Annotated in this window: 214 protein-coding genes and 16 pseudogenes (1 of these 230 cut by a window edge); 92 read left to right on the top strand and 138 right to left on the bottom strand. The window is 59.6% G+C overall.

The genetic code is table 11. The features are described 5' to 3' along the window. From P0D84_RS37670 to P0D84_RS37690, 5 genes are all read left to right on the top strand, one after another. Positions 1-367 (top strand): response regulator (locus tag P0D84_RS37670; RefSeq protein WP_408346458.1); only part of this gene is annotated, 367 nt, incomplete at its 5' end. Then, entirely contained in the window at positions 367-2,262 is a 1,896-nt protein-coding gene (locus P0D84_RS37675) for a hybrid sensor histidine kinase/response regulator (RefSeq protein WP_408346461.1), read from the top strand. The genes P0D84_RS37670 and P0D84_RS37675, both read left to right, overlap by 1 nt. A gap of 511 nt (positions 2,263-2,773) precedes the next feature. Further along, on the top strand, positions 2,774-3,013 hold the full coding sequence (locus P0D84_RS37680) for a hypothetical protein (RefSeq protein ID WP_408346463.1): 240 nt from the start codon (positions 2,774-2,776) through the stop codon (positions 3,011-3,013). After that, positions 3,010-3,306, top strand: coding sequence for an MAPEG family protein (locus P0D84_RS37685; RefSeq protein ID WP_408346465.1), 297 nt, complete (start codon positions 3,010-3,012; stop codon positions 3,304-3,306). Before P0D84_RS37680 ends, P0D84_RS37685 begins: the two co-directional genes overlap by 4 nt. A gap of 679 nt (positions 3,307-3,985) precedes the next feature. Then, positions 3,986-4,570, top strand: coding sequence for a hypothetical protein (locus tag P0D84_RS37690; protein WP_408346468.1), 585 nt, complete (start codon positions 3,986-3,988; stop codon positions 4,568-4,570). 398 nt (positions 4,571-4,968) lie between these two features. Here P0D84_RS37690 and P0D84_RS37695 read toward each other — a convergent pair whose 3' ends face one another. The 4 genes from P0D84_RS37695 to P0D84_RS37710 form a co-directional block, all read right to left on the bottom strand. Beyond that, positions 4,969-5,229 carry a hypothetical protein gene (locus P0D84_RS37695; RefSeq protein ID WP_408346471.1) on the bottom strand — a complete coding sequence of 87 codons (261 nt, stop codon included), beginning with the start codon at positions 5,227-5,229 and terminating at the stop codon, positions 4,969-4,971. A gap of 652 nt (positions 5,230-5,881) precedes the next feature. Next, positions 5,882-7,207, bottom strand: a complete 1,326-nt coding sequence (locus P0D84_RS37700; protein ID WP_408346474.1) for an MFS transporter — start codon at positions 7,205-7,207, stop codon at positions 5,882-5,884. 75 nt (positions 7,208-7,282) lie between these two features. Then, positions 7,283-8,161, bottom strand: a complete 879-nt coding sequence (locus P0D84_RS37705; RefSeq protein WP_408346477.1) for a sugar phosphate isomerase/epimerase family protein — start codon at positions 8,159-8,161, stop codon at positions 7,283-7,285. Positions 8,162-8,221: 60 nt separating this feature from the next. Further along, entirely contained in the window at positions 8,222-9,109 is an 888-nt protein-coding gene (locus tag P0D84_RS37710) for a phytanoyl-CoA dioxygenase family protein (RefSeq protein WP_408346482.1), read from the bottom strand. A gap of 264 nt (positions 9,110-9,373) precedes the next feature. Between P0D84_RS37710 and P0D84_RS37715 the strand changes: the two genes are divergently transcribed. Further along, entirely contained in the window at positions 9,374-10,348 is a 975-nt protein-coding gene (locus P0D84_RS37715; RefSeq protein WP_408346484.1) for a LacI family DNA-binding transcriptional regulator, read from the top strand. Positions 10,349-11,102: 754 nt separating this feature from the next. Here the strand turns inward: P0D84_RS37715 and P0D84_RS37720 are convergent. The 3 genes from P0D84_RS37720 to P0D84_RS37730 form a co-directional block, all read right to left on the bottom strand. Then, positions 11,103-12,308 (bottom strand): hypothetical protein, encoded by a 1,206-nt coding sequence (locus P0D84_RS37720; protein ID WP_408346486.1) that lies wholly within the window; start codon positions 12,306-12,308, stop codon positions 11,103-11,105. A 23-nt stretch (positions 12,309-12,331) separates the two neighbouring features. Then, complete coding sequence (locus tag P0D84_RS37725) at positions 12,332-14,461, bottom strand: alpha-galactosidase D (RefSeq protein ID WP_408346489.1); 2,130 nt, start codon at positions 14,459-14,461, stop codon at positions 12,332-12,334. An 88-nt stretch (positions 14,462-14,549) separates the two neighbouring features. Then, positions 14,550-16,979 (bottom strand): glycoside hydrolase family 95 protein, encoded by a 2,430-nt coding sequence (locus P0D84_RS37730; protein ID WP_408346492.1) that lies wholly within the window; start codon positions 16,977-16,979, stop codon positions 14,550-14,552. A 555-nt stretch (positions 16,980-17,534) separates the two neighbouring features. On the opposite strand from P0D84_RS37730, the pseudogene P0D84_RS37735 reads away from it, so the two are divergent. Beyond that, positions 17,535-17,698 (top strand): annotated as a pseudogene (locus P0D84_RS37735) (FmdB family zinc ribbon protein). Positions 17,699-17,766: 68 nt separating this feature from the next. Here the strand turns inward: P0D84_RS37735 and P0D84_RS37740 are convergent. Together P0D84_RS37740 and P0D84_RS37745 are read right to left on the bottom strand one after the other, a co-directional pair. Further along, positions 17,767-18,285, bottom strand: a complete 519-nt coding sequence (locus P0D84_RS37740) for an ABC transporter permease (protein WP_408346495.1) — start codon at positions 18,283-18,285, stop codon at positions 17,767-17,769. 329 nt (positions 18,286-18,614) lie between these two features. After that, on the bottom strand, positions 18,615-21,983 hold the full coding sequence (locus P0D84_RS37745; RefSeq protein WP_408346498.1) for a diguanylate cyclase domain-containing protein: 3,369 nt from the start codon (positions 21,981-21,983) through the stop codon (positions 18,615-18,617). Between the two features lie 434 nt (positions 21,984-22,417). On the opposite strand from P0D84_RS37745, the pseudogene P0D84_RS37750 reads away from it, so the two are divergent. The 7 genes and pseudogenes from P0D84_RS37750 to P0D84_RS37780 all read left to right on the top strand — a co-directional run bounded on the left by P0D84_RS37750 (position 22,418) and on the right by P0D84_RS37780 (position 31,759). Further along, a pseudogene (locus tag P0D84_RS37750) lies at positions 22,418-23,454 on the top strand (IS110 family RNA-guided transposase). A gap of 433 nt (positions 23,455-23,887) precedes the next feature. Next, positions 23,888-24,037 carry a hypothetical protein gene (locus P0D84_RS37755; RefSeq protein WP_408346500.1) on the top strand — a complete coding sequence of 50 codons (150 nt, stop codon included), beginning with the start codon at positions 23,888-23,890 and terminating at the stop codon, positions 24,035-24,037. After that, positions 24,038-24,631 carry a transposase gene (locus P0D84_RS37760; protein WP_408346503.1) on the top strand — a complete coding sequence of 198 codons (594 nt, stop codon included), beginning with the start codon at positions 24,038-24,040 and terminating at the stop codon, positions 24,629-24,631. Between the two features lie 686 nt (positions 24,632-25,317). Then, positions 25,318-26,157: a SagB/ThcOx family dehydrogenase gene (locus tag P0D84_RS37765; RefSeq protein ID WP_408346505.1), complete on the top strand. Its 840-nt coding sequence runs from the start codon at positions 25,318-25,320 to the stop codon at positions 26,155-26,157. A 368-nt stretch (positions 26,158-26,525) separates the two neighbouring features. Next, entirely contained in the window at positions 26,526-29,285 is a 2,760-nt protein-coding gene (locus tag P0D84_RS37770) for a UPF0182 family membrane protein (protein WP_408346507.1), read from the top strand. Between the two features lie 55 nt (positions 29,286-29,340). Beyond that, entirely contained in the window at positions 29,341-30,483 is a 1,143-nt protein-coding gene (locus P0D84_RS37775; RefSeq protein WP_408346509.1) for an IS110 family RNA-guided transposase, read from the top strand. A gap of 463 nt (positions 30,484-30,946) precedes the next feature. Beyond that, on the top strand, positions 30,947-31,759 hold the full coding sequence (locus P0D84_RS37780; protein ID WP_408349644.1) for an IS5 family transposase: 813 nt from the start codon (positions 30,947-30,949) through the stop codon (positions 31,757-31,759). A 331-nt stretch (positions 31,760-32,090) separates the two neighbouring features. Here the strand turns inward: P0D84_RS37780 and P0D84_RS37785 are convergent. From P0D84_RS37785 to P0D84_RS37800, 4 genes and pseudogenes are all read right to left on the bottom strand, one after another. Next, positions 32,091-32,567: pseudogene (locus P0D84_RS37785) on the bottom strand (IS110 family RNA-guided transposase); the annotation flags it as partial. An 80-nt stretch (positions 32,568-32,647) separates the two neighbouring features. Further along, entirely contained in the window at positions 32,648-32,869 is a 222-nt protein-coding gene (locus P0D84_RS37790) for a hypothetical protein (protein ID WP_408346512.1), read from the bottom strand. Continuing rightward, entirely contained in the window at positions 32,866-33,633 is a 768-nt protein-coding gene (gene istB / locus P0D84_RS37795) for an IS21-like element helper ATPase IstB (RefSeq protein ID WP_187620143.1), read from the bottom strand. The genes P0D84_RS37790 and istB overlap by 4 nt, the downstream gene beginning before the upstream one ends. Further along, a complete protein-coding gene (locus tag P0D84_RS37800; protein ID WP_408346515.1) occupies positions 33,620-34,456 on the bottom strand; it encodes a Mu transposase domain-containing protein in 837 nt (278 codons plus the stop codon). The genes istB and P0D84_RS37800 overlap by 14 nt, the downstream gene beginning before the upstream one ends. Before the next feature lie 23 nt (positions 34,457-34,479). Between P0D84_RS37800 and P0D84_RS37805 the strand changes: the two genes are divergently transcribed. The 4 genes from P0D84_RS37805 (at position 34,480) to P0D84_RS37820 (ending at position 37,755) form a co-directional block, all read left to right on the top strand. Next, a complete protein-coding gene (locus P0D84_RS37805; RefSeq protein ID WP_408335302.1) occupies positions 34,480-34,779 on the top strand; it encodes a DUF5372 family protein in 300 nt (99 codons plus the stop codon). Positions 34,780-34,949: 170 nt separating this feature from the next. Then, positions 34,950-35,417, top strand: a complete 468-nt coding sequence (locus P0D84_RS37810; protein WP_408346517.1) for a helix-turn-helix domain-containing protein — start codon at positions 34,950-34,952, stop codon at positions 35,415-35,417. Between the two features lie 53 nt (positions 35,418-35,470). Further along, entirely contained in the window at positions 35,471-35,704 is a 234-nt protein-coding gene (locus tag P0D84_RS37815; RefSeq protein ID WP_408335305.1) for a hypothetical protein, read from the top strand. Beyond that, a complete protein-coding gene (locus P0D84_RS37820) occupies positions 35,701-37,755 on the top strand; it encodes a recombinase family protein (protein ID WP_408346520.1) in 2,055 nt (684 codons plus the stop codon). Before P0D84_RS37815 ends, P0D84_RS37820 begins: the two co-directional genes overlap by 4 nt. Positions 37,756-37,784: 29 nt before the next feature. Here P0D84_RS37820 and istA read toward each other — a convergent pair whose 3' ends face one another. From istA to P0D84_RS37855, 7 genes and pseudogenes are all read right to left on the bottom strand, one after another. Continuing rightward, positions 37,785-38,489, bottom strand: a complete 705-nt coding sequence (gene istA, locus P0D84_RS37825; RefSeq protein WP_459252226.1) for an IS21 family transposase — start codon at positions 38,487-38,489, stop codon at positions 37,785-37,787. 806 nt (positions 38,490-39,295) lie between these two features. Continuing rightward, positions 39,296-39,880: pseudogene (locus tag P0D84_RS37830) on the bottom strand (IS110 family RNA-guided transposase); the annotation flags it as partial. Positions 39,881-40,359: 479 nt separating this feature from the next. Then, positions 40,360-41,514, bottom strand: a complete 1,155-nt coding sequence (locus P0D84_RS37835) for an IS110 family RNA-guided transposase (RefSeq protein ID WP_408346523.1) — start codon at positions 41,512-41,514, stop codon at positions 40,360-40,362. Positions 41,515-41,975: 461 nt separating this feature from the next. Beyond that, positions 41,976-42,524, bottom strand: a complete 549-nt coding sequence (locus P0D84_RS37840) for a hypothetical protein (protein ID WP_408346525.1) — start codon at positions 42,522-42,524, stop codon at positions 41,976-41,978. A gap of 867 nt (positions 42,525-43,391) precedes the next feature. Further along, positions 43,392-43,859, bottom strand: a complete 468-nt coding sequence (locus tag P0D84_RS37845; RefSeq protein ID WP_408346527.1) for a universal stress protein — start codon at positions 43,857-43,859, stop codon at positions 43,392-43,394. A 635-nt stretch (positions 43,860-44,494) separates the two neighbouring features. Beyond that, positions 44,495-44,971 carry an RES family NAD+ phosphorylase gene (locus tag P0D84_RS37850; RefSeq protein WP_408349647.1) on the bottom strand — a complete coding sequence of 159 codons (477 nt, stop codon included), beginning with the start codon at positions 44,969-44,971 and terminating at the stop codon, positions 44,495-44,497. Beyond that, on the bottom strand, positions 44,971-45,411 hold the full coding sequence (locus P0D84_RS37855) for an Xre family toxin-antitoxin system antitoxin (RefSeq protein ID WP_201124142.1): 441 nt from the start codon (positions 45,409-45,411) through the stop codon (positions 44,971-44,973). The genes P0D84_RS37850 and P0D84_RS37855 overlap by 1 nt, the downstream gene beginning before the upstream one ends. Before the next feature lie 358 nt (positions 45,412-45,769). Between P0D84_RS37855 and P0D84_RS37860 the strand changes: the two genes are divergently transcribed. Together P0D84_RS37860 and P0D84_RS37865 are read left to right on the top strand one after the other, a co-directional pair. Beyond that, entirely contained in the window at positions 45,770-46,288 is a 519-nt protein-coding gene (locus P0D84_RS37860; RefSeq protein WP_408346531.1) for a hypothetical protein, read from the top strand. Then, the gene (locus P0D84_RS37865) at positions 46,270-46,698 is read left to right on the top strand and encodes a hypothetical protein (RefSeq protein ID WP_408346533.1); all 429 of its coding nucleotides are present in this window, start codon (positions 46,270-46,272) and stop codon (positions 46,696-46,698) included. Before P0D84_RS37860 ends, P0D84_RS37865 begins: the two co-directional genes overlap by 19 nt. A 363-nt stretch (positions 46,699-47,061) precedes the next feature. On the opposite strand, the gene P0D84_RS37870 is transcribed toward P0D84_RS37865, so the two are convergent. Next, a complete protein-coding gene (locus P0D84_RS37870; protein ID WP_408346535.1) occupies positions 47,062-47,226 on the bottom strand; it encodes an FmdB family zinc ribbon protein in 165 nt (54 codons plus the stop codon). 181 nt (positions 47,227-47,407) lie between these two features. Next, positions 47,408-49,639, bottom strand: coding sequence for a SulP family inorganic anion transporter (locus P0D84_RS37875; protein ID WP_408346538.1), 2,232 nt, complete (start codon positions 49,637-49,639; stop codon positions 47,408-47,410). Positions 49,640-50,116: 477 nt separating this feature from the next. Between P0D84_RS37875 and P0D84_RS37880 the strand changes: the two genes are divergently transcribed. The 4 genes and pseudogenes from P0D84_RS37880 to P0D84_RS37895 all read left to right on the top strand — a co-directional run bounded on the left by P0D84_RS37880 (position 50,117) and on the right by P0D84_RS37895 (position 54,886). Beyond that, positions 50,117-53,401, top strand: coding sequence for an adenylate/guanylate cyclase domain-containing protein (locus P0D84_RS37880; RefSeq protein WP_408346541.1), 3,285 nt, complete (start codon positions 50,117-50,119; stop codon positions 53,399-53,401). Between the two features lie 217 nt (positions 53,402-53,618). Beyond that, positions 53,619-53,837: pseudogene (locus P0D84_RS37885) on the top strand (IS6 family transposase); the annotation flags it as partial. A gap of 37 nt (positions 53,838-53,874) precedes the next feature. After that, positions 53,875-54,606 (top strand): IS6 family transposase, encoded by a 732-nt coding sequence (locus tag P0D84_RS37890; RefSeq protein ID WP_408346543.1) that lies wholly within the window; start codon positions 53,875-53,877, stop codon positions 54,604-54,606. 118 nt (positions 54,607-54,724) lie between these two features. Beyond that, a complete protein-coding gene (locus P0D84_RS37895) occupies positions 54,725-54,886 on the top strand; it encodes a hypothetical protein (protein WP_408346545.1) in 162 nt (53 codons plus the stop codon). Positions 54,887-55,131: 245 nt separating this feature from the next. Here the strand turns inward: P0D84_RS37895 and P0D84_RS37900 are convergent, their stop codons facing one another. The 19 genes from P0D84_RS37900 to P0D84_RS37990 form a co-directional block, all read right to left on the bottom strand. After that, positions 55,132-55,647: a hypothetical protein gene (locus tag P0D84_RS37900; RefSeq protein WP_408346547.1), complete on the bottom strand. Its 516-nt coding sequence runs from the start codon at positions 55,645-55,647 to the stop codon at positions 55,132-55,134. Positions 55,648-55,950: 303 nt separating this feature from the next. Further along, positions 55,951-56,388: a hypothetical protein gene (locus tag P0D84_RS37905; RefSeq protein WP_408346549.1), complete on the bottom strand. Its 438-nt coding sequence runs from the start codon at positions 56,386-56,388 to the stop codon at positions 55,951-55,953. Next, positions 56,351-56,593, bottom strand: coding sequence for a zinc ribbon domain-containing protein (locus P0D84_RS37910; RefSeq protein ID WP_408346551.1), 243 nt, complete (start codon positions 56,591-56,593; stop codon positions 56,351-56,353). Before P0D84_RS37910 ends, P0D84_RS37905 begins: the two co-directional genes overlap by 38 nt. Next, positions 56,571-57,008 (bottom strand): hypothetical protein, encoded by a 438-nt coding sequence (locus P0D84_RS37915; RefSeq protein WP_408346553.1) that lies wholly within the window; start codon positions 57,006-57,008, stop codon positions 56,571-56,573. The genes P0D84_RS37910 and P0D84_RS37915 overlap by 23 nt, the downstream gene beginning before the upstream one ends. A 14-nt stretch (positions 57,009-57,022) precedes the next feature. Continuing rightward, positions 57,023-57,235 (bottom strand): hypothetical protein, encoded by a 213-nt coding sequence (locus tag P0D84_RS37920; protein ID WP_408346555.1) that lies wholly within the window; start codon positions 57,233-57,235, stop codon positions 57,023-57,025. 27 nt (positions 57,236-57,262) lie between these two features. Continuing rightward, complete coding sequence (locus tag P0D84_RS37925; protein WP_408346557.1) at positions 57,263-58,735, bottom strand: hypothetical protein; 1,473 nt, start codon at positions 58,733-58,735, stop codon at positions 57,263-57,265. A 95-nt stretch (positions 58,736-58,830) separates the two neighbouring features. Then, complete coding sequence (locus tag P0D84_RS37930; RefSeq protein ID WP_408346559.1) at positions 58,831-59,064, bottom strand: hypothetical protein; 234 nt, start codon at positions 59,062-59,064, stop codon at positions 58,831-58,833. 19 nt (positions 59,065-59,083) lie between these two features. Next, positions 59,084-59,743, bottom strand: coding sequence for an AbiTii domain-containing protein (locus P0D84_RS37935; protein WP_408346561.1), 660 nt, complete (start codon positions 59,741-59,743; stop codon positions 59,084-59,086). A gap of 226 nt (positions 59,744-59,969) precedes the next feature. Beyond that, positions 59,970-60,353 (bottom strand): helix-turn-helix domain-containing protein, encoded by a 384-nt coding sequence (locus tag P0D84_RS37940; protein WP_408346563.1) that lies wholly within the window; start codon positions 60,351-60,353, stop codon positions 59,970-59,972. Positions 60,354-60,393: 40 nt separating this feature from the next. Then, a complete protein-coding gene (locus tag P0D84_RS37945) occupies positions 60,394-60,702 on the bottom strand; it encodes a hypothetical protein (protein WP_408346565.1) in 309 nt (102 codons plus the stop codon). A 10-nt stretch (positions 60,703-60,712) separates the two neighbouring features. Continuing rightward, positions 60,713-61,129, bottom strand: a complete 417-nt coding sequence (locus P0D84_RS37950; RefSeq protein WP_408346567.1) for a type II toxin-antitoxin system VapC family toxin — start codon at positions 61,127-61,129, stop codon at positions 60,713-60,715. After that, a complete protein-coding gene (locus tag P0D84_RS37955; RefSeq protein WP_408346569.1) occupies positions 61,116-61,352 on the bottom strand; it encodes a FitA-like ribbon-helix-helix domain-containing protein in 237 nt (78 codons plus the stop codon). Before P0D84_RS37955 ends, P0D84_RS37950 begins: the two co-directional genes overlap by 14 nt. Positions 61,353-61,490: 138 nt before the next feature. Beyond that, positions 61,491-61,997, bottom strand: a complete 507-nt coding sequence (locus P0D84_RS37960; protein WP_408346571.1) for a site-specific integrase — start codon at positions 61,995-61,997, stop codon at positions 61,491-61,493. A gap of 359 nt (positions 61,998-62,356) precedes the next feature. Next, positions 62,357-62,890, bottom strand: coding sequence for a hypothetical protein (locus P0D84_RS37965; protein ID WP_408346574.1), 534 nt, complete (start codon positions 62,888-62,890; stop codon positions 62,357-62,359). 100 nt (positions 62,891-62,990) lie between these two features. Further along, on the bottom strand, positions 62,991-63,464 hold the full coding sequence (locus P0D84_RS37970; protein WP_408346576.1) for a hypothetical protein: 474 nt from the start codon (positions 63,462-63,464) through the stop codon (positions 62,991-62,993). A gap of 56 nt (positions 63,465-63,520) precedes the next feature. Beyond that, positions 63,521-63,781: a hypothetical protein gene (locus P0D84_RS37975; protein WP_408346578.1), complete on the bottom strand. Its 261-nt coding sequence runs from the start codon at positions 63,779-63,781 to the stop codon at positions 63,521-63,523. 85 nt (positions 63,782-63,866) lie between these two features. Beyond that, positions 63,867-64,283 carry a hypothetical protein gene (locus P0D84_RS37980; RefSeq protein WP_408346581.1) on the bottom strand — a complete coding sequence of 139 codons (417 nt, stop codon included), beginning with the start codon at positions 64,281-64,283 and terminating at the stop codon, positions 63,867-63,869. A gap of 67 nt (positions 64,284-64,350) precedes the next feature. Further along, positions 64,351-65,820 (bottom strand): coiled-coil domain-containing protein, encoded by a 1,470-nt coding sequence (locus P0D84_RS37985; RefSeq protein ID WP_408346583.1) that lies wholly within the window; start codon positions 65,818-65,820, stop codon positions 64,351-64,353. A gap of 239 nt (positions 65,821-66,059) precedes the next feature. Next, positions 66,060-66,764 (bottom strand): IS6 family transposase, encoded by a 705-nt coding sequence (locus tag P0D84_RS37990; protein ID WP_408349651.1) that lies wholly within the window; start codon positions 66,762-66,764, stop codon positions 66,060-66,062. A 657-nt stretch (positions 66,765-67,421) separates the two neighbouring features. Here P0D84_RS37990 and P0D84_RS37995 point away from each other — a divergent pair. Beyond that, the gene (locus tag P0D84_RS37995; RefSeq protein ID WP_408346585.1) at positions 67,422-67,805 is read left to right on the top strand and encodes a YybH family protein; all 384 of its coding nucleotides are present in this window, start codon (positions 67,422-67,424) and stop codon (positions 67,803-67,805) included. A gap of 157 nt (positions 67,806-67,962) precedes the next feature. On the opposite strand, the gene P0D84_RS38000 is transcribed toward P0D84_RS37995, so the two are convergent. Further along, complete coding sequence (locus P0D84_RS38000) at positions 67,963-68,166, bottom strand: cold-shock protein (protein ID WP_408349654.1); 204 nt, start codon at positions 68,164-68,166, stop codon at positions 67,963-67,965. A 92-nt stretch (positions 68,167-68,258) separates the two neighbouring features. Between P0D84_RS38000 and P0D84_RS38005 the strand changes: the two genes are divergently transcribed. The 7 genes and pseudogenes from P0D84_RS38005 to P0D84_RS38035 all read left to right on the top strand — a co-directional run. Further along, on the top strand, positions 68,259-68,588 hold the full coding sequence (locus tag P0D84_RS38005; protein WP_408346587.1) for a transposase: 330 nt from the start codon (positions 68,259-68,261) through the stop codon (positions 68,586-68,588). 275 nt (positions 68,589-68,863) lie between these two features. Next, positions 68,864-69,154 (top strand): IS66 family insertion sequence element accessory protein TnpB, encoded by a 291-nt coding sequence (gene tnpB, locus P0D84_RS38010; protein ID WP_408349657.1) that lies wholly within the window; start codon positions 68,864-68,866, stop codon positions 69,152-69,154. A gap of 30 nt (positions 69,155-69,184) precedes the next feature. Next, positions 69,185-70,543 (top strand): annotated as a pseudogene (tnpC, locus tag P0D84_RS38015) (IS66 family transposase); the annotation flags it as partial. A 148-nt stretch (positions 70,544-70,691) separates the two neighbouring features. Beyond that, entirely contained in the window at positions 70,692-71,939 is a 1,248-nt protein-coding gene (locus tag P0D84_RS38020) for a tyrosine-type recombinase/integrase (RefSeq protein ID WP_408346591.1), read from the top strand. After that, positions 71,939-72,745, top strand: a complete 807-nt coding sequence (locus P0D84_RS38025; RefSeq protein ID WP_408346594.1) for a tyrosine-type recombinase/integrase — start codon at positions 71,939-71,941, stop codon at positions 72,743-72,745. Before P0D84_RS38020 ends, P0D84_RS38025 begins: the two co-directional genes overlap by 1 nt. Before the next feature lie 136 nt (positions 72,746-72,881). Further along, on the top strand, positions 72,882-73,877 hold the full coding sequence (locus P0D84_RS38030; RefSeq protein ID WP_408346597.1) for a tyrosine-type recombinase/integrase: 996 nt from the start codon (positions 72,882-72,884) through the stop codon (positions 73,875-73,877). 99 nt (positions 73,878-73,976) lie between these two features. Then, a pseudogene (locus P0D84_RS38035) lies at positions 73,977-74,207 on the top strand (transposase domain-containing protein); the annotation flags it as partial. Positions 74,208-74,894: 687 nt separating this feature from the next. Here P0D84_RS38035 and P0D84_RS38040 read toward each other — a convergent pair. Both P0D84_RS38040 and P0D84_RS38045 read right to left on the bottom strand, forming a co-directional pair. Continuing rightward, positions 74,895-76,223, bottom strand: coding sequence for a hybrid sensor histidine kinase/response regulator (locus P0D84_RS38040; protein ID WP_408346600.1), 1,329 nt, complete (start codon positions 76,221-76,223; stop codon positions 74,895-74,897). Further along, positions 76,144-76,602 (bottom strand): hypothetical protein, encoded by a 459-nt coding sequence (locus P0D84_RS38045; RefSeq protein WP_408346603.1) that lies wholly within the window; start codon positions 76,600-76,602, stop codon positions 76,144-76,146. Before P0D84_RS38045 ends, P0D84_RS38040 begins: the two co-directional genes overlap by 80 nt. Positions 76,603-77,451: 849 nt before the next feature. Here P0D84_RS38045 and P0D84_RS38050 point away from each other — a divergent pair. Then, entirely contained in the window at positions 77,452-78,597 is a 1,146-nt protein-coding gene (locus P0D84_RS38050) for an ISAs1 family transposase (protein ID WP_408331415.1), read from the top strand. Positions 78,598-78,625: 28 nt separating this feature from the next. Here the strand turns inward: P0D84_RS38050 and P0D84_RS38055 are convergent, their stop codons facing one another. From P0D84_RS38055 to P0D84_RS38065, 3 genes are all read right to left on the bottom strand, one after another. Continuing rightward, the gene (locus P0D84_RS38055; protein WP_408346605.1) at positions 78,626-79,120 is read right to left on the bottom strand and encodes a DUF421 domain-containing protein; all 495 of its coding nucleotides are present in this window, start codon (positions 79,118-79,120) and stop codon (positions 78,626-78,628) included. A 110-nt stretch (positions 79,121-79,230) separates the two neighbouring features. After that, on the bottom strand, positions 79,231-79,827 hold the full coding sequence (locus tag P0D84_RS38060) for a ParB-like protein (RefSeq protein ID WP_408349660.1): 597 nt from the start codon (positions 79,825-79,827) through the stop codon (positions 79,231-79,233). Between the two features lie 1,003 nt (positions 79,828-80,830). Continuing rightward, positions 80,831-81,550, bottom strand: a complete 720-nt coding sequence (locus P0D84_RS38065) for a YrzE family protein (protein WP_408346608.1) — start codon at positions 81,548-81,550, stop codon at positions 80,831-80,833. Positions 81,551-81,906: 356 nt separating this feature from the next. On the opposite strand from P0D84_RS38065, the gene P0D84_RS38070 reads away from it, so the two are divergent. The 3 genes from P0D84_RS38070 (at position 81,907) to P0D84_RS38080 (ending at position 84,927) form a co-directional block, all read left to right on the top strand. Then, positions 81,907-82,401: a YciE/YciF ferroxidase family protein gene (locus tag P0D84_RS38070; protein WP_408346611.1), complete on the top strand. Its 495-nt coding sequence runs from the start codon at positions 81,907-81,909 to the stop codon at positions 82,399-82,401. 26 nt (positions 82,402-82,427) lie between these two features. Continuing rightward, positions 82,428-83,768: an alkaline phosphatase family protein gene (locus tag P0D84_RS38075; protein WP_408346614.1), complete on the top strand. Its 1,341-nt coding sequence runs from the start codon at positions 82,428-82,430 to the stop codon at positions 83,766-83,768. A gap of 790 nt (positions 83,769-84,558) precedes the next feature. After that, positions 84,559-84,927, top strand: a complete 369-nt coding sequence (locus P0D84_RS38080) for a calcium-binding protein (RefSeq protein WP_408346617.1) — start codon at positions 84,559-84,561, stop codon at positions 84,925-84,927. A gap of 26 nt (positions 84,928-84,953) precedes the next feature. Here P0D84_RS38080 and P0D84_RS38085 read toward each other — a convergent pair whose 3' ends face one another. Beyond that, positions 84,954-86,465, bottom strand: coding sequence for an IS66 family transposase (locus P0D84_RS38085; protein WP_408346620.1), 1,512 nt, complete (start codon positions 86,463-86,465; stop codon positions 84,954-84,956). A 37-nt stretch (positions 86,466-86,502) separates the two neighbouring features. On the opposite strand from P0D84_RS38085, the pseudogene P0D84_RS38090 reads away from it, so the two are divergent. The 3 genes and pseudogenes from P0D84_RS38090 to P0D84_RS38100 all read left to right on the top strand — a co-directional run bounded on the left by P0D84_RS38090 (position 86,503) and on the right by P0D84_RS38100 (position 90,643). Continuing rightward, a pseudogene (locus P0D84_RS38090) lies at positions 86,503-87,234 on the top strand (IS6 family transposase). A 154-nt stretch (positions 87,235-87,388) separates the two neighbouring features. Continuing rightward, complete coding sequence (locus P0D84_RS38095; protein WP_408346623.1) at positions 87,389-88,438, top strand: Vgb family protein; 1,050 nt, start codon at positions 87,389-87,391, stop codon at positions 88,436-88,438. A gap of 834 nt (positions 88,439-89,272) precedes the next feature. Continuing rightward, on the top strand, positions 89,273-90,643 hold the full coding sequence (locus tag P0D84_RS38100) for an FAD-binding oxidoreductase (protein ID WP_408346626.1): 1,371 nt from the start codon (positions 89,273-89,275) through the stop codon (positions 90,641-90,643). Positions 90,644-91,360: 717 nt separating this feature from the next. Here the strand turns inward: P0D84_RS38100 and P0D84_RS38105 are convergent. From P0D84_RS38105 to P0D84_RS49100, 15 genes are all read right to left on the bottom strand, one after another. After that, entirely contained in the window at positions 91,361-91,684 is a 324-nt protein-coding gene (locus P0D84_RS38105) for a hypothetical protein (protein ID WP_408346629.1), read from the bottom strand. A gap of 40 nt (positions 91,685-91,724) precedes the next feature. After that, positions 91,725-91,976 carry a hypothetical protein gene (locus P0D84_RS38110; RefSeq protein WP_408346632.1) on the bottom strand — a complete coding sequence of 84 codons (252 nt, stop codon included), beginning with the start codon at positions 91,974-91,976 and terminating at the stop codon, positions 91,725-91,727. 18 nt (positions 91,977-91,994) lie between these two features. After that, a complete protein-coding gene (locus P0D84_RS38115) occupies positions 91,995-92,438 on the bottom strand; it encodes a hypothetical protein (RefSeq protein ID WP_408346635.1) in 444 nt (147 codons plus the stop codon). A 172-nt stretch (positions 92,439-92,610) separates the two neighbouring features. Then, entirely contained in the window at positions 92,611-93,315 is a 705-nt protein-coding gene (locus tag P0D84_RS38120) for a hypothetical protein (protein ID WP_408346638.1), read from the bottom strand. A 15-nt stretch (positions 93,316-93,330) separates the two neighbouring features. Then, positions 93,331-93,603: a hypothetical protein gene (locus P0D84_RS38125; RefSeq protein WP_408346641.1), complete on the bottom strand. Its 273-nt coding sequence runs from the start codon at positions 93,601-93,603 to the stop codon at positions 93,331-93,333. A gap of 391 nt (positions 93,604-93,994) precedes the next feature. Next, a complete protein-coding gene (locus P0D84_RS38130; protein WP_408346644.1) occupies positions 93,995-94,177 on the bottom strand; it encodes a hypothetical protein in 183 nt (60 codons plus the stop codon). Between the two features lie 102 nt (positions 94,178-94,279). Further along, positions 94,280-94,645 (bottom strand): type II toxin-antitoxin system VapC family toxin, encoded by a 366-nt coding sequence (locus tag P0D84_RS38135; RefSeq protein ID WP_408346647.1) that lies wholly within the window; start codon positions 94,643-94,645, stop codon positions 94,280-94,282. Next, positions 94,639-94,857 carry a ribbon-helix-helix protein, CopG family gene (locus P0D84_RS38140; protein ID WP_408346650.1) on the bottom strand — a complete coding sequence of 73 codons (219 nt, stop codon included), beginning with the start codon at positions 94,855-94,857 and terminating at the stop codon, positions 94,639-94,641. Before P0D84_RS38140 ends, P0D84_RS38135 begins: the two co-directional genes overlap by 7 nt. Before the next feature lie 814 nt (positions 94,858-95,671). Further along, on the bottom strand, positions 95,672-96,187 hold the full coding sequence (locus P0D84_RS38145) for a hypothetical protein (RefSeq protein ID WP_408346653.1): 516 nt from the start codon (positions 96,185-96,187) through the stop codon (positions 95,672-95,674). Between the two features lie 85 nt (positions 96,188-96,272). Continuing rightward, positions 96,273-96,689 (bottom strand): hypothetical protein, encoded by a 417-nt coding sequence (locus tag P0D84_RS38150; protein WP_408346581.1) that lies wholly within the window; start codon positions 96,687-96,689, stop codon positions 96,273-96,275. 67 nt (positions 96,690-96,756) lie between these two features. Beyond that, a complete protein-coding gene (locus P0D84_RS38155) occupies positions 96,757-99,078 on the bottom strand; it encodes a sbcc family protein (RefSeq protein WP_408346656.1) in 2,322 nt (773 codons plus the stop codon). After that, entirely contained in the window at positions 99,066-99,551 is a 486-nt protein-coding gene (locus tag P0D84_RS38160; RefSeq protein ID WP_408346659.1) for a hypothetical protein, read from the bottom strand. The genes P0D84_RS38155 and P0D84_RS38160 overlap by 13 nt, the downstream gene beginning before the upstream one ends. 268 nt (positions 99,552-99,819) lie before the next feature. Further along, the gene (locus tag P0D84_RS38165) at positions 99,820-101,199 is read right to left on the bottom strand and encodes a metallophosphoesterase family protein (RefSeq protein WP_408346662.1); all 1,380 of its coding nucleotides are present in this window, start codon (positions 101,197-101,199) and stop codon (positions 99,820-99,822) included. 217 nt (positions 101,200-101,416) lie between these two features. After that, on the bottom strand, positions 101,417-102,703 hold the full coding sequence (locus P0D84_RS38170) for a recombination directionality factor (RefSeq protein WP_408346665.1): 1,287 nt from the start codon (positions 102,701-102,703) through the stop codon (positions 101,417-101,419). Beyond that, positions 102,700-102,969, bottom strand: a complete 270-nt coding sequence (locus P0D84_RS49100; protein ID WP_459252227.1) for a DUF7696 family protein — start codon at positions 102,967-102,969, stop codon at positions 102,700-102,702. The genes P0D84_RS38170 and P0D84_RS49100 overlap by 4 nt, the downstream gene beginning before the upstream one ends. A gap of 652 nt (positions 102,970-103,621) precedes the next feature. Between P0D84_RS49100 and P0D84_RS38180 the strand changes: the two genes are divergently transcribed. From P0D84_RS38180 to P0D84_RS38195, 4 genes are all read left to right on the top strand, one after another. Then, positions 103,622-104,224, top strand: a complete 603-nt coding sequence (locus P0D84_RS38180; RefSeq protein WP_408346671.1) for a DUF1845 domain-containing protein — start codon at positions 103,622-103,624, stop codon at positions 104,222-104,224. 91 nt (positions 104,225-104,315) lie between these two features. Beyond that, positions 104,316-105,125 carry a hypothetical protein gene (locus tag P0D84_RS38185; RefSeq protein ID WP_408346675.1) on the top strand — a complete coding sequence of 270 codons (810 nt, stop codon included), beginning with the start codon at positions 104,316-104,318 and terminating at the stop codon, positions 105,123-105,125. Positions 105,126-105,138: 13 nt separating this feature from the next. Further along, on the top strand, positions 105,139-105,591 hold the full coding sequence (locus P0D84_RS38190) for a bactofilin family protein (RefSeq protein ID WP_408346678.1): 453 nt from the start codon (positions 105,139-105,141) through the stop codon (positions 105,589-105,591). Positions 105,592-105,626: 35 nt separating this feature from the next. Further along, on the top strand, positions 105,627-105,962 hold the full coding sequence (locus tag P0D84_RS38195; RefSeq protein WP_408346681.1) for a hypothetical protein: 336 nt from the start codon (positions 105,627-105,629) through the stop codon (positions 105,960-105,962). 222 nt (positions 105,963-106,184) lie between these two features. Here the strand turns inward: P0D84_RS38195 and P0D84_RS38200 are convergent, their stop codons facing one another. From P0D84_RS38200 to ku, 3 genes and pseudogenes are all read right to left on the bottom strand, one after another. Next, entirely contained in the window at positions 106,185-106,742 is a 558-nt protein-coding gene (locus P0D84_RS38200; RefSeq protein ID WP_408346684.1) for a hypothetical protein, read from the bottom strand. A gap of 150 nt (positions 106,743-106,892) precedes the next feature. Beyond that, a complete protein-coding gene (locus P0D84_RS38205; protein ID WP_408346687.1) occupies positions 106,893-107,723 on the bottom strand; it encodes a tetratricopeptide repeat protein in 831 nt (276 codons plus the stop codon). A gap of 5 nt (positions 107,724-107,728) precedes the next feature. Then, positions 107,729-108,627: pseudogene (gene ku / locus P0D84_RS38210) on the bottom strand (non-homologous end joining protein Ku). Here ku and P0D84_RS38215 point away from each other — a divergent pair. The 4 genes from P0D84_RS38215 to P0D84_RS38230 all read left to right on the top strand — a co-directional run bounded on the left by P0D84_RS38215 (position 108,521) and on the right by P0D84_RS38230 (position 112,343). After that, a complete protein-coding gene (locus P0D84_RS38215; protein ID WP_408346690.1) occupies positions 108,521-109,102 on the top strand; it encodes an ATP-dependent DNA ligase in 582 nt (193 codons plus the stop codon). The pseudogene ku and the gene P0D84_RS38215 overlap by 107 nt on opposite strands. Then, complete coding sequence (gene ligD / locus P0D84_RS38220) at positions 109,006-110,547, top strand: DNA ligase D (RefSeq protein ID WP_408346693.1); 1,542 nt, start codon at positions 109,006-109,008, stop codon at positions 110,545-110,547. The genes P0D84_RS38215 and ligD overlap by 97 nt, the downstream gene beginning before the upstream one ends. 705 nt (positions 110,548-111,252) lie before the next feature. Next, positions 111,253-111,957, top strand: coding sequence for a phosphatase PAP2 family protein (locus P0D84_RS38225; RefSeq protein WP_408346696.1), 705 nt, complete (start codon positions 111,253-111,255; stop codon positions 111,955-111,957). Positions 111,958-112,037: 80 nt separating this feature from the next. Further along, positions 112,038-112,343: a hypothetical protein gene (locus tag P0D84_RS38230; RefSeq protein ID WP_408346699.1), complete on the top strand. Its 306-nt coding sequence runs from the start codon at positions 112,038-112,040 to the stop codon at positions 112,341-112,343. Positions 112,344-112,448: 105 nt separating this feature from the next. Here P0D84_RS38230 and P0D84_RS38235 read toward each other — a convergent pair whose 3' ends face one another. The 20 genes from P0D84_RS38235 to P0D84_RS38330 form a co-directional block, all read right to left on the bottom strand. Further along, the gene (locus tag P0D84_RS38235) at positions 112,449-114,173 is read right to left on the bottom strand and encodes an ATP-dependent helicase (protein ID WP_408346702.1); all 1,725 of its coding nucleotides are present in this window, start codon (positions 114,171-114,173) and stop codon (positions 112,449-112,451) included. A 9-nt stretch (positions 114,174-114,182) separates the two neighbouring features. Then, on the bottom strand, positions 114,183-115,040 hold the full coding sequence (locus tag P0D84_RS38240) for an ATPase (protein WP_408346705.1): 858 nt from the start codon (positions 115,038-115,040) through the stop codon (positions 114,183-114,185). Between the two features lie 344 nt (positions 115,041-115,384). Then, the gene (locus P0D84_RS38245; protein ID WP_408346708.1) at positions 115,385-115,999 is read right to left on the bottom strand and encodes an IncC plasmid conjugative DNA transfer DtrJ family protein; all 615 of its coding nucleotides are present in this window, start codon (positions 115,997-115,999) and stop codon (positions 115,385-115,387) included. Between the two features lie 203 nt (positions 116,000-116,202). Continuing rightward, a complete protein-coding gene (locus tag P0D84_RS38250) occupies positions 116,203-116,721 on the bottom strand; it encodes a hypothetical protein (RefSeq protein WP_408346711.1) in 519 nt (172 codons plus the stop codon). Between the two features lie 10 nt (positions 116,722-116,731). Beyond that, a complete protein-coding gene (traD, locus tag P0D84_RS38255) occupies positions 116,732-118,603 on the bottom strand; it encodes a conjugative transfer system coupling protein TraD (protein ID WP_408346714.1) in 1,872 nt (623 codons plus the stop codon). Continuing rightward, positions 118,600-119,994: a TraI domain-containing protein gene (locus P0D84_RS38260; protein WP_408346717.1), complete on the bottom strand. Its 1,395-nt coding sequence runs from the start codon at positions 119,992-119,994 to the stop codon at positions 118,600-118,602. Before P0D84_RS38260 ends, traD begins: the two co-directional genes overlap by 4 nt. Continuing rightward, positions 119,994-121,004, bottom strand: a complete 1,011-nt coding sequence (locus tag P0D84_RS38265) for a type IV secretion system protein (protein ID WP_408346720.1) — start codon at positions 121,002-121,004, stop codon at positions 119,994-119,996. The genes P0D84_RS38260 and P0D84_RS38265 overlap by 1 nt, the downstream gene beginning before the upstream one ends. A gap of 3 nt (positions 121,005-121,007) precedes the next feature. Beyond that, positions 121,008-121,775: a type VI secretion protein gene (locus P0D84_RS38270; protein WP_408346723.1), complete on the bottom strand. Its 768-nt coding sequence runs from the start codon at positions 121,773-121,775 to the stop codon at positions 121,008-121,010. Between the two features lie 25 nt (positions 121,776-121,800). Next, the gene (locus P0D84_RS38275) at positions 121,801-124,263 is read right to left on the bottom strand and encodes a VirB4 family type IV secretion system protein (RefSeq protein ID WP_408346726.1); all 2,463 of its coding nucleotides are present in this window, start codon (positions 124,261-124,263) and stop codon (positions 121,801-121,803) included. Next, positions 124,257-124,565: a VirB3 family type IV secretion system protein gene (locus P0D84_RS38280; protein WP_408346729.1), complete on the bottom strand. Its 309-nt coding sequence runs from the start codon at positions 124,563-124,565 to the stop codon at positions 124,257-124,259. Before P0D84_RS38280 ends, P0D84_RS38275 begins: the two co-directional genes overlap by 7 nt. A 1-nt stretch (position 124,566) precedes the next feature. Beyond that, complete coding sequence (locus tag P0D84_RS38285) at positions 124,567-124,920, bottom strand: conjugal transfer protein TrbC (protein ID WP_408346732.1); 354 nt, start codon at positions 124,918-124,920, stop codon at positions 124,567-124,569. Positions 124,921-124,935: 15 nt separating this feature from the next. Next, positions 124,936-125,985, bottom strand: coding sequence for a TadA family conjugal transfer-associated ATPase (locus P0D84_RS38290; RefSeq protein ID WP_408346735.1), 1,050 nt, complete (start codon positions 125,983-125,985; stop codon positions 124,936-124,938). A gap of 324 nt (positions 125,986-126,309) precedes the next feature. Then, positions 126,310-127,584 carry a vWA domain-containing protein gene (locus P0D84_RS38295; RefSeq protein ID WP_408346738.1) on the bottom strand — a complete coding sequence of 425 codons (1,275 nt, stop codon included), beginning with the start codon at positions 127,582-127,584 and terminating at the stop codon, positions 126,310-126,312. Positions 127,585-127,595: 11 nt separating this feature from the next. Further along, entirely contained in the window at positions 127,596-128,510 is a 915-nt protein-coding gene (locus tag P0D84_RS38300; RefSeq protein WP_408346741.1) for a hypothetical protein, read from the bottom strand. Positions 128,511-128,621: 111 nt separating this feature from the next. Continuing rightward, positions 128,622-129,647, bottom strand: coding sequence for an ATP-binding protein (locus P0D84_RS38305; RefSeq protein ID WP_408346744.1), 1,026 nt, complete (start codon positions 129,645-129,647; stop codon positions 128,622-128,624). Between the two features lie 281 nt (positions 129,648-129,928). Next, positions 129,929-130,756 (bottom strand): hypothetical protein, encoded by an 828-nt coding sequence (locus P0D84_RS38310; RefSeq protein ID WP_408346747.1) that lies wholly within the window; start codon positions 130,754-130,756, stop codon positions 129,929-129,931. Between the two features lie 411 nt (positions 130,757-131,167). Then, entirely contained in the window at positions 131,168-131,554 is a 387-nt protein-coding gene (locus P0D84_RS38315; RefSeq protein ID WP_408346750.1) for a hypothetical protein, read from the bottom strand. 83 nt (positions 131,555-131,637) lie between these two features. After that, positions 131,638-132,099 carry an outer membrane lipoprotein gene (locus P0D84_RS38320; RefSeq protein ID WP_408346753.1) on the bottom strand — a complete coding sequence of 154 codons (462 nt, stop codon included), beginning with the start codon at positions 132,097-132,099 and terminating at the stop codon, positions 131,638-131,640. 105 nt (positions 132,100-132,204) lie between these two features. After that, positions 132,205-132,450, bottom strand: coding sequence for a hypothetical protein (locus P0D84_RS38325; protein WP_408346756.1), 246 nt, complete (start codon positions 132,448-132,450; stop codon positions 132,205-132,207). Positions 132,451-133,000: 550 nt separating this feature from the next. Next, a protein-coding gene (locus P0D84_RS38330; RefSeq protein WP_408349663.1) for an IS3 family transposase occupies positions 133,001-134,571 on the bottom strand; the annotation gives its coding sequence in 2 pieces (ribosomal slippage) (positions 133,001-134,091 and positions 134,091-134,571; 1,572 coding nt in all). A 549-nt stretch (positions 134,572-135,120) separates the two neighbouring features. Between P0D84_RS38330 and P0D84_RS38335 the strand changes: the two genes are divergently transcribed. The 11 genes from P0D84_RS38335 (at position 135,121) to P0D84_RS38385 (ending at position 147,922) form a co-directional block, all read left to right on the top strand. Next, on the top strand, positions 135,121-135,570 hold the full coding sequence (locus P0D84_RS38335) for a Fur family transcriptional regulator (RefSeq protein WP_408346759.1): 450 nt from the start codon (positions 135,121-135,123) through the stop codon (positions 135,568-135,570). A 253-nt stretch (positions 135,571-135,823) separates the two neighbouring features. After that, positions 135,824-138,172, top strand: a complete 2,349-nt coding sequence (locus P0D84_RS38340) for a TonB-dependent receptor (RefSeq protein ID WP_408346762.1) — start codon at positions 135,824-135,826, stop codon at positions 138,170-138,172. 46 nt (positions 138,173-138,218) lie between these two features. Then, entirely contained in the window at positions 138,219-138,944 is a 726-nt protein-coding gene (locus P0D84_RS38345; protein ID WP_408346765.1) for a MotA/TolQ/ExbB proton channel family protein, read from the top strand. After that, positions 138,941-139,339 (top strand): ExbD/TolR family protein, encoded by a 399-nt coding sequence (locus tag P0D84_RS38350; RefSeq protein ID WP_408346768.1) that lies wholly within the window; start codon positions 138,941-138,943, stop codon positions 139,337-139,339. Before P0D84_RS38345 ends, P0D84_RS38350 begins: the two co-directional genes overlap by 4 nt. Further along, the gene (locus tag P0D84_RS38355) at positions 139,332-140,069 is read left to right on the top strand and encodes an energy transducer TonB (protein WP_408346770.1); all 738 of its coding nucleotides are present in this window, start codon (positions 139,332-139,334) and stop codon (positions 140,067-140,069) included. Before P0D84_RS38350 ends, P0D84_RS38355 begins: the two co-directional genes overlap by 8 nt. Positions 140,070-140,438: 369 nt before the next feature. Continuing rightward, entirely contained in the window at positions 140,439-142,352 is a 1,914-nt protein-coding gene (gene hflK / locus P0D84_RS38360; RefSeq protein ID WP_408346773.1) for a protease modulator HflK, read from the top strand. 76 nt (positions 142,353-142,428) lie between these two features. After that, on the top strand, positions 142,429-143,493 hold the full coding sequence (gene hflC / locus P0D84_RS38365; RefSeq protein WP_408346776.1) for a protease modulator HflC: 1,065 nt from the start codon (positions 142,429-142,431) through the stop codon (positions 143,491-143,493). After that, positions 143,490-144,659, top strand: a complete 1,170-nt coding sequence (locus tag P0D84_RS38370) for an SPFH domain-containing protein (RefSeq protein WP_408346779.1) — start codon at positions 143,490-143,492, stop codon at positions 144,657-144,659. Before hflC ends, P0D84_RS38370 begins: the two co-directional genes overlap by 4 nt. Then, positions 144,656-146,662 carry a heavy metal translocating P-type ATPase gene (locus P0D84_RS38375; protein WP_408346782.1) on the top strand — a complete coding sequence of 669 codons (2,007 nt, stop codon included), beginning with the start codon at positions 144,656-144,658 and terminating at the stop codon, positions 146,660-146,662. The genes P0D84_RS38370 and P0D84_RS38375 overlap by 4 nt, the downstream gene beginning before the upstream one ends. Positions 146,663-147,013: 351 nt before the next feature. Beyond that, entirely contained in the window at positions 147,014-147,316 is a 303-nt protein-coding gene (locus P0D84_RS38380) for a hypothetical protein (protein WP_408346785.1), read from the top strand. Positions 147,317-147,523: 207 nt separating this feature from the next. Further along, on the top strand, positions 147,524-147,922 hold the full coding sequence (locus tag P0D84_RS38385) for a hypothetical protein (RefSeq protein ID WP_408346788.1): 399 nt from the start codon (positions 147,524-147,526) through the stop codon (positions 147,920-147,922). A 67-nt stretch (positions 147,923-147,989) separates the two neighbouring features. On the opposite strand, the gene P0D84_RS38390 is transcribed toward P0D84_RS38385, so the two are convergent. From P0D84_RS38390 to P0D84_RS38445, 12 genes and pseudogenes are all read right to left on the bottom strand, one after another. After that, on the bottom strand, positions 147,990-149,015 hold the full coding sequence (locus tag P0D84_RS38390; RefSeq protein WP_408346791.1) for a hypothetical protein: 1,026 nt from the start codon (positions 149,013-149,015) through the stop codon (positions 147,990-147,992). Positions 149,016-149,182: 167 nt separating this feature from the next. Then, positions 149,183-149,662: a hypothetical protein gene (locus P0D84_RS38395; RefSeq protein ID WP_408346794.1), complete on the bottom strand. Its 480-nt coding sequence runs from the start codon at positions 149,660-149,662 to the stop codon at positions 149,183-149,185. 105 nt (positions 149,663-149,767) lie between these two features. Next, positions 149,768-150,600: pseudogene (locus P0D84_RS38400) on the bottom strand (PRTRC system ThiF family protein). Then, entirely contained in the window at positions 150,597-151,250 is a 654-nt protein-coding gene (locus tag P0D84_RS38405) for a PRTRC system protein A (protein WP_408346797.1), read from the bottom strand. Before P0D84_RS38405 ends, P0D84_RS38400 begins: the two are co-directional and overlap by 4 nt. Continuing rightward, on the bottom strand, positions 151,247-151,972 hold the full coding sequence (locus P0D84_RS38410; protein WP_408346800.1) for a PRTRC system protein B: 726 nt from the start codon (positions 151,970-151,972) through the stop codon (positions 151,247-151,249). The genes P0D84_RS38405 and P0D84_RS38410 overlap by 4 nt, the downstream gene beginning before the upstream one ends. Before the next feature lie 31 nt (positions 151,973-152,003). Then, positions 152,004-153,143, bottom strand: coding sequence for a PRTRC system protein F (locus tag P0D84_RS38415; RefSeq protein WP_408346803.1), 1,140 nt, complete (start codon positions 153,141-153,143; stop codon positions 152,004-152,006). A 96-nt stretch (positions 153,144-153,239) separates the two neighbouring features. Further along, positions 153,240-153,479, bottom strand: coding sequence for a PRTRC system protein C (locus tag P0D84_RS38420; protein ID WP_408346806.1), 240 nt, complete (start codon positions 153,477-153,479; stop codon positions 153,240-153,242). Between the two features lie 12 nt (positions 153,480-153,491). Continuing rightward, a complete protein-coding gene (locus tag P0D84_RS38425) occupies positions 153,492-154,034 on the bottom strand; it encodes a PRTRC system protein E (RefSeq protein ID WP_408346809.1) in 543 nt (180 codons plus the stop codon). A gap of 32 nt (positions 154,035-154,066) precedes the next feature. After that, positions 154,067-155,731: a PRTRC system ParB family protein gene (locus tag P0D84_RS38430; RefSeq protein ID WP_408349666.1), complete on the bottom strand. Its 1,665-nt coding sequence runs from the start codon at positions 155,729-155,731 to the stop codon at positions 154,067-154,069. A gap of 230 nt (positions 155,732-155,961) precedes the next feature. After that, on the bottom strand, positions 155,962-156,945 hold the full coding sequence (locus P0D84_RS38435; protein ID WP_408346812.1) for an N-6 DNA methylase: 984 nt from the start codon (positions 156,943-156,945) through the stop codon (positions 155,962-155,964). Further along, positions 156,942-157,322, bottom strand: a complete 381-nt coding sequence (locus tag P0D84_RS38440) for a hypothetical protein (protein ID WP_408346815.1) — start codon at positions 157,320-157,322, stop codon at positions 156,942-156,944. Before P0D84_RS38440 ends, P0D84_RS38435 begins: the two co-directional genes overlap by 4 nt. Before the next feature lie 76 nt (positions 157,323-157,398). Continuing rightward, positions 157,399-157,848 (bottom strand): hypothetical protein, encoded by a 450-nt coding sequence (locus tag P0D84_RS38445; protein ID WP_408346818.1) that lies wholly within the window; start codon positions 157,846-157,848, stop codon positions 157,399-157,401. Between the two features lie 415 nt (positions 157,849-158,263). On the opposite strand from P0D84_RS38445, the gene P0D84_RS38450 reads away from it, so the two are divergent. The 4 genes from P0D84_RS38450 (at position 158,264) to P0D84_RS38465 (ending at position 160,001) form a co-directional block, all read left to right on the top strand. Beyond that, entirely contained in the window at positions 158,264-158,668 is a 405-nt protein-coding gene (locus tag P0D84_RS38450; protein WP_408346821.1) for a hypothetical protein, read from the top strand. A gap of 274 nt (positions 158,669-158,942) precedes the next feature. Next, positions 158,943-159,218 (top strand): hypothetical protein, encoded by a 276-nt coding sequence (locus P0D84_RS38455; protein ID WP_408346824.1) that lies wholly within the window; start codon positions 158,943-158,945, stop codon positions 159,216-159,218. 76 nt (positions 159,219-159,294) lie between these two features. Further along, on the top strand, positions 159,295-159,831 hold the full coding sequence (locus tag P0D84_RS38460; RefSeq protein ID WP_408346827.1) for a DUF1173 family protein: 537 nt from the start codon (positions 159,295-159,297) through the stop codon (positions 159,829-159,831). Further along, the gene (locus P0D84_RS38465; protein ID WP_408346830.1) at positions 159,828-160,001 is read left to right on the top strand and encodes a hypothetical protein; all 174 of its coding nucleotides are present in this window, start codon (positions 159,828-159,830) and stop codon (positions 159,999-160,001) included. Before P0D84_RS38460 ends, P0D84_RS38465 begins: the two co-directional genes overlap by 4 nt. On the opposite strand, the gene P0D84_RS38470 is transcribed toward P0D84_RS38465, so the two are convergent. Further along, positions 159,983-161,017, bottom strand: coding sequence for an IS630 family transposase (locus P0D84_RS38470; protein WP_408346833.1), 1,035 nt, complete (start codon positions 161,015-161,017; stop codon positions 159,983-159,985). The two genes, P0D84_RS38465 and P0D84_RS38470, sit on opposite strands and share 19 nt — an antisense overlap. Positions 161,018-161,204: 187 nt before the next feature. Here P0D84_RS38470 and P0D84_RS38475 point away from each other — a divergent pair, with 187 nt between their 5' ends. The 6 genes from P0D84_RS38475 (at position 161,205) to P0D84_RS38500 (ending at position 163,974) form a co-directional block, all read left to right on the top strand. Next, entirely contained in the window at positions 161,205-161,606 is a 402-nt protein-coding gene (locus P0D84_RS38475; protein WP_408346836.1) for a DUF1173 family protein, read from the top strand. Between the two features lie 63 nt (positions 161,607-161,669). Further along, on the top strand, positions 161,670-162,164 hold the full coding sequence (locus P0D84_RS38480) for a hypothetical protein (protein WP_408346839.1): 495 nt from the start codon (positions 161,670-161,672) through the stop codon (positions 162,162-162,164). A gap of 26 nt (positions 162,165-162,190) precedes the next feature. Then, positions 162,191-162,508, top strand: a complete 318-nt coding sequence (locus P0D84_RS38485; RefSeq protein WP_408346842.1) for a hypothetical protein — start codon at positions 162,191-162,193, stop codon at positions 162,506-162,508. A gap of 51 nt (positions 162,509-162,559) precedes the next feature. Then, entirely contained in the window at positions 162,560-162,973 is a 414-nt protein-coding gene (locus P0D84_RS38490) for a DUF7682 family zinc-binding protein (RefSeq protein WP_408346845.1), read from the top strand. Positions 162,974-163,081: 108 nt separating this feature from the next. Next, positions 163,082-163,756 carry a hypothetical protein gene (locus P0D84_RS38495; protein WP_408346848.1) on the top strand — a complete coding sequence of 225 codons (675 nt, stop codon included), beginning with the start codon at positions 163,082-163,084 and terminating at the stop codon, positions 163,754-163,756. 77 nt (positions 163,757-163,833) lie between these two features. Continuing rightward, positions 163,834-163,974 carry a hypothetical protein gene (locus P0D84_RS38500; RefSeq protein WP_408346851.1) on the top strand — a complete coding sequence of 47 codons (141 nt, stop codon included), beginning with the start codon at positions 163,834-163,836 and terminating at the stop codon, positions 163,972-163,974. A gap of 286 nt (positions 163,975-164,260) precedes the next feature. Here P0D84_RS38500 and P0D84_RS38505 read toward each other — a convergent pair whose 3' ends face one another. Next, positions 164,261-165,385, bottom strand: coding sequence for an integrase domain-containing protein (locus P0D84_RS38505; RefSeq protein WP_408346854.1), 1,125 nt, complete (start codon positions 165,383-165,385; stop codon positions 164,261-164,263). Between the two features lie 1,454 nt (positions 165,386-166,839). Here P0D84_RS38505 and P0D84_RS38510 point away from each other — a divergent pair. From P0D84_RS38510 to P0D84_RS38525, 4 genes are all read left to right on the top strand, one after another. Beyond that, positions 166,840-167,859 carry a PRTRC system protein D gene (locus P0D84_RS38510; RefSeq protein ID WP_408346857.1) on the top strand — a complete coding sequence of 340 codons (1,020 nt, stop codon included), beginning with the start codon at positions 166,840-166,842 and terminating at the stop codon, positions 167,857-167,859. An 8-nt stretch (positions 167,860-167,867) separates the two neighbouring features. After that, complete coding sequence (locus P0D84_RS38515; protein ID WP_408346861.1) at positions 167,868-168,254, top strand: hypothetical protein; 387 nt, start codon at positions 167,868-167,870, stop codon at positions 168,252-168,254. A gap of 103 nt (positions 168,255-168,357) precedes the next feature. After that, positions 168,358-168,510 (top strand): hypothetical protein, encoded by a 153-nt coding sequence (locus tag P0D84_RS38520; RefSeq protein ID WP_408346864.1) that lies wholly within the window; start codon positions 168,358-168,360, stop codon positions 168,508-168,510. Beyond that, positions 168,503-168,733, top strand: coding sequence for a hypothetical protein (locus tag P0D84_RS38525; RefSeq protein WP_408346867.1), 231 nt, complete (start codon positions 168,503-168,505; stop codon positions 168,731-168,733). Before P0D84_RS38520 ends, P0D84_RS38525 begins: the two co-directional genes overlap by 8 nt. 10 nt (positions 168,734-168,743) lie before the next feature. Here P0D84_RS38525 and P0D84_RS38530 read toward each other — a convergent pair whose 3' ends face one another. After that, on the bottom strand, positions 168,744-169,043 hold the full coding sequence (locus P0D84_RS38530; RefSeq protein WP_408346870.1) for a hypothetical protein: 300 nt from the start codon (positions 169,041-169,043) through the stop codon (positions 168,744-168,746). A 118-nt stretch (positions 169,044-169,161) separates the two neighbouring features. Then, complete coding sequence (locus tag P0D84_RS38535) at positions 169,162-170,250, bottom strand: DUF7146 domain-containing protein (RefSeq protein ID WP_408346873.1); 1,089 nt, start codon at positions 170,248-170,250, stop codon at positions 169,162-169,164. Positions 170,251-170,457: 207 nt separating this feature from the next. On the opposite strand from P0D84_RS38535, the pseudogene P0D84_RS38540 reads away from it, so the two are divergent. Then, positions 170,458-171,365 (top strand): annotated as a pseudogene (locus P0D84_RS38540) (IS3 family transposase); the annotation flags it as partial. A gap of 4 nt (positions 171,366-171,369) precedes the next feature. Here P0D84_RS38540 and P0D84_RS38545 read toward each other — a convergent pair. Continuing rightward, positions 171,370-172,740 (bottom strand): IS30 family transposase, encoded by a 1,371-nt coding sequence (locus P0D84_RS38545; RefSeq protein WP_408344547.1) that lies wholly within the window; start codon positions 172,738-172,740, stop codon positions 171,370-171,372. A 44-nt stretch (positions 172,741-172,784) separates the two neighbouring features. On the opposite strand from P0D84_RS38545, the pseudogene P0D84_RS38550 reads away from it, so the two are divergent. Then, positions 172,785-173,090: pseudogene (locus tag P0D84_RS38550) on the top strand (integrase core domain-containing protein); the annotation flags it as partial. A 166-nt stretch (positions 173,091-173,256) separates the two neighbouring features. On the opposite strand, the gene P0D84_RS38555 reads toward P0D84_RS38550, so the two are convergent. The 3 genes from P0D84_RS38555 to P0D84_RS38565 all read right to left on the bottom strand — a co-directional run bounded on the left by P0D84_RS38555 (position 173,257) and on the right by P0D84_RS38565 (position 174,939). Beyond that, entirely contained in the window at positions 173,257-173,928 is a 672-nt protein-coding gene (locus P0D84_RS38555; RefSeq protein WP_408349669.1) for a hypothetical protein, read from the bottom strand. Positions 173,929-174,083: 155 nt separating this feature from the next. Then, on the bottom strand, positions 174,084-174,515 hold the full coding sequence (locus P0D84_RS38560) for a hypothetical protein (protein WP_408346876.1): 432 nt from the start codon (positions 174,513-174,515) through the stop codon (positions 174,084-174,086). Positions 174,516-174,624: 109 nt separating this feature from the next. Then, the gene (locus tag P0D84_RS38565) at positions 174,625-174,939 is read right to left on the bottom strand and encodes an HMG-box domain-containing protein (protein ID WP_408346879.1); all 315 of its coding nucleotides are present in this window, start codon (positions 174,937-174,939) and stop codon (positions 174,625-174,627) included. 643 nt (positions 174,940-175,582) lie between these two features. Here P0D84_RS38565 and P0D84_RS38570 point away from each other — a divergent pair. From P0D84_RS38570 to P0D84_RS38595, 6 genes are all read left to right on the top strand, one after another. After that, positions 175,583-175,903 carry a nuclease-related domain-containing protein gene (locus tag P0D84_RS38570; RefSeq protein ID WP_408346882.1) on the top strand — a complete coding sequence of 107 codons (321 nt, stop codon included), beginning with the start codon at positions 175,583-175,585 and terminating at the stop codon, positions 175,901-175,903. 290 nt (positions 175,904-176,193) lie between these two features. Then, positions 176,194-177,501, top strand: coding sequence for a hypothetical protein (locus P0D84_RS38575; protein ID WP_408346885.1), 1,308 nt, complete (start codon positions 176,194-176,196; stop codon positions 177,499-177,501). A gap of 82 nt (positions 177,502-177,583) precedes the next feature. After that, positions 177,584-178,768, top strand: coding sequence for a FlhC family transcriptional regulator (locus P0D84_RS38580; protein WP_408346888.1), 1,185 nt, complete (start codon positions 177,584-177,586; stop codon positions 178,766-178,768). Between the two features lie 19 nt (positions 178,769-178,787). Further along, complete coding sequence (locus tag P0D84_RS38585) at positions 178,788-178,958, top strand: hypothetical protein (protein ID WP_408346891.1); 171 nt, start codon at positions 178,788-178,790, stop codon at positions 178,956-178,958. A gap of 1 nt (position 178,959) precedes the next feature. Then, positions 178,960-179,337, top strand: a complete 378-nt coding sequence (locus P0D84_RS38590) for a hypothetical protein (protein ID WP_408346894.1) — start codon at positions 178,960-178,962, stop codon at positions 179,335-179,337. 166 nt (positions 179,338-179,503) lie between these two features. Beyond that, positions 179,504-180,499, top strand: a complete 996-nt coding sequence (locus tag P0D84_RS38595) for a CAP domain-containing protein (protein WP_408346897.1) — start codon at positions 179,504-179,506, stop codon at positions 180,497-180,499. 668 nt (positions 180,500-181,167) lie between these two features. Here the strand turns inward: P0D84_RS38595 and P0D84_RS38600 are convergent. From P0D84_RS38600 to P0D84_RS38675, 16 genes and pseudogenes are all read right to left on the bottom strand, one after another. Then, positions 181,168-182,463: a hypothetical protein gene (locus tag P0D84_RS38600; protein ID WP_408346900.1), complete on the bottom strand. Its 1,296-nt coding sequence runs from the start codon at positions 182,461-182,463 to the stop codon at positions 181,168-181,170. A gap of 15 nt (positions 182,464-182,478) precedes the next feature. Beyond that, positions 182,479-183,069 (bottom strand): hypothetical protein, encoded by a 591-nt coding sequence (locus P0D84_RS38605; RefSeq protein WP_408346903.1) that lies wholly within the window; start codon positions 183,067-183,069, stop codon positions 182,479-182,481. A 60-nt stretch (positions 183,070-183,129) separates the two neighbouring features. Next, complete coding sequence (locus P0D84_RS38610; protein WP_408346906.1) at positions 183,130-184,248, bottom strand: type II secretion system F family protein; 1,119 nt, start codon at positions 184,246-184,248, stop codon at positions 183,130-183,132. Between the two features lie 15 nt (positions 184,249-184,263). Continuing rightward, positions 184,264-186,621 (bottom strand): GspE/PulE family protein, encoded by a 2,358-nt coding sequence (locus tag P0D84_RS38615; RefSeq protein ID WP_408346909.1) that lies wholly within the window; start codon positions 186,619-186,621, stop codon positions 184,264-184,266. Positions 186,622-186,625: 4 nt separating this feature from the next. Beyond that, on the bottom strand, positions 186,626-187,213 hold the full coding sequence (locus P0D84_RS38620; protein ID WP_408346912.1) for a hypothetical protein: 588 nt from the start codon (positions 187,211-187,213) through the stop codon (positions 186,626-186,628). Next, positions 187,200-188,552 (bottom strand): type IV pilus inner membrane component PilO, encoded by a 1,353-nt coding sequence (locus P0D84_RS38625; protein ID WP_408346915.1) that lies wholly within the window; start codon positions 188,550-188,552, stop codon positions 187,200-187,202. The genes P0D84_RS38620 and P0D84_RS38625 overlap by 14 nt, the downstream gene beginning before the upstream one ends. Beyond that, a complete protein-coding gene (locus P0D84_RS38630; RefSeq protein ID WP_408346918.1) occupies positions 188,489-190,093 on the bottom strand; it encodes a type II secretory pathway protein in 1,605 nt (534 codons plus the stop codon). Before P0D84_RS38630 ends, P0D84_RS38625 begins: the two co-directional genes overlap by 64 nt. A gap of 6 nt (positions 190,094-190,099) precedes the next feature. Continuing rightward, positions 190,100-190,708 (bottom strand): TcpQ domain-containing protein, encoded by a 609-nt coding sequence (locus tag P0D84_RS38635; RefSeq protein WP_408349672.1) that lies wholly within the window; start codon positions 190,706-190,708, stop codon positions 190,100-190,102. 15 nt (positions 190,709-190,723) lie between these two features. Beyond that, positions 190,724-191,152, bottom strand: a complete 429-nt coding sequence (locus P0D84_RS38640) for a lytic transglycosylase domain-containing protein (protein ID WP_408346921.1) — start codon at positions 191,150-191,152, stop codon at positions 190,724-190,726. Then, positions 191,149-192,399, bottom strand: a complete 1,251-nt coding sequence (locus P0D84_RS38645) for a TrbG/VirB9 family P-type conjugative transfer protein (protein ID WP_408346924.1) — start codon at positions 192,397-192,399, stop codon at positions 191,149-191,151. The genes P0D84_RS38640 and P0D84_RS38645 overlap by 4 nt, the downstream gene beginning before the upstream one ends. After that, positions 192,396-193,202 carry a transglycosylase SLT domain-containing protein gene (locus P0D84_RS38650; protein WP_408346927.1) on the bottom strand — a complete coding sequence of 269 codons (807 nt, stop codon included), beginning with the start codon at positions 193,200-193,202 and terminating at the stop codon, positions 192,396-192,398. The genes P0D84_RS38645 and P0D84_RS38650 overlap by 4 nt, the downstream gene beginning before the upstream one ends. Further along, positions 193,195-193,680 carry a TraB/TrbI/VirB10 family type IV secretion system protein gene (locus tag P0D84_RS38655; protein WP_408346930.1) on the bottom strand — a complete coding sequence of 162 codons (486 nt, stop codon included), beginning with the start codon at positions 193,678-193,680 and terminating at the stop codon, positions 193,195-193,197. The genes P0D84_RS38650 and P0D84_RS38655 overlap by 8 nt, the downstream gene beginning before the upstream one ends. 140 nt (positions 193,681-193,820) lie before the next feature. Beyond that, the gene (locus tag P0D84_RS38660; protein WP_408346933.1) at positions 193,821-194,372 is read right to left on the bottom strand and encodes a hypothetical protein; all 552 of its coding nucleotides are present in this window, start codon (positions 194,370-194,372) and stop codon (positions 193,821-193,823) included. Between the two features lie 83 nt (positions 194,373-194,455). After that, complete coding sequence (locus P0D84_RS38665; RefSeq protein ID WP_408346936.1) at positions 194,456-195,319, bottom strand: TrbG/VirB9 family P-type conjugative transfer protein; 864 nt, start codon at positions 195,317-195,319, stop codon at positions 194,456-194,458. Between the two features lie 5 nt (positions 195,320-195,324). Then, a complete protein-coding gene (locus tag P0D84_RS38670) occupies positions 195,325-196,035 on the bottom strand; it encodes a VirB8 family type IV secretion system protein (RefSeq protein ID WP_408346939.1) in 711 nt (236 codons plus the stop codon). An 842-nt stretch (positions 196,036-196,877) separates the two neighbouring features. Next, positions 196,878-197,021, bottom strand: a pseudogene (locus P0D84_RS38675) (type IV toxin-antitoxin system AbiEi family antitoxin); the annotation flags it as partial. Between the two features lie 1,736 nt (positions 197,022-198,757). On the opposite strand from P0D84_RS38675, the gene P0D84_RS38680 reads away from it, so the two are divergent. Continuing rightward, positions 198,758-200,146 (top strand): replication initiation protein, encoded by a 1,389-nt coding sequence (locus tag P0D84_RS38680; protein WP_408346942.1) that lies wholly within the window; start codon positions 198,758-198,760, stop codon positions 200,144-200,146. 505 nt (positions 200,147-200,651) lie between these two features. On the opposite strand, the pseudogene P0D84_RS38685 reads toward P0D84_RS38680, so the two are convergent. Next, positions 200,652-200,921, bottom strand: a pseudogene (locus P0D84_RS38685) (transposase); the annotation flags it as partial. A 47-nt stretch (positions 200,922-200,968) separates the two neighbouring features. Between P0D84_RS38685 and P0D84_RS38690 the strand changes: the two are divergent. After that, a complete protein-coding gene (locus P0D84_RS38690) occupies positions 200,969-202,339 on the top strand; it encodes an IS30 family transposase (RefSeq protein WP_408344547.1) in 1,371 nt (456 codons plus the stop codon). Positions 202,340-202,373: 34 nt separating this feature from the next. Here the strand turns inward: P0D84_RS38690 and P0D84_RS38695 are convergent. The 7 genes and pseudogenes from P0D84_RS38695 to P0D84_RS38725 form a co-directional block, all read right to left on the bottom strand. Beyond that, a pseudogene (locus tag P0D84_RS38695) lies at positions 202,374-202,559 on the bottom strand (DDE-type integrase/transposase/recombinase); the annotation flags it as partial. 83 nt (positions 202,560-202,642) lie between these two features. Continuing rightward, complete coding sequence (locus tag P0D84_RS38700; protein ID WP_408346945.1) at positions 202,643-203,455, bottom strand: group II intron maturase-specific domain-containing protein; 813 nt, start codon at positions 203,453-203,455, stop codon at positions 202,643-202,645. Positions 203,456-204,032: 577 nt separating this feature from the next. After that, positions 204,033-205,187 (bottom strand): annotated as a pseudogene (locus tag P0D84_RS38705) (recombinase family protein); the annotation flags it as partial. 312 nt (positions 205,188-205,499) lie between these two features. Further along, the gene (locus P0D84_RS38710) at positions 205,500-206,177 is read right to left on the bottom strand and encodes a reverse transcriptase domain-containing protein (RefSeq protein WP_459252228.1); all 678 of its coding nucleotides are present in this window, start codon (positions 206,175-206,177) and stop codon (positions 205,500-205,502) included. Positions 206,178-206,819: 642 nt separating this feature from the next. Beyond that, positions 206,820-207,251: an IS3 family transposase gene (locus tag P0D84_RS38715; protein WP_408346948.1), complete on the bottom strand. Its 432-nt coding sequence runs from the start codon at positions 207,249-207,251 to the stop codon at positions 206,820-206,822. Next, positions 207,248-207,562, bottom strand: coding sequence for a transposase (locus P0D84_RS38720; protein WP_408346951.1), 315 nt, complete (start codon positions 207,560-207,562; stop codon positions 207,248-207,250). Before P0D84_RS38720 ends, P0D84_RS38715 begins: the two co-directional genes overlap by 4 nt. Before the next feature lie 704 nt (positions 207,563-208,266). Further along, a protein-coding gene (locus tag P0D84_RS38725) for an IS3 family transposase (protein ID WP_408346954.1) occupies positions 208,267-209,402 on the bottom strand; the annotation gives its coding sequence in 2 pieces (ribosomal slippage) (positions 208,267-209,138 and positions 209,138-209,402; 1,137 coding nt in all). Positions 209,403-210,972: 1,570 nt separating this feature from the next. Here P0D84_RS38725 and parA point away from each other — a divergent pair. Both parA and P0D84_RS38735 read left to right on the top strand, forming a co-directional pair. Then, a complete protein-coding gene (parA, locus tag P0D84_RS38730) occupies positions 210,973-211,665 on the top strand; it encodes a ParA family partition ATPase (protein ID WP_408346957.1) in 693 nt (230 codons plus the stop codon). Next, positions 211,658-212,671 (top strand): ParB/RepB/Spo0J family partition protein, encoded by a 1,014-nt coding sequence (locus P0D84_RS38735; protein WP_408346960.1) that lies wholly within the window; start codon positions 211,658-211,660, stop codon positions 212,669-212,671. Before parA ends, P0D84_RS38735 begins: the two co-directional genes overlap by 8 nt. A 47-nt stretch (positions 212,672-212,718) precedes the next feature. On the opposite strand, the gene P0D84_RS38740 is transcribed toward P0D84_RS38735, so the two are convergent. After that, a complete protein-coding gene (locus P0D84_RS38740) occupies positions 212,719-213,108 on the bottom strand; it encodes a nucleotidyl transferase AbiEii/AbiGii toxin family protein (protein ID WP_408349675.1) in 390 nt (129 codons plus the stop codon). A 511-nt stretch (positions 213,109-213,619) separates the two neighbouring features. Between P0D84_RS38740 and P0D84_RS38745 the strand changes: the two genes are divergently transcribed. Together P0D84_RS38745 and P0D84_RS38750 are read left to right on the top strand one after the other, a co-directional pair. Further along, positions 213,620-214,471, top strand: coding sequence for a hypothetical protein (locus P0D84_RS38745; RefSeq protein ID WP_408346963.1), 852 nt, complete (start codon positions 213,620-213,622; stop codon positions 214,469-214,471). Between the two features lie 1,082 nt (positions 214,472-215,553). Continuing rightward, entirely contained in the window at positions 215,554-216,129 is a 576-nt protein-coding gene (locus P0D84_RS38750; protein ID WP_408346966.1) for an SIR2 family NAD-dependent protein deacylase, read from the top strand. A gap of 56 nt (positions 216,130-216,185) precedes the next feature. Here P0D84_RS38750 and P0D84_RS38755 read toward each other — a convergent pair whose 3' ends face one another. The 4 genes from P0D84_RS38755 to acnA are packed head-to-tail and all read right to left on the bottom strand — an operon-like array spanning position 216,186 to position 221,763. Beyond that, the gene (locus P0D84_RS38755) at positions 216,186-216,923 is read right to left on the bottom strand and encodes a transporter substrate-binding domain-containing protein (protein WP_408346969.1); all 738 of its coding nucleotides are present in this window, start codon (positions 216,921-216,923) and stop codon (positions 216,186-216,188) included. Then, positions 216,920-218,086 carry a 2-methylaconitate cis-trans isomerase PrpF gene (gene prpF, locus P0D84_RS38760; protein ID WP_408346972.1) on the bottom strand — a complete coding sequence of 389 codons (1,167 nt, stop codon included), beginning with the start codon at positions 218,084-218,086 and terminating at the stop codon, positions 216,920-216,922. The genes P0D84_RS38755 and prpF overlap by 4 nt, the downstream gene beginning before the upstream one ends. 3 nt (positions 218,087-218,089) lie before the next feature. Beyond that, positions 218,090-219,163, bottom strand: coding sequence for a lactonase family protein (locus tag P0D84_RS38765; protein WP_408346974.1), 1,074 nt, complete (start codon positions 219,161-219,163; stop codon positions 218,090-218,092). Positions 219,164-219,165: 2 nt separating this feature from the next. After that, positions 219,166-221,763: an aconitate hydratase AcnA gene (acnA, locus tag P0D84_RS38770; protein WP_408346977.1), complete on the bottom strand. Its 2,598-nt coding sequence runs from the start codon at positions 221,761-221,763 to the stop codon at positions 219,166-219,168. A gap of 207 nt (positions 221,764-221,970) precedes the next feature. On the opposite strand from acnA, the gene P0D84_RS38775 reads away from it, so the two are divergent. The 6 genes from P0D84_RS38775 (at position 221,971) to P0D84_RS38800 (ending at position 226,725) form a co-directional block, all read left to right on the top strand. After that, the gene (locus P0D84_RS38775) at positions 221,971-222,912 is read left to right on the top strand and encodes a GntR family transcriptional regulator (RefSeq protein ID WP_408346980.1); all 942 of its coding nucleotides are present in this window, start codon (positions 221,971-221,973) and stop codon (positions 222,910-222,912) included. Positions 222,913-223,040: 128 nt separating this feature from the next. Beyond that, the gene (locus tag P0D84_RS38780) at positions 223,041-224,333 is read left to right on the top strand and encodes an MFS transporter (RefSeq protein ID WP_408346983.1); all 1,293 of its coding nucleotides are present in this window, start codon (positions 223,041-223,043) and stop codon (positions 224,331-224,333) included. A 253-nt stretch (positions 224,334-224,586) separates the two neighbouring features. Next, positions 224,587-224,808 (top strand): hypothetical protein, encoded by a 222-nt coding sequence (locus P0D84_RS38785; RefSeq protein WP_408346986.1) that lies wholly within the window; start codon positions 224,587-224,589, stop codon positions 224,806-224,808. A 196-nt stretch (positions 224,809-225,004) separates the two neighbouring features. Further along, the gene (locus tag P0D84_RS38790; protein ID WP_408349651.1) at positions 225,005-225,709 is read left to right on the top strand and encodes an IS6 family transposase; all 705 of its coding nucleotides are present in this window, start codon (positions 225,005-225,007) and stop codon (positions 225,707-225,709) included. Positions 225,710-225,769: 60 nt separating this feature from the next. Further along, on the top strand, positions 225,770-226,051 hold the full coding sequence (locus P0D84_RS38795) for a hypothetical protein (protein ID WP_408346989.1): 282 nt from the start codon (positions 225,770-225,772) through the stop codon (positions 226,049-226,051). Positions 226,052-226,326: 275 nt separating this feature from the next. Further along, a complete protein-coding gene (locus P0D84_RS38800) occupies positions 226,327-226,725 on the top strand; it encodes a hypothetical protein (protein ID WP_408346992.1) in 399 nt (132 codons plus the stop codon). Positions 226,726-227,412: 687 nt separating this feature from the next. Here the strand turns inward: P0D84_RS38800 and P0D84_RS38805 are convergent. The 3 genes from P0D84_RS38805 to P0D84_RS38815 all read right to left on the bottom strand — a co-directional run. After that, positions 227,413-228,513, bottom strand: a complete 1,101-nt coding sequence (locus P0D84_RS38805; protein ID WP_408349678.1) for an IS5 family transposase — start codon at positions 228,511-228,513, stop codon at positions 227,413-227,415. A gap of 359 nt (positions 228,514-228,872) precedes the next feature. After that, the gene (locus P0D84_RS38810; RefSeq protein ID WP_408346995.1) at positions 228,873-229,061 is read right to left on the bottom strand and encodes a BPSL0761 family protein; all 189 of its coding nucleotides are present in this window, start codon (positions 229,059-229,061) and stop codon (positions 228,873-228,875) included. Between the two features lie 320 nt (positions 229,062-229,381). Beyond that, positions 229,382-230,686, bottom strand: the 3' portion of a protein-coding gene (locus tag P0D84_RS38815) for a sensor histidine kinase (protein ID WP_408346998.1). Its footprint extends 51 nt past the window's final position; the window shows 1,305 of its 1,356 coding nt (coding positions 52-1,356); its start codon lies beyond the right edge, outside the window; the stop codon is at positions 229,382-229,384.

Raw genomic sequence — 230,686 nt, forward strand, 5'->3', positions numbered from 1 at the left:
AAACGACGTAGTGGTCACCCGAGACGGAAAAGAGGCTCTGGATTACCTATATTGCAGGGGACAGTTTTCTGCGCGCTCGAGCGAAAATCCGGCGGTCTTGCTGCTCGACCTGAAACTTCCCAGGGTCGATGGTTTGCAAGTCCTGGAGAAAATTAAATCGGACGAGCACCTGAAGATAATACCGGTGGTGGTGTTGACATCGTCCCACGAGGAAAAAGACATGGTGAGAAGCTACAAGCTCGGGGTTAACGCATATGTAGTAAAGCCGGTCGATTTTCACGAGTTTATCAATGCCGTCAAGGAACTAGGCGTCTTCTGGGCACTCATCAATGAGCCGCCGCCGGGCAGTGTCAAAAAGGTACGCTAATGTCTCCGCTCCGCATTCTGTTGCTAGAGGATAATACGTATGACGCGGAGCTCATTCAAGAGCTCCTCGAAGAAGCTCATCGCGTCTGCCAGGTAGTCCGCGTCCAGTCTCGTGCGGAATTTCTGACGGCTCTAAAAACGGTTGAAATTGAACTGATTCTCGCTGATTATAAACTTCCTTCATTCGATGGTCTCTCGGCTTTAAAACTCGCGCTGACTGTCCGTCCAGAACTGCCGTTTATCTTTGTTTCCGGCACGCTTGGCGAAGAAGTGGCGATCGAAGCACTTAAGATTGGGGCGACGGATTATGTTCTGAAAACGCGACTATCAAGGCTAGTGCCTTCAGTTGAACGAGCATTGCGCGAAGCCCAGGAACGAGCCGAACGCAAGAAGGCGGAAGAGGCGCTACGCCGAAGCGAAATGTATCTGGCGGAGGCGCAGCGACTCAGCAACACGGGAAGTTTCGGCTGGAACGTTACGAGCGGGGAAATCTACTGGTCCGAAGAGACTTATCGAATATTCGCCTGCGACCCTGCGATAAAGCCCACCCTTCAGATGGTGATCGACCTAACTCATCCGGACGACCGAACGCGTTTGCGGAAAATCCTCGACCGCGCCTCGATCGAAAGGCGCGCCTTTACGGCCGAGCATCGCCTGGTGCTGACCGATGGTTCTGTTAAATACGTTCGGGCTGTGTCTCATGGCTTCATCGGCGAAAATCCGGATAGTTTCCTCTTCGTAGGAGCGGTAACGGATATCACGGAGCGCAAGTGCACTGAAGAAACCCTACGGGAGCAGGCTAATTTGCTTAATTTGACGCATGACGCTATTTTCGTTTATGACATGAACGGAGTTGTCACGTACTGGAATCGTGGCGCGGAGGCGTTGTACGGATGGTCGGCAGAGGAGGCCAAAGGCAAGCTTGTTCCCGAGTTGCTGGAGACGATCTTTCCAGTACCGGTTGAGCGAACCACAGCGGAGCTGAGCAGTAGCGACCACTCGGAAGGCGAGGTTGTGCGTACCAGGAAAGACGGAACACAGGTAACAGTGGCGAGCCGTTGGTCATTGCAACGAAATGTAAGGGGCATGCCGGTTGCCGCTTTGGAGTCGAGCAACGATATCACCCCTCGAAAACTTGCCGAAGTAGAGCGCGGGCGTTTGAGCCAGTTAGAGGCGGATCTCGCGCACATTAACCGCGTCAGTATGATGGGCGAACTGGCCGCTGCGCTGGCTCACGACATCAAGCAGCCGATGGCTGCCGCGGTCACGGGCGCGGGCGCGTGCATTAATTGGCTCTGTCGGGATGCACCCGATATCAAAGAAGCATGCGCCGCTGCCTCGGCAATGGGCGCGGAAGTCATGCGCGCCGCTGGCATCATTGACGGAATTGGCTCACTCTACAGGCGAAGCACACCAGAGCGGGAATTGGTGGACTTGAACGAAATCGTTCAGGAGATGGCGGTTTTGCTGCGGGATACCGCCGATCGGAAGTCCATTTCGATCCGAACGGAACTCGACACGGGGCTTCCGAAGACAACAGCACACCGTGTACAGCTCCAGCAGGTCTTGATGAACCTCATGCTCAACGGCATCGAGGCGATGCAACACACGGGTGGTGAACTGATCGTCTCATCGAAGAGGATCGAGCGTCGTCAGTTGTTGATCTCGGTGAGCGATTCGGGCATCGGGCTTCCTACCGATGAACCCGAGCGCATTTTCGAGGCATTTTTCACGACGAAACCGAAAGGCACCGGCATGGGACTGTCCATCAGTCGGCGGATCATCGAGTCGCATGACGGCCGGCTGTGCGCCAGTCCGAAAACAGGAGGGGGTGCGACGTTTCAGTTCACCCTGCCCGGCGAGGAGATGCGCCCAGAACGTGTCGTGCCGCTATAACCCAAGCCAGTGCAGAAGGCCAACACGCGATCCCGATGACGGACAAAGCGGGGGCGAGGTCGACGCCAACCTGCTGGACCTTCTCGCACATGCCGTTAAGGAGATTGAGTCACCTTTGAATTGGATCGAGGTCAAAGGCTCGCCAAGCTGCCGCTCAACCTCAGGACGCCGAAGGGCGGCTCGCCCCTGGTCAGCGGACGTTTGCGAACGGATTGTGAAGGGCCGTTCCTGGCCGGGTAGTGCCGGTTGCGAGCGCGCGGCAATGTGCATCCCAGCGTCGCGCAGGTCCACTCGGCGCGAGCCAGTGACACCTTCGTTTCCCACGAGTCCAATCGCGGCCCAGCAAGTCCCGCCTATCCTGCAATACGGCGGCGTGCTCGCAAATGCCGGATTAAACTCCCTCGGCTCGCAAAATGTACTGTGCCAGAGCGACGCAATACACTACGTCGCTCGAGGCGGCCGCGCAGACCGCGGCCAATGCCGCCGAACGAAATGCTCGAAGGAAAAATCCATGACCGACCCGGCCCGTCACGCCTCCGACTTTCGCCGGCAGCGCACCGTCGGCGTCGCGGGTATCGCGGTCGCCTCGCTGCTTGCTTCGGGGCTCTGGCTCGGCATCGAGCTTTTTATGTCGCCCCTTCCTGGCATGGACAGCCTCGGCGCGCGGATGCTGCTGACACTTAAATGCTGCTGTGCTGCGGTGCTGTTCTGCCTGGTGACGGGCGTCGAAGCCGTGGCGCACGACGATTGACCTCGCCGGCGTTCGATCCGCTGGCGGCCTTCGAGACACACCGGTTGCGCGTCAATCAACGATACCTACAGAACACGGTGGAGCAGATCATCGTGTTTGCGGCGTCGCTGTTCGGCCTGGCCGCCTATTGCCTCGACGGCTCGTCCATGCGCGCGATCGTGGCGACGACCGTGGCCTGGATCGCCGCGCGGGTGGCGTTCTGGCTCGGCTATCATCGCCGCGCAGCGCAGCGCTGCGCTGCGCGGGCTCGGGGCGCCGGACATGGCGATCAGTATGATCGTGCTGCTATGTGACGAGCCGGTTTGGGCGTGAGATCGCAGGGACGGTGGGAGCGATTGTGTCGCTCGCTGTATTTTTCGCGGTCGAGTGATGCTGTTTTGGCGGACGCGGCCGGTGAAAGAGGGTTGATTCAATAGGGTCCGTCGACCCGATCGTCTCGGCTCGACCCCGTTTCGGACGATGATAGGAAGGTCACGTCAACGGCAGCTTCCGGGGTGCAATGGCCGCGCCTGCATGCTGACCGACCTCTGAGGCCTGCTCGGGCATTCGCTACATCGCGAGAGCGCATTATTCGCACTGTGCGATTCTGGCTACGGCTGCTTTTTGTCCGAAATTTACTTGGTAGCCGCGAACATCGTGGATTACAGTATTCTTGCGATGCGACTTTCAAGCTCGGCTGACTCGCAAAGTCACAAATGCGCAGACTTTCGTGCAACCCGCTTCTGCACGTGTCTGCCGACACCGAGCGGAAAAATGACTGCTTGGTGAAGGGCATCGCCATTCATCATTTTGGCCCACGCAACATTTCTCAAGAGGCGGCCGTGCCGACGGCCCCACATTCTCTCATCGCTTGCTCCGCAAACGGCGGCTGCAGGGATTACTGCAGCCATCTTTTGTTTCATCTATTTGAGTCGGGGCGCCTGATCCACTCCGGCAATACGCCCTGCGTGATTCGGTGACAAGGAGAGGACCATGAAGATCAAGTATTTAAGCATTTGGTCAGCGACAGCCATTGCACTTCTCTCGCTCAGTGGCGTCGCACAGGCCGGTGACCACGACGGCCACGGCGGCCTTTGCTCGAACGCAACGCTAAAGGGACCGTTTAGTTTTATCGGTCACGGAGAGATACTTGGATTGAAAACTGACGATGGTGTGTTGCATCCGTACGCTGCCCCGTCGATCCTCGATGACGTCGCCCTAGTGACGTTTAACGGTATGGGCAAATTTGACCGCACCGACTTCGGCATGATCGGCGGGTTGCCGAAAGGGGGGAAGACGACATTCAATCCGACACAGGAAGGCACCTACACGGTGAACCCCGATTGCACCGGCACCATGAAAATCGTCTATCTGCCGGGCGGGACCGTGCCGGCCGGCGTCGAGACGGATCTGAACATCGTCGTCGCTGCCGACGGGACGCTCGTCGAATCCGTTGTCTACAGGGCGGTCACTGTGTCAGGCGAGAGCCTCGACCACACAATGTGTCCACCGCATTGCGAGCAAGGTGTGCAAGAAAGCTTTGAGGGGAAAAAGGTCCTGGTCTACGGCTTCCGTTAGTCGGGCTCCAGATGGGCTCACGCTTGCTAAGGCGCTCGCCATGAGTGGCGCCGAGCCCGACCTTGTGCCCAGGTTTTCGCCCTTTAATACCTGCGTCTTTTCGAGATGATCCTGTCACATTCCGATCCATCGCGGTATCGAGGCCACCGGTGCTCGTGATGCCGGCGAACCGGCGCAACGAACACGATCATGGTTGCCCAAGGAGACGGAGCGTCGACCACATGATCGCGAGCGTAATCCCGCTGTTCGGGGCGGAGCGGACGTTCGAACGTCAGCGTAAAGGTCTGATTGAGCGTCTCTGTCTGGCCGCACTGGCACATTTTCCGATCCGCGTTGCCCGCCCCAGAAAAGATCGTCAGAAGCCGCTCCCAGTCACTCCGCAGCAAGTCGCTGTCAGACTAGCGATAGTTAATAAAGTTGATGATGTCATTGAGGAACCACGGCAGAATCAATTGCGTATCGGGATAGCTGACACCGACGCTGAGCCTCGGTGGCATTGACGTGGAGTCACCGGGCGCCGCACCATCAGTAGCGTGCAGAATGTAGGTATCCGTGTCGGCCGGACTTGGCCAGGCGGTCTGATTATTCGCGGGCGACCGTATCGAGGAGCAGCCGGTGGTGAGCACGACGAAGGCCGCTGCGAAGCAAAAGGGCTTCATGATGGCGTGAACTCCAGCAACGTTACTTTGACAATAAGACCGATGACGAATTCATCCCGGTACATAGCTGAACTCTGCCGAACACAGGAGGCGCAGTCCGACCCTTTAGGGACGTCGTCTTCCATTGCAATTTTTGGCCGCCAAGGGCAACAAAGTGGCCATTCGATTGCTTGCGACTCCGAGGTCGATATGGACCTATGCGTCGGCGTCCAATAACAGCCGCGGCATTTGACGAGCCCATCTCACGTCAGGCCGCTGTCGCAACTGGCTCGGCTTCGCTGATGCGGTCCATGAACTCAACAAACCCTTCCGGCATCCGGCTCTTCCCGGCCAGAGCAAAGCGCAGCGCATGCACGGACCGCTCCCCGCGATTCGAACCCGCTCTGTCGCCCCCTTTGCGCCACTCGCCGGCGTACGCTAATCCGACGGCTTGCGGACTCAAAACCAGCCACTCAGTCCTACCTTATTCACCGCCTATGTCCAGCGCCAGGCCCTCCGGCGTGACACGTGCCCTGCATTATCACGGCCGCCCCTGGCGAACCGCGCGTCTTCGCGGGCGCGTTCAATTTGCTCGCAGACCGCCTGATGGCGTATCGCCGAAGCGCCTGAGAGGCGGCAGCACCTCGCATCCGATGCCGCCACCTCGCCTGCTTCATTGCGCGGCGAGCGCCTCCGTCGCCACGTCACGATGCGGCCGCGCGCAGAGAATCAGCACACCGCCGACCGCGCCGATACAGGCCAGCACCGAGAACGGAAACTGAAAGTCCGTTCCCTTGCCCGCGAGCATGCCGACCAGCGTCGGCCCGACGAAACCGCCGACGAGATTGCCGAACGCACCGATCAACGCAGTCGCGACGATCGCATCCGCCGCCGAAAGAAGCTCGGTCACGTAGGTGAAGATAATCGGCAGGAACATCTCCACGAAGAAGCCCATCGCGGTGAAGAGCGACATCTTCAGCATGAGCGATGTGGATGGCACATTGGCCGCCACGAAAAGCAGCACAGCGGCGATGATGATTGGCACGCCCGCATGAAGCCTCCGCTCCTGCCGGGCGTCGGAACTGCGCGTCGCGACCAGCATCCCGACGATGCACGCGGCCCATGGAAACGCCGACAAAATCCCGACTTCCACCTGCCCAAGATTCTGCGACGACGCCGCAATTGAAGTCGGCAGCCACAGCATGAAGCCATAGACCAGCAGGTTAATCATTGAGAAACCCGCGCCGAGGAACCACGTAGCCTTGAGCGAAAGCACGCGGCGAATCGTCGATTGTCCTTTGAGGTCCACGAAATCGGCTTGCTCATCCGCGAGCATGCGCACGAGGCCGGCTCTCTGATCTTCCGTGAGCCAGCGCGCGGCGGCGATGTTCTTCGGAATGGTGGCCCACCAGACCACGGCCCAAATCCACGCAGGCAGTCCTTCGATGATCATCATCGCGCGCCAGTCGTGATGCGCGAGCAGATAGCCCGAGATCGGCCCTGCCATCAGCGCGCCCAGCGGCGCGCTGATGGTCCACAGGCCGAACGCCTTGCCGCGCTCACGCCGGATGAACCATGACGCCGTGAGGCTCGACGCGGACGCCCACACTGGCCCTTCCGCGATGCCGAGCACGAGCCGCACCGCCAACAGCTCGTTGAAGTTGCGCACGAGTCCGGTCGCCATTGCGGCCCCACCCCAGCAGATCAGGCACACGAGCACCACGCGCCGCGCGCCGTATCTTGCCACCAGCCAGCCGCCCGCGAGAAACGTGATGACATAGCCCCAAAAAAAAATGCCGCCGACGAGGCCCGCATGCGCCGCATCGATGCCCAGATCGCGCCGGATCGATGGCAGCGCCAGCCCGATGTTGGTCCGGTCGAAGTACGAGATGGTGTACATGAGAAAGATCACGAGCGTGATCCGGAACCATCGGGCTTTACCCGACGACTCGACTCTTTCGAGGGCTGCATCGTTCATTGCTTGTCTCCTGTGTCTCATTTGATCGAGACTTCGTCGGGGGATTGTGTTCGGCTGCGGGCGTTCCTTTTGTTGATGCGTGACGTGCTATTCGATTCAGACGGAAGTTTCCTGATGCGCGCGCTCCTTCGCGTCGCGATCCTGCTTGTCGAGCCGTGTCCAGATATCCCTGACAAGGTCCTTCATCAACAGCGCTTCTTCCCATCGGTCCGAGAGTTCATAGCCGTTGCGATCGGTCATCGCATATTCCTTCGGGCCAAGTTCGCACAGGAAGGTGAGCACGCCATCGCGCGGCGCACGCTTGCGCCAGCTACGGAAGCCGTATTCCCACCAACCGAGGAACAGCTCGAGCCATTCACGGTGATGCGCGAAGCTGATCTGCACCTGGATCTGCTCGCGGCTCGCCACGCGCCCATGAAAGCCCCAGCTGTTGTCGATGATGCGGCGTATGAGCCGGTGATCCTCGTCGCTGACCGGCCACGCGAACTCGCGCCCGACCACGTAATGTGAGAGATCGCCGGTCAGACGCAGATCCGGAAAGCAGTCGAGCAGCCGGAGCGTGAAGAACAGATCCGTCGTCATCCGGTTGCGATGCGTTTCAATATGAACGGCCACGCCTGCATCGTGTGCGAGGCGCCGCCATCCTTCGATCAACGGAATGCATTCATCGACCGTATAGGGCCGCACATCGGGCTGAAGATTGATGTGGTCCGCGCCGAGATCCTGTACGTGCTCGATGATCGGCTTCAGGTCGTCGACGGTTTGCGGATAGCACTGCGCCTGCCACGTCAGGCCGTAATCCTTCAGCGTGCGCGTCACGCGGCTCGCGAAGGCGTAGTCGAAGAAACGCACGCCCGCGCCGTCGAAGCCCGCGTCGCGGATCATGCGCAGCTGTTCATCAAGCGGCCATTCCAGTCCGTCGGGACGGCGGCGCTCCATGGCCCATAGCGACTGATACACCTTGAACTGCTGCATTGAGTGTCCTCGACGACGGCGCGCGCCCGCATCGACGCGGGCGCGGGTCTTTTACTCGACTTACATCGCTACAGCCGTGGTGGCGAAGAAGCGGTTCTTGAGCGATGTCTGGTTCTCGTAGATCGAGCCCTGCTTCGGCGCGGGCGGCAGGGGCATCACCACCGGCACATGCTCCATGCGCGGCACGATGGTCGGCTCCCCGGCGATAATCCGCTCGTTGAATTCGTCGAGACTCTTTTCCTGACCGGGGCCGTTCAGCAGCGGCCACGCGTCGACGGCTGCAACTTCATACAGCAACAGGCGGCGTGGACGATTCGACGTGTTCTCCGCCGAGCCGTGAATGGCGCGAGCATGATGGATCGAGAACGAACCCGCCTTACCCGTGCAGGGCACGGCACGGCCGAAGTCCACATCACAAGTGGTCGGGTCCATCGCGCCGCAGAAATAGCCGTCGGTATGATGGCTGTAGACCTCGCCCTTGTGGCTACCCGGAATGATCAGCAGCGGCCCGTTTTCCAGTTCGCAGTCGTCGAGCATCACGCCGACGGCCAGCACGTCCTGATTCGTGTGCGGATAGAACGCCCAGTCCTGATGCCATTCCACCGGATCGCCGACATGCGCTTCCTTCAGGTTCAGCTTGGCGTTGCGCACGCGCAGATGCGGCCCGAGCAGACTGGTCAGCGCTGCGATCAGCTTCGGATGTCGGAGCGCTTCCATGAACACCGGATCGACCTTGATCGGATCCTTGATGCGCCGCACGCGCGGACGTTCCGCGGTGTGCGAGGGCGCGATATCAAACACGTCGTCGGATTTCATGAGCGAACGGGACCGCTCGACCAGGTCGTCGGTGACCTTGCGCATGCGCTGCACCAGTTCGTCGCCGAATACATCGGTGACGACCACGTAGCCGTCTGTGTCGTATTGCTTCACCTGCTCCTTCGTCAGCACTTTCGTCTCCTCGCAGAAATGAACCGATACCGATGGAAGCTTATGAGAGCGCTCCCATTTCGCGGCACCTACCTCATGGATCAGCATTCATCGGCGGATCTACCTGTCCGGTATGTGCGCGCTCCCATTCAAGGTATAGTGCTTCATCGGGGGTGTCAAGAAACGGGAAACCCTCATTCGCGGTCTTCTTTGACTACAGCCTCGCACATGAAGAACACGGAACGAACGGACGTTGTATCACGGGAGATACTCCCGCGGCCCACGATGGAAGACGTCGCGCGCGAGGCCAGAGTCGGGCGCATGACTGTATCGCGCGCGCTCAACCAGCCTGAACTCGTATCGCCCGAATCGCTCGCGGCGGTGCACGCGGCCATCGAAAGGCTCGGCTATGTGCAGAACCTCAATGCGGGCAGTCTCGCGTCGAACCGATCGCGGATCATCGGCGCGGTCATACCGACCATCGAGAATGCGTTCTTCTCCGAGACCATCAGCGGCCTGTCGCAGACGCTGGCTGGGAAGGGCTATCAGCTGCTGCTCGGCCAATGCCTTTACAACGCCGCCGAGGAAATGCGGCTGATCGATGCTTTCGTCGGCCGGAGAGTGGACGGCATCATGCTGATCCGCACTTCACGCCCGGCCGATCTGGAGAACCGCATCAGGCGATGCGGCATTCCTTTCGTCGAAGCGTGGGACACGTCGAACCAGCAGATCGATATGCTCGTCGGTCTCTCGCATCGTGACGCAGGCGCGGCGGCGGCGCGCCATCTCGCCGCGAAGGGCCGGCGTCGCCTGGGGTATCTCGGCAGCGATGAAGCCCGCTCGAACGCGCGTCTGCAAGGACTGCGCGCCGCTGCCAAACAGGCGGGCCTGCCGAAACCCGAAGCCGTGATACTCGACCGGCCATCCGGCATCACCGATGCCACCGCCATGCTCGACACGCTGCTCGCAACACGTCCCGATCTGGACGGCCTGTTCTGCTCCAGCGACATGCTCGCGGCCGGCGCGCTGTTCGACTTTCAGCGGCGCGGCATACGCGTGCCGGAAGATGTGTCCATCATGGGCTTCGCGGATCTTCCGATCGCGTCGGCCACGCATCCCGGCATCACGACGATCCGAGTGCCGTCGCTCGAGATAGGACGCACGGCGGGCGCGATGCTGCTCGAATATCTCGACGGCAAGCAGCCGGCCAATCCGCGCATCGATCTCGGTTTCTCCATCGTCGAACGCGGCAGCGCGTAGCGCGCGCAGCCGCCCGATCTCAGCCCCGCCACTACGGTGCATCGGCGGGCACCGCTCGGGTCAAGGGCGTGCCAGTTACCGCTTCCAGGCTACGGCAGCCCACCGAAAGTTCATTTGACGCGGTCGCATCACTGGCGGCTTATGGCCGATGCTGTTGAAAAGTCGCTGCTCTGCTTTTTCAAATCGCCGGTGAGAAAATCGACCTCTCAGATCGGCCTACAAACCGCTGGCGAACGCCAGCGACTTTTTCTCTCAACAGCATCGGCCGGGTGCCGCCTCATGCAATGGGCTTACACAGCCTGAACCTCGCAAGGCCGCGATCGGCAGCACGCGACCCACAACTGCCGTTCAGACTCCTGGCGCGGCAATGACAGCTTCCGGGGTACAACGGACGCTCGCCCGCCGAGTTGGTCGGCAAGTTGTCGGCCTTAGCCGTCATTCGAAGATCGGCCTTGTCCGGCGGCTACACTGCGCTTTCCGGACATTCGAAACTTGGCGGTGGCCAGCGGCCAGCCTTGTCGAATTCGGAAACGCGCTTACCACCCCCAACCGCTGTTCGACCAGGTTCGGAAGGGCGCGCTGTTTGCCGCCCCACAAGCCTTACTCATTCGCTGTCTTTGATGATCCGCTCAAGAGTCTTCAAATCAGGATTATGAGGCAGCTCTTCCAGCAGCACGCTGATCAGCCTGTCGTCTTATGGCTCGGCGCCGTGGCGTCATACCGCAGCGTCGAGTGGTGCGGAGTGATCCGTTCGTTAATTCGGCAGGCGCCTCGGAAGATCCGTGATGCGCGGCCCACAGAATCGGGAGTGCCCGAGGCACGATGCAAGCGCCTGCTCGCCGAACCATTTCTGCGTGTCCAGGTTGTAGTGCACGCTGCCGTCTCCACCGCCTAACGTGCCGCCCTGGAAAATACCGAAGCCGGGCGGCTGTCCATTCCAGTCCGGCGACTGCGACGCATCAACGAAACTGAAGATACGCGGATTCGCGTCGACGAAGCCGCCGAACACTTTCTGCATCGACAGAAGCGCGGCGGGATTATAAGGCGCGACCGCGTTGGTGACGTTGTCGTAAGCGGTCGACAACGGCTTCACGATCAGCACCGGGAAGGTTGAACCCACCGCAGCAAAGAAACTGCTGAAGAGGTGAGCGTAATTCTGCGGCGCACGTTGAATCGTCGGTGCGTTGCCGGCCGAATTCAGCGGTGCAGCTTCTGCCTCCCACTGGTTCCACTCCAGGCCGAGAATACGCGGCTTCTTGCCGGTCGCCAGAATCTGCTTCAGTCCCAGATACATCATGCGGCGCGCGAACGGTGCAAGTGCATACGTCGGCGTCTTGCTCGCATCGAGCATCGGTTGCCAGAGATTGACGCCATGCACCGTCCAGCCGCAGCAGCCGCTGAACGCATCGTCTGCGACGTCCACGCCCTGGCTGCCCCAGCCGATATGAATGATGTACAGATCGGGCAGCGGCTCGCCTGCATTAATCGCCGCCTGCCACGCATACGCGGCGAAATTGGCGGCATTTCCGCTGCCGCCGTAGTAGCCGAGATTCATGTCGGACGACGTGCTGTCCGACCAGTTCACCCACGACACGTGATCGATAGTGGAGATCGGCTGGGTAAATGGCGCACCCGGCCCGTCGGCGTTGCCGGTGATGTTCTCCCAGCCGTCGTTGCGGATGCCCCATACATTGGGTGCCGGCATCCCGCCGGTGCCCGCGCCTGCACCCGAGGCTCCCGTCAACGTCAGATCCGCGGGCAGGCCGTTAAGACCGGCACTGTTACTCTGCCCCATCACGAACAGGACCGCCACTTCGTCGTGCCGGAATCGCGATCCTTTCTCCCACGATTGCACCGCGGCAGCATTCGGTTGGGCCGTCGCGTCGGCGGCAACGGACACTTGCACCCCGCTCGCTGCCAATACGAACGGCAGCGCAATCCGCATCAAGAAGTTCTTCATGCCTGTCTCCATGGATCGCCGGTTCACTGTTTGACCGGCTGGCTGACGGCCTGGCCCAGGCCGTCGATATCGGGACCGTAGTTGCCGGAAATCACCGAGAGTTTGACGGTGTTGGCAGCACCGGCTTTCAGCGGGACCATGACCTGCACACTCGACAGGATCGGAAAGTCCCAGGTGCCTTCACCGGGAAACTGCACGGGAACCGGTGGGCCATTGTTGACGCTCACGCTCATGGTACGAGGCGAACCGCCACCGTCGTCCGCGCTGATATACACCACGGGGACCGCATACTCGCCATCTGCAGGCGCCACGATTCCGTTGAACTGGACGCTCGAATCCGAGTTCACAAAATTGCCGACCTTTTCGTGGCCACTGCATATGTTGCATGCCTGGACTGCCGCATCCTGAATGATGTTGGTAGAGTTTTCAGCTTCATAGGCGATGGGCGGCAATGCGGGTTGCGGAGCGGCGATCAGCGTCACCTTGCCGATCGACGGAGCGCGGTGGCCCTTGTCCGGAAGAACGAAAGTCAGCTTGTTGCTTCCCGGCACGAACGGCATGTACAGCGTGACGGTGCCCTGGCCCTGTCCGGTGGTAACGGGAAGCTGGATCGTGGTGAGTACGCTGTCGTTGAGAATCAGCGGCACCTTCAGCGAAGACGTTCCTTCGTTCCGGTACGTCACGTCGATGTACCCGCCCGAGGTTGCATTCACCGTATAGCGCGCCACGCCGTCTTCATGCGTGACCGGTTTAGCCGGCTGGATTTTCGATGCATCGTCCGCACCGGCGATGGTCAGCATGACGGAGCCGCCGGGCGGAACAGCGGGCACCGTGTACCCGGACGTGTGCGAACCAAGATCCTTTTGCGCCCAGATATCCCGCACGCTGGCCGATGCAGCGGGGTCCAGCCCGAGATCCTTCCAGTTCACCGTGATCGGAGCGGCCGACCCAGTCGTGTTGAGCAGAACTACCGCACGGCGACCTTGGCCGGCGAGCAGCTTGGCCCACACGCCCAGACCGTTTTGCGGCACCGCCACCCGGATCGCCTGAAGGCCACGCGGGTCCTGATCGACGGCGAGCACCTCCGGATTGGTCAGCGTCGCCATCGTTGCCGGGCTGACCGGCACCGTGAGATCGAGACCCAGGATAAGCGGCGCACCGGAAATGGCCCACAGGCTCATGTGCGTCTGATCCTGCGCGGCGGTCAAACCAAACCCGGCGAGCATCATGTCCGCATCGTTATAGACCCCCGTATGTTGGGCTTCCGGAAACAGATTGCCGTAGAAATTCTGGTTCACGATTCTGGAAAAATCAGGCGTGCTTTGATGACCCGGCGTGCCGGTGTCGTAAGTGATGTCCTCGGTCGTTCTCCACAGATCCGCGACTTGCCCCCAGTCATACGATCTGCCCGTCTTGTCGGCGTGAAAACTGTTCGGGTTGATGCTGTAGACGATCTGCCGATTCACGGCAGCACCCGCACTGTTCAGCGCATCGCGCATCTTCTGGAAACCGGCCACCTGATCGTCGACTGTGCCATCCGGCGAGCACCAGTCGTACTTAACGTAGTCGACGTCCCATGCCGCGAATGTATTGGCATCCTGAACTTCGTGCCCAAGACTGCCCATCGGATTGGTGTGTCCAGGGTACAGATTGTTACGCTGAGCACAGGTTTCGGCTGCGGGCACTTCGTATATGCCGAACTTCAGACCTCTGGCGTGAACGTAGTCGGCCAGCGCTTTGATGCCGCTGGGGAACTTCACGGGGTCGGCGACCAGGTTGCCTTGCGCATCGCGGGATGGCGCGAACCAGCAGTCGTCGACGTTGATATAGCTGTAGCCCGCTTTCATCAGCGGACCATCTTTCTTCAGGCCGTCGGAGATAACGTCCGCGGCCGTTTTCACCAGATCCTCGGTGATGTTGCAGCCGTACGCATTCCACGAGGCCCAACCCATAGGCGGTAGTGCAATCGACCCTTGGGCCGGGGTTTGCGATGGCGCACCTTGCGCGGAAACGTTTGCGGAGTTGGCCGCGGCCTGCATGACGCTCGCGGCGTCGGAGGAACCTTGCTGGTCGCCTCCGCAGCCGGACAAACCGAAAACCATCATGATGCTCGCGAAAAACAGATACACCTGTGTACGACCCAGGATCTTCATGATTTTCCTTTGCTGAAAAATGAAACTGGGACTTCCGGGTAAACTGCTGTGCGGCGTCTGTTTCGGGCTGCCCGGCCCTTTCGGGGGTTCAGGAAACCGGCTGCAGATTGCCGTCGAATCGTGCCGTTCCGTTTTCCCTTACCGACACGGCTCGCGCCACGTTGCCGTATTGCAGTGTCGTTTGCGTGCCGCCGACGCTGGTGAGCTTCACGGACGACAACGCGCCGCGGTTCCACTCGACGTCCACCGCAAACCCGCCCTTCGCCCGCACACCCGTGACATGCCCCGTGTTCCATTGCGACGGCAACGCGGGAAGCAGCGTGATGCGATCCATCCTGCTTTGCAGCAGCATTTCCAGTATTGCCGCCGGACCGCCGAAGTTCGCATCGATCTGGAATGCCGACGAGTTGCTCGACAGCGCATACGCGTCGAACATGTTGGCGAACGTGCCGCTCACGCCGTCATTACCCACCGAATAGCGCAGCAGCTTCGGGATCATCGAATAGCAGTTGGCGGCGTCGTGGAAATGCGCCCAGCAGGCGATGCGCCACGCGAGCCCCCACCCGAACGAGTCGAAGCCGCGTGCAAGCAGCAGTGCCTTCACGCCGGCCACGAGCTTGGGATCGCTGTCGAGCGTGATGCGCTCGCCTTCGAACCAGCCGATCAGCGGCGACAGATGCCGATGCCCCGTCTCGCCAACGATGCTGTCGTTCATCCATTCCTGTAGTTGCCCTGTCGTGGGACTTACCTTCGGCAGATAGAGCTGCGCCTTCATGCTCCCGATCGAGCGCGCAAAATCCGCGTCCTTGCCGAGCAGCTGGCTCGCCGTCAGGTAGTTCGTGAACAGATCCCACACGAGTTCCTGCGCGAAGGTGATCCCGAGCTGCTGATGCGGTCCCTGCTCCGGCGACCAGTCCTTGTCGTCGATGAGCAGACCCGTAGCGGGGTCTCTGATCAGACGCGCCTGCCAGAACTCGCATGCGGACTTCATTACCGGATAGATGCGGGCGAGATACGCCTTGTCCAGCGTATACTGGTAGTGATTCCACAGCGTGCGGCAATACCAGGCGCTCGCGGGCGGACTCCAATCCCAGCCGATGCAACCGTAGATGCCCGTCGAAATGGCGACCGTCCAGCCCGCGACGTTGCCGTTCGAATTGCTGTAGTTCACGTTGGCGGCGTCGTTGAAGTGATTCTTCGTCGACTGAACCCACGACGGCAACTGCCCGGTGACGTAATCGACGAACGGTTGCTGGCACTCCGGCAAACCGGCTCGATCGGCGAGCCAGTAGTTCATCTGGATGTTGATGTCAGTGTGGTAGTCGGCCATCCACGGCGGGTTGTTCGTAGTGCTCCACAAACCCTGCAGATTCGCCGGCATCGAACCGCGTGACGACGCTATCGTGAGATAGCGTCCAAACTGCACGTACATTGCTTCGAGCTCCGGGTCGGCCGCGTTGGGATTCACCTGACGCGCCAGCAACCGCTCCGGGATCGTCAGTGCCCGTTGCGCATCGCTCGACCTGCCGAGATTGATGTCCATGCGCCCGAAGAGCGAACGATAGTCGCGCACGTGACGCTGGAGCAGGTCGCGGTAACGCTGGGACGAGGCACCCTTCACGTCAGCGATCACTGCACCGCGCGGATTGATGCCCGTCAGATAGTTTTCGACGTAGCGCCCGTTGTAGTCGGTGCGCGCCGCGATGATGATCGTGAGCGCCGGACAGCCCTGGAGAGTGATCTGCGCATTGGCCGAGTCGAGCGAAGCGACGCCTGCATCTGGAACGACCAGCATGTAGGTCGCATACAGCTCGCCGCTGCCGCTGACCGCGCCCGAGAACGACAGCGCTTGATTCGATTCACCGATGGTTTGCGTCCCCTGGCCGTCGACCAGCGACACCGCGCCGTTATAGGTGCCGCCGTCGGACGTGAGCCGCACGACGATCACGTTGTCGGGGAAGCTGCTGAAGATCTCGCGCCGATAGGTTTTGCCGCCGGCACGATATTGCGTGCGTACGATCGAATTGCCGATGTCGAGCGAACGCTGGTAGTTCGTGGCGCCGGCGTGACCGGGCAGATCAATATAGAGCTTGCCGAGCGACAGGTAGGTACCCATCCCTGTCGTCGTGTAGGCCAGATCGACAACGTTCTTGCTGCCCGACCACAACGTGATTTCGTTCAGGTAGAGCACCTCACGTTCGCTCGCGCCGCCGGCCATCGCACCGAGTCGCCCGTTCCCGACCGGCAGGCCTTGAAACTGGATGTTGGACTCGACGGCAGGCGAGTCGTATTGGAACAGCAGTGCCTGATCGACGGACACGCGCGCCGAATCCGCCTGCGTCGAGGCGTTGGCTGAATCGAAAGAATCGAGAGTATTGGATGGAACTGAAGCGGGATCGCCGGTCGCGCCGGGCGAGGAAAGAGTTGCAGCGCCAACACGTGCTGCAACCGGGAGGATGACAGCAGCACTGCCTAACTTCAGCAGCTTGCGACGCTTTTGACTGGTGGGAATTTTCATCGTGTCTCCTGCTAGGAATTTATGCTGAATCCACCTATGAATATTTAGTTCAAATATGCACGCGTAAGGATTCGTCAGACATTAGGCTTTTCCCCTAGTACCGTGTTGCAAATGGTGGGATGACGATGTGGTGAATTGATGTTGCTGTGGGGTGTATATGGATCGGTATTTTTGTGAAATTTAGAAACCATAGTTTTTATGGCATACGAAACCGCGTGCGGAGAAAGCGGTCATTTCAGTAGGTCACGATACGTTCCTACGCAACCCACTCTCTGCTAGTTCCCAGCACACATCCCTGGTTCTCTTAATCGAATGAACTGCTGCTCCGCCGACCTACGTTTTGACAGCCGGTAACCCCCAAATCCGTCAGAGATGGGACTGAGTTATCGGTACAACCGGTTGCCGCGGGCGTACCTCGCGCATTGATGCGCGGGCGTTTCCTGCACTAGAATGGGCAGTGGGCAGTGGGCAGTGGGCAGTGGGCAAGTACGCTGCCGGGCATCGCTGGCAGTATCTGGCCAGCGCGACGTGCGGGATTCGCGTTAGAGGAATGCCATGCCGACTTACCAGTATCGTTGCGAGAAGTGCGGTGAGACGTTCGAGCATGCCGACATCTCGCTGAACACGAAACCGCTCATCCGAATCGTCCGAAGTGCGAAAACGAGAAGGTTCAGCACATACCCACGCCATTTGTCGCGAAAACGTCCAGAAAGAGCTGAAATCTGCCTGACCGAGCAAAAGCAAAATCCGGCCAGTTGCGGTCATCCAACGCCGTCGCTCCAATCGTTCACAATCGGCCGCTCAACTCGAAACCTACACCTCCCGCCTGCTGCGCCCATATAGCAGCAGCATCGCCGCGATCACCACGCCGTAGATGATCTGGCGCCCCGCCTCCGGCATCTGTGCGACCGAGAGGATCGACTGCAGCAGCGTGATGAGGATCGCGCCAGCCACGGTACCCAGGTACGAACCCCGGCCGCCCAGAATCGACGTGCCGCCGAGCACCACCCGCCGCGATCGCCGGCAACAGGTGAGCATCGCCCATCGACTGCGCCGCCTTCGACGCATAACCCGCGAGCAGCACGCCGCCGAACGCCGCGAACGCGCTGCACACGCGGAACGCGGCCACTGTCACGAGCCGCGTATTGATGCCGGAAAGATACGCCACGCGTTCAGTGTTGCCGATCGCGTACAGCGTGCGGCCGAAGGTCGTGCGCGATAGCAGGAACATCGTGGCGGCACCGATCAGCACCCACAGCGCAACGGCATTCGGCACGCCCGGTACCTCCAGCCCGCAGCGAGCCATCGCATCACGTGTGGCGCGGAATCCGGTGGCGACGATCCCCCCGTGTATGCGATCCGGTCAACTTGCCCTTGTTCCAAGGTACGCGCGAAACACTATTCGTAATAGTCGCTTCCATGACGATCTCCTTTCAAGGGAAGGGAGATTCAGTCTGCGCTAACGACAGGGGGCGATACCCGACCCATCGGAGCCATTCGGACTGAATCGATCTACGTCCGTTGTGGAGCTACAAACAGACCTTCAGCCGACGCGATCACGTGATCATGCCACGCGCAACTGAATCGTACATTTACGATGAAGCGGACTGGTAATGTGTTCGCGGCGGCAAAACATCATGTCACGAAGGAACATGACCGATTCCTCCCATTCTGCTTCGCGGTATACAGCGCCTGATCGGCGGCGCTCACCAACGCACCCGCATCCTCATCGGCAGCAATGACCTGAACTGCAAAGCCGATGCTAATCGTCAAATATCCGCTACTCGACGCGGCGTGCGGTATCTGCAGGCTCTCTACCCTCTCACAGAGCATACCGGCCCAATACGTTGCCTGCTCGTGTGTCATGCCAGTTGAAAGTAAGACAAACTCCTCCCCGCCGTAGCGGGCGATAAAGTCTGATGCGCGAAGAAAAGATTGGTCAAGGCTGGTAGCAATACGCTGTAAAGCGACGTCTCCGGCAGGATGCCCGTAAATGTCATTGAACAACTTGAAATGATCGACATCGACCATCATCAGCGTCAGTGCTTGCCGACTGCGGCGAGAAATCCTCGACTGGACGTCGAGTTGCGAGTCAAAAAAGCGTCTGTTGTAAATACCGGTCAGGCTATCTGTCACGGAGAGCCGCTCAAGATGGCTTCTCATTTCCTCAAGCGACTGGTTCTTGTCCCGCAATTGTTGCTGTATGAGCACCCGCGCCGTCACGTCCTTCTGAATACCGATAAAGTGTGTGACGGAACCTTGCACATCGTAGATGGGCGAGATACTCAGCTCGTTCCAGAACATCGAGCCGTCCTTGCGATAGTTACGCAACGTCGCCAGACAGTACTCGCCATCGTGTATTGCCTGTTGAACAGACTGCAACTCCGTCTGGTCTCGATCACCATTTTGCAAAAAACGACAATTACGGTGGATGATCTCCTCCGACGTGTATCCGGTCAAACGCTCAAATGCAGGGTTGACGAAAATCAACGGCTGATCGGCGTTGCTATTGTCCGAGATCGTTATGCCATCGCGCGAGTCGAGAACGGCCTGTTTCAATATCTCCAGATTCATATCAGCATCTCGGTCAGCAATTTTCAGGGCTGTGCCCGACCGTAGATTCACGACGGGAGAAATTCGAATGTCGACCGCATTGGTCTCCTGAAAATTCAACGGTACAACGGTATCAATTTCCGGGAAGGAAAATGGCGGCGCCAAAAGAAAGTTCCTGAAGAAATCACTGGCTTTTTCGGGTCGCCCCAGCAGGTATCCCTGGACCACTTCACAGCCCGCCGTCGCGAGTACAGCGAGTTGCGTTCGCCGCTCGACACCCTCAGCGACGACTGCCATATGTAATGTCCTGGCGAGTGCTATGACTCCCACCACCAGCGTCTTCGCACTTGCATTCTCGTCGATTCGATCAACGAGCGACTTATCCAGCTTTAGCGTGTCCGGCTGCAAATCGGTGAGGCAACTCAAGCTCGAGAAACCCGTACCAAAATCGTCAAGAGCGATGCGGAAGCCGAGCCGCTTTAGCTCATCCAGTACAGCTCTGCAGGAGTCTGCGGGTTCGACGAGAACCGATTCTGTTATTTCCAGCGTTATTTCACTGCTCAACACCCCGTATAACGCAGCGACCTCGGCAAATCGAGCGGGTAAGGTTGGGTCGTGCAACTGTTTCGCCGAGACATTGACCGATATTGGGACGAGCCGCCCGCAACTTTCGCGCCATTTTTCTATCTGGCTCACGCCCTTATCAAAGACCCACTGCCCAACTTCTCGAATCAGTCCCGTGTCTTCGAGCATCGGAATAAATATCGAGGGCGGTACCATCGCACGACCCGGTCGATTCCAGCGAATTAGCGCCTCGACACTGACCATCTCTTCTGTCGCAGTTCGGAAGAGCGGTTGATAATACAGCTCAAATTCCCCTCTCGTCATCGCATGGCGCAAATCCCGCTCCATTTCGAAGCCGGTTAACAAGGCGCTCTCGTTGATGCCGAATAGCCGAAAGGTGTCTCGACCACTCTTTTTTGCCGCGTACATCGCAATGTCTGCGCTGCTCATCAACGCTTCAGGTGTACGACCGTGCTCCGGGAATCTTGCTATCCCGGCCGATAGCGTGATTTCCATCGGGGCGTCTCCAAGGAGCTGGGAATGCGCGACAGACCCGCGAAGTTTTTCAAAGATTTCGGCGCAGTCTATCTGTGAATGATCACCGGGTATGACGATGGAAAATTCATCTCCGCCTTGCCGCGCCATAAACGTACCAGGCCAGAGCACATCGGCCATTGCGGCGGCAATACCTCGAAGAAGGCGGTCTGCCAGCACGGTGCCGGCTGTATCGTTCAGAACCTTGAAACGGTCAACATCTGCCACCGGCAGCGAAAACGGTAGCGTCTCCTCGCAACGAGAAGCCAGGTACTCTGTAAGAGCGTGCCGATTCGACATCCCTGTCAGGACGTCGACATTGGCGAGTCGATGCAGCTCAGCCATTCTGGTCCGCTCTTCAGTGATGTCAGCGCATACACTAATAACTCGCTTGCTCGAGCCAGGCATACCGACGGGCGATGAATTCACCCTCACCCAGCGGACAACGCCGCCATCCAGTAGAAGGGGAAATTCCGTCTCCGTAGGAATGTTGTCACGTGCCATTTTGCGCATGGCACATTTGAGTTCGTTCAGACCTTCGGAAGATACCCGGGACTGCCAAACCGTTACGTCGCTGTAAAGGGTCGCAACTGGTATCTGCCACATTCGCTCGAAACCCGAACTGACATGAAATATCTTCGAAAAATCAGTGCTCGTGGACCAGAACACCAGTGGCATGTAAATGTCGATGTCAGAGAGCAAGATTGCAGCCTCGTCCGCCTGGCCCAGCGCAAGTGTTTTATTTGTGACATCCCGCGAGCGGCAAAAGACGGCTTTTACCTTGTTGTCCTTATCTCTCAGTGGGTAAAACGCCGAGGCCCACCACTTTGGAATGCCATCGGCAGACGGCCGATACCCCGCGAAACATACTTGCCGTCCCGCCAGTGCGCCACCAAAGGCATTTCTGGAAACAATCGCATCGTCGCCGGTCCACACTTCAAGCCAATCAGATCCGGTAGATTGGCTCGTAAACTCTCGCTGACGGATCAATCCAATGCTACCCGCTGATTCCATGATCAGGCGGCCGTCCAGGTCAAGCAGTACCAGCATGTCTTCGCTCGTGGAGAGCAACGCCTCGGCCAATTGTTGGAGCGGCGCGAATCGCGCTCGCTTTGTGTGGCCCTCAAACACGCGTGCCACAACATACGTTAACGCCACAAAAATGGCAGAAATTACCGCAGCAGCAATACCATATACCGCAATCCGAATCTCGAACCACGTTCCAACTGCCGCCACAATCATCAGGGACGGTAACAACATACATACATTTTCAGAGGTGCGACTAAATTCACGGAATACACCCATATAACAGGAGATAAAGGATATTTTTTGCACTTTATATTTCCTTGCCATGTTCTCATGGCCGCCATGGACTCCTTACGTTTGTCGATTTTTCATTTTATTCATATGATATGAATCAAGGATACACGTGGTAGGAATAAAGTGAGATCAATCTTCAAGTACGCGCCGGAGCGTATCAGACCTGAAAAACGTGATTTGCTCGGCCCAGCGGAGTTTGCTGGCTAGATGCAGGGTGGTGGCGAATGCTACGCCGAGCAAACTCGCGGCCGTTGGATTCCACGGCGATGTATGCGCTTCAGACGAGGCAACGCGATAAGGCGTCCGCAGTGGCGCCGCGTGAATCACCCCCAATCATCCGGCGGCTCCGGCCGGCGAACGACCGCTGTCAAACCCAACTAATGGAATGGACGCCCCCACCCGAAACGGCATCGATGTGCCAAAGTGGAAGTGTCAAAGCAACCACCTGAACGAGGGAAGCGTCCACCATGAAGATTACGACAATTGGCATCGATCTGGCGAAAAGCGTTTTTGCCGTGCACGGCGTAAATGAGCATGGCCGAGCGGTCCTGAAGAAAGTGTTGAAACGCGATCAGGTTGCGATGTTCTTCGCCAATCTGCAGCCCTGTCTGATCGGAATGGAGGCCTGTGGGAGCGCTCATCATTGGGCGCGCAAGCTGAGGGGCTTTGGACACGACGTGCGCCTGATTGCGCCGCAGTTCGTCAAGCCCTACGGAAGACCAACAAGAACGACGCGGCTGATGCAGAGGCGATCTGCGAGGCGGTGGCGCGGCCCAACATGAGGTTCGTGCCGGTCAAGAACGTAGAGCAGCAAGCCGTGCTGGCACAGCACCGGGTGCGCCAGGGATTCATCAAGGCGCGCACCGCGCAAGCCAATCAGATCCGGGGGTTGCTCGCCGAGTTCGGGCTCATCATTCCGCAAGGCATTGCGAACATCGCCAGGCGAGTACGGGAGCTGCTCGAGGACGCCACCAATGAGCTACCGGGCTCGTTTCGCCTGCTCGTACAGCGATTGATGGAGCACTTGAAGGAGTTGGACCGCCAGGCCGGTGAAATCGAGGCTCAGATCGTCACGTGGCATCGGGACAACGAACTCAGCCGCAAGCTGGCGGAGGTTCCGGGCATTGGACCGATCACCGCCAGCGCTCTGGTGGCGACGGTGAGCGATGCGAAGAACTTCGACAATGCACGTCAATTGGCAGCGTGGATAGGCCTTGTACCGCGGCAGAACTCCAGCGGCGGCAAGAACGTGCTGCTCGGCATCAGCAAATGCGGGGATACCTATCTTCGAACACTGTTGATCCACGGTGCGCGCTCAGTGATTTGCGCCTTCCAGCGCAAGAAGGACAAGGTCGACGGCTGGCTGGGAGCACTCCTGGCGCGGAGAAATCCCAATGTGGCTGCCGTTGCGCTGGCCAACAAGAATGCGCGCATCGTGTGGGCACTGCTGGCTCACGACCGTGAGTTCCGGCCCGGCTACACGAGCGCCCCGGCGAGCGCGTAGCCGGGGCGGCCGCCCAAATCTGAAAACGGCAATCAAGCAAAGGAGAATCAAACCACCGATTGCTCAGGCGATCAAGCAGTGATGGCAAGACAGGTCAGACCGTGGTCGATCAAACCCGACGCAACCAACGCACGATTGCAGTGCGCCCAACTGATTGGGACTCGACCAGCGGATTCCATCAGGGACAGCCAGGCATGCGCCTGACATTGAAGTCCGGATGCATGGCTGCAATCGATGCCTTCAAACCATCACCAATGAGAGCTTGGCAAACCGGGGGCGTCCATGCATGGTTGCCAGTTTTTCGAGGCCGTCGAATTCGTCTGCGAGGCGCGCCAGGACGGGATTTCTGATCGGTGAAGCCAGATCGGTTAGAGTCCGGATTTCTGGACGCAGCGAATGACCGAAAACCCATGCTGGCAAGTCCACGCTGCCCTTGCACAAGATCTTCAACTACATCCTGCGAGTGCTGTACATGGGCTGTCAATGGAAGATGCTGCCGATCGAAAGGAATGCCAAAGGCCGCCTCGAAATCCACTACACGCGTATCTACCGGCTGATGCGGCGCTGGCAGGCCGACGGTTGAATGGATGCCATCTTTGCCGGCTCGGTGAGCAGGCTTCATGATGACCAGCTGCTCGATCTGACGGTCATTCATGGGGACGGCACCACGACGGCGGCGAAAAAAGGCGGCGACAATCTCGGCTACAGCGGTCACAAACATCTCAAGGGTGACAAGGTCGTGGCCTTCTGCGACCGGAACTGCAACATCATCGCGCCATTCATATGCGCGCCGGGCAATCGCAACGAATCGCCGCTGTTGCGCGACGCCTTGCCCGGACTCACCCGGATGGCCTACGCCATCGGCATGAACCTGCAGCGCTCGACCGTCAGTCTGGACGGCGTCTACGACTGCCGGGCCAACCGGAAGGCCATTTTCAACCGGGGCATGGTGCCCAACATTCCGGAAAATCCGCGCGGGCGTAAAACCCCGAAGCGGGGCCGCAAGCAGCGCTTTGATCCGGTTATCTTCGAGGAGCGCTTCAGGACCATTGAACGCGTCTTTGCCTGGGAGGACAAGTTTCGCCGTCTGTTGCTGCGCTTCGAACGCATCAGTGACGTGCACTACGCGTTCAAGACGCTAGCCTATACGATGATCAACCTGCGCCACTACTACTGAGCGTCATCGCAGGGCACGCAGCTCATGGATGGCGCATCGCGCCATGAACTGTCGCGCCACGTCAATTTGCATTACTGACTATATTATCCTCTTCGACAACGCGATAGCCGCCATTTTTCGCAACGATCCATCCTGCTTCGCAGGTTCGCGAATGTCGCTGGCATCCCGCGAGCCCCACAGCAGCGAAACTAGCAACCAGTTGAATGACTTTCTCGTCTCATGCCGACGCTTCATCCGGGAAAGCCAGAAACCGCATACGCACAGGGTGATCTGTTCAGATGTCCTTCGATGTGGACAGCAAAACAACGTGAATTTCGAATCCGCGATATTCGACCATTCGCCGCATGAAGACCTCAGGTTCCCGCACCGCCGCAAGACGGGCAAATCAATGGTGGACCAACTTTTCTCCGGAGGTCGCCTTCACGCGCGCGTCGCCCGCATCTTTTGCGGCGGACTCTGTCGCGAACGCCTCCCCAAAAACAATCGATCTCATGAGTTCGCAGCAGGTAAGGTTCCGGAGCGGAATCACCCAAACATAGCCGCCCGCTTGCCCGGCAGTCGGGCCTACCGCCCGTGGTTTCCCCGTATTCGCGAATCCCATGATCAACCACCGACAGAGATAAGTTGGAGAGTCCCGCGGGAGCACTCACGCGGGCAACCCTGAATTGCAGCCTGATCTTGAGCGCATGCTGATCGTCCTGGATAGCGCACAGTGGCACGGACGCGCGAATCAGCTGAGTCAGGCGCATGTGAAGTTGCCGGATATCGATTCGATCCATCGCGCCACGCATAAGGCCCGTACTCGCGAACCGACCTTGCCGAATCAGGAAGAGCACCCGTCGCCCGCGTCGCCCGCCCTTGATCTCAGCTTGGCCCGGATCGCGCGGCAGCGCCGCAGCGCGGTGAATTTCGACGGTACCACGTGCATCGCCAAGGCGGCGTTTTTCAGCATGCTGGCGTGCCTGTTGCCACGTCATGACACGCCGCCGTGGAATGCGCTGATGTCTCCTGCAGCAGTGCATGCAGCGCTAATGGTGCACCGCGTGGGCGACCTGGAGCCGGGACTGTATATGTTCGTGAGAAATCCGGGCGCGCTTGCGGATCTCAAGCGGTCTCTACGTCCAGAATGGCTGTGGCAAAAGACCGGCCCCGATCATCTGCCGCTCTATCTTCTCTTGCCTTACGATTTGCGCGCCACGGCAAAGTTGATCTGCTGTCACCAGGATATCGGCGCCGATTCCTGCTTTGCGCTGGGGATGATCGCTGGATTCGGAATCGCGTTGAAGCAGCCGTGGCGTTATCGCCATCTGTTCTGGGAATGCGGCATTCTTGGCCAGGCGCTCTATCTCGAAGCCGAAGCCGCCAACGTGCGCGCGACGGGGATTGGCTGCTTTTTCGATGATGAAATGCACGCACTGCTCGGCGTGGCGGATCACACCTGGCAAAGCCTGTATCACTTCACCGTCGGCCGTGCGGTGGACGATCAGCGCCTGTCCACATGTCCACCATATGATGTTCAGCCTTGAAGCGATAGCATCACGTCCCGATCGTGGCGAGGCGGTATTTTCCGCGAGCGCCCGGCGATTGAACGTCACACATAGTCCTCGTCGCGCCCTCAGCGGTGACCGATCTCCACATGAAGATTAGATCTTCGTGTCGAATTCCGCTCTCGATCCGGGTCACTTATTCCACCGCCAGTCTGGGCCAAGCGAGCATCCGCGTCCCGCCGCACCCGGACTACAATCATTCATGTGGTCCCAATTAAGCTCTGGCGGTGCGCCGGCTTTTCGGCGGGCGCATTGATGGAACGCTCTGCCACGCTCCCGGCAGATCAGCGGTTTAAACAGGCCCGATCGCAGCGAGCCATGAGCAGCGTCCCGGCAAAGGAGGGTCGATGCGTTCGCAGGCAAGCGTGCGCTTCAAACGCACCGCAGTCACGGTAGTGACCATCGTCATCGGCCTGATCGTCGTCGGGCGCATCACGGGCATCGTGGTCGACTGGCTGTGGTTTTCTTCAATCGGTTATGCCACGGTTTTCTGGACGGTCATCTCCGCCCAGACACTTCTGTTTGCCGCGGTGTTCACCGCCTCGGCGGGCGCGATAAGCGCATCAGGGTTCCTCGCGCATCATTACGCGCGGCGTCCCGGTAGCTGGCAAGTTGAACCCGCTCATCCGTCAGCTACGCCGGAAATCATCAACGGGCTGGCGCACCAGTTCGCGCCGTACATTCCCTGGCGTGCCAGCATTGCCGGCATAGCCATCGTCCTGGGGCTGATCATCGCTGCTGGAGAAATCGCCAACTGGGACCTGGTGCTGCGCTTCCTTTATCAGGTGCCCTTTGGCGAGCGCGATCCTGTCTTCGGCAATGACATCAGCTTCTCTCTGGTCTCGCTGCCCGCCTATATTTCGTTCAAGAACTGGCTGCTGCAGTTGCTCTTTTGCAGTTTGATCGTTGCAGGCGTGGTCTACGGGGTACGCGGCGACATCACGTTCGAGCGGCCGCAGCGCGGACTCTCGGCTGTTGCCGCTGCTCATGGTTCTGTGCTGCTCGGTGCGTTCTTCGTCCTGAAGGCCTGGTCCTACGCACTCGACCGCTTTTTGCTGCTCTACGGCGATAACGGCGTCGTGGTCGGCGCCGGCTATACCGACATCCACGTCGAACTGCCGGTCTTGTGGGTGCTCATCGGCCTTGCCACCGCCGCGGCCCTCGCATCATGGGTCAATCTGCGCCGGCCGGACTACCGGATTCCAGCCGCCTCGGTGGTGCTGGTGTTCGGCACATCGTTCGTGTTCGCCCTGATTTACCCGGCGCTATTCCAGCGCTTCTATGTCAAGCCGAGCGAACTGCAACTGGAGATGCCCTATATCAAACACAATATCGCGCTGACGCGATTGGCCTACGGCCTTACGCAGGTCGCGGTCAAACCGTTTCCGGCCGAGCAGGGATTGAATCCCGCCTCGCTCGGGGCCAATCGCGCGACCATCGATAACATCCGCCTGTGGGATGTGCAGCCGCTGATGGATACCTACGCGCAGTTACAGGAGATCAGGACTTACTACAAATTTCTCGCCGTCGACATCGACCGCTACCGGCTCGACGCCGGTTACCGGCAGGTGATGCTGTCGGCCCGCGAACTGGAGCCGTCGATGCTTCCCGCGAGCGCCCAGACCTGGGTGAACCTGCACCTCCTGTTCACGCACGGCAACGGCGTCGTGATGTCGCCAGTCACCGAGAAATCGACGGAAGGTTTGCCCTCCTTCTATCTGCAGGATATTCCGCCCGTCGCCCATGGCGGGCCGGCCGTTCGCGAGCCACGTCTGTATTTCGGCGAAGGTGCTGAGGGCTACGTCATTGTAAAAGGCAGCGTCGCCGAATTCGACTACCCCAAGGGCAAGGACAACGCTTACACCACTTACAACGGGAGCGATGGTGTTGCCATCGGCAGCAACGCGCGCCGCAGCCTCTTCGCCTGGCAGTTCGACGATCCGAACATCCTGCTGACCGACTACATCACGAACGCTAGCCGCATCCTGCTGCACCGTAACATTCAGGACCGGGTGCGCATGATCGCCCCGCTCCTCAGCCTCGACCATGATCCCTATCTCGTCACAAGCAACGGGCGCCTTTTCTGGATGCAGGACGCCTATACGACAAGCCGCTGGTTCCCCTACGCCCAGCCGGGTTTCGGCGATGGCGCCAACTACATCCGTAACGCAGTCAAGGTCGTGATCGACGCATATAACGGCACGGTCGATTTCTATGTCAGCGATCCTGCCGATCCGATCCTGCGGACTTATCAGCGCATCTTCCGGAGTCTGTTCAAGTCTCTCGCGGCGATGCCGCAAGATCTGCAGCAACATATCCGCTACCCCGAAGACCTGTTCCAGATTCAAGCGCAACTTTATCGGCTTTACCACATGGATGCAGCGGAGGTCTTCTACAACCGCGAGGATCTCTGGCAGTTCCCCCGGGAATTGGTCGGCATTAATGGTGCGAATAGTCCCGGCACACCGATGACGCCCTACTACATGATCATGCGGCTGCCCGAGGAACCGCGCGAGGAGTTCGTCCTGATGCTGCCGATGGTGCCCAGCCAGCGCGACAATCTGATCGCTTGGCTCGCTGCGCGTTGTGATCCACCCAACTACGGCAAGCTCATCGTCTACTCGTTCCCGAAGGACAAACTCGTCTATGGGCCGTTCCAGATCGAGGCGCGCATCCAGCAGAACACCGAGATTTCGCAGCAGATTTCGCTGTGGAACCAGATGGGTTCGCGCGTCATTCGCGGCCATCTTCTCGTCGTGCCGATTGAGAATTCCATCCTCTACGTCTCTCCGCTCTACCTGCGTGCGGAGTCGGGTCAGTTACCCGAGTTGAAGCGGGTGATCGCCGCGTACGGGGACCGGGTGGTGATGAAAGAAACCCTGGGCGAAGCGCTCGCTGCGCTCTTCAAGGAAAGCGCCCCGCTCGCATCGCCGCCTCAGGGCACGGCGGACGCGCGTGCCCACGAGGCGCTTGCTCATTATGACCGTGCGATCGAGCGATTGAAGGCAGGAGACTGGAGCGGTTTCGGCGCGGAACTGGATACGTTGCGGCCGCTGCTCGAGGCGCTCGGTGGCCCTAGATGCTATGTGGGAGGGCAGTGGCAGTAAGCCCGACTGGAGTAAAACGGGAGTTGCACACTCGTTTCTCCGAAGGAGCACACAAATGGATACGCCTGACACAGCCCTCCGTGGGCAGAATACGACGGCAGGTGGCCGCCTGTACATGGCTTTTGAACTGAGCGAGAAGAACTGGAAGCTCTCACTGGGTGATGGCCGGCGCGCACCCAGCCGCTGTACAGTCGCAGCAGGTGATACCACGGCGGTTCTCACCACCGTCGCGAACACGAGAGCGCGTTGCCATCTCGGCGCTGATGCACCGGTCTACAGCTGTTATGAGGCTGGCCGTGACGGCTTCTGGCTGCACCGCTGGCTGACCGAACACGGCATCGTCAATCTCGTGGTGGATTCGGCCAGTATCGAGGTGAACCGCCGTGCCCGTCGCGCCAAGACGGACCGGCTTGACAGCGACAAGCTGCTCTCCATGCTGATGCGCTACCACTCCGGCGAGCGGCGCGTGTGGGCGGTGGCCCGCATCCCCACGCCTGAGCAGGAAGACGACCGGCGCCTGCACCGCGAGCTCGAACGCCTGCGGCATGAGCGCACCGCGCATACCAACCGGATCCGTTCCCTGATGGTGCTGCACAACCTCCGCATCAGGTATGTCGGCGGCCGGATCTGGACGCACTGGTGGGCCCGGCAGCGCGAGCTGCTGGCGCCCGGTCTGCGCGCCGAGATTGAGCGCGAATGTGAGCGGCTCGCACTGGTGCGCCAGCAGATCCGCACGCTCGAAGTGCAGCAGGACCAGCAGGTACGCAGCGGCGCACATCCAGGCATGGCGTTGCTGGCACAGCTCGCTGGCATCGGTACAGGCAGCGCGTGGACCCTGGTCAGGGAACTGTTTGGCTGGCGGCAGTTTCACAACCGCCGGGAACTGGCTGGCTGCCTCGGCCTCACCCCCACGCCGTACGCCAGTGGCACCAGCGAGGTTGAACAGGGCATTAGCAAGGCGGGCAACAAACGATGCCGGTGGCTGATGGTTGAGCTCGCCTGGAGCTGGCTGCGCCTGCAGCCCGGCAGCCAGCTCAGCCACTGGTTCAACCAGCGCTTTGCCGGAACCGGCAAGCGGCTGCGACGCATCGGTATCGTGGCGCTCGCACGGCGTCTCGCGATTGCCCTGTGGCGATTTCTCGAGCACGGCGAGATCCCCGAGGGCGCCATACTCAAGTCGGGAGAGGCTAACACGTGAGGGCCTGAACCATATGAGATGCAGCGACAGCATGTAAAGGTCAACGCGCCCGGAACACGCTCGGGTTACCCATTGCGGGTGACCGTTTACCTAGATGGGGCGCGTCGGTAACAGGGTGGCGCCAGCGCTTCGCGCATGCGGCATGAGGTAACCGGCCTGCCAGGCCGGCACGGATAGAAGGTCGACCCGGCACTGACCCGGTCAACAGACACCCTGACCTGAGTGACATTGACATGCCAGGTTGCAAATGATGTCGGTCATCATCGTCGCAGCCTGCGAATCACAGGTTGTCTACGGCCAGTCTGCGTCTGGTCGTAGCAGGCGACCACGCAAACTGGCCGTAGACAACGGGTAAGGAGATTTACTTCGCATGACGAATTTTTATCTCGTACAGGGCTTGACTTTTGATTCCCCATAGAAGAGCGTGTTAGGCACCTTGTGTGAGACCTGGTATCCTGGCGGGATGAAAAGAGCAGACCGCAAAGGGTATCCGACCGATGTGTCCGACGAAGAATGGAGCTTCGCGGCACCCTATCTGACGCTGATGGACGTTACTGCGCCGCAGCGCAGATACGAGTTGCGCGACATGTTCGATGCGTTGCGCTGGATGGCTCGGGCTGGCGCTCCCTGGAGGATGCTGCCCAATGATTTCCCACCTTGGGAACTGGTGTATCAGCAAACCCAACGCTGGTTACAGGCAGGCTGTTTTGAGCACATGGTCAGCGATCTGCGCTCGGTAATACGCGTGGCACAGGGACGGCAAGGACAGCCCAGCGCCGTTATTCTGGATGGCCGCACGATACAGTCGACCTGCGAGAGCGGCCCGCGTACGGGCTATGACGGTTATAAACGCAAGCGCGGTAGCAAGGTCCACATTGCAGTGGACACCCTGGGACAGTTGCTGGCGGTACATGTGACACCGGCCAATGAACAGGAGCGCGCGCAGGTAGCAGAGCTTGCGCGTCAGGTCCAGCAGGTAACGGGACACACGGTCAAGGTGGCATTTGCCGATCAGGGATACACGGGCAAAGAGCCTGCGCAGGCCGCACTCGATGAAGGCATTGAACTGCAGGTGATCAAACTGGAGGAAGCGAAAAAGGGCTTTGTACTGCTGCCACGACGGTGGGTGGTCGAGCGCAGCTTTGGCTGGCTCAACCGTTTCCGCCGTCTCGCACGTGATTATGAACGGTTACCCGAAACCCTTGCCGGGCTTCATTTCGTGGTCTTCGCAATGCTCATGCTCGTTCACGCAGTGCCAGTACTTCAAAGTTCCTAACACGCTACAAGGGCTCCCCGTTGAGCGCAAGCTCAATCGAAGTTCGCTGTGATACATGCTGCAATGCCGCGCCGGTCTTGTGAGAAGGTGAAGGACTGCGGTTCTACAACCGGTCATGTTGGGCTAATAGCCCGGACCCTGATGAAAGACGCGCACGGAGGCCTCATTCTCTAGCCGGGAATGGATATCCCCGCTGTGTTAGTCAGGTATGCCCCGCGCGGGTCCAACCCGCTTCACATCACCGCAGGCAGTGCAAAGTGATCGTTTCTATGTGCTCATGATGTCCGCACTCATATCTCGTTGGCGTTTGATCGACAGGCTCGAACCGAAATCAGTCGGCTATTGGGTCGAGCTTGAAGTCATCGCCATATTTCAGCGAGGCCCATGCCAATCTCGCGTTCTTTGCAGCGATCGCGATCGCTGCCCGCCAGTAGCCCCGGCGTTCGACCAGGGTTCGGACCCACCGGCTGAAGCGGTCCTGTTTCTCGCCGAGACTGGCAATGACGGCGCGAGCTCCGTTGACCAGCAGGCCGCGCAGGTAGGCGTCGCCTGCCTTCGTAATGCTGCCCAGCCGCGCCTTGCCGCCGCTGCTGTACTGCCCGGGCGTAAGTCCGATCCAGGCTGCCACCTGGCGGCCGTTTCTGAAGTCGTGCCCGGCACCGATACTGGCGAGCAACGCGCTTGCTGTGGTTGGGCCAATGCCGTGCAACTGCATGAGCCTCCTGCTACGCGCGTCTTCACGCGCGATCTCGGCGATCGCGCGATCGTATTCGAGCAGGTGTTGGCGGCGGTGTAAAAGCGACATTAAACGGCGGCGCAAGGTTCAGTAGATGCGCCAACAACCGTGAACGGTATTGGCGCCAGTGATCGAGCGTGCGGGGTCGTCAGTCAGAAGGGATCTGCCGCGTTGTCACGAGGGTGAGGGTTTCCAGGAGGCGCACGCTGCTCGCGCAGCAGTTCGTTGAGCGCAATCTGATAGTGCGCGACGATGCGCTCGCGTAGATCGTCGATGAGTTCGACGACGGCGAGCGCCTGATCGGCGGACCAGTTGTCCGGGATCAGGAAGTCGAGCCCGTGACTGATGCCCGAAGGCAGGTGAAGGCGCTTCATGATTTCTTCTTCTCCATGCGTGCCGCGCTGCGTTTCTTTGTGCGCTGCTCGGCCCGTTCACGTGCCTCCTTTACCCGGTAGGACTCGCCTTCGATCGCGACGACTTCGGCGCGATGCACCAGCCGGTCAACCAGCGAGACGACGCAGGCGGCGTTCGGAAACACTTCCGACCATTCTGCGAACGGCCGGTTTGTAGTGACGACGGTGCTCGCTGCGCCATATCTGCGGCTGATCAGTTCGAACAGCAGGTCGGCGTGTCGGTTCGAGTAGGACAGGTATCCGACCTCGTCAATTACAAGCACGTCAGGCGTTGCGTAGCGGTGCAGCCGTCGGCGTAACGCTGAGTCACTGTCAAGCGCGGCGAGCTCACCGAGCATCTGGCCAGCGGTTGTGAACAGCGCGGTGTGCCCGTTGACGAGCGCCTGGTATGCGAGGTTCAGCGCCAGGGTCGACTTGCCCACGCCGTTCGGGCCGATCAGTACGACGTTGGCGGTGTCCCTGACGAACTCGAGCGACATCAGTTCTTCAACGGCGGCCCGGTCGCAACGCGTGGGCCACGCCCAGTCGAAGTCGCACAGCGGTTTGAAGCTACCCAGATGGGCATCCCGGATGCGTCGCTCGAGCGAACGGCGGGCACGCTCGTCTTCTTCCCACTGCAGCAGCGGCGCAACCCAGCCGGCGTCAGTGAGATCCGGCCAGTGTGCCAGCAGCCCATACAGGCGCAAGGCGTTTGCGCGCTCCTGCAGGTTCTCAGGCGAGCTCATCAGCACCTCCCGTTATCTGGTCGTAGATGTCGAGCCGGTGAGGGGTCACCAGCGTGTCCTTGCTGCGCACGTGCTCGGGCAGGTTGACCGTAACTGGCGGCGGTACCTGGCGCGACTCGCGCCGACGCTCCAGCGCCAGACGCACCGGATTCTGGTGAGGCGCGGCATCGCTGGCGAGCGTTTCCTCGATCGCTGCCTGCAGTTCGGCCGCGCCATAACGGTCGAGCAGCCGCAGCAGGTGGGCGGTGATATTGCCCAGATTGGCGCCGCGTTCAGCGGCGCGCAGCATGAGTGCGTGACTGGCTGGCGCTGCCCGGGCGAGATGGTCGAGGCCGCGATGGTGACGGGCTTCGCGTTTGCGTGCAACGAGGGCGTCGATGTGCGTGGCAATCTCGATTTGCGCGCCGCGATCGTAACTGCGCACATGCGTAGCGAGCAGATCGGCGCCGTCGAGAATGCGTACCTGGCGGGGATCGGCCCGTACCGTGAGCGTGCGCCGCACGTGGGTATGCGGAATCGTGTAGTCGTTCAGATCGAAGCGCACATACGGCTGCTTGCCGACCTTCACGGCCAGTTGCAGTTCGCAGGGGTACGGATTGGCCGGCAACGCAAGCAGGCTGGGCTGTTCGCGGGCGAAGGCTTCGCGCACCCTGATCGTGGGCTCTTCCCGGCAGGGACGATCGGCGGCGGGACCCGCGCACCAGAGCGCGGCCTGGGCATTCAGGTCGTCGAGGTCAACGAACTTGCGCGCGGCAAAGAAGTTCTCGCGTACATAGCGGATGGCGCGTTCGACGCGCCCCTTCCTCAAAGCAGTCAACTGCACGCGATCTGACCGATGCGACGCAGTTGTTCCGGGTCACCCATCCCTTCCATCCGCTGTACGGGCGAGAGTTCATGCTAGTGGACCGGCGCAAGGCGTGGGGAGAGGATCGCGTCTACTTCCATGACGACATGGGGAATCTGAAACGTATGCCGGCAGGCTGGACGAGCGCAGCGCCGCCAAATGCATTCGAGACAGTTTCGGCGGGACGATCGCATTTCCGCATCGAAGATCTGTTGCAATTGACCATGCTAATCGCCCGGTACAGAGAAACAAACGGACATTCAAAAGGGCACACAGGCAAGCGCAAGCTGTCAAGGAAATAATGCCATCTGTGTAAATGTAATTATGCCATTCGATGCGCCTGCAATACTTCCGCCAATGATTAGCTGATGAAGCAGATGAGAGCCTTTGTTTGAAGATATGAGGCGCGCCGGGTGACAGTCTTGAAAAAGACCTTGACATCGACTGTAAATGGTCATAATTTATATTACATATGGCTCGTACCCGAAAACCCGATCCCAAACTCGCCGCTCTCGAAGATAGTGGCACTGTGAATCCGCGCCCGCAGGACATCGATGATCCTGCCTTCAGCGACAGCGACTTCTTCGATCCCCGGGATCTGGTTCAGGTCCGTTACGAAATGCTGCGACGCGTACGCGTGGAAGGGCAAACCATCGCGGATGCCGCCGCACACTTCGGAGTCAGTCGGCCGACCTTCTACAAGGCGCAGGCCGACTTCGAGCGCGACGGCCTGGCTGGGTTGCTGCCGGTCAAGCGCGGCCCGCACGGACCTCATAAGATCACCGATGAGGTGACGCGCTTCATCGAAGAAGCGCGCGCGACTCACGTTGGGCTGGAAGTGCAGGAGCTGGTCGATCGGATTGCGGGGCGGTTTGGCCTGGCGGTGCATCGACGCACCGTGGAGCGCGCCCTGGCGCGTTTGAAAAAAAAACGACGGTAAATCCCCCCGTAACGGCGCGCGATGCCCAGTCCCTGAGCCGATGCTACGAGGTCTTGCGCCAGGAGGTTCTCGATACAGGCGGAGGTGGTCCCACGCTGATGCGAGGCCGGGCGCTGTTCATGTTCAAGGGCATGGCGGTCTGGATGAAGTCGGTGACCGAAGCGTTTCCGTTTAGTCCATTACCGGTCACGCGCCCGAGCGGGCTGAATCTGCCTGTCGGTCTCGAACAGAACCTGATCGTCATTGTGGCGGCGATGGCAATTGCGACAGCGGAGGTGATGGCATGACCGATCAGACGCACGCGAAAGTTCAGGCCCGGCATCTGAAAAGAAGCGCCTACCTGTATGTCCGCCAGTCCACGTTGCGACAGCTGTTCGAGAATACCGAGAGCACTGAGCGCCAGTACAACCTGCGACAGCGCGCGGTCGCTCTTGGATGGCGCATTGATCAGGTGGTTGTAATCGACTCGGACCTCGGCCTGTCCGGCGCGTCTGCGGTTGATCGCCTGGGGTTCCAGCGTCTTGTCGCCGAGGTGAGTCTGGGCCGCGCCGGGATTGTGATGGGCCTCGAGGTGTCGCGCCTGGCGCGCAATTCCACCGACTGGCATCGGCTACTGGAGATTTGCGCACTGGCCGACTGCCTGATCCTTGACGAGGATGGCGTCTACGATCCCGCGCACTTCAATGATCGGTTGCTGCTCGGCCTGAAGGGCACGATGAGCGAGGCTGAGTTGCATGTCATGCGGGCACGACTGCGCGGCGGAATTCTCAACAAGGCACGTCGCGGAGAGCTGGAGATGCGGCTGCCCATCGGCTTTGTGTATGACACCGAGGCACGCGTGCGTCTGGATCCCGACGCACGTATCCAGGAAAGTATCCGGCAGCTCTTCCGCACGTTCCGGCGCACCGGTTCGGCCACGGCAACGGTCAAGGCATTTCGCGTGCAGGGTCTTCTGTTCCCCCACCGGATTTACCGCGGGGCACGAAAGGGCGATGTGCAGTGGGGCGAACTGGATCACTCACGTGTGCTGTGGGTCCTGCATCACCCGCGTTACGCAGGTGCATACTGCTTCGGGCGCACGCGCTATCGAAAGCATCCCGATGGTCAGACGGTCTCCGTCCGGCTGCCCTCTGCGCAATGGGTGTCGCTGATCCCTGACGCCCACGAGGCCTATGTGAGCTGGGAAGAGTTCGAACAGAATGTTCAGGTGTTGCGCGAGAATGCCCACGCACTGGGCATCGACCGGGAAAGGGGGGCGCCACGTGAGGGGCCGGCGCTGCTGCAGGGCCTGGCGATATGCGCCAGATGCGGTGAGCGAATGACGGTGCGCTATCACGTCCAGGGCACCCGCAGGGTGCCGGACTACATGTGCCAGCGTCACGGCATCGAACATGGGCGGCCGGTATGCCAGCATGTTCACGGTGGCGAGCTTGACGATGCTGTTGGCAGGTTGCTCGTGGAGACAGTCACGCCGGTCACGCTTGAGGTCGCGCTGGCGGTACAGGAAGAACTTGACAGCCGTTCTGAAGAGCGCGACCGACTGCACCGCCAGGAGTTCGAGCGGGCACGCTACGAGGCCGATCTGGCGCGTCGCCGCTATATGCAGGTGGATCCAGCGAATCGATTGGTTGCGGACTCGCTTGAAGCGGAATGGAACCATGCGCTTCGCGCTCTCGCCGAAGATCAGGATTGCTACGAAAAGAAGCGTGAGGCTGATCATGCCGGACTTGACGACAAACAGCGTGCGCGCATCATGGCACTAGCCAGAGACTTCCCTCGTCTGTGGAACGATCCGCGCACACCTGATCGCGAGCGAAAGCGCATGGCGCGACTGCTCATCGCTGACGTGACTTTGCTCAAGGGTGCAGACATCTGCGTTCAGATACGCTTTAACGGCGGCGCCACGCATACGCTACATGTGCCGCTATCCATGCCAGCGTGGATATTACGGCAGACCCCACGCGCAGTCGTTGCCGAAATGGACCGGCTTCTCGACGAGTACACCGAGGGTGAAACGGCGGAGCAGCTGAATCGTCAGCAGCTCATCTCCGGCTGGGGTAAGCGGTTTAATTCCAGAATGATCACGCGGATTCGGCTGTCCCACGGGCTACCGAGTCATCATGACAGGCTGCGCGCACGTGGAATGCTTACACAAGACGAGATCGCAGAGCGGTTGGACGTGGCGCCGACGACCGTCAAGAGCTGGCGTCGTGCGGGCCTGCTTGTAGCGCACCGTTACGACGACAAGGGCGGATATCTCTTCGAACCTCCGGGCGCCGACGCACCAGTAAAGTTCCAGCATCAGGGAAAGACCCGTGGCCGACGCTCGGCCGCATAAACACCAACGCAACCGACATATGAGGTGCACTATGCAGCGTAGCCCTTCTCGTTTCCTCTTGCCACTGCCACCGGACGGGGCTCGTAGTGATGATGCGCGGCGAACGCGAGCAGCGTCGGGTTGAAGCGGATCGCATCGCCCTGGCGCTCGAGCACAGCGCTTTTGAGATTGTCGTAAAGGAGGACCTTCGGCAAGCCGGACCATGCCGCAAACGCACCGGCGTGGCCTGCCAGGAAGCTGTCCATGCGCGCATCGAGGAAGAAACGCAGATAGATCTGCCGCGACCATGACAGCACCATCACGAAGGCCATCAGCGGCCGACGCGCGCGGCCGATCTGGAGATGGTCGAAATGCGCCCAGTCGACCTGGCCCTGTTCTCCGGGCAGCGTGCGCAGGCGCAGATAAGCCTCAGATATGGGACGCGGACGGTGAAGTGCGACCTGGTGCCGGAAGTGATGAATGTTGCCACGGTAGCCGCGCTCGGTGACCATCGCATACAGCCGGCTGGCCGTGAGCGACGGAAACTTCTTCAGCGTCTCATGGATGAACGGCAGGTAGGCATCGATCTGCGACGGTCGAAGCATCCCGCCGATGCGGGGCAGACCGGCCTGCGCAAGTACGCGCTGGACGGTGCCGCGGTGTACGTGCAACTGGCGCGCGATGGTGCCACAGCGCCACTTCTCGACGTGGTAGTAGCGCAGGATCTGCGCCTCGAGTTCAACTCCGATGGTCATGGGTCACTTCCTGTGCAGTGAGTAGCAGTACGAACATCACGGAAGACCCGACGGCGCAGTGGCCCGAGGCGTACGAAGCCCGGACAGACGCAGTAGCAGAAGTGGCAATGCTCAGGCACAGATGGGGCGGTGGCGGGTACCGCCGCTCTTGCCGCCGACGTCGTCGAAGTCGGTGCCAGTAGAGCATCGGCGGCAGGCACAGCGGAACCCTGATGCGTCACTTTATTCTGGCGGCTGCGATAGCGGCGCATCCGTTCGGCGTGCGCAAAGCGGCCGTGACGACTGCGCTGATAGCGTTGGCCGGCCACGCGCATGCTGGCCTGACGTGCGAGCTCAGAGCAGTCGCCGTCGCAGTAGATCTGGCCGCGGTCGCAACGGCGGCAAACGATGACCTGCGCCCGACAGCGGGCACACACAAACAGGCGGCCTGTGGCCGGCATCGGCAATCCCCGTCAATGCCGAAACGGTATCGACGGGACTGGTGGGCCGTGCCATACTGGACCGGCACCCGTGCCCCGTGCGCGTGTGGGGCTCGACATCGGAATGAACTTGGCGGTTTGAGCCGGTGTCGGGCCTGTTTCTTCGGCGGTAAGCCTCCTTCTACCGCATCCCGACTTCAGCGTCACCTCTTCCTGAAACGAGCCGCGTCGGGTGCGTCTGCACTCGCCCTACGGGCTCCTTCCGACGCACCCAGTACCGCCCTCCCGCTCTTCGCGCCAACCACTACCAAACCGCTCAGCAGAGCACGACCATTCCGTATCTCTGATCGACGCCGCCGTTTAGTGTCGGTTTCGAACAGCCGTTCACAGCAGGCGGTCCTCGATATTGCCGGCATGCTCAAGCAGATCGCTGATACTACGCTTCGCCCAGCCAGGCAATGTGTCCAGATGTTCCGTGATGTGCCTGCGCAACTTATCCGGGCTCAGTGGCAGCACCACGCCGAATTCCGAGAGCAGGCCTCGCAACCGGTTGTAGGTCGCGGTCCTCTCTTCCACGAAACCTTGTCGTGTCCTATGCAGGCAAAGCGTTGCCTGCTGATGTTCGTCCTTCAGCGGTACGAAACGCATGCTCGGGCGCGTCACCGCTTCGCAGATCGCAGCGGCATCCGCCGCGTCGTTCTTGCCACGCTTGCCGGACATGCGATAAGGCGCCACAAGGTTGGGCGCCATGAGTTTGACCGTATGGCCGTGCTGCTGGAACATGCGAGCCCAGTGATGTGCGCCAGAGCACGCTTCCATCCCGATGAGGCACGCTGTCAACTGCGCGATCAACGTCACCAGCTGATCGCGCGGAACACGCGGCCGGACCAGCATCGCTTTACCTGCTTCATCTACACCATGAACGGCGAATACATTCTTGGCAAGATCGATTCCGACAGTGACAATAGGCATGGACTTCCCCTCTCGCTGGTGTTGATGAACGTTCGAAACTTCATCATGGCACGTCGATGCCGACTCGCGGCTTCCGCCGCAGCCTCGGGACGGGGAAGTCCCTTCTATGAGGAGCTGTTTGTCAAGCCGCTTGTGGCTTGACAAACAGCTGGTTGCCGATGTTTTGGACTGCAGTTTAGCGACGAGAAAGCAGTGTTTGCATTAAGGTCCGTCACATCTTTCCATGACTAATCTGAGGCCGATCAATCGCGCTCGTGAGACTCAAGGTCTGCACTCACCTTCTATCCGCTGGCCAACGGTGTGACCAGCCTCATCCTGCATGCGCGCTTCGCCCGGATATCTCCGGGGCACGCGTCCCATCTTTCAATCGGTTGCACTACAGGCAACCAGGACTTCCCACGGACGCGTACACTCCAAACCGTTTGGATTCGCTAATTGGCTAACGGACGGTTCCCTCCCTTCTGTCTACCCTTCAGGGATTATGCAGACTTCAACTGGGCGCCTTCGGGTAATACGCCATCCTGCAGATAACGCCACAACGCAATCGCAAGACGGCGGGCGACCGCCACGACCGCAACCCGCCGGATTCGGCGACTCGAGGGCGTACCCTGCGTGCGCCGATGGAACCAGAGCGTGAGCGCGCTGCCTGGCTGATAGCGCAGCCAGGACCATGCCATCTCGATGAGCAGCGCACGCACTCGCCGGTTGCCCTGTTTGCTGATGCCCTGATCCACGCGGCTTTCTCCACTGTCGAAGGGTTGCGGCGCGAGGCCAACACATGCACCGACCTGACGGCGGTTGCTGAATTGCCGCCAGAACAGTTCTAGCGCCAGTCTGGATCCGCCAACTGGCCCAATGCCGTTCAGGCGCGTGAGGCGATCGATTCGCTCACGCGCAGGCTCGGGCAGGCTGGTTTCGCGCGTCTTCTCCAAGGTAGCCAGTTGTTGCTCGACGAGTGTCAGCCGCGCGCACTCGCGAACCAACCGTTCGTGGAGCTCTGCCGGGAGTGGTGCACCATCGTGACACCGTAGCTCTCCGCGAGCGAGTCGGCCGGCGAACTTCCTGCTATCGACCTCATCCCAGCAACCGAGTGTGACCAGCAGCTTGCGCATGCGGTCACGATGCTGGAGGACTTCCTTCTGCAGTTGCCCGCGATCGCGCATCAGATGGCGGGACGCTTCGTCCTGCGCCGATGGCACCCGGATCACCCACATGCGATCACGTTCGCCGCGTAACCACGCACGCAGACTGATGACAAGTTTGATTGCATCGAGCCGGTCAGTCTTTGCGCGCCGTTTGTGGCGTTCAACCGGGATGCTCGCAGGATCGACGACATGACATTCGATCCCGCAAGCCTGTAGCGCCCGAAAGATCCAGAACGCATCCTGACCCGCTTCATAGCTGACGACGACTCGTGCATCCGCTGGCAGGGCCCATTTCTCCTTTTGCTGCCCGATCAACGTTAGCACCGCCTGCAGACGGGATACGGCTTGTGGCTCCGCTACAGTGTGCACCGCTGGGCTATCGCGCCGACCATCATGTAACGCAACCTTCCACTTCGCCGCAGCCAGTTCCAGCGACACTGCCAGCACGGGCGCTTCGGAATGTGTCATGTTTGCCTGATCTGTGCGCATGATCCTCTCCTTCGAGTAACGGCCACACGGCTGATTTTACGACCGGCGTAGGGCGCGTTCCGTGGGCCCGTCCTGCATAGGATCTTTCATTCTCTAGCTCGCAGGATAAGAGGTAACGCGTGAGAAAAAAGATTGCCCGGCTGGTCGCTCATTGGCAAAACGGCCATTTGCGGGACCATCATCGCCATTGGTCGCGAATGGCCGCATAAGGGCCGGTCATGACGAAAGAGCAAACACCAGAGTGGAGACCTTGCTATCGTTTTCGATTTCGACAAAACCGATTCTCCTGTACCAATCATAGGCACCCCGGTTGCATACGATGACATTCAGGTAAAAGGGGGCCGCTTTCAAGCTGCAAGGGCCAGTGGGCTGGCCGTCGAGCGCAGCCTTGGCTTCACGGTCTTCCCATTGCATCGGCTTGCAGCGGACACTCATTGGTGACAAATGGCTGAGGTTCGTCGCTACTTGTTCGGAGCCGGCTGAACACTTTGGTCTGGGGGCGGTTCGACACTGTCTTCCGGGGCCGGCTGGACTTCGTCTTCCGGAAGCGGCTCAATGCTCTGCACGGCGGGTGGCTGAATGCTCTTGACCACGACGGGCGGCTCAACGCCTGGCATCGGCGCGCTGTGCAGGTCGGTGCTCAAGCCGGTGCTCAGGCCCGTGCCGACGTTCGAGGTCGTGGTGCTTGCACTCTTGAGGATGCCGTGCGCATCGAACAGGAACACCGCCGCCGTCGACCGCGTGTCGGCACCCCCAACCAGCGCCCCGATGAACGGAAGAAAGCTCTCAGGATGCGGCCTCGACGTCACGAACGTGTAGACGAGCAACGTCGAACCGTCGTCCAGCGCGGTCTGCACCGACGCCGGGCCGAGCCTGGCTGTCACGTCTTGCAGGGCCGTCAAGCCAGGCCTGAAGCTCGACATCTGTTCAGGCTTCACTTCGACCCCGGCCGACATGCAACCGGCAAGCAGCGCGCCGCACAGCAGCCCAACTACCAGTCCATGTTTCATGTTGTGGCCCCCCCGTATTGACAATTCTATGACGACGGAGTGTGGTCGGCACGCGGCGAGAAAAACCAAGCACGCCAAGGGCGCTAAGGGGTGGTGGTCTGGTGGACCGCTCATCGGCAACAGTTGAGCGGTCGCCGGGGCGCATCACCCTTCCTGTGGCGTACCAAGGAGGCCAGCAAGTCGGCGGTGCAGGTTTAGCCGCCAGCCTCGCTCCCCTCTCACACGCCAACCGGGTACCGCCGCCCAGCCTTCGTTCGACCTTCCGCTTCACGCCTTTGAGGGCGGTCAGTCAAGGTTTTTCCGAGAGCATGTGCAGCCCACATCCTTGACCTTGTAGCTTCGGGCGTCGCTCGTTCATGAAACGGCGTATGTCGAAGAAACGTCGTGCGCTCGCCTGGCGAGTTGTCCACGGCAGGCCGAACGGCTATAAAGCGTCAACTGCCGTTGACCGTTTCTGGGCCGACAGCGGCCGACTGTCCGCCGTTCCTGATTGAACCCAGCATGCCAGTCGATAAAACCGTCCTGGATATGCGGAAACAAGTGTCATCCGCCCATTGGTCCACGAGCGGATACTCGAACACCACCACGCATACGAACCGGTTCAATGGCTCCGGTATCAGCGGAGCGCGCAGAAGGAACACTACGCACGAGACTACCGGACCACGTCCGGCTATGACCGTACGCTTGCGTTGACAGACCCCGTTCTCACGCCCATTGTATTGCGAACCGCGGAAGTGTCCAGACGGCAAGGTACTTGCACGACACGAGTTAAAAACCGCTCGCGCGGCGCAGATGCTGGCCCCTATTTTGAAGGACCCCCCGTACGCTTCCGTGCGAGCGCCCCTCGCTCAGCCACCGACCGGGTTATCACCCTGGAGGCACGCCGGTTGGCGTCGACTGCCGGACGACGAGGACCGGGATCTGACTGTGCGTCAGGACCTTCTGGGTCTCGCTGCCGAGCAAAAACGCCCGCATGCCGCTTCGGCCGTGGGACGCCATAACAATGAGATCACAGTTCTGTTGTGCTGCAACGCTGATAATCGCCTCATAAGGATGGGCGCGATTCACGGCAACCGTATTGCACTCGACACCTGCCTGCGCAGCAGCTTTTCTGATCACCCCGAGGTAGTTATCCGCACGCTGTCGCGCGGCCCGAATGATTCGATCCTCGTTGTCCGCGATCATCTCGGTGCCATATGCGAGGACATGAAACTCCGGGATGACATGGAGTCCCGTGACTTTGGCTCCGCTTTCCACGGCGAGCGTTACCGTCATCTGAATGGCGGCCTCAGAAAGCGCCGAGCCGTCGGTCGGCACCAGCAGATGCTTGAACATACATTTCTCCCCCGCGACCCGCCTGGTTCGAGTTGAAATCCTGCTCGGCGCCTCGACCACCTGAAACCGGGCGAACCTGAATCAGAGGCGACCTCTTTGAGTATAGTCACCCTGACGCAGTGCCGGGAGGCAGCCCATATGCACGCGCTCCGGCGAGCGCGGCACTGAGATCGCAATGGGTTGGTATTGATGACGGGGACGAGGGTAATAGTCGGGTAGGCTCATCTGGCGGCAGACTGAGCGGCCCGAAAAGTTCGCCTAGCGTTGAGCCGACGACAGAGATGGCGAGTTCGCGTGCGAGCATGTAATTCCTGGGAGTGGGAAAAACATCATTCATAAAACCTGCGCGACCACGGCGTGATCCGCACGCGGGGCTCCCTGATAGGAGGACTTCCCGTCTCCATTATTAGTGTTGAAAGACTCGGGGGATAACGGGTGCGGGGGTGATACAAGAGCCGGACGCGTCACGCTTTTCCGCCGCTGACTCGCCACGGTCAGCGCGGAGCATCCGGCTTTGCATAAAATCTGGCCTTGACAGACACGGCATCTTGAATGGCGGCAGCCAGCGAAGCATAGACGGCGGGTTGATTGATCACTCGCCATGGTCCGCTTACCACCGCCACATGAGGTGCTCGTCACGATCCCTTTGCAGCAGCGCGCCGCAATAGCCGAGGGTCGGTCAACCACTCATCACGCGCTCCAATCACGACGAGCGCGAAGTCTGGATGATTGGGATTGAGCAAATAATTGGATTCCGCAGGAACGACCGCACTGGGAACAGCTAGCACTGCGCTGGTTCGCTTCCGCTCCCACGCCGATCCAATCTGCTGTAACTCGGCCCGCGCCGAGAGATCCCGCCACTCGCGAGGCAAACTGGCCGGATCGAGATGTTCGACGATTTTCTCGGGGAAACGGGCCGGGATCATGACATAGCGGGCACGCAGCGGTGAATCCTGGACCAACATCTCCAGCAGCGCGAGCGATTGCGTCTGCGCCGTATACACCATCGCGACACCTTTGGGGTTCCATCGGCCACCGTACAATCGCGCGCCTTCCCCAGAAAAAGCGGTATCCGCATATCGTTCGGTCACCACCCGCCATGCCGTGAACATCACGCAAACACGCCATGCTCAATGCGTCCCAGCGTATCCATCACGCTATCGGTGCCAATGTCGGTATCGACAAGACTCAGTGGCGTGGCGTCTTCCAGGGCAGCAACCGGCGTCTTAAGCCAGGCGAGTGCCAGGTCGAGATCGTCAAACACCTCGGCAGCGCGCGCGGCGACACGCGCGAGTCGCAGCAGCTTGGCTGACTCTTCACGGCTCAACACCCCTTCCCGCTTGCGACGCGCCAAAGTACGCTCCGGGATATCGAGCGCCTGCGCCAGTTCTGCTTGCGAAAGTCCGATGGATTTGAGCATCGCGTCCAGCGCCCGCGACGAAATGCCGTGGCGGACCACGTCCACCCATTCAAGGCCGGATCGGGGAGAACGCGGAAATACCGACCGACCTCCCAGCAATGAATCGGCTGATACCTTCTCGATGACGTTCACAGTTTCACCTCCTGCCATTTGGCATCTATTTTACTCCAAAATGGCAGAGACGGTAGTTGCTGCCAGGGCATCGCCGGTCCGGGCCGGACTGCCGGGTACTTTCAGCGAAAGATCGCGCCAAACACCCTTGGGGGGAGATCGACGACACGCCCAGGCACCGCTCCGACGAGAAAGCGCGCTCGTATGCCAGGAATCCGGATACCCTGGCGTATGGAGAGCGTGCAAAAGTTGGGGAGGTCGATTTCGTCAGGCCGCCCTGGTTTGCGGCCGGGTTGCACGGTCTGGTCTGTTCGTTGGTCGGGGCCGGTCTGGCGATGCTGTGCTGATCGGCAGGCCCTTGCTATGCCGGGCACCGTAGTTGACCAACATGTGCGCGTTGTTCCTCAGCGTGCTGGATTCGTCCCCTGCCCTCGTCAGCAGCCGACTGTCGAGTCCCTTGATCCGCTCCGCCGCCTTGCTGCCCTTGCCATGCCAGACCAACCATCTGGCGTGGGTGATTTCGGTCTCCACCGACTCCCGCTCGAGTGAGGCAATCATCGACGTCGATGACATTTCCCGATTCATGCAGGCGACAGGTCACACGCTTGACGTGACGCACAACCCGTGGAAGCTTTACATCAGCGACCAGCAATATGGCAGCCTAGGTCACGATGGTTACCATAACTGGGATATTCTGCAGTTGCGCTATCTGCTCTGCGTCCTGTTCGAATACGCCGCCGCCATCGGCATCATTGATGTCGCCTACATCGAACCGACTGGAGCGCGTAACGACTTGGGCGACCTGTGGGGGACGGACGTCTCGGATCGGCTGAGGATTACACGCCCGCCCCCATCCAGCCGAGCGTCAGGCTTTCTGTCTTGCCCAGCCCGCAGGTAAATGTCGTCGGCGGAAGCCTGTCGACGGAAGAATCGCTGACGCTGGATACCTGGGCTGTAGAGGCAACGGATAAAAGTTGGCGGCTGGACCGTCAAAAGGCTGTTGGAGCGATTGAAAAAGGGCACGACATTGCCGAACTTCGGGCGTTTCTGCAGACCCGGGAGGACCAGCCCCTGCCCGAAACAGTGGAGTCCTTCATCAAAATCAGCGGGAAACAGGGCAAGGCGCTGAAAATCTCGGGAACCGCATTGCTGATCGATTGTGAGAATACGGAAATCGCTGCCATGATCGTCACGCATAAGGAAGCAGCCGGTTTGTGTCTTCGCGCTAGCGATCGGGTGGTCCGCCTTGAAAACGAAGAGAAATTCCGCAACCAGATTCGCATTCTGGGCTTCGGCATGACTGCCTGAGGCGCTGGCTCCTAGAGCATCAGGCAACTGAGGTTTGCTCATGTCGGGAAAGCCATGACCTTGATGCATGGCTTCGCACAAGCATGCGTTGCGACGGCTGCCGCAAATCTGGGCGCACACATCCGCTTGCAACGGAGCGTGCCCAGACTTGACATACAAGCGGATGATCCACGCGCTGAATCGGGACGAATTTGATCTGACGGGGTGTGAGTAAGGACAGCGCGCTTTTGTCCGAAATTACTCTGACGGACTCACTCGAACATGAATTTCGTAGACCGCAGTACATCGCCCCGAAAACGAGGGGACCTGCCTGCCCGGTTGCTCACCCGCAGCAAGGAGGAACGAATTGTCAGCAGGTAGGTTTCAGCTCTTTCTGGACGTTTTCGCGACAAATGGCGTGGGTATGCGCTGAACCTTCTCGCTTCCGCACTTCGGGCAATTCGGATGAGCGGTTTCATGTTCAGCGAGATGTTCGGCATGCTCGAACGTCTCACCGCACTTCTCGCAACGATACTGGTAAGTCGGCATGGCATTCCCCTAACGCGAATCCCGCACGTCGTGCTGGCCGTTATGTACCGAGTACGGTTTTTCATGGCGAATTGTACTCCACACGCTTAGGGCGAAGGCATCTTTCTGCGGTGCCTAAGCAAGGGCGATCTGGTCCGGGAGTGGTCATCTCGCGTCAGTGCGCGACAATTGAACGACCCTGTCAATGAGCCGCGCGCAATGCCTCGTCCGCAACAGCCAGCCGTGACGCCATGACCTTGACGACAAAACGATGAACTTGCTGCGCGGTCACGGGATCGTCGTGCTCGAGCGCATGCAACGACTCGAGCGTCAAACGCCGGACACGAGCGGGACCCTCTGCAAGCACATCCGCGCTGCGCGCCTGCTGCGTGTACACCGCCATTTCGCCGACAATCGTACCTGGCCCGAACGAGCGCAGCCTGAGAGAACTGCCGTCCGCAAGCGGCAGCAAGATGGTGACACGACCGCGCTCGACAAAGTACATGGCGTCCCCCGGCTCGCCGTGACGGAACACCGGCTGCCCCATGCCGAGCTCGCGCACTTCCAGAAGGGTCAACAGCGTTTTGAGCGCGCACAACGTGAAATGCGGCGCGAGCATCGCCTGGAAATCCGGTTCGCCGCGCGGCGGCGCACATGAATCCGACGCGAGAATCGTATCTTCGACCCATTCCAGCCCGGCATCCAGCGTAGCGAACTCGTGAATCCGGAGGTTCAGCGTGCCGGTCTTCATGAGCAGTTCACGCGAGCGTGTCGGCAGCCCCGTCAACACCAGGTCCGCCTCAAGCGTCGCACACAGTTGCCTGAGCTTGACGAAGCTGATGGATACGGACGCGTCCATGCCGTTGGTCGATGCGAAGTCGAGCATGACAAAACGAACGGGTACCGGTCCGTGCGTGGCTAGCCGTTCGCGCACGCGCTGCAAGATCGAATTGGCCGTGCCAAAGAAGAGGAACCCCTGCAGACACGTTCCGCACACCTGCGCACCGAGTTCGTGAAGCCGTTCGGTTGCCTCGATGCTGCGCTCAACATTCGAAGTGCGCGTACTGCCGTCGAACTCCATACGAACGCAACTGACGCGGCCATACAGTAGTGCGAACATCACACATGCGGCGATGACCCCCGCCACCACGCCCGGGACAACGCCGTAGAACGCAATAGCGCCCAAAATAAGCGGTACAAGTAGATACTCATTCCAGTTGAGCTTGCGATACGCATCGACTAGCCACTGGATCAACAGACGCAGTCCCATGAAGAGCTGCAGCCCGACCAGCACCGGCACCGGGAATAGCGCCACCAGGTCTGGGGAGACGGCCAGCACGAACAGGCACCCGAGGGAGGCGAATACGCCCGCCATCCGACTTGTCGCACCCGCGCGCGCGTTGAGCATCGATCGGTTATACGACTGATAACCGACCATCCCGCCTAACATCCCGCTTGCGATGTTGGCGATGCCGGCCGCCCTCATTTCGCGGTTCAGGTCAATGTCTTCGCCCGTGGCTGCGCCAATCGCCGTCGAATTCATCAGGATCGTGATTGCCGAAATCGACGTGACCATGAGCGTCTCCGGCAAGTGCGCAGCGATTGCCGACCAGTCGACGCTCCCGTGCGCCAGCGATGCCGGCAGATGCAGCTCTGGAATCCGGATCGGGTGCAGCGCCACGCGTGGAAGCAATAATCCCGTGTTGCGGGCGTCGTCGATCGACAAGCCTGCAGCAAGCAGGAGCAGGTAGAACAGCGCGACGCCGAATGCAAGCGTGATCGGCAGCGCCGCAGCGTGTTTCCAGCTGCGCGACAGGAGCGTGGCTAACGCACACACCAGCACAGCGGGTGTCCACAGCAGCCAGTTCAGGTGCGTCACCAGCGCCAATGTGTGCCAGTTCAAGGACTCGCTGGTCACGACCCGAAACGCGCCAGCTAGCAGGAGGTATCCAGTACCGGCAAGGAATCCGCCTACGACCGGGTAAGGCAGGAATTGCAGGGAACGGCTGCGCTTCGACGAGCCGACCGCATACAGAATGACGCCCGTCACCACAGAACACAGCGCGATGGCGATCAGCACCGTCAGCAGGATTGTCTGAGGCGTACCGCCGTCAGCCCGCACGCTGCTCGCGACGCCGGCCGCCACGCCGGCAAGAAACGCCGTCGCGTTGCCGTCGGGTCCGGCGATATTCACGCGCATCGAACTCGTCAAGGCGATCACCAGTGCCGTCACTACGCAACTGATGAAGGCCGTGGGTACGCCAAGCTCGGCGTAACGGGCGAGATCCGCGCTAAAGATCAGGGTGCCCAGGCTCATTGCGTAGCAGAGCATGACCAATGTCGACACCATGCCGGCCGACAGGTCTCCGACCAGGCCCGTGATGCGTCGCCCGGAGTGGGCATCGCGCGAGGAACCTGTCGCAACTGGCTTCACAGTGTTTCCCAGTGAGGACGGATGGAATCTCGCCTCGGCCGTGCGGTTCACGCGGCGCGCTGCGGTTGTGCCTTGGCCGGACCTCACCCATCGTTCCGAATGACGAACGACTGGATGTTGCGCTTGCCTGCTTACCCGACATCGTGGCCGATACGCTATGCAGTATCCGTCGTGGCCGCAACCAGTGTCAAACGCGCTGCGGCCACGCCGCCGCGCTCCTGGCCGAGTCGGCATCGACCTCGTCGCTCATGCCCGGTATCCATTTCCTTTGCGCTGGACGTACACTCTATTTTCGGCAGGCAGGACTTGAACACGGAGTACGTTGCGCCAGCCATAGCGCGGCGCCAGGCGGTGCGTTGATTCGTATGATCTGTCGGTGCAACGCGGCCCGATTCGGGCATACGGTTCGACAACCCGCGCGGCAACGAACTGCGACCGCAGTATGCGTGTTCGAACGCACCGGATTGGGCGGCGGCGATGAATATCGATCAGTGGCTGCATGCATTGGGGCTTGACCAATACGCACCCGCATTTGCCAGGAACGACATCGATCTCGCGGTGCTGGCACAGCTTGACGAAGCGGACCTGAAAGAGCTCGGCGTCCTCTCGCTTGGCCACCGCAAGCGCCTGCTGGCGGCGATTGCCGACCAGCGCGACGCGGCACAGTGCGCAGCGCCGCCCATTGTGAATGCGCCCGCAAGCGAGCGCAGGCAAGTCACCATTCTCTTCGCCGATCTGTGTGGTTTTACCGCGCTGTCGCAAACGCTCGATCCTGAAGAGTTGCGCGAGTTGACCGGTCGTTACACAGCGCTCGTCGATGGGATCGTTCTCGGTTACGGCGGCACAATCGACAAGCACATCGGCGATGCCGTAATGGCAATCTTCGGTGCACCACGCGCGCACGACACCGATCCGCTGCGCGCGGCGCGTGCCGCGCTGGAGATTCATGAGGCACTTAACGGACTGGGCGGAAAAGCGTCACCTCCGCTGAGGGCGCATGTGGGCATCGCTAGCGGCGAGGTGCTCGCGGGTCCGCTCGACCGTGCCGACGTTCAGGACTATACGGTGATCGGCGACTCCGTGAACCTCGCCGCCCGGCTGGTTGCCGCCGCCGGCCCCGGGGAAACGCTGCTCTCCGATAGCGTGCATCGCGCGCTCGGCAACGGCGTGATGAGCGACGCCGTCGGCGAGATGCGTTTCAAGGGGATCGACTCTCCGGTGCGCGTGTGGCGTCTGCGCGGTCTCGCCTTTGAACCCGTCATGGCGAGCCGCAGCGTGTTTGTCGGCCGCAAGGCTGAACTCGAGCAGTTCAAGGGCCTCGCCCGCGCGTGCCTCGAGCAGCGCGCCGGCCACGTCGTCTATGTCCGCGGTGAGGCGGGCATCGGCAAGACGCGGCTCGTCAACGAAATGCGCCGCTTCGTCGAAACCCTGGGATTTGCCAGCCATCGCGGCCTTGTGCTGGATTTCGGCGTGGGCAAAGGCCAGGACCCCATCCGCACCATTGTCGGCAGCCTGCTGGGTCTGCGGCCCGCGGCCGGGCCCGACGAACAGCGCGCCGCCGCCAGACAGGTGGCCGCATCCGGGGCCGTCGGCCCCGATCAGTTGATGTTTCTCCACGACATCCTCGACCTCACGCAAACCGGCGAATGGCGCACGCTTTACGACGCGATGGACAATGCCGCACGCACGCGCGGCAAGCGCGCGGTCACGGCAGCGATCACGGAGGATGTCTGCCGGCATAGGCCAACCATGATTGTCGTGGAAGACCTTCACTGGGCCGACCCACAGGTGCTCGGTTACCTGGCCGCGTTCGCCGTGGCTATCGCAAACGGGCCGGGCCTGCTTGTGATGACTTCGCGCGTGGACGGCGATCCGCTCGACGTGGCATGGCGGGCAAGTTGCCGCGGCACGCCGTTCGCCACGATCGATCTTGGCCCGCTGCGCAGCGACGAGGCGCTGAACCTTGCGGGCAGCTTTATCGATGCAACCGAGCGTGTCGCGCGTGCCTGCATCGAGCGAGCCGGCGGCAATCCGCTGTTCCTCGAGCAACTCCTGCATAACGCCGAGGAAGGTAGCGAGGAGGCAGTCCCCGCGACAATCCAGAGCCTCGTGCTGGCGCGCATGGACCGGCTGACTTCGCGCGACCGCGTGGCGTTCCAGGCTGCCGCAGTAATCGGACAGCGCTTTGGCCTTGCCTTGCTCCGGCGGCTGATCGATGCACCGGAGTACGTTTGTCACGGGCTCGTTGCCAACGCGCTCGTCTTGCCGGAAGGAGAAGATTTCCTGTTTGCCCACGCGCTCATCCAGGAGAGCGCCTACTCGACGCTGCTGCGGGCGCGCCGACGCGACTTGCACCGTCTGGCGGCCGACTGGTTTGCAGCGACTGACCCAGTGCTGCGCGCCCAACATCTTGATCGCGCCGAGGACGAGCGGGCACCGCGAGCCTACCTCGATGCCGCGATCGCACAACGCGCAGCCTACTTCACCGAGGCGGCATTGCGGCTAGTCGAGCGAGGTCTGCAAATCGCGCAAACGGATATGGATCGCCACGCGCTGATCTGTTTCAGGGGCGAACTGCAACGAGATCTCGGCGACGTCGCCGCATCGATAGCGACGTACCGTGCGGCCGTGGCCGCCGCGCCAGACGAAGCGAGTCTCTGTCAGTCCCAGCTTGGGCTCGCCGAAGGTCTGCGGGTGAGCGAAGGCCTCGTCGAAGCCCTCTCGCTGCTCGACGCGGCCCAGCAAGTGGCGCAACGTCTGGATCAGGTGCCTGAACTCGCGCGCCTGCATCACCTGCGCGGCAACATCCTCTTCCCGCTTGGCAGGATCGAAGATTGCCGCACCGAGCATGAGCACGGGCTCGCCTATGCGCAACGCCTCGGCTTGCCGGAAGCGGAGGCGCGTGCGCTCGGCGGCCTCGCGGATGCTGCCTACGCGCAAGGGCGCATGCGCACCGCTTTCGATCACTTTAGCCGTTGCGTAACGTTGTGTCGCGAGCACGGCTTCGGCCACATCGAGGTCGCTAATCGTTCGATGGCCGGCTTCAGCAGGATCTACCTCAACCAGGCACGCGCGGCGCGCGAGGACGTAAATGCCGCCGCACGCGCCGCCGCGTTGGTCGGTCAGCCGCGTGCGCAGATGCTGTGCGAAACGTTGGGCGTCTTTGCCTGCTGCGAAATGGGCGACATGCAAGCTACCCTCATCCATCTCGAGCGCGAGATGCAGATCATCCGTCAACTGGGAGCTCGCCGCTTCGAGGCACAGAATATCGAAATGCGAGCGCGGGTGCTGCTCGATAGCGGGCATCGGCAAGAGGCCGCCGAATTGTTGCGTGAAGCGCTAGCAATTTGCCGTGAGGTGGGAACGCAGTTCAGCGCACCCAAGGCGGTGAGCGCACTGAGCCGCGCCGTCGAGGACGACGGCGAACGCGCGCGTCTGCTCGCCGAAGGTGCCGACATGTTGGACCGCGGCGCGGTTGGTCACAATCATCTGTGGTTCTATCGCGACGCCATGGAAGCGATGATGTCCGCTGGCGACGCGGCCGGCGCATTGCACTATGTCACCGCCCTCGAAAAGTATACGCGCTTCGAACCGCTGCCGTGGGCGGATCTGTTTGTGACGCGTGGCCGCGCCCTCGCTCACGCGCAGCAAGACCGTTCCGGGGAAGAAACGCGGCGCGAACTCGAGCGTGCACGCGCAGCCCTCGTGGACGCCGGCTTCAACAGCTATCTGCCTGCGGTGGACGCTGCGCTCGCCGCGTAGCGGAGGCGTTGCCCGGAGCATTCCATCGATTCGACTCGCTCAACTGTCAATGAGAGGAGCAGAGACCCGCCCATGGTGTGCGCACCCAGCGAACGCGCCGCGCGAAAGCTACAGGAATCGCACACCGCCCATTCCCCGTGCAATCATTGAAAGGGATCTGTTGCAGTAAGGCGTTCGGCTATGATGCGTGAAAACGACACGAATGACTGAAAGCTCGATGAAGACGTTGAATCCGGCGGTGACCCGAGTGCTCAAACGCCTGCATTATCCGCTCGATATAATACTGACCTGCGTGCGCTGGTACGTGGCCTATCCGCTGAGCCTGCGGAATCTCGAAGACATGATGGCGGAGCGCGGTGTATCGGTCGATCATTCGACCGTGCACCGCTGGGCCGTGAAGTTGTTGCCGGTGCTGGAGAAAGCGTTTCGCCGGCACTGTCAGGTTGATGGGGAGGCGACGGTAGAATGAAGTGATGAAGAAAACGAAATCGCTTTATCACGGTCACCGCTTCCCGGCCGTCGTCATCAGCTGCGCGGTTCGGTGGTATTTCCGGTTCAGCCTTAGCCTGCGCGACGTCGAGGAGTTGTTGCTCGAGCGTGGCGTGGCAGTCACGTACGAAACGATCCGCTGCTGGTGCGACAAATTCGGGGCTGAGTTCGCCCGGTGCGCCAAAGCAGCGAGGCCCAGGCCGGGCAGCATATGGCATCTGGACGAGATGTTCGTGATGCTGCGCGGCGAGCCGTATCTGTTGTGGCGAGCAGTCGACGAGCATGGCGCTGAGCTCGACGTGCTGGTGCAAAAGCGGCGCGATAAGGCCGCGGCAAAGCGCTTCTTCCGGAGGGTGCTGCGTTCAAACCCGGTGCCGCGCAAGATCGTGACGGACCAGTTGCGCAGCTATCCGGCGGCGAAGGCTGACATTCCTGAGCTCGCTCATGTGAAGCACGTTTTCGTCAAGGCGGCTGCACGTGTGAACAACCGTGCCGAGAACAGCCACCAGCCGACCCGCAGGCGCGAACGCCAGATGTGCGGCTTTCGCGATGCGCGTCGCACGCAAGCGTTTCTCTCATGTTTTGGCCCGATCCGGCAGCACTTCGCACTGCCCAGACATCAGATGAACGCGGCATGTCATCGTGCCGTACTCCAGCAACGCCTCGCCACATGGCATGGTTGGACCATCACTGCCGCATCTCAGAAATCTGTCTAATAAGGATACCTACGCTTCAGCCAAACGGGTAGTCTACAGCCGTCAACTTGACAAAGCCCTTGGGCGGCATCCACGCGCGCAGGACACCGATTCTGGCGATCGACGCCTGAATCTGACGATGAAGGGCACCCAGTTTTTCGCGCTGGAGCGGCTAGTCGCGCATTTCAGCCTGTCCAAACCCGCGGTGATCGAGCGCCTGATCGACTGGGCCGACGACACCCTTACGAAGTCACTGTACGACGACGAAACCGCGTCTAACCGTTACATCGAGCGTGCGTGACGAAAAAAATAATTCCACCACAGACTGGGTCGGAGCGCACGCAGATTCATGCCTGGCGGGGGAAAAGTCCCTTTCTTGAGGGCACCTCTGTTCTCCTCAAGTTTAGTGCTTGCAAGTGGCCTGGGCGAGCGCTCGCAGTCCAGCAGGCTCCATCTCTTGCCCATTCCCAAACGGGCAATCGAGCGTCACCAGCGGCGCATTGTTGCGGGTACGGCAGAGGGGGTATTCGAGCATCCGTTTCACGGCTATTCCGATGCATTTGGCAGCGCCTGCGCCTCACGGTCAAACCACGATTCCTGTGCGCCGAGCGGATTCATGTCCTTCTTCGGTGCACCGCCTCGCTTACTGAAAAATTGGTCGACCTCGACATCGATTTTCACGCGCGAAGCGCCGAGGTGAGCCGCGGTTCGTGCCTGCCACGCCTTGTCGTAGGCCCTCAGCCGCACGTCGTCAAGACGATGCGCGATGAGGTAGAACCGGTATGCCTTGATTCGCGTACGCTTTCCAGCGTAGAACCGTGCGAGCCATCCAGCTGCCTCCATCGCCGGACCGTGTGTCTGTTCGATATGAAGCCTGTACGCTGAAACTCGCCGCCGCAGATGCACATCTTCGTCTTTCGAGAGAGCGACTTCTAGGCCGCGCCAACCAAGCGCAAGTCGAACGTCTTGCCCCCACGCCCTGTCGCTGAAACGCACGCGCTCGATCGTGCCACTCTGAAAACTAACGTCATAGAAGCCTTCGTGTACGGGCACTACGCTCATTCCGAAGAATTCGGTCTTTATTGGCTTAATTTTCATTACCTTCAACCCTATCAGTTCACTGACGCAAGCCTTTCCTATTCGAAATCCGGGTCAACGATATAGCCGCCTCGCGGGCCGACTACGGCCACCGATCGCTTCCGCATGGCGTACTTGAACGTTTTCCTAGTCTCGAGCACTCCACATAGCTCGACGCGACAGCATGTAGGCCAGTCCCCATCGCACAAATCACCGTCATGCGCGAAGGACGGCGCGCTGCTGTGGCTGCGCATGACACCCCCCAGTGATCAACCGGACCGGCAGCAATCAATTTTTCGTCGTATCGGGGATGAAACCGTTGATTTTCAGGTCGCTCACGTAGTCACGTCCCTGTTTGTTCTGACAGTATTTCCTCCACCCCGAGTCGAATCCGAGATGCTCACTCGTCACGAGGACTGTCGTATTGGCGATCACAAAAGCAGCGCCCCGATTCATACCGCCGAATCCGTTACGGCTGCGGTAGTTAAAGCACATGGCTCCAGTCGCGTCGGTCACGATAGCGTCTTCGAGCACGAAGCTGTCGGGATCTCGCATCCCATTTTTTAACGACCGGACACCATTCAGGACACGACGTACTGTTCGCTTGTATTCCTGTTCGTGCTGCGATTCGGCTGCGGACGCTGCTGCCTGTGCCTCTTGGGTATCCTTATCCGGGGCGTGCCTTGCCTCATAGCCCCCCTTGATGAAACTGCCGCCGATGAACAATAGGACCAGTCCGCCCCAAAATCCGATCTGGCGTTTCTTCTTTCATCGGTGTCCCGCAGCTTGGGCACACGGTCACCCTGCTTGCCGCCAACGTCCCACATTTCACACACTCGTTTGCCTTCATTCCACCTTCTCTCTGATAGTGTGGTTTTTTCCCGGCCATGTGTGGCTTTTCCGTTGTTTTACTGATCGTCAGCTTGTTCATCGATACCGCGTCGGCGAGCGTCGGCCAGGAGCGTTTCGTCACCGATGAATTTTGACTTCGACTGCCGTTTAAACTCGACTCCCCATTCCGTCGTTCGAAGTGGTCCGAGTTCGGAATCAGTCACCTTAGTTCCGTAGCGAACACGAAGTCGGAGCGACAGGTCGGGGTTCGATTCTTTGATGCCGCGAAGTGTCTTTCCTAGTTCAATCAAAGCTACCGCCAAGTCGACGCCGTCCTTTACCATGATCAGCAACGCGCCGACATCAGCGAAACTGAGAGAGCGCGTCAGCGTCTGACTCACGCGAGTCCCCGCCGGTGTTTTTTCCCAAAACACCATCAACGCTTTTGGATCGCTCGCTTCGATATCGACGGCGATGTTTGTGAAGTCGTCTGCTTTGAGGAATTCCGTACTCATTTTCTTTCCGTGATTCAGGGCTGGGCAGACTCTGTCGCAACGAGTTGCTTGCGCAGAGCATCGACGAAAGCACAAGCCATCTTGTAGTGATGCTCAGACTTTCCTCGCCAAGCATCCCGTTCCGACTCCGCTCTTGCGAGCCGGTCCCTCAAATTCTCAACGTTTTCCTGCTCTTCCATCAATTTCCCTGTGTCTATGTTCGCCAGCTTTTCCAGTTGTTTGCTCATTTCATGTTCCCTTCCGGATGTCGCATGCTAGATCGCGCGCAACACCGCATTCGTTTTCGTCTGTGCTTCCTCCGCGCCGTTCAAACGCGCAGCGAGATCCTCTTCGAGTCCGTGGAACAGCGCCTGCAAGTGCACGGGCGAAGCACCCAGTGAGTAAGGGTGCTCGAATAGCAATAGCTGCGGAAAAAAGAGCGCCGTCTCGGGCTTACTATTGCGTGCCTCCAACTCCGCAAGGAACGACGCAATCGTGCAATGGCCAAGGCGCGAGGCTTTTTCGACCAGCCGGTCCAGTTGATCAATCCCGAGCATGACAATTTTCGTCGAGCTCTCGTCGGCATCGTCAAAGAGATAGTCTGCGTTGCCAAACATCAGATCGCCCGAGGTGACCACCACGCGATAGATCCGCACCCGCTCGTACCCGGGGGTGCGCGCGACTGCGCGCGCGACGTTAGAGAGCTGCTTTTCCGCTTTGACCACCGTTGCTTTGAATTTAGACCGGTACCCTCTCACGCTCGCGGACGCGGGTATGTCGTAGGCAAGGGTCTTGTTCTTCACCTCGAAGAGCACAACGTCATCGCCGTCGATCTTCGCAAAGTCGCAACATTGACCCTCCACGCTAAAGCGCGCACGCGTCTCCTTCTCGTTGAGCGTCTCGCCAACGCAGCGAGCAAGCGATTCGCCGATATAGGCCTCGAAGTGATCGTCAAAGGGCTGCCTCACCCCCACGTCGGCGGCCTCGCTGACCGCGTCCGAAAATGCGTATTCGAGGTTGCGCCGGAGGCTCGTACTTCCGAAATAGAAGACAGACCCGTCCCGCCTGACGAAGGGCAACCGATACAGAATCCACGGCTGAAACCACTCGTCGGCGTCCGCCTCGCCCACAAGGCCACGTACCGACTGCCACTCGGGCATCAAGCGCTGCGAGAAACGATCGGCGGTTGCCGGTGAATAGGTTTGTCCGAGTGTCTGCCAGTAGCGACGCGAAAGCAGCTCCGGTATTGTTCCGGGAGCCTTCAACCAGAAGATAGCCGCCAACTGGAGAAAGTCATCAAGCGGGATGCCAAACGTCGATTCAAGGTAAGCGCGTAGCCGATCGCCCGGGCCGAGGCGCCTGAGCAGGTCAATCTGGCGTCCGAACGCGCCCATCGAAACCCGCTCTTGATGAGGCAATTGTGCGAGCATCAACTGCCGCACGACGAGCTCCATCGGATAGCGCATATGACGCATCGAGAAATTCGTATCGGCGCTTCGCCATGCGCGGTCCAAGCAGACGCGCAGGTCTTTCTCAGTCATTCGCTCGCGGCCATACATGCTGGGTTTATCACGCAGCACAACTAGAACCAGCCGCTCCGCAATCCACGGAAGTCGACGGACGCGCTCGTCAGTGTCGGGCACTTCCACTTGCAAATACGCACTTAGCGCTTGCAATACAGATTGGAAGCTGAACCGCCGCAGTTGGTTGCGGATGGGACGTATCGCGTCCCAATAGCGGGCGTTCATTTCAGCGCTCCCAACCTTGGATTGGAATGCGTTGGGCGACGCGGTCATCGCTCCTGACTCACTGAGGCGTGCTTGGGACATCGGTGGCTCTGCGCTCACTTACCGATGCCGTAGAATGCCGACACTGCAGTGCCGAGAACTCCCACTGCCGCCTGAACGCTGACATCCCACGCGGCCGTCCCCGCCTTCGAAAGCGTCTTTCCGATCCAACCCTTGACGCTCGGCCCGATTCCCGGACTTTCGGCGCTTGCCGGCGCGTCTTCTGCGATGGCGGTGTCCAGACCCGCGAGATCCCCTTCATCGAGGCCTTGCTTACGGAGCTCGGTCATCAGGCTCGCAAGGTCGTTTTTAACGAACGCTACTTGTCATGTGCGACTGCGAACCGCCACCGATATTGATGTTGACGTTATCCCCAAAAACTGCGCCCTTGAACATGGTTCCGACTCCAATCTGAGTTGCGAGGTCTTTGAAGCTAACCCCGTCCAGTTGCTCTGGCACCTTCTCCTCCAACTGGAGCATGAACTCCAGCAGACGGGAACGCACTTCGACCACGACCTGTAAATGAGCGCCAGCGGACACGCGCCCCCAAGCCGACATGATATGAACGCCCGGGCGCAAACCCTTCTCAAGCGCCTTATGGTATTCAGGGGGAAACGGAATGACGAGTTCCTTTTCGGCGCGCGAGAACTGCTCGACGACCACGATACTTTGGCGCAGATCACTGCGCGTTACACGGGCACGCAGTCTTTCTTCCAAATTCCATGTAGGCAGCGCATGTCCGTTGTACTGGGTATAGCCATCCGTCACGTTCGCAACACATGTGATCGCGAGTACACGATATAGTGGCAAGTCAGCGGCATTGGGATAGCCATCCAACTCGGAATCGATCCACGCCTTCAGCTCCGGTTGCCCCATTCGATGGGCAAGCACCTTGGCTTTAAAGAGGGCGTCCGCGAGATTCGCGTTTTCGCTGCTGAGCAAATCGATGATCTCGGTGATCAGGCGCATAGGTTAATCGCTTCAAATTGGACCGACTCTTAATCTCAATCTGCCGGCTGCGGTGCACTTGGTACATCCGCAAACTCCGTGTGAATAAGCGTCTATTAAATCACACGGGGGACGTGCAGGTCCGGACTTCAGCGCGTCATCAAATCTAGGGTGCGTATGTTTTAGCTGAGTCCGACGACTCACGGTTTCCGCCTGTATCGGCAACGATCAAGTGTCCGTGCTTTTCCTACGCGGTGAGGCCAACTTCCCCGGATACTACGTCGTCAGACACCGAAGTGGACTTGACGAGCTCCATCAATGCATCGCGTTCGGACGAGGTGAAGATACGTCGTTGCAATTGGCACACGATGTAGTTGTATTCCACAATCGAGAGCGGCGCGGCCTTGATACGCGCTCGATCTGACTGCAAGCCAAAGAGCCAGTCGACACTCACGCCCAGCCACACGGCAACCTCTGCCAAGAGCTCGACGTCCGGAATCGTTTCCCCCTTGAGCCAAAGGTTCACCGCGCTCGCCGAGACCGCGAATCGCGTGGCTACGTCCCGCTGGGATGGCACGGGGTCCATGACATGCAGCGCTGCGGCGAGCCGTGTTGAGAATACCGATCTCACACCAGTTTTCGACCTTCCTGAAAATCCTGCTTTTTCCGACTCAGCTAGTGGGCTTCGGGAAGCGCGCCCGCACGTTAGCTGCAAGAGCTATTCGTTCGGCGCGCTGCTCTTCGTGCGTTAGACGAGATTCGTCAATTTCAATCAAATGCGAAAACGCTGGCAACAGCGTAGCCTCGCCAAACGGGCGAGCTTCTGTAGCCTGGACAGAGCAATCCTTTCTCGGACACGCGACTATGAACAGACGCCCGTCGTTCGCAAGTCCAACCTGGGTCATATCCAGACCGTGAATCGGGCAGCGCCCTTCGTCAAGGCGCTTCAAGCGGTCAGCAGCACTTTGCTTCGCAGCCATGGCTTTTCCGTCAATCAAACGGGTTCAATAGGCGAACCCCTGTGGGTGAAAAATCATCGACGTTCCGCGTCACGACAATCAGATCGTGAATCAGCCCGGTCGCCGCAATCAACTTATCGAGCGCATGCTCGGGGTGCGGCACGCGCAGCCGCCCCCACAATTGCCCAATGTCATCGTCTACGGGAAGGATGTTCTGCACAAACTCGTTGAGCACCGCCGTCAGCCACGCTTCGAGAGTCGCTGTTTGGGCCGTATCACCCCGATGCCGGACTATCTCCACGCCGCGCCTCAACTCGCCTACGGTGACCACAGACAGATACAGGTCGATATCTTCTTTCGCCGCTCGGCGGAAAAAGGCGCGAACACCTTTGTTGGCCCGCTCCTTCTTCCTTATTTCACTCACGACGTTGGTATCAAGCAAATACACGCGCTGCCCCACCCGAATCATTCACGCGCTCAAAGTCTGCGTCCTCGCCCACATCCGGCATACTCATCAACGCCTCGGCAAAGCTGCGCTTTCTCGGGCGACGCAACGCACGCGCCAGGATTTCCCGATGCTCCGCCTCCGCGCTACGCCCATGCGCAGCGGCTTGCTCTCGAAGGCTTTGCACCAACGCGTCATCAACCCCACGAACCAAAAGATTTGCCATTTCACCCTCCAGCAACGAATGCTATCAATGATAGCGTATGCGCGGATAAATGCAAGCATTGATAGCACCTCGATCAGATGCTTTTTGCCCCTTGTTTATCGACCGCGACAATGCTGCGTTTTAGGCTTATCAGGGCAATCAAATGACCCGCGCCACAATCGCGCCAAGGCGCACCGGATCGCTGTCTACGATCCGCTTCACAGCCGACAAGCTCAAGCCGAGCAAGCGACGGATCGTGTCCAGATCGACACCGCTCCTGCGGAGATTTACCGCAAACGTGCGCCGAGCTGCGCTCGCTGAGCCGTTTTCGATTCCGGCCTGATGATGCAAATGGCGGTAGATGGCAGTCAGACTCTCACACGAGTAGCTGATTTTGCCGGTGGACGTGTGCCGCCGCGTGAAAAGAAACGGCGTGCCAGTCGCCGCGAGAAACAGTGGGCCAGCGTTATCTAGGCCACGGTACGCCTGTGGCCTGGTCGTGACGCCGTGCCCACGCGCTAACCGCGAATCCAGGTAGGCATCGAGGGACTGTGTGACATATCGAGCTACCCAGTAGAGGTCTCGTTCCTTGCCGTTGAACGCTATCTCGGCGCGTAACACGCTGTCACGCCGCACCGAGCCATCCGCATTGAGGTAGTCAGACACTAGGAGCCGCGAAGTCTCATTTGGCTGCAATCAAGCCCGTATGCGACCGCGAGAAGTGCAACGTCGCGCTGGGGCGACTGCCCAGTTACGGCCGCGACCTTTACCATATGAGCGAACTGATGCTTCTCAATAACCGGAGCTTTTGCCATATCGGAACATGCGCGTTGGGGTAGCCCATTCTGATGCGGTTTCGCCCTTGGCTCGCCAAAACGGCCCGCTGACGCCCGTGTTTGTTCTGGTTCTCGGAAAACGCGACAAATGCGGAGCAGCAGGCTTGCCCTGCGCCACCCAGGATACGCAACGCAAAAAAATCCCCGAGGTGTTAGCCCGGGGATGTCAAAAGATCGACTGGCCGCGCGTTAGGCGGCTTCCTCAAAGAGATCAAGCTGCGGTGATTCGGGTTGCGTCCGCGCCCGATGCTCGCTGTCGCTGATACTGCCCGCGACGAGGTATGCGTCCAGTTCGTGCGGCGCAAGGTTTAGCCGCTGTGCGAGCCTGCTGAAATACTGCCCCCGCTTCGCCATGTCCTGATAGCGCTGGGCCATGCCGGTCGGCAACTTCACGATGCCTTCGTTCAACCAGAACCGCCCCGACTCGATGGCGTCGCGATGCTGCGTCTCCAGCATGAATGCCGTGTCATATGAACACGTCACGAACGCACACGCCGCTTCAGCGTCGACCTCGAACTGCGCGGTCTCCTCGAAATACACCGTCTGCTCGCCGCCTGTGGTTCTGGCATATCGACTGGGTCGCTCGGGATGCAGATAGCGGTTCCATTGCTCCGCATCGAAATCACGAAGCCCCGTGGCCGGTGCATCCTGATCGTACTGCCCCACCGGATACCATCCGTGCAACACGATGCCGGTCTTGTGCATTGGCTCGATGTGAGGCACGGGATACCGGTCTCCACAGTCGTCTGGTCAACGACGATAAACTTCGGATGAACCGTAACCCGATGGGTGTTACTCATTGCGGCTGTCATAGAAACTTCCGTCAGTCAGCAGATCCATAGCGGTATCGTTGCAGCAGCGCCCCGTACCGCTTGCAGGCTTCGATCCAGTTCGTCGCGAATGTGCGCTGGGCGTCGTCAAGGCTAATCTCGCCGTGACACACACCCATGTACATCGCGAATTCCAGTTCGTCCTTGCGATCAGCGTTCCACTCGGATTTACGAGGCTCCGGCCACAGATTGCGAGGGTCGGTCGGATTGCCGCCAACGCTTAACGGAATCAGGTGGTCTTCCTCGTAGTCGCGCGGATCCGCATCCGCGTACCCGTACTGCCTGATCTGGAATTTCTTGAGCCTTTTCGTGTAAGACGCGGGCGGCCGCACAGTTTTGGTCCAGCCCCTCACGCAGACCGTGCTGCTGATGTTGGCCTGAGTAACGTCCGGATTGATTACCCCTGGCGTCAGCGCAGGATCGGGCAGATCAGCAGCGAGGCAGCTGAACGCCGCCAGCAACAGCATTGACGATCCCTTTTAACCCCAACCGCGGGCCGACATCGGCCTCGGTTGTTTCTCTTTTATCCCTTGCCGCCATCTAGCCGCGCTTGTACACCGCCGGCAACACCTCCCTGCCGCAATACAAATGCATCGGCGACCTTCACTGATTCCGGAAAGCAGGCGTGCAATGCCATGTAACACCCTTGCGGGTTGCCGTCACCATCAGGCGAAAACGCCGCCTGAACGTCCGGCGCGGCGCCGAACGAAGGCTGCTCCCACAACATGGCGCCGGCGGCGACCAGTGCGCCAATCAAAGCCACACCCGCAATCTGCTTTTTCATAGAAACCTCCGTGGTTTTACGTGGAAATGCCCCGACTCCCGAACGACGGGAGGCGGGGCTTTCAAGGGGATGGCAAGTCAAACAATCAGGAACACGACTTCGGATGACTTGCCGGGTAGACAAGTACCCGGCCGTCAGCACAGATTGTGAAATCGCCCGGCTCCCCTCTCGGTTTCTGGACGACGATCACGGGCCGCGGACGCGCCACATTTGCCTGAGGTTGCGTCGTACACGCGCAGAGTGACGAACTACCTGCTGCCATCAGCAGCATCAAAAGGTTTTGCATGGGTTGCTCAACGGAAAGGAAAGTGGCCGCTTGCGCGGCGCGCGATTCAAGGGGATTGCCTGCGTGGAGGGTGATCCACTTTCCGTCGACCAGAACGTCACGCATGAGCGTGCCGTTCAGGACGTACGTATAGGTGTTACCCAAACGCGGCGTTGCAGGACGTACCGAGACCGTGACGGTTTCGGTGCGTGCATACATGTTTTGCTTCGATTTCATGGCGTTCCTCCAAAAAACGAGGGAACGCCCCTATCGGTTATTCCCCACAGGGTTAAGAAAATTGATGTCAGGCGGCCAACGCCTCGACATCGATGACTGCATCAGCCTCATTCACAAGGTCAGGCGTTTGCGAGATAAAAAACTCCCGCTCATACCCGCCCTGCCGCAGCACCTCCCGCTTCATCCGCATGAACTGCAGCTTGCGCTGCGGGTCGAGCGGACCATCGGATTCGTCGCTGAACAGGGTCTGATATGGCTGACCGGAGTTTTGCGCGAGGTACAACGCGATGCCACGCGTCAGACACTCGTTGATCCAGACTTTCTGCCCGCCAGACATCACGGTTACAGACTTAGTGCTGTCGGCTTCGGCGTCGTGTACGAGGATTTCGAAACCCTCGCGCATTTCGCCGGTAGCGAGCGCGCGCTGCGTGCGGATCTCGACCGTGAACCGCATCCCGTAGCAAGCCAGGAGCAGCTCATTCACGGTATTGGCCAGGGCGGCCCCTGCGTCGTCAATCGTCAGGGCAACGACACCGTCGTTACCGAGACCCTTGGCGAGCAGCTTCCAGTACGCAATCTCCCCCGACAGACGATCAGCACGCTGTTGCGTAGCCGAGAACCTGTCCAGATCGACGCCCAGTGCGTCGGCTTCGGCCTGCAGAACAGTCTGAGACCGGATCAATGCTTCGATCCGTCCATCCAGTGCCGCAACAGCCTCGCGATTGGCAGCCAGCTTCCGGTCAGTCTCCGCAATAGCGCCCGTCACGTCGACGGCTGCGAGTTGCTTCGACTCTTCCTGAATCCTGGCGATTTCCGCGTTCATCCGGGTCTTTTCAGACTCGAACTTTGCGGTGCGCGCCGTTCCTTCTTCCGTCACCGTGCCGAGTTCCGCTTGCGCGGCCTCAAGTCCAGCAACAGCAGCATCGAGAAGCAGTTTGCTCGCCGCGAGTTCCGTCGCTGTCTGCAAGGTCTGACGTGCCGTGCTGATCAGCCCGTTCAGCGCCTTCAGGTCATTGCGCTTCGCAGCCAGTTCAGCAACAACCGGTGCGAGTGCGTCTGCCTGCGCTTTCTTCTCGCGGTACTTTGCGCAAAGATCGGCAACGGAAACGCGCTGAACCTCTGCTTGCGTCTTAGCCACCAGCGCCTGCGAAAGCAACGGACATTGCGCATGCATGGAATGACCGACGCACGGCACCTGATCGACAACCGCCGCCTGCTGCGTCAGCGTATCGAAATGAGCGGCCTTGGTCTGCCCCTCCGTCATCAACCCGGAGAGCGTCGTTTGCAGCGTAGCAAGCGTCCCCTGCTTTGCTTCAAGTTCAGCAATAACCCGCTGCAAAGGCTCAAGTCGTGCCTCCTCGCGCGTGATCAGCAACTGCGCCTCATCGCGTTTCGACGCGGCGCCAATAATTGCTTCCTTCCGGGCGAGCGTCGCCTGATGCGCGGCAACCGTGCGACTCAGGGCGGTTACACGCTGCTGGGTTCTAACCGATGCTGCCTGGTCGTCATCCACAGCCGTCTTTAGCGCTCTGGCCAACTCGTCACGTCGCACTGAAAGCTCTCGCAACCGCGCCTCGACCGTGGCCGACTCGCTTTGCTTTGCCGCAAACGTCGCTCGTTCCAGAGTTAGCCGCGAAGCCTCCTCGAGTGTCGAATCACGCTGCGAGCGGGCGCTGCGCAAGGCGTCACCCTGAGCAAGTACCGATCGCTCGACCTCTGCCGGTTCTGTCGCAGTAAGGAAATTAGGAAGAGTCGGGACGGAACCGATAGGAATGCTTATTTAGCAAGATCGTAGAACTGTTCGGCGACTGAACGATGCCGTCCACCGTCACTCTTCATCTGCCCTTTCGCTATCATATGCATGAGTTCGATACCACCTAAAATGACGCGGGCGCAACGAAAGCTCTTGAATCCTAGCATTGGTCGTGCGATGCGTTTGATCGCTCGATGGTCCTGCTCGACCACGTTGTTCAGATACTTCGACTGTCGAATTTTGATCGGCATTTCGCGATCAACATTGATCGCATTTAGCCCTGCAAGATTCGCCCCACTCTTGTCGATCGTCACCATCTCCGGTACGCCGTTCCCAGCGATCGCCTTTTCAAAATAGCGCCGGGCGGCGCCCTTGTCCCGCTTGGCGCGGAACAGGAAGTCAACCGTGTCGCCGGCCTTATCGACGGCCCGATACAAGTACTTCCATTCGCCCTTGACCTTGATGTAGGTCTCATCCATTCGCCAACTTCGACCGACCTTTTGCTTGCGCGGTCCGAATGCCTTCCCGAGCGCAGGCAGCAGCTTGATAGCCCACCGGTGCACCGTCGAATGGTCGACCGACACTGCCCGCTCGGACATCATTTCTTCCAGATGACGCAGACTCAACGGGTAGGCGACGTACCAACGTACGCATGTCAGCATTATGTCCAGCGGGTAGTGCAGCCGTTTGAGCGCCTTGCTCACCGCTGCGTTCGGGGTCTTAATCATTCGATACATCGCTCGTCTCGTGACCGATCACCATAGCAGATCGGCTTACTGCGACAGAACCAGCTGTTCGAGCGCGTTTTCAATCAGCCGTTGAGCGGAGCTAAACCCCACCATCAGGACCTCTGCATCGCGGCCCGTGAGTGATGGACCGTGGCGCCCCATTGCGCATCCGCCATGGATGGCCAGTGGTCCCTGTGGAGACCGGGCTCGTTTTTGATTTGTTCGGCCGTTGTTAATCGAAGGTGGGGCATCCTTATTCCGTAACAACTTCAGCCACATGCCGTCGCGCAGTTTATATTCCTCCTGGTTTGCCATCCACCAACCGCTGCCGTAGGCTTATCCATATATTCCTTATCACGTCGTGAGGTTGTTTGATTTCCAGGGCGGAGTAGTGAATCAAGACGAATCGGTGACTAGGGACGCCTGCTTCCAGCACATACTCTCGATAACCGGTCGATTGCACCCTGGCGCGCCCCTCCGGCGTACGCATGCGCTTGTCGCTGTGACTAACGAAGCGCCGACGGCGGGCGATTACGTTGAGCTCGCCTTTTTCGGACCATCCGGAGATGGACGTGGCATAGCACGCCGTGCGAAGCCAGTTGTCACGTCATCAATCCGCCCAAACTCCATCTCATTACACCTCAAGGAGATAGAACCATGGACATCTCGCAGGCGTTTACCGCGTTGAACGGCAGGTTCGCCGATACAGTCAACTCCCACGACACACCCAGTTGGGTCGCTCTGTTTGCCGAAGACGCCATCCTCATCCCGACGGGCCAGGAAGTCGTGACCGGCCGAAAAGGAATCGAAGAATGGGCCGAAATGGCAACGAAAATCTGGAACCATTTGGAAATCCAGCAAGGGCTTTGCACATCTGATGGAAATGTGGCGTGGGAATCCGGAACCTGGACTGGGAATATCAACGTACCGGACGAACGGACCATGGACATCAGCGGGAACTTCCTACTTATTGCACAGAAGGAAGGCTCCGCGTTGCGCATCAAAGCGCACACGTGGAACGTGAATCCCGCGACGCCTTGAAAACTCCGTGTTAAATGAAGGCGTGTCGACTGATTCGGCCGGCCTTGAGCCGCGTCCCTCCCGTCGGCTGGATTACGTGGGCCTGGATGCGAGAAGCGAAACTTAGAGCGTGAGTTTTCACGCCGCACGCTGCGCGCGGCATGAAACGGGCATGTTCTCAGAGCGGCTGGATATTTGCGGCCTGCTTGCCCTTTGGCCCCATCCTGACCTCGAAGCTGACCTTTTGCCCATCGCTAAGAGACTTGAAGCCTTCTGACTTTACTTCGGAAAAATGGGCAAACAGGTCTTCGCCGCCGCCGTCCGGCGTGATGAAACCAAAGCCCTTTGCATCGTTGAACCACTTCACTGTGCCCGTCTGCATCATCTGATTGTAAGCGATCCATATTCGGCGTCTACCCAACGACGCTCTGAGCGAGGAGCATAGGTGTCCACCTATTTTGGAGGTGGACACCTATGACTGGCAAAGACTCAGAGTTGAAAGTAGTTCGTCAAAGCCGCGACGGGCGCCGTCGCTATGACGAGGAAGGCAAGCGCGTACTGATCGAGGCCGCGTTGCGACCAGGCGCGTCGGTCGCCCGTTTGGCACAGGAGCACGGGATCAACGCTAACCTGCTGCGCAAATGGATCACAAAGTATCTGATGGAGCGCGAGAAAGGCATCGCATTGGCATCGCAGGAAACGCGCGCCGGCGAGCGCGATCTACCGTCATCTGCCGTCGACGTGATTGCCCACGAGGACTTTCGTCGTGGCGTGGATGACGCATCGATCGACGTTGCGGGCTAACGTAAGCACCTCCTGTCCGCACCGTCTCCCTCTGCATTTGTGCCGGTCGTCTCAACACCATCGGTGCCGCCGTTGCCACTTGTGTTGACTGCAACTGCGCCGATCACGCTTTCGCTGCATGTGCGACTGTCGAATGGAGTGGAGCTTGATCTCAGTGCAGCGAGCATCGACGAACTGAGCACCGTGGTCCAGATGTTCGGGAGGATTCCGTGTTCCGGTTCGACGAAAATCTGAAGGTGTACCTGCACCGCGATCCCGTCGATTTCCGGTACGGAATGAACAGTCTGTCGATTCTCGTCGAACAGGCGATGCGCCTGAATCCGATGGATTCCTCGCTCTACGTTTTTACCAACCGGCGATGCGATCGCGTCAAGATCCTGGGCTGGCAGGACAACGGTTTCTGGCTCATGCTCAAGAGACTCGAGGCCAATGACCGCTTCGTCTGGCCTGACAGCAAAACCGAAGTCGTGACGTTGACCGTCAATCTGCTGCACTGGCTTCTCGAAGGTGCCGACATTGCTGCTTTTCAGCGGCATCCGAAACGCCATTATGCTCGCGTGAGTTGAACACGTTATCGGCGTGCCGGTCTAAGTGGCATGCCGATCAACGTGACCATTGACGCCGACGAACTCAGGATGTTCCTCGCGATGCGTGAGGAGCATGGTGTCGTTCAGAAAGAGCGCGACGAGTTACGCAGTGCACTGCGCCTCATGACGGCGGAGCGCGATCTCGCCGAGGAACGACTGCGCGCTTACCGTCGCGAGCTATTCGGCGCGAAGAGCGAAGCGCGAGCCTCTGAGCAGCCCGGTCTGTTCAACGAAGCCGAAGTGCTCGGCACGAACGCGACACCCGCGCAGGAAGATACTCCCGAAACCACGATCGCCGCGCATACGCGCAAGAAGCGCGGTCATCGCAAACCGCTCGATCCCAATCTGCCGCGCGAAGTCGTTCGGCACGAACTTCCCGAAGCCGAACGCTTCTGCAACCACGACGGCCATGCACTCGTCGAGATCGGCGTCGAAACGAGCGAGCAGCTCGACGTGATCCCCGAACAGCTTCGCGTCATCCAGCACCAGCGCGTCAAGTATGCCTGCCCGTGCTGCGATCTTGGCATCAAGGTCACGCCGGCGCCGCTGCGCATCATCCCGCGTGGACTGCTGACGGAATCGGCGCTCGCGTGGGTCGCCTCCGGCAAGTATCAGTTTGGCATGCCGATCTATCGCCAGGCGGGCCTGCTGCGACGCTTCGGTGGCGACATGTCGTCGAACACGCTCGCCGCGAGCATGGTCCGCGTCGGTCTCGCGACGCAGCCCGTTATCAACCTGATGCGCGACGCGTTGCTCGATGCTGACGTGATCTACTGCGACGAGACGACGTTCCAGGTCCTGAAGGAAGAAGGGCGCAAGCCGCAAACGAAAAGCTATCTCTGGTCGCAAATGACCGGATCGGGAACGCCCATCCGCTGTTTCGCCTATACGGCTGGTTGCGGCGCGAAGCTGGCCGACAAACTGTTCGCCGGCATCCGCAAGGGCGCGGTTCTGATGACCGACGGATACGAGCCCTACAACGGCATCGCACAACAGTATCAGCTCGTGCACCTCGGATGCTGGGCTCATGCGAGACGGTATCTGGTCAAGGCCGAAGATAACGTGCCCAAGGCGGCACGCTCCCCCGATCTGCTCGCCACACGCTTCATCAAACTGATCGGCAAGCTGTTCGCGGCGGAGGCGCGCAGTGAAACGTGGGCGGTTGAACGACGACAGCGATTGCGACGACGATACAGTGCACGCGTGCTCGATGCCATCGAAAAGCTGATGCTTGAACAGTTGCCCGGCGTCGTGCCGCAAAGCTTACTCGGCAAGGCGCTAACCTATCTGCATGGGCAGTGGCCCAAGCTGATCCGATACATCGAGAACGGCAACTGGCCTATATCGAACAATGCCTGTCATGCCGCTAGCGGCATGACAGGGATAATGCCGCCGGTCGAATTATGCCGCGCTGGAAGCACCCAAACCACGTCGTGTGCGCTCGGACCGAGCATTGACGCGGCATAATTCTTGGGCTCTCCTTTAACTGGCTTGACGCCAGAGAAGGAGGTGCATCATGTCCGTAGATACCCACCCACCGGCCGCCGGAGTTCCGACGGCTCATACGTTCGACGAATTTGTCGAACGCTATCTCAATTACCTTCGTTCGGTTGACTACGCTCCGTCCACGCTTCGTAAGAAACGGCGAGTGATTGCCGCGTTCGCGCAATGGATTCGGTCCGAGAAGCCCGTGATGACTGTTCTCAAAGACCAAGACATCGAAGTGTTCTCGTCATGCTTGTACCGCGCCGGACCCTACAGGCTGTCGTTCGTACGGCGCACTTTGACGCATCTGTTCAGGTATCTTCGCACGCAAACTGAGTTTGCGACGCCGACCATATCAGCGAACGTTGATTCTCGCGCCGACGAACTGTTGCGAGCCTACACTCAATTTCTGCGCTCTGATCGTGGATTGACCGAATGTTCGGTTCGTGTCTATTCGCCCTTTGTCCGGGCATTTCTCTCCGAGCGAGCAGTTGGAATCAATGTCGATGCGGCGGACTGGTTCAGTGCAGCTGCAATCCGAAGTTTCCTTCTGGACCACGCCAGAAACCACTCAAGCGAGTATTCGCGCCTGCTCGCTATAGCACTCCGATCGTTTTGCCGATTTCTTTTCATTCACGGTCACATAGAACGTGATCTCTCAGTTTGCGTTCCTACCGTACGTCGCTGGCGCCACGCAGAGATTCCCGCGTTTCTTACGCCTGAACAGGTCGAGCGAATGCTGGCGACCACCGATCGGCCTACGTCAAGTGGGCGCCGCAATCGCGCAATCCTGCTTTTACTTGCACGGCTTGGCTTGCGTCCCGGGGAAGTTGCGGCACTTGAGCTTGACGATCTCCATTGGCGAACCGGTGAGATCACAATACACGGCAAAGGACGGGCTGTGCAATGTTTGCCCCTACTTCCCGATGTTGGCGAAGCGCTGGCGGCATACCTTCGTGAGGATCGCGGCATCTGTCGATCGCGACGCGTTTTTCTACGAGAGAAAGCTCCGTGTGGTGAACTGGCCGGGCCGGGGGCCATCGGCCAGATCGTATGTCAGGCGCTTGCGCGTGCGGGAATCGAGAGAACAAGTCGCGGAGCGGCCCATTTGCTGCGGCACAGCCTCGCGACACAAATGATCCGTCATGGGGCATCACTCTCGCAAATCGCCGAGGTGTTGCGACATCGCACGGAGAACACCACCGCGATCTATACGAAGGTTTCTTGCGAGGCACTACGTGCCGTGGCGAAGCCTTGGCCTGTCCCGGGAGACATGTGATGACCACTCTTCGTGAATCACTGAAGCAATACATTGATCTGCGCCGTGCGTTTGGAACCAAGTATCAGGAGCCCGCACAAACGCTCGGATATTTCGTCGACTTCATGGAGCGTAAGGGAGCGCGACTCATCACCACAAAGCTGGCCATGCAGTGGGCCATGCAACCTCAGGGTGTACAACATGCCACATGGGCACGACGACTTACGATGGTAAGGCGATTCGCATGCTGGCTCAGCGCTAGCGAACCACTTACGCAGGTGCCACCTCCACGTCTTATCGCCGGAAGAAGACGTCGCAAACTGCCGTACATATTCTCGGACGACGAGATAACCCGCCTCATGAGTGCGGCAGCGGAACTGTCTTCGCCGTCGGGACTGCGTGCGGCGACGTACACGACGCTCATTGGGCTGTATGCGGCAACGGGGCTGCGCCCCGGCGAAGCGTGGGCTCTCGACCGGTCGGATGTAGATTTGCGCAGCGGCATCCTCACGATCCGGCAAAGCAAATTCGGCAAGTCGCGCTTGGTCCCGGTCTCCGAATCCACGCGACTGGCGCTTGAGCGATATCAACAGCGAAGGATTGAATGCGCTCCGCAATTGCGCAGCGAAGCCTTCTTCCTATCGGAGCGCGGAAGGCGACTTAATGCAACATCCGTTCGCCGTACCTTCGCGAAGGTTTCTCGTACTGTCGGCTTGCGTGTCGACGTTGGGAATGGGCGCGTCGGCCACGGTCCCAGATTGCAGGATATCCGTCACAGCTTCGCCACACGAACGCTCATCGATTGGTACCGAGGTGTTTGGACGTAGGCCTGGAACTGCCGAAGTTGGCCACTTACCTTGGTCACGTAGACGTGGGGCACACCTACTGGTACGTCGAAGGAGTTCCGGAACTGCTTGGCCTGGCCGCCGAGCGGCTAGGCTCTCATGTGTCGAGAGGCCGGGTATGAATACGCCAACGTTGGCCCCGCTACTTCAACGGTTCTTTACCGATCGGCTATTAGGCCAGCTGGGCGCGAGCCCACACACAGTCGCGAGTTACCGCGATACATTTCGCCTACTGCTTCTGTTCGCTTCAGAGCAGTTCAAGCGAGCGCCTTCCTCATTGCTGGCGGAGAACCTTGATGTCCGCTTCCTCTCGAGGTTTCTCGATCATCTCGAGCGTGACCGAGGCAATACTCCGCGTACGCGCAATACGCGTCTTTCCGCGCTTCATGCCTTCTTTCAATACGTGGCATTAAATGAGCCGGCGCTCGCATTACACTGCCAGCGAGTCCTCGCGATGCCGGCAAAGCGTTGTGAACATCACCCCGTCGAGTTCCTCAAGGATGACGAGGTCAGTGCGCTTATAGCGTCACCTGACGTTCGCACCTGGATCGGTCGGCGCGATCGGGCCTTACTGCTGCTTGCTGTCCAGACCGGCCTTCGCAACAGCGAAATCACGTCGCTGCGAAACCGGGACCTGCAATTGGGAGTCGGCGCCCATGTTCGCTGCATGGGAAAGGGTCGCAAGGCACGCTGTACGCCTTTGCGTCCAGACGTCGTCGCGATTCTCAAGGAATGGTTCGAGGAACAACACGGTGCGCCTGATGATCCGCTGTTTCCCGCTCTGACCGGCAATCGCCTCAGCGCCGACGCTCTCCAAAGGCTCGTTGCGCGTCATGTCGCGACCGCAGAGCAGATCTGTCCTTCGCTGAAGCTCAAGAACGTCACGCCACACACGCTACGCCACGCCGCTGCAATGACATTGTTAAGACGAGGTGTGGACTTGAGTGTCATCGCACTTTGGCTCGGCCACGAATCTACCGAGTCAACACAGATTTACCTGCACGCTGACATGGAACTCAAGGAACGTGCTCTGTCTCATGTGTCGCGATCCGGGCAAGTCCCCGGTCGATATCAGCCGCCGGACTCATTGCTTGCATTCCTCGAGGGGCTTTGATTATGCCGCTCGTCAAGCGTTCGATCCGAGCGCCGCCGGCATCTGCAGTGAGGCAATCCAGTGCGCGCGGCATAATTCCACCGGCGGCATTATCCCTGCGAAAATTCCATTCGCCCGTTTGTCGTCGCACGCAAAAGCTTCCTGTTTGCCGATACAGTTGCTGGCGCACATGCCAGTGCGAATCTTTATTCGCTGGTCGAGTCAGCAAAAGCCAACGGCATCGACCCGTACTGCTACCTCACCTGGCTGTTCCAACGTCTGCCACTGGCGAAGACCGTCGACGACTACGACGCGCTGTTGCCGTGGAAGATGCCCGCCAATCTCCGCTGACCCTTCTCCCTACCACACAATTTACGCCTCAGAGCACCTCTGAGTGGCGTCGTTCGTGGACCGCATACATCTGATTCCAAGGAAGTTAAAAAAGAGTCATTGACCCGCCGTAAAAACTCTAAAAGTTTGCGCTGAAGGCGCTGGTGCAAGCGTGCTGACGCCCGCGGAAAAGGCTGTTATCGGTTCCCGGTAAGAACAATGTCCGGGCTTGCGAATGGTTATTCGGTTTGCAAGCCTGCGGCGATGGAACTCGAAGGGCAGGCAGCGGCGCCATCTGCTTGTGCGACGCAAGTCAGCCGTTCCACGCCTGCGCCCATCAGATGCCCGCCAGGTGGAGGGAGCAGTCTCAGGCGGTCTGCATCCGACGCCTCGAATCTTCGGGAGCGCTGGCGAGACGGTCGAGCAACCGCTGTAGCCGTTCCCGTTGTCGTTGCAGGAGTCCGGGCGTCGCATACGCCTGCGTTCTTCCTCAAAGCGGTAGACCTTAAAGCGTTCGAGTCCACGGTGGGACTGCTGCTATCGCGACCTTTGCGTGAGACGCTTCGCCCAGTGTGTTCTGACCGTGCAGTGGCGCAGTGGCATCCGGTATCTTCGGCATTGATATCCCGATGCCGCTTAGGGCAGCAGTCCGGACGGCATTCTCACTCAATGCTCCGCACGTTCACCTCCTAGCGGTTTCAGTCGCTGTCAAACCAACCCACCCAGCTTGCCGTCAATTCGATTTATCAGGATGTATTGCAGCTTTTCAAGCGAGAGCGGCTTGGTCAAGTGGTAGTCGAAGCCTGCAGCTAGCGCTCGTGATTTGTCAGACTCCGCGGCGTAGCCAGTCAATGCGACTAACGTGATGTTATGCAGGTTCCGGTCAGAGCGAACGGCGCGCGCAACATCGAAGCCGTCGACGTCCGGCATTCCGACATCGACAATTGCCACCTCCGGCCGCATCTCGGCCATCAGTCGAATCGCGTCACGTCCATTGTTCACAGTGGTCACAATGTGCCCTTCGAGCTCCAACAATATCCCTAGCGAAAGCAAAGCGTCCTGATTGTCATCAACCAGAAGAAGGCGTACCGGACCGAGTGCCAAAGTCTCAGTAGTCTGTTCAGGTTGGGCAGGCACCGATGCCGTACGGAGGATTGGCAAACGCAGCGTTACAACGGTGCCTGTGCCTGCTCCTTCACTCTGAAGTGATATGGTCCCTTCATGAAGTTCAACCATACGCTTAGCGACAGCGAGGCCAATCCCAAGTCCGCCTTCGGCTCTGGCGTGAGCCCGGGCCGACTGCGCAAACAGCTCAAAGACGTGTGGCTGCACGGCACTGTCGATGCCAATCCCGTTGTCTTTGACTTTGATGATGACCTGTCCGTACGGGAGAGAGCTGCCCTCACCCGCGTCAACGTCGACGGTCATTTCTATCGTCCCTCCGACCGGCGTGTACTTAGCCGCGTTCGAGAGGACGTTGCCTATGACCTGGCTCAGACGGACGTGGTCCGCGCGAACAGGAATTGGAGCATCGAGCCCATTAAGCTTCAACGTATGTCGGCGGGATTTGAAGTGATGTTTGACGGTGGTAACGGCGTCAAACGTAATTTCGTTGAGGGACGTGTCACTATGTTTGATGGCAAGTTTGCCGTGCTTCAGTCGCGCTGCGTCAAGCAGGTCATCGACAAGCGTGCGCAGGTGTCTCACCTGTCGTTGGGCTACGGTCAGCACCTCAACGGCCGTCTCATTGTCAGCACACAACCGCTTGGCGGCGCCGATAGCGCTGTCGATGGGCGCCATTGGATTTCGCAGTTCGTGTCCAAGCATTGCAATGAATTCGCTATGCCGCCGGTCACTCTCAATTCCGCTATCGCGCTCGTCAACGAGGGTTAACGCTGCCCCGGCAAACACCGCCAGGGTTGAAAGCAGCCGGACGTCTTCGCGGTCGAATCGGCGCTCATGCACATGGGACATCACCCATATCGCGCCCAACTGAGTCTCCGCCTGGTATGGGGACAACGATACCTTCGACGACATTAACGCCAGGAAACTGAAGGCTGGGAAAACGGTCTTGCGGCTGGATGAACAGCTGGGGCGCACCTGCTTGCAACGTCACTCCGCAAGGGCATTCGTCCCATGCTGTGGTCTTTCCGCGCAGGTCTGCGCAGAGTCCTGCGACCGCCAGCCATCGGAAATGCCGGCTTTCGCCAACAGTCTCGACGAGGCTAATCCCCGCGCTGCCGGCGTTGCAAACCGTGAGCGCGGCCTCCGCAATTTCCTGCAGCAGGTTGGCCTTCGGCCCCGTCTGCGCTTTTGCAAGCCGAACAAGCGCGCGGTTTTCCAAGGCGTAATCAGGCTGCCTCGCTGTCCGATTAGCGAGTTCGTCGTTACTGGCCGGCGCGCGATTGCTTTCCATGACGTCTGGGCTAGCTTCCAAAATTTGGGCGAAAACAAGGGGCCACAGCAGCAGTTCCGGAATTCGCAGTCAATCCGACAGGAATTGACCCACCCGAAGGACGAATTTTTGCGTGAGTAGCGAAGTAATTCGTCCAGCATTTTGCCATGATACTTGTGTCTGAAACCTGGCCACCATCATTCTAGGCTTCCGCGGGAAGCATAAGTGTGCCGTACTTCGGAGGGCCGCTCCTCAAGACGGACAAGCGTCTTCGATGCCCGATTTTGACTAACGATGCACTGCGTGGAATGGCATTCGCGGGCGTGTCGATACGACAGCGGTCACGCGTCGGGACGCGCGTCGCTGTTGCTGCACACGAAGAAGTGCCCAGTATTAGCGACGGTTCGGAAGGTCGACCGCAGACATCGTCTGATAACTCTGGCAGCCCAGTTTGTTTCGGCTATCGCAGTTCAGGTGACAGGTCACCTTGCACCATTGATATAAGCTGCGCGCTGTTCCTTCCAGTCCTGTATTTGCGGCCGTCACCGCGTGCCGGCGGGAACGGATACGTTCACCGGCGAGCGCGGTGCCAGTGGCCTTGATATCCCTGCGGCCAGGCTTCAGGAGCCGGAGACGCAGACCTTGAGGCCCCTAGGGCGAAATAGACATTTGGTCCGCCATAGGCGCTCTGCTGAATGGGTGCCGAGGAAGTTGAACGCAATCAGATTCCACGCGGGGCCCGGCAACCTCGCTGCGGGGCAGGTTACCAGGGCCGGAGCGCCAAAACCCGTTTACAAGCAATGAGTTACAGCAACGAGTTGTAAGCTTGGCGGAAAAAGCGTTTACTTCTGGTTTTTCAGAGTAGCGCAAATGAGCCCGGGAAAACATCTGATCAGTCTGCTGTCGGCAATAGAAGATCCCCGCGTCGTTGGACGAACGTGGCACAAGTTGATCGACGTTCTGTCGATTGCGCTGTTCTCTGTGCTGGCCGGCGCACAAGGGTGGGACGAGATGGAAGAATGGGGGCTTGCCAACGAAGCGAGGCTTCGGCAATACCTCGAATTGCCCCATGGCATCCCGGGGCACGACACCATCCGACGGATCTTCGAGGTGCTCGATCCGAAGCAACTGGATGCGTGCCTGCTGAATTGGGTAGGCGAGGTGTGTCCGGATCTTCATTCGGTCATCGCAATCGACGGCAAGAGTGTGCGTGGTTCGGGCACGCACGCCAGGGGTGTGCGTGCCTTGCATAGCGTGACGGCCTACGCGAGTCTAAGTGGGCTGGTGCTGGCGCAGCAGCGCTGCGAGGAGAAGTCAAACGAGATCACTGCCATTGAAGCTCTGCTGCCCGTCCTGTCGCTCAAGGGCAGCCTGGTAACCATAGACGCCATCGGCACTCAGGTGGCCATCGCCCAGAAGATCACTGAGCGTGGTGGCGACTATCTGCTGGTTGCGAAGGATAACCAGCCCGGTCTGGCTCAGGCCGTTGAAGACTATATGCGAATCGGCAAAGCCCACGATTGGGCGCACATGAATCCATCGATCTTTGAGACGCTGGATAAAGGGCATGGTCGCCTTGAAACCCGTCACTGTGTCGCAGTGGCAGCGCCGGACTATCTCAGCGAACTGGACCGCTGGCCCAGGCTTAAGAGCCTGGTGCGCATTGAGCGGACACGCGAGATCGCGGGCCAGGTCAGCTCGCAGACGCAGTACCTGATCAGCTCCGCAGCACCCGACGCCAAATACCTACTTGAGGCGAGCCGCATGCACTGGGCCATCGAGAATGGTTTGCATCATTGCCTTGACGTGACCTTCCGCGAGGACGCCAGCACCGTGCGCTTGCGCAATGCGACGGCCAATTTCGCCACCTTGCGCCGCATCACTTTGAATTTGCTGCGCATGCGGCCCGAATCCGGTAAGAAAAAGCGCAGCGTGGCCGCACGTCGCAAGGTCGCCGGCTGGAATCCCGACTACTTATTCGAGTTACTCCAGCTCACGCGACTTCCCAGAATTTGATGCTCCGGCCCTGGGCAGGTTACCTGCTTCACACATCGTGCTTGCGAATAATGCTTATCTCACCGTTGCGCTCAAGAATTGCGCCCTTCACCCTATCCAATGCGTCAGTACCCAATTCCTGGCGAACTGTCTCCAGGACGTCGGTTCGCGAGACAAGCGCGGCTAACATTTGCCGTTCATCGAAATTCCCGTCCTGGTATAGCTGTCGCTCAACTCCTCCTACGAAGGATTCAAGCGCTCGAGACCGAACACATGCCCACGCCAGCGCACGATGCACGAGGACGATAACCAGCGAGGCGACCAGGGTTGGAACTGCCGGCGAAGCTCCGACTATTGCGCGGCTCAATGTCGCCCCTAGCAGGATGGCAACGACGTAATCGAACGGTGACCGCTGGCCAAAGGACCGTCGTCCAGATATCCGAATGAAAACCAGCGCGGCGAAAAACGTCGCTGCTGCTCGCATTCCCATTTGCAAGGAAGAGAGGTCCTTTCCCTCACCGAAGATTGCAATGAGCGCCTGCATGTCTAACTCCTGTTCTCGACTCCTGAACCCGGCCGCGGACTTTTTTGAGTTGCTGGGCAAAGCACGGTTTGCTCTTTTCCGCCGAATGACAATTTGCGATATTCGGTCGCCTACGGCATCGCCTTACCAACGTGACCTGGCAATCCCGCAGCGGCCTTGCTCTTTGCCAGCTTGAGCGCCTGCCGTTGAACCGACGCGAATTCGTCGTCGGTTCCTGGGTACGGCAGATAGGAGCGAAACAGGTCCGCCCAGCGAAATTCTTCCAGCGGCACGGTGGTTTTTTCATACCCGCCGGCGTCACGGACCGATGCGGCAAGACTGCGATATTCATCGTCAGCCAACTCCCAGATATGGTCGGGCATTTCAGAAAAGCTCTTGCGCTGACCTCCGGCATCGTACGGATAGGCCCAGCGGCGGCCTTCCATCGACAACCAGAATTCCTGATACGAGAGCGATGAGAAATCAGCTACCAGCACGGCAGGCATCGTTTTTATCCCTGCGCGCCACAAAGCGGTTGCGACATGATGATGGTCAATCGCAAAAGGCGAACCGTCCAGACCAAGTACGAGAGGGACAGGCTTTTCCGCAATTGCCATCTCAAGGTCATGGCGGGAAAGCGATTGGTAGAACTGGGTCTTTTGGCGTATCTCGCGCAGACCATGCGTCAATTGGGTCGGACGCAGTTCGTTGATAGATACTGACTTCATGTCCCCTCCAAACAAATCGGACTGTCTGTCCATCACAGGTCGCAGGACTTATCGTCGCTCGAGTGGGCGTTGGCGACCCAGCGTGCCTCTGCCGTCATCCGGGCGACTGGTGAATGTCTGCAAGCGATGCCACTGAGTCCAGAAAGCGAAGCCATTGGCGTAAACCAGCGTCTCGAGTGTCCGAAGAAGGTTCGCATCGTCATCCACTAAGAGCACACACGCACTGTCATCTCCCGTTGTTTTAGATTAGCATCCGTCGCGGCCGCGCGGCCTTACAGTAAAGGCTGTCTCGGAAGCCGGGTAGAAGCTCAGCGAGCGCTACGCGAACAAACCGGCAGCGTCTTAAACAACCTGCGAACGGGGGGTTCTATGCCCAAATTTCGCGGGCGATACTCTGCATCCGCTTCGCTAGCTGCCCGTTCCTAAAATGTAGGTCCCGTCCTTCCGGGCCACCAGCCTGTTCCCACAAAGTTTGCGCGCGGGGGACGGACACGGGCGCGGATACGGGTGCCGCGTTCAGCCGTTAAAAGTGTTCGCAGGCCATTTCCGGTTGAGCCAGATTTAGCAGCTCTCTGCGACTAAAGAGCGTTGAAAATCGTGGCTTGTTTGGTATCAGCGGCTGCGCTCGCTGGCGAGCGCGGCACTTCGGCCCGGCTGTTCGCATGACTACAGGACAGCCTCACCTAACGGCAGGCGGGGCCGCGACGGCCTGGTTTCAGACAGGCTTCGCCGACGTGGTGGATTCGTGCTGACTCGACCCGTTCAACTTCGACCTGCGTGCCCCGTACCGTGTCGTTGATGGTTTCTGTACGCCTGGTCGCTTCTTGCCCACGACGACCTCCTGGACCCCTCGCGCAGTTTTCGAGACGACTGGCCGCTCGCTGGTCCCGCGGACTTCGACGCAGTCTCCTTCAGGTCGGCCGGGTGCACCGGATGGTCGACCGGGCGACGCTCAACAGAAGCATGCTCCTCGCGCAAAACCGAACGCCAGCCCGCTCATGCGTCAATGGGCAGGGCTGTGACCACGTTCACCCCCACTTCCGCGTGCGGCGCGTATCGCGTCGTCGCTCGCCGAGCCGCCTCCTTCCTCGTAAAGGGGTTGATGGCGAAAGCCGAGACTGCCGGACCCCAGAGCGATGATTGCGCCCACGACAAGCGCCGCAAACGAAAACCACGTCGCGCGAGCGACCGCACGGGCAGCGGTGTCCGCAGCCTGGCGTGCGTTCTGCTCAGCTTGCGGGCTCGAAGCCACCGAGGCTGCGGACGCGACCATGCCCTGAACCTGTTGTTTGACCGAGTCGACCACCGGGTTGCCGCCGGGCCCCTGGCTCTGCGCGGCGCCCACGGTCGCGCCCGCCGTGGCGACGTTGCCGGCAACGCTGACCGCACCTCCGAGGACGGAAGCCATGCCGTACACGACGAAAAGAGTCATGACTGCCCACGCGAGCAGGCCATGCAACCATCCGAGCACGGGCGCACATCGGCCAGCGAGATACGAGCCGGTGAAGACCGCAATGACCGTTGTGACAATCATCCACACGCCTGAGCCAAAGCCGAACGCGCGCATCGGGTCAGGCTGCGACAGTGGAGACAGGAGTGTTGCGCCGATGGCTGTCCCAAGCACGCTAAGGACCAGATAAACAATCAGTGACAGGATTACGCCGGCGAAAATGGCACCCCATGACACGCGAGGCAGGCCGGTTTGAGTAGCAAGAATTTGCATGATTGCGTCTCCCAGGTTGAAGGCTGTTCAAGCGCGGTCCCGGCAACTGGAATTCCGAAGCTTTGCCCGCGCTATGGTGGCGCAACGGGCGTTCCCGGGAGACGCGGACAGGACAAACGGCGACAGGTCCGGCTCCGCGCAAACGTACAGGGAGCAGAAGTGATGCTGCAAACCTACTGAAGCTCGCGGCTACAACTCCGTCATCAGACCTGCCGGGAGTAACGTTTCGCGCCGGATTGGGCGAAGGAGTGCGCGACGTTTTTGGCGGCAAACACGGGCATGTGGTTTGCGGCCCTGACCGTCACACCGCACTCGCCGCTAGGTGAGTTTCCGAAACCGACTCGAAGGAGTTAGCCATGGCTACGAAGACGCTGAAGGATTTGTTCATCCACTCGCTGTCCGATATTTACAGCGCCGAAAAGCAGATGACGAAGTCGCTGCCCAGGATGGCACGCGCATCGACCAATCCGGGTCTCAGGTCGGCATTCGAGATGCATCTGGAGGAAACGCGAGGTCAGATTGAGAGAATTGACCGTGTCGTCGAGGCTACCGGCATCAAGCTCAAGCGCATCAAGTGCGTTGCCATGGAGGGTCTCAACGAGGAAGGCCAGGAGCAGATTGACGAGATTGAAAAGGGCCCACTGCTGGACACGGCGCTTATCGCAGCGGCGCAGAAAGTGGAACACTACGAAATTGCGGCATATGGCTCGCTGATTGCGCTGGCGAAACAGTTGGGCGAAAAAGAGTCTGTCAAACTTCTGGCCGACACGTTGGAAGAAGAGAAGGCCACCGACCAGAAGCTGTCCCTGATTGCCGAGGAGAAATTGGCAGCAGAAGCGCTCGGCCAGTAGCCAGTAACGGTTCCAGGGAGAGAGCCATGGCAACGATAAAGCACGTGTTTGTTCTTATGCTTGAGAATCGCTCGTACGACAGCATCTTTGGCCTGTCGGCTTTTGCTGGCAACCTCCCAGGCGGCGGTACAACGACGGCCAACGGATTAACCATACAACCGGTTGTCAACTTTGGCCGCACAGGTACACGTTATCAACTTGGCAAAGGTTCGCCTTACGCACTCGGCTTTGACCCGGGCCATGAATTTACTGACACTTGCGTCCAGTTGTGCGGCTTGCCTTTCGCAAGCGCGGACATGGCTAGAAGCGATTCGCTTGTCCTGGGCTCAACAGGCTACCCACCCCTGGCCGTGGACCCGTCGACCACCGGGTTCGCCGCAACGTACGAAGACCACGGTGACGTCGTGGCTGACGCCTTCAGCACGTTCACTCCCGACCAGTTGCCAGTATTGAACTTTCTCGCCAGGCAGTTCGGTGTATGTGACAACTGGTTCGCGTCGGTTCCCGGTCCCACCTGGCCGAACCGCTTTTTCGCAGTCGCCGGAACGTCCTCTGGACTTGACCACTCACCTAGCGATGCTCAGGTGCTCGAGGCCGTTTTCCTGAATGCCCCGATATTCAACTTTCCGAACGGCACCGTATTTTCGAAGCTGGGCCAGACCGACTGGCTCATTGTGCAAGGCGATGTTGCCCAGACGCGCGCTATTTCAGGCATGCAGGGCCAGCTAAACCGATTTGTCGGGATGGACACGCTCCTGTCTCAGCTCGCCGACGGCTCCCTGAGTTCGAAGTTTGTCTTTATAGAACCGACATACGACGCGAAAAACGATTTCCGGAACGGCGACTCGATGCATCCGGCCGGCGACGTGCGCAAAGGCGAGGCGCTGGTTAAAACGCTGTACGATGCCATCAGCGGCTCAAGCATGTGGCCTAGCAGCATGTTCGTTATCGTGTTCGACGAGCACGGCGGCTTCTTCGACCACGTACGCCCTCCGCCAGCGGTGCCTCCGGGCTCAAGCGAGAACCCCAAGCTTAAGACGCACAACTTTCCCTTTGACCGTCTGGGTGTGCGCGTCCCGGCCGTCGTCATCTCCCCCTATGTCGCGGCCGGAACCATCGACCATACGCAATATGACCATACGTCGATATTGAAAACTGTCGATACCGTGCTTGGGGTGAACGGCTTACTGAATCTCACTACCCGCGTGCGCGCTGCCGCCGATTTTTCGAAAATGCTGGCTTTGCCGGTCGCTCGGTCCGATATCCCGAAGTGTCCGTCGCCTATGGTCGCCGGAAATGTGCGTCCATCGAGCGCCGGTACGCCGCGTGCTAAAGACCCCTTCCTGCCGCTTTATGCGCATCGGTAGGACGCCGATTGTATTGCCTGTCGTCGGGCAGTTCTGCGGCTGGCGGTGGCTTGGGGCGGCGCCTGCTGGCGCACGCGGAAGACGTGCCGCGCGTGGCCGCGACCGCAAGATACGCAAACGGTATGCACTCCCCACTGCTGCGACTGCAGCCAGTGGAGTCTTTTGCTTTGCCATCCAATCGTTACGCTGCGTGCCAGCCAGTTATCCACAGCGTTGCCAACCAAAGTTGGGGAAAACCTTGACGGTGCGGGGACGGAGCCGAAATGCAACACACTGGTGTCGTGGACGCCAGCGCAACCATTGCTCCTCGCGCGGTGCACGCCGAGTGCCCGGCTGTGTCTCCCAGCTCCTCCTGAGAAGCCAGATGAAATGAGGCCTGAGCGTTTCAGGCATAGAAGCAAAAAGTTCTTCAGGCTTCCGTCACGAGGCGCTTCCTTTCCGGCGCCCCGGTTAAACCTCTCCTGCGAGTCCAGCGTCGAGTGAGTGCGCCGTTGATGACTTTCTTGTAATTTCACGTTTATCCGTGCGCCATGCAGACCTCCCTATATTTTGCTGTGCCCGCTGTTTCGGCGAGCACAGTCAAGGAGAAGGGAATGAAGTGGCCACATGGTGGCCAGGGCCGGAGCGCCAAAACCCGTTTACAAGCAATGAGTTATAGCAATGAGTTGTAGCTTCTCAATAACCTGGGGCGAACGGCGGCATCTTCGCTATTCGGAGACAGGAGCGATACGATGGCGCTACTGCGGCGTATCGTCGACGTATAACCTGACCTATTCTGGTCTCTCCCATCATGGCCAAGCCCAGAATCAACAGAGAGCGCGAACATCGGATCACAATGGAGATCGTCGTCGATGCCTACAACGAAGAAGAGCGGGCGATGGCGTGGTACTGCTATCTCGAAGAGCAACTCACGTTTCCATTCGAAGCTCGCATCCGCCAGGCCATGGCTGCTTCACCGCTGCGGCCTGGTGAAACTGCTTTGGTCACCGGGCTTGCTCATGAAGACCTGTGTCGGGTCGGCATTTTCGTGTGGGTTCGGTGCAACCAGCGTGATCTGGTGGTGCCCTTGGCTCAACTCGACCCGGTGAGACCTGATGAGCCGACACGAGTGGCAGTTACCGACTGGCACTACTGGCATGATCAAGGCTACGCGGTTTGACCTCCGAAGCGCGCTGACGGGTACGTTCAAGCAGAGCGAACGAGGCGTTGTTCAAGCAAGTGCGGCAGTGGTGGGATGTGATCGCTGTATGAAACGCGATTGTTTAGGTAATCCCAGAATGAGATGCCCAGCTTACGACAGGTCTTCTTCAGGCTGGAGAAGGTGTCGCGACATTGCCGACCGAGCTCGCTGCGCGTGCCGCCACTGACCTTCTGCTTTTTCACGTGATCGCGAATATCGCGCTCACTGCCATTCGTGTGCAGTGGGACCTCAGGTCGCTCCAGCACCAGCAGCAACTCCGACTTGTTCAGGTGAATCCGCCTGAGCAAACGGTTGAGTGTCGCGTAGCGCGTCTTCTGGGTGAAGACCGCGTCAAAGCGCGCTTGCAGTTCGCGCTTGCGTTTGAGGGTGGGATGCCGCTTGTAGTCCTTGAGGTCCGCGTACAGCGACCAGATCCCGCTGCGCACACGTGCAATATCCTCACGGTGTTGATCATTCAACGGCAGCAGCTTGTGAATCAGGCGCTCCGCGTGTACCCAACATAAGCCGTGAATCAAAACATTGAACTGTCCGGCGTCATCGCTGATGATGGCGAGATCCTGGGCCACGCCGCGCCGCTTCAGACTGCCCAGCAACGCGCCCTCGGTGGCGATGTTGCGGTAGCGGGCAACGTCCATGTCCAGACTGTCGAGGTAGAGTTGCCAAGCGCGCTGATCGGCAAAGCTCGCGCTGTCATGCTCACGCAGCGCCTGCAGGAACACCTGCGAGAGCCCTTGCTTTTTCATGTACGCGAGTGCGTCTTCGTTGATCTGGTAGCCATGTCCCGCACCGAGCAACTCGAGGAAATTGATGCGGTTTTTCGAGCACGTGCTTTTGAACCAGGCGAAATGCTCGTTACCGATGTGGGTGACGTAGCCGTTGTTGCCTTGATGCCGCGTGCCCGTGTCATCGACCGTCACATACGCTGAAAGCGCCAGGCCAGTCGATAACAGCCCGTCTTTTTCCGCATGAAAGCGCTCCTTGCCCTCTTGCAGCAGCGCGTTCAGCTGCCCGGACGAGATCTCAATGCCCCATTCGCGCAGTTGCTCGCACAACAGCGGCTGCGTCACGTGGCAATGGTGGTGCTGGTACAGCACATAGCTGACCAGCATCGCGCCAAAGTGGCTGCCGGCGACTGCCCGGGGAAGCTGCCCGGGCAAGGTCTGACCGTCTGGTGTTTGCCAGCGTGCGAGCCGATAGCGCGTGTTACGAGAGCCGATCACCAGGTCCTGCACCACGAAGTCTCGATACCCTTTGAATCGGGAGCCTCGCGGGATCCGCCCGGCCGGCTCGATGATCTCTTCGCAATCGATCTTCAGTTGGGCGGTCTTGCTCCTGCTGGGCTTACCACGTCGTCTGGCCGGCTTCGTTTGCTGCTGCCGATCGGGCGCGCACGCTTTGCCGGCCTCCTCATGCATGCGGCTCGGTTTGAACTTCGGGCGCTTCTTCTCACCCTTGAGCACGGCGACTTCATCCTTCAGATGCAACTCCTGCGGCACTGTCAGGTTGATGGGGAGGCGGCGGTAGAATGAAGTGATGAAGAAAACGAAATCGCTTTATCACGGTCACCGCTTCCCTGCCGTCGTCATCAGCTGCGCGGTTCGGTGGTATTTCCGGTTCAGCCTTAGCCTGCGCGACGTCGAGGAGTTGTTGCTCGAGCGTGGTGTCGTGGTCACTTACGAAACGATCCGTTGCTGGTGCGACAAGTTCGGCGCTGCATTCGCCCGGTGCGCCAAAGCGGCGCGGCCCAGGCCGGGCAGCATATGGCATCTGGACGAGATGTTCGTGACGCTGCGCGGCGAGCCGTATCTGTTGTGGCGAGCGGTCGACGAGCACGGTGCGGAGCTCGATGTGCTGGTGCAAAAACGGCGCGATAAGGCTGCGGCAAAGCGCTTCTTCCGAAAGGTGCTGCGTTCAAACCCGGTGCCGCGCAAGATCGTGACCGACCAGTTGCGCAGCTATCCGGCGGCGAAGGCTGACATTCCTGAGCTCGCTCATGTGAAGCACGTTTTCGTCAAGGCGGCTGCACGTGTGAACAACCGTGCCGAGAACAGCCACCAGCCGACCCGCAGGCGCGAACGCCAGATGTGCGGCTTTCGCGATGCGCGTCGCACGCAAGCGTTTCTCTGATGTTTTGGCCCGATCCGGCAGCACTTCGCGCTGCCCAGACATCAGATGAACGCAGCATGTCATCGCGCAGTACTCCAGGAACGCCTCGCCACATGGCATGGTTGGGCTGTCACTTCCGCATCTCAGAAAACTATTTAATAAAGACAACTACGCTTCAGTTAAACAGGTAGTTTACAGCCGCCAACTTGACAAAGCCCTGTGAATGAGTCGGCGCAGCGACAACTACAGATAAATGCAACAATAAAATGCAGTCAGCGCCCTTTGAAACTCATCCTGTGACATGGAGGCGAACATGCTGGAAATCGCGAGAGATCGGGTCATGGCAACGGTGAACAAGATTCTCGAATTCCGGCTGACCGCGTCTTTTGTGTCGGGCCTGGCGAGCGCCGCGCTCACCATCTGTCCGGTGCAGGCGCAGGTACAGTCGCCGTCGTTCGAGACCTTCGCCGTCCCGACCGGTAGTGCGCCCCATGACGTCGCCCCGGCACCCGACGGCGCCGTGTGGTACACCGCGCAGGCGCAGGGCGCGGTCGGTCGGCTGGACCCGCGTAGCGGCAGGGTCGACAGGATTCCGCTTGGCGATGGGTCGGCACCCCACGGCGTGATCGTCGGTCCTGATCGCGCGGCATGGATCACCGACGGCGGCCAGAACGCGATCGTGCGCGTCGATCCGAAGACGTTCGCCGTCACGCGTTTTCCATTGCCGAAGGACCGTCCGGACGCCAATCTGAACACCGCAGTCTTCGACAAGCAAGGGCATCCGTGGTTTACCGGCCAAAGCGGCGTCTACGGCGAGCTCGATCCGAAGCGCGCCAGCATGCGCGTCTTCGATGCGCCGCGCGGGCACGGCCCCTACGGCATCTGCGTGACGCCGGACGGCAGCCTGTATTTCGCGTCCCTGGCGGGGAGTTATCTCGGCCGCATCGATCCCGGAAGCGGCGCAACGCAGGTCATCGATCCGCCGACGCCGGATCAGGGTGCGCGCCGTGTATGGTCCGATTCGAAGGGGCGTGTGTGGGTCAGCGAGTGGAACGCAGGAAAAGTCGGCGTATTCGATCCAGCGACGCGTCGATGGCGCGAATGGCGCCTGCCTGGCGACGATCCCCATCCATACGCGATATTCGTAGACGACCAGGACATCGTCTGGCTCAGTGAATGGAGCGCCAACGCGCTAGTGCGCTTCGACTCGCGCACTACGCGGTTCGATGTGTTTGCGCTGCCGCGTCCGCACTCGAACGTACGGCAAATGATGGGCCGCCCAGGAGAAGTCTGGCTGTCCGAGTCCGGCACCGATCATCTGCTGCGCTACCGCTCCCGCGCAGCAGATGCCCGCGGGAATTGACGACGCACTGTCCCCGAGCGTCATCCACTGTATAGGAAAGACTATGAGCGACGACTTTGGACGAAAAGTCGTTCCTGGCGGTGAATCACCGGGGCTATTTGATGCCGCATGCAACACCGTCCGCGATATGACTCAGGCCCGATGCGCAGTCGTGATAGTCGTCGACGGCGCGGCTGGTTCGGGATATTCAGTGATCGGCCCTCTGGATGCGCAGGTATTGCTACCGGACATCTTGCAGCAGATTGGCGATGCATTGCACGGACAACTGGTGAAGAGGTTGCAGTTTGCAGGACGGATACCCCGCCGACCGAGTCGCGCTCGACCCGCCAGTCACAAACGGCCGGTAAGAGCAAAGGAGCATCCGTTCAACTTGGGTAATGCGACAGTCGCTTCATGGGCCGACTGCTGTCCGACGCGGTCGGCAGAACCCGGCCCGGAAGGGACTTGCGGAATTCCCGGTAGCGGCCCCACTTGAGGCTGCGTCGGACGCTTCAAAGCCGTCTGGCCGGTCCAGTCTCCGCTTGGACGCGCCCCTTTTTCTCTTGGGCCAAAGAGCGGCCGACGATTGGTCGGGTTTCATTCGACGGGTTGCTCGCTCGTCTTGCTGTCAGTGTCGTCAATCGGAAGTTCCTTCCGGCAATTGCGTCGGAGCACTATGCTTTTCATCAAGTGAGGTACGAGGCTAAGGCTCGCGAACGGCTACCAGATAGATGCATAAATGCCGATTGATCCCACGTGCCCGATGTCGTTCTCGACGTTCGGCACGAGGCTTCTGGGTATGGCATCGTCGTCGCGCGTACGCGCGATGGATAAACTCTTCAAGGAGGCAGTGTCATGGACGAGTTTGCGATTCAGGGATTTCGCGGAAGGCTGATCGGTCCGTCAGACAAGGACTACGACGAGGCGCGAGCGCTGTACAACGGCATGATCGATAAGCGGCCCAAGGTGATCGCTCGCTGCACCGACGCCGCCGATGTCATAGCGGCGGTCAACTACGCACGCGATAACAAGCTGCTTCTCGCAATCCGCGGAGGCGGACACAACGGCCCCGGTTTGGGCAGTTGCGACGGCGGGCTGGTCATCGACCTGTCGCAGATGCGCAGCGTGCGCGTCGACCCAGCGAGCCGCACCGTGCGTGTCGATCCAGGCTGCACTGCAGCGGATCTCGATCACGCGACCTACGCCTTTGGCCTCGCCGTACCGCTCGGCATCGTCGGCAGCACGGGCGTCGCAGGTCTGACCTTGGGCGGAGGAACTGGCTATCTGACGCGTAAGCACGGCCTCACGGTCGACAATTTGCTCGAGGTGGATATAGTGCTGGCCGACGGCTCTTTCGTCACCGCTAGCAAGGACAAGCACGTTGACCTCTTCTGGGCGGTGCGCGGTGGCGGCGGTAACTTCGGCGTGGTCACGAGCTTTCTATTTCAGGCCCACAAAGCCAAAATGGTGTTCGCTGGTCCGATCTTCTGGGACGCCAGGGACGCCAGGCAGGTTATGGCGATGTATCGCGACTTCATCCCGAACGCCCCCGAAGAGCTTGGCCTGTTTGTCGGCCTCAAAACTGTGCCTCCAGTCGATCCCTTCCCCAAGGAGCACTGGAACAAACGCGCCTGCGCTCTGATCGGTGCTTTCAACGGGCCGATCGCAGAGGGTCAGAAGCTCATGGCCTCGCTGCTCGAGAAACTGCCTGCCCCACTGTTCAACTGGATGGGCGAGATGCCGTGGACTGCCATCAACAGTCTGTTCGACCCGTTCTTCCCTAAGGGCTTGCAGTGGTACTGGAAGGGCGACTTTGTCAAGGCGCTACCGGACGAGGCGATCGACGTGCACATCGCCAACGCGCTCAAGGCACCGACCCCCTTCTGCCTGATGCACCTTTACCCCATAGACGGCGCCGTTCGGCGCGTCGCTAAGGATGCCACGCCGTGGAGCGCGCGGGACGCGTCCTTTTCGATGGTAATTGCCGCGATCAGCCCCGATCCCAAGGACGCGGAGGCGCTTAAGACATGGGGCCGTGCCTACTGGGGGGCCATCCACCCGTTCAATCTGGAGGGCGCCTACGTCAACTTCATGGACGCCGACGAGGCCGAGAACCGCGTCGAACTAAGCTACGGCGACAACTACAAGCGCCTTGCCTCGATCAAGGCAAAGTACGATCCCAACAACCTGTTGCGAGTCAACCAGAACATTAGTCCGAAAGCGTGAATCTACGCGCACGGCCTCGTGCGCCCGCGCCGCGTGGTGGTGTTCAGCGCGAACGCGCTGCCGACATTGCCGTCGTCGTTGCTGGCTGACTTGCTTGTGTCGCGCGCAGCTTGAAGAGTGTCCACGTCGCGCCGAAACTGATCAGCGCGACGCGTGAATGAAATCAGGTCTAACCGAACTCCCGGGGGTTCGCGTTCCTCGCGCACGAGGTCCCTGGACCTCACAGGTGCGTGCAAGCTACGCGAAACAGTTCGCGAAAGTCCGCTTCGGAGCGATCCTAAGCTGGTACCTCGACGCCCGTTCTTGGCCGGGTGCCGCCTCTGCTATAGGCATATGCGACCGAAGTCCCCGCGAGCTGCGATCGGCCGCACGCGACCCTGAACGGACCGTCAGTTTTCCTGAAAACGGCCATTCGCGGAGACAACAATCAAGATCTGTTGTTGTAGATTGGTCATCGTCTTTTCCCGTTCACCAGTGCGCGCCGTTGTGAGCCTCCCAATGAGGGCGGCCCGTTCGAAGAATCTTGTATGGGATCCGATCCGCAGCCAGGACGTGCGAGACAGCAGACCACTGAGCGCTTGTCAGATTCACCGTGAAAATAGTCTCGTCCCGGGAATGGGGCCGCTCGGTTGAGGAAGAAGCTGGCTAAGCGGCATGCTTTGCGCTTCCTCTGTCGGTAGTTCGAGTGTGATGGATGTCATGGACGTGCTTTCCCGGTCAATCAGCAGACTTTTCAATCTGATGCTGGCTGTAGGTCCAGCCGTATTCGTATTGATCCCTCGGCAACTCGCTTACCTGCAACGCCTTATGCGCCGCAGTCAAGGACAAGCGAAGCCAGCCAGCTGCGTGCGCCGCACGAGCCAAACCGAATTCTCTGCGCTCCCACGGTCCAAGGTCGGCATCTGTGTTCATCGCGGCAATCTCGCATCGCTCGATCAGCCCAGCAACGAGAGCGCGCTGTTTGTCTTCGTTCCTGCCGTCATGCGCGGCGAGTAGGTCAAACGCATTCTGGATTGCACCGTAGAGCGCTTCGTGTTCCATCGCTTCTCCTTGCGCCGGCTGCACCGGCTTTTCCTTACTACTAGCACCAGTACGCGCCGTTGCACGGGTGAAGCGATGTATCGTCACCGTGCATGAAGTGCCACGCGTACGGTACGGCATTGCGGTCCAGATAGTCCTTCACGTCGGCCCACTGCTGCGAGTGGACGACATGACCCACGACGCCAGCAGGATGATTGTGGCCCGAGATTTCGGCGGAACCGAACGACGCCGGCAGGGCGGCTCGCACCTGGAGCCCGATGTCGATCGAGCCAGGCAAGCTAACGTTACCCATGTGATCTCCTCTTCCAGCCTATTGAATCGCACTGGACAATTTGTCTGCCAGTCCGTCAGATTCCTTTGCGACAATCACGAAAATGCTGTCTCCGGCGTCCATGTAATTCTCCGCGGCGCTCAGCGTGGCATCCATCATGTAACACCCTTGGGAGATCAGCAACAAGGGTTTATTGGGCGGCTCGCCACGTTTGAGTCCCTCTAGATTGGCCCTATCAACTTCTTCGCCAAGCGCGTGGACACGGCGCGTCAGCAGAAGCTGTTGCTCGGCGATCGGCATTCTCTGTTCGTCCGTCGTTGCGTTGAATGCTCGATGCATAAGGGACCGCACCTTGCTGTGTAACTCAAAATATTCTGACCGGTACACTGTATCGGGGCCGTCTTGCTGCGGAAGAGCGGTGGCAGGATGCGCAATCAGAAAAAGCAGCAATACCGTTACCAACCGATGCAAAGGCAGTCTCATCGCAAGCATCCTTTTTCTGATTTCATTCAGGGGCAGGCATCCGGTTCCACGATCGGTACTTCCACGACACTACTTCTTCGAGCGCCGTAACCTTCGGATAAGCAATGCGATAGCTTTCGTGAACAAGTTTGCCTACCTCCTTGATTTTCTCGCACGCGAGAACGGCTTTTTCTTACTCGCTGGCGGAATCTCGGTGCTCGGGCTCCCCGTCTCGCTCGATCACCCCCTCAATCTCCGCGAGTGCATTGAGTCGCTCAAGCAACACGGTCGGCTTATACTGAACGCCCACGCCAGCGAAGTTCGCGCCGATCGGAGCCGCCAATGGAAGGCCTGTACGTTGCAGAGAATTGGCAACCGCGTTGAAATGCTCGCCGTCGGAAAAGACGCCTGGAAGTAGTTGACTCCGCGCCGCGAGGTTGGCAGCCATCTTCACTGAGAAATCATCTTCCGGTCTGGAAGGATGAGCAGCTGACGTCCGGAGCAATGTGCCAAGCAGGATGATCTCATGCCGCCAGAGCGACGCAAGCATGTCCGCGTAATAGAGGAAATCATCCGCGGCAATCGCCCGTTCACGGACCTGTCCGGCAAAGACTGCAGCGAGGAGGCGAAGATTCAGTCGAGCAGCACCCTCCTCGGCAGCACGAAGATAGCGGGAGAGCACGGCGGCCGAGTCCTCAAGATCGGATTCGCGAAGGGGCGCAGCCCCAGACCGCAGTTCAGCGAGCACGATGGCCTGCGCGCTTTCTCGCCGCCTCTTCATTACTCGATCAAGGAACTCCGATGCCACCCATCCAGTTACATTCGCCGTGACAAAATGGGCAGCCGAAGCGGTATCACCGGCTACAGCGCCTAATAGGCTAGGAAGAAAACTCGACATATCCGCTTTTCCTAATCATCCGCGCATTGGCACGATATTTACGATCAGCGCCTTTAATCCATCGTGTTTTCGGCTCACCATCTTCAGAAATGCATCGATCCCGGCTTCGGTGTCAACGTCGCCAGAGCATGAACATGCGTTGCCAAATCCCCAGGATTGCTGCCGGGCCGAGTACTGATAAACAACCAAGACTTTCTGCTGACCAGTTGGGCACATCAACGGCGTTTCTGCCGCAACTGCCACCGCTGAAATGGCTGCTAGAGCGACCAGCAAGAACCCTTTCTTCATCAACTTCTCCAGTTTTACTTTGCGCCGGCGCGGACGGCTTTTCCTACCTAAGTTACTTGCACCGAAACTGGAGCGAGGCGCTGGCGGGTTGTGCGAACCCGGAGTCGGTCATTTGCAGTGACACGGTCTCGACCTTCTCGTTTTGCTTCGCGCAGAAGTCATTCGCCTCACGGTATAGGTCAGCTTTCGCGCCGTCCGCCGGACCAAATCCCACCTGTGCGCTTCTCTTGGACACCATGTACGTATCCCCGTCCATTGGGACAACACCGGTGCTTGAGCAAGCAGCTAAAGCCAGGACAATTGCCGTGGAGTAGGCTTTTCTCATTTGTTCTGCTCTTGTCTTTTGAACGTCTAACGTGATGGCTTGCAAGCTCGATGACACCTTTCCGTCTTATGCGTCGCCGCTCGTCAGTCGGGCTAGCAGCGCTTTGGCGTCTTCAAGTACAGCATCCAGTCGTCCATGATGCGCTTTGGCGACCGGGCTTCGGATAATCGCAGACTGCCGCAGCTCTTCCGACTCCATCAACGCTTCGGCTACTTTCAGTCTCAACAACGCAAGCTCGAAATCAGTCACGGCGACCTCCGTTCGTAAGCGCAATTACGCTTCACAAAGCGTAGTTCGTTTTCGTCGCTTGGCAAGGGGCTAGTCCCGTCGAACGAAGGCGCTGCTTTTCCTTTAGATTTTGTAGGGTACGCGCACGCCGGGCTCATCCGCAGGAAAGTCCTTCGTGTTGCGCGAAACTAGCAACAGGGAATTTACCTGTGCCGAGGCCCAAACAATCGCGTCAGGCAGGCGAATTCGCTTCTGCTTGCGAATCTCGACCGCTCGATTGGCAATCGAACTGTCCAGCGCGATCACGTCAAATGAGCCGAGCCATGCTCGAACCGCCGCCTCATCGTCTGCCGTTGTGCCAACAAGAACTTCCATCCACGTAATCGTGCTGATCGATCGATATTCGTAGCGCGCCAGTTCTTTCTTCGCCGCGCCGACCCCACCGAGATAGTCGATCAGAATGTTTGTGTCGAAAAGGGCCTTTACCATTCCGAGCGCAGTTCCTGCTGGTATTCAAGGCCATCGATTTTCTTGCTCTTCCACAGGCCGAAAACGTCGGCCCCAAGCGCTCGCTTGTGCTGTGCGATATAGGTATCGATCGCATCACGAATCACAGCGGCGCGGGAACGTTGCTCCGCCTCCACCAGTGCCGCCAGTTCCTCGACCTGCGCATCGGGCAGGTCAACCAAGATTCGACTCATTACAGCCTCCGTTGCATGATATATACATCGTATATCATTCGTCACGGCTTCGCAAGTAATATCGGCATGGGAAATCGAGTTCTTGGCCTCGTAAAGCCCCTGCTTCAGCGCCCGTTACGAGGAAGTTTGCGGCCAACGTCGTAAAAAACACCCTGCCTGCCGCATGAAGTGAGCTTTCCTCGGAAAACATCCCGATCGGACCGAAAGACTCAAAATAGGGGCGGGTCAGGCTGGAGCCACTGCGCCGCCTGCAACCCGGCCATGACGGCGCCCCCGGTCGTGGCGCGAACGATGCAGCAGACAACCTGCACCCAGGAGAAATCACATGAAACGGACGATCGAGCAGACGGTAACGCGCAAAATCTGCGGGGACGCTGGTGGATGCTGCGCGGACATGTTCCCATGAACGGGAACGGTAGCGCTGCACGCTGTGATGAATGCTCTTCACTAAGGCTCCAGTAGAACTGGGAGCCTTCCCACAGGGAGAAAGCTCCCGTAGGGACAAAAATAGAAAAGCCCGCTGTAGCGGGCCAGTCGATGCGCCTGTGGCGCGGTGGATTTGCTGAGATTAGTCACTTTTGCGCTTCACTCTTGAAACCGCCTCTAAAAAACTACCCTCTTTCTGAATACTGATTGCCAGTTTGCGGCTAACGCCCTTGCAACATCGGGCGCGTCGTATTCAACGGAAGCTGTCACGACGGCAGAACAGTTCAAGCGCGAAAAGATGAAAGTCCACGGTCCGAAAACTCGTGGGCTTGGTCAAGGGTGAATAAAAAATTGCAAAGACTTGTTAAGGCTCCTCGCCCTAATACTCCTAATAGAGGTGCCAGCAATGCCATGTTGGGTCTTGCTCATCGATTCGTTTGCGGCCCAACAGACGATTTGCCGCTGACTCGATGTCCGTGTCCGACGGCCCGATACCAAGCGCCTCGGCAGCTTCAAGTACGGCATCGATGCCGCTGTCATCAGCGAAACTGCAACCGTGCTTTCGAGCGGCCGTCTTCGCTTGACCGACCAGTAGGCCGACCACATCCGCACACGCTCCGGCCAGCATGAGAGCGCGATCGCGTTGGCGGCGTTTCCGTCTCATACAAGCTCCTGCAGTTCGCTTGCGTCCCGCAACACGACCGTACCACGGCGCGTACCCCTTCACTGATCCCGGAAAGCAGGCGTGCACTGCCATGTAACACCCTTGCGGGTTGCCGTCACCATCAGGCGAAAACGCCGCCTGAACGTCCGGCGCGGCGCCGAACGAAGGCTGCTCCCACAACATGGCGCCGGCGGCGACCAGTGCGCCAATCAAAGCCACACCCGCAATCTGCTTTTTCATAGAAACCTCCGTGGTTTTACGTGGAAATGCCCCGACTCCCGAACGACGGGAGGCGGGGCTTTCAAGGGGATGGCAAGTCAAACAATCAGGAACACGACTTCGGATGACTTGCCGGGTAGACAAGTACCCGGCCGTCAGCACAGATTGTGAAATCGCCCGGCTCCCCTCTCGGTTTCTGGACGACGATCACGGGCCGCGGACGCGCCACATTTGCCTGAGGTTGCGTCGTACACGCGCAGAGTGACGAACTACCTGCTGCCATCAGCAGCATCAAAAGGTTTTGCATGGGTTGCTCAACGGAAAGGAAAGTGGCCGCTTGCGCGGCGCGCGATTCAAGGGGATTGCCTGCGTGGAGGGTGATCCACTTTCCGTCGACCAGAACGTCACGCATGAGCGTGCCGTTCAGGACGTACGTATAGGTGTTACCCAAACGCGGCGTTGCAGGACGTACCGAGACCGTGACGGTTTCGGTGCGTGCATACATGTTTTGCTTCGATTTCATGGCGTTCCTCCAAAAAACGAGGGAACGCCCCTATCGGTTATTCCCCACAGGGTTAAGAAAATTGATGTCAGGCGGCCAACGCCTCGACATCGATGACTGCATCAGCCTCATTCACAAGGTCAGGCGTTTGCGAGATAAAAAACTCCCGCTCATACCCGCCCTGCCGCAGCACCTCCCGCTTCATCCGCATGAACTGCAGCTTGCGCTGCGGGTCGAGCGGACCATCGGATTCGTCGCTGAACAGGGTCTGATATGGCTGACCGGAGTTTTGCGCGAGGTACAACGCGATGCCACGCGTCAGACACTCGTTGATCCAGACTTTCTGCCCGCCAGACATCACGGTTACAGACTTAGTGCTGTCGGCTTCGGCGTCGTGTACGAGGATTTCGAAACCCTCGCGCATTTCGCCGGTAGCGAGCGCGCGCTGCGTGCGGATCTCGACCGTGAACCGCATCCCGTAGCAAGCCAGGAGCAGCTCATTCACGGTATTGGCCAGGGCGGCCCCTGCGTCGTCAATCGTCAGGGCAACGACACCGTCGTTACCGAGACCCTTGGCGAGCAGCTTCCAGTACGCAATCTCCCCCGACAGACGATCAGCACGCTGTTGCGTAGCCGAGAACCTGTCCAGATCGACGCCCAGTGCGTCGGCTTCGGCCTGCAGAACAGTCTGAGACCGGATCAATGCTTCGATCCGTCCATCCAGTGCCGCAACAGCCTCGCGATTGGCAGCCAGCTTCCGGTCAGTCTCCGCAATAGCGCCCGTCACGTCGACGGCTGCGAGTTGCTTCGACTCTTCCTGAATCCTGGCGATTTCCGCGTTCATCCGGGTCTTTTCAGACTCGAACTTTGCGGTGCGCGCCGTTCCTTCTTCCGTCACCGTGCCGAGTTCCGCTTGCGCGGCCTCAAGTCCAGCAACAGCAGCATCGAGAAGCAGTTTGCTCGCCGCGAGTTCCGTCGCTGTCTGCAAGGTCTGACGTGCCGTGCTGATCAGCCCGTTCAGCGCCTTCAGGTCATTGCGCTTCGCAGCCAGTTCAGCAACAACCGGTGCGAGTGCGTCTGCCTGCGCTTTCTTCTCGCGGTACTTTGCGCAAAGATCGGCAACGGAAACGCGCTGAACCTCTGCTTGCGTCTTAGCCACCAGCGCCTGCGAAAGCAACGGACATTGCGCATGCATGGAATGACCGACGCACGGCACCTGATCGACAACCGCCGCCTGCTGCGTCAGCGTATCGAAATGAGCGGCCTTGGTCTGCCCCTCCGTCATCAACCCGGAGAGCGTCGTTTGCAGCGTAGCAAGCGTCCCCTGCTTTGCTTCAAGTTCAGCAATAACCCGCTGCAAAGGCTCAAGTCGTGCCTCCTCGCGCGTGATCAGCAACTGCGCCTCATCGCGTTTCGACGCGGCGCCAATAATTGCTTCCTTCCGGGCGAGCGTCGCCTGATGCGCGGCAACCGTGCGACTCAGGGCGGTTACACGCTGCTGGGTTCTAACCGATGCTGCCTGGTCGTCATCCACAGCCGTCTTTAGCGCTCTGGCCAACTCGTCACGTCGCACTGAAAGCTCTCGCAACCGCGCCTCGACCGTGGCCGACTCGCTTTGCTTTGCCGCAAACGTCGCTCGTTCCAGAGTTAGCCGCGAAGCCTCCTCGAGTGTCGAATCACGCTGCGAGCGGGCGCTGCGCAAGGCGTCACCCTGAGCAAGTACCGATCGCTCGACCTCTGCCTTACGCTGGCGCTTGCCGACGAGTGCGGTCAGTTCCGCCTGGATGGAATCGAGCGCACGACCGAGCATCTTTGCGACGTCACCAGCTTTCGCCGACAACGCTTTCAGGTGTTCAATGCCGAGCATCTCCGCGAGCAGTGTCTTGATCTCGCCCGCTCCATACGAAGCGAGCGGCCGCCGGTTCTGCGCGGAAAAGACACTTGTAAAAAACGTTTCGAGCGAGCCGTTGATAGCCTCGACGCAGCGGTTGTACGTCGCCGCCTTTCCATCAGACACGGTCCCATCTGGCAATGAAACCGGTCGCCATGTGCCGTCCGCGCCACGATAGGCAAGGTAGTACTCCGCCTTTCCAGTCTTGCCGGGCTTGCGGAACGCGAACGACGAACGGTATCGGATACCGTCGTGCTCCCATTCCAGTTCCTTCAGCGCGCTGGTGCCACAAATGTGATCCCAGTACGAAAAGGCATCGACCGACAGCGTCGACGCATGCGACGGCATGATCGGATACGGATGGAGGTTATCCATGATCGTGGTCTTGCCGGCGCCGTTAGGACCGACAAGAGCGATAAGGCCTCCCGGCAGCGCTTCAAGATCGAGGGTGATGCTCTCGCGCTTCATGCCGTCGCGAACCCCGTAGAAGCCTTCCAGTGTCAGTTTCAGAGGACGCATGAGGGCACCTCCTGAATGTCCGACATGGCCGCCATGCGCGAATAGAACGCATCGTCATCTTCGTTGGGAAACGGCTCATTCGTCGGATCGGTTCTGGCCGTCGTAACCACCGGCGGCTGAAGCGCTCCGGCGATGGCCGCAGCGACACTCTCACACGCGCGGGTGAATTCACGTCGTGCGCGCGTCAGAAGCTCGTCCCAACCGGCGTAACCCGTCAGGCTTCGAATTTCCAACGCGGACCACTGCGTCGCATATCCCTCGCGGTATGACCAGAGAAGGTGCTGCATCTCGACAGTGGGCGTCACGGCGAGTTGAGCCGTCCCCGGTGTCGTTGCGGACAGCACGAGGATCTGGCCAGACTGCGCCATGACTGCCCCGCGATACTCCCCGAAGGGTTGATGAAGAATTGCCGGGGCGAAACCGGCATGATCGACAAGCGACTTTTGAATATCGCGCATGGGCTGATCGTCCATGGCGAAAGTGCGGACCCAGTCGGATCCGGCGGGATAAAGACCAAACATGATTGCACTCCGGAATAAATTGGACGGAGTGCGCCCGGTAGGGATCGCTCCCCGCCAGGGTAAAGGAAATGAACTGCTAAGAAAGGTGTTGCTACAACTACGTCGATGCGTCAGTGACGCGGTGAAACCTCTGTTTCGGATAGCTGCGATAGCTATCGGAACACGGCTGTGTCCCGGCGCAGGAGAGCCGTACTGGCCTCTCCTGCGCTACGGCAGCGAACTACGCTGCGAACAGATCGTCATCGAGCCACGATTTCTGAGCGACCGGAGCAACTTCAACCGTTGCATCCGGAAACTCAGGCAGCGTGAAATCGTCACCCGACGACTTAACCGGCGTGGTCCCGGTATCCGGTTGCTCCGGCACCGCAAGCGATAGCGAATCGAGGCGGGCGAGGACTCCCGCCGCGATCGCTTGCGCGTCACCCGTATCGAGCAGTTGAAACCGCTCGACAAGCGGAGCGGACTCGACGTTCGCATGCTCGCACCACCGTTCTATCCTTCGGTCGACGGTTGCTTCGAGGCTGATGCCCTGCGAACGCGAACGCACCACCGGAAGAATTCGCGCCTCGACCTTCAACCCGGCCGACTGCGCGAACAGCACGGCAATCGCGTCCCGATCGACTGACTGGCGATGCTCTTCGTCAACCTGCCAACGAACACGAACAAACTTGTCGTTCGCATCAGCGGCGATCGCCGCGAGCTTTTCCATATCAGGCGGCCCGTCGAAGTCAATACAGATCGTCTGGCGCGATGGTGTCGGAACAAGCTGCGCTCTCGCACCACCAGTCTCAACGTCCCAGATCAGATAGCCCTTATCGCCTTCTTCGCCGTAGTGAAACCGTCCGATCGATCCGGGGTAGGCAACAACACGCCCGCCGCGCTCCCACTGCTGGCACTTGTGAATGTGCCCGAGCATGAACGCATCGCACTCGGCCTCAAACAACGCACCGAGCGAGAACTCGTGATCGAAGCCAGCCATCGTTACGCCGTGTTCGGTCGTGCATCCGTTGACCGTGCCGTGCGAAACACCGACTGTGCGGATACCTGCTGCACGAAGCTGCTGGTTGATCCGCCCGACTGCCGTCAGATAATCGCCCAGCACGGCTTCCAGCCCGGTCGCGGCATCCTTCGCGCCGACTGCGCCCGCCAGTTGCCCCTTGTTGACCGTGGGCAGACAGGTGAACACGACGTCGGCACCCAGTTTCAGCACGCTGGCGAGCTCTTCTTCGTTGAAAACAGGTCCAGCCGATTCGAAGAACTGTCCCTCGAACAGACTGACTTGCTGCACACGCTCCGCGATGAAAACCGGATGGTTCGTCCCCATCAGAGCGAAGTTGCGCAGCGTGCCGGGAGGCTCGTGCGAAAACGTGCCCTGAAGCATCAGAACCGGCATGCTCAACGTGAGGCGGTGGATATTCTTCGCCAGACGGTTCAGCGATGGCGCGTGAGCATCGAGACGATGATCAGTTGAATCGCCAGAAATGACCGCGAAGTCCATACAGCGATTCAATGCGTCATCGACTGCGAAGGAAAAGCATCGGTCGGCCTCATCAAGGTTTTCCGGTGAGTAATGCAGGTCAGAAAAATGAGCGACTTTCACGTCGCCTCCTGTGAACGAAAAAAGGCCGCCGGACGGCAGCCTCAATGGGTAACGCGCCAGGGGCGCGGACTTGAAAATCAACGGAGATGGGCCGCCGAAGCGGACGAATTCGATGCGCAGATAGGGCGCGGTCGAAAACACTTTAGCAAGTCTGCTTGCTGAAATGCTCTAATGCGCAGTTGGAAAAGGAGACCAGCCCATAAGGGCCGGTCAAGGATTACACGAAAGAATTTGCCTGCTTGATTTCGTCGTCAAACGCAACCGGATCAGTGAGAGCCGCCGTAAGGCGGGCATTCATCTGATCGACGTCTGATGGACGCTCCGCCCAGCCTCGCCCGTAGGTGACATGGCCATACTTGCGGAAGTCCTGCTGCCGCGCCGGTTGACTCAAACCCAGGCGGTGCAGCAGATCCGACATGCGGTGACGTTTGTCTTCCAGTGGTTCGTCCGGATCGGCCTGTTCACTCCCCTCGCCTTCCTTCCCACCAGACCCCAAGACATCGTCGTCCGATTCCGCGAGCGGGTCGTCCAGGACCTCAACCGCACCGGCGGCTTCGATCAGTGCTACGGCTCTGCTGGCAGCTTCGAGCGCGGGCTGTGGTTCGTCGCCCGTGTCCAGCAGCGCGCCAAGGTCGATATCGGCATCCAGCACCGTCAACATCTGCTTCTGGCGCACTGGCTGACCGTTGTCGTCGATCCGCGTGATGTCGAACTCCTTCTTCGACAGCCAGAACCGCGTGCCGGTTAGCTTGCCGCGCGCGAGCGACACGGTCTGCATCGCCGAATACGCCTTCTGCAACACGTAAATCGAGTTTGTCGGCAATTCGATCAACCCGAGTCCCTTCACATCGGGTATCGCGAAGACGAATGTCGCGGTCAGATTGCATTTACGGTCCTGATACTGCGGGCACACATGCGGATCGCAAATACCGTCCGGGATGTCATCGTCCTGTCGCTGCACGACCAGACGCCCACCGAACGAACGTCTCGCCCGTTGTACGCGCGCGTCACGTTGGACCGGCGCATACGTCTTGCAGTAGCGCTTGCCGTCACGCTCGTACTCGGAGAAGTACTGGCGCCCAGCGGTAGTGTAGGCCGCCATCTGATTCGGCACGTTGCGCAGCCAGTCGTCGAACGCAAATATGACCGGAAAGCGATGCAGCTTGACACCGCCGCCGCGGTCCTCTCCGTACAACCTCAGGATCTCGTCAGCCGTTTCCGGATTGGAGAAGTCCGAGCGTCTGCAGGCGAAGTGCGACACGTTTCGCGGCACCAGCGCATTGCGAAGTTTCAGCTTTGATTCGATGGTCTTGCCGATGGTTTCGTACGAATCGCCCGCGGCAACCATCTCGTTGTACAACGCGACGGCCTGAGGATTGGCCTGGGCCGTGCGGGTTAATACCTTGATCCCGGGGCGGATCTTGCCGATGATCGGAGGCCGGATGGCGCGCTCTTCGACCAGACTGCGGGGCGTGGTATCGAACATCTGGACGACAGCGTTCATGATGGCTTCCTTGCGAGAAAAAAGATGGCGGTAGTCCGCAGCGTTTTGGCCTGAGATTCGATCTCGTGAGCCGCGACACTGCCTCGACGTTCGCTGACATGGTGGATAAAGACAGAGCGCTCGGCGTCACTGAACATCGCGACTTTCGCGACCTCACAGCGCGAACGCCATGCATCGGACGTGGTGTTCGAGGCGGTACGCTCGTTGTCGATCTGATGCTTGATAGCCTCGGCGATACGTTGATCGAGGCGGTTGGGCAACAACATAAACACCTCCGGTTGAGAAAATCCATCGAAGCGACGGACGAAAAAAAAGCCCGCTCCGGTCAGGGAGCGAGCTTCGTGAAATCAGGATAGTTGAGACCTACGCGCCACGTCCCTTCCGGGGACGTGGCGAGCAGGGAGCGACCGGAAACCGGATCGCTCTGTCAGAGGACGTAAAGTCGTCCTCGCGCAGCATGGTCACGCCGCGCAACAGCCCTTTTCGGAAAATACATTCCGCCGCAGGAATCACGGATCAGCCAACTTCGATCGTTCTACCCAGATCAGGCTCTGGAGAGAGAACACCCGAAAACCCGGGTTCGAACGATGTACCGGCGCAAATGAATGCAGGCCAGGTACGAGTATCACAGCTGAAATTGGGGAGTAAGTAGCGAGCAAACTCAGCACAAGAAGTTTTCCACACCGGTAGCAAACCGGTCGGAGCATGCTCAGGAGCACGACTTGGAGAAAAAAGATGGACTCCGGGCTTGGAGTCGAGGTCGATGCGTCAGAGACGCGGGGAATGGATTGAAGTATTAGGGCAAAACGCCCCCGTGTGCATTCTAAAGCTCGCGAAATTCGTATAGCTTTCGCCAGCTTGACTATCCACTGTTCAGTGAGAATGTGCGTGAGAGAACACATACACCCGAGAACAGTTATGTCTGGCTTCGAAACGGAAACTCCCGAAGGGGCTGATCCAGAACGGAAAATTCCCCAAAGCGCCCCGGCTTCTGGCCCGAGCGGCCTGCGTCCGCTCAAGCGCCTGACAAGCGACGATCGGCTCGCGCGGATAAACCCCGAAACACTGGCGAAAACAGAGTTGCAGTATTACTCCACTTTCGCGCGTGAATTCTGCCGTTCGGACTTCAACTTTTGCGCTGCGAAAATGACGCTGGCGCGCGACGGCAAGCTGGTAGCGCTCGAGGCCGAGTTTCGCAACGCCGAAGCGTTTTTCAGGAAAGCCCTTGGCTGGGCGAACCGCTTGCACGGTCGCAGCACCGGTCACTCCCCCGAGACGGTGATACTGGAAATCAAGCATCCGCTCTCCGGACGACTGGTTCGCCTCCTCACGCTCTATGACCAGCTCTTCCTCAAGACGATGGAGGCGCTGATCACGCGCGCGGTGATGCCACACGATCGCAAGGCGGCACTCGATAGCGCCGAAGCCCGAATCAGGCAGCTTCCATTTCTCTGCATCCCGGATAACGACCGCTACGCGTCCGAAGGGGTGCTACTCCCCAATCCGGGCGACGCTCACTGAGCGGCGCGTTTTCTTTGGCCGTGCCTCGACGTCCTTGACATCGCGCCGCGCCGGCCAGGCTCTATCCCAGACAACGAGAAGAGGCACCTACATGGACATGCGAGAAATCCAGCGGCTGCATGCGCAGTTCGCCCCGGATTCGATGGTCATTGACCTTCCCCGCCAGATCGCCGCGCTTCCCGCGCCGGGTGATTTTTCTGCTGATTCGGCACCAACCGCACGCGCACGATGGATGAAGGCTGGACCACGCGCACGCCTAGCGGTGATCTCCTTCGCCGTCGCTGCGGTAGTGGGCATGGCCGGCATGGGCGCCGCATCCGTCTACACGAACTGGCGCGCAGCGCATCAGACTGCCCCGATCGCCGCGCCCCCCCAAAAATCGCTGAAACCAGAGACCCCTGCAGTCGAAGAGACGACGCCTCGCTTCAAGGAGATTGACGCTGCACCGGCTCTCAGCGCGAGTGAGTTTGATTCGGCCGCGTCGCTGGGACTCACCGCGGATCAGTTCCGGAACTCAATGAAGACCCCGACGCGCCCCGGGACGGCAGCAGTTTCGCCAACGTTGACTACCGAAGCCGAGCGCGCTGCGACGTCGCCCATTCATCGCGCAAGCGCAAATCGCGAGCAACTGACTGCTGCCCCTCAGCCGACGCCGGCACCCACGCCAGTGGCGAGCGCCGCTAACAGCACGGCTGTCAACGTCCCAACGCAAACGACCCCCGCCACCGCGCCTGCCGCCGTCCCGGCTCCTGCAACGCCGGACGCTGAAACGGGCAAAGCCGCGCACCCCATCCGTCGGCACATCTCGCGTCCACGCGCCGAGCAGCCGAGCGAGTCCGACATACCGTCGAAACCCGCAGCTGCGACCCGCGCTGGTGCCCCTGAAGTGCAAATGTTTTAGGAAATTGGCCGTCATGAAAAACGAACTCTCCATCACCCTCATTTCTCCCGGCTGCACGATCAGTGGCGACATGATCGTGGATCACGGCGTGAGCTGCTTTGGCCTCATCGACGGCGGGCTCGTGTCGACCCAGGGACTGTTGCACGTTGGCGAAGGCGGCCTCGTCAAAGGCACGGCTCAAGGCGAGCATGTCCGGATCGACGGCCGCGTCGACGGAAACGTCCACGCGCGCGGCACCCTCGAGATCAACGGTCACGTTTCCGGCGACATTCTCTATTGCGGCACGATCAGGCTCGGCCCCCGCGCCGCACTCAACGGCACGATCAAGCGCGTCGCGCGAATGCTCACCATCGAGGCAGAACAGATCGGCGCCGATAGCGAACGGCTTGCCGAACAGAGCGCGGCACACGCGCCACAGGAGCGACCGGATTCGAACGTGACGGAACTCTCGCGCGCCAAGGCGTGATCCGGATCGAATAATCTCACCTGAATAGGACAAGCATGAAGCTGCGCACTTTGCTTGGATGGGCCGCAATCGTCGTGTCTACTGCGATGCCACTGGCAGCCGTCAATATGGTGGCCGCCTATGTCGACAACTCCATAGCGACCGCAACGTTTGTGAGTCGTGAAAGTGAACTTCGCCGTCTGTCGGAACTTAACGGCGACATTCGAAGCCTGCCGGCCGGTACCGCGTCGGCGCTGCTAGCCCGGCATGACTTGTTTCCGTTGATGGCCTCCAGCACAGCTTGGACGTGGCGCGTGCAAACCTCGGTTTCTCACTGTCTGAGAAATTTTTTCAGCAATTCACCCGTTAGAGCGCGCACACTGATGACATAGGGTTTATACTCAGCTCGTCTCCTCCATGTCTCCTCCACTGATATGGATTCAAGCCCGCCGCGTGCGGGCTTTTTCTTTTGTGCCGAACATGCGCAACTGTTGGGGTGCGAGTCCCCTGTCCAACCTGATGGTGGTGAAGGACTAGCGAAACGCAAGGGCGTCGCCGCGAGGCGGGGTCTGAAAGAAGCGTGTAGCAAAGCCATCGGGCCGTGAGGCTCGCCCCTATCCCGATTTTTCGGTCAGATTAGTGAGTCCGGGCGGTGTTTGAGGCTTAACTACAGTGCAGGTGAGATAAACGAGCGTCTTGCGGTTAGACCGCGCCGCTGTTCTTTCTGACCGGCGCGACGCTCCCCTCGTTTGCGCGTCATTCCATTGAAGAACGCCGCCCTGAGGCGTAGACGGGGCGCGCTCCAACGCGAGCGCTGCATCGTCAATAAAGTCGATTGCGCCCTCCATGGCGGGAAGTGTCCTCACCTGGCCGGCGATGTCGTCAGGTACTTCGCCGAAGGCCCCGAGGACAGCCTTACCGGCAACGATCCGTTCCGTGACTTTGCCGCCGATCACGAAACGGAGACGAAAAAATGAGTCAGACAGTGGTTTCTGAAGGAAGCCGTCCTCGGCGAAGACAATGTCAATTGAGGCGTCAGGGTCAAGCGGGCCGGTCCAGAGCGTCGCGATCTCTAGTCTGTCGGACTCAATAAGCGAGGCAGCCCGCTCGACGCCGTCTCGGACCGTCTCGACGGAGTGCGCCAGCGGGTCAATCAGGTAAGAAGCGAACATTATCGTCGTCTCTGTGGACCGGGGTTCACCATCTCAGCGCATGCAAACCCGCTGCGGCGCGTAACTGACGTGCAACCCTGGAGAGACGGCAACAACAAGCGGTATCTAATGATCATCACGGAAGCATCCGCCATACCCGCTGGCATAAGATCACGGATCCTTGTTGAGTGTTCTGTACCGGTTGAAATGCCGGATAGCATGCTGCGTCTCGCCAAGCTCCTCGTGAATACGCGCCGAGTTGAAGTGGGCATCGGCGAAGTCGGGTTGCAGATCAATACACCGGCGATATGCGTCCAGCGCATCGGCCAGCCGCTCGGCGTCCTCGAGCGCGACGCCGAGGTTGAAGTGTAGAAGGGCGCCACCCGGTACTGCCAGGACCGCATCGCCATATAACGAGACCGCATCGTCATAGCGTCCCCGATCGCACAGAAGACAGCCTAGGTTGAGGTACGCGTCAACAAACGAGCGATCCGCGTAAATCGCTCGCCAGTAGGCCGTCTCTGCAGCATCGAGTCGGCCGTCCGACTCCAGTTCTGCTGCCTCATGGAAATCGTCCAACGCGGTGTTGGATACAGGCGTGGCCTCAAGCCTCGCAATCCTGGCGACGTTAACACAGGCCGGTACCGGCTCGAAGTCGATCAGCAACTGGCCGAAGTCGGCTGCCCACCGTCCCGCGCTGTCGTGCACAGCGACGTCGGCGCCCATCGCGCTGATGCGGATGGATGTCAAGTCGCGGTCCGGCGACCACGTGCTGCGAAGATTTTCCAACGCGCGAACAATCTTGCGCGGTGGGATGCCAGCCTTGCGCAGCGAATGCGCCGTTCGCAGCATCACGACGTCGCGGAATGAAAAGAGGTGTTCACGGCCCCGGCCGCGTTCGGGCTGGACGAATCCACCTGCGATCAGCCGGGAGATAACGGTGCGTGAGACACCTAACATGCGTTGCACATCCCGCATACGATAGCGTTCGCCACGTGTCATGGAAGTCACTTCCGCGTACCAGTCTTCCGTGCGGGGGGTACAGCAACAGGGGCTGCCCGTCTAGGGGATTTCCGCTGTTTTGGCTCCGCTGGCGTTGCTTCCATAGATTCCTTCGCCGGCGCAGCGCCGCGTTTGCGCAAGCTCGCGCGCAACGCGTCGACGAGGTCGGTGATCTCGGCGCCCTCAGGTTGCGCGTCGGGCTGAAGGGTAATTTTCTTGCCTGCGATCTTCTGATCTATCGCAGCGAGGATGCGCTCCTTCTCTTCGTCCTTGAACGCCTCGGGATCGTAAGCATCGACTCGGTACTGTCCGATCAACTGCTCGGCGAGCTTTAGCTCCGCCGGCTGGACGTCCGGCTTTTCGATATCAGCGCAGACTGCGCGCGCACCTCGTCTGCGTAGAGTAACTGCTGCAGGATCAAACCGTCTGGCCCGGGGCGCAACTGCGCCACGTGCTGTTTGCCTTTCATTACCCATGTTGCGAGCGCACAGGTGCCGGTGTCTGTCATTGCCTCCGACAGAAGAGCGTAGGGTTTGGCGCCGCGCTTGTCAGGGCCGAGGTAATAGGCTTTGTCGAAATAGATTGGGTCAATGGCGTCCGCGGGAAGGAACGAGACGATATCGATCGTGTGGCGAGCGCTGGCATCAAGGGCGTCCAGCTCTGCCGGTTCGAACACGACGTACTTGTCTTTCTCGAACTCGTAGCCTTTGACCATGTCCGCACGTTCGACGACCGTCTTGTGCACCGGACATATGTACTGCTGCTTAACCCGCGCCCCACAGTCTTTGTGAAGGAGGTTGAAACCGACCCCCGACTTGCTTTCGGTCGCCGTGAAAAGCTTTACGGGTATGGCGACCAGTCCAAAGCTGATGGTCAACGAGGCGAGCGAACGAGGAGCGGCCATAATCATCCTCAATACGGTGGTTAGCGCTTCGATTCAGCAAGATCCTCGCCAGTCAGTATCGGCGGGCACAAACGTTGCACTCGAAGCCGGAGTTTCGCAGCGGGAAAGTCGGGTGGCGCGTAAAAACATCATAGTCGCTGAAAAAGGTGCACGAGAGGTCGATCCGATCCCCTCGTTGGTCAAGCCGCAGCTTGCGACTCTAGTTGACAAGCCTCCGTCAGGCGAACAATGGTCGTACGAAATCAAGTTCGATGGATACCGGATGCTTTGTCGCCTCGATGGCGGACGGGCAACTCTTTTCACCCGTAACGGCCACGACTGGACCGACCGGCTGCCGGCGCTTGCCGCAGCGCTCGCGGCGCTGCCGGACGAGAGCGCATGGATCGACCTCGACGCAGTCTCCTCAATAAGGCAGGTACTCCGGACTTCACCGCGCTTCAGAATGCGTTCGCGCGGCGCCAGACGGCAAGCGTGACGCATTTCGCGTTCGACCTGCTATTCCTCGACGGGCGGGACCTTCGACAACAGCCCTTAAAGGAGCGCCGCGCGAGGCTGCGCGCTCTCCTGGAGAAGTTTCCGCGCGAGAACGTGAGATTCAGCGAGGCTTTCGAGCACGACGTCCATTCACTACGCGCTTCGGCTCAGGCAATGGGCCTAGAAGGCTTGGTAGGCAAGCGCCTCGATCGGCCTTATGTGAGCGGACGATCGGTAGACTGGGTCAAGGTGAAGTGTCTTGCGCGGCAAGAATTCGTCGTCGGAGGGTTCACGCGCACCAGGGGCGCGACGAGCGGTGTCCGTGGGCTTCTGCTTGGAGTCTACGAGCGCGATGGATCTCTACGATATGCCGGCTCCGTCAAGCCGCCGTTGCGGGCCGCTCTTCGCGATCTGGTGGACCGCGGCCTGAAACCTGTTCGCAAAGCCCCGTTTTTCAACCCGCCATCGCCTGAGCGGGATCGAGTAATTGTTTGGGTTCGGCCGGAACTGGTCGTTGAGGTTTCTATTCTCGAGTGGCCCCCTGCCGGAGAACTTCGCCAGCCCGTGTTCAAAGGTGTTCGTGAGGACAAGCCAGCCAGATCGTCGAGGAGAAGCCGCAGCCGATCGAAGCCAGTGAAGAAAAGCAATGAACCGCGAACCTCCAGCCGCCGGGCAAAAGTGAAGGGCATTTTCATCACAAATCCCGGCCGCGTCGCTGACCCGTCGACGGGCCTGACCAAGATGGACGTCACGCGCTACTACGAGACGATCGCAGATTGGATTCTTCCGCACATTGTCGACCGGCCGCTGATGCTGGTGAGGGCGCCCGACGGTCTGCGCGGCGAGATGTTCTACCAAAAGCATGCCGAGCAGCAGAGGCTCAAAGCCATGATACAACTGCCCGCTTCCTTATATCCGCACCACCCTCCGTTGCTCGCCGCAAATTCCGTCGAAGCTCTGATCGAGATGGCACAACTGAACGTAATCGAGCTTCACGCGTGGAATGCGACTGCTGCGGATCTCGACCGGCCGGACCAGTTCATTCTCGACCTGGACCCTGACCCGCAACTCGACTGGACGACGATGCAGGAAGCGGCAACGTTGGCGAAGGTGCTGCTCGATGAGATAGGGCTGACGTCCTTCTGCAAGACAAGCGGAGGAAAGGGTCTGCATATCGTTGTGCCGCTGTCCGGAAAACACAATTGGAACGATGTGAAGACGTTCAGCCATGCAATCGCGCGCCACCTTGCGCGAGTCGTGCCGCAGCGTTTTTCGGCGGTCTCCGGCCCGAAGAACAGAATCGGAAAGATCTTTGTGGATTACCTTCGCAATGGGAAGGGTGCGACGACGGCCACCGCATATTCGGTGCGTGCCCGGCCGGGACTGGCGGCTTCTGTGCCGATTTCATGGGACGAGTTACCTGACGTCTCTGGAGGCGACGCGTAGTCCATGAAAAGCGCTGTCGCCCGGATGCGAGGAGTGAAGCGCGCTCCGTGGGAAGGCCGTCACGCGGTTAAACAAGCGATCACCGCATCTATGCGCAAGGCCGTCGGACTGACCAGCTAGGCGCCTGCAATCGGCCACCTACGGACATTCGCCCACCCTTTAACACGCGCGTTTGAACGTCGGCTTCGCGCCAAGCTCCGGACACATTGCAGCCGATCGCGCGGCTGCCGCGACTATTACATATTGCTTGCGTCGCATCCTGTGGATTTGTCGCGCGCGCGAGTTGGGTCAGCTTCGATATAAGGGTAGCTGGCAATTGTCGCGCACTGTCAAGACGCCGGCTGACCCCCTGCGGGTGAATGGGTCCAATGGCGGTCTTTGTTGTTCGCCCATTTGCGGGCGGTCGATCTTAGATGTCAACGCCTTGCGTTACTGGTGGCCTCACCGGGTTTCGCACGATGTCGCTAACTAACAATTATGCTGCGGGCGCACGGTTCGCTGGTGGCTGTGACAATTTTATGAACGCGTGTGCGTTCGAAAACATATCAATGACTTGCGAAGTGCGTTAATGATCAAGTTCCGGCCGGTCCAGTTAAAACCACTCATCTCTCGGCCGGGACGCATACCGTTCAACGCGCGCTGTGTTGCTGGGTCGCTCCATCAATAAGTCGGCGATTCGTGACGCGCTTCCCCCAAGGCCAGGTCATGAACAGTTTCGATTCCAAAATCCTGACGATCCTGACAAGCAATGCGCTGCAGTCGGAGACTTTCAACCACGCAGTCAGCGTCGTTGCGGCCTTTTACCTGTTCAAGGGTGTCCTGCCACTAGCGATGCTGTGTGCCATCTGGTTCGACACAAGGAAGCGCCGGCAGTGGCAACGGGAAATGGTTGTTGCCACAATCCTGAGCGGTTTGGTGGCGCTTTTCATTGGCAGAGTTCTCGCCCACTATTTGCCCTTCCGCCGGCGACCGCTTTACGACCTGAGCCTGCATCTGACGTTTCCGATAGCGGCCACTCCAGAAGCGGTTCTCCGAACCTGGAGTTCGTTTCCTAGCGACCATGCCATGATGTGGGCGGCCGTCGCGATGGGCATCTTTCTCGTCTCCAGATGGCTGGGCGTGCTCGCGCTGCTGCAATGCGCCTTTCTTATCTGTCTTCCGCGCGTTTATCTGGGCCTGCACTATCCGAGCGACGTTCTGGCAGGAATGATCCTTGGCGTTGGCGTTACCTGCGCTGTAACGCGAAAACCGGTCATGGAGCGATTTGCGCCACCCGTCGTGCGATTCATCGACAAGTTTCCAAGCGTTTCGTACGCCTGCATGTTTGTCGCGTTGTTTGAACTTGCGACTACGTTCGATGAACCACGGCAGCTTGCGCAATCTATCTTTAAACATGTTCTCCACGGTTAATGCTGGGCGTCCGTTTTCACTTCGCCAGGCGGACTTGATCCGCGCGATTATCTCGTTTGGTGAGTCAGACCGGGCACACAATGAAGGACACCGACAAGGGATTTAGAAACGACTTCCTGGCCGGCTTTTGTCTTTATCGATGGACAGCAGTTGCTGTTCATCGTTTGCTTGAAAGTTCCTCTTTACGAAAAGGGAGACGGACGCGCGCGGTGGCCGCAATCGGCTTGATGCGAATGACTGGTATCGGCGATGCCGATACCTCAATGGGCAGCAACCGTTCAAATGACTGGCCGCTGGACCTCGAAAGCAGCCTTTCACGTCGCGCTAGCTTCAATGGCCAGAGAGGGTCGACAGGTGCCCTTCGCGCTGACGAGTCCCGGGCATAGGGAAACTGAAGGAGTGAGACTCGGGCATAAGTTCCGGATTTCGGAGTTCGCGAGACTGCAGAAATGCCTCCAGCTAGAGCAAGCCGCGCCTCCGCGCGGTTATAGCTATGCCGCCTCGGCTACGGATTCGATCTGGGCTTCGGTGACGAAGCGTGATGCGAAATTCCTGGCCGTACCCGAGATCATCAGCGACTCACGTGCGCGTGTCATGGCGACGTAAAAGAGTCGGCGCTCCTCGGGTTCTGTGGACTTCGCGTCGGGAACGACGGTTTCCTCCGATCGCGCGATCCAGACGTGATCCCACTCCAGCCCTTTCGAACTGTGCATGGTGGTCAGGATCAGCGCGCCGGGTGCCGGCTCGTTGTTGTCCTGGCGCAGGAACAGCAACCGCTCGGCGAAAATGCCCGTGAGACGCGACAGCACGTCGTAGGTTGCCTGAATGGTCCGGATCGCACTTTCCTTCTTCGTGTACTTCAGCATCCACTCGTTCACGCCCGAGAGCACTAACGAATAGAACTTCCGGTCGCACAGGCTACGCCATTCGGAAAGCCGTTTCATAAACTCGCGGTAGTTCGTCGCAACGTCTTCGGGCAAGCCCATCTCGACAAGCTCTGCGCGCCCCTTCTGCGTCAGTTCAGCGCCCATGCTCGCGTGCAACGCCCGCAACTGATCAGCACGCAGGCCCAGGTGCGCGAGCACGGAATCCAGCCCGGTTTCCTTTACCCGCTCGATGATTTCGAGCAGATTGCACATCAGTGCGCCCTCCGGTCGGCTCAGGACCGACGCGCCAGACGCACGGTAATACTTCACGCCGTGCGAGCGACACACGGCTTCGAGCGGATCAAGAATCCGGTTTGTGCGCGCGAGGATCGCACAGCTTTTACCTGTCTCCAGCATTGGCGCGAGCGCTTCGATCGCCGCGGTCGCTTCGACATATTCGTCAGCGTGCCTGGACGCCAGCACGCGGCCGCCCGCACCTTTCTCGGCACGAAGCACTTTTGCGATACGGTCGACGTTGTTACGGATGACGCGGTCAGCGGCGGCCAGAATCTCCGAGCGGCACCGATAGTTGCTGCCGAGTACAACAGGCTTTGCGTCAAATTCCTTGATGAACGATTCCATGCCGCGATAGCCCAGCGCCTCGCGGAACGCATAGATGCTTTGATCGTCGTCGCCAACGACCGTCACGATCGAGCCGGCTTTCGCGTGCAGCTCTATCCAGCGGTACTGCAGCGGGTCAGTGTCCTGGAACTCGTCTACAAGCAGGTATTTGAATGGGTACGGCAGGATCGTGCCGTTCTGCATGCCTTCGACAGCGAGACGCAGCATGTCCTGGAAGTCGATCTTGCCGTTGCGCGTGAGCGCGTCCTGATACGCGTGATAAAGCTGGCCGTCGGCGCTTTCCGCGTCACACCGGCCAAAGTTCGTCTTGATCTTTTCGATCGTTGGAATGACCTCTTCGGCCTTGCCCTCGAGTCCCAGATCCTGCATGACGCGAATCAGCAAACCGAGTCGGTCCCCGTCGCTCGCAATATCGGGCGGACGCGAACCGGGCCGCTGAAGCTGCTTGAATGCGAGCGAATGGAACGTGCCGGCGATCAGGCGTTTCTTCACCGCCTTGCCAGCCACCGCGAGAATCCGCTCACGTAATTCGACGGCGGCATCCTTCGAAAATGTCACTGCGCCAACCACCGCGGCGTCTTCCTGAAGCAGAAGCGCCGCTTTGGTAGCGATCGTCTTCGTCTTGCCCGCGCCTGGGCAGGCGATCGCCACGCAGTTCTGGCGCAACTGGGCGACTTCCCGCTGCTGGGGGTTCAACTCGTCCAGCATGCCGCCTCCTTAAAGGCCGCGAACCGTCGTCATCAGGCGCAGGTGCGTCATGTACCCGCGAACGCCCAGCGGATTGACCTTTTTCAGGAAGCGCACCGTTTCATCATCCACGTCGGACTGGTCGCGGATGCCATTCCACACCATGAAGTCGAAGTGATCCATTGCACGATCGAACTTCATGATTGCGGTGAGCACGCGCATCGAAAAGCGTGAATACACCTCTACCTGCAAATCGAGCGCCGGCATCGGAATCGTCGGCTCGAACACAAATTCGCCATTCGAGCGAAGCTCCGCTTCCTTCTGCTGCCGGTAGCCGTCTGTCACCCGCGTCACTTCATCGACGTACTGTTCGATAGACGCAATCTGCTTTTCGAAGAAGGTATTGACGGTATTCTTGTCGTCGGCGCCGAAGGTGGTGTCACCGAAGCGCTGCATGTTGACGCTCATGCGGTTCAGATACGGCCACCACTGTTCGAACAGCGGCTTCAGCCGCGTGTGATTCAGGCGAACCTGCGCAGGCACCACCGCTGCGCCGGAGAGCTGGCGCTCCATCAACTCGCGGCCGATTTCGCGACGACGCCTGATGATCGCGATACGCTCGCTGGCGGGCAGATCGCGGAACAACCGACGGGTCCTGGCCACTTCGGCGCGCTTCATGTTCGCGTCATCGTTCGAGATCACACCTTCCTTTTGCAAGCGGTCGGCGTCCGCTTCCATCTGCGTCAATTCGAGCTCGAGTTCGCCTTCGCCAGCGACATCGGCGCCGCTAGCTCCTTCGGGCGTCGCGCCCGGCGCATTAACGGGAGCCGCGGCTGGCGCGTTGGCGGTTACGGCTTTTTCGAGTTCGGTTTCTGCCACTGTGCTCATGCGCTTCTCCTCGGTCGGACCTGTGTCCGGTTTCGTTGTTGGTCAATCGGACACGCGAGCCGTGTCCCAGCAATGTTCATTGTTGCGGGGGCTACGCGCCTGTAACGTCCGAAACACGCATTATTTCGAACGGCTTTAGCGCATTCCCCCGATTGGCTGGAAGCCGGTTAATGGGGGACGCGACGCCGGCACCGCGGATGTTGAGCGTGGTTCACGCCGGACTGGCGCATGAGACAGGATTTGGGACGCGGACATGACAAACAGGCTGTAACGCGTTACAGCCTGTCAGGGAGAAAGACCCGGTTTTTCCCGCATGACTCCGGGACGGTATTACGCGATGCTTTCTATCGGGACGACTGGAACGACTCTGCGGCCTTCCAGAGCAATGCGCCAAGCAGTGCCGCCACGACTAGCCAGTATCCGGCGAGCACCGGCACTGGCGCAACGAGGACCCCAAACAGCGTCCCCGTCACAAGCAGGAGGCCATGGCCGGCGAGATGGAAGGAGAGCGGGCTGACAAAGCCGGCCGCAGATGCCTTGATTTTCCGCCTGGCGGTTCCGTCGATGAACATGCCAAACGCGAAAAGTAACGTCCCGAAGATCCAGACTTTCATGACCATCGCGCGGAACATCATCCGGTAGGCCAGCAGCCAGAAGTTTTCGGTCCACGTGTGCGCAAAGGTCGACATGCCGCCGTCGTTCATGTCAGCGACGTTTCCAGAGGCAGTCAACGTGCGGTGCACGACACCGTTGTCAACGAACGACCGCCTGAAGAGGTCATTCGCCGTTCTGATCGCCTCGTCGGCGCGCGCCTGCCCGATGGAGGCGACGAGCGACGCCGTTTCCGCATCCGGCACCTCGAACAGCGAACGGTCGGGAATCGCGGGCATCACGGCGATCGCCAGCACTGGCACCAGGAGGAACCAGACTTTCAGGTGCGAACCGAACCGGCTAGCCATGATGCAAAACTCTCACAACGAATAGAACAGGAATCGCGACAACTGCCAGCAGACCGCCCCAGAAAAGGTGCGGCCGGTGAAGCGAGATCGAGGCGAGCGCGTAGCAGCGCGCGCCGGCGCCGTATGTAAATTCTTCGGGCGGGGTCGCATCCGGCTCGTCAAAGGCGCTCGCAGTATCCAGCGCGCGCCGGGCCATGCCGGCATCAACCCCCGACAACTTCGCTATGCTCGTAACGGTGAGCGACATCGTATTCCTCGAAGTAGCGACGGAAGGCTTCGCCTTGCAGCACGCGCGACGCCAGTTGAAAAGCGGCGGTGCGCTCGGTGATCTGTTCCGGGCACCGTTCGTCGACCGTCTCGAACTCGCTGTTCGCGTGACGCTCTTCAAACGCCGGGATGGCTTCGAACATCGGCGACCAGACGCTCAGCTTGTCGCCGCGACGCGCCACGTAGCGGCGCGCATACAGTGACTTCGCAGGTTCAAACAGCCCCTGCATGAACGCAATGTGCTGATCGCCCGTGCGCCTGGCGCGCTTGAATCCGCTCAGCGCCGACTCGATCATCTCGGCTGCCAGCGGTCCCTTGTCTCCGAGGAACCGCTCTCCTACAAAGTCGGCCACCCGTGAACACGCAAGCTCCAGGTCTGGCGCAACATTGAACACGGGTACCAGCTTGTGCGACAGCTTGTGATCGCGAATGATGTTTTTGAAAACAGCGGACATATAGTTTTTTTCAGCCTTCGATGATGGGAATTCGACCCTGGTATACGGCACCGCCCGAATTGCGCATGAAATATTGCAGGTTCGGCAAGCTGTGAATCAGGCGCATCGGAATCAACGGCACTTTCTCCAGTTGCAGCGTGCGTGACTGGGATCCGCTGAACTCCATCGCATGGGATTCGGTCGTGGTGTTCGTACTGTTCGAGATGTTGACCACCCGAATAGCCGTCTCCCCTACCTTGTCCGAGAACCACTTGGCGGTGTCGCTATCTTCCAATCGTAGAATGATCTGGTTGTTCAGGTTGCCCAAAACCTGCAGCATTTTCGCGACGTTTCCGAGCTTTGCCTCCAGGTCCGCCCGCGCCTGAAATGCCACGAACGCCTTGAAGCCCGCGCCGCGCCCCTTGTTAAGGATCTGGATCACCTGTTCGTTGATCGCTTCCGCGATCTCGTCGATGATCAGCACCACCTCCGGCTTTTCTTTGTAGAAGTTGTAGATCGAGCCGCACACCGCCGCGACGTCCGACAGGGCCATCGACGCAATCGCCTTCTGAACGATGTTGTTTGACAGTGAATCGAGCCCCATGTACAGGACGGCCTTCTGCTTGATGATCTTGTCGATGTCCCAGATCTCGCGCTCGTCTTCGAAGTCGTCCGCTTTCGGGGCGAGCATCAGGCCGGTCTCGCCGGTTGCAAGCATCTGGAGCAGCGGTAGCGCCGACGCGATGATCCGCATGTAATGCTCGCGATCGTGCGTGTGGGTCGCGATCAGGCCGTCGATGGTTTCATGTCCGCGATCGTGCGCCGCGAACCGGTCCATGTAGAGTTTGGCCATCCCGTCGACGAGCGAAACGTCGTTCTTGCGCTGGGCATCCTTGACCGTCTGCGCGACGGTCAGTTCTTCCCAGTTCGGCAGACCGTTTTCAACGAAGAAGCGGCGCAGGCTGCGGTCCAGCAGTGTGCCGATACCCGACTGCGCGTACTTCAGGATCGAGCGCAGGTTCGGCTTGTCACCGACGTACAGCTCGCCTTTCACGGCGCGGTCGATGAAAAGAAAGGCGAAGTCACGAAACGGCCCCTCCTCCATCAATTGCGCAATCCGGGACGGAATTTCCGAAGGCTGTGACCAGTTTTCCAGCGGGTTCAGCCGGATCGACTCGTGCGGCTTCGCCTGATTGAAGTACAGGAATTTGCGGCCGGTGCGCGTGCACTCTTTCTCAACGCGGTTTTTCCAGTCATCGTCGTTTTTGGGGTCGACGATGATCAGCACGTCGTTCAGGGTGTGAATGACCTGCGTCGAGATCACCTCGTACGTCCGCGTTTTGCCCGAACCGGTCGTCCCGCCCACCAGCGTGTGTCCACCCATCGCCTTGTAGTGAAACGGCACACGGACCTTCTTCGGCTCCATGCCATGAATCCATGACGAACCCTGGGGCATCCGGTCCCGGACGCTGTCGCCCGGCGCGAACAGGAGCTCGATACGCGTTTCGACCGCGCGCCCGATATTTGTCCTGTTCAACCATCTCGGCAACGACGGAATGTCAGTCACTGGCATGCGCAAAATGTCGTGCGCAATCTGCGTGTGCTTCTGGGTCCATTCGAACCCAATACCGAGGAACATCGAGTTTTCCCGCTCACGCATCCTGTTCTGCGTGTCGAGCAGCTTTCCAATCTGGATCTTGCTCAACCACTTCGTGGAAATGGCCATCCGGAAGCTGAGCGCACGCCAGACCTGAACTCCGCGAATGACGAGCAGCGCGAGACACGCGAGCGCGAACGCCCAGCCGTACGGCATACCCGAGGCGAAGATACCGACCATCACGAACGGCCAGACAATCAACGGCCGGAACTCATAGATCGGGCGAAAGTGGTTGATGTAGTTCATGCGGCAGGCCGCTCCATGATCAGGCGGCCAGCGCGCTCAACCATGCAGATGTCATTGCCGGCCGCGCGCAGCAGGAGGCTGCGCTTTCTCAGTTGCTCAACGAGCGTGTCGCTTGTCATACCATACGCACCGATCAGGCGCTTCTGCACCGTCAGCCCCTTTTCATCCCACGTCACCCTGGCTTTCCCGGACGCCACGTCATCCGCCAGCGCCCGGAAAAACTCCCGCATCATCGCCGAGCCGGGACCGAGGATTTCGTTAAGCTCGTCGTCCGTTGGTCCAGCGCGCCCGACTTTCGGCGCCGCGGTGGCTGTCGGCATTTGAGAGGGATCGACCGCTGGCGCGCGTGCGACGTCCGCAGCCTGGTCCGCAGGGCCAGTCGCGGCTGCGGCTGCGGCCTGTGCGTCGCTGCGCTCCAACGCATCGAGCAGCGACTGGGAAAGCTGGGGACCGGCCGGCGCTGGTGCTGGGGCGGTCGGGGCCGGGGACGTCGGAGCGAGTGCGGGTGCATCGGGGCGAGTTTCGCCCACTGGCGGAACGACGACCATGCTCTGGGTATTCGCGATGGGCGACACGCCGGTCGCCGCCGCGGCAGCGGGAGCGGGAGCGGCCGGCTCAGATGCGGCTGGCGCAGTCTGTTGTGGCTGAAGCTCGAGCGCGACGTGCACAGCCGATGGCACATCAAATTTGACCGGCGCGAAAACGCCGCGCTGCGCCTTGCGTTCAAAATCGACCGCCACGTCCATCGCCTGCCGTACCACCTTATGCACAAGCGGCTCAAATCCCTGCGGGCTTTTCTCGGGGTTGATCGCCCCGAACAGGTCCGCGAGCACTGCTGTATCGAGGCCCGACAGTAACTCCGGTGAAATGACCGTCTGCGCGAACATCGCTGTGCGCATGCGCTCGCTCTTGAGCGGCGCAGTTCGACGCTGCACCAGATATTCGCTGTCGCCAATCCAGCTACCGAACGCCCCATGCGCGGCGGGATTCCACTGCGCGCGATCAGATGCCCGCGTGAAGTCGAAATGCCTGCACGGCTCGTCAAGCGATGAACATGCGGCCGCGAGGAATACGGCGTAGATGTACTGCGGCTCAAGCCGCCGCCGCTTGTCCGAAGTCATATCAGCCGCGAATTTCTGACCGCCGGCGAGGCGCATCGCATAGAACGTCGATTCGATGGTGGCCCGGAATGCACCACCCGGCTCCGCATGCAACTCGGGCGTGAGCGGCATCGACGAGAACCAGCCGGCGCACCGCTGAAGGACCGCGAGCCATTTCCGCTCGAACTCCGCCAGTGTGCTTTCGTTGGCACACTGGCGCACGAGCTCGATGCGCTTCTGATGGGTCGCAAGCAGCGCGTCCGGCGCGAGGGGACGATGGGCAATAGTCATCAGATGAATCCCTTCATCAGCTTGAGCGCGCCGGTACCGCTCGCACCTGCACCGCTGCCAAACATCCCGGCCAGCTTCGGAATCTCAAACGACAGCAGCAGTATGAACACCGCGAGATCGAATACATACGCGCCGCTGACCTGCGTCGATCCGCCTACGGTGGTCACCTTTGTTACCGCCGACGAGATATTCGTGCCCATCAGCTTCATCAGGACGGCCACCATTACGACATACATGCCGGAATGGATCATCCAGTCCAGCCACTTCTGGAAATAGCCACGCGTGTAGCTGGACAAGCCCAGCGCAATAGCGATAGGCCCGAGGACGATGCCGACGGCCGCCTGAATCTGCCCGACCGCCGAGTAATACATGAAGACGACCGACGCGAGACACATCACCACAAATGCCAGGAGCAGCACTATCACGTCTGTCAGCGTTGCGTTGAACTGGGTCAGTACGGTGATGACCGTCATCTTCGCCTTCAACGCGTCGAGAACGGTCCCCGCGAGTGTGCTCATCTGCGTGGAAATCGAATTATTGGCCCCGCCGCCAATATCGGTGGCAAGCGTCTGAAACCAGTTCCAGAATCCCGGTGCGGATGTGTTATAGCCCAGGTACAACGCAACGAAGATCCCGAGAATCGCAAGTTCTTCGAACAGGTTGACCCATGCGGAGATCGGATGATGGGTGCCAGAAAACCGGATTCCAACGAGTACCAGACTGATGACGCCAAGGCCCCACGCAAACTTGTTGGCCTCGGTGAGCACACCGGCGCTCGCGGTCACAGCGGCCGGAATGATATTTCCGAGCAGCCCCTGCATCTGGCTGATCGCATCCGTTGACCCTTTCGTGAAGTCTCCGTTATTGCTCGACAGGGGCGCGGTAGTGGTCAACGAACCGCCCGCCCCCGTGGATTGTGCAAATGCCGGTTGCGATGCCAGTGACGTCGCGACAACAACGCAAAGCGCCAGCAACATTGCACGCAATGCCAGGAAGGAAAAATTGCTCACGACTTATTGCCCCAGGACTTTCGACGAGCCGATCGTGGCGTTGTAAGCCGCCCGCTCCCGGTCCATCTGCGACTGCAGTGCAATACGCGCGTTATTGGTCGTCTGGTCGCCGGCAGTCCTGGCTGCCTGTGCGACGCTGTCGGCCTGCTGTTTCGCGGCCATCATCTGCAACATATCGCCGTTCTGGCTGGCCACGATGTCCAGCATGTGCGTCGTAAGTTGTGAGGTCACTTCCATCGTGGGCGACATGTTCAACTGGTTCTGGATTTCCTGCCGCCGCTGGGCGAGAGTGTTGACGTGTGACATGACATCATTGCCCTGCTGGAAGAGCTGCTTCGCTGTCTGGTCGTTGTTATTGATCAGCGTGCTCTGGTCTGTGAACCACTGGCTCGGCGTCTTGCCCGACTGCGTGATGAGCGCCTGGACCTTTGTCGCGTACTGGGCGTTGGATTGCAGGCCGCCGTAGAGCGATGTCAACGAACTGGTGTATTTCGTGAGCGAGCTGATGTCATTCGTGATCGTATTGGCTTGCGCGAGCATCGCCGCCGGATTCAGGTTCGTCGCCTGTTTCAGCTGGTTGAGCATCATCTGATACTGGTAGATGAGGTTCGTATCCTGATAGACCTCGCCTTTGACCGCCCCGATCGCTGACAGCGTATTCTGGATGAGGTTAGTCGGGTCAATGACGGCAAGCTGTGCGTTGCTTTGCTGCGCAAACCCGAAGGTCAGTGCGCCGGCCGCTGTAAGGGTACTGAGCAGTTTTTTCATCATGGTGAGGGTTTCCGGGAGCCAGACGTTAAGCGTTAGCAAGGACGTCGCGCACGTACGCGTCCTGCCAGTTATCGACGCCCGACTTCACGTGCTTGTCGAGCAGAGCCTGGGCACGTCCGTCCGAACGCAGGTAGGCAAGCGCCTCCTTCGGGAAGGCTGCCTGCAACATCCGGGTCTGTGTGGACGTCACCCAGAGGTAATCGCGGTTGGGGACGGCGTTCGAGATCATCCCGATCTGGTGCTGCGTAAGCCCGAAAATTTCGCTGTACAGCGCCTGATTGTTGATCGCGTCGCTGTTTGGCAGGTAGATCAGGTTTGGAATGTTCTCCTTCAGGATCTCGAAGTTTGGCACGCGCGCGAGCTGGCGCAATGACTGCGTCGCCATCAACAGCGCCGCGTTCAGTTTCCGGATCGTCACGGCCCAGATTTCCAGACGTGCATAGAACTTCGGGTACGTGAAGAAGAAGCCCGCCTCCTCGATTTCGATCACGGTGTAGCGCTTCCCATCCAGAATCTGCGCGATCCGGTAGAAGGCGTAGTCCATGAACAGCGCCGCAGCAACGGGGAAATTCTGGAAGAGATCGCCCATCTCGATGGACAGGTCATCCGAGAGCGAAAAGCCGTCCTCAACGTGGTCGAAGAAGCGCCCATTTTTCTGCCCGGCGGTCCAGACGGCCAGACGTTCGCGCAGTTCTGCAGGAAGCAGTGTGATCAGGCCCGACAGGCACCACTTCTCCGGCGGATACGCGGTTGCGAGCACGCGGATACGCTCATAGATGTCGGTTTCCTGCTGGGGTGTGCAGGTGTACTCCTCACCCTCGATCACAAGCTTTACCCATTCGGCCACGTACGACCAGTGCTTCTCTTCACCGATAAGCGAAAGCGGATTCACCGAAGTCGCGGCCTCGAACCGCCCGGTCGCGTCGATGAAGCGACCGCCGCCGAGGAGCGTTGGAATTCGCGTCGATCGGTCCTTGTCGAAGCGGATGCGGCGCGCGCCATGTCGTCCAGTTTGTGACATCAGGTAATTGAGCAGCACGGACTTGCCCGCGCCAATAGGACCCACGACAAGCGTGTGAGCCTTGCCACCGGGATGATGCAGATCCACGTTTTGCAACGTCCGGTGGCGGGTAGGCAGACACGTCAGCGGCCCGGTCCGGGTACCGGACTGTTGTGTCAGCCAGTCATTGACGGTCGAACCCTCGCCGACGCTACATAGCGGGGCGATGTCGGAGACCGCGGGTGTCTCAACAAATTGCAGGCGCTTTTGCTGGTCCCAGCGCCCCGGCAATGTCGAACACCACGCGGCAAAGAGATTATCTTTCTCGGGAATCACCCCGAAGCCGGCGTTACCAATGACGCCCACGACCTGGCGGGTCGCGTCTTCGCATTCCTCCGGTGTGCTGCCGTAGACCACAATCGAAATGTTCGCGAAGCCATACTGCTGCCCCTCAGCGTCAAGCTTGGCAAGCGCCTCGCTCGCTTCTTTCGCCAGAACTTCGCGACCTTCGTCGTTTTTCTGCTCTTCTTTCGTTGCCCACTGCTTGAGGATGGCGACCGGGTTGAATGCGGCCGCCTTGTAGAAACCACGGATTTTCTTGATGTAGGCGCTTGCGCGCGACGAATCCAGAAACCGGAACATCACGCATACGTCAAGTTCCGCGTCAATCTGCGACAGGACGTCCAGCGCCGCCTCCTGGAAGCCCATCCATTCCTTGACGCCGATGATGCGCGCATAGACCTTGCCGTGCGCCGACTCAAACATCAACTCGTTTGCGCCGATCGTGACGGTCGTCTCGGTCAGATGCGTGTCCAGCATCGTGACCGGATAGCGAACGCGCCGTTTGGGCGTGCTTGGGTTCGCACGCTGATGCAGGAACGACAGAACGTTCTGCAACTGGAGGCGCTTAACTTTCAGGCGGGTGACGCCTCCAGTGAAGCCGTCGATCACCGCTTCGAACCGTTTGATCTCGTTCTGGATCCTGGTAAGGTCGAACACGAAAGCGCTGCGAGCGAGAAGCATATCCTTGGCCGCTTCGAACATGGCGACGGCGACATTCTTGCCACCGATTGTCATGTGATAGCCGATCTTGTCGAAAATGCGTGACAGGCCGGTTTCAGGCGTGAACGCGAGTGAAAGAGAATGCGAGTTTCGGAAATACTTGCCACTGCCGATATTGGCCTGGTTGATGGCGTCAACCCGCGCGTCCGCCGCGGATGCGAAGTCGCCGTCAATTCCACCCCTCACCCGGCGATGGGAAACCCGCCACCACGCAGTGACGCGGTGGTCGAAATTTCGGCACGCGTGGTCCAGATTGTCCCTGGCAGCGGTGATGTCCGCCGGATTTGGGGTGTCTGCGTCGATGCCGTCAAACTCGAAGACCGTTAGCAGCGAGCCATCCTTGTCGAGGACAAGCTCGGGCGTTACCAACGTCATCCACGGAGCAACTTCCTGGACCGCGCGTTTCGTGAACGGCATTTTCAGCATGGGAGGTCCTGATCAAAACCGTAAGGGCGCTTGAACCGCGCACTGAATTTCGCATTGGGTTCGGCCTCGTAGACGTCCGGGTAGCGGTTGTAGACGAGCATGACAAGCCGCCACCACGGATCCTTCGAACTACGCCAGCGGAGATAGAAATGAACCACTACGCCCACCAGCAGGAACGACGGACTCCAGCTCGTATACGTCAGCAATGCGGTCAGCGTGCCGTTCAGGATTGCGAGCATGCGATCGGCGCCGCCCATCTGGCGGGGCAAGGAAAGCCCGCGACTGACCTTGTGCTGGCGCATATCAGCAGGCGACTGCCATGTGGAAGTGATCGCGCATGACTGGCACCGCGACCGAGGCGATACCGAGACCGACCAGCACAACCGAGAATGTCTTCGCGATATTGCTTTCGGAGTTCGCCACCGCGACGCCGCCCAGCGTAATCAGCACGATGCCGATGCCGTAGAGATACGGGCCGCTGATCAGGTTGCTGATCGTGCAGATGATGTCGGTCAGACCCGTGAGCGTTGAATAATCTCCCGCAGCCATCGCCGCGGCCGACGCCACGCTCAGCACCATACCCATGACCATCGGCTTGCCCGGACGCAGCCTCTTTGCTACTGCGAGGGCCGTACTGAAAAACTTCTTTTGCTTCATTTTTTGATGCTCCCGTTAAAAAACACGTCGTAGGTCGTAATCGTTACTGCGAAAACCCCGGATTTCGACGATTTCAGAGACGTGCCGCATTTCACCGGTCCGCTTGAAATGCACCACGTAGTTGAAACAGTCGGCGATGTTCTTGCGCATGTCGGCCAACTCCCAGCGCGAGCCGGGAGGAATGCCTAGCATCGCGAGGCTTTCCAGACGGCTGAGCGCAGTGCGCGCGTTGTTGGCGTGAAGTGACGCAAGGCCACCGTCGTGGCCCGTGTTGAGCGCCTGCAGGAGGTCGTAGCCCTCGCCGCCGCGCACTTCGCCAACGATGATCCGGTCGGGACGGAACCGCAGGCAGAGAGCAACCAGCAATTGCGTCGTGACGTTGGTGTCAGCATTCGAGAGCAGCCGGACGCGATTCGGAACCTGCACCTTCAGTTCCATCGTGTCTTCGATGGTGATGACGCGCTGGTCCTCGGGGATCACGCTCACGAGTGCGTTGAGAAACGTCGTCTTGCCTGCCGATGTGCCGCCCGCGACGAGCACGTTCTTGCGCGACTGGACAAGCGCTTTCAGCGCGCGCATGAGCGCTTCGTTCTCGATGCCATCCTCGAAATGGACCGCCTCGGCTTCCTCAGGCCGTGCATTGGACTTTGCGAAGGCGCCCATGCTCACGTAGTCCTCGAGCGACATCTTCGATTCGCGGTGTTTCCGTATGCTGAGCGCGTGGCCGTCAATGGCGGTCGGATTCATCACTGCCGCAATACGCAGGTTCTTGTGACCAGCGTTGATGATTCCCTTGTCGCTGCCGGCGCGGGCCGACTTGTCCACGGACGACGCCAGCGAATGAATCGCGCCTTCCAGATGCTCCGGGCGCAGATCGACGTTGACGCGCGACATCACGCCGCGGTGCTCGATCCAGATGTTGCGATGGTCGTTGATCATGATTTCCGCGATGTCAGGCGCGTCGAGAAAATCCTTTACCGGCGAGAGCGCCTGGAAGAACATTTCGACGGCGCCCGCCTTCAACGGCTGCAACTTCAGGACAGGGTTATCGTCAAGGTCGGACATGCGATGCTTTGGGGCGGTCTAACATGGGACTATTGTTGTTGCTGCCTCTGTCGGGCAGGCTGCAAAAGGGATGCGAAATCAAACGGCTTTCGCGCCACGTAGCAGGGAGAATTGCGGAATGCTCCCGTCGCTGGAAAAGACTCGCGCGCATGGGAAGAAGGCTTTAACGCGTTACAACCATTTCGGGAGAAAGACCCCGAAAAACATATAGCTTTTGGTCGCCAGCATCCCTCCACGTTCGACAGGTCGCAAAACGTCTGGACGAAAAAAAACCCGGCACAAGGCCGGGTTCGTTCGAGAGCGTTCACCGGGAGCGACCCCGGTTCAACAGATGACTTCCACGGTTTCGCCAAAAGGCGCCCGACGTGCCCGCGCGAGCGGTGTGGTCGAGGCCCACAGCACCGGAAAGTGCGGCGCGACGGCGGGAAACTTCCCCTCCATATCCGTCAGGTAGACCAGAAACGCCGGATTCGGGCCGTCTGCGACGACGCGGTTGAAGGGCTCGGTAAACGTCGTCCCTCCCCCGCCCCTCACAGGCTTGATCTCCTGCGAGTCGCCCGGTTCGAAGATCTGCACCTGCGTGACGCGCGTATCGCAGTCCATCACGATCAGCCGCGCGGGCCTGAGTGAATGAAACACCGAAAGTATCTCGGCATCGAACTGCGCCTGCGTCTCGTCAAAGACGGATCCGCTCGAGTCACGCACGAAGACCGCGTCACCGACCGCCGGCGTATGCAACGAGGGCAGATAGAACCCAAGGTGCAGATACCGGCGGTTCGGCGTGGCGAAGCTATAGTCGGTCGGAGACGACTGCTGCGCGAAACGGTGAAGGACCGCGCGCCAGTCAACGACCGGCCGTACTACTTCCCCAGCCATTGCCTGAAGGTCACTGGGCAGCTTGCCGCGCATCTGAGCCGCTTTCGCGGCCTGCACGACGGCGACCTTCCACTCGGCTTCCTTCACCGGCTTATCCTGCCCCTTGTACTGCCGGACCTCGCCGCAGGAAGCCCCGGAGCCGGGCGACGGATCACCCGGTTGCCCGGTTGCCTGCTGCTGGGGTTCACCACGCCTGTCACGCGGCTGCCCACCCGCACCCTTTCCATCCGGTCCTGAAGGCTGACCGTCCGGCTTCGGTTGTGCGTTCGCTTGCGGCTGGGGCTGCTTCTGCTTCGCGTCCTGGGAAAGCGCGCCATAAATCTCCTCGGCGGACTTGCCCGAAAAGCGCGGATCACGCAACGCACCCTTCGGCAGTTGCATTCCCGACGAAATCACGATCGGGTTGATCGCGTGATCGCAGGCGTCGTTCCAACGCTCGTCCTCACGCGCGTCCTTACGCCAACAGTGACCATTGACCACGTGCAGTACTTCGTGCGCGAGCACGCCGCGAACTTCGATATCGCTCAACGTGTCCAGGTAGTCGGGGTTGTAACCCAGCGACTCCCCGTCCACCCAGAACGTCCTGGCGGACCGGTCCTCAACAATTTTCAGGCGCAACGCGAGCGCGCCAAAAAACGGTTGCGACAGAACCAGCTCCGTTCGCTGCTTCGAAATGCGCGGATGAACCGCGCCGTTGCTCGCCACCATCATGGTGCGGTCCATGACCTCCCTCCTTACGCGACAAGGCGCAGTTGGGCGGTCTGTTCCGCCGGCTCGATTTCCGATTCAGGCGTAATGCCCATGAACGCGGCCATCAGCCCCTCGATCTCGTGTGCCTTGCTGGCCACCTGCGACCGAAGCACACGCGACTCCTTCAGATCCGCACCCGTGTGAACCGCGAGGTGCGTCTTCGCCTGTTCGAGGATATGGGTGAGCTTCGGGTCGTTGGCGAAGTTCAGCTTCGGCAGCAACGCGCACAGATCGCGCACGTTGTTGGCGACGTCGAGCCGGACATTGCCAGTCGCATACAGGCGCGAAGCCATCTGCGACACAGCCTCGTACAGGCGCTGGACGAGTTCCTCGTTCGCGGTCGCAACCGAGGCAAGAACGTGCTGGTCGAGCTCACTTTTCAGCGTCGTCAGCACGTTCTCGGGCAGGTCAACGCCGAACTGGCTGGCGTCCGGAAACGGCAGCACGGCCATCTTGACGCCGAACTTCGTGGACAGTTCCGCGAGGGTCGGATAGTCCGCCTCGTTGAAAAGTCCGTTCAGTTCCGCGCGTGCGCGTTCCTTCAGGTCCAGATAGTCAGTGAGAAACACGGACACCGCCAGATCGAATTCGTCTTTCAACGAACGCATCTTTTCGGCAAACTCCATGTACACCATCGTCGGCAGCAGCCGCACGCCAAGCTGGTCGTACTTCAACGAATGATCGTAGAAATACGACCGGATCCGCCCGGCGATCGTCACAACTTCCTTGAAGCTCGGTGCGTGTTCCGGCAGAAGGCGTTTGTTGAATCTGCCGATACCCTTCGTGTGGTGCCGGGTTTCGACCTCTTCGGTGGCCTTGCCGTCGAATCGACGGGCAACCCACGTGGAAATCGTGACCGAGCACAGCATGACCTTCGACTGGATGTTAGAGATATTCATGAGAAAACTCCGTATAGAAAGGGAATGGATGAAGCGAAAAAAATGGCCCTGGGTGTCCGAAGACACGTCAGAGCCATGAAGGGATGAAGCGTGAGAAAGACTGAGGCGAAATTAATCGCCGCGGATGATGTCGCCGATCTGTCCGGCCTGAGCCCGGATGAAGGCGTACGAGTTCTGGACTGCCGGCGTCCGCTGTACCGAATCACGAACCAGCAGCGCCGCAAACTCGCGGTGCCCCGCGTCGATCAACCGCTCGGTGTACGTCACCACGCGATCGAAATTCGCCTCGCTCGCGCGAGCAGCCAGTGCAGTTGCCACGGCGTAGAGGGCCGACGTCTTCTCCGGGATCACTGCCGTGTCCGGCGTAAGGAGAATCGCGTCGGGCGACGGCAGCTCGCGGTAGATCTGCAGGAAGCTCACGAGCTCCGTTGCGGCGCCTTCGCCAACCGACCCCGCGTACGAGATGTGCTCAAGATGCCTGGGCACAATCTCCATCGTCTTCGCGACGAATCCCCAGCTACGGGAACTCGGCGCGTTTTCGATGTCACGCGAGGTCTTCTGGACGGACAGCAGGTCCGGACGGAATCGCAGGAACGCGATGAGTTCCGCCTGGACATTCGAGCGCACGGCCCATTTTGTCCAGTCGTCGATGGTCGGTTCCAGCTCGACCACCGTGGCGAAACGCGAAATGACCGGATCGAGAATCCCGGTCACGCCAGCGTTATCAGTTCGACGGTTGGTTGCCGCCAGAAACGTCACTTGCGGCGGCAGAACATGCTCACCGACGCGACGCGCAAGCAGCAGTTGCATCTTGGCTGCCTGAACAGCGGGCGAGGCCTGTCCCAGATCGTCCAGAAACCAGATGAGCGGGCGTCTTGCCGTCATCGCGCGTTCCAGATCGCCGAACGGCAGGAACTTGGCGGTGGTGCCGTCGGCGCCGGGGAACGGCAACCCTTTCGAGTCGGTCGGATCCTCGACTACCGGGTGGCTGATGAGCAGTTCGTGATCGGTGTCCCGCGCTGTCTGCTCGACGATATCGCTCTTGCCGATACCCGGGCGACCGGTGATGAGTACCGGCAGACGCTTCGGGACATACAACGAGAGCAGCTCAGTGAGTTGAGCGGGCGTAACTTTCATGATGGCTTTCCAGAAAAGAGAAAGCCCCGAAAGGACTACGCCCGTAGGGACGTGGTCCCTTGGGGGCGATAAAAGGATGCCGACGTGTCGGCGAGGTCGATGCGTCAATGACGCGGGTGAAGACCTCAGTGTAGGGAGCGAAGCACGGTCGGCGGCGTCGAATCGTTGCATTTTCATACCGTCTTAACCGGCGCCCGTTGCTCAACCGCGCCGATGGCCGCGACAGACGGACGTAAAAAAACCCGGCGCGAGGCCGGGTGTGTTCAAGGAATTGGGCTGATTCAGGCTGCGCGTTGAGCCACCATCGTCTTTCCACCATAGACAGCCGGATGGATCAACGCGACGCCCCCCGCGCGGATTGTGTTGTGCGTGCGCATCAATACTTCGCGTTGCGCCGCGCCAGCAGCTTCCCATTCGGCCTGCTGTGCCTCATCGAAGCCGGCAAGCTCGAAAACCGCGCGGCGCCGTGCGGCCGCGCGAACGCCGAGCAGCTTCACCCCGAACGATCCGCGCACCGCCTTCTTCGACACGCGATTCGCATCGTCCGGTCGGTCCAGCAGGTCGAGCAGATACGGCAGATTGCCACTGTCGATGGCGTTCGAAAATTCGTTGCCGAATTCGAACGTTTCGCGACCGTGCTCAAGCTGTGCAATCTGCATCTGCTGGTCGAACGAGCGCTGGCTGATCCGACCTGCCGCGCGCTCCTGCCGAAGACGCACGATCGACGTATCGCGACGCGAATCCGCCATGAGCCGGCGAAACACCTCCGCAAACGCCGAGACCGGGGCGCCCAGCGACTGCGCGGTAGCGTAGCGGTCAGGCAGGCCGTACGCCTGCACCAGACCGTGGCGGAACAGCAGATCGTCGACTTCCACGAAAGACGGTTCGTTCGGTGCGAGCCGCATCACCAGCGCGAGAAGTGCCGCATTGCCGGAGGTAATTCCGCCCTTTTCACGCGACATCACGCTCGCGAGCGTTCGGACCTTCTCTGGTGACATCGCTCCACGCAGTTCCGGGACATCGAGCAGCACCTTGCCCCGGCGCACATCCGTCGAGAACTTGTCGGGAAGCTCGCGATATTCGGCCAGGACCGCCTCTGGAACCGGCATCCCGTCCGCGAGCGCGTAAGCAACATGGACCTCGTGCCGACCGTTGCGATGGCGCGTGGACGTAGCCCACGAGGCCGCCAATCGACGCGGCAGACAACGTATGCAAGTAACGCGCATTCTGTTGTCGCTGGTCCTTTGACGGATAAGTAATGGCATTCATCACACGACGGAAACCCGGTTGCGGTTCGGTCGGCAGGTCCACACCGTACGAGCCGTCGGCAAGCACCCGGACGCGCAGAACGATTCCATTGAAATAGAGCCCGAGAGCCGGTGAACATTCCGACTCATCCATCGTCTTCAGCAACGCGTGGAGGCGCGGAGGCAACATCACCTTTCCCGTTCCCGGGTCGAGCTTTACCCGCTCCGTGATCGTTGTGCCGCTGGTGTATTCGACCTTAACTTTCGCGAGTTTCATCGGCGACCTCCCGAACTGGTGTCAATGCCGCCAGCCAGACGCAGGCCTTCGAGGAACGACTGATAACCGCGCGTCGATTCGATCTGCTCGATCGGCACGTAGTTTTCGCCACCGCCAGTCAGGTCCGAGCGGCCGGAGCGCGTGCGAAAGCTGAGTGCGACGCGCTTCTGGCAGGGCTGGTCCAGCACATCGACAAACAGCGTCTCGGTACGAAGCGAAACGCGGCCTGGAATGTTTCGCCGGGCCGGTTGAAGGATGATTTCATGCGAACGCAGACGAAGGTCTTGCGCGACACGTCGAAGTACACGCGTTGCCTGCTGCTGAAGGGCAGCGGTCGCGCCTGCGGACGTGCGGTCCGCATGGAACAACTTGGGTAGTTTCATGGTTGTGTCTCAGAAGGCGAGACAGCGCCCTTGCGGGGCTGCCCCGCAAGGGAAACGCGCTAATTAAGGTGCGTAGAAGGGGTTCAGTGGGTGATCCGGTAACCGGACCCGCTGGAGATGAGATAGACATGTTCGCCGGGGGAGAACTGCTGATCGTCGACCTGCGACACGACCACCGTTTCACCGTTGGCCCGTCGCAGGAAGACCTCAATGCCGCTGTGACGCGACATCATTGCGCTGACGTGTTGGGAAATCACGCCCGCAGCGGCACCGGACAAGGCGCCGGAAATGTAGCGGCCCCGACCGTTCCCGATGATCTGGGAGCCAAGAAACGCACTCGCCGCCGCACTGACAATCGAAGTCACCCCCGACGAGTCGGAACTGCTTTCGATGGTGATTGAACGCACACGAATGATCGTCGCTGCCTCCATCTGGCCGATGCGCTGCACGTCGTAACGCTGGTACGTGTTCGGCGAACCGAAATCCGCAGAAGCGCAACCCGTCAGGATGGAAAGAACGAGCGTGGAGAGAAGAAGTTTGAACATGGCTGGCTCAAAAAAATGGCAAGCACCCCGCAAAGGGTGCCTGCCTGATGGGAAGCGGTTTTGGAGAGCGGGAGCGACTTCCCCGCACTCGTGCTGAACCGTCGATTACGACAGACGGCGAAGATGATGCAGATCGATGTTCCCGTTTTTGACGAGGTGTCTTGCCGCTTCAAACGTAAAGCCCGGATCCCATCTCACGATGGCGGATCCATCGGTCCAGACGGAACTGATCGTGCCGCTGTACACCTTGGGCGGATGCGCTTCTACGTCCGTTGCACTCACACGTTGATCGGCCGTGAAGCCATTCAGCGTTTGAACCTTGACGATCGGAGTGGATGCGATTGCAGACATGGGAAAAGCTCCTTGAAGAAGGGGGAGCCTTTCCCTGTGGGAAGAGGCTCCCCACATGGGTGAAATTGATATTCGACGGGCATCAGCCCGGCTAAAACATGCAGTCAGTAGCCTCGCCTGGTACGCCAGGCAGGATGCTGAAGCTTGGAAGATGCTCACCTTTCTGGTTTGCGTCGTGGCCCTTGCTGCTGCGATCGCATCGGTTAGCAACACGCCCTTCTCGTTGTAATCCGTAGCTCAAGCCGAACTTTATTGCCGGTCTTCAGGCTGGCTTTTTTCGTCCGTTGGAAATTGGCTGCGGTGAAAGCTGGTTCGAAATCGGGATGTTTCTGCCGCAATACTTCCGGGGTGCGGTGTACGAGCCTGAGAGAGACTTCATTCTATCGAGCGCGTCTCGTCTGCCCCTTTCGAAAGACAAGATATTTGGCGCTCATTGCCGACGCGGCGTCTGACGCGGCTTGACTGAATGCTGTGGCTGCGAAGATGAATCATCCAGTTCACTTCGACACGCGGCCGTTGTCAAAGTAGTTGTCGCCTCGACAATTAAATTTCAGGCGGCTTTTCGCTCCTGGTAGCGGGGTTGTGGAATGACGCCATCGTCGTCGGCCCGATCCGGATTCAGATGCACGGCATGTATGCGCTTCCAGTTGCGGGCGGGGCCTTTCCAACGCAGCGGATTACGCTGCCGCGCAGTCTCGTAGAGCGCTGCACGTCGATCCAGGATGTCCTGATCGAGATTGGCATGACGCTGGGCTGGCGTCACGAACCGGATCGCGCTGTGACGATGTTCGTGGTTGTACCAGCGCACCAACCCGGCAACCCAGGTCCGCGCGGCGAACAGGGTATCGAACGCCTCCAGCGGATAAGCGGGTCGGTACTTCAGCGTTTTGAACAGCGATTCCGAATAGGGATTGTCGTTGCTCACGCCCGGACGACTCAATGACGGCATAACGCCCAGCGCCTGCAAGGTGGCCAGCATCGTGGCCCCCTTCATCGGACCACCGTTATCGGAATGCAGAATGACCTGGTTGGGCTGTATTGCTTCACGCGCACAGAGATCCTTGAGTACCTCGCTGGCCTGGGCGCTGCTCTCTTCGGCATAGACCTGCCAGCCGACGATCATGCGGCTAAACACGTCCATAAACAGATACAGATAGAAATACTGCCCACGAACCGCCGCCGGCAGGTAAGTGATATCCCAGCTGTAGAGCTGGTTCGGCGCGTCGGCACAGACCGCGCGTGGCTTGCTGCGCACGGTCGTCGGGCGTTCACTACGCCGGTGCGCGAGTTGATTCTCCTCGCGCAGTACCCTGTAGAAGGTCGATTCCGAGGCGATGTAGCGTTGCTGGTCAGCCAGGCGTGGAACGATCTGGCTCGGCGGCAGATGACCGAATTCGGCTGAGTTCGCGACAGCCAGCAATTCGGCACGTTCGGCAGCGCTCAGCTTGTGAGGCGGCTCAAAGCAGCGTAACGAGCGCCCATCCACCGCGTCAGGCTGAGCGCCCTGCCAGCGCTGTACCGTCCGGGCGCTCAGCCCCAGCACCTCACACGCGCGTGCCTGGCGAGCACCGCCCATGGTCGCCTCGCTGATCAAACCAATCAATGTTTTGCGCTCTTCGAGGGCCGTCATTCGGCCTCGTCCCCGAACAGCGCACGATACTTTTTTTGCAGCACCAGCAGCGCCGCGGCTTCAGCCAGCGCTTTCTCCTTGCGGTTCAATTCGCGCTGCAGTTGCATATTGGCGTGCTTCAGTTCACGGACTGCCTGGGCGCTCTCGCGCCGGCTTCCTGTCCCGCCGGCGGCGCAGAAGTCCGCGCGCCATTGATCGAGATGATGGACAAACAGGCCCCGTTCACGACACCACGCGTTCAGGGCCTCCTCGACCAGCCCATGGCTCTGCTGCAAGGCCAGCAGGCGCTCTTCCAACGACCAGTCTTCCGGACGTTTTGCGTGTCCGGATCCATCGCCCCGGGTCGATGCAGCGGCACCTTTCATCCAGTTCTTTAAGGTCATTACGTTCATGTTCAATTCATCGGCCACGGATCCGATGGTGCGACTTCCGCGGTGAAAGACCTTCAATAGCGCCTGCTCTTTAAACTCGACAGAATACGTTTGTTTCAACTTCAACTTGCACCTCTGATCTCTTTAAATCAAGAAAATTCAGAGGCGACATCTATTGTGACGCAGGGGGACACGCCATGTCCCTCCAGATCATTGACCCTTCGACGCTTCGCCAGCGCCTCGAACATCAGGTTGCGAGCCTCGCTCGCTTCGTGACCAGCACCCCTGAAGTTGACGCCCTTCTCGACTCCGAACGCAGGTGTTGCGATCGGTGTCAGCGGGAAAGGACAGGGGTTCGGGTTGGGTAAAGCCGCGGGTAGGGCGCTCCGTAGCTCGCCAATTGCTGTAGCGCCAGCCCGTTAGCGGTCGTGTCCTTGTTCACACGAGTAAGACGCCAACTGGTGCCGGCAAGTGAGGCTCACAAAAAGTCATGTGTCGCCGGCCGTAACGGCTGCGATGGCTTGACGAGGAGATGTCACGATTCACGAAAGATAGCAGGCGGCCTTTGACATGTAACGATAGTGGCGGAGCCGGCGGCTACAAGTGACGTGATGACATATCACGCACATAGAACCCAATGATTTTCCCTGTTATCCAGGCAAGGACTCGATGACCGGAATACAGGCGACGTATGCATTCTTACGGCAGGCTGATGCCCGCTGCACATTGCATGGGCATCGGCTGACGCCCCGGCGCCGGCAAGTCCTCGCATTATTGCTGAGCCGGAGCGCCCGCGCCACGGCGTATCAGTTGCTGGAAGACATGCGGGCGGTCCGCACCAAAACCGCACCATCCACTATCTACCGAGCCTTGCATTTCCTGATGGAGCAAGGCCTTGTGAGGCGCGTCGCCACGACCAGTACCTTTATGGTGTGCGGCGACGTCGATGGACAGCACGAAGTCTTCATGGTGTGCAAGCGCTGCGGGTCGGTTTCGGTGGTCCACGACGAGACGCTGCGAAAGACGCTCGAGTGCGCGGCGCGCACCGCTCACTGCGTCGTCGATGGCCAGGAAACGGAAATTAAGGGGTTGTGCGAGTCCTGCTCGTATGCCGGGTGACCTTTTGTACCCGCCTCGCAATGCAGTCACGAGCGAGAAAAAAACGCCATGCGTGTATTATTTTTCAATGTTATGTTATAACATCTCCTATTGCATTTAACAGTTCGCGTTCAAAGGCTACTGATCCCGATAGCGGTGGCTTTAGAAGTACCGCCGCAGTGCGGTATTGCCCGGGACAAGGACAACTGGGCGCGATGACGCAGGGGATACCGCGTAGCGCGATGCGACCTATTCAATAACCACAATCGACTTAATGAAACACCGCACATTTTTCTCTCACGCTGCGCTGCTGCTCTTCGCGCAAGCGCTAGCGGGCCATGTCTATGCCGCACCGAGCGACGGCTCGGTAGGCGGCCTCGTTACGGATAGTCTCGGCAAGCCCGTCGCGGATGCCAATGTGGTCCTTCAAACCGCAACCGGGGCGTCGGCAGGAACAACAAAAACCGATGCAAGCGGGCATTTCGCGGTGCAGAACGTCGCGCCGGGGACCTATGCGATCGTTGTTAGCGCAACGGGTTTTGCTAGCGGGAGCAGCGTTGCCACCACCAGCCTCGCAACGGCAAGTTCTGTTACCGTCGCGCTCACAAAAAGCGACGCGATTGACGTGCAGGTGAGTGCCCAGCGCCTCGACCAGGCGCGCAACGGACTGTCGCCGGAAACCGGCAGCAGTGTGTACCGGATCACCAACTCGGACATCAAGAACATGCCGCAAGGCGAAGCGACGACGCTGAACCAGGTGCTGCTGCAAGCGCCGGGCGTCGCGCAGGATTCGTACGGCCAGATCCATGTCCGCGGCGAACACGCGAACCTGCAGTACCGGATCAACGGCATCATGATTCCGGAACCGATCTCCGGCTTCGGCCAGTCGTTCGATACCCGCATCATCGACCAGGTGGACCTGCTCACCGGCGCGCTTCCCGCGCAATACGGGTTGCGCACGGCCGGCATCGTCGACATCAAGACCAAGTCGGGCGAAGCGGGCAACGGCGGATCGATAGACATGTACGGCGGCAGCCACGGCACCGCGCAGACAAGCGGCAACGTGTACGGCACGGAGGGCGCGCTGACTTACTTCTTCAGCGGTTCGGCCGGCGTCAACGATCTCGGCATCGAAGCGCCCACCTCGGACGGCTCGCCGCTGCACGACCACACCCGGCAAGGCAATGCGTTCGGCTACATGTCGTACCTGATCAACCCGCTTACCCGCGTCAGCGTCGTCTTTGGCACCGCGAGCAACCAGTTCCAGATCCCGAATACACCCGGTCAGCCGACCAACTTCACGCTCAACGGCCAGACCAGTTTCGATTCGGCCGCGCTCAACGAAACCCAGAGTGAACTCAACAACTTCGCGACCGTCGCGTTGCAGGGGACGAACGGCGACAAGCTCGACTATCAGGTCGCGTACTTCACGCGCTATACGCGCACGCAGTTCAACCCCGATCCGATCGGCGACCTGCTCTTTAACGGCGTCGCTTCGCAAGACTTCCGCAGCAATTGGGCCAATGGACTGCAGGGCGATACCACCTACCGGCTGAACAGTTCGCACACGCTGCGCGCCGGCGTGTATTTCGAACAGGACCGCGCGGTCGCCAACGACAGCGTCTCGGTGTTCCCCACGGTCGATGGCGCACAGTCCTCCGACCAGCCGTTTACGATCAACAGCGCGAGCACGACGATCGGCAGGCTCTTCGGCGTCTATGTGCAAGACGAGTGGAAGGTGAACGACAAGCTCATCATCAACTACGGGTTACGCTACGACAAAATGAACGAAGTTGTCGACGCCAGTCAGTTGAGCCCGCGCGTCGGCCTGGTGTACAAGGCAACGCCGAGCACCACGCTGCATGCAGGCTACGCGCGGTACTTCACACCTCCCCCTCTCGAACTGATCGCGCCGACCACGGTGGCGCAGTTCAACAATACGACGAACCAGGCTGCGAACCCGCAAAATTCGCCGGTGCAGCCGGAGCGCAGCGACTACTTCGACGTCGGCGTAACCCAACGTGTCACCTCCGCCGTCACGGTAGGCGTGGATGCTTACTACAAGAAGGCGACCGATCTGCTCGACGAAGGGCAGTTCGGCACCGCCCTGATCAACACGCCGTTCAACTACCAGACCGGCCACGATTACGGCGTCGAATTGACCGCCAACTACAAGGATGACCATTTTTCCGCGTACGCGAACCTGGCGCTCAGCCGCGCAACTGGCGAAAACATCGTCTCGGGCCAGTTCAATTTCGATCCCGCGGAACTTGCGTACATCGCCAGCCATCCCGTCAACCTCGACCACGACCAGTTGATTACTGGTTCGGCGGGGATCGCCTACACGTTTGCGCGCACGACCTACAGCGCGGATACCACCTTCGGCAGTGGTCTGCGCAGCGGCTTTGCGAACACGGACCATGTGCCGTTCTATGTGAATATCAACCTCGCGGTCATCCATCACTTCCAGGCTCCCCTTATCGGCAACTTCGATGGTCGCCTGGTCGTGGTCAATCTGCTCAATCGCGCCTACGAATTGCGCGACGGTTCCGGAATTGGCGTTGGCGCCCCGCAGTTCGCACCGACGCGCGCTTTCTACGCAGGCGTCACGAAATACTTTTAAGCCGCCCGCGCGGCGTCCCGCCGCGTGAGCAGGAACCCACGACACCATGAACGATTTTTCCGAACTGTTTCTCGCCGTGCGCCTGGGCGGATGGGTCATCTACCCCTTGACCGTCCTCGCGGTGGCCGGCCTTGCGATCATCCTCGACAATGCTTATTCGCTGCATCGGTTCGCGCGAATTCCAGCCCGCATTGACCAACTGATCGAAGCCCCCGTCGTCGATTTCGCGCAGACACGCGCACAGATTGCGGCGCTGCCCGAGCGCCATGCCCTGCGTAGCTTCGCCGCGCCGATTCTTGATGGCGGCACTGCGCCGATCTGGTGGATCGAGTCACGTGCCGAGACCGCCGCGCAGCATATCGAGCGCGCGCTGAACCGCGGGCTGTGGTTGCTCGAAACCATCGTGACGGCCGCACCACTGCTGGGACTGCTCGGCACGATTATCGGCATGATGCACTCGTTCCGGCTGATCGGCGGACAGGGCGTGGTGAACCCGACCGGTGTGACGGGCGGTGTCGCGCAAGCGCTGATCGCGACCGCGATTGGCCTGCTGATTGCTCTGGTCGCGCTCTTCGCGTTCAATTATTTTTCCCGGCGGGTCGGCGAGTTGCTCGATCACTTCGAGCGGGTCGGCACACGGCTGATCGGGCAGCTCCGACTCGACCAGGAAGATCCGGAAGAAGTGGCGCAACGCCGGCTCGACCGGGAGCGCGCGGAAGGGCCGGCGCAGTTGTGGCTCGCCCGTGAGCATGCGCAAGGACCGCGCACGTGAAACTGAAACGCTCAAGACAGGCTCGGCGCGGGAAGATCGAAATCATCCCAATGATCGACGTGATGTTCTTTTTGCTGGCGACGTTCATGCTCGCATCGCTTTCGATGCAGCGGCTTGATTCGATGAAGATCGACTTGCCGGGCGGCCAGGCGCAACGGCTCAATCTGGACACGCCGCTGACCCTCACCGTCACGCGCGCCAATGCTATCTTCGTCAATCGGCAGCCGGTGCCGCTCGCGGCGCTAGCGGGCGAACTGCGGCCGTTGCTGAAACCCGACGGCAACCTGGTGGTTGCCGCCGACGACGCCGCGTCGCACGGCGTGGTCGTCAAGGCGATGCTCGAAGCACGGAAAGCCGGCGTGCAGCACTTCCTGATCGCCGTTCACCATGAGTAACGTCGGCCGCCTCAGCAATACGTCCTTGCTGGACGAACCGAGAGCACGCATCGTCGTTGCGGTGGCCGTCGCATTCGCATTGTGGTGCGCAGCGCTCGTGCTCGTCGGCGGACTGCTCGTGACGCCTGAGATCACGCCGCCGTCGCCTCCGAATCTCGACGCTCAACTCGTTGAAATTGAGCCCCCGCTGCCAGCCACAAACACGCCCGCGCAGGCCGCGCCGGCGCATCCGGCACCGCCGGCGAACATCAAGCATGCAACGCCCGCGCCGGCACATCACGCAACTCCCGTACACCAGGAACCGTCCCAGCAAGCTGCCGCGCATGTGGCGCCGCCAGCAGCGCCCTCGGCCGCTGCGGCGCCATCCCCCGCGCCTTCTGCGCCGCCGGCATCGGCCATGTCATCGGAGAGTGTCGTCAATCGTTCACCGCCCGCGACCGCCCTCGCCGCAAGCGGCAGCGGCCATACTGGCGCGCACGTAATCGCGCAGCCACTGCCGGAAATCCCGGACGACTTGCGCGAAGCCGCGTATCACGCCATTGCGCTTGCGCGTTTCACGATTCACGCGGACGGCTCCGTCGAGGTCGAACTCCTGCAGCCGACGCAACAGCCGCGTCTGAACGAGCTGCTGCTTGCCTCGCTGCACAACTGGCGCTTCTTCCCCGCCACCGAGAATGGCAAGCCAGTCGAGAGCCAGCAGGACGTTCGCGTCCACCTCGTGGTCCAGTAGCGCATACCTGGCGTATGCACTGGCAGCGACCTGATGTAGGAACGTCCAGTGCCGCAAGGCTCACTAACTGGCTTGACGCATCTCCTGTCGGTCTGGAAGCGGACGCTGGTAGATATTGCCTGAGTGACTCCAATGAGTGGTGTCAACCAAAACTGCCAATGACGGTGCGCGCGCCGTTACACATAAACATGGAAAGTCAGTACCGCAAAGATAGTCACGCTCCGCGTGTGTTCCTGCCCGGCGATTCATTCGCAGACTAACCTTGAGTTTCCTATCCTGGCGCGCTAAATTGCGGCTCGCGCAGCATTGCGGTTGCCCTCGGGGAAGCTGTTTCTCTCCCGGTTTGTAACGTGTTCGCAAGGAATACTGATGTCAGATCGGCCTGCCGGCGAAGAAAACGATTTGGGCAAGCGACCGTCTGGACGTGGCGAAGCTTCGATGATTGGATGGGTGGCCCTAGGACTCGCGGGTCTGCTTGGCACTCTGAGCCTTCTGAAAACCCCACCTGTCGATCTGCGCTGGAGCGCGGTTCTGGCGAGCGCGTGCCTGAATGTGTTCGTTGCCACGTTTTGGCAACCGTCAATGGCACGCACGCCACGTAATCCGGCACAGGGATCAGGCTGGAAGCTGGGCGTAAGCTTCCTCAGGCAGCTTGTCCGGCACGATGCCGAGGCGCCGTCCTTGAGTCTCGCAGTCCGGGCTTTCCACTGGCAACCGTGGGGCATGGCCATTTGCGGCTGTCTTTCCGTCGCGATCGCCGCGACGGCGTTGCAGCCGCTTTCGCCCACCGCGCTCGTTCACGCGCTGGTCTCATCGTCTCTTGTGATCGTTAGCGGCGCTGCTGCACTGGCGCTTGCTTTTTTCACGCTCGTCGCCGAGCGTTTCTACGCACAGGATGCGGAGCAATCCCGTGCCTCGCTATCTGTATCGCTCGCCGGGATGCTGCGCGTTCTGGTGGTGTGCGCGCTCGCTGCTGCGCTATCGGCCGCGTGGTTCGTCTACCTGCACACGGCGCTCGATCTGGTGGTGCATGGAGCGGCTGTGCTCAGTGCTGCGATTACCGTCGAAATGATGATCCGCGCCACGCTTCTGTGGTTCTTCGCGCCGCGCGCCGGTGCAAACGCGACTCATGTCCCGTCGAGCGTCATCGCGGGTATGTTGCGTTATCGCCGCTCGCCGCTCTCGTCCATCGGCGCTGAGTTGCATGACCGCTACGGTATCGATCTGCGTCAGAACTGGGTGCTGCGCAGTTTTGTGCGGCTGTTGCCTGTCACCGTCGTGTCGATGGTGGCGTGTGCGTGGTTGTTGACGTCAGTCGTCGTGCTGGGTCCGTCCCAGCGTGCGGTATACGAACGGTTCGGTGCGCCGGTGGCGGTCTGGCCGCCGGGCGTCCATTTCGGTTTGCCCTGGCCTTTCGGCAAGGCTCGTCTCGTCGACAACGGTGCCGTGCATCAGATCATCGTGTCAGGCGGCGCCGACGACAGCAGCGTCGCCGCGCCGGCCACGCCCGCCGACGGCCCGACGCCCGAACAGTTGAATCGTCTCTGGGACGTCCAGCATCCATGGGACACGAGCCAGGTGATCGCGGGTGCCACCGGCGAGCAGCAGAGCTTTCAGATCGTCAACGCCGACGTGCGGCTCGACTACCGCGTTGGCTTGAGCGACGCGGCAGCGCGTGCGGCGCTCTACCGGTCGGTCGATCCGGAGAGCACAGTGCGCTCGATCGCCAATCGCGAGGTGGTGCATTACCTCGCGTCGCATACGCTGCAGGCCTTGCTCGAGACGAGCCAGACCGCCATGGCCGAGAGTGTGCGCGGTGCCGTTCAACGGCAACTGGACCAGCTTGCCAGCGGTATCGAAGTCGTGGCGGTGGTGATCGAAAGCGTCCATCCGCCGTCGGGGGCGGCCGCGGCTTATCACGACGTGCAGGCCGCGCAGATTCGTGCGCAGGCGAGTGTTGCCGAGGCGCACGGCTTTGCGGCGGGATTGCTCGGCGATGCGCGGCAACAGGCCCAGGCAAGCGTCACCCAGGCGAGCGCCCGGGCGGCCGACACGATGGCGGCGGCGCGCGTGCAGCAGATCAACTTCGAAGCCGACACGGTCGCATACCGGCTCGGCGGGCCGGCTTTTCCCTTCGAGTACTACCTGAGCAAGTTGCAGAAAGGATTGCAGAACGCACGCATCACGGTGATCGACGACCGGCTGACCGCCGACCGCCGCGCAACCATCGACTTGCGCTCGTTCACCGCGGGCGATCTCACCGGCATTCCTCACGGCAATTGACATCCGGGCCGCGTCGTACACGCGTCGTACAGAGACGCACGCCCGATGTCGGCGAAGCTGTTTTTAAGGTGACAACATGAGTTTGTTCCATTCACATGCAGACGGTCACGATCACGGGCATCACCACCCTCATCATCACGATGGCGGCGATGCGCAGGCTGCGCGCGGCGGGCCGTTCTATGGCCGGGTTCTGCTTGCGTTGCTCTGCGTGGCCGTGGCGATCACGGTGGCGAGTTTCATCTCCGTTCGTGCGGGCGAAGCCTCGGTGATCACGCGCTTTGGTCAACCCGTGCGCGTGCTGCTCGAACCGGGCCTCGCGTGGCGTCTGCCTGCGCCGATCGAAGCGGTGGTGCCGGTCGACCTGCGCCTGCATACCACGTCGAGCGGTTTGCAGGACGTCGGCACGCGTGACGGCTTGCGGATCATCGTGCAGGCGTATGTTGCGTGGCGCGTCGCGGCGGACCCGAACGACGTGCGCCGTTTCGTTCGGGCCGTGGGCAACCAGCCCGACGAGGCCGCGCAGCAAATCCGCTCTTTGCTTGGCTCGTCGCTGCAAACCACGTCGGCGGGGTTCGACCTTGCGTCGCTGGTCAACACGGATCCGTCCCAGGTGCACATCTCCGCGTTTGAAGACGCGTTGCGCAGTCAGATCGACGCGCAGTTGTACTCGGCTTACGGCGTACATGTCGTGCAAGTGGGGCTGGAGCGGTTGACGCTGCCGGCCGTGACGCTCGCGGCCACGGTCAGCCGGATGAGCGCCGAGCGCGAGACGGTAGCCGCGCAGCGCACGGCAGACGGCAACCGCGAGGCCGCGCAGATCCGCTCGGATGCGGACCGCGATGCCCGGCTTGCCGTCGCCGATGCGAATGTGAAAGCGGCGCAGATCGAGGCGCAGTCCCGTAAAGACGCCGCCGAAATCTATGGCACCACCTACGCGGGCAATCCGCGGCTCTACACGATGTTGCGCTCGCTCGACACCCTCGACTCGGTGGTCAGCACCAATACGAATCTGATTCTGCGCACCGATGCCGCGCCGTTCCAGGCTCTGGTGCAGGGCCCCACCGCACTGAGCCCCGAGTCGTTGCCGCAGCCCGGCGCCGGCTCGGCGTCCGCGTCGAAAAAAATCAGGTCCGCGCGATGAGCACGGACACCGGCTTGCCCCCGCTCGGCCCGGGCGCCCAGGCGGTACGACTCTCGTTCTGGTTTGTCGCCGCGCTGGTCGTGCTCGCCGCCGGCGCCTGGGCCGGGTCGAACATCCGGCGGATTCCGCCGGATAGCCGTGCGGTCGTGTTGCGGTTCGGCGCGTTCGTGCGCACTCAGGACGCGGGCCTGTTGATTGCCTGGCCACGCCCGTTCGAGTCGATCCTGCTGGTGCCCGGCAGTGCACGGGTTCTGGAGCAACGCATCCAGTCGCTCGAACGTGACCCGCGTGCGCGCGCCGCCGACATGAATGTGCCGGAGGCAACGCCACCGGCTCAAGGATCGTCCGGCACCGGGGCCGTGATCGGGCCGGAGGATGGGCCACCCGGCCCACCGCCCGCGCCGGACGACGCGGGCGGCCCCGACGCGGCGCCGCCCGTTGCGCGGCTGCCCGATGCGCTAGCCGGCTCCGGTTATGTGCTCACCGGCGACAACGGCGTATTGCAGTTGCGCGCCACGTTGTACTACCAGGTCGTCGACCCCTATGCGTATGTCCTGCAGAAAGACCGGCTTGCTGCGGCGCTCGAGCGGATCGTGTCCGCCTCCGCGGTCAGCGTCGTGGCCCGGCGTGATCTGGATGCGATTCTCGTCGCGCGTCCCGAGTTGTTGTCAGCGGATCAGCAGGTCGCAATAAAGCGTGAGCGTTTGCGGGGCGATCTCGCGCAGGAAGTCGAACGCCACTTGCGCGAGCTCGAAGCACAGCATGCGGGACTCGGCGTGGAAGTCGCGCGTGTCGACGTCGAGGTGACGTTTCCGGCCGCCGCCGTGAGCGCGTTCAATTCGGTGCTGACCTCGTTGCAGGTGGCCGAGCGCAGCATGGCCGAGGCCCGCACGTCTGCTGAAAAGACACGCCAGGACGCGCAACAGGATGCCGACCGGATCGTGCAGAACGCGCAGGCGAGCGCCGTTGAGCGGGTCGCCACCGCGCAGGCTAAAACCATGACCATTCAGCAACTGGAAGTGCCGCTTCGCACCAACAGCGATCCCGGGCTTCTCGCGCGCGTGTATCGGGATCGCGTCCAGTCGGTCCTCTCGAAAGCGGGCAGCGTGACGACCATCGGACCGCGCGACACATCGAATCTGATCCTGCCGGGAAACGCGCGATGAGCACCGGAGTCGAGCACACAACGCACACAGGCGAGCACGCCCACGCGCACGCCTCGCATGTCGACGAAGCGAACGGCGTCGCCCAGGGGCGCGCGATTGTTTTATCGGCCTCCGAGCAACGCGGCGTTACGCGGCAAGTCGCGCTTGCGTTGCTGGCCGGCGGTCTGCTGATCATGTCGACAGCATGGCGCGCCTTTGCGCCAGCTGATGAAGCGCTTGCGCAGGTTCTGGCCGGCCTCGCTTCGCTGGTTGTCGCCGGTCCAGTGTTTGCCGGCGCGTGGCACAGCCTGAAGTCCCCCAGTCTGCACGGCGTGACTGACCGTTTGATCGCACTCGCGATGCTGGCGGCGTGGGCGGTGGGCGACATGGCGACGGCCGCATTGTTGCCGATCGTCATGACGTTCGGACACGCACTCGAAGAGCGCAGCGTGCTCGGATCGCAGGAGGCGATCCGGGCGCTCGGCAGGCTGACCTCGGGCAAGGTGCGGCGCGTGAAAGCCGATGGTTCGATCGAAGAAGTGCAGTATGACGCGGTGCGGGCGGGCGACCACATCGAAGTCGTCGCCGGTGCGCGGATTCCTGCCGACGGTGTCGTTCAGCATGGCGACTCCAGTGTCGACAATGGGCCGATTACCGGCGAGTCGGTGCCGCTCGATGTCGAGCCGGGCTCGACTGTATTCGGCGGCGCGATGAATCTCGACGGCCCGTTGCGTATCGAAGTCACCCATGCGGGCAAGCAGTCGACGCTCGGCAAGATCATCGAGTTGATGCAGCGTGCCGAGCAGGCGAAGCCGCCGATTACACAGCTTCTCGAACGCTACATGGGCGGCTATTTGTGCCTCGTCCTGCTGATTGCGGCGATCGTGTGGTTCGTGTCGGCGAATGCATCGGCGATGCTGGCCGTGATTGTCGCGGCGTGTCCGTGCGCGCTGGTGCTCGCCGCGCCATCGACGGCCATTGCCGGCATCGCGGCGGGCGCGCGCCACGGCATCCTGTTCAGAAGCGCCGCGTTTCTCGACAAGTTTGCGCAGATCGATTCGCTGGTGATCGACAAGACCGGCACGTTGACCTACGGCGAATTGCGTGTTGAAGACGTGATGCTGGAACCCGGCGCCGACGCGGCCCAGGTTCTCGAACTCGCGGCGCGCCTTGGCGGCAGCAGTGCGCATCCGGTGAGCCGCGCGCTGCTGCGTTACGCAACTGAAGCCGGACCGGCTGGATTCGAACGGGCGCCGTTCGAACACGCCCGCGAACGGCGCGGGTTGGGCGTCCTTGCGGAGACGCCGGAAGGTGTTGCGGTGCTGGGCCGCTACGGCTTGCTCGCGGACTACGTACAGGCTTTGCCGGAACCGCGCCGCGAGATCGAAGGACCTTGCGTCGGTCTTGCATTGAACGGCCGATTGCTCGCGTGGTTCGGGTTTGCCGACGCACTGCGTACGGAAGCAAAGGATGCGCTGGCGGAGTTGCGGGAGCTCGGGCTGACACGTCAGACACTGTTGACCGGAGACCGCGAGCCGGTGGCGCGCAAACTGGCAGCGGAGACCGGCATTGCCGTGGTCGTCGCGCAGGCACTGCCGCACGACAAGCTCGATTACGTCGTGCGGGAAATGGCGGCGGGTTATCGCCCGCTAGTCGTGGGCGACGGCCTGAACGATGTGCTCGCCATCAAAGCCGGCCCCACCAGCATTGCGATGGGCGAGCGAGGTATCGACATTGCAGTGGCGTCGGCCGATGTCGTGCTGCTCGGCGACGACTTGCGTCGTATCCCAACGTGTGTCCGCCTCGGGCGGCGCTGCCTGCGCACGGCGGCGGTCAATGCCGCGATCGGATTGGGGTGGACTGCCGCGGTGATCGCGCTTGCCGCGACCGGCGTGCTCAGCGCCGTCTGGGTTGCGCTCTTGCATAACCTGGGTACATTCATCGTGATCGCCAACGCGGGCCGGCTGCTGCGAATGGACGAAGGTATCCATCTGCCCGCCCCCATGCGGGACGGCAACACATGAGGCTTCCCTGACCTGGCTTCCATGTTATCGATTAGCGCGGGAGGACCACCTGGGTAGTGAGAGCGACACATCCGAAATTGCTGATTTGCATTCAAGAATGCAGACTCATGCGCCCGCTAGTCGAGACATTGATTGAACACACAGGCCGGGGCGGTGCAAAGGATTGCCCATGGTCGGTCCGCCTATGTCCGGTCTCTCGCTCTTATCGGCCCTTCGCCGCTGCGATATGACTGGCTAGTTCGGGTCGATGGACTGACATGACTTTCCGTGTCAATCGGGATCGGTTTTTGGTTTTTGGTTGCATCTGAATCTCCTGAGGGCGCGTCGCGGGTCTGGTGCACGTTCTGCATCATGAGTTCGCTCGACGAGCTGCATGCTGGCGCCGGCTACGCCGACAACCACGACCTCTACCGCGAAATGGTCGCAATGGAAGCGGTGTCCACCTTCGCCTTTCAGGGCCAACGCTGGCTCGCTGACGTTTCGCCCGACCTGCTTTCGCGTTCATTGAAAGTGGACATCGAGTCAGGCGATCGAAGCGGAAATACCCGCACATCTGCTTTTCACGTCCGGTTGGCCGGCTGTGCGTCCGACTGCCGAAGAAGCCGCGCTTCTCGCGAGCGTACGCACACGCGTCGCGGCGCCGGTCGCCATTGACGTCGAACACACGACGGCCGGCTCGGTCGCGCAACGCTACGACGCGCTCCTTGCCGCGCGCGCCCCGCAATTGCTCGCGACCTCCGACAGTCATCCGGCAACCGCAAGCCCCCAGCGGAGCGCGTTCGCGTTCTGAGCCTACAGAAGCGGCGACGACACGCCGTTACTGGTGGTTATCCGTTCCCCCAACCATAAGAGGTGTTTCAAATGCAGAACCGTGACGACGGTACCATGATAGTCATTGCGATCGTTTTGTTGCTTTTCTTTGGTGCGACCCTGTGGGTTTCACGCGCACTCGGCGCCAGCTTCTCTTCGGTCTGCACCACAGCGCTATCGGTTCTTGTTGTGGCCGGCATTTCCTTCGCCGCGTGGCGCTTTCTCGATGACTTCGCTGTACCGATCGCCGCAGGCTTTCTCGTGATCGGATGGCCTACTACGTGGCCGGTTCTCGATAGCATCGCGAACGGCGGAAGCGACACGGAAAGCTACTGCCATCCGATGCAGTCACCATTCATTAACAGTGCGTGGATGACGTGGGGCGTCGAGGTCATTTTCGTCGGCCTGCTTGGCCTCGCCGTCTACATGCGCCAGCGCCGGCGCTGGTGATTCGTGACGCGCCATTGGCAAAAAAATCCGTCCCCAGACTTCGGGGGCGGCGCTGCTTCAAGAGAGGTTAAATCCATTCAAGCGCTAGCTGCGTCAGGTCGGTGTGAGCCACCGGCCGCAATGCCTCAACCGCGTCTTCCTGCTTGGGCACCGACAACGTCACCTGTTCGCGTCGCAATCCGCACAAGCGGTACAGAAGCAATCCATCCGGATCGACAGGAATATCACCGAGGCGAAACCTGAATTGCGCCGGCGCACGTCCCTCGGCATCCGCTAGCCCCAGACCGCGGGCCAGTTCGTCCGCCGTGCGGGCATAGTGGTCGTCGACGCCTTCCGGCAACCGGGCAATGACAATCCCTGTCTCGTTCGGTAGCGGATTCGCACTGCGGAGAATGTCACGAAACGCCGGGATAGCGCGTTTTGCGAACCCGGGCGCCTCCGTCTCTACCGCGTAAGCAACACCGGTAATGAAATCACCCACCGCCTTATACTGCCAGCCTGCCTCATGCCACGGGTGCGCATCAATCGAGACGAGCCGGTTCTCGCGGCCTACCGCATAACACTGGACCTCCGGCATCCGGTCCATTGCAAACGCAGATCGTGCAGGAAGCGCCAGATCAGCATCAACCACCACACTCGAGCAGTCGTTCACATCCAGCACGCGCCAGAGGCTCAGCGGCCCCTTCTCACCGTAGATGGCTGAGAGAAGCGTCGTGTCAGCGACCAGCGAAACTGCCACCTCGCCTCGCGCGATCGCCTCGATACGATCTTCGAATCCGGCCTTGGTCAGACTCTGCCGAACCTCATCGAGCGACTTTTCCGGAATTGGCGCGCGCAATGACGGCGACACCTCGAGCCGGATCTGGCAGTCAGGCAGGCGAAACGGCTTCGCCAGTTCCTTGCGCCGGGACTCAATATAGTTCTCGGGCTTGATGTCGCCGGCACGGCTTTGCAACATCCCGCCCTCGCACGACGACGCGTGCCGGAACACTCTATGCATCACCTCGGCGTAGCGCCCGAAAGCGATCGCCGACCAGTGGTCCTCATGCGGATAGCAATTTTTCTCGTAGGTCCGCTCGAACAACGCGAACATCCATTCGCCATCTGGGCCTTAAATGCCGCCGCGCGCTTGCCCGTCAAAACAGTTGCACCCATGTGGAGCTCCGAATATGCAGTTGCGGAGCAGCCCCTGCGGGGCTGTCCCGCAGGGGTAAGGAAAAGGACGACCATCGATGGCCGTCCACAAGACACAGCCCGCGTCTACGCAGACTGCTGTATCAATGCCGCCGTACGCCCCGGCCAGCACGTGACGACAAGAGCAACGACCAGCCCAAGGGCATCGCCGCCCATCTGCGCAAGTTGAGCGCCGTCGTGGGTGGAGAGGAACTGCTTATAGTCCCAGGCGAGTGTGGTCGACACGAAATAGCCAACGACAAGGAACATAGTCCCCAAAACGCGAAGCCGCACCGTCGCGCCCCTGCCAGCCATCAGAATGGTCAGGAACGCAACCAGTCCGAAGGCACACAAGACGTGCTCAAGCGTGCTCGGCAGAGCCGTCGAGACATCAGCTTCCCAGTTACGGAAGAACACGTGGTGAGGAAAATAATACCCCGCCATGCGATGAACGCACGCTGCAGCGACGAAAGCCAATGCGGTCCAGATGCAAAGGACAAAACCGCCAGCGCTGTAGCCGAACCGCGCCGAAGCGCCTTGTTGAAACCAGTTTTTGATACTTTTCATGTCGTTTGGTTATCCATGAAGTTGAGGAAAAGTGAGTCCATCCTTTACATATAGCGTCGGAATGGACCCATGACGAACACCTCTCAATTTCCGAGGGCACCTGTTTTAGAGAATCTGTTTATCTTTACGGCTCTTTTTCGCCTTCTTCATGGGCGGCTTCGGTACTTCATATCCGAAGCGCGACCATGCGGCCCGGTCAACCGGTATCGGGTTCGTGCGTCCCATTTTGAGGTTCACGAACACGCCCGAGAACGGCACCGCCCCTGTCCTGAACATCGTCCAGAGGAGGTTGAACGCCTGAACCGCGATTGCCTGATTGATAACCAGCGATTGCTTGCGCAGTGCATCGGCCATCGAACAGGAAGGCGTTTCATCAGTAGCGTCTAGCGACGCGTCAATCAGGTCCGGAAACAGTTCGCCGACATGCGGCAAACGCTCCAGATTCGCCTTGGTATGGCGCGGGCCCGGCATCTGTCCAATGACCACCTGACCGCGGTCTGTGTCATTGCCACAGTCCAGGTAGTACAGGTTCAAGGATTTAGCCGCCTGCACAATGGCGCGACGCGCAGCACGCGTATCAACGCAACCGATGATCAGGTCCACGTTGTAACAATGCGTGGTTGGGGAGAACCGCGTCGTCTCGGCCTTCCAGCTCGTACCCATGAGCATGTTCAGTCGGTTGCCATCAACGAAGCCTTGAACTCGCCCACGTCGTTCGGATAGAAACCCTGCCGACCGACGTTTGTCGGGCTGACCCGGTCATCGTCGTAGACAGTGCACTCGATCCCGCCGCCATGCCCGAGCTCGATCATCGCGTGGTGAAGTCGCGCGAGGCTCGACAATACCGCGCTACCGGTTCCGCCTGCACCAACGACAATGACCTGCCACGCCCTCTCAACCATGTGGTTCGGCAATTGATGCCTGATCGCTCCGGTCATGCTGCCTCCGGTGCGACAAGCGCCATCGCTACAGCCTTGTACCAGGACGACGGCACACGCTCCAATGGCTCGAAAATTCCCTTCGCACAAAGGCGAAGCGCCATGCTCGGCGAATCCGACGTGCAGTTGCCGATGACAAGCGCGAACTTGATTTCGTGCTGATCGTCGGCGTCGTCGGTCGACGAAAAGTACGCCGGATGCCGGCCGTGAGAGTGGCAATCAACCACCCGCACTTCACCCGCTTCCAGCGCCGGCGGCTCATACCGCAGGGCCGATGGCGTGTGCGACAGGATCGTGACCGGCGCGAGACGAAACTGCGTGGTCGCCGCGTTCCAGACGATCCAGGCGCCCGTCTCGTTGGGTGAAGCCGCACGCGCCATGCGTGCGAACTCACCAATCAACGCTTCGGGCACGCGATCGCAGATGAGATGCGTCGATTCGGTCACGTCGCCGTAGGGAATCGAAGTGGCCACGGTGTACGCCGCAATGCGACGCACCAACGAAAGCCACGGCTGGTTCACTTCGAGAAAAACGCCATTCTTTGCGATCAGCAACCGCTCACCGAACGCCTCCATCGGCGCCACCGGCTCAAGCCGGGGCACCATGACTGTCGGGAACGAGCGCTGCAATACGGAATCTCCTGCATTCATAATCTGGCTCCAAGTTTCCCGCGGATGAGATCAGCGAGGGTTGCTTTCATGGGTATAAGGAAATCCTTCGGAAACTCAACCGGGTATTCCCCGTCGAGCATTGCCTTCCAGAAGGCGAACTCCCCTTTCGGGTGGTTCACGCGTTTGCCCCCATGATTTGGGTGCGTGAACGCGGATTCGAAAAAGCCGCTTTCCCAGCCGGCGATGGATTCGATATCGATCCGCTTCGGCACGTGAGCCGAACCGATGCAGATCTTTCCCTCATCCCAGGTGTTGAAGTAAGGCGGTTCCTGCAGTACCAAATCCGGTGTCGGGCGACCGTCCCCTTGCAGGGCGAAGACGCTGAAACCGTTCGTTGCCGCATGAAACACGAGGCCTGGGTGCGGCACGATCGCAGTGCGTTTCCCAAGCTCACGACAGTCAAAGAAGACACGTCGCAAGCCCGGTCTGCACCACCACGTCACCGCGGACTGGCTAACAGCGAGCACGGTTTCAGGCAGGAATTCCGCCTTCGGTGCTCCGTTAGCCGAGAGTTCGCCCAGACAGGACAGCAATGCCGTCCGGTCGAGTGGGCGCCCAGGGCCGATCGCAGCGCGTTCGCCGTCCGAGGGCTGCGACACGGGATGAACCGTGCCGTAGATAACCCCCCCGGTCTTCTGCGAATAGAGCAGGATTGCGCTCGTCGCCGAGACCTCCGAACCGTGGCCCGGTCCCAGATTCAAACCAATCAAACCAGTCATTGAAATACCTTAATTAAGGAGTAACGAGCGCGGTAACGCGATCGAGACAGTTCAGAATGGAAAACCCCAGAGTCCAATCCGCGTACTGCTTGCGGATTTCGTCGGGGGTTTCAGCGAGTGGCACGAAGCCGAGAAAGAGCGAACCGTCGCTACCCGAGTTGAAATACTCGTAATGGCTATCAAGCAGTTCAGAAATGTGTTCGCAGTCTTCGTTGATCAGCGAACAGGCGGGATAGATGCTCTCGGGCCGGTAGCCCCAGTCGAACAGGCTCCGGCTGCCAGCGCGACGCAACAGCAGCGTCAACTCTTCGAGCTCAAGACATAGCCGACGCACCCAGCCAGTGTGAAAACGCTGAAGACGCCGCAACGACGCCAGGCCAAGAGCATGGTTCAGCACGAAGCGCCGGCGTGTTGGTGACCACGCACCGACGTCCATATCCGACGGGCACAATTCCGGCCGCACCGTCGACGGGAGGTAGTGGGCTGTTTCATCCTTGTCATCGCCGAATCGTTCGCTAAGCTCTTTCGCGACATCTTCGTCCGATGAAGTCGGATCGCCGTCCCAGAACCACTGGGCGAACATCCCTAGGAACTCATCGGGGGTCCGCACCCAGACCGTCCGGCCTGCCGCCCGATTGATCAGCGTCATGACCGTGGACACCAGCCGCGGATGCACCAAACGCATTTCGTGAACGCGCGCGCCGAACTCATACAGTCGCTCGTCGCCGACTTCAAGACCGAGATAAAGCGATGAAGTAGGTTCAAACTCGTCTGAGTTGCAGGAATACTGGATCTGCTCCCGTATCGCTTCAACGTCGCACAGAACGAAGTTGACGTTGAGCCGGAGCCACCTCGCCTGATGGCGGTTGATAAATCCAGCAAAGCCGCTGGCCAAAGCCTGTCCAGCACTCTGAAACGCGTCCATGTCGCGGGCGCGCAGAGCACCAGCGTCAAAGTGCGAGGCCACCAGTGCAGCGTGACTGGGGCTTGCGCCCCAATGCATCACTGCCTGGGTAGTGACCGATGCGTCGAACGCCGGCAGTGTCAGAAAATCATTGGGAGGTCGATGTCGGGCAGCGGCAATGCGTGCCGGTTGCCAGCGCTCTCCTGCTTCAGCGACTTCTGAACCAGCCGGTCGAGGATCGAAGAACATGCTGCGATCTCCTTGTCATGAAAAAAAACCGCCCTTTCGGGCGGTTCGGAAGTTGAAGCAGCTGCCGGACTCGACAGCGCTTTAAGAAGGTCACGCTTACGCATGGCCGGAACTGGCTTGAACAACACAGCCTTTGGCACCGGCCGCACGCACGAACTTGAAGCACATCACCTCGCCTTTGTATTCCGGTCCGTCGATCGCCGCGGTCGTCAACTCCGGATACTGCGCGGAGAAGAGATCGCGGATTTCTTCGGGCGAAAACGTGGGGCCCGGGTCCAGCAAAGCGACGCCGTTGTAGGTGAATTCACGAATCAGCTTGGTAATGGAAATCGACATGGCGGGTCCTCCTCAATCGAAAAGGGACGTCATGTCGGTTCCGCTGGAAGCGGGAGCAACGCTCGCCGGAGCGCTCGCCGCCGCTGTCGGTTCCGAGTCCGACGAACCAGTGTCGTCGTCATCGTCCGACTCATCCGCATTCGCTGATGATTCGCCCGGTGCTGGCAAGGCGGGTCTGCTGCCCTTGCCGGCCAACGCCTTGGTCGCTTTCGTGACCTGCGTCTTCTGGGCTTCCCCGAGGATCGCTGCGGTTGCCGCCACCTGTTCAGCCAACGACGCATGCGCGCCGGTGTATGTGGCCAGGTGCTCGACAAAACCAGCATCAAGCTCAGCTGCGTTTGCCGTCATGACAAGAGGCTGACGAAGCGTTGCATCTTTCGTCTGGCCTTCCGGCATGACGAAGACGACCATTTCGTCGCCCTTCGTCTTGAGCGTCAGCTTCAGCGTCCCGCAGGACTTCAACAACGGTTCCAGTGCAACAAACATAAAAACACTCCACAGAAAGAAAAAGGACCACCCGAGGGCGGTCCAGAGAGAGGAAACGAAGCGGCGCATATCCGCTTCAGTCGATGCGCCCGAAGACGCGTTTAGAACTTGAGAACCTTGGGAATCTTGCCGGCGTAATCGAAGCCCTTGACGTCCAGCAGCGCGTCAATGACCTCCGCCTTCGACTTGCCAAACACCTTCTTGAAGTCATCGCCGAGCGCGGCGCGGATGCCCAGCTCGTCGGCGACGACCATCATTTCCGACTTCGTGATCAATTCCAGAAACTCCTTGCAGAGTTTCCAGTGACGGTTGAGGTCGAGACGGTGGTGACGACACAGGCTGATCAGATGATGGACGTCCAGACCCTGGATTGCGGCAACCGTGATGCCTGTGACGGCATGCGCGAGCTTCCCGTCATCCACGGCACCAACTGCGCTCGCGGCTTTGGCTACGTCGCCCGAAGCGATCTTCTCTTCGGTCAACTTCTCCCAGATCGCGGAGAGCGTCGAATCGTCCACACAGCGTGCCTGCCCGGCAAGCGCGATCGAAACGAGGTATCGCTGCGCGAGCGCGGGATCCGCGCCCACCTCGCGACGCAGGGCCTTACGCCACAGCGCCACGCGATACGCCTTGATCCTGTCCGACTCGGCAACAACCGTCGCCGGCGGATTGCTCGTCGTCGACGGCGCCGCCGTGTTCGACTTGCCAGCCGCCTTGCCAGCCGAGGCAGGCTTTTCGCCAGCTTTCGGCTCCGCTACGGCTTTCTGAGCCTGGAGGCGCTTTGCGACCATCTTCATGTTGCAGACGGTATCGAAGCACTGGCCCTTGTAGACCTTGCCGATCGAATCAGGCAGACCGCTCACCGCCGCGCCGTAGTTCTGGCACGCGTGACACGCCTTGGCCTGCTCTTCGCCCACACCTTTCGGCCCCTCAACTGCGAGCTGGATGCGTGTGTGGTTGTCCCCGGCGCGCACGATTCGCACGACCGGATATTCATCGCGAAGGCTCGATGCGACCGACTCAAGCTGCTTTTCGGTCTTCTCGTTGTAGCAGGTGCGGTTCGTACAGTTTCCGGTGCCGATCGATTCGCCGAACATCTCGCCCTGGGTGGACGAATTGTGCGGACAGCCGGCACAGTCGGTCTTGTCGAAGATCGCAGCCGACAACGAACAGGAAACCTGCTCGATCGTCTTCTTCACTTCCGCAACCGGCTTGCCTTCCTTGATGATGACTGGCAGCAGCTTGTCCTGCGTCTCCTTGGGAAGAGCGGCCAGCAATTCTGCGTGGCCCAGGAGGATTTGCCGCGTGCAGAGAGATTCCAGCACAGAGGGGCTGCAGTTCATCAGCGCGAGGCGCTTGTCGAGCGTGACGCGCGACCAGCCGAAGATTCGGGCTACCTCGTCGCGATCGCCCTTGCACAGCCCGACCTGCTCGGCTGCGGCGATCGCTTCTTCAGCGGGCGACATATCGGCGCGTTGGATGTTTTCAATGATGGCGAGCTGTTTTGCCTCGATCTCATCGATCTCCTTCACGACGACAGGTATCTCGTAATCCTCGCCGTGTGCGGTCATGGCCGCTCTGAATCGACGGCCGCCGGCGACGAGCGCATAGCCACCGTCTGCGAGCGTGCGAACGATCACAGGCTGGATGACGCCCTTTTCGCGCACCGACGCCGTCAGTTCTTCCATCTCCGCAGCATCGAAATACGTGCGGGGATTGGTGCTGACGGTGATGTGCCTGAGGGCAAGAGTAGGTTGTTGTTGGATTGCGGATCTCCGAGAAGGGAACCCGCCCCATCGGGAGTGGTTCCCGAAGGGTTGAACAAAGTTGGACCGGGCGAAGCCGGGTTAAGAGTCGATGCGTCTGGGACGCGGATGATTTGGGAAAGATACCGCCCGCGTCCAGGGGGTGGCGCCGCAAAGCTCGCGTAAACGCCGTGTCTTTTGCGCAGGCGAAAAAAAACCCGGCAAAGCCGGGTTGGTTGAACGATACTCGGTCAGAACAGCGCCAGCTGGTCTACCTTCACAAAAAGCTTCGCTGACGATGCCTGCACCGTAGCAGGTACTGCTTGCGTCGCCACAGCATGCTCAATCTCATCGAGAACAGCGACGTCGGCCTCCAGTTCGTTGCAAGTCGCGGCGATCGCGGGACCAAGCTCGTACGCGCGAGTCGCGGCGGTTTCATCCTCAACCGCGACTACCTCCGAGGCATGCACTTCTGCCTCACGTCTGCGCAGTTTCCACCTCCAGCCACCGAGGATATGCGCGGGCGTGTACCACATGCCCCAGACGTCGAGCGTGAGTGCGTTGCCGTGTACGATCACCGCAGGAATATGTAGCAGGGCTAGTTGAACGTACGCCATGTGAACGCAGCATGGATCGACGTCAATGCATGTTGCGTGCATGGCCTGCTGATAGTTGTGGCCGGCGTCGTGAAGAGACTCTGCGACTGCCATCACCATGCCGCCCGCCCCGCACGCTGGCTCCTGAACACGGATGAAGCCATGATCGCGAACGGCGGGGCCGCCGTCGCCAATTGTCATCATGGCCATCAACCTGCTCACGTGATAGGGAGTGAAGAACTGCCCCGCTCTCGCGTTTCCGAGTTCCAGCATCATGTAGGTTTCGCCGAGTACATCAGTAAGGCCACCCGATGCCATCGCGAAGCCTCCTGAGCCTGCCTTGCGCATGGCCTGCGCGCGCATTTCGAATGACTCGGTGAGCAGCCCCAGCATCTGTGGGAAGCGTTCGACTTCTTCGCGCTTGTATTTGCCGATGATGTCGAGATAGCGTTTTTCACGCGGCTCATACTGCGAAAGGTCGACGCTGTTGCTGATAGCCAATGCGCTGAGTTCCACGAAATCCGAGAACACGGTGTGCAGATGATGGCCATGGGAAAACGACCGAATCAGCCTAACAAGAGCCTTCTGGCACTCGTCGGCCGTCAGATCGTGTTTGCGTTGTGCGGAGTTTCGACTCACAGCGCTTCTCCCGCCGGAGCTCCGATGTTCGAAAGCTGAGCGAGCAGCATGCTCCACAGACGGTCGAAATCTGGCACCTCGCCCAGTGAAAGCGAACGCTCGATATCGAACGCCGCGGACTTGAACAGCTTCTCGCGGCAGACGACTGGACGGGCCGAACCTACGGCAAAATCATCACGCGCCTTGGAGATGATCCGGCTGGCGAACGTCGTGTAGGTGCGACGCAGTTCATTGAGGATCTGTGTCGTGCCCGGCACCTGCACCGCTGGATCTGCACTCTCCCCGAACAGCCGCTTTTCGGTTGCAGCGATAGCACTGTAGTGACGCCATGCTGCTGTCTGCGCATCGATGAAAGTTTGGATGAAATGATTGGACACGCCTGACTCCATGTGGACGAGGCATGCCCCTTTGGGGACATGCCCCAAAGGGAAAATAAGATGTGACTTCCGGCGGTTAGACGCCGTAGTGGCGCCGGACGCGACGGCGGCGTTCAGCAAACGGCTGACCACCTGTCACCGAAAGCGGTGCATCGCAAATCAGATTGCGCAGAGCCGCCGCGCGGAAGTGAGACGAATAACGCTTTTTTGCTTTGACGATGTCCACAAGCGCCTCCTGTGGGAGCCCGCTCGTCTGAAAGATCATCAAGCCGAAGCGCAAGATGCGTTCGCGATTCATAGTGCCGTCCGTTGTAGAGATGAACGGGAGCACGCCCGCGAGGGGGCATGCCCCTGCGAGATAAATGGATGTGGTGAAGATTGGTGAACGTCCGAGATGGACGTTGTGTGGTCGATGCGCGATCGCGCGGGTGATCCACGAACGATACCGGGGCAGACAGCGCATGGTCGGGTGAATGGCTACATTTTTGGCACGCCTCTCGGCGCTACCGTAGCTATCGTTATCCACAGTTTCTGTTAAGAAACCTGTGCATAACTATGACTGGTTGCCTCCGACCGGCCCACCATTGGCGGTTCCACGCCGGGTGCCTGAGTTCTGAGCCTCCCCGACCTTCATGGTTCGGTGAACGCGGCATCCTGCCGTCCCGCAACGAAGCGGACTCACTACAGCCTTTAACACGTTACAACCAGTTCCGGCGAATGGCCCCGGAATCGCTGCACCTTTCGCCGATTCCATTACGTTCTGCTTGCGGTGCAGGATATGGGCGCGCTCGGCCCGGTGGAAACAAAGACGCTGAATTTCTGGCGTCTTTATACGTCCATGCGTCCAGTCGTCGCCCGAAAATACAGCATAACCTCGCGCACGCACGCGAGCATCCCCAACCACCCGCACAAAATCAATGAAACTCGCTCACCGAGCAACGGTGTCCATCCTCGCCCTCGCGGTCGTCGCATCGGTAGGCTCGATCGGACTCACATCCCTGCAGCTGAGGCCGCAGCGCGGCGCCGTCGACGTCTTGATCAGTACAGCGATCGTCGGCGAGCTCAATGGCGTGTCTGACGCCGTCAAGGACATGCCGATGGCCGCGCGCAGTGGCGTGTTTGCCCGCCATGGCGTCACTTCCGAACAGGCGCTCGCCGATTCACTGGAAGCCCAGCGGGCGAATCTGGCACACGCCGAGCGGGAGCGGGCTGATGAACTCGCGCGCAGCGACAGACGGTTCACCCTCCTTCTCGTACTTGCGCTCTTCAACGTCTCCGCGGCCACGCTGGGCACGATTTCGCTTTACGAAGCCTATCGGGCAAAACGCAGCCACAGCACGCAGTGAAATGCCGTCCAGAAATAATGAGTGCCCTGCAACCCACGATGGCCTATCGCATCGAGACCCGCGGTCTCTCACTCTCGAATGGATACTTTCCGGGCCTGTTGCTTGAACGGACATTTATCAAGCAGCACCTCGTCGACGGCATTACGTTTCTTGAATTTCAGAGTGTCAACGGCTCGCGTCAGGTTATAGACGCCACGACTATCGAACGCCTTGTGCCGCTCGGGCGCGCAGCAATGCGAGCCGATACCCTGAGGCAACCCGATTGTACGCAGCCATGACCACGATCCGCGTCGAATTCTCAGATATCACACTTGATCCACGGAGCACCCGCAGCGGCGCCAAGCCGGCAATGGGATTGCCCGATAGCTGGCTCGATGCCCTGATTGGGGCCGGCTGCGTCGAACGGCGTGACTATGTCGCGCCTGGCGTTCTCAGGAGCATCACCGCGCGGTTTCCAACACGCGATCATCGGGACCAGTTTGCGGTGTCGGTGCGTCAGGTCAGCAATCTGATGGGCACTCGCGCTGTCGTCCATAGCGACGGAGTCTGATAGACGCTTCGATCACACTTTCTCGACAACGCGAGCCGCAAGGATACGCGTTGGCCCTACTCTCACGAGATTCAAAATGGCTTTGATTTCATTCGACGGACTCAACGTGCCTCTCGAAGAGGTGCAGGACAATCCGGCGCGCTTTGCAACGCGGCTCGAGCGCGCTAAGAAAAGTCCCGGCTATGCGGTGTGCTGCTGCCGCCCCTCAAGCGGCGACACGCCGTTGAGGCTGGTGGTGCGCCGGTACGGCGCACTCTTTCATCTCGCGCGTTGGCCAGACGAAGGCTACCGGCACGACCGCGATCACTGCACCTTCTTTGCAGAACCGGGTCCGACAGAGGAGTCGCCCGGCAGGGCGCATGACGCCATCAGGAACACCCCGGCCGGCCTGAATGCCAAGCTCGATGTTTGGCTCTCTGTCCCTACTGTTGGGACCGTGACTCGCGGCGCATCGACCGGTACTAGCCGATCAACGCGCAGGTCCGCACCGCTGCTCGGATTCCTCCAGCGGATCTGGATGGATGCCGGCCTCAACCAGTGGGGGGTGGCACGCAGCGCAACTGGGGCACCTGCAACGCACAGATATTGGCCCTCCTCGGCGACGGCAAAATGAACGGCAAGCCGATTCAGGATGTCCTTTACGTCATGCGCCGTTACGAGGAAGCGGCGCAGGCGGCACTTAAAGCAGAATTTGTCGCCTTCCTGAACCGTATCCAGACGACGCCCGCGGTCTCCGAACGCGGTATCGTGATCGCGGAAATTACTCATAGGTCAGAAACATAGCGGACAGATGGGTGCCTGAAGAAGGAGCGCACGAGAGTTGGGTCCCGTCCAATTTGAGCAAGCTGTTCGTGAATTCGCGGACCCAGCTTTTCGCCTTTTCGCAAAGGGCGTCGGGCAACTCCGGTGCGCTTGACGTGACTCCACACCAGTTCATCAGGATTGAGGTCTGGCGCGTAACCCGGCAGGAAGTGCAAGGTCAGTTTGCCCCCGGTGCTTGCGACGTAGTCCTTGACGATAGCTTTCTTGTGCGCAGGCAATCCGTCGACAATGAAATGAACTGCCTTGCGGCGATTGGACATCAGCTTCCTGAGCAGCGTCACGAACAGCTCACCGCTGAGCCCACCTTCATACGTTGCAAACCAGAAAGCCCCTTTCGAGTTGACGGCGGACGCCGCACTCATGCTTTGCCTCTGACCCGGTCGTTCGACGACTGGCGTTTCGCCGCGTTGCGCCCAAGTCCTTCCATGCACCGAGTCGGCCCGAAAGCCGGATTCGTCCCAGAAGAAGATGTCGGCACTTTCCTCGCGAGCCTGTCTGACAATAGCCGGATACGTGTCACGCTGCCAGCGCTCGATTGCGTCCGGATCTCGCTGGTAAGCACGCTGCAACGGCTTTTGCGGCGTCAGGTTTAAGCGCGCGAGCATCGCGCCAATCGACGCAAGGCTCAACGTGACACCGAAATCCCGCTGCACCAGTTCGCGAACCAGGTTGCGCGTCCACAGGCCGAAGTCAAATCCATACTGCATTGGATTCTTGCCATTGATCCAGCGCAGTACCTGTCGTTCCTGTGCTTGCGTAAGCTTACGAGGGCGGCCCGTGCCTTTGGTCGAGAGCAGCACACGCACCCCACGACCGCGACCGCGCGCCTGAGCCCGGATCTTGTATGCCCAGGAGCGATTCATTCCAAACGAGGCTGCAACATCGCCTGGATGTTCTCCCTCAACCATGCGTTGAACTGCCAGGATGCGCATCTCCTCCAGCGTGTTGTGAGCCAGGCTCCGGCCATCTCGTTTCATGAGCGATCCTGTCAGTAGCCCTCGCTCAAGCATAGACCATATGTCCGCTAAATTCCTGACTTATGAGTAAATCCGTCGACCCGTCGAAATACGGGTTCGTCATCAAACTCCGTCAGACCTTCGAGACGTTCTTTGCTTCGAGCAATTGATTGAAGGCGCGGCCCGATCATTCCGGCACGCGTGGCCAATGATCGGCAACGCTGATGCACGCGTGGTCGCAGTGCTCGTGCTCGAGCGAACGAAGGACGGAAACCTGCGCGTAATCGATCTCGCGGTTCAGCTCTGCAACAAGTCGTTTCATCCCTGCGATTCGAGCTACGAAGTCGCCATGGCCAACCGGCTGGTCGACGAACGGCGGCGCTTCATCAAGCCCATGCGCCTCGACGATGGTGACGTCATGCTGCCGGATTTTCGGCTCACCGACACCTCGCCCGAGACCGCGATAGAGGTCTACGGCATGGAGTCGAACGACGCGTACCGGATCCGGAAGGCACAGAAGCAGGCGCTTTACGCCGAGCACAAGTTGCCGTGCGTCGAATGGATTCCGCCGGCACCGATCTCGACTGTGGCGCTGCCTGCTGCGACTTGACATCGTCACGGCGCGGGATACTTTTGTGCCAATCGCAAGTAACCTTTCCTGAGGGATGCACAGATGGAATCCAACTCCTTTTTCCTGCAACGCGCCATCGCGCGCGGCGCCGAATTGCAGGTCAGCTATCCGGCGCTTTGCATGGCAAGCTCGACGGACACTGTCGACGAACGACGCAAGCAGATCGTTGTGGCCACGGCCGACGATTCGCACATCCGCATGATCTTCTTCAGCTCGCTTGGCGCGATCCTCGATTTTCACGCTTCATGGGATGATCTTGACGACGCGACGCGCGGCTGGCTTGCCTTCACTGTTCGTTGGAATCGCTGGTGGCTTCCCAATATCGTGGCACTCGCCGCAATCGAACGCCACGCGCAGGCCCCGACTGACGCGCGGATCGCCAATGGCGTCATCGACTGCAGGCCCGCTGACGACGCCGCGTTGCGTCGTTACCTCGATGCCATCGAAATGCATTACCGGCGCGACGAAGCGATTTCGCGCGTCCTGTTTCCACGGGAGGGATCTTTTGCTCTACAGTCCCGCCCTCACGCCGCATAAATTCCCGCCTACAGGATCGCCAACGCATGAGCAGTGTTATTCCCTTTGCACGCTTACGCGTTACCAAAGACGATCGCACCCATCGCCCGGGTGAATGCGCGCACCACCACATCAGGCTTGATCCCCGAGGTGGGATCGTAAGCTGTCGCGAGTGCGGCGCGACGCTGACACCCTTCTGGGCGCTCACCATGCTGGCCGACCAGTATGCTATTGCGTCGGCCCAGATCCAGAGACTCGACGAGCGTATCGCTCATGCCGACGGTCGCATCCGTGAACTGTCGGCAGAGCTCGACGCGAAAACCTACACCGAAAGGACCGCAAAAGCGTCGCCACCCGTTCCTTGACTGACGCCAGCTTCATGGTGCAATAGGCTTCGTTCAATTAACTGGAAAAACATGAAGCGCACCTTTGAATGCGGGCATTCCGGAAAAGGGAAGTACTGCCACACCTGCGAGTCGATCGCGAAAAAGAAAGACGCCGACCGCGCTGCGCGTGAAAAAAAGCGCGCGGCGAGAATTCAGGCGGCCGACGCAGACACGATCGACCTGTCGGCAGTTGCTCATCTGGCCGCAGTGCAGCGCGAGGCGCGAGATCTGCTGTCGAAAGTCCAGGGCGGCATGCACCCGTACGCTCTCAATGGAAAGCCGATTAAATCCTGTGACGGCAAACTGCTGTCCGTGCCCGTTGGAAGATCATATCGCCTGATGTTTGAGTCTGGCTCTCTTAGACCATTGCGGCTAATTAGCATGAAACCTACAACAAATACGTCGATTCCCGCCGTCCTGTGTGATCGGCGCGATTTTGTGTGATCTGGTCTTTGGGGTAACGCGCTTTTATGTAACGATTCGGATAGAGAGAAAGTAACAAAAAACAGAAATACAATTACATGACATCTGATCTGAATCTTCTGAATCGCGATGACTGACGAACTTTTCCCCTGCGCCCATTGCGGCGGTAACTGGGCTTTCGGATGGTCCCAACGAGTGATCGGCCGTCGTTCAAGGCCCGTCCTGGACTTCTCGCAAATCGGAACTGGGGCCGGCCGCGCGCTGATCATGGGCGACATGGAATCGCGCCCGCCGGACGAGCCGCCCACCGAGAGGGTCTGCTGCATCGTTTGCGAAGAGTGTGGCATGCAAACGCCGTGGATCCCGGTCGGCGACGACAAGAACGCCGCGCTGGATCAAGCCGGAAAGATCTGGAATCAGCGGCTGAATCGGCCTGCCGCGACTGAGGGTGATCTCCTCGATCTGATCCGCAAGGAAATCACGCCCGTCGACGCGCCCTATGTACTCGACCTGCTCTCCCGAACCTCCGAAGACTGGGAGAAACGCGGCCCGCTTTTCGCAATGCTCGCCCAAAAGATCGCGGACGGCAAAATCACCGCGCGCGATTTCTGGCCGATCGATCCCGTGCTGATCGACGCCGCCCGATACCGCACCCTTCAACAACTCGCCCGCTTCGTCTACATCGACGGCGTCCCGTCCGTGCAGTTTCCCCGCATTCCCGCAACAGGCGGTGACGAGGAGCGCTCGTTCGAGGATCGCGTTGCCGCGGCCGTTGATGATCTGCCCGAACGGAGCCGGTGGTGACTTGACTTCCAGTTGGCGCCGCCATACTGGACTTAGCTCTCGCCGCGTCGGTGAGAAGCACCACCGGAGAAAACCACATGTCCCCGATCGAATACGTGCGCGCAGCCTACCGCCACCGTCACGAACTCGTGCCGCAACTGCTCACGGTTCTCGCGCTTGGCGTCATTCTCACCTACCACGCGCTGACCAGTCCCATACTGAACTGGCTCATCCGCTGAGCTTGAAGGGATTGGCGAAACGCACGAGTGGCTATAACACGTTACAACCACTTGAAAACAGCGACGCAGCCATCTCATTGATTTTTTTGGGAATTTTCAGAGGGCATCTGTAGCCAAAATTGGACACCCTCAATTGGCTACACCTTAAACCCGGCGATTTGTCGGGCCGTCGTCAACGCGCGAGAGTCAACGCCATGCCGAACATACCTGCAATGCTGGCCGCCGCACGCGGCATAGTCTTGGCATGAAGCGCGACAGGACATCGGATTCGTCACCTCTACGCCCGCTAGTCCAAAAGTCGGTATAGCGCCTGTCGGGAAATTCCCAAAGCCGCCGCCGCATGACTTTTGACGCCATTCGCTTTCAGGACGGCCTGCTCGGCAATCTCCCGGGTAACAGCGCGATTCTTCTTCTCTGCTTGCGCGTTGTGCGTCGAAAGATAGGCATTCGCCTTGGTCGCACGACTGTGGCCCGCTGCCTCGACGACGCGCCGCATCGCTTCCCTGTGCAGATCACGGTCGACGCGCTCTGTCGTTTGCTTGACCGGCGCAGGAACACCCGTCAGCCGCTCGTACATCTGCTGGAGGAACTGGTGACGCAGACCGTGGCTGGTCACGCCGATGCCCGCCTGGGTCACACCGTGTTTCTTGAGCACCTTGTAGTAGCGCTCCTTCCATTGTTGCTTCGTCCGGCCATGCGGGATCGTTGAGCCAGTAAACGGATTCGCAAGTCTCGCAGCTTCTTCAAGCACGGCGAACTTGAATTCGATCGGTACGACGCGATCCCGACCACCCTTCGTTCCCCGCGTTACATTCAAGAGTCTGTCGTCGCGAACAGCCTCCGCCGGCCGCAGAAGGAAGCTCTCTTCAACGCGCAACCCAAACGCGGCCTGAAGCTTCAGCTGCACCGCGACGTTTGCATCGGTGACGGCTATTTCGGCAATTTTCGCCGCCGCGTCGATGCCGTGGCCTTCCCACGACTTGTCTTCCTGCGCCACATACGTGCGTACAAGGTCGTACGCCTCACGGTCCACGTAGTCAGCGAGCGTACCAACAAGGCTCGGTTTCCGAATCCACTCACTTAGCGCGCGCAGGTAGGTCAGCTTGTTTTCGATCGTGCCACCGCTCAGTTTCGATTTGATCCAGAACCCAACCAGAAACTGAACATGCTTTTGCTTCAACGCATACGGGGATTGCAGCGCATAGCCGTTCTGTCTCAATTCTTCGAAAGATTTGCAGATCGCCTGGGTCCGATACTTTTGTGTCTTGACCGAAAGCGGCTTCGCGCTGATCCGCGTACGACTATGTACACGGTTCACGTTCCCCAGCAGAAGTTCCTCGAGCGCGCCTTTGAAGTCCGCGGGCAGTCGGTATTCGCGCAGCACCGCGCGCACGTTCAGTATTGTTGACATCGTCGCTCCCTAATTCCTGTGGAATCCGTGACCCGCTCTGCGCGGCCTTGTGCGCTGTCGATTGCATGCCGGCTCGAATCGACCCCAGCCCACACCATGCAGGTCTCTGTCGCCGACATGAAGCACCGGCCATCTCAGTTATGTGCAGCTACAGTTCGGCCCGCCTAACGCCGCAGTGGGATGTGCTGCGATCGCATCAAAGCCGGTCTTCGCGCGCGCCACAAATTCCGATGTTTTTGCGCCGCCAGCCGCTATCACTCACGGCCGCCTTTTCTGCGCTACGCGCGGGACGCCCGGGAGCCTATCCCCTGCATCAACCTGTCGCGCTGCGCGATGCGTGCCCCGCCGGGTCCTGCCTTCCTGTCCTTTAGCGATTCCATTCGATCAGCCCCGCACGTCGAAGAAACGTGCATCGACTGTCCGTCCTGCTACCTGCTGCCAGACGCCACGCTCCGCGTGACAACTGCCGGCGATCTTGCTGCGTTACACATCCACGAACCGGATCTGCCGTTGCAGAGTCCATCGTCGTTGATCGCATCCGCTGCTGTCGCTGGTCGAGCCACAGAGCTTTTCGCTCCGCGAACCCGGCTATGCGGCTGCTACGGCTACCGTGCCGGCCCTGACACGCCTCGGCGTGCCCGTGTGCTGCCGTCTCGCGACTCGCACGACCACGGCCATTTGCCCGGTAATTCTTTTTGCGCATTTCTTTCTCCGGCTGCGCCTACCGTTCGTCTTCCGTACAGGGACATGCCCGCCGCAATGGCGCGCACATACCCCCACCCCCAAGTCCGTTCAATCCGCCGCAGTGTGTCGGGCCTCATGCAACGTACCCAGCTTCGTGTGCCGAAAGGGTGTGTCCATGCTCATCGAGTTCGTCGTGATTCGCGGTGTCAAAACTGTCCGACTGTCCGCAGCCACTTCGTCTCAAGTTGCAAATTCGGGCAAAACCGCCCGCTAACCCAATGGATATCGCGTGTCCGGGGTCCTCAAGTTGGCCCACGGTGTACTTGATTTGATTCAGAAAAAGGCCGCATCAATTTGCGGCCTGTGACAGGAAGGGTTTTCGCCAGGCAAAGCGATTCCTTCAATGGTGAAACTCGGAGGTCGATGCGCTGATCGCGCGGTTGGTACCGTAGAGATTAAACGCACGCGCGACACGCGGCGGTGCGAAAGCTGCGTAAATGTTGCGAGCTTTTGCTGCCTTGACTCCTCTCCCACACCTATAGAGTTGGATCGTTGCAACGGCGCTGGGGCACATTTTGGACATTTAAGTGGCCGACAAGAGGCCAAGGGTTTGAGGTGAGATTCCACGGTCGCCCCCTTGGGCACTTAGTGGGCCAGAACGTGGCCAATAAGTGCCCAAGCCCCTGAGGAATTTTCTCTTGGGCACATAAGTGGCCAAATTCGGCCCCAGCCCGCGCAGTGATCAAACTTTAACAACTCTGGAGAGAGCCATGAAAGTTTCAGTTTTCGCAGTAGACGTCGGATACGGTAACACCAAGAGCGCGTTTCGTATGGGCTCCGACATCGCCACGCAGATGTTTCCATCGCTGGCTCCGCTCGCCGTTAGCGATGCGGTATCCGGTTACGGCCAGGGCGTCCTCGCCGCACGCAAGGTGGCGCCGATTGAGGTCGACGGCACGACGTACGAAATCGGTCCCGGCGTCGAACTGTCGTCTGCCTATGGCAACGCCGGCCGCACGCTGTCGGAAGACTTCTGCCTCACGCCTAACTACGCGGCGCTGCTAGGCGGGTCGCTACATTTCGCGGGCGTGACCGAAGTCGAACGCATGGTGCTGGGCCTGCCGGTTCACAACATCACGAAGTATTCGGCGCATCTGCGCGACGCTTTCACCGGAACGCTCAACTTCGGTCACGGTCCCGTGAAGGTCGGCTCCGTTAAGGTTGTCCCGCAGCCGCTGGGATCGCTCGTTTCGTTCTCGGAGTACGGCGGCAGTCGCTTCGATCGCGAAAACGCGCACCTGGTTATCGACGTCGGCTATTTCACGACTGACTGGGTCGTCGCCAACGGCTTTACGATGAATGACCGCCGCAGCGGCGGTGCCCCGGGCGGCGCATCGCAGATCTACAAACGCATCGCTTCGTTGATCTCGGCGCAGGCGGGGGAACCTGCCGACGACGTCGAGCGCATCGACAAGTGCCTGCGCGAGAAGAAGCCGATGCTGTTCTATGGCAAGGACATCGACCTCGCGCCGCTACTCGAGCAGTCTCAGGCGGTCATCAACGCAACGGTAAAGGAGATGCAGAACCGCGTCGGCCGTACTGCCGACCTTCGGTCTATCGTACTGACGGGCGGAGGCGCGGGCCTCTACGAGCCTGCGATCCGTGCAGCGTTCCCGCGCGTCCAGCTCGATGTTCTCGAGTCGCCTTGCTACGCGAACGTCAAGGGCTTCCTCATCGTCGGCGAATCCACCCTCGCGCGTGAGCGCAAGGCAATGGGGGTCGCTGCATGAATGGGAAGATGCTGATCAAGGTAACGCTCAACGAAGCGACTGACCCTGATCTCTTCGCTTATCTCAGTCAGTTCGACAATGCTCGTCTGCGAGCCGGCGCATTCAGGGCTCTGGCGAGCGCCACTGCCCGCGGTGACCGGGCGCGGCCCGACGTCGCAGTTCATACACGCGGCGCCGCTCAGGTGACGATGCCATTGGCGGGCCCGACGTCGCGTTCTCGCGTGGTGGACGAACCCCATGCAGAGCATCAGACGTTCATCCCACCGCCCCCGGCAGCGACGACCTGGACAGAGCCACCGCCCGTTGTGAGCGATCCTCGCTCGCATGCGGATCCGACGCACGCCCACAAGCGGTTCGATACGGACGCGATTGGCGAGCAGTTCGCGGATTTTTGAGGTAGTCCGATGGCCTTGACTTCGCGGTAGATTTGCGAAGATGGGTCATCGGCTCACTGCGCAGACTGAAATCATGACCTACCTATCCAAAGGAGCAGATGCTATGAACCTTCTCGATGTACTCACCCACGCTGACTGGACGCGCGCCGGACTATTCTGGATTCTCGTCGCAGCCGGTTTAGCGGCATGGGAGTCGGCGTTCCACTTCCGCCGTGCCTTCAGCGCTTATTTTAAAAAGGACAACAGCAATGTTTAACAAATTCATGAGCCTTCCGCCGCTCGCACGGCGCGCGATTCTGGCTGTCGTGTTGTTTGCAATCTGTTGCATCGACGACGAGTTGCCGAAGAGTGGCATCACCGATTTCATTTTTGTTGTGTGCTTCTCTGCATGGTTTTACACGATCGGACTCGTGCGGCCCACTCTGCTGTTCCTTTACCATTTGCTGAGGGTGGTGTTTCGCTACCACATCTACAAATGAACGATGATGTTCACACCGCTCCCGCCATGTTTCGCGCGGACGAAAAAAAACCCGGCCAGTGGCCGAGTTTCGTCTTTATGGGGTTGGGTCTATGCAGTAACGCGACGCCCTGTGCATTTGCCTGACGGCGCACGCAGTAGAACCAGGCATCGTCGAACGGGACGCCGATCTTTTCAGCTCTCGCGTTGCCGCGCTTGTCCCGGTCGATCACGTCGTAAGCCAGCGCCTCCGACTTTCCGACACGCACCGAACCGTTTTCAACGCCAGAGGTAGCAACAATCTGAAACCGGCCAACAATCATCGTGAACATGCTCTTCTCCAGGTAGAAAAGCCCGGACGGATTGCGGCCCCGATGGGGACGAATCCCCACCGGGCGGTTTAAGAAACAACACTTCAGCGGGGAACCCCGCCGTGAATAAAGTTTTCGATCAGACGTGCAGCGCGTGATGCACCGTTGCGTTCCCCGGACGTACCGTTGAAGCTACAGGCGCTGCGCAGAAAGCCAACCACTCGTCCGCGAAGTCAGTCTCTCGCAGCCTGGGCCGGTGGACGATCACCGTGTACCCTTCCGCTCGCAGCCGCTTCGCGAGAATCAAGGCAGCATCCATACCCGGCGACTTTCGTGTCTTCGGATCGACCGCATCGAAGTCCGCGAAAATATGGACGACGCGAATACCGAGGCGTTCCGGAACAGCGAAGTCGGACAGGAGGCTCCGGTTCAGGCAATACCAGACGGGCACTCCAAACTTCATGTGTGCGCCAAGGACCGTCTCCAGTCCCTCGCCTACACCTATCTCCCCGTTGACCGGATCCATCAGCCGGACTGCGCCGCCGTTAAGCCTGTTAAGCGTCACGTCGTTCAGCCTCGACGGCAGGACTTCACCATCGCTAGTGATGATCGTTGCCTTCGCCGGCTTCGACCTTTCGAGAAAGGTGCGGTGCAACGTGCCTAGCCGACCATCCGGCAGGGTGAACCGAGCCAGAATGCCCGGCCATTCGCCAATCACCTTCTTCTCGTGCCGATATTCGAGCATCCCCATACGCAACGCACCCAAGAACGCGACATCAAGGCCAGGCACTCGCGAACGAAGGTACCGCGAGACCAGGTCATCGCGGCCAATGGCGTTCGCACGTTCCCACATCGAGTCGAGCCGCTTCTGAGCCCATGCCGGATCGACCTTTCGGTGCGGCGCCGGCGGCACATTGCTCGCGCGACGTACAGCAGTTCGCACATCAGCGGGAATGCCGCCGTCGAGTTCAACCATCAACTCGCGAAACGTAATTCCTGCGGTTTTGCAGATCAGCTCGAAGCCATCGCCAGCCTTGCGGTCGCCGTCGTTGCACTTCCGGCAAACCCAGTCGCCGCGGCCGCGCTTGTTGTCATAGGTGAAGCGGTCGTTGCCGCCGCATATCGGGCACGGTGCGCCCTTCCCGGTCAGTGAGCTTGCGGTCACTCCAAACTTCTGGAGCAACGCAACCCACTGTTCCGGGGACAGCTTGACGTCCTTAACATTCATTTGTCACTCCAATTGTGGATGTGGTTGAGGTCGATGCCTTTGAAAAGGCGGTGAAACCGTTGCTCAAAAAAACCGTCCAGGCGCGACTATGCGCACCGGCGCGAACGGCTTTTTTCAGCAAGGAAAATCGGGCGAAGGGTGTAGTGGTCTAATTTCCTCGGACAGGTCGATAGGAGGACAATCCTGAATCGACGAGGAAAACGATAGATGACAAGAAGGCGCCGACAATTTGACGCCAGCTTCAAGCTGGAAGTGGTACGGATGGTTCGAGACCAGGGCTTATCGGTCGGCGAAGTCTGCCGGTCGATGGACCTGGTTGATACAGCCGTGCGGCGCTGGGTAGCGCAGTACGATGCGGAACGTGCTGGCGGTCCCGGCGAGGGCAAGCCGCTGACGGCGGAACAGCAGCGCATCCGGCAACTCGAAGCAGAGAACCGGCAATTGCGCGAGGACAACACGCTGTTAAAAAAAGCGTCGGCCTTCTTTGCACGGGAACTGAAGTGAGTTACCGCGCGGTAACTCACTTGCAACAGGAGGCCGTATCGGTCAGTCACGCCTGCCGGGTTTTGCAGGTGAGCCGCTCTGGCTACTACGCGCACCGGCGTGCCAGGCCGAGCGCAAGGAGCCTGCAGGAGCAGACTCACGTCAAGGCAGCATTTGCCGCCAGTGGCGCGAGCTATGGTAGCCGGCGCGTGATGCATGCGCTGCAGGAGCAAGGGCTGAAGATTGGTCGTTACCGGGTGCGTACGCTGATGCGCCAGGCGGGGCTGCGCACGAACTGGAAGCGCAAGTTCGTCTCGACGACCGACAGCAGGCATACGCTACCGGTGGCGGAAAACGTGCTCGATCGGCAGTTTGATGTGGCCCAGCCCAATCGCGCGTGGGTTTCAGACATCACGTATATCCGCACAGCGCAGGGCTGGTTGTATCTGGCGGTCGTACTGGACCTGTACTCACGCAAGGTGGTCGGCTGGTCCATGGCGCCTACCATGCCGGCCGGACTGGTCGTGTCGGCACTGACCATGGCGCTACAGCAGCGCCGACCAGCGCCGGGACTGGTCCTGCATTCGGACCGGGGCAGCCAGCTTAGGTTCAAGGAGTCGTTGCAACACTTGTTTTTTAAGCTGTGGATAGTAACTCTTCAAGCGCTTCAGCGGGGGTCTTCCACTGAAGGGCTTTGCGCGGTCGGGCGTTGAGTGTGTTGGCGACCGCATCGAGTTCGCGTTCAGAATATCGACTGATGTCGGTGCCTTTGGGGAAGTACTGTCGCAACAGGCCGTTGGTGTTTTCGTCAGTTCCACGCTGCCACGGGCTTCGCGGATCGCAGAAGTAGATTGCCAGACCCGTGTCGATTTGTAGCTGCGCATGCTGGGCCATTTCCGCGCCCTGATCCCAAGTTAGTGACTTGCGTAAATGCTCGGGCAGCATCGCGATCTTCGCGGCAATGGCATTGCGAACAGCCTCGGCGCCGTGGCCAGCTAACGCCGGCCCGTTCTTCACCCGAGCGCCAGAATTGTGGCCCGGCATGGGCGGTAGGTGCAGCAGCATTGTGAATCGGGTCGTACGTTCAACCAAAGTGCCAATTGCAGAGCTGTTCAGGCCGATGATCAGATCTCCTTCCCAATGCCCAGGTACAGCACGGTCGGCAACCTCGGCCGGGCGCTCACTGATCAGCACCTCGGAGGTGATGAAGCTTTTTCCTCGCTGCTGCGTTCTGGCCCGTGGCACGCGCAGTGCCCGGCCGGTACGCAGACACGCAGAGAGTTCGCGTCGCAATGCACCACGGCCCTGAATGTAGAGTGCTTGATAGATGGCTTCGTGTGAGATCTGCATAGACTCATCATCGGGGAAATCAAGTCGCAACCGGCGGCTGATCTGCTCCGGACTCCAGCAAGTGCCCCAACGCCGGTCGGCCCGACGACCATGCCGTCTTCCCTTCCACGGTACGTTGGGTCCCGGTATCGGCCGGCCCTTCTCATCGGTAACCGCATTCGCCAGTCGGTCCTGCACATAAGCCCGTAATCGCTCGTTCTCGGCGAGCTTGCTGGTCTTGGGCCGCCTTGCCGCTCGCTCGGCTTTCCACTGCGCGACCGTCGCCCGATAGGTCAGCGTACCGCCACGGGTCGCGGCATTGCGGCACAGTTCGCGTGAGATGGTCGAGGGCGAACGACCAAGCCGCCGTGCGATCTCGCAAACCCCGCAGTCCTGCGCCCGAAGCAAGGCAAGCTCCTCACGCTCCGAGAACGATAAATAGCGACCCGAGCGCGGCGCCAAATCTATCGGCGGCATGCCTCCAGCCTGGCGAAACCATCGCGGGCCCAAGGGCTGCGACACGCCGCACGCCAACGCGGCGGCATCACTCTCCATTCCCTCGGCAATGCAGTTCCAGAATGCTTGTTTCGTCTCTAACTGATTGACACCTGGCCTGCCCGGTGAAGACATCGATGCCCGCCCCGTCTGTTGCGCAGCCCAACCTCGTGGTCGTCCCATTTAACACCTCCAATCTCGAGATGTTGCAACGACCGATTGAATTCGCCCAGTACGCGAGTGACGAGTACCAGGCATTGCTGAAGCAGCATCACGTGGTTTGCAGCATGAGTCGCAAGGGAAATTGCTGGGACAACGCGGTGATGGAGCGGTTCTTCCTGAACCTGAAGATGGAGCGCGTGTGGCAGCGTCGTTACGCCAACCACGAAGAAGCACGGCGCGACATCAACCAGTACATCGTCGGTTTCTACAACGCCGTACGCTTGCATTCGACTTTGGGCTATCTGTCGCCCGTTGCCTACGAGGCGAAACCGACAGCAAAAGACCCTATCTGCCTGTCCGAAATAACTTGACCACTACAGGGTGATGTCGGAACAGGGGCCGACTGAAGACTGGAGAAAAGTCACCTTCGTCACTTCGGTCATCCCAACGGGAAGGACCAAAGCAACGAAAGGTGAGGCAATACAGGATCGACGGTGAGGATTTACAGGACCAGACGACCTGCGTGCTACGTGACCCTCAGGACTTTTTGGTGATGGACCACAGCCACTTGTCCCACAGGATCTGGGCGCCTGTCGCATCCAGCTTTGGATGCCCCTGTTTATCGACGGCAGGCACCTTGGTTTTGCCAAGACGCCCCACCTCGACCCGATCGCCAATATGACAGTGGGCTTCAGCGATTGCGTCACGCAGACCCTCGCCCTGTAGAACGTGCGTTTCTCCGCGATGCTCGAGAGTCAGGCAAAAGGACTCATACGTCTTCCCCGGGCGCTTGCCGTCCGGAAATGTCTTCTCGCCCCACTCCTTGACCACGCCGTATCGGGCTCTTTCGGGCCGCTGCGCAGGCTGTGTCCTAGCTGCGGACTCCAGACCCCGCACGTCATTTTCCATGACCATCGGCGCTTCAAGCTGCGCGCGGGGAACGCGCGCGCGCGGCGTGGCGTTGGCGGCCGAACTAGAGCGTTCGCCTCCAACTTCCACTGTTCCGCCAGGACGCGCCGCTTTGATCGCTTTTGCGATCGCCTCCGTCAGCGAGGATTGATATTCGCAAAGTACAGCCCAGTGGGGCTCGAGCGACGGTATCAGCTTCATGCCGACAGATGTCTCGCGTAACTCGAAGTTGAAGGCCGGATGAAACTGCACGACTACGTCGCCTTCATCGCGAAAAAGCATGGCCTCGCCGGCGATCATCACGTGACGCTCGTTCGCCGCGCCGCGTCCCACCACTACCGGCGTTGCGTCGGCCTTCGGGGATGATGAACCCTTGGGTTGTGAGCGGGATGGATCGACAGCGCCAAAGATGCCGCCGAACAGTTTGCCGAATGTCGAAGTCGTCATGCCGGCTCCTACAGCAACGTGCCAAAGCTGTTGCGTCGGACTTCTTCCATATCGCGTTTGAGCAGGGGGTTGCTCATGATCACGTCCTGCAGGATCTCTGGATCGACGCCGTTGATCATGCAGACGTAGCGATACGGCACAGCGCCATCCCAGAATTCCATCACCCAGCCAAGGGTTGCGCGATAGTCTTCGAGCTCCAGCTTTTTGCGGTTTTTCAGTCTTTCGCTGAACAGCGTGCAGCAGTCCATCAGCGACTCGGGCATGTTGTCGCCACGACGGCTGTCTGTCGCGAAGCTGACAAGCGCGTCGACCATCTTGTCGCGTACAGCCTCGCTCCAGAACTGCGGGTCCGGAAGCGGATCGACTTTCGACGGGGCGGTCACGATCAGGGAAGTACCACCGAACATGTCGAGTTGCCATGCTGTGATTTCGTTTTGCATGGAATTTCTCCGTTGAGCGGGATCCCATGCCCGCAACGGGATGGTTTCCCGTTGGGGTGAAGGTGCAAAGACGCCCGTCAGGGGCGTCTTTGCGTTAGAGGCGTTGCGACTAGTTGTCGGTGCCTGTCTTAAGCGGAACAACGACAGGCGACTTTGCGTACTGCCGTTTAATCGGGGTCACTGGCACCGCTATGCTTTCCTCAGCCTTCGGCTGTGAAGCAGCGGCAGTCGGTGGCGCTTTCGCATCGCTCGTATCCGTCTCAGTTTTTATTGCGTTGTGAATCGATTTCTTGACCCACATCACGACGATGACGCCGACGAACAGCGCGGCAAAAAACGAATGCGCAGCAAACCACAGAGCAAAGCACACCGCGAGAAACGAAAGGGGCGACTGGGTTGCCTTCAAAACAAACTGCTTCGGCATTTTTCTCTCCAGAAAAAATTACGCACTAAGGGATGTCCAGGCTGGAAGGCACTGGACCGTTTCGATGCTCAGATGAGCAGGGAAAACGGGCGCGCGGAGAGACGCTTTCGTCACGGCTCCGAAAGGCGTGGCGAAAGCAGCAGTCAACGAGAAAAGGGAATGGAGAAGCTGCCCGTCAGGCTATGAGGGCCGGTGTCTCAGGGTCGATGCGTCAGAAACGCGGGGATGAAAGGAAATTTACGCGTCCACGCGTTGCCGGGGAGCGGGAAAGCTGCCGAAAACATAGGGGCTTTTGCGCGACGTTGCCACTGGTCTTTCCGCGTCTTGACTTCTATAACCGCATGCCAAGTTGGTCTCACATCAACACCGAAGGACAAGCGATGTTCCTTGAGATAGCACTGACGGCTGCCGCGTATCAGTTTCTTCGCCGCAGGAAGTGACCCGACCTCTGCTGGCGCCAGCTGAAGTCGCCTATGAGCCCCTCGGAAACTCTGGGCGCGGCAGGCGAAGCCTGGGCGCACGTAAAACTCCAGGAGACGCTGGACTGGCTGTGCGGCACCGACTATTACCTGCACGAAGGCCCGCTCGAGTCGAGCTTGCCCCGGGTACCGCGTGCCCAACGGCGGAAATTGACCATCTCGCAGTGACGCCGTTCGGCGTCTTCATTTTCGAGACAACGAACTGGTCGGGGCGCATTGTTCCTTCCACTGCGCAGGGCATGGTGACCCGCATCGGTTCCAACCGCCAGGCAGAGGACCGTCGTTCACCGCTCGATCAGAACCGGACAAAATCGCGTTCTTCCGCTCCCGCCTGCCCCCAGCTGGCCTGTGATGGGTGCGGGCCTATTCACCTCGCCGCAGGCGCAGCTCGGTCCCGGCCTTCACTCGGACCTGCTTTCCCGCGTGGACCTTCCTCAGTGGTTGCGCACTCGCCGCGATGCCTATACCGGGTTGCCGGCGATTGACGTTTCGCGAGCTGCAGCAGCAGTACGCCTGCATTCCGATGCTTCGCCCGCCGCCGTGGACGCCCATAAAAGAAGGGTCAGCATCTAGACATTACTGTTTCGTATTCGGCAATTCTGTTTTGCTTACAAAAATCACTAAATGTTTCAGAAAGGCAACCGTTAAGCGTTTGCATACATAGCAAAAGGTATGGTCAGTACGGTCGCTATGGGCGAAAGAGGGGTCAAAAATCACCTCTTTCCAAGACGACCGGTCGTTTTCGAAGGCTACTCTCAGTTACGAACGGCACCGGGTGGTCGCCGTAAAAAAATCGTTGGAGAGAAGAATGCAAGAAAGCAAGAGGTCCAGCACGGGTCTCGAAACAGTAGGAAAAAGGATGAATTCGAAGACGCTGAATGAAGTGGTCGCGTTCGACCCGATGGATGAGTTCGTCTTTAGCATGCAGGACCCGAACGCCGTGACACGCGAGAACATGTCGACCGTCGCACGCGAGGTTTTTGGCGGCGGCTCCGAAAATGCGGAGTTCATCGCGAAACTTGTCGAGCACATGCTGGCTGTGTCCGAGTCGCGCTCGAAGGTCGTCGGCGAACTGGTCATCCTGGGTGGGCATCTCCAGCAGATGATGAAGTCAGCGATCAGTCACCACACCGGGAAAGTCGGGAATACCTTCCAGGCTCAGAAAAAAGCTGCGACCCTGTGTTTTGATTTTTTCCACAAGTCTCTCGGGATTACGCGTTCAAGCGCACGGGGTTACATTCGCTGTCATCAGAAATTTGGCGATGACGCAGAGGCCGTTCGGGTGTTCACATACGGCGAACTCAATCTGCTGTCGGCTCAGGACGTGACGGAAGAACAGATCACCGTACTTATGGAAAAGAAGGCGGCTAACAGCGATCTGACGCGCTCTGACATCAAGGATCTCCTCAAAACGCTTCAGCGCCAGGAAGAAGCGATCGGCGATCGTGACAAGCAACTCGAAAATATCCAGGGACTTCTGGAGGACAACAAGATCCAGCTCGACGTTACAGCGCGCGAGAGCAATCACCTTAAGGAGCAGTTGGCAGCACACGAGCGCCACCTTGCCGAAAAGGAGAAGAGTCTTGCAAATCTGCGCGACCTGTTGACCACGCGCACATCAGGCTACGGGTCGATGGAAAAGGACCTGGCCGACAAGTCGAAGCTGCTCGACGAACTGACCGCAGAGTTGGCTGCGTTGCGCAACGCAAAACCCAGGGTTGAAACGGTTGAAGTGGCCGTCGAGAAGCTTCCCGAGCCGTACAAAATCGTCTCCGAGGCCGTCGGGACAGCGCTCTCCGAACTCAAGGACGTTGAAGCGCGGAAATCGGGTCTTGAGGATGAAGTCGCGGCGCTGAATTCCGCTATCGCGAGCAAACAGGCAGAACTCGAAGCCGGTACAGCAATAAAGCGGGCACTCGACGACCTCACGGCAACATGGGCCGACGTAGCTGGAAAGATGGCCACGGTTCAACTGGCAGTTCAGGCGTCCAGCGAACCTGAACAGTACAACCCGACGCTCGAAGCTCTCGCGGGGATGCTTCGCAAATATGTTGCCGAAATCGAAGCAGCACTCAACCGCTGAACCTTGCTGACCGACCGATAGCGACGGAATGCGAGCGATCAGGACCTGTCGCTCGCCCCAGAAAAATAATGAATTGAACAAGATGCCAAAAGAAACTACGAGAAACAACGAGTCGAACACCATCCTGCTGTCTGACTGGTTGGCCGAGAAGATCCAGCGCGCCAATTTCGCGCTCACCGACTTCATGCATCTGGCTCTCGCCGGCCACCGGGAAATGCAGAACGTGCTTGGCCTGTCGCTTGACGACATGGAGACGTTCAAGCAACAGATCAGGCCCAAAGCCACGCTCATGAACATGCCGTTTCTCGCACTCGCGCCTGTCCTGGACGATCCGCGCGACTGGGAGACCTTTGTCGACGGTGCGATCTTTTCTCAAAAGATTGAAAAACTGACCGCCGAAATGCCGCGGGTTGACCAGATCACGAGCCGCGACATCTTTCACTACAACCACGCCTACCTGCAGTTGCTCAAGGATGTGCTGCACATGAATCTCATCGCCGTGCCGCTGCTCGGTATCTCGACGGAACTGGCCGCCTATCTCAGGAACCTGCCGATGGCGCGACTCGAAAATGCAATCGGCGCGATCAGGTTTCCGCTCTTCAGATGGCGGTTCGACGACCCTAACTTCTGGATGGAATACGGCGCCGGCTGGCTCACTGAGGAAACCGTTGCTCACTACCTGATGCGCACGTCGCCGCTAAGCGCCGCAACCCTCCCCTACAAGAGTGCCTGGACGGACCTGCGTCTTGAGCGAAGCGAGAAGGAAATCTTTGCCCGGATGATGATGGCGCAAGGGTGCCGGGCATCGACCGCAACCAACCTGTTCAACCTGAATCCCACCAAGGCGCGAACAACCTACAAGGAAATTCACGGCGTTAGCTCGCCTTGCGGATGCAATCCGAGTTCGTTGACCTGGTACGTCGACCAGTCAGTCCACCGTCTCCAGGCTTCGGTATATGCCTGGCTCTACCGTAGCGCGCTCCACAACGACGGCAACATCCCGCAGGCGCTGATCGCCGCCAACGACATCATGGCGAAGATGTTCGGCAAGAACCTGCTGATCACGGCCGATCGTGCCAACCATCTGACCCGATCCATGGCGATGGATTCACGCCTGACGATGGCCGCTTGCCGCAGCTGCTCGACTGATTATGTCTTGTCGAATGGAGAAGGAAAGATCGAACTCGCGAAGGACTTCAGTTGCCCCGGTTGCAACTATCTGCTGACGCCGAAGAGCCAGGCTGGCAAGCGCAAGGTGCCAAACTAACTCAAGGGAATCGGAAATCATGTCCCACGAATTCACCGTAGAAACGGGTCTGGTGGCGTTTTCTGTCGGCGGTCGCGCGCAGTTCGGATGGCTCGATCTCGTGACAGGTTCGTTCCACTCGGAGGCAGATGGCCAGTGCATCAATGACGCGATCGTCGCGGTCGAATTCAGCTCGGATGTGGTGCATTGAAATGCAGGACTTCGCTTACCTCTTCAGCGATAGCGTCGCAGCGTGGTTAAAAGGACATGGCGACGCCCGATTCCTGCAATACGAGCGCTACTACCGCGCCGGTCGCGCTTCGGCGCACGGGGCGGCAGACGGCTTCGACCTGGAACGGTCCAACGAGCAGTATGCGTCGCTGTGCCGTCGACCCAGCAACCGCCTCGTTCAGATTCTCGACAGCAAGTTCTTCAGGCGTCTGATGCTGTTCCTCACGATCCTGTGGGGAGGTGCCCTGCTGTTGCCTACGGTCGGTAAGTCCCAGCCCGTAGCGGCCGGCGTCGTGTTGTGCGCGCTCTTCGTCGCGATGCGCGTCAAGGCATGGCGCGGGCGCGCACGACGCAGGTAGCCACCACTTTTTGCGTGCACTTTTGCAAGAACCCATACCAAAGCAGCAACGATGAACGGGCAGTCCGGAGTTGCAGTCGAGGCTGCCTTGACTTTGGAATGCGCTCGATAAGATGAAAGTAAGCAGATCGCGGGAGCGACTGCATCAACAACCAAGGGTAGAAAAGATGACGACCAGGAGCACATTCAATTTTACTTCGACTGCAATCGCGGCTGCGTTTTTCGTCGCCGCATGCGGCGGCGGTGGAGGCGGCAGCAGCACCGGCACAGCGGCGGCAACCGGCGCAAGCGCGCCGGCAAGCAGCACGGCGACCGGTGCGAACGTGACGACGCCACAGTATCTAGCAGGCAGCGCACAACTGGCCGCATTCAACCTGCTCAACCAAGAACGGCAGCAATGCGGTTTCCCCGCGCTTACCGAAAATACCCAACTGGATAGCGCGGCGGGCGCACATGCGCTCTACATGGGGCAGAACGGCGGCACAATCACCGACACAGAGGTAGCTGGCAATGCTGGATTTACCGGCGCGACCTATGCTGACCGGGCCGCACACTTTGGTTACCCAACCTCCACTTACGCTGGCGGCGTAAGTGGAGGCTATTACACATATCCCGCCCTCTCGAACACGCAGTATGGACAGAATCTGGTCTATGCGTGGTTGTCTGGTGTCTATCACATCGCTATCGGCGTATGGCCGGTAACGTCCGTTGGAGTTGGATTTAACCAAACAACTTTCAACGGTGCTCCGGTGATTCAGAGCTCGTTGAGCATCGCGAATCTGCAACCCATGACAACAAGCGGCCCGCTGACGTTCCCTTGCCAAGGGACTACGGGGATCGCGTACGAGGGCGGGGGAGAAACGCCAACACCGCCGAATACGTCGGGCGCGTTCGGTACACCGGTAGCTGTTGCTGGAAACCCGACTGACACCATAGCGCTTCAGTCAGGCACGATGACCGATACGTCCGGCAACGTCATCAACCTGCAACTGCTCGATTCGGCTAGCGATCCGAACAAACTGCTTCCCGCGTTCGAAGGCGTCGCATACCCTACCGCGCCGCTAGCTCCGAATACGGTCTACGTCGTGTCGATCACAGGCACTGTGAATGGACAAGCATTCTCGCGAAGCTTCAGTTTTACGACGGGAAGCTTTGTCGGTTGATAAGTAAACTTGTTGAAAAAAAGCGCCCTGCGGGCGCTTTTTTTTCTTCAGTCAGGTTCCACGCATAGCCACGAGGAGTAGGTGACGGCATTTTGACCTAAACTTGGCATTAGTTGAAGCTGGAAGGAGGCGCTGTTGCTAGAGAGCATCTGGTACATCTGGTCTGCTGTGTATGTAGACCAATTCGACGGTACGACCGACCCGTCCCAGTAATAGGTGGCTCCCGCCGCAGTGACAATCTTAAGCGTGTTACCAGCTATCGAAGAAAACCACGGGCCGCCCACTTCATTCGCTTCGCAAAAGTAGTTAGCAATGAACAGCGATAAGCTTCCTGTCGGAGGGGGAGGCGGGGGCAGAACCGTTGGAACACATACGATGCCGACCGAAGCCGAACCGTTCCACGATGGGGCCGACATTTCAGTGTATCCGACACCGCAGGTCGGCTGCGGGGGCGGCTGGCACGAGTAGTGTCCGTTCGTGAGTGTCCATAAAAGCGGTGCTGTGCAGTTCGGTGACACTGGATTAGGCGTCCCGTAGTAGCCCATCTGTCCGTTGGACCCCGTACTCCATACCTGGGCAAGCGACACCAGCGGCGTCGCACCCAGAAGCGTCATCAATACCGCCAACCCACCTCGCAAACGCCTGACATTCATCATTTATGGTACCGCTTATGTGTTGCCGAAAGTGCACTGAGCATCTACCTCGGCGGTCAGGCCGAGACTGTTTCCTGTGAACGCGTTACCGGACGTGTCAATCAACAGAATCTGAACGTACCACCAGGTGCCTTCGTCAAGGAGTCTGAAAACAGATGTCTGCCATGGAGGATTCGCCGCCACGTTGACCCCGTTGGTCTGCGGGATGATAGTTGCGGTCGGCGTGCCACCGGTACACGGCGGCTTGGAGACACCCGAACCGTCCGCGTATCCCTGATATTTCTGCACGGTCATCACGTTGCTTATCAGCTGACTGATTGGCACCCAGTTGCCGTATTCGTTGCACACCCACATCTGGTTGTTCGAGCGCATGGTTACCGTGTTCCATGTGCAGTTCGCAGCCGCCGTGTTGAAGTTCACCGTTGGTGCTGTTACGGTCCCGTTCGACGTAATATTGCCGGCCGAGATTGGCGAACTTGCGGTGCCGCTAGCGTTCGTAACATTCAAACCACCATTAGCCTGCACCGAGATTTGTTGAGCCGCATTGCTATTGGCAATAGAACTGTTACCGATCGCTACATTAGGAACGCCATTCGTGTTCTGGATGTTGGCGCCGCCCGCACTGACGGTCCCCGTCGCATTGATGTTATTCAGGTTATCCGCGTCCTGCCCGCCCCCCGCCAGCTTACCGGTCAGAGGAAGCGCTCCATCGCGCCGGTAATAAGGCGAATTAGCGTCGCTTCCAAACCCGTTGATCGCCACGATCGACGCCGCCACGTTGCCATTGGGATTGGGCGTCGTCCACTGCCCGTTAAGCCCGGAAATCGTGCCCGGCGCCTGATTCGTTGAATAGCCGAACTGGCTGCCACCGGCTGAAGCGATCACTCCGGCGCCTGCGACATCCGGTTTGCCCGCGAGCAACAGTGGCTGACTCGGATAAAGTAGCGATGCGATATGGCAGTTGCCCGCGCTCGCGGAACAGCTCGCAGGGACAACGCTCAGGCTGATCTGATACGCCCCACCCCAGAACGGCCCTGTCTTATAGGTCACGTTCGTGTTGCTTTGCGCGCTCAACTGCGCCAGCGTCGGTGCCGTCAAAGCGGTGGAACTGGTTTGCGAAAACCCGGGTGGAATCAATGTGCCGACGGAGTTCGTGATGTAATCACCGAGCGCCGCGTTGACCGACGCCTGATGCTGCCCTTCGTTCTGCAGGAGGGCGACCCGCTTATGAGCGACATCCTCTTTGATGCCTTGCATGGTAAGCACGGCCGCGCCGAGCAGGACGATCATCATCTCCAGTAGGCTGCCCATAATCGACCCGCCGTATTATGTGCGGGACATGTACAGGGACAACGTCGCATACGCGCCGGCCGACGCGCAGGCGGTGCCTGCTGTCGCACTGTTAAAGGTGGTCGTCGGCCCGGCGAGCGTCGTCGAATTCGCGCCGACCTGCGAATACGTGTTTGTCAAGGCCGCCACGCTCATTGCACATACTGCTGCCGGAACCTGATAGGACATGATGATCGAATCATTGGCCGTGCTCAGCGTGCCGATAGTGATCGTCACCGGCTGGTCGAAGATCCCCTTCAACGAAGATTTGTCAGACGCCAGTCGCGGCCCCGCAGCGTCAAACGCACGGTTCGTTGCGAGCGTGGTCAATGTTTCAGCAGAAAAATCTGCATCATTTTGTGTGGCGTTCAGGATGCCCGTATGGAACATCTGCGCCTCGCTCGTGAACTGCGACGACCTGATGGTGGTGTAGACATATGCTCCGCCTTTGATCACCGCGATTGCCAGAAGCGCGGCACCAGCCATATAGGCACCCGCCTCGATCAGAGACAGCTCGCCCGACTGCTTTCTGCGCCGCCCCGTCTGGATCAAACGCAACCGGGCGGCCTTCGTCTTTACTTGTCGCATATAAATCTCCCAATGTTCACGCCGCGTAGTGCGGCAAAAAAATAACTACCGAATGAGCGCTTACTGCGCGCCTGCTGCCGGAATGCCGCCGCTCATGTTCACGGCGCCGGTAACGATGTATGAGCCGACACCGATAAACAGAAACAGTGCGACCGCAATCCCGAGCAGCATGTAGTGCGTAAGGCGCGCGTTGCGCTTTACGGCTTCGACCACACGCTGGAGCGAGTCACGCCCAAGCGACTTGATCGCCGCTTCGAACTGATCGCGTCCGGATGCATCAGTGATCGTGTCTACAATCATTTCCGAGAAGATGCCCGTATCAAGGGCGCGCATCGGCTGTTCTGGGCGCTGCGTCAGCCGCTTGCTCATGGTGGTCAGGTGCCAGTGCATCCACGGATCGGAGGATTTCGCCACCCGGTTGATCGCCGCGCGCAACGTCAGGTTGGAGTCGAACAACCCCGCCAGCGACACGATCAGCAGCGCGGCACGCATATCGCGCCGGTTGCGCCACATCAGCGGAAACCCGTCGAACCGGTTGCGCACGGGACCGACCCAGCGTTTCAGCGAATAGAAGTACGTTGCGATCGCCCCGATAACCGCCGAAGCCGAAAGCCACCAGTACTCGTAGGCGAACGTGTCGATATGGAACAGCAAACGCCCGCCATCAGGCCACTGTTCGAGTGGCTTTATCTCAGTGACCTGCGGATAGATCAGGCCACCGAACATCATGCAGAAGCCGTACAGGTAGACCAGCAGGAACGTCGGGTAGGCAACCTGGAGCGCAGTCTGCGACGACAGCGTACGTTTGGCGAACGCCGCCATCTCGGCCAGCTCGAAACCCCGGACGACCGCATCCTTCTGCGTCGATTCGGCAGCGATGTCGAACAGCGTGTATTCGTCACCCGGAATAAACGGCTTGATCGCGACGGAAAACGAGTCGCCCTTCACGAGGCGTTCGCGCACCCGTGCAAACACTTTCCACTCGATCCGGTCACGCGCCTTATTGCGCTTCTCATAGGTTTCGAGACGTTCACGCAGCGTTTCAACGTCACGAAGCCCCTTCTTCTCGATATCGAGGCGCGTTTCCTTGTAGAAGGTTTCGCGCACACTCTGGAAACGCCAGCGCGCGATGCGCATCTGTGTCGCTTCGGGGAGCATGGCGACCAACGAACTGAACATAACGCAGCGACCTCGTTAAAGTTTCCCGTCTGCACCCGGCATCACGCGGTATTGCGCGAACGACTGCATCGATCGGTTGATGAATTGTGGGTCGATTTCGCCGCGCGAAACCTTGAAAAGAGCGTGTTCATAGAGGGTCTTTCCCGTCATATCCTCGTTATCGAATGTGCTGGTGCGCTCGCGACGCCACACGGCGCGCGCACCGCTCCAGTCGCGCTTTGCAATCTGCTCGCGGAATTCTGGCGTCGGGCGGTAAAGCTCGGCCACAAGTGTCGGCAGCTTTGTGCCGCCGGCGACCTTCCCGTCCCGCGAAAACAGACCATCGAGACGGCAGTGCTGACATCCTTCATGGTTGCGGCAGGCCATCTTCGATGTATCAAGGCCGAACTTCGAGCGCAGCAGGTCAAGATCCCTTTTCGGCATCAGGTCGTCGGCAGGCAGCTTGCAGTTCGGGCAGAGCGTGGGGACCAGCTTCTGGTTGCCGACAGCGTTGATGAATCCTTCCGCCGCGAGTTCGTCAATCGGCAACTGGAGACGGCCGCCCGCCATGCGCATGACCGCAGAAATGATGTCGCCCGCGTGCAACGAGAAGCGCACCGGATGGCCGGTCAGCGCCAGTTCGGAGACAAGACCCATCACCACGCGATCGCGCACCTCCGAAATCGTCACGTCGTCCGGGTCCATCCGCATCAGCGTACGGATCACTTCGGCGTACTTGCGGTTCGCTTCATCGTCCGACTCGTCCGGGCGACGGATGATCGAAATCTCCGAGAGCCACGGCAACGGATATTCGGACGGCTCGCTGACCGCGAACTGCTTTTTGAGTTCGCGATCCGGCAGCATGTACGAAAGCGCGCGCAGCAGCGTCGTCTTTCCGGAACCCGTTTCTCCCGTAAGGACGGTGATCCCACCGCTCACGTAGTTCAGTGTGTCGATCAGCGCGAGCTGGCTTGGCGAAAGCCCCATCTGATCGGGCATCAGGACAGAGTAATTCTTGAAATTACCGTCAAGCAGACGCAGGCCGACGTCATAGCCACCGACCGTGGGGGCCGATTGCCAGCGCAGGTTGACCGTGTCCCGCCCGAGGACCAGCGGGACCATTGCCGACTGCGGAGCGCTCGGCTGGAACGAATTGCCAGAGTTCGTATTTTTCTGGACGAGATCCGAATACGCGGCCGACAGCGCGCGGCGAACGATGTTCTTCGGCAGGCGACGGTATGTGTACAGGTCACCGTTCACGCGGAAACGCACCTCGACTGCCCCAAGGAAGTCACGCGGTTCGAAATGGACGTCGCTCGCACCATACGAATGCGCCGCCTCGATGATGTCGCGGAAGTTGCCGATCGCGCGCGAGGCTTCGCGCTCGCCCCTGACCGCAACGTCGCGCTTGCGGTCATAGATCGCAGCAATGACTTCCTCGCTCGCGATCATTTCCTCCTGTACGAGAAGGTCATGCGACGCCAGATCCTTCAGGTACGTCGCAAACTGCGCGCGTTCACTGAAACGTGCCGTGGCGGCGACGATCGCGATGCCCGGCTGGATCTCGACCGCGACGCACTCCTTGCGTATGGCCCCGGAGACGCGCAGCGTAGATTCTGCGTCGGTGCCCGTGATGATCCGCTTGAAGTCGGGCAGCGCGTCCGCCGATATGAGTACGGGCCTTCCGCTCAGTGTGCCTGTCGGTTCCTGGTCATCGTCCTCATCGTCAGCGCGCATCGCCGCTACGTGAGCGGAACCCGCCGCACTGTGCGCAGCAGTCGCACCATCCGCTGGCTCCTGTGTAGACGCCGCTACCACTTTCGTTGCCACTGCTGGTGCCGGTGCTGGCGCCGGTGCTGGCGCCGGTCCTGCTACGACAGCAGGACGCATCACTTCAGTGACCGGGGGTACCGATGGAGTCTGCGTCCGGGCCATCGGTTGTGACTGCGCTGCAATCATCTCGTCGAGTTCGCGCAGCGCCTCTTCGCCTTCCGCATACGCGTCCCCGAGGCTCCCGATCGGTTCATCAGCCGCGCCAGCGGCGACCGCTTCTGGCGTTCGCGCCGTTGCTACGCTCGCACCAACGTTCACCGGCGTCTCAACGAAGCTGCGTGGCTCACTCGAGGCCGTCTGCGCGCGCGGGTTTGTCGCGGTTCCGCCGGATTCCGTAAATTCGTCGACGTCCATGATGTCGTCGCCGGACAGCTTGCGACCGAGGAAAGACACTGTCGGATTGATCGCCTTCGTCGGCTCATTGAAGTGTGGTTCCTGCGCGGGTCGTGTCGACGTACGCCCGGTTTCGAAAAAAGCGGTCGGGCGCGCACCGCGCAATCGTTTCAGGAAGCCGCCGCGCACTGCATCGTCATTCGCTTCGATGCCGGAAAAGAGACCCATCTGCTTATCTCCCGATTGAAACAACAGGGTTCCGGAAACCGCCCACCGGCGGCAATGGTCCACCCAGGTCAGTAATGGCCAGCAGTGCAGGGGTGGTTCCGATCTGGGCCGAAGCCGCTGGCGCAGAGATGACTTCGGACCATGTCCGCTTTCCCTCTGACACGGTGACGTGATAGCCATCGACACGCGTGACAATCCAGCCGTTCAGCAGCTTCGCGCCGCGTTCGGCCGGGTAGATTCCGCCCTGATAGTCGTAGAGCACGTGTGCGCCGCTCATGTCGCTGTACGCACCAACGAAAGTGACGGGCGTGGTCTGGCGAACCGGCACACCTGGCAGCTTCGTCGGTTTGGGCAGGGCCACAGGCTGTGCATCTGAAGCCGCCGTGGGCGCCGAAAGCGGAGCATTCAGTCCAATGCCCTGGGCCGGTGGCTGCGCGCCGTCTGTCTTACGCATCGAGTTGACGAGGTTCTGACGTGCAAGTCCATCAATGTCGTCCAGTGTCAGGTGCTTGTCATCAGCATGCGCGAGCCCTGCAATGCAGAGCACAAAAAGCGATGCTGCCGCGCGACGGGCGGCGTTATTGGAGAACATAGTATTTACCCTTCGCCGTGAAATGAACGCCGGTGCCGTCTTCCTTGAGTTCAAGCTCAAGGGTGTCGAGCGCCATGCTGTCTGGCAGAGTTGCGAGCAGCCGGCTTTGCCACATATAGCCATCGATGGTCCAGTCACCCGCCTGAACGATTGGCCCGGTCACCTCACCCGCCATTGGCTGGCGGGCGAGCATGCGCTGAGGCGGTCGCAGCGTCACGACGTAGCCGTGACTGCTCAACTGGTCGGGCGTGGTCGAAAGCCGTTGCGGGTCGGTTTGTAGCTGCTTGATGAGTGCCTGTGCCGTGGGCCACTGCCTTGCCTCCCTGAGCATTACCTTCTGGACATGCGGAACGGCCGGACCTCTGGTTTGCAGGAGCAGACCGCCGGCATCAAATACGACGGGCCGCATCCCGGCGGAAGCTCGCGTGTCGAAGTCCCTGAACGTCCCGCCCTCGCGCTTGAACGTGATTGAGCACGCCCCGGCAACGCCGCACGACGCTTTCTGAAACTGCCATCCCGCCACGTTCGTTTCCTGGCTGCGGAAAAGGTCGAGCAGCGCTGGTGCGAAGGCCGAAGCAAGCGGGAGCGGCCCCGCAAACGTGCGCGCGACAGCCCCCTGATAATCGTGCATGTAGGTAGGCGGTGGCGCGGGCGGAGGTGGCGGCGGATAGAGGTAGGTGATCGCCTGGCTGACCCCGTAGATCAGGGCGCCGGCGATAACGATCACCGGCACCGCAGTGGGTACCTTGACCGGCACCTTCTTCACCAGGCCGACACTCTTGCCCCGGAGCAGTTCGCTCACCGCGAATGGCTCATCGAGGTCAGCAAGGTCGGAGCCGTAGCCGATCGTGACGAGCTCGGCGCGATTCTTTAGACACTCGTCTTCGAGCGCGACGCGACGTGCCTCCAGCGCGTTCAACGCGACTGTTTCGTCAGTCCGAACGGTCCCGCGCATTACCAGCACAACGTGCACACGCTTGCCGTCCTGAATCAGGACCAGCACGGCAGGCTTCGAACGAACGCGCTCAAGGCCGGCGATGCGGGCGGCCGCGGAGTAGAGTTTCACGCCCTTGCGCTCGCCCGCTTCCGGCGCGCAGAAACCTGCAACCGTTTCCTCTTTACCTTTGATCTCTGCGAAATGCGTCGCGTCGAACTCCTGCGCATAACGCCGACGCTCGGCCGCCCCGCCCCTGGTCGCATAGGCACGCCACTCGAGACCGAAGACGAGCCTCGCCTTCTTTTCGTTGGGTATCGTCTCGTAATGCATCATGCCGCTCACATCGACGGAACGACGGACGCGGTCAGCATGATCACCTGGAACGTCTTGGCCTTGTTCCATGCGCCACTCATGCCAAGAATCCCGTTGTTGCTCGAACCATCGTAGTTGTTCGTAATCGCGCCGTACATGACCACCGTCTGGCCATCGGACAGCGCAATAGTCTGGTCGTCCTTGCTGCCAACGATGTCAGGCAACTGAATCTGCTGGGCAGAGGCGCCCGTGCCGGTGCCAATGGTCGTGAAAGGACCATTAAGCTTTGAGTTATCGCTCCAGTACGAGAGGATGATCTGGTTGTGATCGTTCACCGCCGGCAGGATGTTCACGAAGTCGCCAACGGTCACCGAACCCGGTGTCAGCCCCGGCGCGCCCGCCGTCCCGCTGATCGAGCCGGTCGACGGCGTTGTCGCCGCGAGATACCCCTTTGTCTCGAACGAGCCGATTGACATCGGCAGGCCGTTCAGCGTCATCTTCGTCTGGGTGTTGTCCGCGATCGTCTTGCCAAACGTGTTTAACGCGTTGATCACTGCATTGGTACCCGTGAGCGGCGCGTTCGGCTTGAGGATCGACAGTCCCACGGAACCGGCTGAGGTCGCCAGCGACGTCGGCGACGAGACGCTGATCACGTATTTCGAAAGACCATTCGAGATCCGGTTGAACACAATGTCTGCATTCACGCCGGCCTGCGTTCCGTCGTTAAGCGCGATCTGCAACGTCCGCACGCGGATCGACACCTGACGCGTAGAAACTGCGTTCTCGCGTGTCAGCACCTCATTCATCCGATCGACGGCCTCCTTCGTGTCGGTTACCGTCACGAGCCGACTCTGCGGATTGACTGTGATCTTGCCGAGGGGCGTCTTCAGATTCTGGAGTTCCTTCGTGATCAGGTCGATCTGGTTGAACGTGCCATCCCGGCCCGTCGACGTCACTGCCGAGAAGGAACCGGTGTTAGCACTCGTGGTTCCCGTTCCCGTGGTCTGCGTACCTGTGGAGGTATCCGTGCCCTTTGACATCGACGACTTGATGCTTACGGCGCCAGGAATTGCTGCGATCTGGAAAGTTCGTGTCACGAAACGCGAGATGTTGATCGTCGCACCGTCAAAGTTCCAGGCGAGGCCAAGATCTTCTGTCACGCTGTGCAGGTACTGGCCGATCCTCGCATTGCCCGGTTGCCTGTAGACCGGCTCGACGTTGGCTGTGGCCGCCATGTTCGCCTGACCACCGCCCGATCCCGAGATGGACTCAACCAGTGCCTCGCGCGGGATGAATACGTCTGGACTCAGGTGAACCGGATAGCCCGAAGCGTCGGAGACGAGCGTCGCGATTCTGGTGATCGGCAGGTTCGCTGGGAACGTGACGCTCTTTTCGCGGAATACCGCCGGAAGGGTTGCTTCGTATGCGACCGGCACCAGTCGGTCACCAAGGAACGCAGTCGGCACATGTTCGACGAGCGCCAGCGAGTCGCCCATGTTTGCCATCGCGTGCGATGCGTCGGCCGTGGCGGCGTCATATGCCCCGTTCACGTCCGATTGCGACACGGCACAACCCGTAAGCACGGATGCAACGAGAAGGGATACAGCAGCTTGGAAGCGGTTCGCACGCATCGTCAATCAGTCCTGGCAGTTGGCTGCGCGGGCGACCACGCGAATTACGTTGTTGGTGTGTTCGCAAACCCGGGTCGGCGTGCGCATATGGTTCGTGGCGCGCATCACCTGCGTCAGCACAGAGTCGAAATCCCCGCTGAATGTCGCGTTGAACTCTAGCGGCAGGTCATCGTCAATTTTCCAGGCCAGTTGCCAGCCCTGTTGTTGCAACCAGCGGTCGAGCGCATTGCGCAGGTTGATGTCCTGCGGCGTGACCGCCAGCGTCAGGACGCCGCCCGGCGCAGCACCGCTCGCCCCCGGAAGCACCACAGGCGCAACCGCGTACGGGCTCTGTCCAGCTTGCGAAGGAGTAGCGGCCAGCATCGGTGGCGTCACGGCGCCCATTGCAGAGGGCGCAACGGGCTTCGTTGTCGACTTTGGGCCACCCATTGCAAGCGCGGTGACCGGCGCAGCAGATGTACCGGAGAGAAGCTGCCAGCCATCGCCTGCCGGTGGCGAAATCTGCGACTGGTTCGGGTCGGTCGCAAACGAAGCGGTCGCAAGTCCGGTCAGCGTGAGCGATGCGAAAACTTGCGCAAGCAGTGCGGCGCGACGACGGGTGGGCATGATGTTCATTGGCTTCATGAGTTTTCAGTGGGCCGCGCGCTGAATGCGCCGATAAATGTTGTTGGCGTACACCAGTTGCTTGTTGGCGGAGACGGCGTTGTACGCACCGACTGCCTTCCACGTCGGACCAAACTGCCTGATGTTCGACGCGAGGATCCATGTCCCGACATACACGTTCACGCACGCGTTAAAAAGCGCCTCGCGGGTAACGCCATAGCGCCGTAATTTCGGCAGCCATGACGAGTTGATCTGCATCAGTCCGACGTCTTCGGTCCCGTCGTTGTTGACGTTGATTGCACTGGCGCGCATCCCTGATTCCTGCTGCGCGATCGCGCGCACGAGCACGACGTTGACGTGATGGAACTGCGCTGCGTCGTCCAGGCAATCTGCCGCGGCCGGGTTGCTGCAGGCCAGCGTGCCCACAAATAGCGCTGCGACGGTACGGCCAATCATGACTTCGGCCGGTCAAAGAAACGGACGTCGTGCCTGCGCGTCACGTTCACGATGTTGCCGTCCGCGTTCACGATGAACTGGTCGGCAGTACCGTTGAAGCGGTAATAGCGCCCCTTCTGCTCGCCAGACCCAAGGTGCCCGACGTCCGAGACCTTGACGTTTCCAACCGTGTCGGCGAACTTGAAGTACGTCGATCCATCCTTGTCGAACACCGCTTCGAGGCCCGCACTGTTTTTCGGGTCGAAGGAATAGATCTGTCCTGCGACACGCGCGACCTCAACGCTGTCTGTGCCATTCGATACGACGAACCGGTCTGCACGGTTAAGCGTCACGACATTGCCTGAGTCGTCCCATTCTGGCTTGAGAGAGTGCCCGTCCATGTCCTGAAAGACGGTCTCTTTTGCTGGCCTTTGTGAAAAACGGATCTGGATATGCGTGTCGTCACCATCGCGAATGGCCAGCGCACTGAATTTCGATGCAAGCGCAGAATCGCGGGCCGGAACACCCTCCCCGGCAGCAACGGCCGAAGCGGCACTCATTGAAGCTGCACCATCGACAGGTGCAGCAACCGACGTGTTCGCCGCCGCGGCGCTCGCGACGTAATTCACGCCCGTTGACTTTGCAGCGGCGCGACGCAACGAGACGTGGCGCGTGGTGAAATCGACGTCCGCATAAAGGTCAACCGAACCGAGCAGCCGATCGAGCGACTGCATCCAGTTTTCACCATCACGCGTCGCGAAGCTCTGCGCGGTCGTCAGATCGACGTCCTTTTGCGCGGACCCTGTCCAGCCCTGGGGCACAAGCGCCTTCACGAGTTGCGCGAGCGGCAACGTCGCACTCATCGCGCGCGTGCTCTCCAGACGCGGACGGGCACCAATCAGCGCGAGACGGTTGGAGAAGCCCGCGAAGCCGACCGGCATGTCCCCGCGTGCGTTGCCCCGCTCTGCCGTGAAGCTGTTTGCTTTTTTCCAGCGTGCGGTCGCGCTCGCACCGCCGACCGAATAGCCAATAACTTCCGGAACGCCAGAAACCACGATGTAGGGGCCTTCGGCGTGTCCGCCCTCAACCTTCAGCGTCTGGCCTGCGCGCGGTTGCAGGTACGTGTCGGTGCCGTCGTTGAACGCGAGCGCCGGCCGCTCGCTTACGTTGCCGTCAATCTGGTAATCGAAGTCGAGCGGATCGGTGCTCGCGGCCGACGCGGACAGCGAAATCACTGCCAGCGCGATAATGGTTAGCGTGTGCTTCATAGACCGCGGTCGAGTTGCGAGAGATGCTGGATGAAGCGCGCGAGATATTCGCGGCCCGGCTGGGGATTTGCGCTGTGGTAGTAGGCGACTGCCTTCACGGCCGAATTCGTCTTGCGGAAGTTCTCGTTGAGAATGTCTTCTGCTACGTGAATGTTGGTCGCAGGCGCGAGCGCATCCCACGGCGACGCAAAGCGCTTTGCGTGGTAGCACCAGTTGATCTGCATGAGACCGACATCGAAGTCGCACCGACCGTCCGAGATAAGAAACCGGATCGCCTTGTACGCGTCCTCGCGCGTCCGGAAAAAAAATCCTCGGCCCGCGACATTCAGCGTCCACGGCCAGGCGCTACCGTTGTGTGCGGATTCGTTCAGTGCGATGCCCGCGAGAATTTTCGCGTCGACACTCGTACGCATTGCGTCGAATGGCGCTTGCGCCGACGCGCACGCCCAGCCGCCACGGCGCTCGGTCAACGCTGCCTGTGCGTCGTCGGTCAGTACAGCTGGCTGCAGCCAGCCGCTTCGGACCAGCAGACTCTGGACGCTTTCAGATGCGCCGTCGACCGTGACCGATGCAAACCCGTCCTTGCCCGGCTCGATATCCTGGCCTTGCAGCCGTTGCGCCCACGCGAGGAACGGCTTCAAACCACACGCATACACGGGCGTGCCGGGCAGCTCAACGACGGAGCGCTGGTCGCCCTCCGCCACGACAAATTGCGTGGGGCTTATGACCGTGTCGATCACTGCCGCGTTGGCACCCGAACAGGCTGCGGCGAGCGCGAGCGCTGCGACGGCAAGCCTAGTCATGGTACGGCTCCATGACAATGTCCTGCGTCACCTGAACAAGGAACGGCTGGCCCGGAGGCACCGTGATCGTCGGTGCGATGTTCTGATTGCGCTGAAGCACCGATTGCGCAGTGGTTGCGGCAACCTGTCCGGCGGTGCTTCCATAGGTCGTGACACCGGTTGGGCTTGCCGTTGTCGCGGTTGTCGCGCCGTTGTCGAACGTCTTCAGCAGGACCGCGGTAATGAAGCCAGCACCGAAAATCGCGAGAAAATGGTTGTTCACGTCACCAGAAAAGCCGGCGTAGCCGTTCTCGTCGGCGCCCTGCATGCCGTTCAGCGGAACACTCTTTCCGTTCGGCAGACGCAGACTGGTCGAGGCGACGAGCAGACGCTCCTGGCCGACCTTGATGTCGGCACTGTATGCGCCGTTGATGAACGAACCTTTCGGGATCATCAGGCAGTCGCCCTGCAGGCTGTCGTAGACGTCTTCGTCGACCATCAGAGCGATGCGACCCGGCTTGTCCGAGTTGAGCCCTTCAACGGTCTTTACGTGAATGTTGTGCGGCGGCGTCAGCGTGCAGCCTCGCGAACGGCCGTTAAAGGTCGACTGTTCGATGCCGCCCTGCGCTGCGGTTTCCTTCAGAAATGCACGATCGCGGTCTTCGGGAGCCTGGCCCTGTTTGGCGAGCGCGAGCGCCTTGGCGTCTGCGGCGTTTGGGGCTCCGGCAGTCGCCGCCGCACGTGCAGCCCGAAAGTCGTCCAGCGACGGAACGCCAGACGGGAGAGCCGATGTTTGCTGGTTCGGGTTTCTGGAAGCACCCGTCTGCTTGAAGATGGACGACGTGTAGATTGTGTCTTTACTATTGCTTTCAGCAAGCGCGTGTGTGTCATCGCCGTCTCTGCGACTTCATTCTGGAAGTCGTTGTCAGTCAGCATCGGCTTGACCGTTGGTCGCCGCGCTGCCGCAGCATCGGACGCTGCGCGCGCGGCCGCCTCAGACGCCGCAGCTTCCTGCTGCTGACGGATGACCTGGTCAATGTCCGATGTTTGAGCCGCCGGCGCCTCAGTGCTACTTTTCAACGCAGCAGCTTTCTTGAGTCGGGCGTCCTCCTCTGCCTGGTTACTTGCCTTCAGCTCGTAGTAAAAGCCCAGGCCGCCGATGACAAGTCCAGCCATCAGGCCAATGGTCATGATCGCGTTGCGTGGGGTCTTGCCTTTAACGAGTGTCTGCTGCTCGGCGTGTGGCCTGGCCGCATCGTTTTTTTTAGCCACGATCAGAAGACCCCGAAAACGCGATGCCGACCGCGCGTAACGGTCACCTCGTCCTTGCCAGACACAAGAACGATTTCGTCAGCGAGACGCTGGAAAACCAGAAAGTCACCACGCCGGATGAAATTGCCAACCACGCGGTCGCCGTGATCCTTGTACATCGGGACGGGCCAGGTCTGGGCCTTGACGGGCATGCGCATCCAGACAGAATGTCCGTCATCGAACACCACCTCTGGCTTGAACGCGGCACTACCGTCAACGGTGTAATCCCAGTTCAGCTTGTCGGGCGCAACGCTGATGCTGCCGGAATCGCCGCCCCGCTCGCCCGTGCCCGCAGCCTCATCACGGACATTTGTGCGGGCCACCGGCGCGTGCGCATACTGGAAGCGGACCGTCTGGTAGAAGAAGCCGCCAGCAGGCGAGGCGATCAGCGTTAAATCGTATTCGCGCCGATTGGTCGTCAGGTGCAGCGTGTTCACCAGATCGGCCTTGTGAGGTTTGATGAATACGTGATTCATCTTGTCGTCATCGATTTCCCACTGGATGCTGTCGCCCATTGCGGGGTCCGCAATCAGCTTCTCGCCCGGCTCCAGTTCAATCGTGGTGAGTTTCAACGGCGCGGTGAGCACGCGAAAAATCTGATCGCGGCTGTAGGGGAATACGCCGATTCGGGCATCACCGGGCATCGTGAGCGGATCGGCGCCGCCGTTAAACGGATTGACGGGGCTCATCGGGTCGCCAGCGATCATCGCCATATTCAGCGCACCTGTATCCGAAGGACGTTTTGCGTGCGCCGCCTGAGTGGCGAATACAGTGGCCGCGAGCGTGACGAAAATGCCGAGAACCGGCCGTTGGTGTTTCGAGATCATTGGGGTCAAGCTCCACCGGTCCGCTCAAGGCGGAAGAACGGAACATAAATGCCGAAGGGATTGGCAGTGAGGGCCGCATCCGCGGTCGGTGCGACAATCTGGTAGCGCAACGTCAGGGCATACGACTTGACGTCAGGTTTGCCAGTCGCGCCCGCCTGTGAGGTCGTCGTTGTGAATTCAACGAGGACCGTCTGATCCTCCAGCAGTGCGATGTTGCGCACGTTCACTTCACGGATCAGCTTCGGATTGGCCGTGATTGCCTGAAACGGCGCGTCGTCGCGCAGCCAGCTTCGGAACTGGTCCGAGCCCGCGCCGATCATCTGTGCCTTCACCGAATTGATGTTGGCCGACATGCGGGAGGTTTGAAGGCTTTCGGTCAGGACCGGCTCGATCGTGAACCAGCGAACGACCATATCCTTCATGCTTGTCCGGGTAGCCTGTGAGTCGGGCTTGTACGCAACGAGCTCCGTCACGACGGGATGCCCGCTCACATCAGCAGAAACGCCGACCACGCGCGTAACCGACGGGGGCGGCTGCCGGGTCCAGACAGCGCCGGCAGCAATCGCAGCGAGGGCAAAGGCCATGAGCACCCAGCGATTCTTCTCGACCTTCAGCTTCGTGCTGGTTTCGAAGATCACAGTGCTCGGATCTTCCTCGGCGTACATGCCGGGGGCCGTCGATAGCGCGGCCTGACGCTTGTTCCTGAAAAGACGCATGGCAACCCTTGATGAATGGCTACCATTGGAACAATTTTTAAGTCAGCGTTTTCGACGAAAGGCACCGAGATTCAAGCGTCTTTTAGCTATTGAGATTGTCCTGCGTTCGGGCCGCTGCGTTCTTGGGTCGAGGCTATAACGTGTTACAGCCAGTTCCGGACAAAGGCAGCGATTTTTGATGTCTTTCTGTCACCAAAGACGAGCGCGCACCGATAGTTACCCCGGCATTACATGACGTTCCGTTGTTTCCAATGGGGCACTGGTGTAATTTTGGAAACAAGAGGTGGGCCTTAAAACCACATATTTTCAACGGTTTAGTTACGACCGGATCTGCGGCACGTTATAACGCGTTAGCAGGTGCAGCTCTCGGCAAAGCGTCTCCGCATCAAGCGTGACCGTAGACCACCCAGTACCCCTCTTGCTCGTTCCGCGGTTTTAGCACGGGTGAGAACGGTCGAAGGCAACCGCTCCGGGAAATACAGCCAAGCATGCGCTGCAATCAACGACTGTGAAAACCCCGTACGCATACATCCGGGCCTTGATCAGCAAGTCGCTCGACAATGCTTTCCTGGCCAGAACCGCGCAGATGCAACTGGCCGAGCAAGCTGAACGAGCACGAATCAAGGTTGGTGACCGCGAGGAACAAGCAGCGCTTAGCGCATCGGGGCAAAACATATCGTGCGCCAAATCGCTATCGTTGGACCGTCGAAGATACCGGCTTCGTTCGCACTGACGCTAACGGCAATAGGGCATCCGTGCCACACGCAAAGGCACCGGCTATCAGGGCGTCGACAACTCGCGGTGAATGGGAGATATCGTCACAACCCGACGGTCATCGCCTTTCAAATATCGTCGTGCATTACGAGGTCGGCGTAAATGAGTAAGGGCTTGACGAGGGGATGCACGCTCGGTGGCTGCGTCGCCGGGAGGGACGTACTCGGCCAGAACGCTTCGAGGATTTCCACGCCGCCGCGCTCGTCAGTCGCAACCGTGCAGCGAGCATGAACTCCCTGCGCATGGGGCTCTGGGTATAGTTCGTCGTCCTCGACGCTTCGAGCTGTCCAGCACTCGCCGGCCCTCGGAGCCGTGGCGGTTGGTGAACATTTTCCGGGTGGTTTGCCGCAGGGCGAACACCGCCGACATCAGTCCAAATCGAAACGCCCACCCGGCGCCGCGTAAGCATCCCTTTCGAGCGGACACTCCATGACGTATTCCCCTTCTTTGATTTAAAAGGAAAGTCTAATCTTCAAAGGGGGCAATTTGTGAAAACGCTGCGCGCCTGGAATTGCGCTTGCGCGGGCAGCGCCAACGGCCTCGCGCGCCGCGGGCGGGTTCCGGGGGGCGCCGCCGGCACAGCCGGGCCAATCGAACGCTACGGCGGCCTCTACGTCGCCTCTCCTCCCGTCAGTGCTGAACAGCTGAATCATGCTTACATCGTTGAACTGCGTCTCCGCGGGATGCTTCGACACCGGGGGCGTCCATTCTCGGAACCGCCCCGACAATTGGGGCAATCGGTCGCCCGCGGGCCGGCCCAGCGATCGGCGGTGGAGGCGCCGAACCGGAATCCCACAAAGCTACACGTTCGTACCATAACAACACGCCCTTCCGTACCAGCCAACTACCCCATCCGTACCATATCCACACGCCGGCGGAACCATAAAGCACCACCAAGGGCACCAGAGGTCTACACCTTGCCCGGCTTAAAGTCCCGCCCGGTAAGGGATTGATCTGAGCTAAAGGTTTACTAAAGGTGTTAAGCGTATACGTAAACACGTAAACGGCGTTCGTCGTCTTTAGGAAGAAAGTAAAGCACGAAATTCCACCTCGCTATTCCCGTGCAGCTCAACATCATTCCTGAGCAGCCAAAAAGTCCCAAGGCTCGCAAATCTACCGCAGGCACCCAAGGGTTTCCCTTTGAATTGGAACGACTTTTTCCTCGCAATCGAAAAGTCAGTTCACCGAAGGCCTCAACGTGTAGGGCTATGGTTATGGGTGCCTGGTGTAGGTCTATGGTTTGATTTGAACGTGTAGTCCTATGGGAATGCGGATCTCTGCGTCGTCGTCGGAGGCGCCTCGCACCGTTGGCTTGAGGTGTAGGACTATGGTACGGGCAACGGCGCGACCCGATTGTAGGCCAGAGGAGACGGAATGCCGTGCGCAGCGGGTTGTTGTTTGGCTAGGTGTAGTTCTATGGTATTTGTTGGGAAGCCAATTGGCGCAGAATGATCTTCAGTTGTCCGCTAAGGTCGGGAGTCTATGGGACGATCGGCAAGGTGTAGTTCTATGGTCCGCCACGGCGCAAGTTCGGGCCGTGGCACGACCCCTGGACGGCTTGCACCAGCCGGCGGCCCGGCGACAATTGGGTGGAAGGTGTAGAGCTATGGTGGTGAGTTCGGATCGACGATCCGTAGTGCGAGCGCCGCAGGCACCATTTCACGCGGCTCAGAACGGAAGTAAGCGCTCACCAGGGCGGGGGTTAGAGGAAGAATAGTGGTAGATTGAGCCCCCTGGAATGTTGAAAGGTGTAGTCGTATGGTCGTTTTTTAGGTCAGAATTGCGGTCAGATTGTGATAGGGGTGTAGGCGTATGGTGGACGCCCCGCTTGGCCGGGACCGCGACACGATATCGGGTAGAATCTCAACATTGTTTGCTAAGTCATTGACGTGTTGAGGTTTGTTATCAATCACCGAGAACTAAATAAAACGGAATTTGAGGTCAACGCGTGGCATCCAAATCTGTAACGCTCGCTCAGCAGTCGCCGCAGCCCCCAAAGCGATTGAAGGGCAAGAAAGGTGCGAAAACCGAAGCCAGGACGACTCAGATCGGACTCTTCACTGTCGAGGAACCGGAGCCCTTCAAGAAAGCGACGCCGGCTGTTCACATCAGCGCAAAAAACAAAGCGCTGACTCTTGTTCAGCACAAGATCTACAACGCGCTGTTGGCAAATGCGATTGAGCAGGACCGCGATAATGCCGGCACGAATGTGGGTCTTTCCCAGTTCTCGATCGCTCTTACGGACCTCGTTGATAAGGTAGGTCTGAACAGCAACAACCGCGATTATCTGAAAGGGGTCATCAATTCACTCATCGGTACGGTCGTGAACTGGGACTTTCTGGAAGCCGAGCGCGGAGAAGTCTGGGCCGCGACCGGTCTTCTATCTACGGCAGAGATGGACCGTAGCACCCTCACCTATGAGTTTTCGGCCAAGATTCGGGATTTTCTCGTTCATCCTCAGATGTACGCGACGATTGATATGCGCATTGTTCGTGCGTTCAAACGCGCGGCAGCGCTGGTGCTGTGGGAAAACTCCGTGCGTTACGAGGGCATTGGCCAGTCGGCGGTAATCCCGATCGAGAAACTTCGCCAACTCTTTCTGGGCCAGGAAGGGGCGAAGACAATCTACCCCGAGTACAAGGAGTTCAAGCGAAACGTCTTGACGCCCGCAGTGCGGGAGGCGAATGAGGTCAGTGACCACACGATCGAAGTACTCGAGGTTCGACAGGGGCGCGCCGTCGTTGGAGTTCGCTTTACCGTGGCACGGAAGCAAGAGGCCGCGCGCATGGAGTCGGTGGATAGTGATCTTCTAATGTCGGTCACGCAGTTAGGTATTCCGAGTTCGGAAGCGCGAAAAACTCTGGGCCGCCATAGTGAGAGCGATGTGCGCAACGCGCTCGACTATGTCCGCGCGCGCGAAGCCAAAAAGGGCGCCACACCGATTACAAATGTTCCAGCCTACTTCCGCAAAGCGCTTGCGGAGAAATGGGTGACACCGGAGAAGTCTAGCGGCATCAAAAAGGCGGCCGCAGGCCCGGGATTGTCCATAACCGGTATCACGGAGGAGGAAATCCGTGAGAAATACCGCGCGTCCCAACTTGGGGATGCCAGGGCGTACTTTGATGAGTTAAGCGCTGCTGATCAGGCGGAGTTGATAGCGCGTTACAACGCGTGGCAACCGATGCAGAAGTGGCGGTTGGAAGGTGGAAAGAAACAATCCACCGCTGCACAGCAATTGTTCCTGTCGTGGTTGGCCCATGAAACGTGGGGCGAGCCGTCGACTGAGGACCTGTTTAAATTCGTGATTAAAGGTTTGGCGTCCACGGCCACAGCCTGAGGACCTTTGAACACCGTGCGACGATGTTGTCGTGGTGACATTTAAACCAGATTATCCACTTGAGTAGATCTTAGAGGTGGGAGGTGTTGGCGGCGGTGTAAAAGCGACATTAAACGGCGGCGCAAGGTTCAGTAGATGCGCCAACAACCGTGAACGGTATTGGCGCCAGTGATCGAGCGTGCGGGGTCGTCAGTCAGAAGGGATCTGCCGCGTTGTCACGAGGGTGAGGGTTTCCAGGAGGCGCACGCTGCTCGCGCAGCAGTTCGTTGAGCGCAATCTGATAGTGCGCGACGATGCGCTCGCGTAGATCGTCGATGAGTTCGACGACGGCGAGCTGGGGGTGACCCGCTTCAGTGGACGGTTACGTAGTTGAATTGTGCCCGGGTGAGGGTCCTCCCTTTGATGTGACGTTGCGGGTTGTCCACGGCCGGACGGCGGGTCGCCCGTTACGACCATGACGCTGGCCGGCGGTGGGCAACCCGCATGCGGACGAGGTCTGTTTTTTCGCGGCATGCATCCGTTCGTAAATCATCGGCGAGCGATAGCCGATGCCGCTGTGCAGGCGGTGCGGGTTATACCAGCCTTCAATGAAGGAGAACAACGCTTGTCGGGCTTGTTCATGTGTATCGAATCGCGTGCGCGCGAGCAGCTCACATTCAAGCGTGGCGAAGAACGCCTCGCACATGGCGTTATCGAAGCAGTCGCCCACTGTGCCCATGGACGGACGCACGCCTGCTTCGCTGCAACGCCGGCCGAAGGCAAGCGAAGTGTATTGGGCGAATTCAATCGGTCGTTGCAACATCTCGAGATTGGAGGTGTTAAATGGGACGACCACGAGGTTGGGCTGCGCAACAGACGGGGCGGGCATCGATGTCTTCACCGGGCAGGCCAGGTGTCAATCAGTTAGAGACGAAACAAGCATTCTGGAACTGCATTGCCGAGGGAATGGAGAGTGATGCCGCCGCGTTGGCGTGCGGCGTGTCGCAGCCCTTGGGCCCGCGATGGTTTCGCCAGGCTGGAGGCATGCCGCCGATAGATTTGGCGCCGCGCTCGGGTCGCTATTTATCGTTCTCGGAGCGTGAGGAGCTTGCCTTGCTTCGGGCGCAGGACTGCGGGGTTTGCGAGATCGCACGGCGGCTTGGTCGTTCGCCCTCGACCATCTCACGCGAACTGTGCCGCAATGCCGCGACCCGTGGCGGTACGCTGACCTATCGGGCGACGGTCGCGCAGTGGAAAGCCGAGCGAGCGGCAAGGCGGCCCAAGACCAGCAAGCTCGCCGAGAACGAGCGATTACGGGCTTATGTGCAGGACCGACTGGCGAATGCGGTTACCGATGAGAAGGGCCGGCCGATACCGGGACCCAACGTACCGTGGAAGGGAAGACGGCATGGTCGTCGGGCCGACCGGCGTTGGGGCACTTGCTGGAGTCCGGAGCAGATCAGCCGCCGGTTGCGACTTGATTTCCCCGATGATGAGTCTATGCAGATCTCACACGAAGCCATCTATCAAGCACTCTACATTCAGGGCCGTGGTGCATTGCGACGCGAACTCTCTGCGTGTCTGCGTACCGGCCGGGCACTGCGCGTGCCACGGGCCAGAACGCAGCAGCGAGGAAAAAGCTTCATCACCTCCGAGGTGCTGATCAGTGAGCGCCCGGCCGAGGTTGCCGACCGTGCTGTACCTGGGCATTGGGAAGGAGATCTGATCATCGGCCTGAACAGCTCTGCAATTGGCACTTTGGTTGAACGTACGACCCGATTCACAATGCTGCTGCACCTACCGCCCATGCCGGGCCACAATTCTGGCGCTCGGGTGAAGAACGGGCCGGCGTTAGCTGGCCACGGCGCCGAGGCTGTTCGCAATGCCATTGCCGCGAAGATCGCGATGCTGCCCGAGCATTTACGCAAGTCACTAACTTGGGATCAGGGCGCGGAAATGGCCCAGCATGCGCAGCTACAAATCGACACGGGTCTGGCAATCTACTTCTGCGATCCGCGAAGCCCGTGGCAGCGTGGAACTGACGAAAACACCAACGGCCTGTTGCGACAGTACTTCCCCAAAGGCACCGACATCAGTCGATATTCTGAACGCGAACTCGATGCGGTCGCCAACACACTCAACGCCCGACCGCGCAAAGCCCTTCAGTGGAAGACGCCCGCTGAAGCGCTTGAAGAGTTACTATCCACAGCTTAAAAAACAAGTGTTGCAACGACTCCTTGAACCTAAGTTGGCAACCTTGGTCCGAGTGGTGAATCACCCCGTTGGGATGGCGTTGTCCCAGCGCCATGTCCAGGGCCTGCAGCATCAGCGCGGTGCGCAGATGGTCGGCTATCGCCCAGCCCACCACGCGCCGGCTGAACACGTCCAGTACCACCGCAAGGTACAGAAACCCGACGCGGGTCGGTAGTGGAGTAAGAGACAGGGCGTAGTCGAACTATTTCCTTGCCTCTCCTCCCCGAACCGGACTTGCGCCTTTCAGCGCATCCGGCTCTCCATTCAAGTGTTGCTCATAGCAAAGGCGACATCGGCATAGCGCGACTCAATGGTGCTGCGTGTCTCATCGCGCATGATGTACGGATTTTCCATCGGGGTGCGCCAGGTGAAACGGCCCTTGCGACTGGTAACAAGACGCCGAAGCGCCACCACCCCATACCAACCCCGGCTATTCTGGCCTTGCAACATCCATGTCGTGGCCTTTCCCGGCTCTGGCGCCCGGATATGGTCGCGCATTAGCGACCTGAAGCCGCGCCGATACCTGCGCGCAAGCCAGTATCCGAATTTCCAGAATACAACCCGGTCCAGCTTTCTAAATATGGTGGCCGTAAAGTCGGTGTATTGATAGAAGGCAGCCCAGCCGACAAGCTGCCGGTTCAGGCTTTCCATCAGGTCCATCCGGTTCATGCTGTAGTTGCCCGACAGCTGTGTGACCAGCCGCCCGGCAAAGCCCCGATACTTCTCCCACGGAATGGTTGTCACAGGTCGCATGCGACCGCGTGCCCCACGCTTGCGGATGATGCGGTGACCGAGGAAGACAAAGCCGTCGTTCACGTGCGTAATATGGGTCTTCTCCATATTCAGTGTGAGCTTCAGTTCGCCTTCGAGGAACCCGCGACATGCTTCACGTACTGTCTCGGCATGTTCACGAGTGCCTTTAACCACAATCACAAAGTCATCTGCATACCGGCAGTAGGCAATAGCTGGTTTCCACTGCCGGTTTTCTCGAACAGTAATCGGACGCTGCTTGATAATTGCGAAGTTCCACGCCCACCGATCCTTCCGCACTTTCTTGCTCAGGTAGTTCTGCTCCATCCACACATCGAATTCGTGCAGCATGATGTTGGATAACAGGGGTGAGATTACGCCGCCTACAATGTTGCATACTTTTCACTCCATCGTCTGAATCATTCGAATTCTCGCCTGCGAGGAGACCTCCGGGCTGCGGATCGATCCGGAATACGACGAGGATTTCATCCTTGTGGATTTCGACACGCTTGACCAGAGCCAGTACGATCTTGCGCTTCGTTTCGAGATCGATCGTAGCGAGTTTGTCCGTAACGGCACTTGCAAATTCCTCCAGCCGGTTGATGACCAGAAACAGTTCACTTTGAGCCACCCCGTGCTGCCGGGATTCCTGGATCTGCTGATCGACCTGCTCTAGCCGGTTCTTCAACTGCTGTATCTTCGGCTCGAAGTCCGTCCTGTCGATGATACCGTCGGCATAGCTGTCGATGAGCCGGGACTTGCCTTTCTCCAACTGAAGCCTTTGCTTTTCCAGGCTGGCCGTATCGAAGCCACTATTCTCATTGCGCTCCATCGCATCCAGTCGCCGTTCATATTCCTTCTTCAGTCGACTCGGATGCCTCAACAGATCCGCGACTTGCTGCCATACGAGGTCATCGAGCCGATCCGTTCGCACTTGCAGGTTGTCGCAGATGCGTTGACCACCGAAGCGATAGGCATCGGTTCCGACACAGCGGTAATAAGCATAATCTCGCTGATGCCCCTTGGCCGCCGCCTTGCTGACTTTCTTGCCGTAGTACGCGTAACGGCATTGCCCACAAACAGTCAGCCCCTGAAGCAGGTAGATCGGCGCGTTCTGGCGGCGTTGGCGCGCCAGCTTGCGATTCTCGGCAAGCTGCTCCTGGACTGAATGGAACATCGCTTCGCTAACAATCGCCGGCACCGGGATTTCGATCCACTGCTGCGGGTCCGTGGATGTTGTCGAGTATGCCCTCCTTGGCACATCGGCGCTGTGGCGTTGGGTGCGCACGCGGACATGCGGCAGGCGATCACGAGACTGGGTTTTACCGAACGCGGCCCGCCCCATGTAAGCGGGATTACGCAATATTCCCCATACCACACTACGGTCCCAGTACAGCTTGCCGGATGCCGTCACCGTGCCCGCCTCGGCAAGACGACGAACCACTTCGCCTATGCTCAGCCGGTCCATCCCGATCCACTGGAAGATAGTCTTTACCGTCGCCGCTTGCGGTAGTTCAATCACGTACTGGGCCGGTGTCCCATCGAGCTGCTTGCGGATATAACGGTAACCATAGGGAGCCGTCGATAGCACATTCACGCTTCCGCGCTTTGCGCTATGAAGCTTACCGCGTCGATTACGCTCGGTGATCTTTGCCCGTTCGTACTCCGAAATCATGCCCTGCATCTGCAACAGCAGCGACTCTTCCGGTGTCGCGCCAATCTCATGATTGAGAAACACCACCTGCACGCCACACGCAGAGAACTCCTCCATCAGCAATGCCTGGTGTGCATACTTTCGCGCCAGCCGGTCGGGAGACAGGATGTACAGCCGATCAACCAGCCCGAGTGCGGCACGGTCCCTGAGTCGCTCTAGCTGCGGTCTGATCAGCGTCGCGCCGCTTATCCCGGCGTCTATGAAGCACATGTCGTCGACAAGATGCGCATCGTCAGCGGCAATGCGCTCCCTCAGCGCGGCAATCTGGCTTTCAATGGTGCCGCGTTTGGTCTGTTGTTCGGAGGATACCCGCGCGTAGAGCGCGACCATTGCAGCGTTGCTCATCGCTTACCTCGCTTGATAGCCGCTCGCCGTGTCGCCACGGGCCGAACAGCGGATGGCTGTGCCGTAGCGCGTGAATCTATCGGACTGAGCTGCTCGTACGCCTTCTGCAGCTGTTGGCCGGCATACCGGTTCGGTTCAAAGGCAAGACGGACACGCCAGTTCTTACGTCGTCCTCGGGTCATTGTCGCGCCTCCCTGTCGGCGGGAGCGAGGGTCTCCAGGACGAGAACCGCATCGACGTCAGGACATTCTCTGGACCACGGCGCCAGACACTCCCTTGAAATGCGTAGAACCCATTTTACCCGCGAGTTTGCTATGTTGTTAGCAGAGCTATGACACCGCCTTGAGGAACGCCTTCGCTCGATGCACGAAACAGATCACGATCAACGCAGCCCGCCTTGATGAACTTCCAGAGCAGGGCAAGGAAGCGCTGATCGGCGATCCGCTTGCGGATTCCCTTCAGAAGCAAACGATGATGAACGGTGTCGAAGTAGCTGGCGAGGTCGCCCTCTATGACCCAACGTCCGGCGACACTGTGTTCACCACCGTCCTGCAACTGAAGCTTCACGGCGCGGATGGCGTGGTGTACGCTACGGGCGGGCCTGAAGCCGTATGAAGCCGAATGGAAGTCACTCTCCCAGATAGGCTCCATGACCATCAGCATAGCCCTTTGCACAATCCGATCCCGTAGACAAGGGATGCCGAGTGGTCTGAGCTTGCCGTTCGCCTTCGGTATGTACACGCGACGTGCAGGCAGCGGGCTATACGAGCCCGCCAGCAACTCATCGCGTATCGTCGACAGTTCATGCTGGAGATTCGCTTCCATCATGCGCCGGTCAACGCCGTCCACGCCCGGCGTGCGGGCTCCGCTGGATGCCAGCGTAATACGAGCCGCTTCGCTCAGCCAATCCTTGTCAGCAATCAGTCTCAGAAGTCGATCGAACTTGCGCTCTCTTTTCTCCGTCGACCATGTCGCCAGTTTGCTTTGCATTTCACTGATTATCAAAGGTCTTCACCTCACTATGGTCAGTTAATTAACCCAGCAAACCACTTAAACTGCCTCCCTTCGCCATGTGGCCGGCTTTCCCGACCTCGGACTACTACGGAGGCTCCGCCAGCCTGCACGTCATCGGGGGCACACTCCCTTGGCATTCGTGCAGACCTTCCCCAGTTCACATGCTGGACTCAACACACGGGCGAGGTTGCCTGTCGCAGTCTTTATCCTTGCTTGCCGCAAGTCGTCGCAAACACCAAGGTCTAGCTGCGCACTCCCCATGGTTCCATACCGACTGGCATACGTATCCAGTCAGCACTCGTGTCGCCGATCCCTACATGTGTACAGCGACAGTTTGCGTCCTGCCCATAAAGCGATGTGGGCAAGGGTGACACTTCAACCCTCAGATGCGGTTTAACAGGTTCGTGTTCCTCAACCGTCCCATGCTCAGCCTGGAGGCTCATCTTGGCGTAATCGCTTCGCCGCAAGCCCCGTTTCCCACGGATTTCGTCACCTTGCCAGTGTCAGCAAGTCACCGCCGCTTCGGCTCACTTCCTCTCGCAGCAGAGGAAGGGCATGCCCCGGTACTACACCATCAACTCCTTCCGGGCCCTGCATTCCAGACATGCTCAAGCAGCTTCACCCCCGTACAGGCGGGCCATGCTGGCTGGGCATACCATAGGTGGCGTCGGCCACCCACAACTGGTTCGGCGCGTCGGCGTTGAAGTGCCGCTGCACCAGGTCCGGCGCTGGCCGCGCATCGGGCTGCCGTTGCGTAGTACTGAACCAGCGACGCCGGCTCACGCCGCGCAGCCCTGCGATGCGCATCAGGCGCGCAACCCGCTTGCGCCCGACGTGGATACCTTGTCCGCTGAGCTCCGCATAAATGCGCGGCATCCCGTAGGTCTCGCGTGAGCGCGTATAGATTGCACGGATGCGTGACAGCAGATCCGCATCGCTACGCGCATGCGCGGACGGTTTGCGCTCGATCCAGGCGTAGAAGCCGCTGGCGGAGACCTCCAGCAGCCGCGCCATGGTGACAATCGGCCAGATGGCCTGATTCGCTTTCATGAACTCGAACCCTTGTCGGGCACGGTCCCGGTCTCCCGGGCGAACCAGGCCGCGGCTTTTGACAATATGTCTCGCTCTAGCTTGAGTTGCCGGTTCTCGCGACGCAGCCGCGTCAGTTCCTCGCGCTCCGCCGTGGTCAGTCCGTCGTGACGCTTACCTGAATCGCGATCGGCCTGTGCGACCCAGTTGTAGATGGTCTGCGCGGTCGGCTCGAACTCCGTCGCGAGTTCCTCAGGCTTACGTCCGGCACGCACCAGTTCAACCATTTGTGCCCGGAATTCCGCCGGGTACGGGGTGCGATGTCTCTGCATGATGGACACCTCCTGTTCCAAAGAATAGGTGTCCACGAAACCGGGTCAACTCCACGGCACCCGTGCCCCGTGCGCGTGTGGGGCTCGACATCGGAATGAACTTGGCGGTTTGAGCCGGTGTCGGGCCTGTTTCTTCGGCGGTAAGCCTCCTTCTACCGCATCCCGACTTCAGCGTCACCTCTTCCTGAAACGAGCCGCGTCGGGTGCGTCTGCACTCGCCCTACGGGCTCCTTCCGACGCACCCAGTACCGCCCTCCCGCTCTTCGCGCCAACCACTACCAAACCGCTCAGCAGAGCACGACCATTCCGTATCTCTGATCGACGCCGCCGTTTAGTGTCGGTTTCGAACAGCCGTTCACAGGAGGCTATCTTGATAGCCCTCCTTGCTCCTGACCAAACTACGATGCTCTCGTGGAGGGGCGTCAGGCGCGTCTTAGTTTCGTCCCGCTGCTCCAAATCAATCGTGCTAACGCGGAGCCCCGGCAGCGTGCAAAGTCTAGTTCAGCCGCGCGTCGGTGCACAAGTCGCTGATCGCAGCGCTAATTCGCGGCTGCGCCGCGCTCAAGTTCAACTGGATCTTCTCCCGCCCAGGTATCCGACGAGAAAGTCGGACTTTCAACTATCCGAAGCGTTTCAGGTCCGACTGAGAGGTGGCCCCGTTCGTTCGGACAGTTTTTTCGATTTTTAAGTGGAACGCTGGGCGGTCACGCTGCCGTTTTCATCGCGGGCAGCATCGCGAAGTAAGCTTCATCCGGGGTCTTGTCCGACAGACTTGAATGAGGCCTTTGCTGGTTGTACCACGTCAGGTAGTTAGCGATGGACTTGCGTGCCTGGCCGACGGACTCATAAGCCTTCAAATATATCTCTTCGTACTTCACGCTGCGCCACAGTCGTTCGATAAAAACGTTGTCCCGCCAGCTTCCCTTGCCATCCATCGACAAAGCGATTCCGCGCGAGAGGACCGCGTCGGTGAAGACCGTACTGGTGAATTGGCTGCCTTGATCAGTATTGACGATCTCAGGCAATCCATATTTTGCGAATGCTTCTTCGAGCGCTGCTACCGCATGCTCAGCCTCCATCGTGATCGCGACTCGGTGCGCTAAAACACGGCGGCTGGCCCAATCGATCACAGCAGTGAGATAGACGAAGCCGTGTGCCATAGGCACGTATGTCGTGTCCAATGCGTACACCTGGTTGCTGCGCTCGATCTTCCGATCGCGCAGCAGGTACGGCCAGATCTTGTGAGCCAGATGTTTGCGGCTCAAGTTCGGTTTGCGATACAGCGCCTCGATGCCCATTTTGCGCATCAAGGTGCCGACGTGTTTGCGTCCGACCACTATGCCCTCTCGCTTGAGCAGGCGCATCAACATGCGCGCGCCGGCAAACGGATGCTCCAGGTGCAACTCGTCGATGCGGCGCATGAGCGCCAGATCCGCGGCACTGACCGGGCTCGGCGCGTAGTACGCACAGGATCGGCTAATGCCGACCAGCTTGACCTGCCGGGAAACCGGCAGGGGGTGGGCACGATCAATCATTTCTTTGCGCTCAGCAGGCCTGCCTTGCCGAGCGCGCCGGACAAAAAATCATTCTCCAGCGCCAATTGGCCGATCTTTGCGTGAAGCGTCTTCAGATCCACCGGCGGCTCATTGACGGGCGCGCCCGCCGCGCCGAACACATCGGCCGCTCGGTCTTGCAACTGCCGCTTCCATTCCGTGATCTGGTTCGGATGAACCTCAAACTGCTGCGCCAATTCTGCCAGTGTGCGCTCGCCACGTACCGCTGCCAGTGCCACCTTCGCCTTGAACGTCGCTGAGTGCGTGCGCCGGGTTCTCTTCGTCATCGTCTGGTTTCCTTTGTAGGCATTATGCCTATCTCAGAACCCAGCGATTCCACCTAACCGACTGTCCAGATTTCCGGGGCCACCTCTCTGTGCCCTTCCTGTTTGGGTAACTAACAAATAATGAAATATAAAAATTTATAATTTATTCTTTTATTATTTGAATTTTCATTGTTGGGCGACTCGTCCCGGCGGTCGTGCGATCGGCGAGCAGCGCGCAGGCATCGACAAGCCGAGTCACCACCCTTTGGGCCTGCGGCGTCAAATGGTAAGGCGCTGCGTACCGCGTGCCAGAGTCGCGAGTGCAGACAGTGACGGGTAGCTAACCAGACGGCCGTCGACTCGCATGTGGCCATGTTTCCGTCCGTCGCGAGCAGCGCGTGCATCTTTCACGTGGAAGATGCAGGCCAACCCCCGGCATCCGGCCGCACCAATTACAACTCGGAAAGCGCCGAAAGTTCGAAAGTCGCTAGTCGCGCGAGGCCAACGGGACACCCAGCGGGTCAGCCCACTTCAGAGCGCAAAGCTCCATAAATAAACGTCCGCCCGCACCCAATCTCCCGCGTGGAAGATTGGGTGCTGCATTTGAGAGGGTCTTGCGATTGCACAAGTTGGCGGTGCAATCTTCACCAGCTGATGGTCAGCTGCGTGGGTGTCCTGGCTTGTTATGAGTAAACTGGTTCATGTCTTCCACGTGGAAGATTGCGTACTGCATTCGATAGCGTCTCGCTGCCTTCAATAGGATGATCCTCATCTGGGTCTTCCACGTGGAAAGGTTGTGTACCGATTGCGGTTTGCGATTGGACGACTAGATAGCAGCGCAGCCACCAGGATAATAGCCATGTCCGCTCCGACACGGTTCTTCCACGTGGAAGAACCGCGGTGATTTTCGCGCGCAACACGGTCCGGTATGCCAGCGTGACTCACGTCTTTCACGTGGAAGATTGTCGTGAGGGACGAAGGTGGCCGCTGTGGCTTGTTTAGCGAGCGGAAAATCTTCCACGTGGCAGATCTCTGTTCCTTTCAACTGCGGCCGCCCCCGGGGCATGGCTGCCGGCAGGCGCTCAGACCTCCGTAGGCATCGACTTGTGTGCACCACACCATGTCCCCCTGCGAATCGAGTTGGCGCCGTTTCCGTACGACAGTCCAACGACGCGGTCCGCACTCGCATCGAGGTTCCAGTGGGCGACGCAAATCGAATTCTGAAACTGCGAAAGGAAGGGGGTGATCGACGTGAAATAAAGTAGGTGCGGAACGCAGAGCGAGTTGATAAGGGAGCACTTGTGAGGGTCAAATTCTTCCACGTGGAAGAGCGTGACATCCCGTCCGTGCTATTCATCAAATCGTTGTGGCGAAGGGTTCATTCGTCGACCGGAAATGCACGATGAGCGGTTGCGCCAAACCGTGGTTAAAAAAATAGTGCCACATATGTGAAATTAGGTCTTGCATTTCTGGCGAGCTCAAGTAAATTCTAGCTTGTGCGCCGTACGCCTTTGCCCGAGCGGCGCGGAGCGAATCGAGATCCCCGTTCGGGGGCGCGTAACTCAGGTGCGCTATTCACGGAGAGAATGAAATGGGACTTGCAATAGCAATTGCGAATCAGAAAGGCGGGGTAGGGAAGACCACGGTTACGATGAATCTCGCAGCCGCTTTCGCGCAAGAAGGCTACAACGTCTACGTAGCAGATGCGGACGAACAGCAGTCTTGCATGAGCTGGGCGGCGACAACCGACCCAAGCAAAGCGTTGCCTTTTCGTGTGGGAAGCATAGCGAAGCTGGAAAGAAACATCGGGCGGGAAATCGCCAACCTTGCGAACGACTTTGACATTGTATTGATTGATTGTCCGCCGAATATCGCGAATTTGACAACAGGCCGTGTTCTCGCCGTGGCGGACGCGACTATCGTGCCGACCAATACTTCCCCGCTAGAGATGTGGAGTAGTCAAGGCATGATCGCGCTCATCGAGCGCACGCGCGCTTCCAGTCCGGAAGCGAAATTCGCGATTTTAGTGAATAAATCCAATAAAAAGTCGATCTTGTATCGCGAATTAAGCAAGCTCCTGGCTGAATCGTCGGTTTTGATGTTCGAGTCAACAATGTCGGACCGGGAGTGTTATCCACAAGCTGCAGCGCTGGGCCGAACAGTATTCGACGCGACAGGTGTCAGGGCCGGCAAAAAGGAAGCAAAGCAGGAACTGAAGGCGCTGGTGGAGGAGCTGATAGCACTTTTGAGCAACGAGCGAACCGAGGAGGCGGCAAATGGCTAAAGGGCGTCTTGATCTTACAAGCCGCGTTCGGCAAGGAATGGCTGTAGAACGCCTGTCCGCAGACGAACGTCTCACCCAAAATAACGTCGTGGAAACTGCGCAGCGCGAAGCAGCGCGGGTAACGGGCGCAGTGTCGACTTTGGCTCCGTCAATGTTGCCACGGAAAGGAAGGTTCAGGATTCGTCTCGCGGACCTGGTATCCAATCCCTATAACCCGCGGACGTTTTACAACCCGCAAACCATCGACTCGCTGGCGAAGAGCTTCAGCGACGAAGGACAGATAGACGCCATCAAGATCACTGAGCTTCCGGAGTATCCGGACAAGCGAGTGATAGTTGATGGTGAGAGGCGCGTTAGAGCAGCGAAGGCGCTCGGCAACGAATACATTGATGCCGAACTCTCTGAGGAGTCACTGGGCGCCAAGGAGCTGTATCTTCGTGCGTATCGCGCAAACAAGGAGCGTGACGAACAGACGGTATTTGATGACGCTGTCGCGTGGAAAAAGCTTCTCGATGAGGGTATCTATATCGACTACAACGAACTGGCTGCGGCCGTTGGTGAGTCGGTCAACCAGGTCACGAAAATCACGCTCCTGACCCAATTGCCCCAGCTTTTTTTCAACAAACTGGCACAGTCGGCGAAGCCGCTCGGGCTCTCGCATGCGTACAACCTGAAGCTTATCTACGAGCGCGCCGGCGAGCAGGTCGCGGAACACTGGTTGCAGGAGATCGTGGAAGGCCGGGCCAGTGTGCGCCGCCTCGAGCAGGCTGCTTTGGCAGAAGCGACGGTCAAGCGCCCGGGATCTCGGCGCCCTCACTACCAGTCGCGCGTTCAATTCAAGACCCCAACTGGCATCGATTTAGGGGAACTGAAGCTCTTCGGCGATGGCCGCACAGAACTGAGTCTTAAGGGCGTTCAAGGGGTGGCGCAGCACAAGCTCGCCGACCGTGTAAAGGCGCTAGTGGAGGAATGGAGCCTTGAAATCAACGGGGAGTCGGATGTGTGATCCTCCGGCGCATAGTCCGCTCGGCACAGGAAGCTAACAGGTCCACCTCACGTTTGCTCATCCGTGAGGAATGAGATGACGGCGTTCCGTGATCCTGACAGTGCAATCGAGCGTGCTTCGCGGCCGAAAAGAGCGCTCGCCGCGAGATCAACGTCGAACTCGTAGGCCGTGAGGAGGTCACCAGCGATCTCCCAGATCCGCTCCTCCGCCGCCTCCAGGTAGTTGGGAAGGGTAAGGATAAGGCGAAGGTCGAAAGCGTCCTTGTTTCCCCGCGCGCGCCGGTCATGCCATGCAAGAAGCTTCAGGAGGGCGAGGGCCGGCAGAGACACTACGGGCACGACGACGCCCTCGCCGATGTCGATCTGGATGGCGTTGTCTACCGCTTCGCGAAACCCCAGCACGTTCATCACGAAGTCTTCCTTCTGCGGCCAGGCGATCGCGCCTTGCGGTGCTCGGCGCGGCCGAACGGAACGAGATCGAGCGACATGGGAGGGCCGACCTTCCGACCCTCGAACGTCACCGCGTGCTGGTCTGTGGGGGGCGTGAAGAAGCCCGTTGCGCGCAACAACTCAACCAGGGCGGCGTGCGCTTCCCAATTCACCACGCAAATGGCGTGGGTATTACTCAAGAAAATCTATTTGCTAGATGCTATGGGAGGGCTGTGTCAGTCGCATCCATTTTGCGTGCTCCTTTGGAGAAACGAGTCTGGAAATCTCCTTTTACTTCAGCGGGCTCACTTCCACAGCCCTCCCATAGCATCTAGGAGAATCACCATCCGAGCGGAAAATGCTCTCGAATAGGACGGTGCCTGGGTATCGCGACTGAGTTCGCCGGAAGTATGCATAGGTTTGATCGTTAAATTTTCTGGATAGAACTGCCTTTTTGCGCCTCTTCCAAAAAAATAGTTGCGGCGTATCGGTGATACTGCAGCCTTAACCTGAGTACATGATGATTCGAACAACTATCGCGGCTAAGGCTGCAGTGGACGATCCGCTCCGCCTTGCGGAAATCTACCGGGCAGGGCTCGGCCGACATTGGAATACGCTGCGAGAGGGATCGAGGCAACTCGCAGCCCTCAATCTAAAGGCAAGCGCTACTCGGCTTCAACAAGCGGTGAAGATCTCGGAGTTTCCAGGCGAAATTCTTGGTCTCTTCAAGCACACAGGTATTGTGAATCGCACGGCGCGGGAATTGATCCGTGCCAGCAATGAGCAAGGCCTCGAACGGCTTAAAATGCGCGCGGTGACCATAGATCCAGCCGGGAAGTCGAGGACGCAACTATGCGCGCTTTTGTGTGGCGACGAGGTCGCTGGCACTTCATACCGGGCGTATTCGAACGAGCGACCTTTAGCGCTCGATCAAAGGTATCGGGATGGACTACGTTCAGGGCTGTGGTCATCGACGCGCGAAGCGGCTCAAGTCTTGAGCGTTGACCATGCCCGACTGGTGAAAGCTTCCAAGATCGCGGGTCTACCGGAAGAAGTTAAATTGCTCTTTCCGGGCCAAGCTCTGACATTTACAGTGGGTTGGCAATTGATTCAATTAATAAAGCTACGTGGAATCGAGGCTATTCGACAGGTGGCAATCGCGGCGCGCTCGTCCATCCCGATACTGTCGCAACAGGAGTTAATGAACAGGTTCGTGGGGCTCGAAGGGAACGCTGTCGCCGTAAAGGTGAAGCGCGGAACGACAGGGAAGCTGGTTCTCGAGTTTCACTGCGACGCAGACGACCCCGCCAACGAAACTCGTGTTGCGATGATGGCCATGTGGCTCCGCGAGGTAAAGCCCAGCGGCCGGTGAGGCCTGACCAAAAATCGATATACTGAATTTGGCAAAAAAGCGCACACACCGAAAAGCCGTGCTCGTGGTGGGTAATTCCTGTCTACAAGTGGCAATAGGGTTGCCGTACCGCCAGAGTTTGGCCGTCAGTGAGCGGGCCGCCTCCTCGCGGAACGAGCAACGCAGGAACATGTAGACGGCGCACTGTGGACAGCGCGAGCCAGACCTTGAGCGGCGTGATAGTTCTGCGCGAACGATAACTGAAAGACCGTGATCGCGAGAATCGCTGCAAACTACACCACCCGTCGTTACGGTGCAGCTTGTTGGGGGGTGTCCATGGCTTTTTCGCGGTTTCTGGGTTGATGGACGGATGAAGCCTAACCTAAACTATTGGACAACACAGGAGGATGTTCAGTATCTCTAAAGAATTTGGCCTAGTACGATCAACAACGTCAAATTTTCGCCATGGTTGTGCCCTGTCAGGCACCACGCCCCGCAGCGGAAGGTCATTTTCCGATGTAGTGCCCGTGAAACACACCAGACACGAAGTTGGAAGCACTAAGTCATTGATTTGTTGCGGAAAAATAATGCGTCAAATGAAATGTTTCACGAAATTCGTCGTTGTGACTTTCTTCGCGCCCCGGCCGGCCGTCCTGATGGCCCGAAATCGTGCCCATGCATCCGGGTGAACACTATGTCTGTATCAAATACTACGTAATCTGTACTGGACCCGTGGCTAGCTTGGGCGACGATCAGCGTTGATCCGACCCGATTACGAGAGGGGAGCGCACCAATCTTTAATCTTCTCCGACCGCAACTACGTCCATCGTTAGTCGGCAGAACCGTAGCTTTAGGGGCCGCACGATGTATTCCGGAGCGGCTTTGAAAACAGGCCCGTCCCTGAACTGACAGGACGGCATCGACGCCGTGAGATCCACGGCGGGGGAGGGCATCCAACTGGATCTTGGACAGATCACAGGTGCACTGACTGCCGCTTCAACCTTAATGTCCGGGACGCTTATGGGCGCAACCGATGGGCATGCTCTCAGTATTCAACTGTCGTCATCCGTCAGCGTCAGTTGACGGGGTCTTACGATGGACGAGTGTCACTCTATCGTGAGACGGTCCCGCACGAGGGCTTCTCGATTTTGCGCAGATGGGCGGACCGCATTCCTCGGGGCGCATTCGTGTTCACGAGTAATGTTGATGGACAGTTCCAAAAAGCGGGGTTCTCCGAAGGCCGAGTCCACGAATGCCACGGGTCGATTCACACACTTCAATGTCTTGATGCCTGTACAAACGATACGTGGTCGGCTGAGGAATTTCATCCGCTCGTAAATGAAAAAACCTCTGAGCTGGAAAGCGCTCTGCCCCGTTGTCCGCGCTGCGGTGCGCTTGCGCGGCCAAATATCCTGATGTTCGGAGATTGGGGGTGGGTAGACGTGACCTATGAAAGGCAACGGGAGCGTCTGGAAGCCTGGATTTCGTTGGTATCGAAACCTGTCGTTATCGAACTCGGCGCGGGGAAAGCCCTGCCAACAGTACGACGGTTCAGCGAGCGGAACGCGCGTGGTAGGCTCATTCGCATAAACCTTCGGGACCCAAACACGAGCCCGTCGCATGGCGTTGGATTCGAAGGCAATTGCGCCGCGACACTGAAGCTGCTTGCATCGCGTTGACAGTCAGTCTGTTGTGGGAAACAAATCTCGCGGCCGGCCAGCGGCTACCATCGGTGTTACGGCTTCACTTCAGGTGCGGACATCGCACCTATTTGATGTCGCGCTACGGCTCTGCGCAGAACGCCGGTTCGGACCATCTCCGAAACGAAACAATCAAGCCACGTGGCGACTTCATCTCCTCGAGATTTTGCAACACCCATGGCCTGTCGGATTACCATGAAGTTCCCACGCAACAGCCGCAGGCCGCCAAGACGTTTGGCGTCAGCCAACAGTTGCTGCGTTACGCCAGCTGCAACGTCCAGCCCGTCACGTAGAAACGTGTTCACGACTTCTGGGGAAGTTGAGCCCCGAACGATTTCAGCGTGCTTGAGTTCGCGCGTCAGAAATAGGTCATACGCGCTCCCTGTGCCGACGGCGAGCCGCACGCCGCTCCTGTCTACATCGTCGTTCGTTTGAATGTGCGATTCTGACCGAACCAGATAACTGCCTTCAATGAGCAAGTACGGCCTGGTGAACGCAATTTCTTTGCCGCGGACTGGGTCGAAAGCGAAAAAGCCGAAGTCAGCGTCGCCCGCTGCGACGGCCGCCACAGACTTTCCGGCTGCATCGAATGTGACGAACCGAAGTGGCAGGTCCATTCGCCGTGCAAGTTCGGTCGCTAGGTCGACGGAGATGCCTTGTGGCTCGCCGTTGGTCCCCCGCGTCGCAAGCACCGGATTGCCGAAGTTTATCGACACTCGCAGTACACCCGACGGTGCGAATGCCTCGCACAGTGCACTATCGACTGCGTTCATTGTTCACGTACCGAAGAAGACACATAGACAAATCCTTCCATCAGCCTACGCGCGCTGCGACTCATGATTGCTTTCGTGACCGTCCAGTTTCCATTGTATTGTCTTGCCTCAGCGCCCACTTCGAGGCTACCCGACGGATGCCCAAAGTTTATTGACCCGGTCGAGTCTGGCACGAGTCGGTTAACCAAGGTCCCGGGGATGGCAGCAGCCACCGCGATAGCCACGGCTCCTGTGCCGGTCATCGCGTGATGGAGCTTGCCCATCGAGAAAATGCGCGCGTTGATGTCCAGCGTTGCCGCGTCGACCTCCTTGCCACTGGATGAGACGTAGCTCAACGGTTTTGCGACAAAAGCCAGCTTCGGAGTGTGAGGGCGAAGGTTTGTAGCTTCTTCAGCTGACATTGCGAGACCCATGTGAACTGCTGCGTGTGAGCGAATAGCCTCAGCTTTGCGTAGAAGCTCTGCATTGCCATTAACGTCGCGCTGCAGTTCGTTACCTTTGAGACCGAGTGCCGATGCGTCGACAAAAATTGCAGGATTGCCCGCGTTAATCATCGTCAACTCGACGGGACCCACTCCTGGCACATCGAGAGTGTCCAAGGCGCTCGAAGTCGGAAACATGCTGCCGCCTTCGTCGCCGCCGTCCCCGCTGGGGTCAAGGAACTCAATCTTGATTTCGGCGGCGGGAAAGGTCACACCGTCGAGCTCGAACTCACCTTCTTCTACGACGGCGCCGTCGCGCATCGGTACATAGGCAACAATCTTTGCATTGATGTTTGCTTGCCAGATTCGAACGGTTGCAATGCCATTTCGCGGCGCATCGAGAAAGCCTTGAGCGATGGCGAAGGGTCCAACAGCGGACGTCAGGTTCCCACAGTTGCCCGACCAGTCAACCACAGGCCTGTCAATTGCAACCTGACCGAACCGATAGTCGACGTCGCAATCTTCACGTGATGATGGGCCAACAATTACAACTTTGCTCGTGCTGGAGGTCGCGCCACCCATGCCGTCAATCTGCTGGCCATAGGGGTCGGGGCTACCAATGACGCGCAACAGAATTCTGTCGAGCTCTTCGACGTTAGACGGCAGGCTGTCTGCCCGAAAAAACACGCCTTTGCTCGTGCCGCCGCGCATATAGGTAGCCTTGATGCCAATCTGTGCCATGTTCTAGTCCTCTGCGATTGCAAATGTGATACTTACCGGGCTTCCTGTCTTGATGGAGCGTCCGGTCGATACCGGGGTTTTACTGTCTGCGTCGAGTTGGTACTGCTCGATACTGTGCGAGGATTCGTTGGCGACGTAGAGCGTGTGGTTGTCAGGGCCAATACACAGAAAGCGGGGGCACTGCCCTCTGGTGGACTCCCAATGGGCATTGCCGGGCTGACCTGTAGACGCGTCGAGCTGGAAGGTCGCGATTGTGTCGTGACCACGGTTGCTGACGTACACGGCACGTCCATCGGGGGATATGGCGATGCCGGCCGCACGTGTGGACCCGTGAAAATGCGAAGGGATTGTCGATACGGTGTGCAACGCATCGAGCTGACCCCTGCGAGGGTCAAAGGACCATGTCGTCAATGTTGAATCGAGTTCGTTTGCGACATAGACCAGTGGCAGCACCGGGTGGAACGATGCGTGCCGTGGACCTGCGCCTTCGCGCGTACGCGCTGCCTGAACTGCTGGGTGGCCGTCGTCGGTCCAGCTGATGGCGAACACCGTGTCGAGCCCCTTATCCGGCACGATGTGCCAGTCCGTATCGAAGCGTTGTGTGACGTAGCGCCCGATGTAGTGGGGGTGAGACGATTTCTGTTCGATGCGATGCGGACCCGGCTCTCCCTCGAACATGTGAGGCGCACGGGGTGGTTCGAGTGACCCATCTTCCGCCAGCGGAAACAAGGTTGCGGTACCGGTGGCGTAGCCAGCAACCGCGAGCATCGTCCCATCACGGTTGAAATCAAGGTGCACGGGATTGTGTCCTGCGCCCGTCTGGCTGTTGAGCAGCGTCAACTGTCCAGTTCGTGAGTCGATTCTGAATGCACTGACCGCGTCACCGTCGCCATGTACTGTGTACAGTGTCTTTCGTGACGTACTGAGGGCAAGGAAGCTGGGGTTCGTGATTGGCTCAACTGTCTGTAAATGCTGCCAGGCGCCAGACGCATCTACCTCATAGACACTGATTCCAGTTCCCTCGGCACGGCGCTCGCGCGTCGTTCGACAACCGACATAAGCAAAGATGCGCGTCATGATTAAGCCGCCATGCGAAGCTCTTCTGCAATACGCGGCAGCAACCCGCCAGCGCAGAAGATTTCCGCTTCCTCCTCCGTGTCGATGCGGCAACGCACAGGCGTGGTTATCACTTCGCCAGATTTCCGTGTGATGCGCAGCGTTAGCAACATGGCGGGTCCGATGCGTTCACCCGTGCCTTGAATTGCGAATAATTCGGAGCCGTCGATTTGAAGGGTGTGGCGACTCACATCCTCCGTGAATTCCAGCGGCAATACTCCCATCCCCACAAGATTCGAACGGTGGATACGTTCGAAGTTTTCGCAGACAACCGCGCGCACGCCGATGAGCCGTACGCCTTTGGCAGCCCAATCGCGGGATGAGCCCGAGCCATAATTTTTACCGGCCACGACAATCAGCTCTTGGCCCTTCGCCATGTAATGCTCTGCGGCATCAAAGAGACGCATCATCTGGCCTTCGGGCTCGACACGCGTCACCGAGCCTTCCTTTCCACCTGCCATTTCGTTGTGTAGACGGTTGTTCGCAAACGTCGCGCGAATGGCAACTTTGTGGTCGCCGCGGCGCGTGCCATAGGAGTTGAATTCGGGTTGATTGACTCCGTGCGATATGAGGTACTCGCCAGCCGCGCTTTCCGGCAAAATCGCGCCGGACGGGGAGAGGTCGTCCGTCGTCACATTGTCACCAAACACGCCGATTGCGCGCATCGCCCCGAAGGCCGCAGGTTGCGTGAGACTCTTCTGCCAGTATGGTGGGCGGCGAATATAGTTACTGTCGTCGCGCCACGGGAAGCGCGCCGGGACGTCGCTACTGGAATCAAGCTGCTCGTTCTTCCGGAACATTTCGGCGTAGATACGGACGTATTCCTCGCCATGAATGCTCTCCTTAAGTAGCTGGTCGATTTCGTCGTCGCTCGGCCAGAGCTCGTTCAAGTAGACGGGATTCCCCTCAGAATCAGTTCCCAGCGAGGCACGCTCAATGTCGATGTCAATCGTTCCGGCAATTGCATACGCCACTACCAGCGGCGGCGATGCGAGGAACGCTTCCTTGACTCGTGGGTGAATACGGCCATTGAAGTTGCGATTGCCGGATAGCACCGCGACCGCGTGGACGTCACGGCTCACGATTTCATCCTCGATAGACTTGGGCAACGGACCCGACATGCCGTTGCATGAGGTGCAGCCGAACCCGATGATGCCGAATCCCAACGCTTCGAGCGGCGCCATGAGGTTTGCCGCTCGCAGATAGCTTTCCACCGGTTTCGAGCCAGGCGCGAGCGACGCCTTGACCCACGGTTTGCGTTGCAGGCCTCTCTTGAGAGCCTTCTGCGCAAGCAGGCCAGCGGCAATCATGTTGCGAGGGTTGGATGTGTTGGTGCAGCTTGTAATGGCTGCTATGACGATTGAACCATTTGCGAGCTTACCCGCGGCAGCCGCGTCGCTTCCTTCAAGCCTTCTCTGAGGCTTCGCAATGCCGCTAGAAACCAGGCTCGAAAGCGGTACGCGGTCGTGCGGATTCGCCGGTCCTGCAAGCGCCCGACCGACGGTCGACAGGTCGAACGAAAGCAGCCTGTCATATTCAGCGCCAGCGAGGTCGTCGGCCCAGAGACCCTGTGCTTTGGCATAGTCTTCGGTCAGCGCAATCTGCGCGTTCGTCCGGCCGGTCAGGCGCATAAAGTCGAGCGTATTTTCGTCGATTGCGAACAGGGCCGACGTGGCACCGAATTCGGGCGCCATGTTCGAGATGGTCGCCCGGTCGCTCAGCGTCATTGCGCGCGCTCCATCACCGTAGAACTCGATAATTGTGCCGACCACTTTCTGTTGCCGCAGGAATTCTGTGATAGCTAGCACAAGGTCAGTTGCCGTTACGCCGGCCTGTCGTCGTCCCTTCAGTTCGACACCTACGATGGTCGGAAGCCGCAGCCAGACCGCGCGGCCCAGCATGACCGATTCCGCCTCAATACCGCCAACGCCCCAGCCAAGCACACCAATCGCGTTAATCATCGTCGTGTGGCTATCGGTGCCGACCAGCGTGTCGGGAAATGCAATTCCATCCTTCACCTGGATGACAGGTGAGAGATGCTCGATGTTCACCTGATGCAGGATGCCGTTGCCAGGCATGAGGACGTCGAGGTTTGAGAACGCCTGCTTACACCATCCCAGAAACTCAAATCGTTCCGCGTTTTTCTGCTGCTCAATAGCCATATTCTTCGACATGGCCTCGGGGTCGCTGCCGTCAATTTCGACGTTCAGCGAATGGTCGACAACGAGCTGGGTTGGCACGACGGGATTAATGGTGCGCGGGTCGCCGCCGCTTTCCGCAATCGCATCGCGCATTCCGGCGAGGTCGACGAGGGCTGGCGTGCCTAGCAAATCCTGCAGGACGACGCGCGCGGGGTAATACGGAAAGTCCATGTCGCGGCGACGCTGGGCGAGCACCTCCAGATAACGGGCCGCATCGTGGGCCGACTGTCGTCGAACGATGTTTTCGGCGAACACGCGAACGCTGTATGGCATACGGGCAAATGCAGTGGCGTCGAGCGATTCCAGTGCCGCGGCGACGTGGGCGAATTCAACCGAATGATTGGAAAGCGAGGTGGACATCGGGGTTTTCTCCAGGGTATTGCAGGGCTGCTTGCGTTCGTATGAAGTGCATTCTATGATTAGAAAACGCAATATGCAAACGCAGTCGATGTGAGTGGTTTCCCTGGCGGCAACGGTCCCGCCGGTCACTGGAGGTATCTGGCAATGGCACAATCACATCCCGGCTTTTCAGCAGCATCGCCACACCCGGCTAGCCTGAATGGCCATTTGCTGCCCGCCACAGACATGACCGCATCCTCTGAATCCACTTCCGCGCTAACACCGTTGCAGACTCGGGTTGCACGTGAAATCCTCGCGCTTGCCCGGCGTGAAGACCTTGCTTATGGCGACCGGCTTGCGGAGTCGGTGCTTGCGGAGAAAATCGGCACCTCGCGCACACCCGTCAATGTGGCCCTTCATCATCTCGTATCGCTGGGGGTGGTCTACTACGACGTGAATCGCGGGTTCTTCATGGCAAAGCCCGCGCGCGACATGACGGATGTTGCCGAGCAATTCTTCAACGAGCCGGATGACCCGCTATATCTGAAGATTGCAGAAGACCGCCTTGCCCGCCGGCTTCCCGACGATGTGACAGAGGCCGACCTGATGCGGCAGTACGATGTCTCGCGCAGCGAGCTCCGGCGCGTACTCTCGCGCATGCAGGAAGAAGGCTGGCTTGAAAGGCAAGTCGGTCACGGCTGGCAGTTCATGCCAATGATTGACTCTGTTGAGGCGTACGAGGAGAGCTATCTGTTTCGTGCGGCCATCGAACCGACCGGGATAATGTCACCGACGTTCAGCGTTAATCGACTGGAACTGGATGACCTGCGCCGACGCCAGCGGTTCATTGCTGAAGGTGGCTATCTGACCATGAATTCGGTTGAACTCTTCGAAGCCAATAGCGAGTTCCACGAAACGATTGCGAAGTGGTCGGGGAACCGGTTCATTACGCAATCGGTGCGGCGCATGAACCGACTTCGCCGCCTCGTGGAGTACCGGCAGGCGAAAGCTCGCAAGCCCCGGCAGGGACAGGCGCTGGAGCACCTGGCTATTCTCGAAGCCATCGCTCAAAACGACCTGCTTCGTGCAGCGGCGCTCTTGCGCGACCACATCGAAGGTGCGCGACGCGCCAAAGTTCACGCGCAGGAGGTGTTCACGACCCCAACGTGAGGCAGATTAGCCATTGCGGTCCCCTCGACCGCGTTTTTTTGCAACCAAGTGCGTTTTGTGCTCATAAAACGCTTAAAACCGAGCCGCCCCATATCGGGTGTCCGAGACTCTGGAACATGGAGACGAGCATGTCGTATCGCCGAGGCTGGATAGCCCTTTTTCTCTTTTGCCTGTCCATGATTAATTACATGGACCGTATCGCGCTCTCAATTGCAGCGAAGCCCATTGCGGCAGAGTTCAAACTGTCCGCTGTCGGAATGGGGTACCTTTTCTCGTCGTTCATCTGGAGCTACGCGCTATTTCTATTGCCGATGGGGTACATGATTGACCGGTTCGGGACAAAGCGCATGGCGGGAGTCGGGATTTTTGTATGGTCTGCGGCCACCGCACTGACGGGTCTCACGACCTCATTCGTCAGTCTGATGTGTGCTCGACTCGTGATGGGTGCAGGCGAATCCACCAGCAATCCGGTTGGTGCAAAAGTCATTCGCCAATGGATTCCCGCTAGCGAACGGGGAATGGTGACGTCCGTGTTCAACAGCGGCTCCTACGCCGGCCCGGCTATCTGCTCGGTCTTGCTGGGTTCGCTCATCGCGCTTTTCGGGTGGAGAATTTCGTTCGTTATCGCAGGCGCAATTGGCTTTGTCTGGCTCGCGGCATGGCTCATATTTTTCGATGCACCAGAGAAGGCGCGGTGGCTGAAACCTGAAGAGCGCGAAAAAATCGTGCAGCAGCGGGATTCCAAGCCCGTAGGCGCAACGCTGCACGGAGATAGCCCTTCAAGCTTCCTTTCGCTGATGCGGTCTCCGACGTTGTGGGGGTTGGCGATTGCGCAAGGCTGCAACGTTTACACGCAATACCTTTTTCTGACCTGGCTGCCGAGTTACCTGCAGGTGACGCGTCACCTGAGCATTACACACACCGGGCTCTTCTCTGCCGTCCCTTACGCAGCATCTGTGATTCTCTGTATCGTCGCAGGTCGGCTGAGTGACTGGTACCTCAAGAAGGGAGATGTGGCCACGGGACGTCGTCGTAATGCAGTCGCACTCGCGATGCTGACCGGAGCCACAATTCTGACAGTGCCGTTCACGTCGAATCTCTTGGTTTTGTTGGTCGTGTTTTCCATTACGCTGACCGGAATTGCGTCCACTACGTCGCTCAACTTCGCGCTTCTGAATGACCTGTTGCCAAGCTCACGTGATGTCGCGAAGGCTATGGCATTCGTCGTGGTTGGCGGGCAAATCTTTGGCATGATTGCGCCGATTGCGACGGGATACGTCATCGCAGAGACGGGCAGCTTCGACTGGGCCTTCGGCATCGCCGGCCTGCTTCTGTTGGCCGGTGCGACGGTGGTACTGACGATGACACGTTCGCCGATGATTCCTGAACGCGAAGAAACGAACGCGCAAGTCGCAACGTGAATTCGGGCAGTTTGTCGCGCAGGAGAAGGTAGCTCACTTAGCAGGCTCGCGGGGTCTACCAATCGGAGGTTTGCGAGCTATCTTCGGTCTTGGGGGACGGCCCCGCTAGACTGCTTGCGTACTCATGCGAGCGTTCTGCCCGGCAGTCAACCTATTCACGTGACGGTTAAGCCAGAGCGGCCCTTCGAGGCATCGCAGTCTCGGAACGTCGCTTGCTGCGTGGTTGTTCTCCACCATTTAAAGGGGAAAGCTGATGGCAGGCGACAATTCATACAAGCCGGGCGAAATCGTGAAAGTTTCAGGTATCTACTCGGTCGTGCATGATGATGGGAAAGACACGTTCGAAGTCACCTGTGTTGAGGGCGAACACTTTCCGCCAACGCGTAGCGGCAAAGGTGCGCATTTCGAGTTGAAGTACGCGGCGACGCATTTACACAAGCATAGCGACCTGAAAGGAACGGAAGCCCGTAGCTAGACTATGTGCGGGAATCGGCGCATCGCGAGGTGATACCTTGATGGTGCGCCGATGACCTCTAAGCCATCGAACGATGGGCAGTCGCAAGTCCGGCCGCCGTTGTGGCACCGCCATTGCAAATTGCGCAACCGGTTGGGTTCTGTCGCAGTAAGCCGATCTGCTATGGTGATCGGTCACGAGACGAGCGATGTATCGAATGATTAAGACCCCGAACGCAGCGGTGAGCAAGGCGCTCAAACGGCTGCACTACCCGCTGGACATAATGCTGACATGCGTACGTTGGTACGTCGCCTACCCGTTGAGTCTGCGTCATCTGGAAGAAATGATGTCCGAGCGGGCAGTGTCGGTCGACCATTCGACGGTGCACCGGTGGGCTATCAAGCTGCTGCCTGCGCTCGGGAAGGCATTCGGACCGCGCAAGCAAAAGGTCGGTCGAAGTTGGCGAATGGATGAGACCTACATCAAGGTCAAGGGCGAATGGAAGTACTTGTATCGGGCCGTCGATAAGGCCGGCGACACGGTTGACTTCCTGTTCCGCGCCAAGCGGGACAAGGGCGCCGCCCGGCGCTATTTTGAAAAGGCGATCGCTGGGAACGGCGTACCGGAGATGGTGACGATCGACAAGAGTGGGGCGAATCTTGCAGGGCTAAATGCGATCAATGTTGATCGCGAAATGCCGATCAAAATTCGACAGTCGAAGTATCTGAACAACGTGGTCGAGCAGGACCATCGAGCGATCAAACGCATCGCACGACCAATGCTAGGATTCAAGAGCTTTCGTTGCGCCCGCGTCATTTTAGGTGGTATCGAACTCATGCATATGATAGCGAAAGGGCAGATGAAGAGTGACGGTGGACGGCATCGTTCAGTCGCCGAACAGTTCTACGATCTTGCTAAATAAGCATTCCTATCGGTTCCGTCCCGACTCTTCCTAATTTCCTTACTGCGACAGAACCGTGGTGTGTCTGTAGGCGTCGGCATCGGTGTGCCAGGCCCCGTGTATGTCGGTCCGCCGGTTGTCTATGCGCCGCCGCCCGTCATCTACGGGCCGCCGGTGATATATGGACCGCCCCCCTGGCCCGGATACTATGGCTATCCCTACTGGTACGGCGGATATCGAGGCTATTACGGCCGCGGTTACTACGGCCCTGGTTACTATGGACGCGGTTACTACGGCCCTGGTTACTATGGACGTGGGTACTATGGACGTGGCTACTACGGGCATCGCGGGTGGCGCCACTAGAGCGCACAAGTGACTGCTTCCGCACAACGCCGACGCATTCGAAAGCGTGTACAGGTCGCTCGTCGCGAACCTCTCTTCCCGACCCGGCTTGCATGCGTCCCCGAAATCGCAATTCCACGCTGCATGCACAGAATGGATGTCGGGTAGCCACCCCGCCACCGCCGGTGACTTACCAGCCGCACTATGGCCCTCCAGATACGTACGCGGCGCCGCGCGCGCCGTCACCACTGGAATGACGATTCGTGACCTGACCTAGCCCGCGCTTCGCGTAAGTGTTGGGTTTGGAGGCAACGCACAAGCCGAAACGTTTGTCTGAAGCCAACATAGAGTCGTCCTTTCGCCCACGCACGCCGGGCATCAACAAGGCGGGCGGCCCGGCTCATATGGCAGCAGAAACTCCTATCTCCGTCGGCACGGTCGTTGCAACTATGGTTGCGCCAACGGAGGTTGCCATCATGAGCGTCTTGCAGGGTTTCGCTAATTTCAGTCCAACGCGTGCTTCTTCAGTTGTCGCCGTCGCTGCTATCTCTGTTGCGGTGCTCTGCGGAACTGGCATCGCAGCATTTGGTGGCTTACTGCCCGCGTCGGGTAACGTAGCCGTCGCAGTGACTGCGACTCCGTTAATTGACATGCAAGTTGACGCTTATGTGAAGCGTGTCGCAACCATGCAATGAACTCCAGTCGTTACGCATTGTGCCGCCAGGCGCCTTGACGTTTTCATGCCGAGACACTTGGCGAGACGGAGTGCAGTTTGCCGTGGCTTTGCTATTTCGACTACGGTTTTCAGCATGACGAATTGTTGGCCCGCCAATGCCATGTGGCGGTGACGTGATTCTGGAGGTGCCATGGAAGTCTGCGGTGGATGTGCCGACATCGACGGCCGGCCAGTTGATACACAGCGGCGAGAAGGAATTACTTTGATGGGCGTGGCCGAGTGCAACGGTAGGCTTGCACTTGAGCATTATCGCTGCGATAAGTGCCGGGCTGTTATCGCCAGACGATTCATGGGCGATTCCAATGAGCGAATCTGGAGCGTCATCGAATCCGGTCACTACCAATCGATGCCATCGCCGAATTGCTGAGCGTGAACGGGGACACACGGCACCGCATACGCCGTAGCATCGCCCCCTGTTGATTCCGGAGGAATCGTGAGTCAAGCTGAGATTGCGCTAATTGTGGGTGCGGGAAAGGGGTTACCTACCGCAAGCCTCTAGCAGGCCGTTGAAATATCCGTCGTTGATGCGCTCAGATGCATTACGACGGATGCTGGGTTTGCACTTTTGAAACGCGGAATACGTTTGCGGGCATTCGGCGTTACTCGCGGGTTCACCATATCGGTGTTATCCATCGCTTCCTGCCCCTCAACCGGCAAGTGTGCGCATACGCGTCAGGTTGTAGCCGACCTGCGTCAGCACGAAGAGCTGGTCTACGCGTTCAAGTCCCCGATACATCGCTTGTCGAATTCGTCCGACTGTCTTGCCCCATCCGAACACCTGCTCAATGCGTTTACGTTTTTGCTGGCTGACCGCGTAACCCGGCCAGCGCGTAGTTCGCTCGTCAATTGCTGAACCTCCTGGACGCCCATCGTTTTGCGCCACATGCGGCGTCACACGGTTCGCTCGACAACTGGCCACGAAACCGGCGGTGTCGTAGTTCTTGTCCGCGCCGACCGTGATGCCGAGCGGCGCAACACTTGCGGCATCGGCAAGCATCAGCTCGGCCGTGTCGCGCTCGGCGGTGCCCGTCGCCAGCGTCACCTGTGCGTTGACCACCAGGCCATGCCGGTTGTCGGTCAGCACGTGGCCCATATAACAGAGCATCGCTCCGGTTCCTTTGCTCTTGCGAAACAGGCGCGCCTGCTCGTCCGTCGTGGATTGGTGCGTCTCGTTACTGCGCTTCTGTCCGTGCCAGTTGTCATTCGGCGCGGGCGGTTCGTCAGGAGGCGTGTCGTCTTTGTCTGGACTTGCCTTGGGCACAAAGCTCTTGTGCCCGGCCCATGCCTGAATCAACGTGCCGTCGACGCTAAAGTGCTCCCCGGAAAGATATCCGCGCTCGCGCGCGGTCTCGACCGTCTCGTTGAAGAGCAACACCAGCACATCGTGTTCGAGCAACCGGTCGCGGTTCTTGCTGAACGTCGAGTGGTCCCACACGGTCCCGTCCATCGGCAGGCCGACGAACCAGCGGAACAACATGTTGTAGGAAATCTGTTCCACCAGCATGCGCTCGCTACGAATCGAATACAGCACCTGCAGCAAAAGAGCTCGCACCAGCTTCTCCGGCGCAATGCTCGGCCGACCTCCTTTCGCGTCAGCCTCGTACATCCGCGCGAACACATCGTCCATGCGTTTAAGCGCGTCATTGAGCCAGGTGCGAATCAGACGCAACGGATGGTCCTTCGGTACAAAATCGTCCAGCTTCAACACCGTGAACATTGACTCGGTAAAACCATCTGGCCCACGCATCCGTTCCATCTCGCTCTCATTGATGACATCAGTTCAACGTTTACGCCTGCGTCCCGGATGACCGCTACATGAGGTATTTCACCGGCCTGCTAGGCTGATGTTCGAGACCGAAGACGGTAAAAAATGGCAGGTGCTAGTATCGAGTTCGGCGGGTGGAATAATCGCGAAAAAAAACACTGACACCAATCCACTTGTCTGCGTTGCTCACAATGCCGGGCAATCCTGGCTTGGTGTGGGCGATGGACAGTCTCGCTGCAGCGGCCGAAGCGGGCGTACTAGATGGCGACAAGTACATCGAGCAACTTTTTGCGAGCAAAGAGGATGTGCGCGTCGCTGCACGTTGTGCCATCCGTCCGAGCTCACGGTTGCTCGCGCTGTGGCCAGCAATCGTCCGGTGATACCGTGTCCTCATGCGGATAGTGGCGCAATATCACACGGGCCTCGTTTCGCAACTCCTGGCGCACGAGCCGCTTGTGGCCATACGCCAGTTCCATTAGCAGGTCGCGGACTCGCCGAAGTGAGCGCGCGCGTTCATCGGGCGTCGTCATCGTCACACCTCACTTTATGTGCATCGCTGGGTTTTGTCGCGTTAAGGCGGGAGAGGTAGTATTCGAGGCTGACAAATATGCTTTGGCTGGCCGATGAAGAAGACGGAAACACCGCGAAAGACGCTTGCCGCGGGTATTGCTTGCGAGTTATCTTACACGTGGGGATCATTGTCGCACCCTTATGGCAATGTGCGGTTATTTCAACGCAACTCAAGACGGGTTCCCCGTGCGCTTACCTTTCAAACGCTGCGCCGTTCGAAACGGCGCTTGCTCGTCAGAGCAGGCGACAAAGGCCGTGTGCGTCGACCATAAATATGGCGTTATTCAGCGGGTTTACAGAACAGGACTTCACATCCGGGCATCGCGTCCTTGAAACAGATCGACATGCCGTGCATGCCGGCCACTGCCAGCACAAGGCTCAGGCCGAGCCCGCTGCCGGGCGTGTGACGGCTCGCCTCACCGCGATAAAAGCGCCGCAACACGGCTTGCTGTTCGGCGGGCGCAATGCCCGGCCCGTCGTCCGAAACGGTGACGCCCGCACCGGTCTTGTCGCGGAACACGGTGATCCGCACATGGCCGCCATGCGGTGCGAATTTGATGGCGTTTTGCACCAGATTCGCCAGCGCCTCGAACAGCAGGTTCGGATCACCCTGGATGTCGAGCGGCCCCGATACGGTTCGCTGCAGTTCGAAAGCGATCTGCTTGTCCTCGGCAGTCGGATCGTAGAACTCGAACACATCATGGGCAACGGCAGCCAGATCGACCGTTGTGAATCCCGCGCGGCGCACGCCACTTTCGATTTCCGAAATGCGCAGCAGCGCGTTGAAGGTGCGCAGCAACCCACTGGTTTCGACGATGGTTTCATCGATTGCCGCGCGATACTCCGCTTCAGTTTTGGCGCGGCGCTGCGCACGTTCGAGTCCGCCGAGCATCCGTGTGAGCGGTGTGCGCAGATCGTGTGCGATCGCGTCGCACACGCCCTTGACTTCGTGCATCAGCCGCTCGATCTCGTCTAGCATGCCATTTACTACGCCGACCAGGCGATCGACATCGTCGCGTTTCGAATGCATGGGCAGACGCCTGCTGAGATTGCCGGCGACGATTTCCTCGATCGAGGCGGTCACCGCGTCGAGCCGCCGCATTGCCGAAATACCGATCAGGCTCGCCCCGACCAGGCCGATCACGAGCGTAATCATGGCGGTGGAAAGCAGTGCGTGCAACAGCTCTTCGTCGAAGTGGTCGAGCTCGCGGGTGTTCTGGCATAGCAACGCAATGCGGCTCTCCGGCACGCGCGCGGCGATGCATCGGCCGGGCGGGTGGCCGGGCAGCTTCGCGAGCCGCATGGAAAACGGTTTGTCGAAGACCGGAATAGCCGGTTGATCGCCCGCGTAGCCACCGGCAAGATGTTTGCCGGTAGCGTCGAACAGGCCGAACGGACGCTGACGGCGCGGATCGAACTGATTTTGATGTTCGAATCGCGCGACCAGTTCGTCCTGCTCTTCGCGTTGCAACTGTGCGTGCTCGCGAATCAGCCAGTCGTCGATGCGCTCCTGTTCGAAGCCGGTGATCTCGCGATACAGATAGCCGAACAGAAGTATCGCGATGACGCCGAACAGCATCAGGAA

The sequence above is a fragment of the Paraburkholderia sp. RL17-337-BIB-A genome (assembly GCF_046025895.1).
Classification (GTDB): domain Bacteria; phylum Pseudomonadota; class Gammaproteobacteria; order Burkholderiales; family Burkholderiaceae; genus Paraburkholderia; species Paraburkholderia fungorum_C.

Bases quoted from the DNA above. Each gene is read 5' to 3' on its own strand.
- P0D84_RS37675 (WP_408346461.1), top strand. From the start codon at position 367: ATGTCTCCGCTCCGCATTCTGTTGCTAGAGGATAATACGTATGACGCG.
- P0D84_RS37680 (WP_408346463.1), top strand. From the start codon at position 2,774: ATGACCGACCCGGCCCGTCACGCCTCCGACTTTCGCCGGCAGCGCACC.
- P0D84_RS37690 (WP_408346468.1), top strand. From the start codon at position 3,986: ATGAAGATCAAGTATTTAAGCATTTGGTCAGCGACAGCCATTGCACTT.
- P0D84_RS37695 (WP_408346471.1), bottom strand. From the start codon at position 5,229: ATGAAGCCCTTTTGCTTCGCAGCGGCCTTCGTCGTGCTCACCACCGGC.
- P0D84_RS37700 (WP_408346474.1), bottom strand. From the start codon at position 7,207: ATGAGACACAGGAGACAAGCAATGAACGATGCAGCCCTCGAAAGAGTC.
- P0D84_RS37705 (WP_408346477.1), bottom strand. From the start codon at position 8,161: ATGCAGCAGTTCAAGGTGTATCAGTCGCTATGGGCCATGGAGCGCCGC.
- P0D84_RS37715 (WP_408346484.1), top strand. From the start codon at position 9,374: ATGGAAGACGTCGCGCGCGAGGCCAGAGTCGGGCGCATGACTGTATCG.
- P0D84_RS37720 (WP_408346486.1), bottom strand. From the start codon at position 12,308: ATGAAGAACTTCTTGATGCGGATTGCGCTGCCGTTCGTATTGGCAGCG.
- P0D84_RS37725 (WP_408346489.1), bottom strand. From the start codon at position 14,461: ATGAAGATCCTGGGTCGTACACAGGTGTATCTGTTTTTCGCGAGCATC.
- P0D84_RS37730 (WP_408346492.1), bottom strand. From the start codon at position 16,979: ATGAAAATTCCCACCAGTCAAAAGCGTCGCAAGCTGCTGAAGTTAGGC.
- P0D84_RS37740 (WP_408346495.1), bottom strand. From the start codon at position 18,285: ATGGCTCGCTGCGGGCTGGAGGTACCGGGCGTGCCGAATGCCGTTGCG.
- P0D84_RS37745 (WP_408346498.1), bottom strand. From the start codon at position 21,983: ATGGCAAGGAAATATAAAGTGCAAAAAATATCCTTTATCTCCTGTTAT.
- P0D84_RS37760 (WP_408346503.1), top strand. From the start codon at position 24,038: ATGGATGCCATCTTTGCCGGCTCGGTGAGCAGGCTTCATGATGACCAG.
- P0D84_RS37765 (WP_408346505.1), top strand. From the start codon at position 25,318: ATGCTGATCGTCCTGGATAGCGCACAGTGGCACGGACGCGCGAATCAG.
- P0D84_RS37770 (WP_408346507.1), top strand. From the start codon at position 26,526: ATGCGTTCGCAGGCAAGCGTGCGCTTCAAACGCACCGCAGTCACGGTA.
- P0D84_RS37775 (WP_408346509.1), top strand. From the start codon at position 29,341: ATGGATACGCCTGACACAGCCCTCCGTGGGCAGAATACGACGGCAGGT.
- P0D84_RS37780 (WP_408349644.1), top strand. From the start codon at position 30,947: ATGAAAAGAGCAGACCGCAAAGGGTATCCGACCGATGTGTCCGACGAA.
- P0D84_RS37790 (WP_408346512.1), bottom strand. From the start codon at position 32,869: ATGAAGCGCCTTCACCTGCCTTCGGGCATCAGTCACGGGCTCGACTTC.
- istB (WP_187620143.1), bottom strand. From the start codon at position 33,633: ATGAGCTCGCCTGAGAACCTGCAGGAGCGCGCAAACGCCTTGCGCCTG.
- P0D84_RS37810 (WP_408346517.1), top strand. From the start codon at position 34,950: ATGGCTCGTACCCGAAAACCCGATCCCAAACTCGCCGCTCTCGAAGAT.
- P0D84_RS37820 (WP_408346520.1), top strand. From the start codon at position 35,701: ATGACCGATCAGACGCACGCGAAAGTTCAGGCCCGGCATCTGAAAAGA.
- istA (WP_459252226.1), bottom strand. From the start codon at position 38,489: ATGACCATCGGAGTTGAACTCGAGGCGCAGATCCTGCGCTACTACCAC.
- P0D84_RS37835 (WP_408346523.1), bottom strand. From the start codon at position 41,514: ATGCGCACAGATCAGGCAAACATGACACATTCCGAAGCGCCCGTGCTG.
- P0D84_RS37840 (WP_408346525.1), bottom strand. From the start codon at position 42,524: ATGAAACATGGACTGGTAGTTGGGCTGCTGTGCGGCGCGCTGCTTGCC.
- P0D84_RS37845 (WP_408346527.1), bottom strand. From the start codon at position 43,859: ATGTTCAAGCATCTGCTGGTGCCGACCGACGGCTCGGCGCTTTCTGAG.
- P0D84_RS37850 (WP_408349647.1), bottom strand. From the start codon at position 44,971: ATGTTCACGGCATGGCGGGTGGTGACCGAACGATATGCGGATACCGCT.
- P0D84_RS37870 (WP_408346535.1), bottom strand. From the start codon at position 47,226: ATGCCGACTTACCAGTATCGTTGCGAGAAGTGCGGTGAGACGTTCGAG.
- P0D84_RS37880 (WP_408346541.1), top strand. From the start codon at position 50,117: ATGAATATCGATCAGTGGCTGCATGCATTGGGGCTTGACCAATACGCA.
- P0D84_RS37890 (WP_408346543.1), top strand. From the start codon at position 53,875: ATGAAGAAAACGAAATCGCTTTATCACGGTCACCGCTTCCCGGCCGTC.
- P0D84_RS37895 (WP_408346545.1), top strand. From the start codon at position 54,725: ATGAAGGGCACCCAGTTTTTCGCGCTGGAGCGGCTAGTCGCGCATTTC.
- P0D84_RS37900 (WP_408346547.1), bottom strand. From the start codon at position 55,647: ATGAGCGTAGTGCCCGTACACGAAGGCTTCTATGACGTTAGTTTTCAG.
- P0D84_RS37910 (WP_408346551.1), bottom strand. From the start codon at position 56,593: ATGAACAAGCTGACGATCAGTAAAACAACGGAAAAGCCACACATGGCC.
- P0D84_RS37915 (WP_408346553.1), bottom strand. From the start codon at position 57,008: ATGAGTACGGAATTCCTCAAAGCAGACGACTTCACAAACATCGCCGTC.
- P0D84_RS37920 (WP_408346555.1), bottom strand. From the start codon at position 57,235: ATGAGCAAACAACTGGAAAAGCTGGCGAACATAGACACAGGGAAATTG.
- P0D84_RS37925 (WP_408346557.1), bottom strand. From the start codon at position 58,735: ATGAACGCCCGCTATTGGGACGCGATACGTCCCATCCGCAACCAACTG.
- P0D84_RS37930 (WP_408346559.1), bottom strand. From the start codon at position 59,064: ATGACCGAGCTCCGTAAGCAAGGCCTCGATGAAGGGGATCTCGCGGGT.
- P0D84_RS37935 (WP_408346561.1), bottom strand. From the start codon at position 59,743: ATGCGCCTGATCACCGAGATCATCGATTTGCTCAGCAGCGAAAACGCG.
- P0D84_RS37945 (WP_408346565.1), bottom strand. From the start codon at position 60,702: ATGGCTGCGAAGCAAAGTGCTGCTGACCGCTTGAAGCGCCTTGACGAA.
- P0D84_RS37955 (WP_408346569.1), bottom strand. From the start codon at position 61,352: ATGGCAAATCTTTTGGTTCGTGGGGTTGATGACGCGTTGGTGCAAAGC.
- P0D84_RS37970 (WP_408346576.1), bottom strand. From the start codon at position 63,464: ATGCTGTTGCTGGCGGCGTTCAGCTGCCTCGCTGCTGATCTGCCCGAT.
- P0D84_RS37975 (WP_408346578.1), bottom strand. From the start codon at position 63,781: ATGAAAAAGCAGATTGCGGGTGTGGCTTTGATTGGCGCACTGGTCGCC.
- P0D84_RS37980 (WP_408346581.1), bottom strand. From the start codon at position 64,283: ATGAAATCGAAGCAAAACATGTATGCACGCACCGAAACCGTCACGGTC.
- P0D84_RS37990 (WP_408349651.1), bottom strand. From the start codon at position 66,764: ATGATTAAGACCCCGAACGCAGCGGTGAGCAAGGCGCTCAAACGGCTG.
- P0D84_RS37995 (WP_408346585.1), top strand. From the start codon at position 67,422: ATGGACATCTCGCAGGCGTTTACCGCGTTGAACGGCAGGTTCGCCGAT.
- P0D84_RS38000 (WP_408349654.1), bottom strand. From the start codon at position 68,166: ATGCAGACGGGCACAGTGAAGTGGTTCAACGATGCAAAGGGCTTTGGT.
- P0D84_RS38005 (WP_408346587.1), top strand. From the start codon at position 68,259: ATGACTGGCAAAGACTCAGAGTTGAAAGTAGTTCGTCAAAGCCGCGAC.
- tnpB (WP_408349657.1), top strand. From the start codon at position 68,864: ATGAACAGTCTGTCGATTCTCGTCGAACAGGCGATGCGCCTGAATCCG.
- P0D84_RS38020 (WP_408346591.1), top strand. From the start codon at position 70,692: ATGTCCGTAGATACCCACCCACCGGCCGCCGGAGTTCCGACGGCTCAT.
- P0D84_RS38025 (WP_408346594.1), top strand. From the start codon at position 71,939: ATGACCACTCTTCGTGAATCACTGAAGCAATACATTGATCTGCGCCGT.
- P0D84_RS38030 (WP_408346597.1), top strand. From the start codon at position 72,882: ATGAATACGCCAACGTTGGCCCCGCTACTTCAACGGTTCTTTACCGAT.
- P0D84_RS38040 (WP_408346600.1), bottom strand. From the start codon at position 76,223: ATGTCGTCGAAGGTATCGTTGTCCCCATACCAGGCGGAGACTCAGTTG.
- P0D84_RS38045 (WP_408346603.1), bottom strand. From the start codon at position 76,602: ATGGAAAGCAATCGCGCGCCGGCCAGTAACGACGAACTCGCTAATCGG.
- P0D84_RS38050 (WP_408331415.1), top strand. From the start codon at position 77,452: ATGAGCCCGGGAAAACATCTGATCAGTCTGCTGTCGGCAATAGAAGAT.
- P0D84_RS38055 (WP_408346605.1), bottom strand. From the start codon at position 79,120: ATGCAGGCGCTCATTGCAATCTTCGGTGAGGGAAAGGACCTCTCTTCC.
- P0D84_RS38060 (WP_408349660.1), bottom strand. From the start codon at position 79,827: ATGAAGTCAGTATCTATCAACGAACTGCGTCCGACCCAATTGACGCAT.
- P0D84_RS38065 (WP_408346608.1), bottom strand. From the start codon at position 81,550: ATGCAAATTCTTGCTACTCAAACCGGCCTGCCTCGCGTGTCATGGGGT.
- P0D84_RS38070 (WP_408346611.1), top strand. From the start codon at position 81,907: ATGGCTACGAAGACGCTGAAGGATTTGTTCATCCACTCGCTGTCCGAT.
- P0D84_RS38075 (WP_408346614.1), top strand. From the start codon at position 82,428: ATGGCAACGATAAAGCACGTGTTTGTTCTTATGCTTGAGAATCGCTCG.
- P0D84_RS38080 (WP_408346617.1), top strand. From the start codon at position 84,559: ATGGCCAAGCCCAGAATCAACAGAGAGCGCGAACATCGGATCACAATG.
- P0D84_RS38095 (WP_408346623.1), top strand. From the start codon at position 87,389: ATGCTGGAAATCGCGAGAGATCGGGTCATGGCAACGGTGAACAAGATT.
- P0D84_RS38100 (WP_408346626.1), top strand. From the start codon at position 89,273: ATGGACGAGTTTGCGATTCAGGGATTTCGCGGAAGGCTGATCGGTCCG.
- P0D84_RS38105 (WP_408346629.1), bottom strand. From the start codon at position 91,684: ATGGAACACGAAGCGCTCTACGGTGCAATCCAGAATGCGTTTGACCTA.
- P0D84_RS38110 (WP_408346632.1), bottom strand. From the start codon at position 91,976: ATGGGTAACGTTAGCTTGCCTGGCTCGATCGACATCGGGCTCCAGGTG.
- P0D84_RS38115 (WP_408346635.1), bottom strand. From the start codon at position 92,438: ATGAGACTGCCTTTGCATCGGTTGGTAACGGTATTGCTGCTTTTTCTG.
- P0D84_RS38120 (WP_408346638.1), bottom strand. From the start codon at position 93,315: ATGTCGAGTTTTCTTCCTAGCCTATTAGGCGCTGTAGCCGGTGATACC.
- P0D84_RS38125 (WP_408346641.1), bottom strand. From the start codon at position 93,603: ATGAAGAAAGGGTTCTTGCTGGTCGCTCTAGCAGCCATTTCAGCGGTG.
- P0D84_RS38135 (WP_408346647.1), bottom strand. From the start codon at position 94,645: ATGGTAAAGGCCCTTTTCGACACAAACATTCTGATCGACTATCTCGGT.
- P0D84_RS38140 (WP_408346650.1), bottom strand. From the start codon at position 94,857: ATGAGTCGAATCTTGGTTGACCTGCCCGATGCGCAGGTCGAGGAACTG.
- P0D84_RS38145 (WP_408346653.1), bottom strand. From the start codon at position 96,187: ATGAAAAAGCAGATTGCGGGTGTGGCTTTGATTGGCGCACTGGTCGCC.
- P0D84_RS38150 (WP_408346581.1), bottom strand. From the start codon at position 96,689: ATGAAATCGAAGCAAAACATGTATGCACGCACCGAAACCGTCACGGTC.
- P0D84_RS38155 (WP_408346656.1), bottom strand. From the start codon at position 99,078: ATGCGTCCTCTGAAACTGACACTGGAAGGCTTCTACGGGGTTCGCGAC.
- P0D84_RS38160 (WP_408346659.1), bottom strand. From the start codon at position 99,551: ATGGACGATCAGCCCATGCGCGATATTCAAAAGTCGCTTGTCGATCAT.
- P0D84_RS38170 (WP_408346665.1), bottom strand. From the start codon at position 102,703: ATGAACGCTGTCGTCCAGATGTTCGATACCACGCCCCGCAGTCTGGTC.
- P0D84_RS49100 (WP_459252227.1), bottom strand. From the start codon at position 102,969: ATGTTGTTGCCCAACCGCCTCGATCAACGTATCGCCGAGGCTATCAAG.
- P0D84_RS38180 (WP_408346671.1), top strand. From the start codon at position 103,622: ATGTCTGGCTTCGAAACGGAAACTCCCGAAGGGGCTGATCCAGAACGG.
- P0D84_RS38185 (WP_408346675.1), top strand. From the start codon at position 104,316: ATGGACATGCGAGAAATCCAGCGGCTGCATGCGCAGTTCGCCCCGGAT.
- P0D84_RS38190 (WP_408346678.1), top strand. From the start codon at position 105,139: ATGAAAAACGAACTCTCCATCACCCTCATTTCTCCCGGCTGCACGATC.
- P0D84_RS38195 (WP_408346681.1), top strand. From the start codon at position 105,627: ATGAAGCTGCGCACTTTGCTTGGATGGGCCGCAATCGTCGTGTCTACT.
- P0D84_RS38200 (WP_408346684.1), bottom strand. From the start codon at position 106,742: ATGTTCGCTTCTTACCTGATTGACCCGCTGGCGCACTCCGTCGAGACG.
- P0D84_RS38205 (WP_408346687.1), bottom strand. From the start codon at position 107,723: ATGACACGTGGCGAACGCTATCGTATGCGGGATGTGCAACGCATGTTA.
- ligD (WP_408346693.1), top strand. From the start codon at position 109,006: ATGGATCGACCTCGACGCAGTCTCCTCAATAAGGCAGGTACTCCGGAC.
- P0D84_RS38225 (WP_408346696.1), top strand. From the start codon at position 111,253: ATGAACAGTTTCGATTCCAAAATCCTGACGATCCTGACAAGCAATGCG.
- P0D84_RS38230 (WP_408346699.1), top strand. From the start codon at position 112,038: ATGAAGGACACCGACAAGGGATTTAGAAACGACTTCCTGGCCGGCTTT.
- P0D84_RS38235 (WP_408346702.1), bottom strand. From the start codon at position 114,173: ATGCTGGACGAGTTGAACCCCCAGCAGCGGGAAGTCGCCCAGTTGCGC.
- P0D84_RS38240 (WP_408346705.1), bottom strand. From the start codon at position 115,040: ATGAGCACAGTGGCAGAAACCGAACTCGAAAAAGCCGTAACCGCCAAC.
- P0D84_RS38245 (WP_408346708.1), bottom strand. From the start codon at position 115,999: ATGGCTAGCCGGTTCGGTTCGCACCTGAAAGTCTGGTTCCTCCTGGTG.
- P0D84_RS38250 (WP_408346711.1), bottom strand. From the start codon at position 116,721: ATGTCCGCTGTTTTCAAAAACATCATTCGCGATCACAAGCTGTCGCAC.
- traD (WP_408346714.1), bottom strand. From the start codon at position 118,603: ATGAACTACATCAACCACTTTCGCCCGATCTATGAGTTCCGGCCGTTG.
- P0D84_RS38260 (WP_408346717.1), bottom strand. From the start codon at position 119,994: ATGACTATTGCCCATCGTCCCCTCGCGCCGGACGCGCTGCTTGCGACC.
- P0D84_RS38270 (WP_408346723.1), bottom strand. From the start codon at position 121,775: ATGATGAAAAAACTGCTCAGTACCCTTACAGCGGCCGGCGCACTGACC.
- P0D84_RS38275 (WP_408346726.1), bottom strand. From the start codon at position 124,263: ATGCTGAAAATGCCGTTCACGAAACGCGCGGTCCAGGAAGTTGCTCCG.
- P0D84_RS38280 (WP_408346729.1), bottom strand. From the start codon at position 124,565: ATGCGCCAGCACAAGGTCAGTCGCGGGCTTTCCTTGCCCCGCCAGATG.
- P0D84_RS38285 (WP_408346732.1), bottom strand. From the start codon at position 124,920: ATGAAGCAAAAGAAGTTTTTCAGTACGGCCCTCGCAGTAGCAAAGAGG.
- P0D84_RS38290 (WP_408346735.1), bottom strand. From the start codon at position 125,985: ATGTCCGACCTTGACGATAACCCTGTCCTGAAGTTGCAGCCGTTGAAG.
- P0D84_RS38295 (WP_408346738.1), bottom strand. From the start codon at position 127,584: ATGGACCGCACCATGATGGTGGCGAGCAACGGCGCGGTTCATCCGCGC.
- P0D84_RS38300 (WP_408346741.1), bottom strand. From the start codon at position 128,510: ATGAATATCTCTAACATCCAGTCGAAGGTCATGCTGTGCTCGGTCACG.
- P0D84_RS38305 (WP_408346744.1), bottom strand. From the start codon at position 129,647: ATGAAAGTTACGCCCGCTCAACTCACTGAGCTGCTCTCGTTGTATGTC.
- P0D84_RS38310 (WP_408346747.1), bottom strand. From the start codon at position 130,756: ATGCCGGTTCCAGAGGCGGTCCTGGCCGAATATCGCGAGCTTCCCGAC.
- P0D84_RS38315 (WP_408346750.1), bottom strand. From the start codon at position 131,554: ATGAAACTACCCAAGTTGTTCCATGCGGACCGCACGTCCGCAGGCGCG.
- P0D84_RS38320 (WP_408346753.1), bottom strand. From the start codon at position 132,099: ATGTTCAAACTTCTTCTCTCCACGCTCGTTCTTTCCATCCTGACGGGT.
- P0D84_RS38325 (WP_408346756.1), bottom strand. From the start codon at position 132,450: ATGTCTGCAATCGCATCCACTCCGATCGTCAAGGTTCAAACGCTGAAT.
- P0D84_RS38335 (WP_408346759.1), top strand. From the start codon at position 135,121: ATGACCGGAATACAGGCGACGTATGCATTCTTACGGCAGGCTGATGCC.
- P0D84_RS38340 (WP_408346762.1), top strand. From the start codon at position 135,824: ATGAAACACCGCACATTTTTCTCTCACGCTGCGCTGCTGCTCTTCGCG.
- P0D84_RS38345 (WP_408346765.1), top strand. From the start codon at position 138,219: ATGAACGATTTTTCCGAACTGTTTCTCGCCGTGCGCCTGGGCGGATGG.
- P0D84_RS38355 (WP_408346770.1), top strand. From the start codon at position 139,332: ATGAGTAACGTCGGCCGCCTCAGCAATACGTCCTTGCTGGACGAACCG.
- hflK (WP_408346773.1), top strand. From the start codon at position 140,439: ATGTCAGATCGGCCTGCCGGCGAAGAAAACGATTTGGGCAAGCGACCG.
- hflC (WP_408346776.1), top strand. From the start codon at position 142,429: ATGAGTTTGTTCCATTCACATGCAGACGGTCACGATCACGGGCATCAC.
- P0D84_RS38370 (WP_408346779.1), top strand. From the start codon at position 143,490: ATGAGCACGGACACCGGCTTGCCCCCGCTCGGCCCGGGCGCCCAGGCG.
- P0D84_RS38375 (WP_408346782.1), top strand. From the start codon at position 144,656: ATGAGCACCGGAGTCGAGCACACAACGCACACAGGCGAGCACGCCCAC.
- P0D84_RS38380 (WP_408346785.1), top strand. From the start codon at position 147,014: ATGAGTTCGCTCGACGAGCTGCATGCTGGCGCCGGCTACGCCGACAAC.
- P0D84_RS38385 (WP_408346788.1), top strand. From the start codon at position 147,524: ATGCAGAACCGTGACGACGGTACCATGATAGTCATTGCGATCGTTTTG.
- P0D84_RS38390 (WP_408346791.1), bottom strand. From the start codon at position 149,015: ATGTTCGCGTTGTTCGAGCGGACCTACGAGAAAAATTGCTATCCGCAT.
- P0D84_RS38395 (WP_408346794.1), bottom strand. From the start codon at position 149,662: ATGAAAAGTATCAAAAACTGGTTTCAACAAGGCGCTTCGGCGCGGTTC.
- P0D84_RS38405 (WP_408346797.1), bottom strand. From the start codon at position 151,250: ATGAATGCAGGAGATTCCGTATTGCAGCGCTCGTTCCCGACAGTCATG.
- P0D84_RS38415 (WP_408346803.1), bottom strand. From the start codon at position 153,143: ATGTTCTTCGATCCTCGACCGGCTGGTTCAGAAGTCGCTGAAGCAGGA.
- P0D84_RS38420 (WP_408346806.1), bottom strand. From the start codon at position 153,479: ATGTCGATTTCCATTACCAAGCTGATTCGTGAATTCACCTACAACGGC.
- P0D84_RS38425 (WP_408346809.1), bottom strand. From the start codon at position 154,034: ATGCGCCGCTTCGTTTCCTCTCTCTGGACCGCCCTCGGGTGGTCCTTT.
- P0D84_RS38455 (WP_408346824.1), top strand. From the start codon at position 158,943: ATGACCACGATCCGCGTCGAATTCTCAGATATCACACTTGATCCACGG.
- P0D84_RS38460 (WP_408346827.1), top strand. From the start codon at position 159,295: ATGGCTTTGATTTCATTCGACGGACTCAACGTGCCTCTCGAAGAGGTG.
- P0D84_RS38465 (WP_408346830.1), top strand. From the start codon at position 159,828: ATGAACGGCAAGCCGATTCAGGATGTCCTTTACGTCATGCGCCGTTAC.
- P0D84_RS38470 (WP_408346833.1), bottom strand. From the start codon at position 161,017: ATGAAACGAGATGGCCGGAGCCTGGCTCACAACACGCTGGAGGAGATG.
- P0D84_RS38475 (WP_408346836.1), top strand. From the start codon at position 161,205: ATGATCGGCAACGCTGATGCACGCGTGGTCGCAGTGCTCGTGCTCGAG.
- P0D84_RS38480 (WP_408346839.1), top strand. From the start codon at position 161,670: ATGGAATCCAACTCCTTTTTCCTGCAACGCGCCATCGCGCGCGGCGCC.
- P0D84_RS38485 (WP_408346842.1), top strand. From the start codon at position 162,191: ATGAGCAGTGTTATTCCCTTTGCACGCTTACGCGTTACCAAAGACGAT.
- P0D84_RS38490 (WP_408346845.1), top strand. From the start codon at position 162,560: ATGAAGCGCACCTTTGAATGCGGGCATTCCGGAAAAGGGAAGTACTGC.
- P0D84_RS38495 (WP_408346848.1), top strand. From the start codon at position 163,082: ATGACTGACGAACTTTTCCCCTGCGCCCATTGCGGCGGTAACTGGGCT.
- P0D84_RS38500 (WP_408346851.1), top strand. From the start codon at position 163,834: ATGTCCCCGATCGAATACGTGCGCGCAGCCTACCGCCACCGTCACGAA.
- P0D84_RS38505 (WP_408346854.1), bottom strand. From the start codon at position 165,385: ATGTCAACAATACTGAACGTGCGCGCGGTGCTGCGCGAATACCGACTG.
- P0D84_RS38510 (WP_408346857.1), top strand. From the start codon at position 166,840: ATGAAAGTTTCAGTTTTCGCAGTAGACGTCGGATACGGTAACACCAAG.
- P0D84_RS38515 (WP_408346861.1), top strand. From the start codon at position 167,868: ATGCTGATCAAGGTAACGCTCAACGAAGCGACTGACCCTGATCTCTTC.
- P0D84_RS38520 (WP_408346864.1), top strand. From the start codon at position 168,358: ATGAACCTTCTCGATGTACTCACCCACGCTGACTGGACGCGCGCCGGA.
- P0D84_RS38525 (WP_408346867.1), top strand. From the start codon at position 168,503: ATGTTTAACAAATTCATGAGCCTTCCGCCGCTCGCACGGCGCGCGATT.
- P0D84_RS38530 (WP_408346870.1), bottom strand. From the start codon at position 169,043: ATGTTCACGATGATTGTTGGCCGGTTTCAGATTGTTGCTACCTCTGGC.
- P0D84_RS38535 (WP_408346873.1), bottom strand. From the start codon at position 170,250: ATGAATGTTAAGGACGTCAAGCTGTCCCCGGAACAGTGGGTTGCGTTG.
- P0D84_RS38545 (WP_408344547.1), bottom strand. From the start codon at position 172,740: ATGGGACGACCACGAGGTTGGGCTGCGCAACAGACGGGGCGGGCATCG.
- P0D84_RS38555 (WP_408349669.1), bottom strand. From the start codon at position 173,928: ATGATCGCCGGCGAGGCCATGCTTTTTCGCGATGAAGGCGACGTAGTC.
- P0D84_RS38560 (WP_408346876.1), bottom strand. From the start codon at position 174,515: ATGCAAAACGAAATCACAGCATGGCAACTCGACATGTTCGGTGGTACT.
- P0D84_RS38565 (WP_408346879.1), bottom strand. From the start codon at position 174,939: ATGCCGAAGCAGTTTGTTTTGAAGGCAACCCAGTCGCCCCTTTCGTTT.
- P0D84_RS38580 (WP_408346888.1), top strand. From the start codon at position 177,584: ATGCCAAAAGAAACTACGAGAAACAACGAGTCGAACACCATCCTGCTG.
- P0D84_RS38585 (WP_408346891.1), top strand. From the start codon at position 178,788: ATGTCCCACGAATTCACCGTAGAAACGGGTCTGGTGGCGTTTTCTGTC.
- P0D84_RS38590 (WP_408346894.1), top strand. From the start codon at position 178,960: ATGCAGGACTTCGCTTACCTCTTCAGCGATAGCGTCGCAGCGTGGTTA.
- P0D84_RS38595 (WP_408346897.1), top strand. From the start codon at position 179,504: ATGACGACCAGGAGCACATTCAATTTTACTTCGACTGCAATCGCGGCT.
- P0D84_RS38600 (WP_408346900.1), bottom strand. From the start codon at position 182,463: ATGGGCAGCCTACTGGAGATGATGATCGTCCTGCTCGGCGCGGCCGTG.
- P0D84_RS38605 (WP_408346903.1), bottom strand. From the start codon at position 183,069: ATGCGACAAGTAAAGACGAAGGCCGCCCGGTTGCGTTTGATCCAGACG.
- P0D84_RS38610 (WP_408346906.1), bottom strand. From the start codon at position 184,248: ATGTTCAGTTCGTTGGTCGCCATGCTCCCCGAAGCGACACAGATGCGC.
- P0D84_RS38615 (WP_408346909.1), bottom strand. From the start codon at position 186,621: ATGGGTCTCTTTTCCGGCATCGAAGCGAATGACGATGCAGTGCGCGGC.
- P0D84_RS38620 (WP_408346912.1), bottom strand. From the start codon at position 187,213: ATGTTCTCCAATAACGCCGCCCGTCGCGCGGCAGCATCGCTTTTTGTG.
- P0D84_RS38625 (WP_408346915.1), bottom strand. From the start codon at position 188,552: ATGGAACAAGGCCAAGACGTTCCAGGTGATCATGCTGACCGCGTCCGT.
- P0D84_RS38630 (WP_408346918.1), bottom strand. From the start codon at position 190,093: ATGCGTGCGAACCGCTTCCAAGCTGCTGTATCCCTTCTCGTTGCATCC.
- P0D84_RS38635 (WP_408349672.1), bottom strand. From the start codon at position 190,708: ATGAACATCATGCCCACCCGTCGTCGCGCCGCACTGCTTGCGCAAGTT.
- P0D84_RS38640 (WP_408346921.1), bottom strand. From the start codon at position 191,152: ATGATTGGCCGTACCGTCGCAGCGCTATTTGTGGGCACGCTGGCCTGC.
- P0D84_RS38645 (WP_408346924.1), bottom strand. From the start codon at position 192,399: ATGAAGCACACGCTAACCATTATCGCGCTGGCAGTGATTTCGCTGTCC.
- P0D84_RS38650 (WP_408346927.1), bottom strand. From the start codon at position 193,202: ATGACTAGGCTTGCCGTCGCAGCGCTCGCGCTCGCCGCAGCCTGTTCG.
- P0D84_RS38655 (WP_408346930.1), bottom strand. From the start codon at position 193,680: ATGGTCGACGAAGACGTCTACGACAGCCTGCAGGGCGACTGCCTGATG.
- P0D84_RS38660 (WP_408346933.1), bottom strand. From the start codon at position 194,372: ATGACCATTGGCCTGATGGCTGGACTTGTCATCGGCGGCCTGGGCTTT.
- P0D84_RS38665 (WP_408346936.1), bottom strand. From the start codon at position 195,319: ATGATCTCGAAACACCAACGGCCGGTTCTCGGCATTTTCGTCACGCTC.
- P0D84_RS38670 (WP_408346939.1), bottom strand. From the start codon at position 196,035: ATGCGTCTTTTCAGGAACAAGCGTCAGGCCGCGCTATCGACGGCCCCC.
- P0D84_RS38690 (WP_408344547.1), top strand. From the start codon at position 200,969: ATGGGACGACCACGAGGTTGGGCTGCGCAACAGACGGGGCGGGCATCG.
- P0D84_RS38700 (WP_408346945.1), bottom strand. From the start codon at position 203,455: ATGGAGCAGAACTACCTGAGCAAGAAAGTGCGGAAGGATCGGTGGGCG.
- P0D84_RS38710 (WP_459252228.1), bottom strand. From the start codon at position 206,177: ATGCAAAGCAAACTGGCGACATGGTCGACGGAGAAAAGAGAGCGCAAG.
- P0D84_RS38715 (WP_408346948.1), bottom strand. From the start codon at position 207,251: ATGAAAGCGAATCAGGCCATCTGGCCGATTGTCACCATGGCGCGGCTG.
- P0D84_RS38720 (WP_408346951.1), bottom strand. From the start codon at position 207,562: ATGCAGAGACATCGCACCCCGTACCCGGCGGAATTCCGGGCACAAATG.
- parA (WP_408346957.1), top strand. From the start codon at position 210,973: ATGGGACTTGCAATAGCAATTGCGAATCAGAAAGGCGGGGTAGGGAAG.
- P0D84_RS38735 (WP_408346960.1), top strand. From the start codon at position 211,658: ATGGCTAAAGGGCGTCTTGATCTTACAAGCCGCGTTCGGCAAGGAATG.
- P0D84_RS38745 (WP_408346963.1), top strand. From the start codon at position 213,620: ATGATTCGAACAACTATCGCGGCTAAGGCTGCAGTGGACGATCCGCTC.
- P0D84_RS38755 (WP_408346969.1), bottom strand. From the start codon at position 216,923: ATGAACGCAGTCGATAGTGCACTGTGCGAGGCATTCGCACCGTCGGGT.
- prpF (WP_408346972.1), bottom strand. From the start codon at position 218,086: ATGGCACAGATTGGCATCAAGGCTACCTATATGCGCGGCGGCACGAGC.
- P0D84_RS38765 (WP_408346974.1), bottom strand. From the start codon at position 219,163: ATGACGCGCATCTTTGCTTATGTCGGTTGTCGAACGACGCGCGAGCGC.
- acnA (WP_408346977.1), bottom strand. From the start codon at position 221,763: ATGTCCACCTCGCTTTCCAATCATTCGGTTGAATTCGCCCACGTCGCC.
- P0D84_RS38780 (WP_408346983.1), top strand. From the start codon at position 223,041: ATGTCGTATCGCCGAGGCTGGATAGCCCTTTTTCTCTTTTGCCTGTCC.
- P0D84_RS38785 (WP_408346986.1), top strand. From the start codon at position 224,587: ATGGCAGGCGACAATTCATACAAGCCGGGCGAAATCGTGAAAGTTTCA.
- P0D84_RS38790 (WP_408349651.1), top strand. From the start codon at position 225,005: ATGATTAAGACCCCGAACGCAGCGGTGAGCAAGGCGCTCAAACGGCTG.
- P0D84_RS38805 (WP_408349678.1), bottom strand. From the start codon at position 228,513: ATGCGTGGGCCAGATGGTTTTACCGAGTCAATGTTCACGGTGTTGAAG.
- P0D84_RS38810 (WP_408346995.1), bottom strand. From the start codon at position 229,061: ATGACGACGCCCGATGAACGCGCGCGCTCACTTCGGCGAGTCCGCGAC.